At 66.9% G+C, this 210,598-nt stretch carries 179 protein-coding genes, 1 tRNA gene, 2 pseudogenes and 3 riboswitches (1 of these 185 running past the window's edge); of the genes and pseudogenes, 106 read left to right on the forward strand and 76 right to left on the reverse strand.

Going from position 1 to position 210,598, the window contains the following annotated elements; genetic code table 11:
* The 3 genes in view from pyrG to xerD are tightly spaced (at most 23 nt apart) and all read left to right on the forward strand, a layout consistent with a single transcriptional unit that may run on beyond the window.
* On the forward strand, positions 1-1,101 hold the 3' portion of the coding sequence (gene pyrG, locus AC5Y3Z_RS06715) for a CTP synthase (RefSeq protein ID WP_463825294.1). It extends 663 nt beyond the left edge of the window; 1,101 of the gene's 1,764 nt are visible here — the last part of the coding sequence; its start codon lies off the left edge, out of view; the stop codon is at positions 1,099-1,101.
* Complete coding sequence (locus tag AC5Y3Z_RS06720; RefSeq protein ID WP_463825295.1) at positions 1,094-1,717, forward strand: NUDIX domain-containing protein; 624 nt, start codon at positions 1,094-1,096, stop codon at positions 1,715-1,717. Before pyrG ends, AC5Y3Z_RS06720 begins: the two co-directional genes overlap by 8 nt.
* A gap of 23 nt (positions 1,718-1,740) precedes the next feature.
* Positions 1,741-2,655, forward strand: a complete 915-nt coding sequence (gene xerD / locus AC5Y3Z_RS06725; RefSeq protein WP_463825463.1) for a site-specific tyrosine recombinase XerD — start codon at positions 1,741-1,743, stop codon at positions 2,653-2,655.
* A gap of 81 nt (positions 2,656-2,736) precedes the next feature.
* Here xerD and AC5Y3Z_RS06730 read toward each other — a convergent pair whose 3' ends face one another.
* Complete coding sequence (locus AC5Y3Z_RS06730) at positions 2,737-3,489, reverse strand: O-methyltransferase (protein ID WP_463825296.1); 753 nt, start codon at positions 3,487-3,489, stop codon at positions 2,737-2,739.
* Positions 3,490-3,699: 210 nt separating this feature from the next.
* Between AC5Y3Z_RS06730 and AC5Y3Z_RS06735 the strand changes: the two genes are divergently transcribed.
* The 8 genes from AC5Y3Z_RS06735 to AC5Y3Z_RS06770 all read left to right on the forward strand — a co-directional run bounded on the left by AC5Y3Z_RS06735 (position 3,700) and on the right by AC5Y3Z_RS06770 (position 9,684).
* On the forward strand, positions 3,700-4,563 hold the full coding sequence (locus AC5Y3Z_RS06735) for a ParA family protein (protein WP_463825297.1): 864 nt from the start codon (positions 3,700-3,702) through the stop codon (positions 4,561-4,563).
* A complete protein-coding gene (locus tag AC5Y3Z_RS06740) occupies positions 4,560-5,372 on the forward strand; it encodes a segregation/condensation protein A (RefSeq protein WP_463825298.1) in 813 nt (270 codons plus the stop codon). Before AC5Y3Z_RS06735 ends, AC5Y3Z_RS06740 begins: the two co-directional genes overlap by 4 nt.
* On the forward strand, positions 5,365-6,054 hold the full coding sequence (gene scpB, locus AC5Y3Z_RS06745) for an SMC-Scp complex subunit ScpB (RefSeq protein WP_463825299.1): 690 nt from the start codon (positions 5,365-5,367) through the stop codon (positions 6,052-6,054). Before AC5Y3Z_RS06740 ends, scpB begins: the two co-directional genes overlap by 8 nt.
* A complete protein-coding gene (locus AC5Y3Z_RS06750; RefSeq protein ID WP_463825300.1) occupies positions 6,054-6,806 on the forward strand; it encodes a pseudouridine synthase in 753 nt (250 codons plus the stop codon). The genes scpB and AC5Y3Z_RS06750 overlap by 1 nt, the downstream gene beginning before the upstream one ends.
* Positions 6,803-7,480: a (d)CMP kinase gene (cmk, locus tag AC5Y3Z_RS06755; protein ID WP_463825301.1), complete on the forward strand. Its 678-nt coding sequence runs from the start codon at positions 6,803-6,805 to the stop codon at positions 7,478-7,480. Before AC5Y3Z_RS06750 ends, cmk begins: the two co-directional genes overlap by 4 nt.
* Entirely contained in the window at positions 7,477-8,877 is a 1,401-nt protein-coding gene (gene der / locus AC5Y3Z_RS06760) for a ribosome biogenesis GTPase Der (protein WP_463825302.1), read from the forward strand. Before cmk ends, der begins: the two co-directional genes overlap by 4 nt.
* Positions 8,878-8,961: 84 nt before the next feature.
* A complete protein-coding gene (locus AC5Y3Z_RS06765) occupies positions 8,962-9,534 on the forward strand; it encodes a hypothetical protein (RefSeq protein WP_463825303.1) in 573 nt (190 codons plus the stop codon).
* Positions 9,535-9,610: 76 nt separating this feature from the next.
* Positions 9,611-9,684, forward strand: a tRNA-Pro gene (locus AC5Y3Z_RS06770).
* A gap of 366 nt (positions 9,685-10,050) precedes the next feature.
* On the opposite strand, the gene AC5Y3Z_RS06775 is transcribed toward AC5Y3Z_RS06770, so the two are convergent.
* Positions 10,051-11,385, reverse strand: a complete 1,335-nt coding sequence (locus AC5Y3Z_RS06775; protein ID WP_463825304.1) for a plasmid pRiA4b ORF-3 family protein — start codon at positions 11,383-11,385, stop codon at positions 10,051-10,053.
* Positions 11,386-11,681: 296 nt separating this feature from the next.
* Positions 11,682-13,028 (reverse strand): annotated as a pseudogene (locus tag AC5Y3Z_RS06780) (cation:proton antiporter).
* Positions 13,029-13,284: 256 nt separating this feature from the next.
* Between AC5Y3Z_RS06780 and AC5Y3Z_RS06785 the strand changes: the two are divergent.
* The 13 genes from AC5Y3Z_RS06785 (at position 13,285) to AC5Y3Z_RS06845 (ending at position 33,157) form a co-directional block, all read left to right on the forward strand.
* On the forward strand, positions 13,285-15,054 hold the full coding sequence (locus AC5Y3Z_RS06785) for an NAD(P)/FAD-dependent oxidoreductase (RefSeq protein ID WP_463825305.1): 1,770 nt from the start codon (positions 13,285-13,287) through the stop codon (positions 15,052-15,054).
* A gap of 74 nt (positions 15,055-15,128) precedes the next feature.
* On the forward strand, positions 15,129-20,660 hold the full coding sequence (locus tag AC5Y3Z_RS06790; protein ID WP_463825306.1) for a type I polyketide synthase: 5,532 nt from the start codon (positions 15,129-15,131) through the stop codon (positions 20,658-20,660).
* A 14-nt stretch (positions 20,661-20,674) separates the two neighbouring features.
* Positions 20,675-21,529 (forward strand): ABC transporter ATP-binding protein, encoded by an 855-nt coding sequence (locus AC5Y3Z_RS06795; protein WP_463825307.1) that lies wholly within the window; start codon positions 20,675-20,677, stop codon positions 21,527-21,529.
* Entirely contained in the window at positions 21,526-22,383 is an 858-nt protein-coding gene (locus tag AC5Y3Z_RS06800) for an ABC transporter permease (protein WP_463825308.1), read from the forward strand. The genes AC5Y3Z_RS06795 and AC5Y3Z_RS06800 overlap by 4 nt, the downstream gene beginning before the upstream one ends.
* Positions 22,384-22,465: 82 nt before the next feature.
* Positions 22,466-22,741 (forward strand): hypothetical protein, encoded by a 276-nt coding sequence (locus tag AC5Y3Z_RS06805; protein ID WP_463825309.1) that lies wholly within the window; start codon positions 22,466-22,468, stop codon positions 22,739-22,741.
* A gap of 78 nt (positions 22,742-22,819) precedes the next feature.
* A complete protein-coding gene (locus AC5Y3Z_RS06810) occupies positions 22,820-23,119 on the forward strand; it encodes a hypothetical protein (protein WP_463825310.1) in 300 nt (99 codons plus the stop codon).
* Positions 23,120-23,361: 242 nt separating this feature from the next.
* The gene (locus AC5Y3Z_RS06815) at positions 23,362-23,859 is read left to right on the forward strand and encodes a nitroreductase/quinone reductase family protein (RefSeq protein ID WP_463825311.1); all 498 of its coding nucleotides are present in this window, start codon (positions 23,362-23,364) and stop codon (positions 23,857-23,859) included.
* Positions 23,860-23,916: 57 nt separating this feature from the next.
* Positions 23,917-24,606: a type 1 glutamine amidotransferase domain-containing protein gene (locus AC5Y3Z_RS06820; protein WP_463825312.1), complete on the forward strand. Its 690-nt coding sequence runs from the start codon at positions 23,917-23,919 to the stop codon at positions 24,604-24,606.
* A gap of 95 nt (positions 24,607-24,701) precedes the next feature.
* Positions 24,702-26,039: a cytochrome P450 gene (locus tag AC5Y3Z_RS06825; RefSeq protein ID WP_463825313.1), complete on the forward strand. Its 1,338-nt coding sequence runs from the start codon at positions 24,702-24,704 to the stop codon at positions 26,037-26,039.
* A 91-nt stretch (positions 26,040-26,130) separates the two neighbouring features.
* Positions 26,131-27,708 (forward strand): sulfotransferase, encoded by a 1,578-nt coding sequence (locus AC5Y3Z_RS06830; RefSeq protein WP_463825314.1) that lies wholly within the window; start codon positions 26,131-26,133, stop codon positions 27,706-27,708.
* On the forward strand, positions 27,705-30,650 hold the full coding sequence (locus AC5Y3Z_RS06835; protein WP_463825316.1) for an aminotransferase class III-fold pyridoxal phosphate-dependent enzyme: 2,946 nt from the start codon (positions 27,705-27,707) through the stop codon (positions 30,648-30,650). The genes AC5Y3Z_RS06830 and AC5Y3Z_RS06835 overlap by 4 nt, the downstream gene beginning before the upstream one ends.
* A 133-nt stretch (positions 30,651-30,783) precedes the next feature.
* The gene (locus AC5Y3Z_RS06840) at positions 30,784-31,935 is read left to right on the forward strand and encodes an LLM class flavin-dependent oxidoreductase (RefSeq protein ID WP_463825317.1); all 1,152 of its coding nucleotides are present in this window, start codon (positions 30,784-30,786) and stop codon (positions 31,933-31,935) included.
* 70 nt (positions 31,936-32,005) lie between these two features.
* Positions 32,006-33,157, forward strand: coding sequence for an iron-containing alcohol dehydrogenase (locus tag AC5Y3Z_RS06845; RefSeq protein WP_463825318.1), 1,152 nt, complete (start codon positions 32,006-32,008; stop codon positions 33,155-33,157).
* Positions 33,158-33,218: 61 nt separating this feature from the next.
* On the opposite strand, the gene AC5Y3Z_RS06850 is transcribed toward AC5Y3Z_RS06845, so the two are convergent.
* Positions 33,219-33,362: a hypothetical protein gene (locus AC5Y3Z_RS06850; RefSeq protein ID WP_463825319.1), complete on the reverse strand. Its 144-nt coding sequence runs from the start codon at positions 33,360-33,362 to the stop codon at positions 33,219-33,221.
* A 75-nt stretch (positions 33,363-33,437) separates the two neighbouring features.
* On the opposite strand from AC5Y3Z_RS06850, the gene AC5Y3Z_RS06855 reads away from it, so the two are divergent.
* Positions 33,438-33,986 (forward strand): dihydrofolate reductase family protein, encoded by a 549-nt coding sequence (locus tag AC5Y3Z_RS06855; RefSeq protein WP_463825320.1) that lies wholly within the window; start codon positions 33,438-33,440, stop codon positions 33,984-33,986.
* Between the two features lie 3 nt (positions 33,987-33,989).
* Here the strand turns inward: AC5Y3Z_RS06855 and AC5Y3Z_RS06860 are convergent, their stop codons facing one another.
* The 7 genes from AC5Y3Z_RS06860 to AC5Y3Z_RS06890 form a co-directional block, all read right to left on the reverse strand.
* Positions 33,990-34,538, reverse strand: coding sequence for a thioredoxin family protein (locus AC5Y3Z_RS06860; RefSeq protein ID WP_463825321.1), 549 nt, complete (start codon positions 34,536-34,538; stop codon positions 33,990-33,992).
* A gap of 95 nt (positions 34,539-34,633) precedes the next feature.
* Positions 34,634-34,891: a DUF3253 domain-containing protein gene (locus AC5Y3Z_RS06865; RefSeq protein WP_463825322.1), complete on the reverse strand. Its 258-nt coding sequence runs from the start codon at positions 34,889-34,891 to the stop codon at positions 34,634-34,636.
* A complete protein-coding gene (locus AC5Y3Z_RS06870) occupies positions 34,888-35,778 on the reverse strand; it encodes an SGNH/GDSL hydrolase family protein (protein WP_463825323.1) in 891 nt (296 codons plus the stop codon). Before AC5Y3Z_RS06870 ends, AC5Y3Z_RS06865 begins: the two co-directional genes overlap by 4 nt.
* 40 nt (positions 35,779-35,818) lie before the next feature.
* Positions 35,819-36,418 (reverse strand): cyclic nucleotide-binding domain-containing protein, encoded by a 600-nt coding sequence (locus AC5Y3Z_RS06875; protein ID WP_463825324.1) that lies wholly within the window; start codon positions 36,416-36,418, stop codon positions 35,819-35,821.
* Positions 36,419-36,501: 83 nt separating this feature from the next.
* Positions 36,502-37,197, reverse strand: coding sequence for a VldE C-terminal domain-containing protein (locus tag AC5Y3Z_RS06880; protein WP_463825325.1), 696 nt, complete (start codon positions 37,195-37,197; stop codon positions 36,502-36,504).
* Positions 37,198-37,241: 44 nt separating this feature from the next.
* Entirely contained in the window at positions 37,242-38,798 is a 1,557-nt protein-coding gene (locus AC5Y3Z_RS06885) for a succinic semialdehyde dehydrogenase (RefSeq protein WP_463825326.1), read from the reverse strand.
* Between the two features lie 105 nt (positions 38,799-38,903).
* Complete coding sequence (locus tag AC5Y3Z_RS06890) at positions 38,904-39,920, reverse strand: TIGR03617 family F420-dependent LLM class oxidoreductase (RefSeq protein ID WP_463825327.1); 1,017 nt, start codon at positions 39,918-39,920, stop codon at positions 38,904-38,906.
* 82 nt (positions 39,921-40,002) lie between these two features.
* Here AC5Y3Z_RS06890 and AC5Y3Z_RS06895 point away from each other — a divergent pair, with 82 nt between their 5' ends.
* Both AC5Y3Z_RS06895 and ngg read left to right on the forward strand, forming a co-directional pair.
* The gene (locus AC5Y3Z_RS06895; RefSeq protein ID WP_463825328.1) at positions 40,003-41,808 is read left to right on the forward strand and encodes an N-acetylglutaminylglutamine amidotransferase; all 1,806 of its coding nucleotides are present in this window, start codon (positions 40,003-40,005) and stop codon (positions 41,806-41,808) included.
* A complete protein-coding gene (gene ngg, locus AC5Y3Z_RS06900; RefSeq protein WP_463825329.1) occupies positions 41,805-43,604 on the forward strand; it encodes an N-acetylglutaminylglutamine synthetase in 1,800 nt (599 codons plus the stop codon). Before AC5Y3Z_RS06895 ends, ngg begins: the two co-directional genes overlap by 4 nt.
* A gap of 57 nt (positions 43,605-43,661) precedes the next feature.
* Here ngg and AC5Y3Z_RS06905 read toward each other — a convergent pair whose 3' ends face one another.
* From AC5Y3Z_RS06905 to AC5Y3Z_RS06915, 3 genes are all read right to left on the reverse strand, one after another.
* Positions 43,662-44,084, reverse strand: a complete 423-nt coding sequence (locus AC5Y3Z_RS06905; protein ID WP_463825330.1) for a pyridoxamine 5'-phosphate oxidase family protein — start codon at positions 44,082-44,084, stop codon at positions 43,662-43,664.
* Between the two features lie 78 nt (positions 44,085-44,162).
* Entirely contained in the window at positions 44,163-45,431 is a 1,269-nt protein-coding gene (locus AC5Y3Z_RS06910) for an APC family permease (protein WP_463825464.1), read from the reverse strand.
* Between the two features lie 7 nt (positions 45,432-45,438).
* On the reverse strand, positions 45,439-46,866 hold the full coding sequence (locus tag AC5Y3Z_RS06915; protein ID WP_463825331.1) for a WS/DGAT/MGAT family O-acyltransferase: 1,428 nt from the start codon (positions 46,864-46,866) through the stop codon (positions 45,439-45,441).
* A 191-nt stretch (positions 46,867-47,057) separates the two neighbouring features.
* On the opposite strand from AC5Y3Z_RS06915, the gene AC5Y3Z_RS06920 reads away from it, so the two are divergent.
* The gene (locus tag AC5Y3Z_RS06920) at positions 47,058-49,235 is read left to right on the forward strand and encodes a glutamine synthetase III family protein (protein WP_463825332.1); all 2,178 of its coding nucleotides are present in this window, start codon (positions 47,058-47,060) and stop codon (positions 49,233-49,235) included.
* Between the two features lie 81 nt (positions 49,236-49,316).
* On the opposite strand, the gene AC5Y3Z_RS06925 is transcribed toward AC5Y3Z_RS06920, so the two are convergent.
* A complete protein-coding gene (locus tag AC5Y3Z_RS06925; protein ID WP_463825465.1) occupies positions 49,317-50,771 on the reverse strand; it encodes a PPE family protein in 1,455 nt (484 codons plus the stop codon).
* A gap of 369 nt (positions 50,772-51,140) precedes the next feature.
* Here AC5Y3Z_RS06925 and AC5Y3Z_RS06930 point away from each other — a divergent pair, with 369 nt between their 5' ends.
* Positions 51,141-52,958 carry a serine/threonine protein kinase PknE gene (locus AC5Y3Z_RS06930; protein WP_463825333.1) on the forward strand — a complete coding sequence of 606 codons (1,818 nt, stop codon included), beginning with the start codon at positions 51,141-51,143 and terminating at the stop codon, positions 52,956-52,958.
* A gap of 65 nt (positions 52,959-53,023) precedes the next feature.
* Entirely contained in the window at positions 53,024-53,509 is a 486-nt protein-coding gene (locus AC5Y3Z_RS06935) for an SRPBCC family protein (protein WP_463825334.1), read from the forward strand.
* Here the strand turns inward: AC5Y3Z_RS06935 and AC5Y3Z_RS06940 are convergent.
* The 6 genes from AC5Y3Z_RS06940 to glgX all read right to left on the reverse strand — a co-directional run bounded on the left by AC5Y3Z_RS06940 (position 53,491) and on the right by glgX (position 59,850).
* Entirely contained in the window at positions 53,491-53,961 is a 471-nt protein-coding gene (locus AC5Y3Z_RS06940) for a nuclear transport factor 2 family protein (RefSeq protein WP_463825335.1), read from the reverse strand. The genes AC5Y3Z_RS06935 and AC5Y3Z_RS06940 overlap by 19 nt on opposite strands.
* Positions 53,962-53,973: 12 nt before the next feature.
* Positions 53,974-55,098: an FAD-dependent oxidoreductase gene (locus AC5Y3Z_RS06945; RefSeq protein WP_463825336.1), complete on the reverse strand. Its 1,125-nt coding sequence runs from the start codon at positions 55,096-55,098 to the stop codon at positions 53,974-53,976.
* Positions 55,095-56,003 (reverse strand): DUF1295 domain-containing protein, encoded by a 909-nt coding sequence (locus tag AC5Y3Z_RS06950; RefSeq protein ID WP_463825466.1) that lies wholly within the window; start codon positions 56,001-56,003, stop codon positions 55,095-55,097. The genes AC5Y3Z_RS06945 and AC5Y3Z_RS06950 overlap by 4 nt, the downstream gene beginning before the upstream one ends.
* A gap of 104 nt (positions 56,004-56,107) precedes the next feature.
* Positions 56,108-56,383, reverse strand: a complete 276-nt coding sequence (locus AC5Y3Z_RS06955) for a DUF4235 domain-containing protein (RefSeq protein WP_463825337.1) — start codon at positions 56,381-56,383, stop codon at positions 56,108-56,110.
* A gap of 73 nt (positions 56,384-56,456) precedes the next feature.
* Positions 56,457-57,611, reverse strand: coding sequence for an NAD(P)/FAD-dependent oxidoreductase (locus AC5Y3Z_RS06960; RefSeq protein ID WP_463825338.1), 1,155 nt, complete (start codon positions 57,609-57,611; stop codon positions 56,457-56,459).
* A gap of 73 nt (positions 57,612-57,684) precedes the next feature.
* A complete protein-coding gene (gene glgX, locus AC5Y3Z_RS06965) occupies positions 57,685-59,850 on the reverse strand; it encodes a glycogen debranching protein GlgX (protein ID WP_463825339.1) in 2,166 nt (721 codons plus the stop codon).
* A 320-nt stretch (positions 59,851-60,170) separates the two neighbouring features.
* On the opposite strand from glgX, the gene AC5Y3Z_RS06970 reads away from it, so the two are divergent.
* Complete coding sequence (locus tag AC5Y3Z_RS06970) at positions 60,171-61,676, forward strand: glycoside hydrolase family 183 protein (RefSeq protein ID WP_463825340.1); 1,506 nt, start codon at positions 60,171-60,173, stop codon at positions 61,674-61,676.
* Positions 61,677-61,681: 5 nt separating this feature from the next.
* Here AC5Y3Z_RS06970 and AC5Y3Z_RS06975 read toward each other — a convergent pair whose 3' ends face one another.
* From AC5Y3Z_RS06975 to AC5Y3Z_RS06985, 3 genes are read right to left on the reverse strand one after another with little or no spacing between them, the layout of a single operon-like run.
* Positions 61,682-62,512, reverse strand: a complete 831-nt coding sequence (locus tag AC5Y3Z_RS06975; protein WP_463825341.1) for an SDR family NAD(P)-dependent oxidoreductase — start codon at positions 62,510-62,512, stop codon at positions 61,682-61,684.
* Positions 62,513-62,557: 45 nt separating this feature from the next.
* The gene (locus AC5Y3Z_RS06980; protein WP_463825467.1) at positions 62,558-63,949 is read right to left on the reverse strand and encodes a fatty acid desaturase family protein; all 1,392 of its coding nucleotides are present in this window, start codon (positions 63,947-63,949) and stop codon (positions 62,558-62,560) included.
* A gap of 28 nt (positions 63,950-63,977) precedes the next feature.
* Positions 63,978-65,075: a ferredoxin reductase gene (locus AC5Y3Z_RS06985; RefSeq protein WP_463825342.1), complete on the reverse strand. Its 1,098-nt coding sequence runs from the start codon at positions 65,073-65,075 to the stop codon at positions 63,978-63,980.
* Between the two features lie 365 nt (positions 65,076-65,440).
* Here AC5Y3Z_RS06985 and AC5Y3Z_RS06990 point away from each other — a divergent pair, with 365 nt between their 5' ends.
* Positions 65,441-66,823 carry a serine/threonine-protein kinase gene (locus AC5Y3Z_RS06990; protein WP_463825343.1) on the forward strand — a complete coding sequence of 461 codons (1,383 nt, stop codon included), beginning with the start codon at positions 65,441-65,443 and terminating at the stop codon, positions 66,821-66,823.
* A 164-nt stretch (positions 66,824-66,987) separates the two neighbouring features.
* Positions 66,988-69,558: an FHA domain-containing protein gene (locus AC5Y3Z_RS06995; protein ID WP_463825344.1), complete on the forward strand. Its 2,571-nt coding sequence runs from the start codon at positions 66,988-66,990 to the stop codon at positions 69,556-69,558.
* On the opposite strand, the gene AC5Y3Z_RS07000 is transcribed toward AC5Y3Z_RS06995, so the two are convergent.
* Complete coding sequence (locus tag AC5Y3Z_RS07000) at positions 69,559-70,251, reverse strand: GAF and ANTAR domain-containing protein (protein WP_463825345.1); 693 nt, start codon at positions 70,249-70,251, stop codon at positions 69,559-69,561.
* A gap of 119 nt (positions 70,252-70,370) precedes the next feature.
* On the reverse strand, positions 70,371-71,297 hold the full coding sequence (locus tag AC5Y3Z_RS07005) for a M48 family metallopeptidase (RefSeq protein ID WP_463825346.1): 927 nt from the start codon (positions 71,295-71,297) through the stop codon (positions 70,371-70,373).
* Positions 71,298-71,470: 173 nt separating this feature from the next.
* Between AC5Y3Z_RS07005 and AC5Y3Z_RS07010 the strand changes: the two genes are divergently transcribed.
* The 3 genes from AC5Y3Z_RS07010 to AC5Y3Z_RS07020 are packed head-to-tail and all read left to right on the forward strand — an operon-like array spanning position 71,471 to position 75,167.
* Positions 71,471-73,099, forward strand: a complete 1,629-nt coding sequence (locus tag AC5Y3Z_RS07010) for a class I adenylate-forming enzyme family protein (protein ID WP_463825347.1) — start codon at positions 71,471-71,473, stop codon at positions 73,097-73,099.
* A complete protein-coding gene (locus AC5Y3Z_RS07015) occupies positions 73,092-73,865 on the forward strand; it encodes a class II aldolase/adducin family protein (RefSeq protein WP_463825348.1) in 774 nt (257 codons plus the stop codon). Before AC5Y3Z_RS07010 ends, AC5Y3Z_RS07015 begins: the two co-directional genes overlap by 8 nt.
* A 33-nt stretch (positions 73,866-73,898) precedes the next feature.
* Entirely contained in the window at positions 73,899-75,167 is a 1,269-nt protein-coding gene (locus tag AC5Y3Z_RS07020; RefSeq protein ID WP_463825349.1) for an amidohydrolase family protein, read from the forward strand.
* 64 nt (positions 75,168-75,231) lie between these two features.
* Here the strand turns inward: AC5Y3Z_RS07020 and AC5Y3Z_RS07025 are convergent, their stop codons facing one another.
* Positions 75,232-76,809, reverse strand: coding sequence for a PE family protein (locus AC5Y3Z_RS07025; RefSeq protein ID WP_463825350.1), 1,578 nt, complete (start codon positions 76,807-76,809; stop codon positions 75,232-75,234).
* Between the two features lie 88 nt (positions 76,810-76,897).
* On the reverse strand, positions 76,898-77,680 hold the full coding sequence (locus AC5Y3Z_RS07030) for an SDR family oxidoreductase (protein WP_463825351.1): 783 nt from the start codon (positions 77,678-77,680) through the stop codon (positions 76,898-76,900).
* Positions 77,681-77,835: 155 nt separating this feature from the next.
* Between AC5Y3Z_RS07030 and AC5Y3Z_RS07035 the strand changes: the two genes are divergently transcribed.
* Both AC5Y3Z_RS07035 and AC5Y3Z_RS07040 read left to right on the forward strand, forming a co-directional pair.
* Positions 77,836-78,633, forward strand: a complete 798-nt coding sequence (locus AC5Y3Z_RS07035) for an SDR family NAD(P)-dependent oxidoreductase (RefSeq protein ID WP_463825352.1) — start codon at positions 77,836-77,838, stop codon at positions 78,631-78,633.
* 20 nt (positions 78,634-78,653) lie between these two features.
* Positions 78,654-79,319: a hypothetical protein gene (locus AC5Y3Z_RS07040; protein WP_463825354.1), complete on the forward strand. Its 666-nt coding sequence runs from the start codon at positions 78,654-78,656 to the stop codon at positions 79,317-79,319.
* Here AC5Y3Z_RS07040 and AC5Y3Z_RS07045 read toward each other — a convergent pair.
* From AC5Y3Z_RS07045 to AC5Y3Z_RS07055, 3 genes are read right to left on the reverse strand one after another with little or no spacing between them, the layout of a single operon-like run.
* Positions 79,316-80,185: an NYN domain-containing protein gene (locus tag AC5Y3Z_RS07045; RefSeq protein ID WP_463825355.1), complete on the reverse strand. Its 870-nt coding sequence runs from the start codon at positions 80,183-80,185 to the stop codon at positions 79,316-79,318. The genes AC5Y3Z_RS07040 and AC5Y3Z_RS07045 overlap by 4 nt on opposite strands.
* Before the next feature lie 17 nt (positions 80,186-80,202).
* Positions 80,203-81,786 carry a fatty-acid--CoA ligase FadD1 gene (gene fadD1, locus AC5Y3Z_RS07050; RefSeq protein ID WP_463825356.1) on the reverse strand — a complete coding sequence of 528 codons (1,584 nt, stop codon included), beginning with the start codon at positions 81,784-81,786 and terminating at the stop codon, positions 80,203-80,205.
* A gap of 17 nt (positions 81,787-81,803) precedes the next feature.
* Positions 81,804-82,430 (reverse strand): TetR/AcrR family transcriptional regulator, encoded by a 627-nt coding sequence (locus tag AC5Y3Z_RS07055; protein WP_463825357.1) that lies wholly within the window; start codon positions 82,428-82,430, stop codon positions 81,804-81,806.
* 102 nt (positions 82,431-82,532) lie between these two features.
* On the opposite strand from AC5Y3Z_RS07055, the gene AC5Y3Z_RS07060 reads away from it, so the two are divergent.
* The 8 genes from AC5Y3Z_RS07060 to AC5Y3Z_RS07095 all read left to right on the forward strand — a co-directional run bounded on the left by AC5Y3Z_RS07060 (position 82,533) and on the right by AC5Y3Z_RS07095 (position 91,374).
* Positions 82,533-83,750 carry an FAD-dependent oxidoreductase gene (locus tag AC5Y3Z_RS07060; RefSeq protein ID WP_463825358.1) on the forward strand — a complete coding sequence of 406 codons (1,218 nt, stop codon included), beginning with the start codon at positions 82,533-82,535 and terminating at the stop codon, positions 83,748-83,750.
* Positions 83,751-83,849: 99 nt separating this feature from the next.
* A complete protein-coding gene (locus AC5Y3Z_RS07065) occupies positions 83,850-84,095 on the forward strand; it encodes a hypothetical protein (protein ID WP_463825359.1) in 246 nt (81 codons plus the stop codon).
* Between the two features lie 83 nt (positions 84,096-84,178).
* Positions 84,179-84,865 (forward strand): TetR/AcrR family transcriptional regulator, encoded by a 687-nt coding sequence (locus AC5Y3Z_RS07070; RefSeq protein WP_463825360.1) that lies wholly within the window; start codon positions 84,179-84,181, stop codon positions 84,863-84,865.
* Positions 84,866-85,144: 279 nt separating this feature from the next.
* Complete coding sequence (locus AC5Y3Z_RS07075; RefSeq protein WP_463825361.1) at positions 85,145-85,981, forward strand: mycofactocin-coupled SDR family oxidoreductase; 837 nt, start codon at positions 85,145-85,147, stop codon at positions 85,979-85,981.
* A 36-nt stretch (positions 85,982-86,017) separates the two neighbouring features.
* A complete protein-coding gene (locus tag AC5Y3Z_RS07080; protein WP_463825362.1) occupies positions 86,018-86,986 on the forward strand; it encodes an enoyl-CoA hydratase/isomerase family protein in 969 nt (322 codons plus the stop codon).
* Positions 86,987-87,005: 19 nt separating this feature from the next.
* Positions 87,006-89,306 (forward strand): CaiB/BaiF CoA-transferase family protein, encoded by a 2,301-nt coding sequence (locus AC5Y3Z_RS07085; protein WP_463825363.1) that lies wholly within the window; start codon positions 87,006-87,008, stop codon positions 89,304-89,306.
* Complete coding sequence (locus AC5Y3Z_RS07090) at positions 89,303-90,067, forward strand: SDR family NAD(P)-dependent oxidoreductase (protein WP_463825364.1); 765 nt, start codon at positions 89,303-89,305, stop codon at positions 90,065-90,067. Before AC5Y3Z_RS07085 ends, AC5Y3Z_RS07090 begins: the two co-directional genes overlap by 4 nt.
* Positions 90,068-90,093: 26 nt before the next feature.
* The gene (locus AC5Y3Z_RS07095; RefSeq protein ID WP_463825468.1) at positions 90,094-91,374 is read left to right on the forward strand and encodes a hypothetical protein; all 1,281 of its coding nucleotides are present in this window, start codon (positions 90,094-90,096) and stop codon (positions 91,372-91,374) included.
* Between the two features lie 175 nt (positions 91,375-91,549).
* Here the strand turns inward: AC5Y3Z_RS07095 and AC5Y3Z_RS07100 are convergent, their stop codons facing one another.
* From AC5Y3Z_RS07100 to AC5Y3Z_RS07115, 4 genes are all read right to left on the reverse strand, one after another.
* The gene (locus tag AC5Y3Z_RS07100; RefSeq protein ID WP_463825365.1) at positions 91,550-92,671 is read right to left on the reverse strand and encodes a M24 family metallopeptidase; all 1,122 of its coding nucleotides are present in this window, start codon (positions 92,669-92,671) and stop codon (positions 91,550-91,552) included.
* Positions 92,661-93,830: a M24 family metallopeptidase gene (locus tag AC5Y3Z_RS07105; RefSeq protein ID WP_463825469.1), complete on the reverse strand. Its 1,170-nt coding sequence runs from the start codon at positions 93,828-93,830 to the stop codon at positions 92,661-92,663. Before AC5Y3Z_RS07105 ends, AC5Y3Z_RS07100 begins: the two co-directional genes overlap by 11 nt.
* A 471-nt stretch (positions 93,831-94,301) precedes the next feature.
* On the reverse strand, positions 94,302-95,417 hold the full coding sequence (locus AC5Y3Z_RS07110) for a glycosyltransferase (RefSeq protein ID WP_463825366.1): 1,116 nt from the start codon (positions 95,415-95,417) through the stop codon (positions 94,302-94,304).
* A gap of 95 nt (positions 95,418-95,512) precedes the next feature.
* Positions 95,513-96,382 carry a DUF4344 domain-containing metallopeptidase gene (locus AC5Y3Z_RS07115; protein WP_463825367.1) on the reverse strand — a complete coding sequence of 290 codons (870 nt, stop codon included), beginning with the start codon at positions 96,380-96,382 and terminating at the stop codon, positions 95,513-95,515.
* A 290-nt stretch (positions 96,383-96,672) separates the two neighbouring features.
* Between AC5Y3Z_RS07115 and AC5Y3Z_RS07120 the strand changes: the two genes are divergently transcribed.
* Both AC5Y3Z_RS07120 and AC5Y3Z_RS07125 read left to right on the forward strand, forming a co-directional pair.
* A complete protein-coding gene (locus tag AC5Y3Z_RS07120; RefSeq protein ID WP_463825368.1) occupies positions 96,673-99,501 on the forward strand; it encodes an MMPL/RND family transporter in 2,829 nt (942 codons plus the stop codon).
* 1 nt (position 99,502) lies between these two features.
* A pseudogene (locus AC5Y3Z_RS07125) lies at positions 99,503-100,378 on the forward strand (SDR family NAD(P)-dependent oxidoreductase); the annotation flags it as partial.
* Positions 100,379-100,384: 6 nt separating this feature from the next.
* Here AC5Y3Z_RS07125 and AC5Y3Z_RS07130 read toward each other — a convergent pair.
* From AC5Y3Z_RS07130 to AC5Y3Z_RS07155, 6 genes are all read right to left on the reverse strand, one after another.
* Positions 100,385-101,311, reverse strand: coding sequence for a putative antibiotic biosynthesis monooxygenase (locus AC5Y3Z_RS07130; protein ID WP_463825369.1), 927 nt, complete (start codon positions 101,309-101,311; stop codon positions 100,385-100,387).
* A 190-nt stretch (positions 101,312-101,501) separates the two neighbouring features.
* On the reverse strand, positions 101,502-101,879 hold the full coding sequence (locus AC5Y3Z_RS07135) for a DUF5073 family protein (RefSeq protein ID WP_463825370.1): 378 nt from the start codon (positions 101,877-101,879) through the stop codon (positions 101,502-101,504).
* The gene (locus tag AC5Y3Z_RS07140) at positions 101,879-102,667 is read right to left on the reverse strand and encodes a heavy metal-binding domain-containing protein (RefSeq protein ID WP_463825371.1); all 789 of its coding nucleotides are present in this window, start codon (positions 102,665-102,667) and stop codon (positions 101,879-101,881) included. Before AC5Y3Z_RS07140 ends, AC5Y3Z_RS07135 begins: the two co-directional genes overlap by 1 nt.
* A 39-nt stretch (positions 102,668-102,706) precedes the next feature.
* Positions 102,707-102,901, reverse strand: coding sequence for a ferredoxin (locus AC5Y3Z_RS07145; RefSeq protein ID WP_463825372.1), 195 nt, complete (start codon positions 102,899-102,901; stop codon positions 102,707-102,709).
* Positions 102,898-104,082: a cytochrome P450 gene (locus AC5Y3Z_RS07150; RefSeq protein WP_463825373.1), complete on the reverse strand. Its 1,185-nt coding sequence runs from the start codon at positions 104,080-104,082 to the stop codon at positions 102,898-102,900. The genes AC5Y3Z_RS07145 and AC5Y3Z_RS07150 overlap by 4 nt, the downstream gene beginning before the upstream one ends.
* 52 nt (positions 104,083-104,134) lie before the next feature.
* Positions 104,135-104,584, reverse strand: coding sequence for a hypothetical protein (locus tag AC5Y3Z_RS07155; protein ID WP_463825374.1), 450 nt, complete (start codon positions 104,582-104,584; stop codon positions 104,135-104,137).
* 558 nt (positions 104,585-105,142) lie between these two features.
* On the opposite strand from AC5Y3Z_RS07155, the gene AC5Y3Z_RS07160 reads away from it, so the two are divergent.
* The gene (locus AC5Y3Z_RS07160; protein WP_463825375.1) at positions 105,143-106,369 is read left to right on the forward strand and encodes a hypothetical protein; all 1,227 of its coding nucleotides are present in this window, start codon (positions 105,143-105,145) and stop codon (positions 106,367-106,369) included.
* Here AC5Y3Z_RS07160 and AC5Y3Z_RS07165 read toward each other — a convergent pair.
* The gene (locus tag AC5Y3Z_RS07165; protein WP_463825471.1) at positions 106,356-106,874 is read right to left on the reverse strand and encodes a TetR/AcrR family transcriptional regulator; all 519 of its coding nucleotides are present in this window, start codon (positions 106,872-106,874) and stop codon (positions 106,356-106,358) included. The two genes, AC5Y3Z_RS07160 and AC5Y3Z_RS07165, sit on opposite strands and share 14 nt — an antisense overlap.
* Positions 106,875-107,032: 158 nt before the next feature.
* Here AC5Y3Z_RS07165 and AC5Y3Z_RS07170 point away from each other — a divergent pair, with 158 nt between their 5' ends.
* Positions 107,033-107,572 (forward strand): class I SAM-dependent methyltransferase, encoded by a 540-nt coding sequence (locus tag AC5Y3Z_RS07170; RefSeq protein ID WP_463825376.1) that lies wholly within the window; start codon positions 107,033-107,035, stop codon positions 107,570-107,572.
* 117 nt (positions 107,573-107,689) lie between these two features.
* Positions 107,690-108,520: an enoyl-CoA hydratase-related protein gene (locus AC5Y3Z_RS07175; RefSeq protein WP_463825377.1), complete on the forward strand. Its 831-nt coding sequence runs from the start codon at positions 107,690-107,692 to the stop codon at positions 108,518-108,520.
* A 66-nt stretch (positions 108,521-108,586) separates the two neighbouring features.
* On the opposite strand, the gene AC5Y3Z_RS07180 is transcribed toward AC5Y3Z_RS07175, so the two are convergent.
* From AC5Y3Z_RS07180 to AC5Y3Z_RS07215, 8 genes are all read right to left on the reverse strand, one after another.
* Positions 108,587-110,284, reverse strand: coding sequence for an FAD-binding protein (locus AC5Y3Z_RS07180; RefSeq protein WP_463825378.1), 1,698 nt, complete (start codon positions 110,282-110,284; stop codon positions 108,587-108,589).
* The gene (locus tag AC5Y3Z_RS07185) at positions 110,281-111,633 is read right to left on the reverse strand and encodes an aromatic ring-hydroxylating oxygenase subunit alpha (protein ID WP_463825379.1); all 1,353 of its coding nucleotides are present in this window, start codon (positions 111,631-111,633) and stop codon (positions 110,281-110,283) included. Before AC5Y3Z_RS07185 ends, AC5Y3Z_RS07180 begins: the two co-directional genes overlap by 4 nt.
* A gap of 13 nt (positions 111,634-111,646) precedes the next feature.
* Positions 111,647-113,179, reverse strand: a complete 1,533-nt coding sequence (locus tag AC5Y3Z_RS07190) for an acyl-CoA synthetase (RefSeq protein WP_463825380.1) — start codon at positions 113,177-113,179, stop codon at positions 111,647-111,649.
* An 8-nt stretch (positions 113,180-113,187) separates the two neighbouring features.
* Entirely contained in the window at positions 113,188-114,060 is an 873-nt protein-coding gene (locus tag AC5Y3Z_RS07195) for an enoyl-CoA hydratase-related protein (protein WP_463825381.1), read from the reverse strand.
* 29 nt (positions 114,061-114,089) lie between these two features.
* A complete protein-coding gene (locus AC5Y3Z_RS07200) occupies positions 114,090-114,326 on the reverse strand; it encodes a biotin/lipoyl-containing protein (protein ID WP_463825382.1) in 237 nt (78 codons plus the stop codon).
* Positions 114,319-115,317, reverse strand: a complete 999-nt coding sequence (locus AC5Y3Z_RS07205; protein WP_463825383.1) for an alpha-ketoacid dehydrogenase subunit beta — start codon at positions 115,315-115,317, stop codon at positions 114,319-114,321. Before AC5Y3Z_RS07205 ends, AC5Y3Z_RS07200 begins: the two co-directional genes overlap by 8 nt.
* A 13-nt stretch (positions 115,318-115,330) precedes the next feature.
* Positions 115,331-116,269, reverse strand: a complete 939-nt coding sequence (locus AC5Y3Z_RS07210; RefSeq protein ID WP_463825472.1) for a thiamine pyrophosphate-dependent dehydrogenase E1 component subunit alpha — start codon at positions 116,267-116,269, stop codon at positions 115,331-115,333.
* 97 nt (positions 116,270-116,366) lie between these two features.
* Complete coding sequence (locus tag AC5Y3Z_RS07215) at positions 116,367-117,230, reverse strand: mycofactocin-coupled SDR family oxidoreductase (protein WP_463825384.1); 864 nt, start codon at positions 117,228-117,230, stop codon at positions 116,367-116,369.
* 231 nt (positions 117,231-117,461) lie between these two features.
* On the opposite strand from AC5Y3Z_RS07215, the gene AC5Y3Z_RS07220 reads away from it, so the two are divergent.
* The 4 genes from AC5Y3Z_RS07220 to AC5Y3Z_RS07235 all read left to right on the forward strand — a co-directional run bounded on the left by AC5Y3Z_RS07220 (position 117,462) and on the right by AC5Y3Z_RS07235 (position 121,818).
* Positions 117,462-118,682 (forward strand): CaiB/BaiF CoA transferase family protein, encoded by a 1,221-nt coding sequence (locus tag AC5Y3Z_RS07220; RefSeq protein WP_463825385.1) that lies wholly within the window; start codon positions 117,462-117,464, stop codon positions 118,680-118,682.
* Positions 118,683-118,814: 132 nt separating this feature from the next.
* Positions 118,815-120,026, forward strand: a complete 1,212-nt coding sequence (locus AC5Y3Z_RS07225) for an amino acid deaminase/aldolase (RefSeq protein ID WP_463825386.1) — start codon at positions 118,815-118,817, stop codon at positions 120,024-120,026.
* Positions 120,027-120,087: 61 nt separating this feature from the next.
* Positions 120,088-121,374 carry a D-arabinono-1,4-lactone oxidase gene (locus AC5Y3Z_RS07230; protein ID WP_463825387.1) on the forward strand — a complete coding sequence of 429 codons (1,287 nt, stop codon included), beginning with the start codon at positions 120,088-120,090 and terminating at the stop codon, positions 121,372-121,374.
* 132 nt (positions 121,375-121,506) lie between these two features.
* Positions 121,507-121,818, forward strand: coding sequence for an ANTAR domain-containing protein (locus AC5Y3Z_RS07235; protein WP_463825388.1), 312 nt, complete (start codon positions 121,507-121,509; stop codon positions 121,816-121,818).
* Between the two features lie 134 nt (positions 121,819-121,952).
* Here AC5Y3Z_RS07235 and AC5Y3Z_RS07240 read toward each other — a convergent pair whose 3' ends face one another.
* On the reverse strand, positions 121,953-122,396 hold the full coding sequence (locus tag AC5Y3Z_RS07240) for a DUF6941 family protein (RefSeq protein WP_463825389.1): 444 nt from the start codon (positions 122,394-122,396) through the stop codon (positions 121,953-121,955).
* 185 nt (positions 122,397-122,581) lie between these two features.
* Positions 122,582-124,468 (reverse strand): DUF4407 domain-containing protein, encoded by a 1,887-nt coding sequence (locus tag AC5Y3Z_RS07245; RefSeq protein ID WP_463825390.1) that lies wholly within the window; start codon positions 124,466-124,468, stop codon positions 122,582-122,584.
* Positions 124,469-124,645: 177 nt separating this feature from the next.
* Between AC5Y3Z_RS07245 and AC5Y3Z_RS07250 the strand changes: the two genes are divergently transcribed.
* A complete protein-coding gene (locus AC5Y3Z_RS07250; RefSeq protein ID WP_463825391.1) occupies positions 124,646-125,209 on the forward strand; it encodes a hypothetical protein in 564 nt (187 codons plus the stop codon).
* Positions 125,210-125,323: 114 nt separating this feature from the next.
* Positions 125,324-125,752: a type II toxin-antitoxin system Rv0910 family toxin gene (locus tag AC5Y3Z_RS07255; protein ID WP_463825392.1), complete on the forward strand. Its 429-nt coding sequence runs from the start codon at positions 125,324-125,326 to the stop codon at positions 125,750-125,752.
* Here the strand turns inward: AC5Y3Z_RS07255 and AC5Y3Z_RS07260 are convergent.
* The 3 genes from AC5Y3Z_RS07260 to malQ form a co-directional block, all read right to left on the reverse strand.
* On the reverse strand, positions 125,749-126,051 hold the full coding sequence (locus AC5Y3Z_RS07260; RefSeq protein ID WP_463825393.1) for a hypothetical protein: 303 nt from the start codon (positions 126,049-126,051) through the stop codon (positions 125,749-125,751). The two genes, AC5Y3Z_RS07255 and AC5Y3Z_RS07260, sit on opposite strands and share 4 nt — an antisense overlap.
* 100 nt (positions 126,052-126,151) lie before the next feature.
* The gene (locus AC5Y3Z_RS07265; RefSeq protein WP_463825394.1) at positions 126,152-126,616 is read right to left on the reverse strand and encodes a nuclear transport factor 2 family protein; all 465 of its coding nucleotides are present in this window, start codon (positions 126,614-126,616) and stop codon (positions 126,152-126,154) included.
* Complete coding sequence (gene malQ / locus AC5Y3Z_RS07270) at positions 126,613-128,778, reverse strand: 4-alpha-glucanotransferase (protein WP_463825395.1); 2,166 nt, start codon at positions 128,776-128,778, stop codon at positions 126,613-126,615. Before malQ ends, AC5Y3Z_RS07265 begins: the two co-directional genes overlap by 4 nt.
* Positions 128,779-129,021: 243 nt before the next feature.
* On the opposite strand from malQ, the gene eccB reads away from it, so the two are divergent.
* Positions 129,022-130,545, forward strand: coding sequence for a type VII secretion protein EccB (gene eccB / locus AC5Y3Z_RS07275; protein ID WP_463825396.1), 1,524 nt, complete (start codon positions 129,022-129,024; stop codon positions 130,543-130,545).
* Entirely contained in the window at positions 130,542-134,690 is a 4,149-nt protein-coding gene (gene eccCa / locus AC5Y3Z_RS07280) for a type VII secretion protein EccCa (protein ID WP_463825397.1), read from the forward strand. Before eccB ends, eccCa begins: the two co-directional genes overlap by 4 nt.
* Positions 134,691-134,935: 245 nt before the next feature.
* On the opposite strand, the gene AC5Y3Z_RS07285 is transcribed toward eccCa, so the two are convergent.
* From AC5Y3Z_RS07285 to AC5Y3Z_RS07300, 4 genes are all read right to left on the reverse strand, one after another.
* Positions 134,936-136,120 carry a PPE family protein gene (locus AC5Y3Z_RS07285; protein ID WP_463825398.1) on the reverse strand — a complete coding sequence of 395 codons (1,185 nt, stop codon included), beginning with the start codon at positions 136,118-136,120 and terminating at the stop codon, positions 134,936-134,938.
* Positions 136,121-136,152: 32 nt separating this feature from the next.
* Positions 136,153-137,358, reverse strand: a complete 1,206-nt coding sequence (locus AC5Y3Z_RS07290; protein ID WP_463825399.1) for a PPE family protein — start codon at positions 137,356-137,358, stop codon at positions 136,153-136,155.
* 34 nt (positions 137,359-137,392) lie between these two features.
* The gene (locus AC5Y3Z_RS07295; RefSeq protein WP_463825400.1) at positions 137,393-137,692 is read right to left on the reverse strand and encodes a PE family protein; all 300 of its coding nucleotides are present in this window, start codon (positions 137,690-137,692) and stop codon (positions 137,393-137,395) included.
* A 428-nt stretch (positions 137,693-138,120) separates the two neighbouring features.
* A complete protein-coding gene (locus AC5Y3Z_RS07300; protein WP_463825401.1) occupies positions 138,121-139,296 on the reverse strand; it encodes a cytochrome P450 in 1,176 nt (391 codons plus the stop codon).
* Between the two features lie 68 nt (positions 139,297-139,364).
* Here AC5Y3Z_RS07300 and AC5Y3Z_RS07305 point away from each other — a divergent pair, with 68 nt between their 5' ends.
* The 22 genes from AC5Y3Z_RS07305 (at position 139,365) to AC5Y3Z_RS07410 (ending at position 164,314) form a co-directional block, all read left to right on the forward strand.
* Positions 139,365-139,559 (forward strand): ferredoxin, encoded by a 195-nt coding sequence (locus AC5Y3Z_RS07305; RefSeq protein ID WP_463825402.1) that lies wholly within the window; start codon positions 139,365-139,367, stop codon positions 139,557-139,559.
* Positions 139,560-139,740: 181 nt separating this feature from the next.
* The gene (locus tag AC5Y3Z_RS07310) at positions 139,741-140,934 is read left to right on the forward strand and encodes a PPE family protein (RefSeq protein WP_463825403.1); all 1,194 of its coding nucleotides are present in this window, start codon (positions 139,741-139,743) and stop codon (positions 140,932-140,934) included.
* A gap of 39 nt (positions 140,935-140,973) precedes the next feature.
* A complete protein-coding gene (locus AC5Y3Z_RS07315) occupies positions 140,974-142,200 on the forward strand; it encodes a PPE family protein, SVP subgroup (RefSeq protein ID WP_463825404.1) in 1,227 nt (408 codons plus the stop codon).
* A 100-nt stretch (positions 142,201-142,300) separates the two neighbouring features.
* Positions 142,301-142,615: a DUF732 domain-containing protein gene (locus AC5Y3Z_RS07320; protein ID WP_463825406.1), complete on the forward strand. Its 315-nt coding sequence runs from the start codon at positions 142,301-142,303 to the stop codon at positions 142,613-142,615.
* Between the two features lie 240 nt (positions 142,616-142,855).
* The gene (locus AC5Y3Z_RS07325) at positions 142,856-143,155 is read left to right on the forward strand and encodes a PE family protein (RefSeq protein ID WP_463825407.1); all 300 of its coding nucleotides are present in this window, start codon (positions 142,856-142,858) and stop codon (positions 143,153-143,155) included.
* Between the two features lie 257 nt (positions 143,156-143,412).
* Positions 143,413-143,709 carry a WXG100 family type VII secretion target gene (locus tag AC5Y3Z_RS07330; RefSeq protein ID WP_463824769.1) on the forward strand — a complete coding sequence of 99 codons (297 nt, stop codon included), beginning with the start codon at positions 143,413-143,415 and terminating at the stop codon, positions 143,707-143,709.
* 32 nt (positions 143,710-143,741) lie between these two features.
* A complete protein-coding gene (locus tag AC5Y3Z_RS07335) occupies positions 143,742-144,026 on the forward strand; it encodes a WXG100 family type VII secretion target (protein ID WP_463824768.1) in 285 nt (94 codons plus the stop codon).
* Between the two features lie 89 nt (positions 144,027-144,115).
* Complete coding sequence (locus AC5Y3Z_RS07340; protein ID WP_463825408.1) at positions 144,116-145,018, forward strand: ESX secretion-associated protein EspG; 903 nt, start codon at positions 144,116-144,118, stop codon at positions 145,016-145,018.
* A gap of 278 nt (positions 145,019-145,296) precedes the next feature.
* The gene (eccD, locus tag AC5Y3Z_RS07345) at positions 145,297-146,808 is read left to right on the forward strand and encodes a type VII secretion integral membrane protein EccD (RefSeq protein WP_463825409.1); all 1,512 of its coding nucleotides are present in this window, start codon (positions 145,297-145,299) and stop codon (positions 146,806-146,808) included.
* Positions 146,786-148,657, forward strand: a complete 1,872-nt coding sequence (gene mycP, locus AC5Y3Z_RS07350; protein ID WP_463825410.1) for a type VII secretion-associated serine protease mycosin — start codon at positions 146,786-146,788, stop codon at positions 148,655-148,657. The genes eccD and mycP overlap by 23 nt, the downstream gene beginning before the upstream one ends.
* Positions 148,654-149,874, forward strand: a complete 1,221-nt coding sequence (gene eccE / locus AC5Y3Z_RS07355; RefSeq protein ID WP_463825411.1) for a type VII secretion protein EccE — start codon at positions 148,654-148,656, stop codon at positions 149,872-149,874. Before mycP ends, eccE begins: the two co-directional genes overlap by 4 nt.
* Positions 149,871-151,706, forward strand: coding sequence for a type VII secretion AAA-ATPase EccA (gene eccA, locus AC5Y3Z_RS07360; protein ID WP_463825412.1), 1,836 nt, complete (start codon positions 149,871-149,873; stop codon positions 151,704-151,706). Before eccE ends, eccA begins: the two co-directional genes overlap by 4 nt.
* 615 nt (positions 151,707-152,321) lie before the next feature.
* Positions 152,322-153,590 carry a PPE family protein gene (locus AC5Y3Z_RS07365; protein ID WP_463825413.1) on the forward strand — a complete coding sequence of 423 codons (1,269 nt, stop codon included), beginning with the start codon at positions 152,322-152,324 and terminating at the stop codon, positions 153,588-153,590.
* Between the two features lie 87 nt (positions 153,591-153,677).
* A complete protein-coding gene (locus tag AC5Y3Z_RS07370) occupies positions 153,678-154,835 on the forward strand; it encodes a PPE family protein (protein WP_499927560.1) in 1,158 nt (385 codons plus the stop codon).
* Positions 154,836-154,944: 109 nt separating this feature from the next.
* Positions 154,945-155,118: riboswitch (M-box (ykoK) riboswitch) on the forward strand.
* 316 nt (positions 155,119-155,434) lie between these two features.
* Positions 155,435-156,622 (forward strand): PPE family protein, encoded by a 1,188-nt coding sequence (locus tag AC5Y3Z_RS07375; protein WP_463825414.1) that lies wholly within the window; start codon positions 155,435-155,437, stop codon positions 156,620-156,622.
* 616 nt (positions 156,623-157,238) lie between these two features.
* A complete protein-coding gene (locus tag AC5Y3Z_RS07380) occupies positions 157,239-158,477 on the forward strand; it encodes a PPE family protein (protein WP_463825415.1) in 1,239 nt (412 codons plus the stop codon).
* A gap of 20 nt (positions 158,478-158,497) precedes the next feature.
* Complete coding sequence (locus AC5Y3Z_RS07385) at positions 158,498-159,838, forward strand: PPE family protein (RefSeq protein WP_463825416.1); 1,341 nt, start codon at positions 158,498-158,500, stop codon at positions 159,836-159,838.
* 17 nt (positions 159,839-159,855) lie between these two features.
* Positions 159,856-160,182: a DUF732 domain-containing protein gene (locus tag AC5Y3Z_RS07390; protein ID WP_463825417.1), complete on the forward strand. Its 327-nt coding sequence runs from the start codon at positions 159,856-159,858 to the stop codon at positions 160,180-160,182.
* Positions 160,183-160,456: 274 nt separating this feature from the next.
* On the forward strand, positions 160,457-161,713 hold the full coding sequence (locus tag AC5Y3Z_RS07395) for a PPE family protein (protein WP_463825418.1): 1,257 nt from the start codon (positions 160,457-160,459) through the stop codon (positions 161,711-161,713).
* Positions 161,714-161,727: 14 nt separating this feature from the next.
* Positions 161,728-163,125 (forward strand): PPE family protein, encoded by a 1,398-nt coding sequence (locus AC5Y3Z_RS07400; protein WP_463825419.1) that lies wholly within the window; start codon positions 161,728-161,730, stop codon positions 163,123-163,125.
* A 9-nt stretch (positions 163,126-163,134) separates the two neighbouring features.
* A complete protein-coding gene (locus tag AC5Y3Z_RS07405; RefSeq protein WP_463825420.1) occupies positions 163,135-163,470 on the forward strand; it encodes a DUF732 domain-containing protein in 336 nt (111 codons plus the stop codon).
* Between the two features lie 103 nt (positions 163,471-163,573).
* Positions 163,574-164,314: an MgtC/SapB family protein gene (locus tag AC5Y3Z_RS07410; RefSeq protein WP_463825421.1), complete on the forward strand. Its 741-nt coding sequence runs from the start codon at positions 163,574-163,576 to the stop codon at positions 164,312-164,314.
* Here AC5Y3Z_RS07410 and AC5Y3Z_RS07415 read toward each other — a convergent pair whose 3' ends face one another.
* A complete protein-coding gene (locus AC5Y3Z_RS07415; RefSeq protein ID WP_463825422.1) occupies positions 164,315-165,499 on the reverse strand; it encodes an NAD(P)/FAD-dependent oxidoreductase in 1,185 nt (394 codons plus the stop codon).
* Positions 165,496-166,407 (reverse strand): alpha/beta hydrolase fold domain-containing protein, encoded by a 912-nt coding sequence (locus AC5Y3Z_RS07420; RefSeq protein ID WP_463825423.1) that lies wholly within the window; start codon positions 166,405-166,407, stop codon positions 165,496-165,498. The genes AC5Y3Z_RS07415 and AC5Y3Z_RS07420 overlap by 4 nt, the downstream gene beginning before the upstream one ends.
* 47 nt (positions 166,408-166,454) lie before the next feature.
* On the opposite strand from AC5Y3Z_RS07420, the gene AC5Y3Z_RS07425 reads away from it, so the two are divergent.
* The 5 genes from AC5Y3Z_RS07425 to AC5Y3Z_RS07445 all read left to right on the forward strand — a co-directional run bounded on the left by AC5Y3Z_RS07425 (position 166,455) and on the right by AC5Y3Z_RS07445 (position 170,910).
* Positions 166,455-167,411, forward strand: coding sequence for a sterol desaturase family protein (locus AC5Y3Z_RS07425; RefSeq protein WP_463825424.1), 957 nt, complete (start codon positions 166,455-166,457; stop codon positions 167,409-167,411).
* A 94-nt stretch (positions 167,412-167,505) separates the two neighbouring features.
* Positions 167,506-168,168: an Rv1815 family serine proteinase gene (locus AC5Y3Z_RS07430; protein ID WP_463825425.1), complete on the forward strand. Its 663-nt coding sequence runs from the start codon at positions 167,506-167,508 to the stop codon at positions 168,166-168,168.
* Positions 168,114-168,767: a TetR-like C-terminal domain-containing protein gene (locus AC5Y3Z_RS07435; protein WP_463825474.1), complete on the forward strand. Its 654-nt coding sequence runs from the start codon at positions 168,114-168,116 to the stop codon at positions 168,765-168,767. Before AC5Y3Z_RS07430 ends, AC5Y3Z_RS07435 begins: the two co-directional genes overlap by 55 nt.
* 111 nt (positions 168,768-168,878) lie before the next feature.
* Entirely contained in the window at positions 168,879-169,376 is a 498-nt protein-coding gene (locus AC5Y3Z_RS07440; protein WP_463825426.1) for a VOC family protein, read from the forward strand.
* A gap of 43 nt (positions 169,377-169,419) precedes the next feature.
* Positions 169,420-170,910 (forward strand): FAD-binding protein, encoded by a 1,491-nt coding sequence (locus AC5Y3Z_RS07445; protein WP_463825427.1) that lies wholly within the window; start codon positions 169,420-169,422, stop codon positions 170,908-170,910.
* Here the strand turns inward: AC5Y3Z_RS07445 and bacA are convergent.
* Positions 170,907-172,826, reverse strand: coding sequence for a vitamin B12 ABC transporter pemease/ATP-binding protein BacA (gene bacA / locus AC5Y3Z_RS07450; protein WP_463825428.1), 1,920 nt, complete (start codon positions 172,824-172,826; stop codon positions 170,907-170,909). The genes AC5Y3Z_RS07445 and bacA overlap by 4 nt on opposite strands.
* A gap of 80 nt (positions 172,827-172,906) precedes the next feature.
* Between bacA and AC5Y3Z_RS07455 the strand changes: the two genes are divergently transcribed.
* From AC5Y3Z_RS07455 to gcvP, 12 genes are all read left to right on the forward strand, one after another.
* Positions 172,907-174,544, forward strand: coding sequence for an acetolactate synthase (locus tag AC5Y3Z_RS07455; RefSeq protein WP_463825429.1), 1,638 nt, complete (start codon positions 172,907-172,909; stop codon positions 174,542-174,544).
* Positions 174,545-174,567: 23 nt separating this feature from the next.
* Positions 174,568-176,892: an accessory Sec system translocase SecA2 gene (gene secA2 / locus AC5Y3Z_RS07460; protein WP_463825430.1), complete on the forward strand. Its 2,325-nt coding sequence runs from the start codon at positions 174,568-174,570 to the stop codon at positions 176,890-176,892.
* Positions 176,893-177,296: 404 nt separating this feature from the next.
* Positions 177,297-177,911 (forward strand): CDP-alcohol phosphatidyltransferase family protein, encoded by a 615-nt coding sequence (locus AC5Y3Z_RS07465; protein WP_463829002.1) that lies wholly within the window; start codon positions 177,297-177,299, stop codon positions 177,909-177,911.
* Positions 177,908-178,828 carry a DUF881 domain-containing protein gene (locus tag AC5Y3Z_RS07470; protein WP_463829000.1) on the forward strand — a complete coding sequence of 307 codons (921 nt, stop codon included), beginning with the start codon at positions 177,908-177,910 and terminating at the stop codon, positions 178,826-178,828. Before AC5Y3Z_RS07465 ends, AC5Y3Z_RS07470 begins: the two co-directional genes overlap by 4 nt.
* 30 nt (positions 178,829-178,858) lie before the next feature.
* On the forward strand, positions 178,859-179,191 hold the full coding sequence (locus tag AC5Y3Z_RS07475; RefSeq protein WP_083111365.1) for a small basic family protein: 333 nt from the start codon (positions 178,859-178,861) through the stop codon (positions 179,189-179,191).
* 18 nt (positions 179,192-179,209) lie between these two features.
* Entirely contained in the window at positions 179,210-179,995 is a 786-nt protein-coding gene (locus AC5Y3Z_RS07480) for a DUF881 domain-containing protein (RefSeq protein WP_499918932.1), read from the forward strand.
* 34 nt (positions 179,996-180,029) lie between these two features.
* Positions 180,030-180,434 (forward strand): glycine cleavage system protein GcvH, encoded by a 405-nt coding sequence (gene gcvH, locus AC5Y3Z_RS07485; protein WP_463828998.1) that lies wholly within the window; start codon positions 180,030-180,032, stop codon positions 180,432-180,434.
* A gap of 250 nt (positions 180,435-180,684) precedes the next feature.
* Positions 180,685-181,146 (forward strand): glycogen accumulation regulator GarA, encoded by a 462-nt coding sequence (gene garA, locus AC5Y3Z_RS07490; protein WP_463828997.1) that lies wholly within the window; start codon positions 180,685-180,687, stop codon positions 181,144-181,146.
* Positions 181,146-181,886 carry a transcriptional regulator FtsR gene (gene ftsR / locus AC5Y3Z_RS07495; RefSeq protein ID WP_463828996.1) on the forward strand — a complete coding sequence of 247 codons (741 nt, stop codon included), beginning with the start codon at positions 181,146-181,148 and terminating at the stop codon, positions 181,884-181,886. The genes garA and ftsR overlap by 1 nt, the downstream gene beginning before the upstream one ends.
* Positions 181,887-181,935: 49 nt before the next feature.
* Positions 181,936-182,430 carry a bifunctional nuclease family protein gene (locus tag AC5Y3Z_RS07500; RefSeq protein WP_463828995.1) on the forward strand — a complete coding sequence of 165 codons (495 nt, stop codon included), beginning with the start codon at positions 181,936-181,938 and terminating at the stop codon, positions 182,428-182,430.
* 247 nt (positions 182,431-182,677) lie between these two features.
* On the forward strand, positions 182,678-183,298 hold the full coding sequence (locus AC5Y3Z_RS07505; protein ID WP_463828994.1) for a MerR family transcriptional regulator: 621 nt from the start codon (positions 182,678-182,680) through the stop codon (positions 183,296-183,298).
* A gap of 37 nt (positions 183,299-183,335) precedes the next feature.
* Positions 183,336-183,433, forward strand: a riboswitch (glycine riboswitch).
* A riboswitch (glycine riboswitch) is annotated at positions 183,434-183,545 on the forward strand.
* Positions 183,546-183,581: 36 nt separating this feature from the next.
* A complete protein-coding gene (gcvP, locus tag AC5Y3Z_RS07510; protein WP_463828993.1) occupies positions 183,582-186,404 on the forward strand; it encodes an aminomethyl-transferring glycine dehydrogenase in 2,823 nt (940 codons plus the stop codon).
* Here gcvP and AC5Y3Z_RS07515 read toward each other — a convergent pair.
* The gene (locus AC5Y3Z_RS07515; protein ID WP_463828992.1) at positions 186,401-187,261 is read right to left on the reverse strand and encodes a haloalkane dehalogenase; all 861 of its coding nucleotides are present in this window, start codon (positions 187,259-187,261) and stop codon (positions 186,401-186,403) included. The two genes, gcvP and AC5Y3Z_RS07515, sit on opposite strands and share 4 nt — an antisense overlap.
* A gap of 49 nt (positions 187,262-187,310) precedes the next feature.
* Between AC5Y3Z_RS07515 and AC5Y3Z_RS07520 the strand changes: the two genes are divergently transcribed.
* Positions 187,311-188,159, forward strand: a complete 849-nt coding sequence (locus tag AC5Y3Z_RS07520; protein WP_463828991.1) for a DMT family transporter — start codon at positions 187,311-187,313, stop codon at positions 188,157-188,159.
* Positions 188,160-188,166: 7 nt separating this feature from the next.
* Here AC5Y3Z_RS07520 and AC5Y3Z_RS07525 read toward each other — a convergent pair whose 3' ends face one another.
* The 8 genes from AC5Y3Z_RS07525 to AC5Y3Z_RS07560 all read right to left on the reverse strand — a co-directional run bounded on the left by AC5Y3Z_RS07525 (position 188,167) and on the right by AC5Y3Z_RS07560 (position 199,434).
* Positions 188,167-190,266 carry a substrate-binding domain-containing protein gene (locus AC5Y3Z_RS07525; RefSeq protein WP_463828990.1) on the reverse strand — a complete coding sequence of 700 codons (2,100 nt, stop codon included), beginning with the start codon at positions 190,264-190,266 and terminating at the stop codon, positions 188,167-188,169.
* Positions 190,259-192,448, reverse strand: coding sequence for a malate synthase G (locus AC5Y3Z_RS07530; RefSeq protein ID WP_463828989.1), 2,190 nt, complete (start codon positions 192,446-192,448; stop codon positions 190,259-190,261). Before AC5Y3Z_RS07530 ends, AC5Y3Z_RS07525 begins: the two co-directional genes overlap by 8 nt.
* Before the next feature lie 165 nt (positions 192,449-192,613).
* Positions 192,614-193,669 (reverse strand): hemolysin family protein, encoded by a 1,056-nt coding sequence (locus AC5Y3Z_RS07535; protein WP_463828988.1) that lies wholly within the window; start codon positions 193,667-193,669, stop codon positions 192,614-192,616.
* On the reverse strand, positions 193,666-195,048 hold the full coding sequence (locus tag AC5Y3Z_RS07540; RefSeq protein ID WP_463828987.1) for a hemolysin family protein: 1,383 nt from the start codon (positions 195,046-195,048) through the stop codon (positions 193,666-193,668). The genes AC5Y3Z_RS07535 and AC5Y3Z_RS07540 overlap by 4 nt, the downstream gene beginning before the upstream one ends.
* Positions 195,049-195,055: 7 nt before the next feature.
* Positions 195,056-196,492 carry a GuaB1 family IMP dehydrogenase-related protein gene (locus AC5Y3Z_RS07545; protein WP_463828986.1) on the reverse strand — a complete coding sequence of 479 codons (1,437 nt, stop codon included), beginning with the start codon at positions 196,490-196,492 and terminating at the stop codon, positions 195,056-195,058.
* Positions 196,493-196,506: 14 nt separating this feature from the next.
* On the reverse strand, positions 196,507-197,964 hold the full coding sequence (gene gnd / locus AC5Y3Z_RS07550) for an NADP-dependent phosphogluconate dehydrogenase (RefSeq protein WP_463828985.1): 1,458 nt from the start codon (positions 197,962-197,964) through the stop codon (positions 196,507-196,509).
* A gap of 97 nt (positions 197,965-198,061) precedes the next feature.
* On the reverse strand, positions 198,062-199,003 hold the full coding sequence (locus AC5Y3Z_RS07555) for a M56 family metallopeptidase (protein ID WP_463828984.1): 942 nt from the start codon (positions 199,001-199,003) through the stop codon (positions 198,062-198,064).
* Between the two features lie 14 nt (positions 199,004-199,017).
* Positions 199,018-199,434 (reverse strand): BlaI/MecI/CopY family transcriptional regulator, encoded by a 417-nt coding sequence (locus AC5Y3Z_RS07560; RefSeq protein WP_463828983.1) that lies wholly within the window; start codon positions 199,432-199,434, stop codon positions 199,018-199,020.
* A 315-nt stretch (positions 199,435-199,749) separates the two neighbouring features.
* Between AC5Y3Z_RS07560 and AC5Y3Z_RS07565 the strand changes: the two genes are divergently transcribed.
* On the forward strand, positions 199,750-200,154 hold the full coding sequence (locus AC5Y3Z_RS07565; RefSeq protein WP_463828982.1) for a PaaI family thioesterase: 405 nt from the start codon (positions 199,750-199,752) through the stop codon (positions 200,152-200,154).
* On the opposite strand, the gene AC5Y3Z_RS07570 is transcribed toward AC5Y3Z_RS07565, so the two are convergent.
* The 3 genes from AC5Y3Z_RS07570 to AC5Y3Z_RS07580 all read right to left on the reverse strand — a co-directional run bounded on the left by AC5Y3Z_RS07570 (position 200,151) and on the right by AC5Y3Z_RS07580 (position 203,298).
* Positions 200,151-201,542 (reverse strand): NAD(P)/FAD-dependent oxidoreductase, encoded by a 1,392-nt coding sequence (locus AC5Y3Z_RS07570; protein ID WP_463828981.1) that lies wholly within the window; start codon positions 201,540-201,542, stop codon positions 200,151-200,153. The genes AC5Y3Z_RS07565 and AC5Y3Z_RS07570 overlap by 4 nt on opposite strands.
* A gap of 142 nt (positions 201,543-201,684) precedes the next feature.
* A complete protein-coding gene (locus AC5Y3Z_RS07575; RefSeq protein WP_463828980.1) occupies positions 201,685-202,593 on the reverse strand; it encodes an LLM class F420-dependent oxidoreductase in 909 nt (302 codons plus the stop codon).
* A gap of 27 nt (positions 202,594-202,620) precedes the next feature.
* A complete protein-coding gene (locus tag AC5Y3Z_RS07580; protein ID WP_463829001.1) occupies positions 202,621-203,298 on the reverse strand; it encodes an SDR family oxidoreductase in 678 nt (225 codons plus the stop codon).
* 121 nt (positions 203,299-203,419) lie between these two features.
* Between AC5Y3Z_RS07580 and modA the strand changes: the two genes are divergently transcribed.
* The 6 genes from modA (at position 203,420) to AC5Y3Z_RS07610 (ending at position 208,796) form a co-directional block, all read left to right on the forward strand.
* Positions 203,420-204,178, forward strand: coding sequence for a molybdate ABC transporter substrate-binding protein (gene modA, locus AC5Y3Z_RS07585; protein ID WP_463828979.1), 759 nt, complete (start codon positions 203,420-203,422; stop codon positions 204,176-204,178).
* On the forward strand, positions 204,178-204,972 hold the full coding sequence (locus tag AC5Y3Z_RS07590; RefSeq protein ID WP_463828978.1) for an ABC transporter permease: 795 nt from the start codon (positions 204,178-204,180) through the stop codon (positions 204,970-204,972). The genes modA and AC5Y3Z_RS07590 overlap by 1 nt, the downstream gene beginning before the upstream one ends.
* Positions 204,969-206,078, forward strand: a complete 1,110-nt coding sequence (locus AC5Y3Z_RS07595) for a sulfate/molybdate ABC transporter ATP-binding protein (protein WP_463828977.1) — start codon at positions 204,969-204,971, stop codon at positions 206,076-206,078. The genes AC5Y3Z_RS07590 and AC5Y3Z_RS07595 overlap by 4 nt, the downstream gene beginning before the upstream one ends.
* A gap of 62 nt (positions 206,079-206,140) precedes the next feature.
* Positions 206,141-207,352: an alanine and proline-rich secreted protein Apa gene (locus AC5Y3Z_RS07600; RefSeq protein ID WP_463828976.1), complete on the forward strand. Its 1,212-nt coding sequence runs from the start codon at positions 206,141-206,143 to the stop codon at positions 207,350-207,352.
* A gap of 87 nt (positions 207,353-207,439) precedes the next feature.
* Positions 207,440-207,739, forward strand: coding sequence for a GlsB/YeaQ/YmgE family stress response membrane protein (locus AC5Y3Z_RS07605; RefSeq protein ID WP_463828975.1), 300 nt, complete (start codon positions 207,440-207,442; stop codon positions 207,737-207,739).
* Between the two features lie 34 nt (positions 207,740-207,773).
* A complete protein-coding gene (locus AC5Y3Z_RS07610) occupies positions 207,774-208,796 on the forward strand; it encodes a zinc-binding alcohol dehydrogenase family protein (RefSeq protein ID WP_463828974.1) in 1,023 nt (340 codons plus the stop codon).
* Position 208,797: 1 nt separating this feature from the next.
* On the opposite strand, the gene AC5Y3Z_RS07615 is transcribed toward AC5Y3Z_RS07610, so the two are convergent.
* Together AC5Y3Z_RS07615 and AC5Y3Z_RS07620 are read right to left on the reverse strand one after the other, a co-directional pair.
* Positions 208,798-209,550: a CPBP family intramembrane glutamic endopeptidase gene (locus AC5Y3Z_RS07615; RefSeq protein ID WP_463828973.1), complete on the reverse strand. Its 753-nt coding sequence runs from the start codon at positions 209,548-209,550 to the stop codon at positions 208,798-208,800.
* Positions 209,551-209,589: 39 nt separating this feature from the next.
* A complete protein-coding gene (locus AC5Y3Z_RS07620; protein ID WP_473140330.1) occupies positions 209,590-210,252 on the reverse strand; it encodes an MOSC domain-containing protein in 663 nt (220 codons plus the stop codon).
* Between the last annotated feature and the right edge of the window lie 346 nt (positions 210,253-210,598).

The following is a 210,598-nucleotide window of genomic DNA, read 5'->3' on the forward strand; positions in this document are numbered from 1 at the left end:
CTGCGCTGCGATCGGGTCGTTCCCGAGGCGCTGAAGAACAAGATCGCGTTGATGTGTGACGTCGACATCGACGGCGTCATCTCCACCCCGGACGCGCCCTCTATCTACGACATCCCCAAGGTGTTGCACCGCGAGGAACTCGATGCCTTCGTGGTCCGCCGGCTCAACCTGCCCTTCCGCGACGTCGACTGGACCGAATGGGACGACCTGCTGCGCAGGGTGCACGAACCCCACGACACCGTGCGAATTGCTCTGGTGGGCAAATACGTCGAACTCTCCGATGCCTACCTCTCGGTCAGCGAGGCGCTGCGCGCCGGTGGCTTCAAGCATCGCGCGAAGGTCGAAATCCATTGGGTGGCTTCCGATGACTGCGAGACTCCCAGCGGCGCCGCGCACGCGCTGGCCGACGTGCACGGGGTGCTGATCCCCGGCGGGTTCGGCATCCGCGGTATCGAAGGCAAGATCGGCGCCATCCGGCATGCGCGGGCCCGCGGGTTGCCGGTGTTCGGGTTGTGCCTCGGTCTGCAGTGCATCGTGATCGAAGCCGCCCGCTCGGTGGGGCTCACCGAGGCGAACTCGGCCGAGTTCGAGCCGGACACACCGGATCCGGTGATCTCCACGATGGCCGACCAGGAACACATCGTGGCCGGCGAGGCAGATCTGGGCGGCACCATGCGGCTAGGTGCCTATCCCGCTGTGCTGCAGGAAGATTCGATTGTCGCCGAAGCGTATGGTGCTACCTCGGTGTCCGAGCGGCACCGGCATCGCTACGAGGTGAACAACGCCTACCGGGAGAAGATCGCGGAGAGCGGCCTACGATTCTGCGGGACCTCACCGGACGGGCACCTGGTGGAATTCGTCGAGTACCCCCCCGATCAGCATCCGTTCGTCGTCGGCACTCAGGCACATCCGGAGCTGAAGAGCCGGCCCACCCGTCCGCACCCGTTGTTCGTCGCATTCGTCAAAGCGGCCATCGACTACAAGGCCGGCGAACTGCTGCCTGTCGAAATCCCGGAATATCCCGATCAGCATGCGCCCAACGGCAACGAGCATCGTGGCAGTGTCGGCCAACCGTTACCCGAACCCGTCACCCGTGGCTGAGCACGATTTCGAGACCGTAGCGTCCGAAACCCTTTATCAGGGTGCAATTTTCGCGTTGCGGCGCGACGAAGTCCGGATGCCCGGCGGCAACACCGCAAAACGGGAAGTGCTGGAGCACTACGGCGCCGTCGCGATCGTCGCGATGAACGACGACAACGAAATCGCGATGGTCTATCAGTACCGCCACACCTATGGTCGCCGGATATGGGAGTTGCCGGCCGGGCTGCTCGACGCGCCCGGCGAGGCACCGCACCGGACGGCGGAGCGCGAACTCGAAGAGGAGGTCGGCCTGCACGCCGACACCTGGCAGGTGCTGCTCGACGTCAACACCGCTCCGGGTTACAGCGACGAATCGGTGCGTGTCTATCTGGCCACCGGGTTGCGCGACATCGGGCGGCCCGAGGCGCAGGACGAGGAAGCCGACATGACCATGCGCTGGTATGCCGTCGACGACGCGGTGCAGCGGGTGCTGAGCGGGGAGATCGTCAATTCGATTGCCATCGCGGGGATTTTGGCGGCCCACGCCGTGCATGAGGGGTTGGCCCAGCCGCGCCCGCTGGACAGCCTGTGGCTGGACAAGCCCGGCGCTTTCGCCAAGCGCAAGGCAGGGCAGTGACGACGCTGACCCTCGATGATCAGATGCAGGGTTATCTCGACCATCTGACGATCGAGCGTGGCGTTGCGGCGAACACCTTGAGCTCGTACCGACGCGACCTGCGTCGTTACTCAAAGCATCTGGAAGAGCGTGGAATTCACGATCTGGCCAAGGTCGGTGAAAGCGACGTCAGCGAATTCCTGGTGGCGCTGCGACGCGGCGACCCGGAGTCCGGATCGGTAGCGCTGTCCGCGGTGTCGGCAGCGCGGGCGTTGATCGCGGTGCGCGGGCTGCACCGCTTCGCCGCCGCGGAGGGTTTGGCGGAACTGGATGTGGCGCGGGCGGTGCGACCGCCGACGCCGGGCCGCCGGTTGCCCAAGAGCCTGACCATCGACCAGGTGCTGGCGCTGCTGGAAGCCGCCGGCGGCGAGGACGCCGCGGACGGGCCGTTGACGTTGCGTAACCGCGCGCTGCTGGAATTGTTGTACTCCACCGGATCACGGATCTCCGAGGCAGTCGGCCTGGACGTCGACGACGTCGACACGCACGCCCGGTCGGTGTTGCTGCGGGGCAAGGGCGGTAAGCAGCGGCTGGTGCCGATCGGACGTCCGGCCGTGCAGGCGTTGGACGCCTACCTGGTGCGGGGACGTCCCGACCTGGCCCGACGCGGCCGCGGCACCCCGGCGATCTTTCTCAACGCCCGGGGCGGGCGGTTGTCCCGGCAGAGCGCGTGGCAGGTCCTGCAGGATTCCGCCGAGCGTGCCGGCATCACCTCAGGGGTGTCGCCGCACATGCTGCGGCACTCGTTCGCCACCCACCTGCTCGAGGGCGGTGCGGATGTCCGCGTGGTGCAGGAGTTGCTGGGCCACGCGTCGGTGACCACGACGCAGATCTACACGCTGGTCACGGTGCATGCGCTGCGCGAGGTATGGGCCGGCGCGCACCCCCGCGCCCAGTAGCTCCCTTACTCTCGCGAGCAGACGCAAAAGCCCCCTCTGACAGCGCAAATAAGGGGCTTTTGCGTCTGCTCGCGAGGGAACCTACCCCAGGAACTCGGACTCGAGCACCAGGTCGGACACCATGGACTGGTATTCCAGATGGGTCTTGTGCTCGACCGTTCGCCACGACTTGCCCTCTTGTTCGTGCATGTAGGCGCGATACTGCGGCGCACCCGGTACCCGGACATTGTCGGCGACGGCGATCGAGCCGGGATGCAGCCAGCCGCGGTCCACAATGCTCTGCAGGTCATCGAGGTACGCATCTTTGTCGTGATCGAGAAAGAGGAAATCGATTGCCCCAGAGGCGAATTGATGCTCACTGGCCAACACGTCCAAGGTGCGTCCGCCATCGCCGATGGTCCCGACCACACACGTCACCCGATCGGCCACGCCGGCATGACTCCAGATCCGGCGGGCGTTGGCGGCGTTGGCTTCGGCGAGCTCGACGGAGTACACCGCGGCGTTGGGGGCGGCCCGCGCAATTCGCAGCGCGCCGTAACCCAGGTAGGTGCCCAGTTCCAGGGCCAGCGCCGGATTGGTGCGCTTGACCGCCGCGTCGAGCAGCTGGCCCTTCTCGTCGCCGACGTTGATCAAGATGGACTTCTCGTAGGCGAACTTATCGATAGCGGCCAGCACACCGTCAAGATCCCCGGCGCGGGCGTTGTTCAGCACATAGTCCACGGCCGCAGCCTCGCGCCCGTCGCCGATCTGGCCGGTTTTGGTGATGTTGCGCGCACCGGTGGCCATCCGCCAGACCGACCACCGGAGCAGAGGTATACGTCGCTTCAGGTCCATAGTGACCCACCATAGGCCCACACCGTGCAGCACGATCGGCGTCGCTGCCGCGGTACAAATGTGACGGATGTGACTGTCGTGACTCCATCACCAATACGACGATAATTGCTGGTCGCGTCACCTGCGGGTCGGCCGGTACCGGCGGGGGCAGCCGTTAGACTTTCCAGCGATGTCCAACCAGGCGCCCGTCACCACCAGTCACGACCGGGTATGACCGACCGACCCGACAGCGGCCCGGAGATCGGCCTTACTGGCCGGCCGCCGCGGGCGATCCCGGACCCCCAACCGCTCACCGCCCACGGCCCGGCCAAAGTCGTCGCGATGTGCAACCAAAAGGGCGGCGTCGGCAAGACCACCTCGACCATCAATCTGGGTGCCGCCCTGGCCGAATACGGCCGACGGGTGTTGCTGGTGGATATGGACCCGCAGGGCGCACTGTCGGCGGGTCTCGGTGTGCCGCACTGGGAGTTGGACAAGACGGTCTACAACCTGCTGGTCGAGCCGCGGACGTCGATCGACAACGTGCTGATCAACACCCGGGTCAAGAACCTGGACCTGGTGCCCAGCAACATCGATCTGTCCGCCGCCGAAATCCAGCTGGTCAACGAAGTGGGCCGGGAGCAAACGCTGAACCGGGCACTGTACCCGGTGCTGGACCGCTACGACTACGTCCTCATCGACTGCCAGCCCTCGCTGGGGCTGCTCACTGTCAACGGATTGGCCTGCTCGGAAGGCGTGGTGATCCCGACCGAGTGTGAGTTCTTCTCGCTGCGCGGGCTGGCGTTGCTCACCGACACCGTGGACAAGGTGCGTGACCGGCTGAACCCCAAATTGGACATCAGCGGCATCCTGATCACCCGCTATGACCCGCGGACCGTCAACTCCCGCGAAGTGATGGCCCGTGTCGTCGAGCGGTTCGGTGATTTAGTGTTCGACACCGTGATCACCCGCACCGTGCGCTTCCCGGAGACCAGTGTCGCCGGCGAACCCATCACGACCTGGGCCCCCCGGTCCGGCGGCGCCGTCGCATATCGGGCCTTGGCGCGCGAGTTCATCGACCGATTCGGCGTGTGAACGCCGCACCCGAGAGCGGCTACTCGGATGGCTTTCGAGTCCGGCTGAACAACTTCGAAGGGCCGTTCGACCTGCTGTTGCAGCTCATCTTCGCGCACCGGCTCGATGTCACCGAGGTGGCGTTGCACCAGGTCACCGACGACTTCATCGGCTACACGAAGGCCATCGGCGCCCAGCTCGACCTCGAGGAGACCACCGCCTTCCTGGTGGTCGCGGCCACACTGCTGGATCTCAAGGCAGCCCGACTGCTGCCCACAGGTCAGGTCGACGACGAAGAAGACCTTGCTCTGCTGGAGGTGCGCGACCTGCTGTTCGCGCGGCTGCTGCAGTACCGCGCGTTCAAGCACGTCGCGGAGATGTTCGCCGAATTGGAGGCGACCGCGCTGCGCAGCTACCCCCGAGCGGTGTCGCTGGAGGATCGCTTCGCGAGCCTGCTACCAGAGGTGATGCTCGGCGTCGACGCCGCGAAGTTCGCCGAGATCGCGGCCATCGCGTTCACGCCGCGCCCGGTTCCGACGGTGGGCGTCGGGCATCTGCACGTGCAAACGGTGTCGGTGCCCGAACAGGCCCGGCACATTCTGGCGATGTTGGAGAGCCGGGGTAATGGGCAGTGGGCGTCGTTCTCCGAGTTGGTCGCCGACTGCACGGTGCCGGTCGAGATCGTCGGGCGCTTCCTGGCGCTGCTCGAACTGTATCGCTCTCGGGCGGTAGCATTCGACCAGTCCGAGCCCCTCGGCGTGCTTCACGTGTCGTGGACCGGGGAGCGGCCCAGCAGCGAAGTTTTATTAGAAACGCGAGACCATGACTGACCAGACGCCCGATCTGGACGCTGGCATCCCGGACATCGCTGAGCCGCTGGAACTTGATCCGGATGAACTCGGCCGAGTGCTGGAGTCGCTGCTGTTGGTGGTAGACACGCCGGTGACCGCGGAGGCCCTGGCGTCGGCGACCGAGCAACCGGTCTACCGGATCACCGCCAGATTGGAACAGCTGGCCGACGAACTCACCACGCGTGACAGCGGCATCGATCTGCGGCACAACAGCGAGGGCTGGCGGCTGTACACCCGCGCCCGGTTCGCGCCCTACGTCGAGAAGCTTTTGCTCGACGGTGCGCGGACCAAGCTGACCCGCGCCGCCCTGGAGACGCTGGCAGTGGTGGCCTACCGCCAGCCGGTGACGCGCGCGCGCGTCAGCGCGGTGCGCGGGGTGAACGTCGATGCGGTGATGCGTACGTTGTTGGCGCGCGGGCTGATCACCGAGGTCGGCAGCGACGAAGACACCGGTGCGATGACCTTCGCCACCACCGAATTGTTCTTGGAGCGTTTGGGATTGACCTCATTGACGGAATTGCCGGATATCGCGCCGCTGCTTCCCGACGTCGACACCATCGACGACATCAGCGACTCGCTGGACAGCGAACCCCGGTTCATCAAACTCGGCGGCGGCCCGTCGGCCGATCAGGCATTGAGCTTCGACGTGGATCACGACTGATGGTCGAATTCGAGGAGCCGCAGGGCACCCGCCTGCAAAAGGTGTTGTCGCAGGCGGGAATTGCGTCGCGGCGCGCAGCCGAGAAGCTGATCATGGAGGGTCGCGTCGAGGTGGATGGTCAGGTGGTGACCGAGCTGGGCACCCGGGTCGATCCGGACGCATCGGTGATCCGCGTCGACGGAGCCAGGGTCGTGCTCGACGACTCACTGGTCTATCTGGCCTTGAACAAGCCCCGCGGCATGCACTCCACCATGTCCGACGACCGCGGCCGGGCCTGCATCGGCGACCTGATCGAGCGAAAGGTCCGCGGCAACAAGAATCTTTTCCATGTGGGTCGGCTGGACGCCGACACCGAAGGCCTGATTCTGTTGACCAATGACGGCGAACTGGCGCACCGGTTGATGCACCCCTCGCACGAGGTCCCGAAGACTTACCTTGCCACCGTGACGGGTTCGGTGCCGCGGGGACTGGGCAAGCAGCTGCGCGCCGGAATCGACTTGGACGATGGTCCGGTCCGGGTCGACGATTTCGCGGTGGTCGACGCGATACCCGGCAAGTCGCTGGTGCGGGTGACGCTGCACGAAGGACGCAACCGCATCGTGCGACGCATGCTGGCCGCAGTGGGTTATCCGGTGGAAGCGTTGGTGCGCACCGACATCGGCGCGGTGACGTTGGGCAAGCAGCGTCCCGGTTCGGTGCGGGCGTTACGGCAGGACGAGATCGGGCAACTGTATAAGGCGGTGGGATTGTGACGGTTGTCGCCATCGACGGTCCTGCCGGTACCGGAAAGTCCTCCGTCGCAAGGGGATTGGCGCGTGGGTTGGATGCCCGCTTCCTCGACACCGGGGCGATGTACCGGATCGTGACGCTGGCCGTGCTGCGCCAGGGCATCGATCCCGCTGATACTCAGGCAGTCGGCGAATGCGCCTCAAAGGTGCAGTTGTCGGTGGGATATGACCCGGGTGCCAGCAGCTTTCGACTCGCCGGAGAGGATGTGTCGTCGCAGATCCGCGGTGACGACGTCACCCGCGCGGTGTCGGCGGTGTCGGCGGTGCCCGCTGTGCGTACCCGACTGGTCGATCTGCAGCGCCAGCTGGCGCAAGCACCGGACACCATCGTGGTCGAGGGGCGCGACATCGGCACCGTGGTGTTCCCCGACGCGTCGGTCAAGATCTTCCTGACCGCCTCGGCGGAAACCCGCGCGGAGCGACGCAATGCGCAGAACGTCAAGGCGGGCCTGCCCGACGACTACGAGGCGGTGCTGGCCGATGTGCGCCGCCGCGACCACCTCGATTCCACCCGAACGGTGTCCCCGCTGCGTGCGGCCTCGGATGCGATCATCGTCGACACCAGCGACATGACCGAGGATCAGGTGATCGCGCACCTGCAGGATCTGGTGACTCAGCGAAGCGAGGCCACGCGATGACCGAGGACGGCATCTGGTCTGACGAAAGCGACTGGGAATTAAGCGATTCCGAGCTGGACGAGTTCGCCGAATCGGGACCTGCACCCGTCGTTGCGATCGTCGGGCGACCTAACGTCGGCAAGTCGACGTTGGTCAACCGCATCATCGGGCGACGTGAGGCGGTGGTGCAGGACGTGCCCGGGGTGACTCGGGACCGGGTGTCCTACGACGCGTTGTGGACCGGTCGCCGGTTCGTCGTCCAGGACACCGGGGGATGGGAGCCCGACGCCAAAGGCCTGCAGCAGTTGGTCGCTGAGCAGGCCTCGGTCGCCATGCGCACTGCCGACGCAGTGATCCTCGTCGTCGACGCCACCGTGGGCGCTACCGCCGCGGACGAGGCCGCCGCGCGCATCCTGCAGCGTGCCGGAAAGCCGATTTTCCTGGCCGCCAACAAGGTTGACAGCGACAGAAGCGAATCCGACGCCGCCGCGCTGTGGTCGTTGGGACTCGGCGAGCCCCACGCGATCAGTGCCATGCACGGTCGCGGGGTCGCCGACCTGCTGGACGCGGTGCTGGCGGCGCTGCCCGAGGTGGCCGAGGCGGGGTCGCAGAGCGGCGGACCGCGACGGGTCGCCCTGGTCGGCAAGCCCAACGTCGGCAAGAGCTCGCTGTTGAACAAGCTGGCCGGCGATCAGCGTTCGGTGGTGCACGACGCCGCCGGCACCACCGTCGACCCGGTGGACTCGCTGATCGAGCTGGACGGCAAGGTGTTTCGCTTCGTGGACACGGCCGGGCTGCGGCGCAAGGTCGGGCAGGCCAGCGGCCACGAGTTCTATGCCTCGGTGCGCACCCACGGGGCCATCGATGCCGCCGAGGTGGTGATCGTGCTGATCGACGCCTCCCAGCCGCTGACCGAGCAAGACCTGCGGGTGCTGTCGATGGTGATCGAGGCCGGGCGGGCGCTGGTGCTGGCCTACAACAAATGGGACCTGGTCGACGAGGACCGCCGGGATCTGCTGGACCGGGAGATCGACCGCGAGCTGGTGCAAGTGCGTTGGGCGCAGCGGGTCAACATCTCCGCCAAAACGGGCCGGGCGGTGCAGAAACTGGTGCCGGCGATGGAGAACGCTTTGGCGTCCTGGGACACCAGGATTGCCACCGGTCCGCTGAACAGTTGGATCAAGGAGATCGTCGCGGCCACCCCGCCGCCGGTGCGCGGCGGCAAGCAGCCGCGCATCCTGTTCGCCACTCAGGCCGCCGCTCGACCACCGACGTTCGTGCTGTTCACCTCGGGCTTCCTGGAGGCGGGCTACCGGCGATTCCTGGAGCGGCGGCTGCGTGAGACGTTCGGGTTCGAGGGGAGTCCGATCCGGATCAATGTGCGGGTGCGGGAGAAGCGGGGTGCGCGGCGCCGCTGAAAGCTGGGAAACCGCCGACGTTGGCTCCGCCGCCACCGGATCTGGTTGGGTTCGTTTCGGCGCTCAGCGAGGCCGGTTCGGCCATTGGCGAGCTTGATCGAGCCGGACGTGCGGGTGTTGGTCAACCTGGGCTACGGCAGCCCGCACCAGGGGTGGTCGACCGGACCGCCCAATGTGCCTCCGTTCGGGCGGCTCCCGCCGCTCGCCCCGGGGGAGGTCACCGGCGCGCTGGTGGGCGGTGCGCAGCAGGGCGTTGGCGATTTCGCCCGGGAAGTCCAGGCGGTGGTGTCCAACGCGTCACTGTCGAGCCTGCTGGATTCGCTTCCGCAGCCGTCACTCGGGGTGATCGAGCGCATCCTCGCCTCACCGACCGGCGCCGTCAACACCGTCGCCAGCGCGGTCGCCGGCGGCTATTCGGTCGTGCTGCCCACTGCCGACTTCGCGACGACGGCGCTGCTCTCCCTGCCCGCCTACGATGTCTCGCTGTTCGCCGACGGGTTGGGACAAGCCCTCGCCGGCGACCCGGTTGGGCTGATCAACGCAATCGGCAATCCGATTGCCGCTGATGTCGGCTTGTTCTCGATCGCCGCGGGTTTTGAAACGCTGGTGCTGGTCTCGGCGGCGCAGTCGATCCTCTCAGACCTCAGCAGTTTGTGACCGTCGCAGGGCCTGGCGGTCTCGCGTTGATGCTGCGGTAGGATTTCGACCTGCTGCCGGTTGACGCCGGCAGTGGCGGGCTGTGGCGCAGTTTGGTAGCGCACTTGACTGGGGGTCAAGTGGTCGCAGGTTCAAATCCTGTCAGCCCGACGCAGATCAGAGCATTTTGATCAGCCGGTTCAGTGGCATGCCTCGGTCATGCCCCGACTTTGAGCGTCGGTACGGGCCGTCGCTGGTCCTGACCCGTGTGTTTTTGCGTGGCGGTGGCAACAATCCTGCCGGGGAGCCCCATCTATGCGCAGATCAACGACACCTTTTGAGGCATCGGCGGGGTGACCCGTAGATCCGTGCACTGTTGCCAGCGCACGTCAGGACGGTTTCGGCACCCGTTCCCCAGTTACTCTTGGCGTCTAATACCCCGCAGAACCTCACTCCAACCCTGACACCGGGCAGGGTCAACACGATGACGCCGAAGTGGTGCGCATCAGGCTCGCAGACGTGCTTCGGTGGATACGGTCAACTCCCGCCGAGCGCCCGACGCGCCAGCGCCGCTGCCGCGGGACTCACGATGTCCCCACGCATCCAGGTGACGGGCTGATCGGTCACGTTGATCAGGACATCAAAGACGGGGAGTTGGCGCAGGGCGGCTGCAGAAACAGGCCGACCGTCGGCGTGGCGCCAATCGAGTTCGGTCAGCAACGCCGCCACCTTCTCGAACGGCAATGCGGAGTCGGTCGAAGCCGCCGCAAAGGCCAGCATGAGCAGGGTGGCTTGCGTTTCAAACGTCATGTCGGACTTGGGGATCAGCCGACCGGCCAAATGGTCCCACAGTCTGTCGGGGTCACGCTGGGCCGCTGTCCCAGCCTTGGTCAATAGCAACGTTCCCTTGTGCTTGCGCAACAACCCCAAAGACTGCACGCCCTGGCGGAATCGCAGCAGCGGGTCGCAGTCGATCTCGCGATAGCGTTTGCCGATCCAATCATGCATTGCGGGAACGACTTTGGAGGATTCCCCGACATCAACCGGCTTGAGATACCCAGCGCTCGTCAGCGCAATGCCGCCGTCCTTCGCGCGGTCCAGGAACCAGTTGTACGGCCGCAAATTATCGGGCAAATCAACCGCATCCAGCGACTGCGGGCCGATCAGCGTGAGCGCCGCCACCGTCAGGTCGTCACCGTAAGGGGTGTAGGTGAGCCGGTGAACCAGCTCGACCAGACGCTCATCGATGCCGGCTTCACGCAGCACAAAGTACGCGCTGTCGAAGCCCCCGTTGACCCTTCCCAGATCAAAGAACGCAGGGTCGGCCAGCACCTGGGAAAGGCTGTCGGAGTCGACCAGATGCCCGCAGTCCTCTGGCGGTGCCGCGCGCTCACCGTCTACGACAACCGCTGCGGGACAGCCGGTTTCGGCAGCGCAGACCTCTTCCAGGCGCAGCGTCAGCTCCCAGTTGTCGCCGTAATCGTAGAGGTAGTGCAGGACATCACCGGGCTCGCTGAGGGTTTCGTCGAGCCGAGTGTCGGCGGCGGGCAGACCGTCATCGTCTTCGTCGGGCCACTCCTTGTTGTCCACGTCGTACGGGCACAGGAACAGCTGGCTGTGATGGTCGAAGGCGCCACCGCCGAGTGAGAAGCGGTGCAGGTGCGAGTCGGTCCAGTCGAACGCCACCTGAAGGACTTGGTGCACCAGGTCCAGCGTCAGATTCGAGCGCAGATCTAGGCGCCGCCAGATCGTTGGATCGCTGTCGTCGAGGTGCACCCGGATCCGGTAGACCACGTCATCTCGTCGCCGAGCGCGACGCAGATCAGGGCGTGACGACTGCTGCGGAACCAGGCGAAGGTACGGACGCCCCATGCGACCCACCTTAGTGCCGGTGCCGCGCCGATCAGGACACCCGTTGGGTATGCCGTGATCGGTTGGCCGCGTAGCAGTTTTCCCACATCACGTAGCCGATTACGCAGGCGCCTTTCTTCGGGACACGGGTCAGCACATCGGCCGTCGGGCAAAATTGCTTGGCAAGGTGATCTTCTGGTGCTGCCGCAGGAAAGAAATGATTTCTCTGCTCATGTTTACCGGTGCCAGTTCGGCGCGGATGCTGAACGCGGCAGCGGCGGAACCCGGTTGATGCGAGGTTTGACTGTACGGCCCGGTCAGTGATGCGGCGGCCGCTCGTCCCACAGCCTGCCTTCGTCGGATGCCTCCCGCATCTGCTCCTCATCACTGAACCGCTCGAAGTCCTCCGGCGTGACCCGCGGCCGTGGCCGATTTGGCGCAGAAGGTGGTGGGGTGGAGGATTCGGCAGGCATGAGTTCGATTGTCTCTCGGCGGGTAAGCTCGCTCACCCGGTATCGCCCATAGACCAACTCGAATATCGGCGTGGCCATCAGCGTGGTGATGATCGCCACCAGCACCAACATGGTGAACAGCGTGGGCGTGATAATGCCTGCTTCCAGCCCGATATTGAGCAGGATGAGCTCGATCAGCCCGCGGGCATTCATCAATGAACCCAGCGCGACGGACTCGCGCAACGGCACCTTGTTCAGGCGCGCAGCCAGTGTGCAGGCAATCCCTTTCCCCGCAATGGAGATCACCAGGATTCCCAGGGTCACCGCCCACAGCGTTGGACTGTTGACCAGTCCGATCTGGGTGTTCAGCCCCGAATACACGAAGAACAGAGGCAGCAGGAAGGTGGTTACAAGCGGTTCGAGGCTGGCCGTGAGATGTCGCGCGAAAAATCCGGAGGGCATGGCGACACCAAGAATGAAGGCGCCGAAAATGGCGTAGATCCCAATGGTGTCGGTGAACCACGCACATGCCATCAGAAGAATCAATACCGCGCTGAGCGTGGGCGCGCTGACGGTGTTCTGGCGTTCAGAGATGGTTCCCAGCCTGGACAGCATGCGCCGTCCGACCGTCAGCACCAGCGACGTGTACACAATGCCACCGACTATCGCCACCACAGCCAGCGTGGGATTGCCCCGGTGAATGGCCAGCACCGTCGCCAAGATGCACCAGGACAGCGCATCGTCGGCGGCGCCGCACGCCAGTGCGAGGGTGCCCAACGGGGTGCCGGAAAGTCGTTGTTCGAAGATGATCCGGGCGAGCATGGGAAACGCGGTGGTCGCGATCGACGCGCCGAGAAACATCATCGCCATCACCGGGGTGACGCCTTTTTCGAAGAATGTTCCGCTCGCCAGCAGCGGCCCAGCGACCAGCGCCCCCAGCGCGAGCGGGGTGAGGATGCCGGCCGCGGAGACGGCCGCGGCGGTGCCGGCGCGATGTTTGATCAGGTTGACGTCGAAGTTCAGCCCGATCAGGAACATCTAGAGCACCAGCCCGATCTGCGCCGCCGTGTAGAGCACGACGTTGGCCTGACCCGGAGGAAACAGGTCGTGTTGCACCCCGGGGGCAATGCGTCCCAGCAGTGAGGGGCCGAGCAGCACGCCGGCAAGCATCTCGCCCACGACTTGTGGTTGACCGAGTCGCTGCGCCAGCATTCCGACAATTCGACAGGTCCCCAGAATCACCGCCAGTTCCAGAAAGAAATGTATGGCAGTTGCTGCAGGCACAGGTCACGTCTCCTGGTTCGAAATGCGGGTAGCAACAGTTCGGGACCATGTCCAGCGATCTGTCGGATGCGGCAGCAGAACCCCTGTCGACGACGGCTTGCCTTCACCGGGTGAATGAATGCGGCTTGGTGTAACTTCTTAAATATTAAGTAATTGACTGAACCCGCGTGTGTGAGGGGGCCGTATGGATGTACGAACAGAGCTTTCGCAACTCAGCCCCGAAGCACGAGAAGCTCTGGCCCACCGGATCAGAGCGCGCCTTTCCCATACGGACGCCGCTGCCCCTGACTACGAGGTCGCCGTCATCGGCGGCGGGGTCGCAGCCCTCACTCTGGCACTGGAAATGAAGATCGTCCGCCCACAAACGCGGATCCTCATCATCGAACCGAACCCGCATCCGGTACCGGAGATCACCCACACGGTCGGCGAGTCCACAGTCGAGATCGCCGCCCACTACCTCAGGGACCGGCTGGGCCTGGCCGACCATCTGCGGGATTCCCAGCTCCGCAAGATGGGCTTGCGAATGTTCTTCTCGAACGCGGGGAACACCGACATCGCCCAACGGGTCGAGCTCGGCAGCTCCACCTTCACACCCCAGGTGACCTATCAAATCGACCGCGGCAGGTTGGAGAACGAGCTGAACCGTCGGTGCCTGACCCAAGGCGTCGAAATCGTCTGTGGCCGAGTGCGATCCGTGAATTTCGGCCACGGCACCGGTTCCCACACCGTGACATTTCAGCACGGCGACGCGACCACTGAGACGACGGCTCGCTGGGTGGTCGATGCGTCGGGCCGGAATCGGGCGTTGCCGCGACAACTGGATCTGCGCCGGGCCAACGAACACAACTGCAACGCGGTATGGCTACGCATCGGCATGGAGATCGACATCGGCCAGTGGAGCGACGACCAGAACTGGCACGCCCGCTTGGTCGAGGGCGACCGGGCCTTGTCGACCAATCACTTGATGGGTGAGGGGTATTGGGTCTGGCTCATCCGACTCGCTTCCGGAGCGACCAGCGTGGGCATCGTCGCCGACCCGGTGGCGCACCCGTTCCACACTTTCAACACGCTCGCGAAAGCTCGGGCGTGGCTGAGCGAGCACGAACCGCAATGCGCCGCGGTGCTGGCCGAGCACGAGCACCTGATCAAGGACTTCAGGGTGATGAAGCACTACAGCCACGGCGCGAACAAGATCTTCGACGGACGTGACCGTTGGTGTCTCACCGGCGATTCAGGAGTGTTCCTGGACCCGCTGTATTCGTCGGGACTGGACCTGGTCGCCATCGGCAATGGCCTGATCACCGACATGATCACCCGGGACCTCGACGGCGAAGACGTGGTCGCACGTTCCGGAATCAGCGACTCGCTGTTCCGTTCGCTGACCGACATGTGGCTTGCCGTGTACTGCAACCAGTACCCGCTGATGGGTTCACCCGCTGTGATGTCGGCCAAGGTGATCTGGGACATCGCGTTCTACTGGGGCTTCCTGGGGTTGCTGTACAGCAATGGCCGTTTCGTCAGTGTCGCCGATGATCCCGAAGTCGTACCGCATTTGCAGGGGCTGATCGACCTCAGCAATCGCGTGCAACGGTTCTTCCGGGAGTGGGCAGCAGTGGAACAGTCTTCTCCCGCATCAGGTTTCGTTGACTTATTCGCACCGCTGCAATTCATGGTCACGCTGCACACCGCCATGATGGGCGTTGCCTCTGACTTCCGCGCGCAATTCGACGCCAATGCCCAATTATTGCGCCAGCTGGCGGGCCAGTTGGCCGAGACCGTGATCGCACAACATCGCGACAGGTTTGCCGACGACGATGTCATGCGACAGGTGCAGGCGTGGCAACGGGATTCCTTTCTGCAGGAGCTGCGCGCCATCTACCGCCGTGAGCAACCGGGCAACCCGGTCAGTCAGGACTGGATTCTCGGCACCACACCCGCACTCGAATTCAGTTGACCCAGAACAAACACGAGATCCGGTTGCGCGGTGCCGGTCGGGTATCGCGGCGGCCCGACAGGGGAGAGGTGAACATGTCTGCCGAACACGTCACTCGAAAGCCCTTGGCGATTGTGGGGATCGGGTGTCGTTTCCCGGGCGACGCGCACACACCGGACACTTTCTGGCGGCTGCTGTGCAACGAGACCGACGCCACCCGCACGGTCCCGCAGACCCGGTGGAACGCAGCCAAATACTACGATCCAAACCCGGCGAAAGTCGGCAAGATGGTCACCCGCCGAGGCGGGTTTCTCGATGAGATAGACCAATTCGATCCCCAGTTCTTCGGCATCTCGCCCCGCGAGGCGAACTTGCTCGATCCGCAGCAGCGTCTGCTGCTGCAGACCACCTGGGAAGCGTTGGAGGACGGGGGGATACCCGCGGAGGCGTTGGCCGGCAGCAAGGTCGGTGTCTTCATGGGTGGTTTCACTCTCGACTACCAACTCCTGCAAAACCAGGGTCGTACCAGTCGCTTCCGATTCAAGACCCATTCCGCCACCGGCATGATGATGACGATGCTCGCCAACCGCATCTCCTACGCATTCGACTTCCGTGGCCCGAGCATGACGATCGACACGGCCTGCTCGAGTTCGCTGGTCGCCGTACACCTTGCGGCACAAAGCATCTGGAACGGTGAGTGCGATCTCGCCCTGGCCGGCGGCGTCAACATCATGATCGGGCCCAACACGGCGATCGCGGAATCGAAGAGTGGGTTCCTCAGCCCGGACGGGCGCTGCAAAGCATTCGACCAATCCGCTGACGGCTACGCGCGCGGCGAAGGCGGCGCGGTGGTGGTGCTCAAACTCCTCGAGCACGCTCTGCGCGACAGCGATGACATCTATGCGCAAGTCCTCGGCACCGCCGTGTCGCAGGACGGCCACACCGACGGCATCACCGTACCCAGCGCTGACGCGCAGCAGGCGGCGATCACGACAGCGCTGCAACGAGCCGGCGTCGAGCCCAACGACGTCGGGTACGTGGAGGCGCACGGCACCGGTACTCCGGTCGGCGATCCTGTCGAGGTCCGTGCCCTGGCCAACGCGCTCGCGTCCGACCGGCCCCCCGCAGATCCGCTGCTGATCGGATCGGTGAAGACCAACATCGGACACCTGGAGGCCGGCGCCGGGGCGGCCGGCCTCATCAAGGCCGCGCTGGTGCTCAGACACAGTTACATCCCCGCCAACCTGCATCTGGAAAACCCCAGCAGTCACATACCTTTGGCGGAATTCGGCGTCGAGATACCGCGCACCGGGCGCGCGTTTCCCGTCGGCAAACGGCGGGTGGCCGGCGTCAACTCCTTCGGCTTCGGGGGCAGCAACGCCCACATCGTGCTCGCCGAGCCGCCCGCCCCGGCCGGTATCCAAGGCCCACCTCGGCGGAACCGGCCGGCCATACTGCCGATCTCGGCACGCGCCGAGGAGGCCCTGGCGGCGCAGGCCCACCAGTTGGCGGCGCACCTGAACGCCCACCCGGATACCACCCTGCACGATCTCGGCTACACGTTGAGCCGGCGGCGCTCTCACCTCAACTATCGCCGCACCCTGGTCGCGGGCAGCATCGCCGAAGCGCGGGAACAACTCCAGGCCCTCTCCGACGCTGTCCCCGTCGGCCGCACCCCGATCGCGCCGAAGCTGGCCTACGTCTGCACCGGGATGGGCCCTCAGTGGTGGCGGATGTGCCGCGACCTGCTGGACTCCTATCCGGCCTTCACCGAGAGTTTGTTGCGCACCGATCGCGAACTCGCCCAGCACACCAACTGGTCTCTGCTGGACGAGCTTCGATCCGATGAAGGTCATTCGCGGATGAGCGAAACCGAGGTCGCGCAACCTGCCAACTTCGCCATCCAGGTCGCACTGGCCGAACAACTTCGCGAGTTCGGCGTCACCCCCGACGCGGTGATCGGACACAGCGCCGGGGAAGTCGCCGCCCACTACCTTGCCGGTGTCCTCACCTTCGAGCAGGCGGTCCAGGTGATCTTCCACCGCAGCAGGCTTCAGCAACGCACCAGCGGGCTGGGCCGGATGCTCGCCGTCGGACTCAGTGCCGAGTCGCTCACCCAGACCATCGATATCGCAACATTTGACGAGCGGGTATCCATCGCCGCGATCAACAGCCCGTCCGCGGTCACCGTCGCCGGCGATCGCGACGTGCTGGACGACATCGCCCGCCACTTGGACGAACTCGGGATCTTCAACCGATTGCTCACCGGCAAGGTGCCCTATCACACGCACTACATGGACAGGGTCAAAGACGACCTGTGCACCGCGCTGGACACGTTGTCGCCACAGGCCGCGGCCATCCCGCTGTACTCCACCGTCACCGGGGAACGACTGGACCACTACCCTTCCGGCGCCGGTTACTGGTGGCAGAACACCCGCGCCACCGTCCTTTTCGAACCCGCGCTGCGTCGCATGCTCGAGGACGGCTACACCCACTTCGTCGAACTTGGCCCACATCCCGTCCTCGCGGCATCGATCGCCGAGATCGGCCGAAGCCGGCAGCTCGACGTGAAGGTCCTGGCCAGCCAACGACGCAACGAGGACGACAGCCGTACCCTGTTGAACTGCGTTGGCGCTCTGCATTGTCACGGTCACTCGGTCGCCTGGGACGTGCTCTATCCCCAGACGGGTGCGCGGCTGCTGAAGCTGCCGTCCTACCCGTGGCAGAACAAGCGGTACTGGAACGAAACTCAGGAAGCGGCCGAGGACCTGCACTACCACCCGGTGCACCCGCTGCTGGGGCAACCGGTCAGCGCCGTGCACCCGACCTGGGAGGCCGAGCTGAACACCACCATCGCGCCCTTCCTCGCCGATCATCAGGTGCAGGGAAGTGTCGTGGTGCCCGCGGCGGTATATATCGAGATCGCCCTGGCGGCAGGAAAAGAAGCGTATGGATCGAGCGACTACAGCGTTGTCGACCTCTCGCTGCACCGTGCCCTGATCCTGGACGCAACCTGCGATCCAATCCTGCGGACCACCCTCAACCGGGACACCGGCGCTATCGAGTTCGCCGCGTTCACAGCCACCGCCGGCGGAGAAATGAGCTGGACGATCACCGCGACAGCAGCGCTGAATACGTTGTCGCGCGCCCCTGGCCGCGACGACAACGCCAGCAGCACCGAGCAGGCGACAACGATCGACGGCGACGAGTTCTACACCCGAGCCCGCGCCGCGGGGTTCGACTACGGCGAGGCGTTTCAGACCGTTACCGGCATCACCTCCGGAGACGGGTGGGCCATCGCCCAGATCAGCTTGCCCGCCACGATCATTCAGGACGTGGATGCCTACCGCTTCCACCCGGCACTCATCGACGGCGCCTTCCAGACATTGCTCGGCACACCGCTGTACAGCCAGAACAACGATGGCAGTCCCTACCTGCCGACCCGAATCCGGCGCAGCGCCATCTACGGTCCCCCCGAGAAAGTCATGGCCGTACACGCACGTGTCACCTCGGCAACCACCGACGAGATCGAATGCGACCTCACGATCACCGGCGACGACGGCGAACCCCTGGCCGCGATCCACGGCTTCACCGTGCAATCGCTGAGCGCGTCATCGCGGATGTCGCCCGAACGGGTGGACAAGGGACTCTACGAGATTCAATGGGTCGCGCAGACCGAAACGAGGCCCGCCGCCAACGCGTCGGTGCCCGACAGCTCGTCCTGGCTCGTCTTGCTCGACCTCGACGGCATAGGAACCGCCCTGGTCGAACAACTGCACCGCAGTGGTCAACGGGTCCAGACGGTCATCTACCAGCCCGTCAGCGGACTGACCGAGATCGACGGCGGCTATGCGCTGGACCCGCGGCATCCGGAACAATTTCAGCAACTGCTCGATAGACATCTGGAGAAAGAAGGCAGCCTCGCCGGCGTCATCAACCTGTGGCCGCTGGACATCTGCGCGGACACCGGATCCACCGAAACACATTACCGGATCGGTGTTTTCACGATTCTGCACCTCATCCAGTCCTTCGCCGCACACGACGCCATCCAGCCCCGCCTCTACGTGATCACCGGCAAAGCGCAACCGGCGCCGGACACCGATGCGATCGCCGTCGACCAGGCCGCCATCTGGGGACTCGGACGGGTCGTCGGTCACCAAGAATTGGCCGGCCAGTGGGGAGGACTCATCGACATCGACGATGCCGGTGATCGCGAGCAGACGGCGTTGCGTGTCTGCCAACACATTCTGGCCGACAACCTTGATGACCAGGCCGAGGATCAGATCGTCATCCGCGGAGACGTGACGTATGTGCCGCGGCTGCGCCCGAGCCAGAGCCTGACCGAGCCATTCCCCACCAAACTCACGCCCGACGCGACCTATGTGGTCACCGGTGGGCTCGGAGCTCTCGGGCGCACGGTCGCGAGGTATCTCGCCGAACGCGGAGCCCGTCACATCGTGCTGCTCAGCCGCAGTGAGATCCCGCCGAGAAACCAATGGTCGTCGATACTTCCTGGGCACCGGCATCACGACACCGTCAGCAACCTGGCACAAATCGAGCGCCTCGGTGCCCAGGTGAGCACTGCCCGGGTCGACATCACCGACGCCGATCAGGTGCAATCGTGGCTCAGTGACCACGTCCGGCAAGGCGGCCGGCCGGTGCGTGGAATCGTGCACGCCGCGGGATGTGTCAACGATCAGCTCCTGGTGAACATGACCGAACCGGACTTCACGCGGGTCATGGCTCCGAAGGTCACCGGTACCCGGGTGCTGCACAACGCTTTTCGCGGTCACGACCTGGAGTTCTTCGTCCTGTTCGGGTCCGCCGGCTCGGTTATCGCCGCACCCGGTCAAGGAAACTATGCTGCCGCCAATGCTTTCCTCGACGCATTCGCGCACCTGCGGCAGGCCGAGGGACTGCCCGCTCTCACCATCGGGTGGGGTCCGTGGTCAGTGGGAATGGTCGAAGAGCTGAAGCTGGAAAAGGTCTACGCCCAGCGCGGCATCGAGCTCATCACGCCCGCCGCCGGCGCCCGGATCCTCGATCGGCTCATCACGCAGAGGACCCCCAACGTGGTCGCGATCAGCGCCGACTGGATGCGAGCCCGTCGCGCCGGCTTCGGCGGCCGGCTTCCCGCAATGTTCGCCGATCTGGGAACGACCGAAGCGACGGTCGATCAGGACCCCGACACCACGATGATCGACTCGCTGACCGGCCGCCCCGAAGCCGAGAGACTCGAGGCGGTGGCAGACCACGTTCGGCAGGTGGTGGCCGCCGTCTTCGAAGTCGCGGCTGGCGATATCGGCCCCGACGACATCCTCAACGACATCGGCCTGGACTCGATGATGGCCATGGATTTCCGGGCCCGGATCAGTGCGATGTTCGGTATCGAACTTCCGGTGCTGGAACTGCTCAGAGGTGTCAGCGTCAACTCGCTGGCCGCGCGGATACTGGCCGACCTGCATCTGGACGGCGCCAGCTCGTTGCCGGACACCGAACCGCAACCGGAGCCGCGCGCTGCGGACGACGTGGAGCATCTCCTGGAAAGCCTGTCCGACGCCGACCTGCGGGCATTGCTGGCTGAACTTGAGCAATCACCTGACGGTCCCGAGCCGGGACGTTCGTAGTGGTGAATTCCACTGTGCGTCAATCAGATAAGTCGTCCGCAGTGCAGGTGCGGGGTCTGTCGAAGGCCTATGGAACGTTGCAGGCCGTGCAGGATCTGGACCTCGACGTCGGGTACGGGGAGATCTTTGCGATCCTCGGCCCCAACGGCGCCGGCAAGTCGACGACCATCGAAATACTGGAGGGCCATCGGCGCCGGGACCGCGGATCGGTGCGGGTCCTGGGCGAAGATCCCGACGCCTCAGGCCGGAGCTGGCGCGCCAAGATCGGCATAGTGCTGCAGGAAGCCAGCGACTTCGGGATGCTCAAAGTGTCTGAAACGGTGGACATGTTCGCCAAATGCTATGCGCGGAGCCGGGTTCCCGGCGAGGTCCTCGAGCTCGTCGGACTCGCGTCGGCGTCCCAATCGAAGGTGCGAAATCTGTCCGGGGGACAGCGCCGCCGGCTCGATGTGGCACTCGGGATCGTCGGGATGCCCGAACTCCTTTTCCTGGATGAGCCGACGACCGGGTTCGATCCAGAAGCCAGGAGGCGCTTCTGGGAACTGATCCGGCTGCTGGCGCGCGACGGCACCACCATCCTGCTCACCACCCATTACCTCGACGAAGCCGCCACCCTGGCAGACCGCGTCGCCGTCATCGCCGGCGGCCGGGTGGTCGCAGTCGATTCACCGGCCAAGCTGACCGAACACGTCGATACGGCTGCGACTGTCCAGTGGGTGGAGGGCGGTCAAGTGCATGTGGAGAAGACGGATCACCCCACTGAGTTGATCAGACAGCGGTCGACGGACGGCGCCGAGCTGGCCCAGCTGACCGTCTCCCGGCCCACCCTGGAGGACGCCTACCTGCAATTGATCGGTTCGGGTCGATGAGTGTCGACGACGTCCGGAAAACCTCACCGGTGCCATACCGCGCGACCGGGCACGCCTCGACGCTGCCGTCGCCGCTTCGGATCGGGTTGTCGCGGGCCGTCCCCGAGTTGAAGATGTTTTACCGCCGGCCCGAGCAAGTGGTGTTGACCTTTTCGATGCCGGCAGTGATCTGCATCCTGTTGGGTTCGATCTTCTCGGCGAAACTGCCCAACAGCGATACCAGCACCGGCGCAGTGATCGCGGCGAGCATGCTCGCCTACGGAATCCTGTCGACTTCGTTCATCAATCTCGGCATCAGCATTGCTGCCGACCGCGACACCGGTGCCCTGCGGCGACTTCGCGGCACACCGACGACGGCGGCTTCATACTTCGTCGGCAAGATTCTGCTGGTGACGGTCGCCAGTCTGGCGGAGGCGGTCGTCCTGCTGGCGGTGGGGGTGCTCGGCTTCGGACTTCGGCTCCCGGCAGATGTGTTCGGCTGGTTCACCCTGTCCTGGGTGTTCGTCCTGGGGATCGTAAGTTGTTCCCTGCTCGGCATATTCGTCAGCAACTTCGCCAGCAACGCGGTCTCGGCGGCGGTATTGACCAACGGTCCGGCGGTCGGCCTGCAATTCGTGTCCGGCACCTACGTGCCGCTCATGGCACTGCCGACGTGGATGCTGGCGGTGGGCTCCATCTTCCCGGTCAAGTGGATGGCGCAAGGCTTCCGGTCGGTGTTGCTGCCTGCGGACATGGTGATCTTCGAACCGGCCGGCAACTGGGAGTACTGGCGCATATTTCTGGTGCTTGCGGCGTGGAGCGTCGGAGGGCTGATCGCCTGCCTCGCCGTCTTCCGCTGGTCGGACAAGCACTGACGTTCCCGCGGCAAGGGTGTTGGATCGTGGTGTGGACGCGGAACCTGGCAGGGCACAGACACTTTCAGATCGATTGGCCTCGATGCCGCACTACCATGTCGTCACCTTGTGTGACGAGAGTTGCCTGGATTACAGCGACGGGCTGACCGAGCCCGGTGCACTTGCCTATGCGGCCGACGTGATTTCACCGACCGCTGGTGAGCGTGAGCAGGGGTTGGAAGGCGTGTGGATCGTGGCCGTCGACCCGCAATCATGTCGGCTGGCGCACGGCAACAACGCCGACAAAGAGACCGAGCAAGCGCTGGAATTTCTGATGCGGGTCATCCAAGGTGAGCCCTACTGGTCGGTGTTCGGTTGACGTGAACGCGCAATGGCACGGGCGTGACGGTTCGGTGTTCGTCACCAAGGGCATGTCCGGTGCGGGTATGAATCAACGGTGAGCACCCATCATGTGAATCTGACCCCGCAGGAAAATTCGTTGATCGGCCAGAGTCATCCCGATGCGCTGGCGCGCATGGACGAGAAGTCGCTCAAGGAACTGCAGAGCCGGCTCCGGCAGGCCCGCGAGAAGAATTTCAGTCTGCTACGGCGCCAAGGTGCGGCGCGGGTAGAGGCCGAAGGTGCCCGGGGCGCCGCTCAACCGGCCAACGAGAAACGCGGCGAGAAAGTCGAGATCTTCGACGAGGCACTGGCCCGGGTGACCCGGCGCCTGGAAATGTTCAGCGAGACGGATTAGTTACGGCGAGTTCACTCTTGGGCGATGCCTAGCGCAGATAGATCAAAGCGTTGTTACCGCCCTGCACACTGATCCGGCTTGCGTGCACGTCATCGGGTAAGTCACCCCGGCGACCGGGCTGTACACGTCGAACGGATTCGAGCCGTGCCCGTGGGCGTGGTGCGTCTCGGCGCTGTAATAGCCTGGCTGGAACCGAGTCCGATCCGCGAGGTCGTCTCGACCGCCGACGAAAGGAAGAATTCATGGGCGACGTCGACGCGGCCGCGATTGGCTCCGAACGCCGTGACTGGATCCAAGAACACCTTGCGATGTACCTCGACTCGGGCGGAGCCCGAGGCCACATTTTCGACGTCAGCGCCGTCGGTGGCCGCGAAATCACGACCCACTGCCTGATCAGGTACACCGGCCGCAAGTCCGGCAAGACGTACGTCAAGCCGCTCATCTACGGCAACGTCGCAGGGGAGATCGTGATCGTGGCCTCTAAGGGCGGGGCCGATTCGCACCCCGAGTGGTATCTCAACATCATTGCCAGCGAAACCATCGGGGTGCAGATTGCGACGCAGGCCTTCGAGGCCACGTGGCGCGAACCGGAGGGTGGCGAACGTCACGACGTGTGGGAGTACATGTGCCACCTGTACCCGCCGTACGTCTCCTATCAGCGCTCCACGAGCCGCCACATCCCGCTGCTCATGCTGAAGCTGGGACAGCCGATCGACGTCTTCACGTCGAAAGTCGGTTAACCCTGCGAACCGCCAACAGTTGGTATTAACGCGTGCGGTAACGGGAATGCCGACGACATGACCAAGCGCATCCTGAATGTCGTCAGCAATGTTTCGCACTACGCGGACCCGTCGGAGCCGACCGGCCTTTGGCTCTCGGAGCTCACCCATGCCTATGACATCTTCGACGAAGCCGGGTACGAGCAGACGATCGTCAGTCCCAGCGGCGGTCCGTCGCCGCTGGAGCCGCGCGCGCTCAAATTTCCGTTCTACGACAAGAGCGCCAAGGCGTGGCGGGCCGACGAGTCGAAGATGGCGCTGCTGGAAAGCACTGCCGCACCCAACGAAATCGACTCGGCCGACTATGACGCGATCTACTTCACCGGCGGTCACGCGGTGATGTTCGACTTCCCCGATAGCGAAGGGCTGCAACGCATTACCCGAGAAATCTATGAGCGCGGCGGCATCGTGTCCTCGGTGTGTCACGGCTACTGCGGCCTGCTCAACACCAAGCTGTCCGACGGATCATTGTTGGTTGCCGGCCGCAAACTCACCGGGTTCGCCTGGTTGGAGGAGGTGGTGGCCCGGGTGAACAAGCTGGTGCCCTATAACGCCGAACAGGAGATGAAGCAACGCGGCGCCCGCTACGAGAAGGGTTTGATCCCGTTCACCTCCTACGCCGTAGTGGACGGGCGGCTGGTGACAGGCCAGAACCCGGGATCAGCCAAGGAGACAGCGAAGAAGGTCGTGGCAGCGCTGCAGGGGTGAGCAAGGCCGCTGAGGGCATTCGTTTACGCAAGACCGCTCACGTGTAGCCGAGCCGGAGTTATGTTTGCCTCACGAGCCGTTCCGAGGCAGGCACCATGGCGACAGCAACAGACGAGGCGGTGCGTCTACCGCCGGCTCTGCGCGCGCCGAAACCGGTCCAGGGGCTGGCGTTCCTGTTCGCCCGGCGCAGAATGGTCGCCGCGCTCGGCCGGCGCTACGGAAACGTGTTCACCCTCGACCTGCCCGGCTTTGGTCGCACGGTGGTGGTCGGCGACCCGGATCAGATCAAGGACCTGTTCGGCACCAGCCGGGAGCTGCTGGGCCGCTCCCGGCTGAATCTCGGCAAGGTCTTCGGCCCCGGTTCGATGTTCAACCTGTCGGGCGACGAACACCTGCTGCGGCGCCGGCTGCTCTCCCCGCCCTTTCATTCCGTGCACGTCGCGAAGTACCGGCAGATCGTCACCGAAGAATTGCTGCACGAAGCCGCGACCTGGCCAGACGGGCAAGAATTCGCGGCCTGGCCGGCGATGACGCGCATCGTGCTGCGCGGGTTGCTGCGCGTCGTAGTCGGTGCCGAAGGGGCCGACCTCGACGACCTGGCAGCGTTGATGCCGCCCGCGGTCGCGCTCGGGGCCCGCATCGGGTTGTTGCCGCCGATCCTGCGCAAGGACTTCGGGAGCTGGAGCCCGGGTGCGCGCCTGCTGCGCAGTCGCGGCAAGTTCAACACCGCCATCGACGCGTTGATGGGCCAGGCGCGCACCGATCCACGTCTTGCCGAACGACATGACGTACTGGCGATCCTGCTGCGGGCCCGCTACGACACCGGGGAGCCGATGTCGGATGACCATATCGCCGACGAAGTGCTCAGCGTGCTCACAGCCGGGTATGAGACGACGGCGGCGACGCTGGCCTGGGCGGTGGAACGGTTGCGTCGGCATCCGCAACTCCTCGACCGGCTGACCGCCGAAGTCGATGCCGGCGGATCGGAACTCCTGCAGGCCACGATCTGGGAGGTGCAGCGCGCACGTCCGGTGTCCGACGTAGCCCAGCGACGGACCACAGCACGAATCCGCCTGGGGGAGTGGGTGATTCCGGAGGACACCACGTTGATGATCAATGTCCCGCTGGCCCACGGGTCCCCGGACAGCTTCCCGGACGCGGACTCGTTCAGCCCGGAGCGCTTCCTCTGTGGGCAGCCCAAGCCGGTGGGCTGGATTCCCTATGGTGGCGGATTCCAGCGCTGCATCGGCGCGGCCTACGCGAACATGACGATGGACACCACGCTGCGCACCTTGCTGCGGGAATTCCGGCTGGTTCCCACCGATGCGGACGGGGAGCGGCCGCGCGACCACGGCGTGATCTTCGCGCCGGAACACGGTGCCCGCGCCGTCGTCTACCGGCGAAGGCGGGCAGGTTTCGGCTCGACTCCGTGAGCGGCTCAACGGCAGGGGGAGACGGTGCATTCGCGCCTGCGGGCCGCCTGATCAGCGATACAGTGGCCTACGCAAGCGTAGAGGGGGGCTTTTGCAGGTACTGACCAGCAGAGAGGGTGCGGTTGTCGACGCGATCGCCGAGGCCTTCTTCCCGGCACGCGGACCGATCGGGGTGGGCGGTAGCGCCGCGGGCGTGGTGCCCTATGTCGACACGATGCTGGCCCGGCTCCCGTTCGCCAAGCGCGTCCAACTGCGGGGTCTGCTGGTGGCGTTCGAGGTGGGCACCGCCATCACCAGTCGCGGCGGCCTGTTCTCCGCCGCGCCGCTTGACGAACGCATCGCCCGACTGCAGGCATGGGAGGACGCCGACCGATACGTCCAACGCGCGTTGTTCTCCGCCCTGCGTTGGCTTTTCACGCTCGCTTATCTGGCCGAACCCACAGTGCAGCAACGAATCGGGCTGCCGCACAACGAAATCCAACCGGCCGTCCCGCTGCGACGGCCCGGCAGGGCACCGCGGCTAGCTCGCGGTGCGCGGGTCGTCCGCCTCGAGCGCCGCTTCAACACCGATCAGCTCATCACCGGCATCGAGATCCCGAAGTGGTTCGGCGTACTGGCCGGCGCCCGATTCCGGGTGAGCCTCCGTTATCTGCATCGGATCGCCTGGATCACCGGCTGGAGCGGTGTGGCCACCGCAGTAGGCACGGTGGAACGCCGCCGCTACGACCGGCGGATCGCCTCGACGCCCCTCGACCCGCCACCGATCTTCATCCTCGGGCACTGGCGCAGTGGCACCACCCACCTGCACAACCTGCTGGGCCGCGACCCGGACCACACCTATCCCACCGTCTACCAGGTGGTGTTCCCCACCGCGTTCATCACCACCGGCAGCGTCATCCCGCCGCTGACCGCGCGCCTGCTGCCCGACACCCGCGGCTATGACAACGTCGCCCAGGGCTGGGGTGAGGCGGCCGAGGACGAGATCGCGCTGGCCAAGCTGACCGGCTTGTCGCCGTACCTGGCGTTCATGCTGCCCGACCTGCTGCCCCGCTACGAACGCTACTTCGATTTCCTGCAGGCCCGCGAAGACGAGCGCGACGAGTGGAAGGCGGCGCTACGCTGGTTCGTCAACAAGATCCGGCTGCACTCCGGTGGGCGGCGCCCCGTGATCAAGAGCTGCGCCCACATGGCCCGGGTCCGGATGCTGCTCGATGTGTTCCCGGACGCGAAATTCGTTCATATACACCGCAACCCGTTCACTGTCGCCGCCTCCACGATCCACATGCGCAACCAGACCGACTGGGAGAACTTCCTGCAGGTGCCCGAAGTGGCTTTCGTCAAGAACCTGCCGACGCAGGTGGCGGTCGTCGGGCAGAAGCTCTTCGAGCGCTTCTTCGAGGACCGGGCCCTCATTCCGCCGCAGAACTACATCGAGGTGGCCTATCCAGATTTGTGCGCGCGCCCGCGCGAGGTGCTCGACGGCATCTACCGCCACCTCGAGATCCCGCAGGGTGACCGCTACGACGCCACCATCGGCGGCTACCTGGACGGTCTGCGCGGATACCGGACCAACACGCTGAACATCGACGACGAACTCGCCAACCTGGTGCGCGAGCACTGGAAGTTCGTGTTCGACGAATACGGCTACTCGCTGGACCATCGATCATGACGTTCCACGACTTCGTCGAGGAGCATCTGCACTCCAGCACGCACCTGGCCAAGCGCCACGTGCATCCCAAGCTGCTGTACATGTTCGAACTCGCCGGCATGGACGCGGTGTTCACCCGGGCGCAGGGTGCCTACCTGTGGACCGAGAACGGCACCCGCTACCTGGACCTGCTCAGCGGCGGGGGAGTGCACTTCATCGGACGCAACCATCCCCAGGTCCGTGCGGCACTGCGTGACGTCCTCGACATGGACCTGCCCAACCTGTCGGTCGCCAACGCGTCGGTGCTGGGCGGCCTGCTGGCCGAGCGGCTCATCTCGTTGGCCGGCCCGCAGTTCGCCAAGGTGGTGTTCGCCAACTCCGGGACCGAGGCCACCGAGATCTGCGTGCGCTTCACCCGTCAGGCCACCGGTCGTCGTCGTTATCTGTATCTGGAGGGGGCATTTCACGGCCGCACCTACGCCGCGATCTCGATGTGTGGTTTCGACGAGATGAAGATCACCGCCGATCCGTTGATGCCGACCTGTACTCCGTTGCCGCGCAACGATATTGAGACGCTCCGGCGCGAACTTTCCTACGGCGACGTCGCCGCCTTCGTGGTCGAAGCCGTGCAGGGCATGACCTGCGAAGTCGTCTCGGCCGAGTATCTGCGTGCGGCCCAGCAACTCTGCGCGCAACACGGGACCGCGCTGGTGATGGACGAGGTGCAGACCGGCCTCGGACGATTGGGCAACTGGTTCGGTTGCCACGGTGCCGGCGTCAAACCTGACATGCTCACTGTCAGCAAGGCGCTCTCCGGTGGCCAGGCGCCGGTGAGTGCGGTGCTGCTGACCCAGGACATCTACGACCGCGTCTACGCCGCCTTCAAGTCCGGGCCCATCTATCTGTCGACCTTCGCCGAGAACAACCTCGCCATGGCCGCCGGGCTGGCCACTCTCGATGTGCTCGAAGACCTGGACGCGCCCCGGCGGGCGCGTGCCCTCTCGGAGAAGTTCCGCAGCGGGCTGCAGGAACTGGCCGACCGCTACGACGTGATCGACCGGATCACGGGGCAGGGCCTGATCATCGGCGTGGTGTTCAAGAATTCGGCCCAGCTCGGGCTGCGGGTGCAGCAGACTCTGATGGGAATCGGCGATCCGGGTGCGTTCGCGGCCGCGGTTCACATCGACCTGCACAAGCGCGGAATCCTGGTGCAGATACCGGGATTCAACCTCAACATGATCAAGCTGCTGCCGCCGGTGACTCTGGACGACGCCGACGTGGCCTGGTTCCTGACCGCGTTCGAAGAAGTGCTCGCCGGTTACCGCCGACCCGCATCCGGCCCGGTCGTCGGCATGGTCGGCGGTGTCACCCGCCATGTGCTCAACGAAACCCGGGCCCGCCTCGACGCGCGCCGGACGGCGCTGGATGTGCCAAAACACAACGCGGCCAACCGCATACAGGAACATTCCGACTACCACCGTGCACTGGCCCTGGACTGTGACGTGTGTGTGGTCGGCTCCGGCCCCGCGGGCACCGTGCTCGCGCACCGACTGGCCGGCGAAGGCCTCGATGTCGTCGTCCTGGAGGCCGGCGCGGCCATGCGCCAGCGCGATCGGGGAGCGGAGGCCGGCGAGACGTTCGCCCGCTGGTTCTGGGAAGGTGGCATGCGCACCACGCGGGGCAATGTGGTGATACCCACGTTGCAAGCGCGATGTCTGGGCGGCGGATCGGTGATCAACTCCGGCATCTGTATGCGGGCCCCGGACTTCGTGTTCGAGAAGTGGGCGAGCGAGCACGGCGTCGAAGGGGCTGCACCGGAGCAGATGGCCCGTCATTACGAGGCGGTCGAACGGTTCCTGGGGGTGCGACCGGTCCAGTCGCACGTGCAGGGCCGGCGCAACGACCTGTTCCGCAGCGGGGCAGAAGCGCTGGGCTACCAAGTGGAATCGCTACGGCGAAACGAGCACGACTGCCGTGGCTCCGGTCAGTGCATCACCGGATGCCCTTCGGGGGCAAAGCAATCGATGGATCGTCGCGGGGTGCCGGAGCTGTTGGCCGCCGGCGGCCGCGTCTACACCTCCGTGCACGTCGATTCGCTGTTGCGGCAAGGCAATCGGGTGTACGGATTGACGGGCACGGTGGTCGATCCCAGCTCCGGACGGCGGACCCATCGGGTACGGGTCAAGGCCAAATGCACGGTGCTGGCCGCGGGTGCGTTCGCTTCGCCGCAGATCCTGCAGCGCAGCGGCCACCACGAGGAGGCCGTCGGGCGAAACGTTCGCATGCACCCCGGCATGATTGTGCTGGGCGAGTTCGACGACGAGATCGCGCCGTGGACCGGTGCGACCCAGGGCTACCACGTAACCGGCTTTCTTGAGGAAGGCATCAAACTGGAGTCGATCTGGGCCACCCCGTCAGTACTCGGCATGCTGCACCCGGGAACCGGTGACGAGTACGTACGCTCGCTGGCCGGCTACCGGAACGTGGCGACCTGGACGGTGTGGGTGAGTGGGCAGGACTCGGTCGGACGGGTGCGGGCCCGGCCTGGTGGCATGACCAGCCTGCGCTACGACGTCGGGGCCGCCGACGTGCGTCGCATCCAGGAGGGCGCGGCCCGGCTGGCCGAGATGTTCGCCGCCGCGGGCGCCCGCAGCGTGGTACCGGGAATCCGTGGCTTGGCGCCCCGTTACGATGCGCCCCAGGCGGCACCCGCGATCCGGGCTGCGGCATTGTCTCCCAACGACTTTCGCGTGGTGGCCAACCACGTCTTCGGCACGACGGCGATGGGGGCAGATCCGAGTCGGCACGTGACGGACTCGTGGGGAGCCGTGCACGGCCTCGACGACGTGTACGTGTGCGACACCGGGCTGTTCCCGTCGAGCCCGATGGCCAATCCCATGCTCACCGCGATGGCACTGGCACACCGTCAGGCCGAGACGCTGGCCCATCGGTATCGGCGCTGACTGACGAGCATCCCGATCAGAACTCGGCGCGAGTTGGGCTCGACCACTGTAGGTAGTCCGCTACGCTACCCGGCGCATTGCTGGCGGCTTTAGATCGAAAAGCCAATGGTTACCTTCGCACCCGAGGAATGACATGTCAGGATTCCGGGTCGGCCTCGTCGACGTGCTCGCCTACTCGAGCATCGGCCCGCTGGCCATCACTCGCGCGAACTACCTCACCGCCGTCGCAGCAGGTGTCGATTCGTTCTGGGTGGCTGATCACCTGAACGCTCTGACACCCCGGTCGATCATGACGGCAAAATATCTCGGCTCGACGACCGCGAAGTTGATGCCCCGACCCGACGCCGTCAGCGAGCCCTGGACGGCACTGGGATACCTGGCCGCCAAGAATCGACTCGCACGGCTGCGACTCGGAACCAGCGTCACCGACGCCGGCCGGCGCAACCCTGCGGTGACTGCACAAGCCGCCGCCACGCTGCATCTGCTGACCAAGGGCAGGGCGATCCTGGGCATCGGCACCGGCGAACGCGTAACCAACGAACCCTATGGCGTGGAATGGTCCAAGCCGGTCGGGCGGTTGATCGAGGCCCTTGCCACGATCCGGGCGTTGTGGAACTCCAACGGTGAACTCGTCAGCCGCGATTCGGAATTCTTTCCCCTGCACAACGCGATCTTCGACCTACCGCCCTATCGCGGTAAATGGCCTGAGATCTGGGTGGCGTCCCACGGCCCGCGCATGCTCAAAGCCACCGGTCGCTACGCCGACGCCTGGTTTCCTGCTGCGCTCGTCCATCCCGACGACTATGCCGCTGCCCTCGATGTCGTCCGGGCGGCGGCCTGCGACGCAGGTCGTGACCCGATGTCAATCGTGCCGGCCAGCCTCGTCATGGTGGTGACGGGCCGCAGCCGCGATGAGGTCGACGAAGCGCTCGGCTCCCAGGTCCTCCGCGCCTTTGCCCTCAACATCCCGGCCTCCGAATGGTCCCGGCACGGGTCGCGGCATCCATTCGGAGACGACTTCACCGGCATGCAGGATCTCATTCCGCAGACTCTCGACGAGCAGGCCGTACTGGCAGCGACCAAGAATGTCCCACAGGCACTGCTGACCGGCAGCATTCTCAACGGCACCCCCGATGAGGTGCTCGAACAGGCCGCTGAGCTACGCGACGCTGGACTGCGCTATGCCGTGGTGGTCAACATGAGCGCTGCGCAACCGAGTTTGAAGCGCGGCATGGCCGCCAGCGTCCCCTTCGTGCGGATCCTGCGACAGCTGCGAAAGCTCTAGCGACCGCCCGAACTGCCGTTGCCGGTTCCGCCGGAACGATCGACCTGAGCCGCGAGTAATTTGAGTCGATGTGATCTCCTTTCCCCGTCAGCTACACGTCGGGGCCGGCGCTATCGACGATGTTGCCGACGTGTTGGGCGCTCTCGACCTGCATCGCCCGCTGTTGGTGACCGACTCCTTCCTGACGGGCACCGGGGCCGCGCAACGAGTGCTCGACTCGCTGCGGCGGGCCGGAATGTCGGCCGCGCTCTTCGATCGCACCGTCCCGGATCCCACGACCGCCTCGCTGCAGGATGGTCTTGCCGCGTTGCGTGAACACCATGCCGATTGCGTCATAGGTTTCGGTGGCGGCAGTCCGATGGATTCCGCGAAGGCGCTCGCGGTGCTGGCGTACCAGGACGGTCCGATGCGCAGATTCAAGGCACCGAACAACTACGCGGGACCGGCCCTGCCCGTCATAGCTATTCCGACCACAGCCGGAAGTGGTTCGGAAGCAACGCAATTCACGGTGATCAGTGACAGCGACACGCACGAGAAGATGCTGTGTCCGGGTGTGTCGTTTCTCCCGGTGGCCGCGATCGTCGACTTCGAACTGACGCTGTCGATGCCCCCGCGGCTGACCGCTGACACCGGCATCGATGCGCTCACTCACGCGGTGGAGGCGTACGTCAGCCGCAAGGCCAATCCGATCAGCGATGGCCTGGCCCTGTCCGCGATCCGGCTCATCGCCGGCAACCTCGAGCGGGTCTACCGCGACGGTGCCGATACCCGGGCCCGCGAAGCCATGATGCTTGCGTCCACCCAGGCCGGAATGGCCTTCTCCAACTCCAGCGTCGCGCTGGTGCACGGGATGAGCCGTCCGATCGGCGCGCACTTCCAGGTGGCCCACGGGTTGTCGAATGCGATGCTGTTCCCGGCTGTCACCGAGTTCTCGGTCGGCGGCGCCGAGGCGCGGTACGCCGAGTGCGCGCGGGTCTACGGTGCGGCAGCTGCCGACGCCGGCGACGGGGAAGCGGCCCGGGCCCTGGTCACGGCGCTGGCCGAGTTGTGCGCCGAGCTGGAAGTCCCGACACCACGGTCCTACGGCATCGACCGCGAGGCCTGGATGTCGTTGACGCCATTGATGGTTGACGAAGCCCTGGCCTCGGGTTCACCGGCCAACAACCCGATTGTCCCGACCGCCGAGCAGATCGAGGAAATCTACGCGCGCGTGTACGGCTGATGCGTCAACCGGACGCTGTCGGTCCAGGGGCCGAAGCGGGTGGAAAAGCGGTTTGTTTGCATCACTCACCCTCGTCGTCGGAAGGTTCGGTCAGCTCGGGAGCATTTTCCCGCGTCGCCATCCCGCCCTCACGACCATGATCGGCCGGGCCGGGCGGCTCGTCCCTGGGCGGGTCGTGCCCGCTGTCGTCCGAGTCCCTGCCCATGCCCACTCCTACCTCCGAGCCACCTGTGCCAGCGCTGCCCGATGAGTTTCGCTGTGTTCCCGAGTCCATCTTCGTATGCGCTCATTGATCATCACGCAGAACGTGACCATAGACGGCTCGGTGGAGATGCTGGGGGATTGGTTCGATCCGCAGCTGCTGGACGACGAACTGACCGCCGAGATGCGCCGTCAGGACGAGACCGCCGATGCCCTGTTGCTGGGTCGGCAGACCTTCGAGGACTTCCGCAGCTATTGGCCACACCAGGCCGACGACGCCACCGGCGTGGCCGAGTACATCAACAGCGTCACCAAGTACGTGGTGTCCTCGACGATCACCGAACCGGGCTGGGACAACTCGGTGATTGTGGCTGGCGATCCGGTGCAGGAAGTGCAGACCCTCAAAGCGGCACCCGGCGGCGATATCGTCGCCACCGGCAGCATAACCCTGTGCCACGCGTTGATCGCCGCGGATCTCGTCGACGAGTACCGCATGTTCGTCTACCCGTTCGTGCAGGGCTCCGGACGTCGATTGTTTCCCGACGGCACAACGCTTTCCGGCCTTCGCCCGGCCGCGGCGCCGATGACGTTTCCCAAGGGCGTCACGCTGGTCAGCTGGAAGGCGTGACGCTCAGCGCCACTTGATGCCGCAGCCGATCGAGGGACGCTGGTGGGCCTCGACGGCCCGCCCGGCCAGCACCGCGTCGACCGCAGCGCGCACATCGGCCGCCGTCACCGGCAGCCCGTTCTTCGGCCGGGAGTCGTCGAGCTGACCCCGATAGACCAGGCGGCGCTCACCGTCGAAGACGAAGGTGTCCGGCGTGCACGCGGCCGAGAAGGCGCGGGCAACGTCCTGGGTCTCGTCATAGAGGTACCGAAACGTCCAACCGTGACGGCGGGCCTCCTCGACCATCTGCTCGGGACCATCCTGGGGATAGCTGACGACGTCGTTGCTGGAGATCGCGGCCATCGCGACACCTTGCTCAGCCAGGTCGCGACCCAACTCCGCCAGCCCCGCCGCGACATGCTGCACGTACGGGCAGTGATTGCAGATGAACGTGACGACCAACGCCGGGCCGGTCAAATCGTCCAGACTGACCGTCGCGCCCGTCGCCGGCTCGGGCAGCGAGAAACCAGGGGCGGGAGTGCCGAGGGCAAGCATTGCCGATTCGATGGCCATGACGGCCAGGCTATAGCGAAGACGGTGTTGACTCTGCGCGCAGGGCGTTGTCCACGAGCACTTCTGCGCCCCACGCACAGAGTGAACGGCTCGGGCTATTGGCGCACGATCCGGATGCGGATCGGACCGCGCCACGTTCCGCCGGGATCGAGCACCGCACCGCGCTGGGTGATCTGCACGACGCCCGATTTCGCCAACTCCCGAGCCAGTTCGCGGGCATCGTCCATCAAGTCGCGCCAGTTCTCGCCGCCGACGGCCCGGGCGGCATCGGACGGGCAGATGCTGCTGTCCGGACCGCGCGCCGCCGCCAAGTCGAGGATCGCCGATCTCAGTCGTGGCCCGTCGCTCGTCATCGGCCGATCCGGTCGGCAAGGGCGTCGCCGACCGCCACGGCGCCCATCGCGTTGGGGTGCAGGGGAGCCGCCAGGTGCGTGAGCACGAACCCTTCGAAATACCGATCGTCGGGCGCGGCGCACATGTCGTGGCCGACCGACACCGGCCGCGTGTCGAAGAACTCGATCCCCTTCCTGGTGGCCAACGACTGCTGCTGGTCGTCGATTTCGTCGACTTTGGCCTGAAAATAGTTGGCGTCCGTCGGATTGATCGGCTGCTGGGCAAAGCAACCGCCCGGCCGGATGTAGGTTCCATACCCGACGAGAACGATCCGCGCCCGCGGGGCTCGGGCCCGCACCGCGTCGATCATGGCTTCCCACAACGGAACCTGGCGCCGGATCGCCGCACTGAATCGATCCGACCCGCCGCCGGCCAGGGCGTCGAAACAGGGCGGCTCGGTCAGCGAACTCCGGCGGCACTGCGCTGCGCTGCTCGCCAGGCCGACGTCGTTGCCGCCGATGGTGATGGTAATCAGCTCGGTGTCGCCGGCCACGGCGTCGATCTGCGCCGGTACGGCGCCCCCGCTGGTGTGCTGCGCCCGGACGGTGATGTCGGCGGTGGTGGCCCCGCTGCAGGTGACGTCGGTGAAATGGGTCGCGCCCAGGTGCCGGGCCAACACCGCCGGATAGTTGTTGGTCGATTTGAAGCAGCCGGGCGGACCGGCGGGATCGGGGACCAGCGGCGCCGCGGCCGCCGAGTCGCCGAGCGCGAGGTATTTGACGTTGTTGACCTGCAAGCTCGCGCTGGCCGGCTCAGAGCCGCGGTGCGGCGCCGTCGCACACACCGCCGCCACCGTCAAGGCCAGCACGGCCGCACCGCCACCCGTCCAGCGCTTGTTACCCCTCATCTCCCCAATCAGGGTAGCGAGGCCGGAAAATCGCTGCTGATTACGACTTGCTGTTGCGTTCCACCCACTGGCTGAGCGCATCCTCGAGCGCTGAGGAGGCACTGACGCCGGCGGCCTTCGCGGCCTGTTCGAAGCGCTCGACCAGATCGGTCGGGACCGTGGCGCTCACCTTGGAGCGTTCCGACTTCGGCTTCGCCGGCTGGTCGACCTGTACGTGTTTGGCGGCTGTCGCGTCCATCGTTTCGCGGAGCGCCGGGATTTCGCGCAGCAGGCGGTCGAGGTCATCCCGCTCGATGCGCAGCACTTCGGCGGGGCCGATCGTCGTCACCGTCGCAGAACGCAGCTTTCCCCGGCGCAGCGCAGATTCGCCGATGACCTCGCCCGGACCCACCACGGCGACCCGGTCCTGGCCGACATACACGCCCACCTCGCCGCTGAGCAGGATGAAGCACGCGTCCGACGGGGTCTGCTCCCGGATCAGGGGCCACGGCACGGACTGCGACGTGTGGTGGGCGGTCCCCACCAGGCGCTCCAACTCGTCGTCCGAGAATTTCTCGAACGCGGGGAACTCGCGCAGCCGACGGGCGTCCTGCTTGATCCGACGGGCTTCTTCCTCGTGCTCTTTCGCATCCACCTTCATGGGGGACTCCTGATCCGCGATATGAACCCTGACATCGAGGAGCCTACGTCGAAGATGCCGTGGTTCGGCAGGGGTCAGTGGGCTCAGTCCGGCGGGGTCGGGGTCATCGACCCGATGAAGTAGGTCTCGTGCCCGGTCGGGTACCCGCCGCCGTTGGTGGCGATGTGCACGTGGTCGTAGTGGTTGGCGGTTTCGTTGCCGAGGTCGGCTGTCCAGCTGCCGGTGCGGATGCCCATGTAGATCTTCTGCCGCCAGATCACGTGGTCGATGCCCCACCGCTTGGCGTTGGCCAGCGCCAAGCCGGCGATCTGGTTGCCCAGCGCGATGCCATCGGGACTGCCGTGGTCGGGGATCATCACGTCGATCGCCAGCCCACTGGGATGCCACCGCAGCGCGTCCTGTCGGTACCCGCCGATGGTGGTGATCTCGGGGAACAGCACGCCGATGGCGCGCGCTGCCCAGATGGTCTTGATCTGCAGGCCGCCCTCGGGGGCGACACTGGGCGGCAGTGCGACCTGGAAGTCCTGGGCGACGGCGGGCGCGTTGCCGGCCAGCAGGGCCGCTTCTTCGGCACTGGCGGTCTGTGGCGCACCCTGGGCGGGCGCGGTGGGTTTGCTGGTCGGGGCGGCGGCCGAGGTCTGCTGCGCGTCGGCGCAACACGGCGACTTCGGTGTGGTCTGCTGGGCGTAGATCATGCCGGCGGCGACGATGAGCGAGGCCACAATGGCCAGCCCTCGACCCCAGCCGTTGCCTGACCTGCGCGTCCCCACCCAGTGCACTTTAGTGTCGGATGGGACGCATGGGACAGATCTTGGTGATCTTGTTATGTCCGGCCGGGCAATTTCATCACCAGGCGCACCACCGGCAACAGCGCTTTCTGCCACAGCGGCGACGGCAGCCCGAACGGCGGATCGAGGTTGAACACCCGCGCGGTCGCAACGGTCTGCGATTCGGTGTACTTCAGCAGGCCTTCGGCGGCGTGCCGGCGGCCGACGCCGGATATACCCATCCCGCCCATCGGCGCGCTCAGACTGCCCCACGCGAACGCGTAACCCTCATTGACGTTCACCGTCCCCGAGCGCAACCGGGTGGCGATCTGTTCGCCTTCGGCCGACGACGCGGCCCACACGCTGGCGTTCAGCCCGTACTCGGTGTCGTTGGCTTTCTCCACGGCTTCGTCCACGTCGGCAACCGGATAGATGGAGACCAATGGCCCGAACGTCTCGTTGGCCGCGCACTCCATCTCAGGTGTCACGTCTGTCAGCACGGTGGGCTCGTAGAACAGCGGCCCGATGTCGGGGCGGGCCTTACCGCCCGCAATCACGGTGGCGCCCTTACTCGTCGCGTCCTCGACGTGGTCGGAGACGGTCTTGAGTTGACCCTCGGAGATCAGGCTGCCCATTTCGACGGAGAAGTCGTAGTCGGTGCCCAGCTTCATCTTGCGCACGGCGTCACCGAACTTGCGGGTGAACTCGTCGGCGATGTCCTTCTCGACGTAGATCCGCTCGATGGAGATGCACAGCTGGCCAGCATTGGAGAAACACGCCCGGATAGCGGCCTTGGCGGCCTTGTCCAGGTTGGCGCCGCGGGTCACGATCATCGCGTTCTTGCCACCCAGTTCGGCCGAGAACCCGATCAGGCGACGGCCGGCCTGCTCGGCGAGATGACTGCCCGTCTGCGAGGAGCCGGTGAACATCAGGTAGTCGCAGTTCTCGGTGATCGCGGTGCCCACCACCGAACCCGGGCCGGGCACGATCGCGTACAACGCCCGGGGCAGCCCCGCCTTGTACAGCAACTCGGCGCACGCCAGGGCGCAGTACGGGGTTTGGCTGTCCGGCTTGAGGACCACCGCGTTACCCGCCAGCAACGCCGGCACCGAGTCCGACGCGGTCAGCGTCATCGGGTAGTTCCACGGCGAGATCACCCCGACCACGCCCTTGGGCTGATAGCTGACCGTCGTCTTGCCGATCGCCGGCAGCAGCGGTTGCACCTTCCGCGGCTTGAGCAGGTCCGCGGCGACCCGCACGTAGTAGTTGGCGTTGGCCATCAGGTCGACGATCTCCTCCTGCGCCGCCCACCGCGCCTTGCCCGCCTCAGCCTGCAGCAGGTCCATCAGGAACTCGCGGTTCTCGATCACCAGGTCGCGGTAGCGGCGGATGATCTCGATGCGCTCGTCGACCGGACGTTTCGCCCACTGCGACTGAGCCGCGCGGGCTTGCTCGAACGCCGACTCGACGTCGTCAGCCGTGCCGATCGGGATGGTGGTCAGCGCCTTGCCGGTGAAGACCTCGTCGATCGTCTTGGTCGGACGGTCGTCGACGTCTTTGATTGCGGCGAGCTGACGCAGCCGGTCGAAGACCTCAGCTGATGGTGCAGGCATGGCGTGACCTCTCAGGAACACAGGCAGTTGTCTGTAAACCCTATAGCCGCTTTGCCGACCGTTATGCGTCGCAATCCGCGCATTTGCGGACGTCACAACACAGGCTCAGCGAGCGGACAGCTGCCGCGCGATCTCGCCGTAGCGTTCGAACCGTTCGGTGTCGCTGAGGGCGTTGTACAGCACGATCCGCGTGGCGATGCCGTCGTACTTCGCAACCAGGGCCTCGGCCAACCCGTCCCAGGTCGACTCGGTGGCGAAGACCGCGATGTGTTCGTCGGTGATCTCCGACGCCATCCCCTGGAAGTCACCGGCCTTCTGCCTGGCCCGCAACCGCGCGGTGGTGCCTTCGAATCCGGCCTCGTCCAGGATGAACGCGTAGTTCGGTGTGCTGGCGTAGAAGCTGATGCTGGTGCGGACGAGTTCGCGCTCCCGGCGACGCTCCTCCTCAGTGTCGCCGACGATCGTCATCACCGGGACGATCACCGCCACGTCCGACGAGGAGCGGCCCGCCCGCGCGGCCCCTGCGGCGACGTTCGGCACCAGATGGCGCGCGAGATACCCGGGTTCGCCGAGCGGGTGCACATGAACGCCGTCGGCCACCTCGCCGGCCATCCGCAGCATCCAGGGGTTCACCGCGGCCACATCGACCTTGGGGTCGGGGGCGTCGATAGGACCCGCACTCCACTGCGGGGTGATGAAGTCGAGGTCGTAGAACTCGCCGTGGTAGTCCAGCGTGCCGGTCCGGAACGCGGCGAAACACGCCTGCACCGCTCGCACGTAGTCCCGCAACCGGGGGCCGGGCCGTTCGAACTCGGCGCCGTAGCGGCGGACCACGTGCGTGCGCACCTGGGTGCCCAAACCGAGCCGGAACCTCCCGCCGGTCGCCTCTTGCAGTTCCCACGCCGTCGCCGCAGTGACGAACGGGCTGCGTGGGAAGGCGACTGCGACACCCGTCGACAAGTCCAGGCCGGGGGCGGCCTGGGCCGCGACCGCGGCGTTGAGATAGGCGGTGCGTCCGGTTTCGGTGAACAGCAGCCCGCTGAATCCCGCCGCCGCGGTGCGCCGGGCCACCTCACCGATGTCATTCAGCGGCCGCGGAATCGTCATCGCATCCACCTGCACGGTCGAACCGTACATCGGTCGCCGGACACGCAGGATCGTGCCCGCTCTGCGCGCGTTGAATTGGCCCGTTAAGGTCGAAAAGGTGTGTGGAGCCACCGGAGAGGTGCGACTCGACGGCCGGGTGCCCGATGTAGCCGCGGTTGCGCGAATGGCCGACGTGATGGCACCGCGCGGGCCGGACGGGGCGGGCGTCTGGTCCCAGGGCCGAGTCGCGCTGGGCCATCGTCGCCTCAAGATCATCGACCTGACCGAAGCCGGCGCCCAGCCGATGGTGGACGCCGAGCTGGGCCTGACCATCGCCTGGAACGGCTGCATCTACAACTACAAAGAACTGCGCCACGAGCTCGAGGGCCACGGTTACCGGTTCTTCTCGCACAGCGACACCGAGGTTCTGATCAAGGCCTACCACCGCTGGGGCGACGACTTCGTCACGCACCTGCACGGGATGTTCGCCTTCGCGATCGTCGAACGTGACAGCGGCCGAGTGCTGCTGGGCCGCGACCGGCTCGGCATCAAACCGCTGTACCTGACCGAGGACAGTCACCGCATCCGGTTTGCTTCGGCGCTGCCCGCGCTGCTGGCCGGGGGCGGTGTGGACACCCGCATCGACCAGGTCGCACTGCATCACTACATGACGTTTCACTCGGTGGTGCCCGCGCCGCTCACGATCCTGCGGGGGGTGCGCAAGATCCCGCCGGGTTCGCTGCTGGCGATCGAACCGGACGGCAGGCGCACGGCTACCACCTACTGGACCCCTGACTTCACCCGGCAGGACGAGCACTCTGACTGGTCGGAGACCGACTGGGAGGACGCCGTGCTGTCGGCGCTGCGCACCGCGGTCAAACGACGACTCGTCGCCGACGTCGCGGTCGGCTGCCTGCTCTCCGGCGGGGTCGACTCCAGCCTGATCGTGGGGCTGCTCGCCGAGGCGGGCCAGCATGGGCTCGCGACGTTCTCCATCGGGTTCGAGTCGGTGGGCGGTGTCGAGGGCGACGAGTTCCGGTACTCCGACATCATCGCCGAGCGTTTCGGCACCGATCATCACCAGATCCGCATCGGAACCGACCGGATGCTGCCCGCACTCGACGACGCGATCGGTGCGATGAGCGAACCGATGGTCAGCCACGACTGTGTCGCGTTCTACCTGCTCAGTCAGGAAGTGTCGCGACACGTCAAAGTCGTCCAGTCCGGGCAGGGCGCCGACGAGGTGTTCGCCGGCTATCACTGGTATCCGCCGATGGGTACGCAGTCCGCCGCCAGCCTGGCCGGGTCGGTCGCGGCCTACCGGACCGCCTTCTTCGACCGCGACGTGGCCGGTCTCCAGGCTCTGGTGGCCCCGGATAATGTCGCGGCCGACGATCCCAGCGAACGGTTCGTCACCGAGCATTTCGCGCGCGCCAACGCCGAAACCGGAATCGACCGTGCGCTACGGCTCGACACGACCGTCATGCTGGTCGACGACCCGGTCAAGCGGGTGGACAACATGACGATGGCCTGGGGGTTGGAAGGGCGGGTGCCCTTCCTGGACCACGAACTGGTCGAGCTCGCCGCGACCTGCCCCCCGGAACTCAAGATTGCCCACGAAGGCAAAGGCGTGCTCAAACAAGCCGCCCGCCGGGTGATCCCCGCCGAGGTCATCGACCGACCCAAGGGATATTTCCCGGTGCCCGCCCTGACCCATCTGGAGGGCCCGTACCTGGACATGGTCCGCGACGCGCTTTACGCGCCGGTCGCCAAGGAGCGCGGGTTGTTCCGTTCCGAAGCGGTCGAGGCGCTGCTGGCCGACCCCAACCGCAGGCTCACCCCGCTGCGCGGCAACGAGCTCTGGCAGATCGCCCTGCTGGAGATGTGGCTACAGAAGCACGGTGTGACGGGGACCGCGGCATGACGGTCATCGACCCGTCGGAAAACCACCCCGAGGCGATCACGCTCGCGCTGCACAATGCGTCACCACCCGAGTTCGCCGAAGTGATGGCTCATAATGTGGAGCTCGAATTAGGTTGGGGCCGACTGATTTTCGGTCAGACCTTCAGCGACGCCGACACCCTGGCCGAAACTCTGCGACGGGAAGCGCCCGGCCGGCGCGACATCTGCATCTATGCGCGCGAGTCCCACGTGGTGGTCGCCAAAGCACCGGCCGAACTGTTCATCGACCCCAGCCACACCTACCGCCTGCGTTTTGCGGGACGGGCAGCACCCGAAGAACCACCGACGCCGCCCACCTACGTCACGGTGCGCACCCTGCAGGACGTGGGGGACGCCGACGCGATGAATCGCGTCTACGTGCGGTGCGGAATGGTCTCGGCGCCGGTCGAAACGATCTGGCAGAACCACCTGGAAGTGGAAGCGGTGACCTATCTGCTCGCCGTGCGCAACGAGGACGGTGCCGTGGTAGGCACCGTCACCGGCGTCGACCACGAAGTGCTGTTCGCTGACCCCGAACGCGGATCGAGCCTGTGGTGCCTGGCGGTGGATCCCGCCGCCGGGCTGCCGGGGCTGGGCGGGGCACTCACCCGGGCGCTGGCCGAGCACTTCCGCACCAAGGGTCGCGCCTACATGGATCTGTCTGTCGCACACGACAATTCCGCCGCCACCGCGCTGTACGAGAAACTGGGTTTCCGCCGGGTCCCGGTGCTGGCGATCAAGCGCAAGAACGCGATCAACGAACCGCTGTTCACGCCGCCCCCGGAAACGATCGACGATCTCAATCCGTATGCCCGGATCATCGCCGACGAGGCCATGCGCCGCGGTATCTGGGTCGAGGTGCTCGACGCCGAGACCGGCGAGATCCGGCTCACCCACGGCGGCCGCAGCATCGTCACCAGGGAATCACTGTCCGAATTCACCTCGGCGGTCGCGATGTGCCGGTGCGACGACAAGCGGCTGACCCGCCGCCTGGTGGCCGATGTCGGCATCACGGTGCCACGCGCACGCCTGGCGACCTTCGACGACGCCGACTACGCGTTCCTGACCGAGGTGGGCGAAGTCGTCGTCAAACCCACCCGCGGCGAGCAGGGCAAAGGCATCACCGTCGGCATCACCGCCGAACACGGACCGGGCGAGCTCGCCGCCGCGCTGGCGCGCGCCCGCGAGCAGTGCCCAGAGGTGTTGATCGAGCGGCGGGTGGAGGGCAATGACCTTCGGCTGGTCGTGATCGACGGCCGGGTCGTGGCGGCGGCGCTGCGTATGCCGCCCGAAGTGATCGGCACCGGCGATCACACCATCCGGGACCTGATCGGGGCCGAGAGTCGGCGTCGCTCGGCGTCCACCGGCGGGGAGTCGCGCATCCCGCTCGACGACGTGACCGAGGCCACCGTCGCCGAATACGGCTGGTCGCTCGACGATGTGCTGCCTGAAGGCACCCGACTGCGGGTCCGGCACACGGCGAACCTGCACCAGGGCGGGACGATCCACGATGTGACGGCACAGGTGAACCCGGAATTGTGCCGCGTCGCGATAGCCGCGGCCGAGGCGATCGGCATCCCGGTGACCGGCATCGACCTGCTGGTGCCGGACGTCGCCGGCGAGGACTATTACTTCATCGAGGCCAACGAGCGTCCGGGGCTGGCCAACCACGAACCGCAGCCAACGGCCGCGGCATTCGTCGATTTCCTGTTCCCGGGTCGACCGGGCCAGCCGCCGGCCTGGACTCCGGAGGAATCACCGGCGGTCTCCAACGAGTGAGCCCGGGCGGGTGGCCCCGGCGGTGTTGTCGAGCGGACGTTCGTCGACAGCGGGGGATCAGCCGGCGGCAGGACCGAACTGGAAGCGGCGGCCGGTGACGACCTCCGGGATCACCCGGACATAGTGCGACTTGTCCGATCCCGTCCACGGTAGTACCTGCGCCCGGTCCGCTTCCTCGATCTGTTCGTCGCCGCGCACCGAGCGGGCGACGCCCCGGACGATCACGCTCCAACCCTGTGCGACGTCATGGTCGTCGACCTCGAACACCACCTGATTGTTCATTGCGGTACTGACCAGCTTGGTACCGCCTGCGGTCCGGAACAGAATCGTCTTGCGTTGCACCGCATAGTTCACCGGGAAGATCTCGGCCCGGCCGTCCACGACCGTGACCAGCCGGCCTAATGTCAAGCCCGCCAACAGATCCCAGCATTCTCCTGCCGACAGGATGGTGGCACCGGTGTGTTCGTCCAGACGTGTCATACCGACGAGGTTACTCAGCGTGACCGCATCGGCGCGGGTGCCGAAAGTCCTTTTCTGCCGGGACCTAAGCCGTGTCGGCTAACTGACCGCTGCATCCCTGCCCCGGTGACGTCCGCGCCGTGACCAGAACAGCAGTGTGCCCCCCACGAGAATGGCCACACCCGCGGCCACCGAGGTGACGGGCAGCGCGAAGGCGACGAGCACACAGCCGATCAATCCCGCCACCGGAATGATCCTCGGCGGCCGTCCTTGGTCAGGCCGCAAGGTCATCGCCGACGCGTTGGCTATCGCGTAGTAGACCAGGACGGCGAACGAGGAGAACCCGATAGCACCGCGCAGGTCAGTCGTTGCCGCCAGTGTTGCCGCCACTATTCCCACCGCGACCGCCGCCCGATTGGGGACCCCGAAGCGCGGATGCACCGCCGCCAGTTGTCGTGGCACGTGACTGTCCCGCGCCATCGCCAGCATCGTGCGGGAGACCCCCATCAGCAGCGTCAGCAGGGCACCGAATGCACCTACTACCGCGCCGGTTTCCACGATCGGCGCCAACCCCGGATGACCCGCCGTCTGCACTGCCGCGGTCAACGGTCTCGACGTGGCGGCAAGCCTGTTGGGCCCCAACACCTTCAGTACAGCGACGGCGACCCCGGCATAGACTGCCAGCGCCAGCGCGAGTGCGATCCGGATCGCACGTGGGATGGTGCGCGCCGGGTCGCGCACCTCCTCACCCAGCGTCGCGATGCGTGCGTAGCCGGCGAACGCGAAGAACAGCAGTCCGGCGGACTGCAGGATACTAGTCGGTGAAATGTCTTCTGTTACACGGAAATTGGTGACATCACCGGCCTCGGTGACGGTCGCCGAAACGACTACCACGGTGAGCACCAGCAAGATCGCCACCACGATGCCGCGGGTCAGCCACATGGACTTCTGCACGCCGAGATAGTTGGCCACGGTCGCACCCGTCACCGCCAGAACTGCGACCGCGTGCGCGTGCTCCGGCCACCCATACCAGCCGACGGTGAGAGCCATGGCCGCGCAGGACGCGGTCTTGCCGACCACGAAACCCCATCCCGCCAGGAAGCCCCAGAACTCGCCCAACTGTTCGCGGCCGTAGACATAGGTGCCACCCGAAGCGGGGTGTACCGCTGCCAGCCGCGCCGACGAGGTCGCGTTGCAGTAGGCCACCACCCCGGCAACCGCCAAACCGATCAACAACCCCTTTCCGGCAGCCCGCGCTGCCGGCGCCAGTGCGGCGAAGATCCCGGCCCCGATCATCGAACCGAGACCGATCATCGCTGCGTCGCCGACACCCAGACTCCGGCGTAAAGCGCCGTCGTTGGCCTTCACCGTCGGGTCAGTCCACCGCGGCAAGCAGGTCCTGGAAAGCCTGTTCCATGCATTCGGCGTACCGGGCCGGGTCGGGCAGCGCGTCACGATCGGCGGTGGCGCTGATGGACAGCGTGCCGTCATAGCTAGCCACCACGTGACACAGGTTCAAACCCCCGATCAGTGGGCCCAGGCCTGCGGCGCGCAGCAGCCGGGCACCGTGGAAGAAGATCGGCACGGTGGGTCCCGGCACGTTGGTGACGGTCGTGTTGGCGACGGTCGGACCGGAGAAGGGCAGCACGCTGGCGGCTTTCGCGGTCACTCCGAGCAGTGCTGTCGGCAGGGTCGCCACCAGCTCGAGCACCTGTGTCCGGGTCGACTGCTCGGACTCCGTACGACTCTGCGCGGTAGCCTCGGCGATGCTCGCGAGTCGTTCCAGCGGATCGGCGATGTCGGTCCCGAGTGTCTGCAGCCGGCCGAACAACATGTTTCCGTTGCTGCCGCTGTCAGCCGCGTCGCGCAGCGAGATCGGGCACGCCGCGACCAGCGATGCCTCGGGAAGCTCGCCGTGCCCGTCCAGATACTCCCGCAGCGCACCACCGACGTACGCCAGCGCCACGTCGTTGACCGTGGCACCGGGCACGCGCGCTTTGATCCGCTTGAAATCAGCCAGCTCATGGAACCGCGCCTCGAACACCCGATGCGGCGAAACCGCTTGATTGAAGCGGGTTTTGGGGGGAAACGTCGGCCTGCTGCCATCAGAAACCAGTCCGCCGAACACCTTGCCGGGCAAGCCGATCAGACCCCGCACCAACTTCGGCGCATTCGACACCAACACTCTGCCGGCCCGCGCCGGGTACAACGCCCCGTTGAGCGCGGTGCGCGAGACGAGGTCGGCGGTCGACGGCAGCGACGCCGGCCGCCAGGGGCGTTCCGGGGCCGGGGGACGGGCGGCGTCGGCGGCCAGGTCGTGCAACGCCGCGATCATCTGCACACTGGCCATGCCGTCGACCGCGCAGTGGTGCAATTTCAGCGCCATGGCGAAGGAGCCCTTCGGCACCCCCGGCACGGCGTTGAGTCCTTCGATGACGGTGATCTCCCACGGCGGGCGGCGTAGATCGATCTGCCGGGCGTGCAGTCTGGCCACCTGGATGCAGAGCTGTCGCCAGTCGCCGGGCTGCGGCAGACCGATGTGGCGGACGTGGTATTCCAGGTCGAAGTTCGGGTCGTCGACCCAGTACGGCATGTGCAGGCCGCCCGGGAGTTCGGTCAGCCGACGTCGGAAGACATCGGCCAGATGCAGGCGGGCGTCGAGTTCCTCCAGAATCCCTTTGAAGGTGACTTTGCCGCCGGGGGCCGTAGACGGGTCGTAGATCAGCAGCATCTGAATCTGCAGCGGTGTCGCCGGCCCCTCGGCCCGCAACATCATGTCGTCGCTCCAACTCAACTGCTGCATAGAGATCCCCCTTCAGGGCACAGCGTAGGCCCTGACCCTCGCGACCGCCGCGGTGTGACGTCTCACGTTCGCAATCAACGCTGCCTCAGCGTTGACTCGGGCGTAACAGGATTGCCATCGAAGGTTCCTACGGTGGGTCGGTCTAGCGTCCGTCGAATCCTCGCGGACCCCTTCGTGACAAAGGAACTCCATTGAGCGGAAACGCGGTCCGCCTGCAGGCGATCAACAACGTCGAGGCCTATATCCCTCCGGCGATCAGCTTCGTAGCAGGTGAGGCCCCGGGTGAGATATTCGGCGCCAATGTCTTCACCAAGGCGGAGATGCAGGCGCGACTGCCCAAATCGGTGTACAAGTCCATCGTCGCAACCATCGAGAAGGGTGCCAAGCTCGACCCGGCCGTGGCCGATGCGGTCGCGGTGGCCATGAAGGACTGGGCACTGGAGAAGGGCGCCACCCACTACGCGCACGTGTTCTACCCGATGACCGGGCTGACGGCCGAAAAACACGACAGTTTTCTCGAGCCGATCTCCGATGGGCAGACCCTTGCCGAGTTCGCCGGGAAGACCCTCATCCAGGGCGAACCGGATGCTTCGAGCTTCCCGTCCGGCGGGCTGCGCAGCACCTTCGAGGCCCGCGGCTACACCGGCTGGGACGTCACCAGCCCGGCGTACATCCTGGAGAACCCGAACGGCAATACGCTGTGTATCCCAACGGTTTTCGTATCGATGACGGGGGAGGCGCTGGACTATAAGACGCCACTGCTGCGCAGCCAGCAGGCGATGGGGGTGCACGCCGAGCGCATCCTGGCGTTGTTCGGCCACCAGGGCCACAACAAGGTCGTCTCGTTCTGCGGGCCCGAACAGGAGTATTTCCTGATCGATCGGCACTTCTTCCTGGCCAGGCCGGACCTGATCAACGCCGGCCGTACGGTGTTCGGCGCCAAGCCGCCCAAGGGTCAGGAGTTCGACGACCACTACTTCGGTGCGGTGCCCGAGCGGGTGCTGGGCTTCATGATGGACACCGAGCGGGAGCTGTTCAAACTCGGCATCCCGGCCAAGACCCGGCACAACGAAGTCGCTCCCGGTCAGTTCGAGGTGGCGCCGATGTTCGAGCGGGCCAACATCGCTTCCGACCACCAGCAGCTGCTGATGACGATCTTCAAGACCATCGCCAAGAAGCACGGCATGGAATGTCTGTTCCACGAGAAGCCGTTCGCCGGTGTCAACGGCTCCGGCAAGCACGTCAATTTCTCGGTGGGCAACTCCGAGTTGGGCTCGCTGCTGGTTCCCGGTGACACTCCGCACGAGAACGCGCAGTTCCTGGTGTTCTGTGCCGCGGTGATCCGCGCCGTCCACAAATTCGCCGGACTGCTTCGGGTGTCGGTGGCCTCGGCCACCAACGACCACCGGTTGGGTGCCAACGAGGCGCCGCCGGCGATCATTTCGATCTTCCTCGGTGAGCAGCTCGCCGACGTCTTCGAGCAGATCGCCAAGGGCGCGGCCACCTCGTCGAAAGGCAAGGGCACCATGATCATCGGTGTCGACACGCTGCCCCCGTTGCCGACGGATGCCGGTGACCGCAACCGCACCAGCCCGTTCGCGTTCACCGGCAACCGGTTCGAATTCCGGGCGCCCGGTTCCGGGCAGACCGTCGCGGTGCCCATGATCATCCTCAACACGATTATGGCCGACTCGTTCGACTACCTGGCCACCATCCTGGAAGAGGCTGTCGCCGCCGGGGAGGACTTCGATACGGCAGTGCAGAAGCTGCTCACCGACGTCATCACCGAACACGGTGCGGTGGTGTTCAACGGCGACGGCTACTCGGAGAACTGGCAGATCGAGGCGGCCGAGCGCGGTCTACCCAACCTCAAGACCACGCTGGACGCCATCCCGGAGCTGATCAAGCCGGAAGCGGTGGCGGTCTTCGAGAAGTACGGCGTGTTCACCGAGCGCGAACTGCACAGCCGGTACGAGGTGCGGTTGGAGCAGTACGCGCTGACCATCGGCGTCGAGGCGAAGCTGGCGCTGGAGATGGGCACCACGGTCATCCTGCCGGCCGCGGTGCGCTACCAGACCGAACTCGCGCAGAACGTCGCGACCTTGAAGGCGGCCGGTATGGAGCCCAGTATGGCTGCACTGCAGGATGTTTCGGCTCCAATTGTGGATCTCACCGCGGCGCTGGCGACGCTGAAGTCGGCGCTGTCCGACCACTCGGCCACGTCAGCACTCGACGAGGCCGCGCACGCCCAGAAAGAACTGCTGCCGGCCATGGAGGCGGTGCGGACCGCTGCCGACACCCTGGAAAGCGTTGTGGCCGACGACTTGTGGCCCCTGCCCACCTACCAGGAGATGCTCTACATCCTGTGATGAACGTCGTCGGGTGTGGGGGCCGCCCGCAACCGCGGACCTGGTGATTCGCGTCCCCCACGCCCGGCGACCCGGGCGGGCTCAGTCCGCGCGCGGTTCCCCGTCGCCGAGTTCGGTGGTCCACGTACTCGGCATCATCGGCACGGTCGGGGCATCGCTGAACGGGTCGCCTGCGATGGTGGTCAGCCCGGCAGCGTCGCGAATTCTGGATTTCGTTGCGGTACCGGTGAATCCGAGCGGGCCGGCGCCGCTGGTGGATGCCGGGAACTCGTCGAGCGGGGGTTGGTCCGGTGACCAGTCCGGGGTGTCGTCCAGCGTCAGGTACTCGTCGCGATAACCGCGGTTCTTGACGTCGGCGCGGCGCCGGCGGCGAGCTTTGGCTTGCGCCGCCGCGGCCGCCGATGCGGCACTGGCCGCCGAGATGCCTGACGCCGGTGCCCCGGCGGTGGCCTTGTTGTGCAGGGCGGGGCCCAGCGTGGGGCCAGGCCCGGGGCCACCGACCAGGTAAGCGAAGCTCTGCAAGCCCGCCGCCGGGGGAGCGGGAGCGGTGCTGGCCGCCGGGGTCTGTGCCGGCAGGCTGCTCGGTGCCGGAACCGCACCAGCGGTGGTGACGGTCGGTGCGATGCTGGCGACGGGCAACACGCGTTCTTCGACAGGCACCGCGGGCGCCTCGGCGATCAGGGCGGCGGGGGCCTCGGCGACCACCGCGATCGTGGACAGCGCCAGCGCCAGCGGGATCACCCCGAACGGCGCCGCTGCGGCGGCATACATGGGTGTCCCCAGCACCCCGAAAGTTGCCGCGTAGGCGAAGACGTAGAAGAGCGGTAGCCAGGTGACGGCCGCTTCGGCCGGGTTGGCGGCGAAATCGGTGATCAGCTGTACTACGGTGCCGAACGGGTCGGAGACCAGCCCTTTCAGTGCCCGGTACATGCTGGTGAAGTGCTCTGACCCGGCCAGCAACTCTTCGATGGGGTCGGTGGGGGGCGTGGTCGCCGGTTCGGCGGGTGCCGCTTCGGCGGCGAGGATCTGCGGGGCCTGCTCCGTCGGAGCCACCGCTGTGAGCGCGGATGACGACACCGCCTCGTACACACTCATCGTGGTGGCGGCCTGAATCCACATCCGCACGTAGTCCGCTTCGTTCACCGCGATCGGGATCGTGTTGATGCCGAAGAAGTTCGTCGCGACCAGGACCCCGTGCAGCACATGGTTAGCTGCCAGTTCGGTAAGCGTCGGCATCGCCGCCAGCGCTCCGGAGTAGGCCGCCGCAACCACCTCGTGCTGCGCGGCGGCACCGGCGCTGTTGGCGCTCATCTGGGTCAGCCAGGCCAGATAGGGCACGTGGGCGGCGGCGTACTGCGCGGCGGTCGGACCTGCCCAGGCGCCGCCCTGCACCGCACTCAGCACTGCGGACAATTCTGCGGCCACCCCGGCGTACTCGGCGCTGAGGGAATTCAATGCCGCGGCCGCCGCCAGCAGCGTTGCGGGACCCGGGCCGCTACTCAACAGGGTCGAGTGAACTTCGGGGGGCGCACCCATCCAGGCGATCACCGCGCCCCGCCTCGGAGCGGTTCTGCTACGGAAGTGGCGAAATGGTGCGTCATCGGTACGTATCCAGGAAGCAGCGTCCTGAGCTCCTCAACTTAAGTTTGGCTACCCTTAGCTTATTGCACGTGAGTATTGCATACCCTGCGCACACCGAGGTCAGTTCTGGGCGCGTTCTTATGTTGTCTTCGCCACGTCGGCAACTCGTAAGGCCGCAGCGACGGTCAACTGCGCCCACCGCACGCCGCAACCATTAGCCTTAGCCCTGGCAGACCGCCGTGTAGCCGTATCCGCCAGCGGTAATCGCCGCAGGTGCAAGCGCGCTTCCGGATCGTTGCGCGGGAGTCGGGTGAGGAGTCGGCAATGGACGACGCGACCGAGGGTTCGCGGGAGGGCACCCGGTTCGGGCCGTATCTGTTGCGGCGGTTGGTGGGTCGCGGCGGCATGGGCGATGTCTATGAGGCCGAGGACACCGTCAAGGAACGGATCGTGGCGCTCAAGCTAATGTCCCAGACGCTGTCGAAGGACCCCGTCTTCCGGCAGCGCATGCAGCGCGAGGCGCGCACCGCGGGACGTTTACAGGAACCCCACGTGGTGCCGATTCACGACTACGGCGAGATCGACGGTCAGCTTTACGTCGACATGCGCCTCATCGACGGCGCTGACCTGGCCGCCATCCTCAAGCGGTACGGCCCACTGACGCCGCCGCGCGCGGTCGCCGTGGTGCGCCAGATCGGTTCGGCGCTCGACGCCGCGCACGCGGCAGGGATCACCCACCGCGACGTGAAGCCGGAGAACATTCTCATCAGCGGCGACGATTTCGCGTACCTCGTCGATTTCGGTATCGCCAGTGCGACCACGGACGAGAGGCTGACTCAGCTGGGTAGCACCGTGGGAACCCTCTACTACATGGCCCCGGAGCGGTTCGGCGAGACCGAAGTGACGTACCGCGCCGACATCTACGCGCTGGCCTGTGTACTGCACGAGTGCCTGGTCGGGTCCCCGCCCTACCGGGGTGACCAGCTCAGTGTGATGGGCGCCCACCTCAACCAGCCTGTCCCGCGACCCAGCGTCGCCCGGCCCGGCGTGCCGGCCGGCTTCGACCCGGTGATCGCCCGAGGCATGGCCAAGGACCCGGCAGATCGTTACCCCACCTGCGGCGACTTGTCGGCTGCCGCGTACGCCGCGCTCGCCACCACCGACCAGGACCGGGCGGCCACCATTTTGCAACGCAGTCAGGTGGCCCAGGTGCCGCCCGCGTTCACCGGGCCACCGCACAGCGGCTTCCCGCCCCCGGCGATACCGGCCGGGCATCCGCCGCAAACGATGTGGCCACCACCGCAGGGTTTCGGTTCGCCCCCGGCGCCGAGCGGACGGGTGCCGGGACAGTGGGGCACCCACAGCTGGGGAGGTGCTCCCGCGGGAACCGGCGGCGGACCACCGTGGGGTCCACCACCGGCGCGACCGAAGGGGTTGCTGCGCAAACCCTGGTTGTGGGCGGGGCTTGCCATCGCTGTGATCGTGGCGATCGTGGGTGGCGTGACGATCGGGTTCAGCGGGTCGAAGCGGTCCTTGGCACCGAGCGCCGAACCGCCCACTCCGGCGGTGGATCCGAGCAGTGTTCAGCTCAACGTGCTCAACGACGGCGTGTTCATCGGCAGCTCAACCGCAACCACGACGATCGACATTTTCAATGAACCGATCTGCCCGCCGTGCGGCGCGTTCATCCGGTCCTATGCCGCGGACATCGACAGCGCGGTCGCCGATAAGAAGCTCGCGGTGCGGTACCACCTGCTCAACTTCCTCGACCAGCAGTCGCATACCAAGAACTATTCGACCCGTGCGATCGCAGCCTCGTATTGTGTTGCGGCGCAGAATGATCCGAAGGTTTACACCAACTTCTACACCGCCATCTTCGGCAGTGACTTCCAGCCGCAGGAAGGCGCGTTGTCCGACCGCACCGACATCGAGTTGGCGAATCTGGCGCAAACCGGAGGTGCCAACACGACCACCACCGGTTGCATCCGGTCCCGCTCGAACTTGACGACCGGCCAGACCAAGGCCGACAACGCCGCCACCAGCCTGGCGGGCTTCCATGCCACCGGCACCCCATTCGTGTGGGACGGCAACGGCGGTGTGGACCTGCAGAACCCGAATTGGCTGACGAAGCTGATCGGTTGACCGCCCCGCCGCGGTCGTAGAGTGAAGTCTTGCGCTCGATGCGTCGCCCACCACTGCGAGGACCGATGACTGACCGGATTGAAACCAATCGCACCATCGCGGCTCCGGCGGCGGACATCTTCGCGGTGCTCTGCGACCCGCAGGGACACGTCGCGATCGACTCGTCAGGAATGCTGCAGGACGCCGACGGCGCCCCGGTGCAGGCTGTCGGCGACAGCTTCGTGATCCACATGGACCGCGAGTCGCTGAACGATTTCCCCCAGCTCGGTAAATACGACGTCACAGTCGAGATCACCGAATTCGAACCGGACCGGCTGATCGCCTGGACGGTGCTCGGCCAGATCAAACCGCAGATCGGCCACGTCTACGGTTACCGGCTGGCGCCGGCCGACTCCGGGGGCACCGTGGTCACGTCGTTCTACGACTGGTCCAACATCGGGCAGCAGTGGCGCGAGGCGGGCATCTTCCCGGTCATCTCCGAGGGTGCGCTGCGAGCCACGCTGGGCATTCTGGACCGAACCGTGCGCCGCGGTTACCCGGGCCGTAACTGATCTGCCGCAGTCGATGGCCGGGCCATCACCGAATCGGAGGCTGCCCAATCGGTCGACACCTTCCGGTGTTTGATCAGCCACGTGCCGTCCCGGGGGATCAGGATGTCGCGATAGCGGCCGAAATGGTCGAGACCGATGTGGGTCACCACGGTGAAGTACGACGCGACCTCGGCTCGCTGGGCCGCCAAGTCGATGAACAACACGTTGGTCAGGATGTGCCGGACGACGGGTTTGACGTCGGCGCCGGAGCTGCCGACGCCGCCGGCGACACCGCCGAGAAACGCGCTGATTTCCGCGCGCCCGCACAGCGGTTCCATGCCACGAATCTCGAGCACTCCGTCGGTGCAGAACGTTTGGGCCAGCGCCTCGACCCGTCCGGCGTCACCTGACCAGTTGTAGTTGGCCAGCGTGTCGCGAATCTGTTCGCGCGCAACGAGTTCCCACACTTCCACGGCGCACTCCTCTCAGTCGGCGGGGCTGTTCTCGCGCACGCCGCGGTAGATGCCCCACCGGACGATCCAGGGCATCACGACGTGCTCGACCGCCCAGGCCGGGAAGCGAAAGGCACGGCCGGTGGGGAAGAACACCTCCAGCCCGTCGGGTTGCGGCCCCACCAACGAACCCCACCGCCGGGTGGGCGCCCGGAAGTCACGTAACGGGCGTCCGGCCAACCAGGCGCGAATATTGCGGCTCAGCAATGCATCCCCGCGATTGCGGGCTGAACTGCGCAGCGGATCGGTGGCCGCCACGTCCCCGATCGCGAATACGTCGGCATGCCCGGGGACCTGCAGCTGGGGGGTCACCCGGACGAAGCCGTGCTCGTCGAGCAGTTCGGGCGGCAGCCAGCCGGTATTGGGTCGTGCCCGCCCGATCGCCCAGAGCACGGCCGTGGCGACGGAGGGGGCCTGCCCGGTGCTCCACCGGACCGGCTCATCGGTGATCACCTCCCCGGCGAAGCCGTCGGGAACCACGGCGCGGTGGCCGGGATGCAACCCCACCCCGAGTTCGAACAACCGGGCATGGACGCGTTTCCAGATCCGCGGGTGATACTCGCCCAGCGGGCGGTCGCCGGGAAAGTACAGGTCGACTTTCTTGTCCGGCCAGGTGGTGGCCAGGTTGACGGCACTGCTGACCGCGGCGGCACCGCCGCCGACGACGATCACCGACTCGGCGTCCGCCAGCTGCCGGTGCGCCGCGTCGAGGTGTGCGGCGACCTCGGCAGGTGACTGCAATGTGGGTTGCCGCCAGAATCCGTTGCTGACCCCGGTCGAGATCACCAGTGCGTCGTACTTCTCGGTGACGGTGCTGCCATCCGCGCGCCGGGCGAAAACCGCCCGGGCGTCCAGGTCCACTCCGGTCAGTTCCGCCTGCACCGTCCGCACTCCGTCGAGTCGGCGGAACCGGTCGAACGGAATCCAGTAGTCCCGCGCCCAGTCCCCGGGGCGGGCCAGTCGAACCCCGAGTTCCTGACCGCTGACCAACCCGGGCTTGACCGAGATGCCGACCACATCAGCGTGCGGGGCCAGCCGGATCGCGGTCAACACGCCGACATCGCCCAGCCCCGCGACAACGACACGGTTGCGGCTCACGCCCGGGCTTTCGGAACCGGTCGGGGCACGAACCGCGGCACCCGGTCGATGACGTCCTGATAGTCCGGGCGGCGTTGCAGGCTGCGCTGCTCCATCATCGGGATGCTAGCGCCCAGGAACATGGCCAGGATCGCCATCGCGCCGAGGAACAACCACCACGCGTCCGACGGCGACGCGGCAACCCCGAACAGCGCAAGGGAGAACCAGAAACTGAACTCCCCGAAGTAGTTTGGATGCCTCGACCAGCTCCACAACCCGCGGGTCATCGCCTCGCCGGGACGCCGGTCGCGCACGAAACGATGCAACTGCACGTCGGCGACGAGTTCGAGGGTTACCGCCGACATTCCGACGACGAACGCAAGGACCGTCAGCCACCGGATGCCGGTGCCGGGATGGGTCACGCAGACAAAGACCGGCACGGTGGCCGCGAACACCTGCACGGTCGGGATGAGGTGGATCGCGACCAGGTCCACGACGAACTCCCAACGTCCGGCGCGCTCGCGGAACATCGGGTAGCGCCAGTCCTCGTGGTGCAGCCCGGGGAATCCGTAGACCCAGTTCGCCGTCAACCGCACGCCCCACCAGGTCATGACCACGGCGACCAACCAGCAGCGCAACTGGTCGACGCCGGGACCGGCCTGACTCCACCAGTAGAACGTCAGCAGCGGCGGGATGACGCTCCAGTACGCGTCGTAGAAGCTGGAATTGCCGAAGGCGCGACTGAAGGCGAACACCACCAGGGTGGCCAGCACGTCGGCGACGAAGGTGTCCAGCCAGAGTCGGCCGGTCGTCGGACCCCACGTCAGCCAGGCGGCGGCCGCGGCGATGGCGATCAGGTACGCGACGGCGATCAGCGCCAGTGAGCGCGTCTTGCTCACCGCCGAATCACCGCTGCGGCTGCGCATCTCGGTGGTGCTGATCCGAAGCCATCCGGTCTCCTCGCACACGGGGCCCGGGTGGTCCCGATCGGCAGAACTGTAACACGTTCTAGTGTTGCTGCCGGGGTTCGCTAGGGGACGGGGGACTCGTTCGTCACGGCCTGGTAGCCGCGGGCGCCGGCCCGGTCGACGGCGGCTTTCACCACGCCGAAGATCAGCCCCTGCAGTCCGGCGCCGAGCAGGGCGGCGCGCGTGGAGTTGCTGAGGTCCTTGGGATCCGGCGGTGCCTGGTCGTCGTTGCTGAAGCGCTTCCACACCTGGCTGAAAACAGCGCCGGCGAGAAGCCCTCCCGTCACGCTGGTGACGATCGACAACGGCATGTACAGCGTCTTGGACTTTGCGCTCATGACGATCCTTCGTTCTGGACTGGTAGGGGTCACATACCCCGCGACGACGCCGGTAAATCGGCGGCGCGGGTCGTCACTGCATCGGCACCGGTGCCGGACGGGACTCGGCGATGAACCGCTCGCCGAGGTCGTAGTCGTCGTCGGCGTTGTAGGTCAACACGCCGACCGTGGCACCGCCGGCTTCGTACCAGACGGTGAAACCGTCGGAATGCTCGACGAGGCGGCAGCGTTCGAAGCCGTCACCCCACGCGTGATACTTGACCGTCGCATCGCCGATCGACGTCCAAAAACCGGGCACCGCATCCCATTTCGCATCGCTGCCGGCCGCGGCGGCACCGGCTGCGGCGCCCTGGTCATCCGCGTCCTGCCAGTGTTCGACGGCCAGGTGGCGTTCGGCCAGGGCGTGGCGTGCCAGAGCGACATCGCCGGCGGCGAACACGCCGCGGACCGAGGTGGCCAGGTCGGTGCCGACGACGATGCGGTCGTCGCGCACGTCCAGGCCGGCTACGGCGGCGATACCGCTCTGCGGAGCCACGCCGGTGGCCGCCAAGACCAGATCGCAGTCGATGGTGACGCCGTTGTCCAACCGCACCCCGGTGCGAGTGACTTCTTCGACGCTGACCCCGCCGACGTGCCGGGCACCGGTCTCGGCGACCAGCCCGGCCAGGCGTTCGGCGGCCTCCTTGCCGAGTCGGCGTTCCTGCGGAAGCGGTTCCGGCGCAACAAGAGTGACCGCCACGTTGCGCAGCGCCAGGGAAGCGGCGGCCTCACAGCCGATGAACCCCGACCCGATCACGACGGCGGAGTCGGCGCCTTCCGCGGCGGTGCGCAGCGCAGTTGCGTCGGCCAGTGACCGCAGCGGCAGCGCATACTCGGCGCCGGGAAAGGGCGGGGTCACCGGGGCGGCTCCGCACGCCAGCACCAGCGACTCGAACGGATAGCGCTGCTGACCGACGTGGACGGCCCGCTCGGCGAGGTCGAGGCGGTCGACTCGCGCATCGAGGGTGAGGTCGATCGCCCGGTCACGGAACCACTGCACGGGGTGCAGCACGACGTCATCGGTCTCCCCGCGCAGGTATTCCTTGCTCAACGGCGGACGGAGGTAGGGCACATCGACGTCAGCGCTGAGAATTCGCACGGGTGTGTCGGGACGGTGTTCGCGAAACGACGCTGCCGCCGCGACTCCCGCCGGTCCGCTGCCTACGACGATCAATCCGAGGTCGGTCACCTCGCAGAGATACCCGCACCCGGTGAGCTCAACCGGGGGTGGCGGCAACCGAGAGCCTGGGCGCAGGTCGCGCCTATTCGGGCTGCTGCAACTGCAGCAACACCACCGCTCGGCCTTCGACGGTGATCTTGCCCTTGGGCGGGAGCGCGTCCGGCGACTCCACCCGGCCGGTGTTGACCGCCGTATCGAGCACCGGCAGCCAACTCGGCCCGAAATCGTCCGGGGGAAGGACGAATTCGATCGGCTCGTGGTGTGCGTTGAAGCACAGCACGAAAGAGTCGTCGGTGATTCGCTGGCCGCGCGAGTCGGTGCCCGGAATGCCGAGGCCGTTCAGGTACACCGCCACCGACTTGCCGAATCCGGAGTCCCAGTCCTCGTCGCTCATCTCCGAACCGTCGGGACGGAACCACGAAATGTCAGGTATGCCGGCGGAACCGCGGTGGCGCACCGGGGCGCCGGTGAAGAAACGCCGCCTGCGGAACACCGGGTGCTCGGCCCGCAGGGCGGTCACCATCCCGGTGAACTCGATCAGATCCTGGTCGGCATTGTCCCAGTTGATCCAGGTCAATTCGGAATCCTGGCAGAAGCCGTTGTTGTTCCCATGCTGCGTACGGCCGAGTTCATCACCGTGGCAGATCATCGGCACACCTTGCGACAGAATGGTTGTCGCCAGGAAGTTGCGTTGTTGCCGGGCGCGCAGCGCGTTGATTTCCGGATCCTCGGTGGGTCCCTCGGCGCCGCAGTTCCACGACCGATTGTGCGATTCGCCGTCGTTGTTGTCCTCGCCGTTGGCCTCGTTGTGTTTTTCGTTGTAGGACACCAGGTCTCGCAGGGTGAACCCGTCATGAGCGGTGACGAAGTTGATCGATGCGACCGGGCGGCGCGCGGTGTGCTCATAGAGGTCGGCCGAACCGGTGATCCGGGATGCGAACTCGCTGAGGATGGCGTCCTCGCCGCGCCAGAAGTCGCGAATGGTGTCGCGGTACTTGCCGTTCCATTCGGTCCACTGCGGCGGGAAGTTGCCCACTTGGTAACCCCCCGGACCGACATCCCACGGTTCGGCGATCAGCTTGACCTGGCTGACGATCGGGTCCTGCTGCACCAGTTCGAAGAACGCCGACAGGCGGTCGACGTCGTAGAACTCACGAGCCAGTGTGGACGCCAGATCGAAGCGGAATCCGTCGACATGCATCTCGGTGACCCAGTACCGCAACGAATCCATGATCAGTTGCAGGGTGTGCGGGTGGCCGACGTTCAGGCTGTTGCCGGTGCCGGTGTAGTCCATGTAGTACTGCTTGTCGTCGTCGACCAGACGGTAGTAGGCGGCGTTGTCGATGCCCCGCATGGACAGCGTGGGACCGAGGTGGTTGCCCTCAGCGGTGTGGTTGTAGACGACATCGAGGATCACCTCGATGTTGGCCTCGTGCAACGCGCGGACCATCGCCTTGAACTCCTGAACCTGACCGCCGGGTGTGTTGCTCGCGGTGTATTTGAAGTCGGGGGCGAAGAATCCAATTGTGTTGTAGCCCCAGTAATTCGACAGGCCCTTGTCGATCAGTGTCGAGTCGTTGGCGAAATGGTGCACCGGCATCAGTTCGATGGCGTTGACGCCGAGATTGGTCAGGTGCTCGATGATCGCGGGATGCGCGATCGCCGAATAGGTGCCGCGAATGCGCTCCGGAATGGCGGGGTGCGTCTGCGTCAGGCCTTTGACATGCGCCTCGTAGATGACGGAGTCGGCGTACTCATGGCCGGGCGGACGGTCCACCCCCCAGTCGAAGTACGGGTTGATCACCACCGATTTGGGCATGTTGGCCGCGGAGTCGTCGTCGTTGCGGCTGTCCGGATCACCGAAGTTGTAGCTGAACAGCGACTGGTCCCACTGGAATGAGCCGTCGATGGCCTTCGAATACGGGTCGACCAGCAGCTTGTTCGGGTTGCAGCGCTGGCCGTTGCCCGGATCGTAGGGACCGTGGACCCGGTAGCCGTACCGCTGACCGGGCTGCACGCTGGGTAGAAAGCCGTGCCAGATGAATCCGTCGACTTCGGGGAGCGCGATCCTGGTTTCGGCGCCGTCGTCGTCGAACAGGCAGAGTTCGACCCGCTCGGCTACCTCGCTGAAGACGGCGAAGTTGGTGCCGGACCCGTCGTAGGTGGCACCCAGTGGGTAGGCCTTGCCCGGCCAGACTTCGGGCCGGTCACCGTCGGTTGCCGATCCCTGCGGACTGCCATTACTCACTATCGTGCCTCCTGGGATTGTCGGGGGCCCGATCCGAACCGCGACCTGCGCCTGTTTTCCCCCTGTCGGGGCGGCTTAAGCATGAGATGTCTCTCAGTTCCGCCGGCGGGGCAGCGACGTCGGGGACAGCCGGGTCCTGCGGTCGAACTTGCCTGGGCACAACCGGGTTTCGCGGACCGAACGGTCAACGGCGGGGTTGCGACACGATCACGGACGTATACCTATTGCCTGCTCATTGGTCACAAGGGTCACATCGCTCACTATCGTCACATCATCCCGTGCGGACGTCAATTCAGCGTCCGACCCCTGAAAGGTGTGACATGTCGGCGATTCCTCGCTTTGTCTCGGTATCGCTGGCGGCCACGGCCGCTGTCGGGCTGATCCTGCCGATCAGCCTCGCGCCCGGCCTGGCTCCCACGGCGCACGCGTTGCCGTGCAGCGCACCGGAGGCAAACGTCCCGCCGCCGGCCAACGCGGTGGTGACCAACCCCGGTGGCAAGGTGCTCGGCCCGCTCAACAAGCGACCCCGGGGCGCGAACGACCGTGCGCCGCTGCCCAGGGTGGGACCGCTGCAGCGGACCCAGCAACCGGGGCAGCGATACTCCGCGCCACTCCAGCAGCAGGCGCGGGTGCCGAACGCCGCTCCGGCGCCGCCCGCCCCGGCCCCGCCGGCCGCTGCCCAGCAGCCCCCGGCCGGGGAGATCGCCCCCGAAGCCGCACCGCCGCCGAATCCGGCACCGGCCCCGGAAGCCGCTCCAGCGCCGGGAGCGCCGGATGCGATGGGCGCGCTCGGCGGGTCCAACACCTCGCTCGTCGAGTGGGTGACCGGTCCGGAAGGCCCCAACAAGACTCTCGAGCGCTTCGGCATTTCCGGGACCGACCTCGGAATCCTCTGGGACAACGGCGATCCCGCCAACCATCAGGTGCTGATGGCCTTCGGCGACACCTTCGGCTACTGCGCGGTCAAGGGCGACCAGTGGCGCTACAACGTGCTGTTCCGCAGTAACGACCAGGACCTGTCCCACGGGCTGCATGTGAGCACCGGCGACCCGTCCAATCGGTACGCCGGTTCACCGACCCAGCAGCCCGGCTTCTCCCGACAGGTCATCAACAGCATCAAGTACGCCAAGGAAGAGACCGGCATCATCCCGACCGCCGCCATCTCGGTCGGCAAAACCCAGTACATCAACTTCATGTCCATCAGGGACTGGGGCCGCGACGGGGAGTGGTGGACGAACTATTCCGGCATCGCCATGTCCACCGACAACGGCCAGACCTGGTCGGTGTACCCCGGCACCATCCGGGCCAACGGGCCCGACGCCGCGCGGGTGCCCTACGTGGAGGGCAACGAGAACTTCCAGATGGGGGCGTACGTCAAGGGCGGGGACGGCTATCTGTATTCGTTCGGCACGCCCAACGGGCGCGGCGGCGCGGCGCACCTGTCGCGGGTGCAGCCACGTTTCATCCCCGATCTCACCAAATATGAGTACTGGAACGGTGATTCGAACTCCTGGGTGCCGAACAAGCCGTCGGCGGCCACACCGGTGATCCCAGGGCCGGTGGCCGAAATGTCGGCGCAGTACAACACCTATCTCAAGCAGTACCTGGTGATGTACACCAATGGCGCCAACGACGTGGTGGCGCGGACCGCGCCGACACCGCAGGGCCCCTACAGTCCCGAGCATCTGCTGGTGTCTAGCTTTCAGATGCCCGGTGGGGTCTACGCACCGATGATGCATCCGTGGTCGACCGGCAAGGATGTCTACTTCAACCTCTCGCTGTGGTCGGCATACGACGTGATGCTGATGCACACCACGCTGGGCTGAGCGAGTCAGGGCGCGAGCGGTCGATTCGTCCATTCCCGGCCCGCCCGCCGCGAGGACCGGAACCAGCCGCCGGCCGCGCCGGTGCCGCCGTCGGTGGGGATGGTGTGGCCGGTGACGAACGCCGAGAGGTCTGAGGCCAGGAACAGGATCACCCGCGCCTGATCGTCGGGCACACCCATCCGCCCGACCGGAACCCACTGCGGCCACTGGGTCTGCTCGGCGGGGGACAGCCACTGCGAGTAGGGCACCTGCAGTGACTCGGTGACGTCAGGGCCGATGGCGTTGACCCGGATGCCGTCGCGGCCTACCTGTACCGCCAGACTGCGGGTGAATTGGACGACTGCGGCTTTGAAGGCGGCGTACACCGGATCCTCGGGGTAACCGCGCAGACCCTCGACCGACGATACGTTGACGATCGCGCCGGCCTGCTGGTCGATCATCGCCGGCAGGAACGCGCGGGTGACCAGGAAGACGTGGTGCAGGTTCACCCGGTAGAGCTCGTCCCACAGCTGCGGGTCGGTGCCGGCGAAGCTGCCCGGGTGCCGTACCCAGTGCCCGACATTGTTGACCAGCACATCCAACCGGCCGTAGTGCTCGAGCACGGCTGCCGCCAGCGCGCTGACCTGATCGGCTTCTCGCACGTCGGCCGTCACCGCGTGGGCGCCGATGTCGGCGGCGACCTGCTCACTGCGATCGGGGTCGATGTCAGCGATCACCACCTGCGCGCCGTGGGCGGCGAACAGCCGCGAGGTGGCCGCGCCGATGCCACCGCCGCCGCCGGTGATCAGGGCTACCCGGCCGGCGAGCAACCGGCCGCTCTGCGCTGCCTGATCCATGGGTACATCCTGGGTCACGGCGACTGGGGTGATGCGCGGTGTTGGTCAGTCCTTGCCGCGGGGCGGTGGCTGTACCTCGACGCCGCTCTTCTTGTCTTCGGGTCCGGCGTCGGGGTGCTCGGCGGGTACCCGGTCCCGGAACCGGCCGGCCTCGCTGGCTTGCTGATCCGGGGTGGATCGGTTCTCGCTGCGGTACGGGCCGGGCTTCGGCCGCGGCTTACCGCCGGGCAGAGCCAGCCGAAAGATAGTGCGGTGCACCGTAAACCACTGCTTGGAGAACCGCCCGGTGTTGTAGGGCAGTTCGTAGCGTTCGCAGATGTCCTTGATCTTCGGTGCGATCTCGGAGTACCGGCTGGCCGGCATGTCCGGGTAGAGATGGTGCTCCACCTGGTAGCCGAGGTTGCCGCTGATCACGTGGAACAGCGGGCTGCCGTCAATGTTGGCGGCGCCGACGAGTTGGCGTAGGTACCACTCGCCACGGGTTTCGTCCTCGACTTCTTCTTCGCTGAATGTATAAGTCTGGTCGGGGAAATGCCCGCAGAAGATGATGGCGTGCGCCCAGACATTGCGGATGATATTGGCCAGCGCGTCGGCGGCCAGGGTACGCAGATAGGTGCTCTCTGCACCGGGCAGTACTTTGTCCAGGAATGTCGCCGTGCCGCCCAGGCGGCTGGTGCCGGGGAGCTTGCGCAGGCGGCGGCCGAGGCGGGACTGCGCGGGCTGATCCAGGCGCCCACCGGAGGCGAGTTGCACCAGCGCAAAGGCGCCGGCGCTGATCAAGGGCCAGCCGATGTAGTCCTTGATGACCTGCGAACGCACTTTGACCCCAATGCCTTTGAGGTCTTTACGTACCTCTGACCATGGCTTCTCCCGGGCCCGGATCGCTTCGATGTCCATGTCGTGCACCGCCACGCCCCACTCGAACAACAGCGTGAGCAACAAGTTGTAGAGCGGTTGTCCCAGGAAATAGGGCCGCCATTCCTGGTGGGGATCGATCCGCATGATCTCGTAGCCGAGATCCTTGTCCTTGCCGCGGATGTTGGTGAAGGTGTGGTGAATGTAGTTGTGCGAGTGCTTCCACGATTCCGCGGTGGAGGCGGTGTCCCAGTCCCATTTGGAAGAGTGGATATCGGGGTCGTTCATCCAGTCCCACTGCCCGTGCATGACATTGTGACCGATTTCCATGTTCTCCAGGATCTTGGCCATACCGAGGCAGGCGGTGCCCAGCACCCACGCGGTCCGTGACCGCGAAGCCAACAGCAGCACCCGGCCGACGACGACGATCTGGCGTTGCGCGGTGATGACGGACTTGATGTAGCGGCGATCGCGCTCGCCGAGGTCGGCGAACACCTCGTCGTGAATGGCATCGAGTTCTTTGCCGAGCTTTTCCCGTTCTTGTTCGCTCAGATGGGCGAACGGGCTTTGCGAGCGTTCCATAGTTGAGGTCACTTCGAGTTCCTTTCGATCACAGTTCGAGTTCGACGTCGCCCTCGGCGCTGTTGATGCAGATCCTGACGTCCTGTCCGGTGGGTTCGCTGACCTCGCCGGAGCGCAGATCGCGTAGCTTGCCCGATTTCAGCGTCCCGACGCAGGTGTGGCAGATGCCGATTCGGCACCCGTGGTCGAGTTCCAGTCCGGCGTTCTCCCCGGCTTCCAAAATCGATGTGCCGCCGTCACATTCGACCTTCTTGTCGCTCTTGAGGAAGCAGACCTCGCCGCCCTCGCCGTCACCGGCGTCGCCCCCGATCTTCGGCTGGAACCGTTCGTAGTGGAGGCGATCAGGATCGCCGTTCTCCTCCCAGTGTTCGATGAGCGCGTCGAGCATCTCCTCCGGTCCGGAGCAGAAAGCCTCACGCTCACGCCAGTCGGGAACCTCCTCGTCCAGGTCGCCGGGTTCGAGTCGGCCACGGTCCCCGGTCAGGCGGATGTCCAGGCGCATCTGCTCATGTCGGTCGTCGAGCTCCTCCAGGACCGACAGGAACATCACCTGCTCGCGGGTACGTGCGGAGTGGATGTGCACCACGTCGCCCAGTTGGTCGCGCCGGTCGAGGCTGCGCAGCATGCTCATGATCGGGGTGATGCCGCTGCCGGCGCTGATGAACAGCATCTTCTCGGGCAACGGGTCGGGCAGCGTAAACACACCCTCGATCTCGCTGAGCCGTACCAGTTCGCCGGGTTGAATTTTTTCCACCAGGTAGGGCGACACGACGCCGCTGTCCACTTTCTTCGGGGTGACACTGATCAACCCGTCGGCAGGCTCGGGATCCGAGGTCAGCGAATATGCGCGCCAGTGGTAGACGCCGTCGATCACCAGGCCGAGTCGTACGTACTGCCCGGGCTTGTGACCCGGCCATTCGTAGCCCGGCCGGATCAGGATGCTCGCCGCTTCCGAACCCTGTTTCTCGACCCGCTCGACCTTTCCGCGCAGCTCCTTCGTCGTCCAAAGCGGGTTGATCATCTCGATGTAATCGTCGGGCTGTAGCGGCTTGAACAGATTCCGCACAGCTTTGAGGAACAGACGACGGCCGCGGGGTACTTGAGGCTGAGCTCCACGTTCTGCCATTGGTCCAATAGTACACAGTTGTTCACTGAAAACCAGTAGGCCCTCAAAACTGTTGGGGCACAACATGAATGCATACAAGAACTGGACGCGAAAAATTGCAGGCGTTCACCGACTACCTGCTGGGGCTGAGCAGGATGCGCCTGGCGTCTGCGGCTGCATGACCGCAACCGCCATGCCCCGTCCGCGCGCGGCTCAAACCTCCGGAGTCAAACTTTCTGCACCGATACGCGCCTGATGCGACGACGGGCCGTCGGCCCTGCGCCCCGGTTGGGCGGTCGAATGAACCTCGCCGGCAGCCGCGCCCCACGTCCGTGACGGTCACAATGCCGGGTTTGCCGAGCCCTGGGGCAGGCTACTATGCCGCCATGCCGCTCGACGAAGGCTCGACCTTTGCTGGATACACCATTGTCCGGCAACTCGGGTCCGGCGGTATGGGCGAGGTTTACCTGGCGAAACACCCCCGACTGCCACGCCAGGACGCCCTGAAGGTGGTCAAGGCCGATGTTTCGGCCGACCGGGAATACCGGGAGCGGTTTCACCGGGAGGCTGAAACAGCCGCCGCCCTGTGGCATCCCCACATCGTCGCCGTGCACGACCGCGGCGAAACCGACGGTCAGCTGTGGATCGACATGGACTACGTCGACGGGACCGATGCCGGTGCGCTGCTCGACGAGCGGTATCCGAACGGTATGCCAGGTCCCGAGGTGGTCGAGATCATCACCGCGGTGGCTGAGGCGCTCGATTACGCCCACGAGCACAGGATGATCCACCGCGACGTCAAGCCGGCCAACATGCTCATCGCGCAGCCCGACTCACCGGACCGACGGATATTGCTGGCCGATTTCGGGATCGCCGGACTGGTGGGCGAGTCGACCGGTCTGACTGCGACCAACATGACGGTGGGCACCGTCGCCTACGCGGCGCCGGAACAACTCATGGGCAACGACCTCGACGGCCGGGCCGATCAGTATGCCCTGGCGGCGTCGGCCTATCAGCTGCTCACCGGGACACCGCCGTTTCAGCATTCGAACCCCGCCGTGGTGATCAGCCAGCATCTCACCGCGGCACCTCCGCCGATAGGGGAGCGCCGTCCCTCCCTGGCCGATCTGGATCCGGTCTTCAGCAAGGCGCTGTCCAAGGATCCCAAGGACCGCTACCTACGTTGCATCGATTTCGCACGGGCGCTCGGCCACCATCTCGGTGACACCGGCGACGCCGACGAAACCAACGTGTCGCTGCCCGCAGTGACGGCGCCACCGCGCCGGTCGCTGTTGCGGCCCGCCGTTGTCATCCCGGGGGTGTTGGCGATTCTGTTGGTCATCGCCGTCGTCTTCGCGTTGCAGGAGTTTCTGCGTGCCGACGAAGAAGAGCGGGCGGCGACGGCCGCGCAAACCACGACCACCACCAGTGCCAACGCCGCGCCGGCGCCGTCGGCAGCTGCCCCGCCCGAGTTGCCCTTCGTCGCCATCGGTGCCGAATGCGCCCTGCTCGGCGGCGAGGGTCAGACCACCGCCCGGGTCAAGGCGTATTGCTCCCCGTTGCAGGGCAGCAACAAAGAAACCGGCATCTGGTCGCTGACCGAAGGCCCGGTGGCCAGTCCCACCGCCACCTCTGCGCCGGGACCGGGCGAAACAGCGCTACCCAGTGAGCAGGAGACACCGGTCCAGGTGTGCGTACAGCAGACCGGGCAGACCCGATTGCAATGCCTGGAGGACATTCGCCGCGGCAGCGTCCCACCGCGCCGCTAACCGAATGCGCCTACCGCGGCGGACCACCTGCGCCCCGGATATTCAGCAGGGATAACGGTCGCGGAACGCCCGCGGCGGCGCCCAACTCACGCCGAGTCGGTCGGTAACACATATTTGACGCCTTCCTTCTTTAAATGACCACCGTGCCGATACAGTTGGGTGCGATGACCCAGACAGCTGCCCCACCTGTGCTGACCGTGCGTTATGACGGAGCCGAACGCACCTTCGCCGCAGGCCACGATGTAGTCATTGGGCGTGATCTACGCGCGGACGTCCGCGTGGCGCACCCCCTCATTTCCCGCGTGCACCTGTTGTTGCGCTTTGACCAGGGTCGATGGGTCGCCATCGACAATGGCAGCCTCAACGGGCTGTACGTCAACAACCGCCGCGTGCCGGTGGTCGACGTCCAGGACGGACAGCGCATCAACATCGGCAACCCCGATGGCCCGGCGCTGGAGTTCGAAGTCGGCCGCCGTAGCCAGGGTTCGGTGGGTCGCCCACCCCCGACGACGGCGATGGCGATACCGTCCCGGCCCAGCGGGCCCATCCCCGCGCAGGGCCCGCCACCGTCCGGAGCCAACTGGGGGCAACAACAGGCCCCGTCGACCCAGCGGATTCCGTCTGCGCCGCCGTCGGGACAGCCCCGTTACCCGTCGGGGCCGCAACCGATGCCGCCGCAACAGAGCGGGCCGCAGATCTATCGTCCCGCGGCGGCGCAGCAGCCGCCGCCGGTGATCGGCCGCACGGCCGACGTGGGCGGCCGGACGTCGATGATGAAGATCCTGCGGCCGGGCAAGGCCGGGGGCGACCTGCCGCCGAACGCGATCAAGATCGGTCGCGCCGACGACAACGACATCGTCATTCCCGAGGTGCTGGCATCGCGCCACCACGCGACGCTGATCCCGTCCGCCAATGGCGTTGAGATCCGTGACAACCGCAGTATCAACGGGACATTCGTCAACGGCACCCGGGTCGAATCCGCGATCTTGCGCGACGGCGACGTCGTCACCATCGGAAACATCGACCTCGTCTTCGCCAACGGCGCTCTCTCACGTCGCGAAGAGAGCCTGCTGGAGACCCGTACCGGCGGCCTCGATGTGCGCGGGGTGACGTGGACCATCGAGGGCAACAAGACGCTGCTGGACAATATCTCGCTCACCGCACGGCCGGGAATGCTCACCGCCGTCATCGGACCCTCGGGTGCCGGCAAGTCGACCTTCGCCAAGCTGGTGGCCGGGTATACCCACCCGACCAGCGGCACGGTCGCCTTCGAGGGCCACAACGTGCACTCCGAATACGCCTCGCTGCGCAGCAGGATCGGCATGGTGCCGCAGGACGACGTGGTGCACGGTCAGCTGACCGTACGGCAGGCGCTGATGTATGCCGCCGAGCTGCGGCTGCCGCCGGACACCACCAAAGAGGACCGCGAACAGGTGGTCGCCCGGGTCCTCGAGGAACTCGAGATGACCAAGCACCTCGAGACGCGGGTAGACAAGCTGTCCGGCGGTCAGCGCAAACGCGCCTCGGTGGCGCTGGAACTGCTCACCGGCCCGTCGCTGCTGATCCTCGACGAACCGACCTCGGGCCTGGACCCGGCGCTGGACCGCCAGGTCATGACCATGCTGCGGCAGTTGGCCGACGCCGGGCGTGTGGTGCTGGTCGTCACTCACTCGCTGACCTATCTGGACGTGTGTGACCAGGTGTTGCTGCTGGCGCCGGGCGGCAAGACCGCATTCTGCGGGCCGCCCAGCCAGATCGGTCCGGCCATGGGCACGACGAACTGGGCCGACATCTTCAGCACCGTCGCCGAGGACCCGGACGGCGCCAAGGCCCGGTACCTGGAACGGAACGGCCCGCCGCCCCCGGCGCCACCGGTGGAAAAACCCGCGGAGTTGGGCGAGGCGGCGCATACCAGCCTGCTTCGACAGTTCTCCACGATTGCCCGACGGCAACTGCGGTTGATCATCTCCGACCGCGGCTACTTCATCTTCCTGGCGATACTGCCGTTCATCATGGGTTCGCTGTCCATGTCGGTGCCCGGTGATGTCGGTTTCGGTACACCGAACCCGACCGGCGATGCACCGACCGAGCCGGCCCAGATCCTGGTGCTGCTGAACGTCGGCGCGGTCTTCATGGGCACGGCACTGACCATTCGCGACCTGATCGGTGAGCGGGCGATCTTCCTGCGTGAACAGGCAGTAGGTCTGTCCACCACCGCATATCTGCTGGCCAAGGTGTGCGTCTACACGATATTCGCGCTGGTCCAGTCGGCGATCGTCACGGTGATCGCGCTCATCGGCAAGGGCGGCCCGACCAAGGGCGCTGTCCTGCTGAGTCCGCCGGCTTTCGAACTCTACGTCGACATCGCGGCGACCACCGTCGCGTCGGCGATGCTGGGGTTGGTGTTGTCCTCGCTGGCCAAGACCAGCGAGCAGATCATGCCGCTGCTCGTCGTCGCGGTGATGTCGCAGCTGGTGTTCTCCGGCGGCATGATCCCGGTCACCGGCCGAATCGGGCTCGATCAGATGTCCTGGGTCACCCCGGCCCGGTGGGGTTTCGCGGCTTCGGCGTCAACGGTCAATTTGACAGAACTGTCGCACCTTCCGCAGATCCCCAGGGATTCACACTGGAAGCACACGGTGGGTGCCTGGTCGTTGGATATGGGCATGTTGGTGCTGCTCAGCGTCTTCTACCTCGGCTTCGTGCGCTGGAAGATCCGCCTGAAGAGCGGCTGATCACCCCGCCGTCTGCGCGCGGGTGTCGATGACGCGCTGCGCGATGTCGATGAGCTTGGAATTGCTCTCCTGCGACAACGCGCGCAGCATCTCGAAGGCACGCACGTCGTCGACGTTGTAGCGCTCCATGATGATGCCTTTGGCCTGCCCGATGCGGTCGCGGCTGGATAACGCGGTCTGCATGTTCTCGTCGTGGCGGCCGGCCAGGATCGCCGCGGCAGCGTGCGCCGCCAGCACGGTGCCGACGGTCTCCGCTTCGGCATCCCATACCCCGGGCGCAAACCCGAACAGGTTCAGCGCGCCCGCCGTGCGCTCCGCGGTGTAGAGCTTGAACGAGAGTCCGCTGCGCACGCCGAGTTCCAGCGCGGCCGGCGAGTATTTCGGCCAGCGCTGTTCGGTCTGGAAATCATCGGTCCGCACGATGGTGTCCTGCAGCGCGGCCTGATAGCAGGGGCCTTCTTGGAATCGGTGTTGGAGATCGTCGAGCTTCCCGGGCAGATCGCTGAAATCGCCGAGCGACTCGAACTTGCCGCTGCCATGGACCAGCAGAATTCCGGCGGTATCTGCCCCGGGTATCAACTCGACCGCGGTGGCGGTGACGTTCGCCAGGATCTGCTCGACGGAGCTCGGGGTGGCCAGGGTCCGGGCCAACTCGGCCATCCGCACGGCCAGTTCGTGTTTGTCCAGGATCATGCGGTCATGTCTACCCGGCGGGTGATCGCGCGCTGTCGGCGAGTACCCGACGACTGTCGGAGCGGCGCCTGGTACGGCGCCGCTCCACAGCCCGGACCCGACCCGGTCTTGGAGAGCAGCTACTGCCCCCAGCCGCCGGCGTGGGGTGGTGCCCAGTGGGTCGGCAGGGGCGCCACCGCGTGCGGTTGTTTCGGACGGAAGAACAGGGCGCCCGCGACGGCGCGGTTGCGCAGCGCCGACGCCCGCCAGGTGTTGACCGGATGCGACGCCACCATGTTGGACAGCCAGACGAAGAATCCGGTCTCCGACTCGGCCCGGTCCGCCATCCCGTCGAAGTCAACCCAGCGCAGCAGGTACTTGCCGGCGCTCAACACCCCGATGGCCCGCCGGGCGCCTTCCGGATGGAACGCGTACCCGTAGTTGTCCGCGGTGTACTCCATCGACCGGGACAGCGCCTGGCCCAGGAACGGGATCTTCATGGCCAGCTGGCTCAGCTGCCGCCAGTAGGAGGCGTGTCCGGCCGCGATGTGTCCCACTTCGTGACCGATGACGAAGGCGAGTGCCTCCGGGTCGCGCGCCTGGCCACCGACCTCGAACAGATCGCTGTAGACCACCACGTAACGGCGGAAGCCGTGACCGCTGGCGAAGGCGTTGATCTGGCCGTTGCCCAACACCACGTACGCGTCGGGGATTTCGGTGAGCCCGAACCGCTGCGCGGCCTGCGCCACCAACCAGTAGCCATCCGGAAACTGGGTGGGCGACATCTTGACGCCGTTCGTGCGTTGCCGGCCGTAGTTCAAGCCCCTGGCCAGGAACAGCACCAGTGGTGTGGCCAGCACCGAGAGCCACAGCAGGCTGCCGTGACCGGTCAGTACCACGACGGTGGCGATCAGGTAGAGCACGACGCTGGACAGGATGACCAGGACCAGCAGGCCGATCTCCCACGGGTGGCGGCTGGGCAGTTCCCGATAACCCACTGCACCGGGCGGTGCCCCGTGATGCGATCCGGGCGGATGATGATGTATCGGCGAATCGACGATGGCCATGACGGTCCCTTGGCTCCTGTGTGAAGTCGTTGCTCCGGTTGTGCACGGGCGACCATCAGCCTCCGGGCCCGCCCTTACAGGATTCTCTATAAATCCTTGGAGCGCGCTAAATCCTTGCCATGCGGGCCCCGGACCGTCTGCTCTGCGGCGCCCGTCGTTTCCTATCATTGGCTATGCACGCCGGCGCGCTGACGATCGCGCGATCGCCCGCGTTCACCGCCGAGGAAGTAGCCCGCTACCGCGCCGCGGGCTGGTGGTCGGAATCCACCTTGTCCGACGCGGTGCGGCGCAACGCCGAACGCCGGCCCGGTCGCACGGCCTACTGCGACCAGCGGGACGACCTGGCCACGACCACGCTGACCTGGCCCGAATTTGATGCTGCGGCGACCGCGCTGGCCCGGCAGCTCGCCGAGCACGGTGTGCGGCGCGGTGACCGGATCGGAGTCTGGCACGGCGATTCGGCGGCCCTGCACGTGCTGTTCGTCGGCGTCGAACGATGCGGCGCCGTCGTGGTCGGCATCGGCGCGCGCGCCGGCGCACGAGAAGTCGCCCAGTTGTTGGTGGCCACCGAGCCGAAGTTGGTGATCTGCGATCACCAGCGCGGCGTCGCCGCGGCGGGGGTGGTGGGCGGTAGGACAGTGCTGGTGTTGCGGGACGACCTGCGGTTGGATGATCGCGGCGGCCGGCCCGGCGCGGTGGGCGTCAGATCGCAGCTGGGACCCGACGACGTGTTCCTGATCAACTCCACCTCAGGGACCACCGGTCTGCCGAAGTGCGTGGTTCACACGCAGAACCGTTGGCACTACTTTCACCAGAAGGCCGTCGGCAATGGGCAGCTGACGCCCGAGGACGTGTTCCTTCCGGTGATACCGATGCCTTTCGGGTTCGGCATCTGGACCAGTCACACCACCCCGATCTATCTGGGTGCCATGGCGGTGATTCTGCGGCGGTTCACCACCGCGGCGGTGTGCGAAGCCGTCGCGCGGCACCGGGTCACTGTATTGTGCTGTGTCAGTACGCAATTGACGATGTTGATGGCTGACCCCGACACCCGCGGGTACGACTTGAGTTCGCTGCGGGTGGTGTTCACCGGTGGGGAAGCGCTGCCGTACCGCCCGGCGGCGGAATTCGAAGAACTGACTGGCGCGACAATTCTGCAGTTCTATGGCTCCAACGAAACCGGCGTGCTCAGTGGGACCACGCTGGACGACCCGCCGCGTCAACGGCTCCGCACCGGCGGTCGGATCATCCCGGAGATGTCGGTCCGGCTTTTCGACGGCGACCGCGATGTCACCGAGACCGGGCGCGGTCAGCCGGCCTGCCGCGGTCCGGCGACCAGCCTGGGGTATCTGAGCGGTTTGGCCGGCGGCGCCGACCATGACGCACTGTTCACCCGCGACGGGTGGATGCGGATGGGCGACATCTGCCAGATCGACTCTGACGGATACCTGACCGTCACCGGCCGAACCTCGGACTTCATCCTGCGGGGCGGCAAGAACATCAGCGCCGCCCAAGTCGAGGATGCGGCGATGACGCATCCCGCACTCGCGGTGACCGCTGCCGTCGCGATGCCCGACCCGGTGTTCGGCGAGAAGGTGTGCCTCTACGCCGAACTCGTCGATGAGCGGCGTATCGAGTTGCCCGCACTCGTCGAACATCTGCTGGCACTTGGCGTTTCGAAAGAGCTGCTGCCTGAACGGCTCATCGTGCTCGACGAGCTGCCCCGTTCGTCCGGGGGAAAAGTGGCCAAAGGTCAACTCCGTGAGGATATTCGGCGCAGAATGGAGACAGGCGATGAGTGAACCGCAGGCGCGACAAGGCGGGTTGCAGGTATGGGCGCCGGCGGTGCTGCCCCCGATCGGAGTCGACCTGTCCGATGAACAGGCGCTCGCGGTGGCGTTCCGTCATCTGGCGTCCATCGGGTTCGCCGAGAACATGGCCGGGCACATCACCTGGCAACTCGACGGTCGGACCGACATGTTGGTCAACCCGTGGGGGTTGTGGTGGCAGGAACTCACCGCCTCCGATATCTGTGCGGTGGACTCGGACGCGCGGGTGATCCGGGGCCGGTGGGACGTCACCCCGGCGATCCACATCCACACCGAGCTGCACCGGGTCCGCGACGACGCGCGGGTGGTCATCCACAATCACCCGTACTACGTGTGCGTGCTGGCCGCACTGGGCAGGTTGCCCGAACTCCTGCACCAGACCGGGGCCCTGTTCACCGACGACCTGTGCCTGGTCGAGTCCTACGGCGGGGAAGTGGACAGCCCCACTCGCGCAGCAGATCTCGCGGCACACATCGGTGGCGCCAACCTGACGATTCTGGCGAATCACGGTGTCATCGCCACCGGGCGCACCCTGCCGGAAGCCGTCTATCGGGCGGCATCCATTGAACGGGTGTGCCGACTGGCCTACGACGTGCTGCTGACCGGCCGCGAACCGGCACAGATGCGGTGGTCGGACATGGCCGGCATGCAGGCCTCGCTGATCGAACGTGCCGCCGATGTCTACTGGGCGGGTGCGGCCCGCATGACGATCAAAGCCGACCCCGATGTGCTCAGCTGATTCCGGCTCGCCCCAACCGAGGAGGCCCGCGACGTGAAATCGATTGACGACCTGGCCGGCGACCTGAACTTCACCACCGCCAAGACGGGGGAGGACCGCTCGGTCACATTTCTGCCGGATCCGCCCCGAGCGCGACGGCACTACACCCTGATCTCGGTGGACGATCACATCGTGGAACCGCCGGACACCTTCACCGGTCGGTTGCCGCGCAAGTTCGCCGACCGCGCCCCGAAAGTCGTCGACACCCCGCAGGGCGGACAGACCTGGGTGTATGACGACCAGATACTGCCCAACGTCGGCTTCAACGCGGTGGTGGGGCGGCCGGTATCCGAGTACGGGTTCGAACCGGTCCGGTTCGACGAAATGCGCAGGGGCGCTTGGGATATTCATGCGAGGGTCGCGGACATGGACCTCAACGGCATCTACGCGTCGCTGAACTTTCCGTCGTTCCTGCCGGGGTTCGCCGGGCAGCGGCTGCAACAGGTGACCAAGGATCGCGACCTGGCGTTGGCCGCGGTGCGGGCCTGGAACGACTGGCATCTGGAAGCCTGGGCCGGGCCCTACCCCGACCGGATCATTCCCTGCCAACTGCCCTGGCTGCTGGATCCCGAACTCGGCGCGGCCATGATCCGCGCGAACGCCGAACGGGGTTTCCACGCGGTGACGTTCAGCGAGAACCCTGCGCTGCTCGGGTTGCCGAGCATCCACTCGGGACACTGGGATCCGGTGATGGCGGCCTGCGCCGAGACCGGCACCGTGGTCAACCTGCACATCGGCTCGTCCGGTTCGTCCCCGTCGACCACCGAGGACGCCCCGCCCGATGTGCAGGGTGTGCTGTTCTTCGCCTACGCGATATCCGCTGCGGTGGACTGGCTGTACTCCGGGCTGCCCAGCAGGTTCCCGGAACTCAGGATATGCCTGTCCGAAGGCGGAATCGGCTGGGTGGCCGGGTTATTGGACCGGCTGGACCATATGCTGAGCTACCACGAGATGTACGGCACCTGGCAGGCGTTGAAGGAAAAACTCACTCCCGCAGAGGTTTTCACCCGCAACTTCTGGTTCTGCGCGGTGGAGGACAAGTCCTCGTTCGTCCAGTACAACCGGATCGGCATGGACAACATCATGCTGGAGGCCGACTATCCACACTGCGACTCGACGTGGCCGCACACCCAGCGGACCGTTCACGAAGAGATCGGCGGGCTGCCGCCCGAAGTGATCCGGAAGATCACCTGGCAGAACGCATCCCGGCTCTACCAGCACCCGGTGCCGGCCGAGATACAGCGCAACCCCGACGTATTCTGAGCGGGATCGCCGGGCCCGGGTGGGCGCCGAAGCGTACCGCTGCACGACGACCGGTCCGTGGTGGCTATATCAGTCCGTTCACACCGTCGGCGCCGAACAGGAGTCCGCCGGTGCCCCCGGTCCCGGCCGTGGCGCCCGGGTTGACGCCGAATCCGGCGTTGCCACCGTTTCCGCCGTTGCCGAACAGCTCGGCGTCGCCGCCGTTGCCGCCGTCGCCGGCCACGAAGCCGGTGCCGTCTCCGCCGGCCCCACCGGCTCCGCCCCCGCCGATGAGTGCGGCGTCGCCGCCGGCGCCGCCCTTCCCGCCAGCTGCCGAGCCCGACGACCCGCCTGCGCCGCCGTCGCCACCATCGCCGATCAGTGCTGCGGCGGTACCGCCTGCGCCACCCGCTCCACCGCCGGCGTTGCCGGTCCCGCCGCGTCCGCCCCCGCCACCGCTGCCGACCAGTCCCGCGGCGTTTCCACCGGCACCACCGGCACCCCCGGCAAGTTGCCCGTCGCCGCCGGTCCCACCGCTGCCGCCATCGCCGTAGAGCATGCCGGATCTGCCGCCGTCCGCTCCCGCTCCGCCGTTGCCGGTGGCCGACAGCCCAGCCCCACCGTTTCCGCCGGCGCCGCCACCGCCGATCAGCAGCCCGCCGGCCCCGCCGGTGCCGCCGCTGCCGCCGGTGTTGAGGCTGGCACCGCCGGCTCCGCCGTCCCCTCCGGTGCCGAAGAAGCCGGCCCCACCGACGCCGCCGGTGCCGCCGGTGCCTCCCCGCACGTCACCTTGGCCGCCGTCGCCGCCGTGCCCGCCGGCGCCGAACAGCAGTCCGCCGGCTCCGCCGACGCCACCGGTGCCGCCGGTGCCACCGGTGCCGCCCTGGCCGCCGGAGCCACCGGCCCCGCCGCTGCCGAACAGCGACCCTCCTGCTCCGCCGGCCCCGCCGTTGCCTCCGAGACCGCCGAAGCCGAGACCACCGCTGCCCCCGGCACCGCCATGTCCGAACAGCAGTCCGGCGGCCCCGCCGTTGCCGCCCGCCAGGAGGAACCCGCCGGCGCCGCCCGCCCCGCCGTTGCCGACCAGCAGCCCGCCCCGCCCGCCGTTGCCGCCGATACCGCTGTCGCCGAGACCACCCAGCGTGCCTGCCCCGCCCGCCCCACCGTTGCCGATCAGGCCGGCTGCTCCGCCGTTGCCACCCCGTTGTCCCAGGGCCGACCCCGACCCGCCGGCCCCGCCGTTGCCGTACAACAATCCACCGGCGCCGCCGTCGGCACCCGATCCGGGGGCGGCATTCGCTCCGTTGCCGATCAGCGGGCGTCCCAGCAGGGCCTGGCTCGGCGCGTTGATCAGGTCGAACACACTCTGCAGGGGTGCTGCCGCGGCTGCCTCGGCGCTGGCGTAGGCGGTGCTCGAAGTGGCCAGGGCCCGCACGAACTGGTCGTGATAGCGCCCCAATTGGGTGCTCACCGTCTGATACGTCTGGCCATAGCTGTTGAACAGTGCTGCCACGGCGCCCGAGATCTCGTCGGCGCCGGCCGCGAGCAGCGTCGTCGTAGGTCCCGTCACCGCGTTCCCGGCGGCGCTCAGGTTGGCGCCGACGCCGGCAAGATCTGTTGCGGCATAACCGATTTGCTCGGGTACGGTGGTTAGGAACGACATGGTCTCCTCCTGGCTCGATGCCCAGTTCCGCGTTGGCTAACTGTAGGTGAACTCGACTCGGTCCAGGCGTTTTTCGACCATTCGGGGATCAGGTGACCCACTCGGGCTGCGCGTCGGTCTCGACGGCGGAGAAATCCTTATGTCCCAGGCCGGCGACACAGCCGCCGTCGACCACGAACTCCGAACCCGTGGAGTAGCTGGATTCGTCGCTGGCCAGGTAAACCACCAGGCTGGAGACCTCCTCGGGTTCGGCGGCCCGGCCCAGGGCGGTCTGGAAGATGTCTTCGGGCACCCATTCGGTCATTGGCGTCTTGATCAGGCCGGGGTGGATGGAGTTCACCCGGATTCCACTGGGCCCCAACTCGAGTGCGGCGGATTTGGTCAGGCCCCGAACCGCGAATTTGGTGGCCGTGTAGCCGTGGCAGGCGATGGTGCCGGCCAGGCCCTCGATGGAGGAGATGTTGATGATGGACCCGCGGCCCGCCGCCTTCATCGGTTTGACCACCGCCCGGATGCCCAGGAAGACGCCGGTCAGGTTGATGTCGAGGATGCGCTGCCATTCGGACAGCGCGTAGTCCTCGAAGGTTCCGATGTTGATGATGCCGGCGTTGTTGACCAGGATGTCGAGGCGGCCGAACTCGCCGAGCGCGGTTTCGACGGCAGCGTCCCATTGTTCGGGCTGGGTGACGTCGAGGTGCAGGTAACGGGCGGCGTCGCCGACTTCTGCTGCGACGGCGGCGCCCTCGTCGTCGAGGATGTCGCCGAACACCACTTTGGCTCCTTCGGCGACCAGCGTCCGGACGTGGGCAGCGCCCATGCCGCGGGCGCCACCGCTGATGAGGGCAACCTTGTCGGCCAATCGATTCGGCATGGACTCTCCTCGGAATCGAGACGTTGGGTGTGCCGGTAATCGTGGCACACGGTGAAATCAGCGGTGTCCGCCTACCGGGGAGCCAGTGCGGAGTGCCCGGGTGCCCAACACCCAGACGTACCGGGTGTTCGACGAAGTCGACTAGCGTCTTTGCTATGGAACTCACCGGCAAGACTGTCCTGCTCACCGGCGCGACCGGCGGCCTCGGCCGCGCGATCGCCAAGGCACTCGCCGACAGCGGCGCCCGGCTGATCCTGAGTTCACGCAAGCAGGACGAACTCGACGAACTCTCGGCTTCGCTTGCCGGCCAAGGGCACCGGACGATCGTCAGTGACCTCGCGGAGCCCGGCGCCGCACCGGCACTGCTGGCCGATGCGGGCGAGATCGACGTATTGGTCGCCAACGCCGCGCTGCCGGCGTCGGGCAGGTTGGACACTTACAGCGCCGAGCAGGTCGGCCGGGCGTTGCGAGTCAATCTGGAAGTGCCGGTGCAGCTCACCCGCGAACTGATCCCGACGTTCACCGGGCGCGGATCGGGGCACTTCGTCTACATCTCGTCGATTTCGGGCAAGGCAGCCACCGCCCGCGCATCGTTGTACGCGGCAACCAAGTTCGGGCTGCGCGGTTTCGCGCTGTGCCTGCGCGACGACCTGCGCTCGGCCGGCATCGGTGTGTCGGTCGTCAGCCCCGGTGCGATCGGCGGCGCCGGGATGTTCGCCGATTCCGGTGCCGCCGCGCCGCCGCTGATCGGCACCGGAAAGCCCGAGCAGGTGGGCGACGCGGTGGTCAAGGCGATCCGGCAGAATCGCGGCGAGATCACCGTCGCCCCACTGCGCCAGCAGGTACTGGCGCGGTTCGCGGCCAACGCCCCCGAGCTGGCGTCCCGTCTGGGTGGCGATATCGCGGCCAAGGCGGCTGACCAGATCGCCGCCGGGCAAACCGACAAACGGTGAGGTAGTGGCATCCTGGCTTGGTGGGAGTGCTGTTTCGGCTTATCGAGTTGCTGCTGCTGGTGTTACCGCTGGTGGGGTTGATTGCAGCCGGTATCAAAGCGCTGTCGTCCTTCCAGCGGCCCGGCCGCCCGCAGGGCCCCGCCGCGTCCGAAACCCCTGCCGTGCGCAGCCAACCGACCGCAACGCCGGCGGCGCACTGGCGGGCCGTCAGACGCGCACTGGACGCACACGAGCAGACCGATGCCCGTTGGCTGGAGTACGAATTGGACCTATCGCGGCTGCTGGACTTCCCGGTGATGACCGATATGCGCAATCCGCTCACCATGAAGTTCCACAAGGCGAAACTGCGGGCAGACCTGCACAAGCCGGTGCGTGCGGAAGATCTCTTCGACGACCGGGAGGCCGCGGGGCGCTACCTCGATGCTGTCGAGGACTACGTCACCGCGTTCGACGCCGCGGAAGCCGAAGCGATGCGCCGGCGCACCAACGACTTCTCCACCGAGGAACAGCAGCGTCTGGTGCGGGCGCGGAGCCTGTTCCGGGTCGCCGCGGACGACGGCGCCACCGCCCAGGAACGCCAGCGCGCCTACGCGTTGGCGCGTACCGAACTCGACGGTCTGATCGTGTTGCCGGCAACCACCCGGGCGGGCATCGAGCGTGGTATCGCCGGCGAGATCGATCGTTAGGAGCTGTCGTTCTTCAGGCGCACCATCCGGGTGGTGGTGCTCTCGTCGAGGTCGACCAGATCGCTGCGGGACCGCAGGAAGTCGCTGAAAGACTTGAATCCCAGGGACTTTTCGCTGAATGACGGGTTCATCCGTTTCATTTGTGCTTTGACGATGGAATTGTGCAGCCAGTCGGCATCGTCTTTTTCCTGGCTGATGCGAAGGGCGCGCTCGAGCAGCCCGGTCGCGGCGGCCTGCGGGTCGGGCGCCGGCGCCTCGTCTTCGGGTTCGGCGGCGCTGGCGTGGCGGCCGCGCTTGCGCGGCGCAGGCGCGGCGGCGGTGGTGGAGATCCCGGGCAGTGCGTCATAGGTGACGAACTCGTCGCAGGCGGCCGCCAGCGATCCGCTGCTGGCACCGGCCACGCCGATCCCGACCACGTAGCGGCCCAGTCGTTTGCAGCGTTGCGCCAGCGCGATGTAGTCCGAGTCGCCACCGACGATCACCACGTGCGTCAGGTCCGGCAGCCGGAACATGTCCTCGACGGCGTCGACCGCCAACCGGATGTCGGCGCCGTTCTTGCCGTAGGAGGCCGCCGGAAACAGCTGAACGAGGTCGACGGCGCGCCCGACCAATTGGCCGTGGTAGTTGGCGTTGACCTCCGCGGACCAGTCAGCGTATGCGCGGGTGAGCACCAGCGTGCCGAACGAGGACGCGAAATCCATGATCGCGCCCAGGTCGACGGTGGCCACCCGCAGTTTGTCTTTGTCCAGGCCCTTGGCCTTGTCCCGCTGGAAGGTGTTGCGGCCGTGCACCTGGTCATAACGCGAGATGACGATGTTGTCGAAGTCGAAGTAGACGGCGACGCGGGTTGCGCTGGAGTCGGTCATCCGGCCATCGTCCGTCATCAGCGGCCCACACACGAATACGCGGTGCCCCGTTCCTCGCGCACCCACAACGACTCGGCCGCACCGATGGCGGTCCCTTCGGCGATCAACTGGCGTTTGAGCACCTTGTGGGTGGCGGTGCTGGGCAGCTCGGCGGCGATCCGGAGGTACCGTGGCCACGCCTTGCGCGACAGGTCCGGCTGCGCGTCGAGGAACGCTTCGAAAGAGTCGGGGTCGAAGGCGCGAGCTTCGTGCAGCACGATCGCGGCCATTACCTGGTCGCCCACCCGTCCGTCCGGAACCGCGTACACCGCCACCCGGTTTATTGCGTTGTGCCGCAACAGAACTCGCTCGATAGGTGCGGCCGCCAGATTTTCCCCGTCCACCCGCATCCAGTCGGCGGTGCGCCCGGCCAGATAAATCCAGCCCTCGGCGTCGCGGTAGGCGAGGTCACCGGACCAGTACATGCCGTGCCGCATCCGTTCGGCGTTGGCTTCGGGGTCGTTGTAGTAGCCGGCGAACAGTCCCGAACCCGTCGTGTTGACCAATTCACCCACGGCTTCGTCGGCGTTGAGCAGGGCGCCGTGTTCGTCGAAGCGGGCCGCCGGGCACTCGGTGACGGTGTCGCTGTCGTAGACCGCGACGCCGGTCATCCCCTTTCCGATCGAACCGGGCGGAGTGCCGGGTTCGCGTACCACGATGACCGCGTTCTCGGTGGAACCGAAACCGTCCTCGACCCTGGTGTCGAAGCGCCGTGCGAACTCCTTGATGTCCTTCTCGTTGGCCTCGTTGCCGAAGGCCACCCGCAGCGGGTTGTCGGCGTCGTCGTCCCGTTCGGGAGTGGCCAGGATGTAGGCGAGCGGTTTGCCGACGTAGTTCATGTAGGTGACGTTGTGGCGGCGGATGTCGCTGAGGAACCGGGTTGCTGAAAATTTCGCCGGCACCATGGCGGCACCGGAGACCACAGCCGGCGCCCAGCCGGCGACCACGGCGTTGGAATGGAACAGCGGCATGGACACATAGCAGGTGTCCGCCGCGGTCAAGGCGAAGCGGTCGGCGAGATTGCGCCCGGCGAACACCGGCATCAGGTGCGGGAATTGCACAGCTTTCGGATTGCCGCTGGTACCCGAGGTGAAGATCATCATGAATGCGTCCATCATCTCGACCTGGCGGTGGGGGACCAGTGCGCCCGCACCGGCGATCATCTCCGTCCACTCCGGGGTCGAGGTGTCGAGGACCAAGGTGTCGCCCAGATCCAGGCCATCCAGCAGCGACCGCTGCTCGGCATCGGTGACGACGATCTGACAGTCCGAGCGCCGGATGTCGGCGGCCAGCGCCGCGCCCCGGCGGGTGGTGTTCAGTCCGCACAGCACATAGCCGCCGAGTCCGGCCGCCGCCATCTGCGTCAGCATGTCCGGCGTGTTGCCGAGCAACGAGCCGATGTGCAGCGGCCGGTCCGGGTCGGCAACAGCCAGCAGGGCGGCGGCCTGGGCTGCGGACTTGGCCAGGTATTCACGCCAAGTCCATTGCAGGTCACCGTATTTCACCGCGATTGCCGGATCGTCGAGCCGCTGCCGCAGCAGCGATTGGATTGTCTCGGTCATGGGTTCGGTTCCATCCGTCATCGGTGGTGCGCATCGAGGTAGTTGCTCAGGATCTCCACGAGGGCCCGGCGCTCCTTGCTGGTGTCCACCGGTCCGGGCATGACCAGTTGGCCGGCGACCATGCCGCGCAATGTGGTCAGCAGATGTCCGCCGATGGCGGCGCTCTGGGTGGGGTCCAGGTCACGGTCGAGGGCGGCGCCCAAGGCGTCGAATGTCTTCCCCAGTCGTTTCAGATGGCCGGTGGCGGTGGTGCCGCGGCTGGCGCGGGTGCCGATCAGGATCTCGGTGGCCGCGCGCGCGGCGGGGCTCGACATCGCCTGCCACGCCGCGCTCACCACCGAACTCACCCGTTCGCGGGTCGGGGTGTCCGGCGTGGCGGGCGGCAACGACTGCAGGGCGTCGAGCAACTCGCTGAACCCGCGGTCGACCACCGCCATCAGCAGTCCGTCGCGGTCACCGAAGTGATACTGGATCACTCCCCAGGTGACGCCCGCGGTGTCGGCGATGTGTCTGCCGCTGGCGGCGGCGATTCCCTCGTCGAGCACGATCTGGACCGTGGTGTCGATCACCGTGGCGCGAGTGCGGTGCGCCCGGATCTGGTTGCCGTGCGCGGGCCGAGTCGGGGCGATTCGTCGCGACGTCACTGTGCGAAGACCTGGATGCAGAACATTGCACCCGTCAGGTTATTCCAGTCGTGCGCCTCGCTGCACGGCGGATCCGGTCCGGCGAGTCCTATGCTTGCCCCAATGGCCGAGCAGACGACGTGCGCAATCATCGGGGGCGGCCCGGCGGGCATGGTGCTGGGTCTCCTACTGGCCCGTGCGGGCGTGGACGTCACGCTGCTGGAGAAGCACGGCGACTTTCTGCGCGACTTCCGCGGTGACACGGTGCACTGCTCGACGATGCGGCTGCTCGACGAGCTCGGGTTGTGGGAGTCGTTCTCGGCCTTGCCATTTACCGAAGTCCGTAAAGCGGCGTTCAATTCGAATGGCCGATCGGTGACCTACATCGACTTCGAGCGACTGCGCCAGCCGCACCCTTTCATCGCGATGGTGCCGCAGTGGGATCTGTTGAACCTCCTTGCCCGTGCCGCCCGTGCCGAACCGGCGTTTTCACTGCGGATGAACACCGAAGTCACCGGGCTGATGCGCGAGGGCGACCGGGTCGTCGGCGTGCAGTACCGGGGTCCGGACGGGCCCGGTGAACTGCGGGCTCACCTGACCGTCGCCTGCGACGGCCGCTGGTCGATCGCGCGTCACGAAGCAGGACTGCGTGCGCGCGATTATCCGGTGAAATTCGATGTGTGGTGGTTCAAGTTGCCGCGCGACGACGACACCGAATTCTCTTTCCTGCCGCGTACCGCGCCGGGCAAGGCGCTGGGAGTCATCCCACGCGAGGGGTACTTCCAGATCGCCTACATCGGCATCAAAGGCACGGACGCACAGTTGCGCGCCCGGGGCGTGGCGGCATTCCGCCGCGACGTGGCCGCGTTGGTGCCCGAGGCGGCGGAGTCGGTGGACGCGCTGGCCTCGATGGACGACGTCAAGCACCTCGACGTCCGGGTGAACCGACTGCGCCGCTGGCACTGCGACGGGTTGCTGTGCATCGGGGACGCCGCACACGCGATGTCACCGTTGGGGGGCGTCGGGATCAACCTGGCGGTGCAGGACGCGGTGGCGACCGCGACGATCCTGGCCGAACCGTTACTGGCGCGGCGGGTCACCGGCCGTGAGCTGGCAGCGGTGCGCCGACGCCGCATTCTTCCCACCGCGGTCACCCAGTTCGTGCAGCGGATTCTGCACCGCGGGCTGCTGGGCCCGCTGCTGCGTGGGGCTGACCCGGCTCCGCCGGCGGCTTTGCTCACCGTCGTGCGGCGGTTGCCCTGGTTGACGGTGATTCCGGCGTACTTCATCGGGGTCGGAGTGCTGCCCGAGCATGCGCCGGCATATGCCCGTCGCCCGTGACGCTGTGCTCCGGCCCACTATCGGGTCGCGATTCGATTCCCGCCGGTATGGGTAGCCATCATCAGTGACATGGCTCCACGAGCCGAGAGGGGACGCAACGTGAATATCAAAAAGACGGCAGGAACAGCATTGATCGCGGCCGCCCTGGGCGCCGGATCGCTCGGCCTGGGCATCGGTACCGCGCAGGCAAAACCAGGCCCGCACATCCCGGGCCCGCCGCCGATTCCGCCCGGACAGGTGGACGGGTGGCAGCAACTGCCGCCTGGGCAAGTCAAGCAGTTCTGCCCGTGGCAATCGCCTCCTGGCCACTGGATCGGTGGCCCGCACGGCATCCCCTGCACCTGATCAGCCGAACACCGCTAGGGGCATTTCCGCGGTATAGCGCGGGTCGACCCGGGGTGGGTTCTCTATCAATGTAGAGTTCGTTCGTGCCCCCAGTCAGGGATAAGCGCCGTAAGCCGAACTCCGGCGAGCGCCGCCGCGACCTGTGCGACGCGGCGATTCAGCTGTTGGCCGACGACGGTGCCAAAGGTTTGAGCCACCTGAAGGTGGACCGCAAGGCCAATGTCCCCGCGGGTACCACGTCGTTCTACTTCCGCACCCGATCAGCCCTGTTGCTTGCGGTGGCCGAGCGGCTGACCGAGTTGGACCTCGCCAACCTGCAGGCGGTGGCGGACGAGTCCGACACCGGCCGGGCGCAGCGCTCGCCGTCGCTGCTGGCGCAGGTGGTGATCCGGTCCGGCCACGAACCGGAGTTGTCCCGGACCCGGGCCAGGTACGAGCTGACGATGCAGGCGGCCCGCGATCCGGAATTGGCAGCCACCCTGGCGCAGGGAACGAACGCCTTCACCAAACTGCATCGCGAGATTCTGGTGCAACTGATGCCGCGCGGCGCCGAAATGGAATCCGCCGTCATCGAAGACCTGAGCAACATAACCTTGACCTTCATCAACGGTCTGTTGGTGCGTTTTGCCCACGGCGACCGGATCGTCGACAGCGCCGAACAACTCGACACGATCCTGGCGGCCCTAGCCACCGGCATTCTCAAGAGCCCGGCGAAGGGACGACTGACGGGCACCGGCAACCCGGCCCCGGCTGGCCGGCGCGAGACCTAGGCGCCCCGGCTTCGGCGCGGCACGCCGTGTCGGGTCTTGCCTCGGAACCCGCCGTGTGGTTCTCTACGAGTATAGAGAATATTCCTATGGCGGCCTCGGTGAGAGCCCGGACCGATTGCCTGTCAAAGCAGTGCGCCACGCAACCTTCCGGGCGTCTCCGGCAGGTGAAAGGGTCGGCGGCAGGAGGGTTTTCGTGACGGCAAGCACCGACACTCAGGTCCACTTCGATCCCCACCAGGTCGGTCTGATCGCCGACCCGTACCCGATGTTCGCGCGGCGATGACCGGCCGGGTCGCGGGTAAGGTCGCGCTGATCAGCGGGGCCGCGCGGGGCCAGGGCCGCTCCCACGCGGTGCGACTGGCCCAGGAAGGCGCCGACATCATCGCGGTCGACATCTGCGGACCGGTCGAAAACATGGCCTACCCGCATTCCACGCCGGCAGATCTGGACGAAACCGTCGACCTGGTCACGGCTCTGGGTCGGCGCATCGTGGCCGTACAGGTCGACGTGCGTGACTACGACGCGTTGAAGTCCGCGGTGGACGGCGGGGTCGCGCAACTCGGCCGACTCGACATCGTCGTCGCCAATGCCGGCATCGGCACTTTCGGCAACAAACTGCACAAGATCCCGGAGCAGATCTGGCAGGACATGATCGACGTCAACCTCTCCGGCGTCTGGAAGACTGTGAAAGCCGGTGTGCCACATGTGATTGCCGGAAAACGGGGCGGTTCAATCGTGCTGACCGGCTCAGTCGGATCACACAAGGCGCTTGCCTACACCGGCCACTACATCGCGGCCAAGCACGGCGTCATGGGATTGATGCGCAGCTTCGCCGTCGAACTGGGGCAGCACATGATTCGCGTCAATTCGGTGCACCCCAGCCAGGTCAACACACCGATGACGATGAACGAGGTGACGTTTCGGCTGTTCCGGCCGGATCTGGAGAATCCCGGCCCCGAAGACTTTGCCCCATTTTCGCAGATGACGCACACGTTGCCGGTCCCGTGGGTGGAGGCCGTCGACATCAGCAACGCGGTGCTGTTTCTCGCTTCGGACGAATCTCGTTATATCACCGGCGTTTCGCTGCCCGTCGATGCCGGCGCGCTCCTCAAGTGATCCCCGACTCAACCAAGTAACAGAACTGGAGAACTGATGCCCGAGTACGACTACGAAGAGCTGAAAAAAGAAGCCGAGCAGTACATCAGGTTCGAAAAGGACGTCAAGAACCGGATCGCGTACATCACATTCGACCGGCCCGAGGCACAGAACTCCACCACACTGGGGATGCGGCAGAACTACGCCGACATCATCCACAAATGCAACGTGGACGACGAAGTCAAGGTGGTGGTGATCCGCGGTGAGGGCGAGGATTTCGGCAGCGGCGGGGACCTGCCCGAACAGCGCGGCATGCTGGAGAACCCGGGCATGCCGCTGCTGCACGAACTCGCGATCAACGACGACGACGTGAAGTACCCACCGGGCGGGTCGTACCGCTACCTGTCCACCGTCACCGACTTCTACGCCAAGGCGAAGGCCGGCAACCGTCCGCTGCAGGAACTTCGCAAGATCAGCATCATCGAGGCCAAGGGTTACTGCTACGGCTGGCACTTCTATCAGGCCGGCGATGCCGACCTGGTGATCTCCTCCGACGATGCACTGTTCGGTCACCCCGCGTTCCGCTACGTCGGCTGGGGCCCGCGGTTGTGGTGGTGGGCCGAGACGATGGGCCTGCGTAAGTTCTCCGAAATGCTTTTCACCGGAAGGCCGTTCAGCGCCAAGGAAATGTACGAGTGCGGGTTCGTCAACAGCGTCGTGCCCCGCGACAAGCTGGAAGCCGAGACCGAGAAGTACGCGCTGGCGTGTTCGCGTTCCCGCCCGACCGACACCGTCGCGGTGCAGAAGACGTTCCTGGAGCTCTACAAACAGCACAAAGGTGAGTACTTCGGCAGCCTGCTCACCGGCATGGTGGAGGGCATGCTGCCGATGATCGCCAACGACGCGCAGGAGGTCGACCTGACCGCGGGCACTTTCGAGAAGGGCCTCAACAACGTAGTCAAGGACAACGACCTGAACTTCCCGCCGGAGTGGCGGCTCAGTCGATCGGGACGCAAGAAGCCCTGATCGTGTCGGTGGCGAGGGCATGTCGGCACTGAGCGGCTTCCGGGTCGTCGAGCTCGACGACTCGGTGGCTGCCGAGTACTGCGGCAAGTTGCTGTCCGACTTCGGCGCAGAAGTCATCAAGGTCGAGGCGCCGGGCAGTGGCAGCCGCACCCGCGCGATGGGACCGATACTTGCCGAGGGGTGCGACGGCAGCGCCTTATTCGGCTATCTGAACACCAACAAATACTCGGTCGCGCTCGATGTCGACGACGCGCAGCTGCACCAGCTGCTCCGCGGAGCCGATGTCGTCCTCGGGGCCGCGCACCTGGCGGAACGCCACCCTGAGGCCGTGTTCTGCACGATCAGCCCGTTCGGCCCCGGTGACTTCGACAATGCCAAGAGCATCAACGTATTTCAGGCCAGCGGCTGGGGTTACCACACACCCAGCCACGCCGGCCCCGCCGAGCCGCCACTGCAGGGTCCCGGACGCTTTCTCCCCGACTACGAAGCCGCACTCGATGCAGCGTTGTGCATCGGCTCCGCACTGTTCCGGCGGCTGCACGGCGGCCAGGGCGAATCGATCGACATCTCCACACAGGCAGTGCTGGTCTCCCGCGCCGACTGCATCGTCGGGCGGTTCGTCGCGGGCGAGGACGCGGCCGGCGCTGACCGCAGTGCCTACGACCAGCGCGGTCCGGCATCGTTCTTCCGGTGCGCGGACGGTTACGTCTACCTGTACGTGACCAGCCGAGCCCATTGGCTGGGTATCAAGGCGCTGCTGGATCATCCGAGCTGGCTGGACGCGTTCGACGACGACTGGCTGGAATTCTCGGTGACCGCGCAGAAGGTCGCCGCCTTTCAGCGCGGCTTCGCCGAGTGGGTCCGTGTCCTGGACAAAGACGTCGCCACCGACCGCGCTCAGCGCCTGGGCGTGCCGCTGGTCCCGGTCAACGAGGCCGGCGATCTGCACCGATCCGCTCAGTACCGGCACCGCCGCTATTTCACGAAGCTGCGCCATCCGGTATTGGGCACCGGCTCCTATCCCACCGTCCCGTACACGCTGAGCGCTTCTCCGGCCGAGATCGCCGCTGCTGCACCAACTCTCGGACAACACACACAGCAGATCACCGGTCGTGACCCGCAGCCCGCAGTTCGGCCGGCGCTCGCCCCACTCAGGTCACCGAGGCACCCGCGCGGTGGCCCCCTGGAAGGGGTGCGCGTCGTCGAGCTCACCAAAGTGTGGGCCGGGCCCTACGCGGGCAAATTGCTGGCACTGCTGGGCGCCGAGGTGATCAAGGTCGAGACCGCAACCAACCCGGAGGAGATGCGCGCCTACGGCGGCACCGACATCGACCACGCGCCGTATTTCCTCAGCATCAACCCGGAGATCCGCAGCGTCGACCTCGATATCAAGTCTCCCGGCGGCATGAGGCGACTGCGCGAGCTGATCGCGCACAGCGACATCGTGCTCAACAACCTGCGTCCCGGCGCAATGGAGCGCCATGGTCTCGGCTATCAGCAACTCGTGGCGATCAAACCGGACATCATCTCGGTGTCGATCAAGATGTGGGGCAATGACGGCCCACTGGGCCACCAGACCGGCTACGCGCCGTGTTTCGCAGCACTGGCTGGCCTGGCCGCGCTGGTCGGGTATCCCGGCGGGCCACCACGCGGCGCCAGCATGCGCTACGGGGATTCCACGGTCGGTGCGGCAGCGGCCTTTGCAGCCGTGGTGGCGTTGGTGCATCGCACGATTACCGGCGTCGGGCAGTTCGTCGACGTATCCGCCGTGGAAACCTTGTCGTCGATGATCGGGGACAGTCTGCTCGAACAGAGCCTGACCGGAAGACGGCTCGGCCCCGTCGGCAACAACCATCCCGACCTGTGCCCGCACGGCTGCTATCCGTGCGCAGACGGTGCCTGGATCAGCATCGCCGTCGCCAACGAGGCGGAGTGGCAACGACTTTGCCGGGTACTCGAGGTGCCCCTGCTGGCCACCGACGTGCGATACGCGACATTGCCTGATCGGCTCGCGAACGCCGGGGCCCTCGACGACGAACTCGCCTGCCGCACCCGCGATCACGACGCCGCTGTCCTGGGCGAGCGATTGCGGGAAGCCGGCATCGCAGCGTGCAAGTGCGCCACGTCCTCGGACGTGATCGGCGACCAACGACTCTGGGATCGCGGGCTGTACCGGTTCGTCAGCGATCACCGCGAAGGTCAACGGCCGATCGTCGGTCCGTCGTGGCGATTGGCCCGATGCCCGGCGGACATCACCCGCGGGGCGCCGTGTCTGGGTCAGGACACCGATGACGTGCTGACCGAGCTGATCGGATCATGACGGCGACACTGGCCGGCACCGCGGCGCTGGTGACCGGCGCCAGCAGCGGTATCGGCGCCGCGACAGCCAAACTCCTTGCCTCGCAAGGGGTCGCAGTCGCATTGCTGGCCCGGCGAGCCGATCGCCTGCGCGCCCTGCAGACCGAGATCGAATCCGCCGGGGGCACGGCGTTGGCGGTACCCGCCGATGTCACCGACTCGGCGCAGGTGGCGGCAGCCGTCGAGCGGGCCGTCGTTGAACTGGGGCGGCTGGACATCGTGGTGAACAATGCCGGTCTGATGCAGTCCGGACCCGCGACCGAGGCGGCGCTGCAGGACTGGGACGACATGGTGGCCGTCAATATTCAGGGCGTGCTCTACGTCGCCCGCACGGTCCTGCCGTATCTTGTTGCCGCCGCTGCGGATTCACCGCGCGGAGTCGCCGATCTGGTTACCATCAGCTCCACCGCGGGCTGGGTGGCCCGGCCCGGGACGGCGGTCTACTCACTGACCAAGTTCGGAATCAACGCGTTCAGCGAAGGCATCCGCCAGGAGATGATCGCCAAACGGGTCCGCGTCGGAGTGGTGGGCCCCGGCACCGTCGACACCGAGATCTTCACCCACCTCACTGAGCCCTCGCGTGCCGCATTCGAACGCCAGACCGCCGATATGGTCAAACTGGTGCCGGAGGACATCGCTGACGCGGTGCTGTACATGGTCAGTCGCGACCGGCGGGTGGCCGTCAACCACATGCTGGTGCGGGCCGCCGAGCAGACGTGGTGACCCCCCGCCTGCCAGCCGACCGGTGGGTGCTTGGCGATGGCTCGGCGTTGCCGATCCCCGTGCACCCGGATGCGTTGCGTGCCGGCGGGCAGCGCTTTCTGACCGACGCCTTCCGGGCCTCGGGCGCGTTGTCGCCGGACAACTGCGTGACCCGCATCGTCGCCTGCAACGAGATCGGCGGCGGCAGCACCGGGCGTAAGGCGGTGCTCTCAGTCGAATACCGCCGGCCCGAACCGGGCGCGCACACCGAGTTGTTCGTGAAGTTCTCCCGCGACCTCGACAATCCCGTTCGCGACCGCGGCAGAACCCAGATGGAGCCTGAAGTTCGGTTCGCCGCACTATCGCGAACACCCGGTTTCCCCATCGCCGTGCCGGACGTGCTGTTTGCCGACTACCAGCAGGCCACCGGCACGGGAATACTGATCACCGAACGAATCCCGTTCGGCGCCAATGGAATCGAACGCCATTACCACAAATGCCTGGACTACGACATGGTGGCACCTGTCGAGCACTACCGGGCGCTGGTCACCGCGCTGGCCCGACTGGCCGGCACGCACCGCTCCGGGCGGTTACCGGACCGACTGACCGCACGCTTCCCGCTGGACGTGCAGTCGGCCACCGTGGGGGAGCGTGCGGACCAGCGCGCCGGACAGCTGGAGCGACGGTTGGTCCAACTGCGTGAATTCGTCGGGACCCATCCCGGGTTGCTTCCCGCGAACGTCCGCGATCGGCAATTCCTGGCTCGCCTGGACCACGACGTACCGCGGGTCGCCGCACATGAGGCGGTCGTGCTGCGTGCACTGGCCGGCGACGCCGACTACATCGCACTGTGTCACTGGAATGCCAATGTGGACAACGCCTGGTTCTGGACGGGTGCGGACGGTGTCCTCAACTGTGGTCTGCTGGATTGGGGTTGCGTCGGTCAGATGAATCTGGGCATGGCCCTGTGGGGAGCCATGTCGGGTGCCGAAATCGGTGTGTGGAACTGTCATCTCGGCGAACTGCTGGACATCTTCGTTGCGGAGTTCGTCGGCAGCGGAGGCCCACGGCTGGACCCGGACCGGCTGCGCCGGCACCTGCTGCTGTACGCGGCGGTGATGGGTGTTGCCTGGTTGTTGGACGTGCCTGCGTTGATCCTCCGCCGCTTCGGTGCTGATGTGCCGGAGAACCGCAAGGATCCGCGCATCCGGGACGACGAAAGCGTGCGCGCACCGCTGCAGATGTTGTCGAACCTGCTGAACCTGTGGGAGCAGCACCGCGTCGGCGGGTTGCTGGACGAACTTCTCGCCGAAGACGCTCAGCGCTGACTCGATTTAAGCCCTCGACGAGTCGACGATCGCGCCGACGTCGCGGTGAGCAGGTGCGGTGCCGAAGGTCCGGCAACGACGATCCGAAGCTGCCGCTGGTGACGTGCTCGGCCGACCCCAAGCCGGCATACCTGCTGATTTATCGCTATCGGCGCAGGACGCCAAGCTGGAGGGCCTACGTCGCAGCCCAGGACGGGCTGTCGGACAGTACCGCTGCGGCACCGTCAGTGATCAGCACGGTGTCGCGACGCAATACCCCGCCCAACCCCCGCTGCCACACGTACCCGGTGATCGCCAGCACCATTCCGGTCGCCAGGCACTCGTCGTCCGTTGCGAGACAGAGTTTTTCGGTTACCACGGGCGGATCGAAACCCAGCCCGAGTCCGTGCGCGACGGGCATCGGCGGCAGCGGCTCGCCGACGGCCGGATAAGCCGCGAGCAACCCCTGCACCGGAGCACCGGCACGACAGCCTGCAATGAGCTTGTCGTGCAGGGCATTTGAGCGTCGGTAGAGATCGCGAACGGGCTCACCGGCAGCCTGGCCGGCCGGCCAGGTCCGGGCGATCTCGGCCACGTAACCGTCGGCCAGCGCACCGGCGGAGAACGCGACCAAGTCTCCCGCGCGTATCTCGGTCCCGGCGCGACGCCACGGGTCTTCGTGCGACGTCACCCAGGTGCAGTCCTGGGTGGCCGGCGTGCTGACGCCACCGGCGGCCATCGCCTCGAGCATCGCGCCGGTCAAAGTCTGCTCGGCAACCCCCGGTCGCAGTTCGGCGACCGCGGCAGCGAGGCCGCGGTCGGCCACCCGCAGCGCCGGTCCCATGGCCGTGATCTCCTCGGGGCACTTGCTGCGTCGCGCGGCAGTCAACGCGGGTTCACCGTCGACGATGTTGGCATGCGGAAACGCCAGCGGCAGTAACGCCGCGAAGGTGGGGGTGATCGCGTCGGTGCCGACCCGGCGGGCGGTGGCAGCTCCCTCGATTCCTTTGATCACCTCGATGAGAGTCATGGGGTTCCAAGCCAGCCCGTAGAGCTGGTCGTGGCTGATCTCCTCCGGGACGCCCTCGTCATCGGTGCTGTTCAGATAGATCCGTCCGTCCGCGCGCACCACCACACACATCGGCCCGAACGGACGGGTCCCGGCGATCCACAGTTGCGGCGCCCCGGTGACGTAGCGGATATTGGCCTGCCGCCCGAGGACCAGGACGTCGAGATCGTGTGCTGCCATCTGGGCCAGCGCGCGCTCGCGGCGGGCCATCCGCAGCGCCGGTGAATCGGGCGAGACTTCAGTCGCCATACGGGGAGTAGGGGTAGTCGGTGATCGGGGTGTAACCGTTCTCGGTGACCACCACGATCTCCTCACTGCGATATCCGCCGGTACCGTCTTCCCACACCACCGGCTCCAACACCAGCACCATGCCGGCCGGGAACATGAAATTGTCGTCGAACTCCGCACCGAGATCGGTTCCGATCATGGGGCTTTCGGCGGGGTAGGTACCGATCCCGTGCCCCAGGTAGAAATGCGGTAGCCACGGCTTGCGCCCGCCGTTGGCCGCGATCGCGGCCCGGGCCAGGTCGCCCGACGTGGCGCCGGCTCTGGTGACTGCCAGGACGGCCTCCAGGATGGCCCGCCACTGCGCGAACTGCTGTTGCTGACGCGGCGTGGGTTCTTCGCCCACCAGCCAGGTGCGCCCGAAGTCCGAGCAGTACCCGGCGTAGCTGATGCTGATATCGGTCCACAACACGTCACCAGCTGCCAGTTCGCGGTCGGTGGTCAACAGCGGCAGGGCCAGATCGCCGTGGGTGGTCCAGACCCCCGTAGCGCGCGAAGCCGGCATCACCTGCCAGATTGCTTCCAGCATGTTCGCGGTGGCACCCAGTTCGAATGCGCGCCGGACGAACGCCGCCGACAGATCGATCTGGCGCACCCCCGGGGCCAGGGCCTGCTGCACGTCGCTCACCGCCTGCTCGGTGATCCGACTGGCGCGACGGATGCAGGAAAGTTCGTCACGGGTCTTGACCAGCTGGGCCGCCGCCAGCACCACTGCCGCGTCTGACGGTGGTCCGGCGGGAAACAGCGCAGCACCGGCTCGCCGCATGGCGCCGGTCAGCTCGTCCACGGCGACGGCGGCGCCCGGCGAGATCAATCCGCTCAGAATCTGAGCGAAATGCGCTACCCCACGGTCGAATTCGAGATACACCGGGGCGTGCAGGTGATCGGCGGGGACCTGGCTCTGGATGGCGACGCCGCTGCGGAACGGCATGAACAGGTGCGGATGCTCGTCGTCAGCCAACACCACGGCGACGGGTCGCTCGACGTGCGACAGGCCGGCGTCCAGCAACGGCCAACTGACCCCGGTGGCGTATCCGACATGGCCGTTCAGCAGCAGGATCAGCGCGTCGACTCCGTGCTGAGTCATCGCCGAGCGCAACCGGGCACCCGTCTCGGCGTGCATCCGCACCCGGTCCGGCTCGTCGGGGATATCGATCACCGAACCGCGCGCGGCGAGTCGTGCGGTCACGCCGACCCCGGCACCGCGACACCGCACCCGAACACCCGATCCACTGTAGATGAGGCGTCCACCTCGGCAGCCGGCTCCGCCATTTGTGCAACGACACGGTCAAGGAGCGGCAACGAAGGGTCACAATCGATGTAGCGCACTGGATTTCGCGGCGATTCAGATGCGACCGTGATCCGCGTGAGTCTTGATGTCGGCGAGCGGTCGCACGTTTCGCTTGCAAACTGGGCGGACCGGCCGCCGCGGCGCTGCCCGCGCGGTCACTGGTTGTTGCCGGGACACATGACGGTAGTCACGGTGTCGTGTTCGTGTGGCCCGCATATCCGGTGGGAATGCGAATGCGGCGCCACCACCTACGGGCCGGGGTTGATCGATTCGTGCGACCTCGCCAACTGACCTGCGCGGGGGCTAGGACGCCTGCCTGGTGTCCAGCGATGTCAGCATGCCGGCGGCCGACCGCTGCCAGGTGAACATCTCGGCGCGGTGCCGCGCGCCCATCCGCCGCTGCGACTCGGGCCGGCCGACGATGTCGCGGGCCGCGTGTGCGATGGCCACCGGATCGTTGTCGGCGAGCGCGCCGCTGTCGGCGGTGACAATCTCGGCCAGGGCCGAGGTGCGCGACACCACGGCCGGCGTGCCACATGCCAGCGATTCCAGGGCGGCCAGCCCGAACGTCTCGTGCGGTCCCGGTGCGAGAGCGACGTCGGCGGAGGCCAGCAGGGCGGCGACGGTGTGCCGGTCGGCGACGAACCCGGTGAAGTCGACCGGTAGCCCGGCGGCCTGACGCTGCAGCCGGGCCTGCAGTGGGCCGGTTCCCACGACGACAAGGCGGGCATCGACGCCGGCGTCGCACAGTGAAGCCAGCGCATCGATGCTGCGGTCGGCGCGTTTCTCCACCGACAACCGGCCACAGTGGACCAGCAGCAGCTGTTCGGGCGCCGCGAAGTTGCGTCTCAGCTCGGCGCAACGCTGCCGCGGGTGGAAGGTGTGCAGGTCGACGCCCAGCGGGACGGTGACGGTGTTGGTCGCGCCGATCCGGTCGAATTCGGCGCGGGCGAACGCGGTGGTGCACACCACGGTGTCGTAGTCGGCGGCGGTGCGCCGGTTGGCGAAATCAGCCACCCGCTGCGCGGCGCGACGCGGAAGCACTTGCCCGGCAAGGCGATCCAGGCGTTCGTGGGAGATCATCACGGTGGTGGCACCGTGCTCGCGGCCCCACCGGCCCAGCGAGCGCAGCGTCAGCCGATCGGAAACCTCCAGGGCGTCCGGTCGCAGCGACTCCAGCAGGGCGCACACCGGCCCGGGCATGATCGCCCGGTAGCCGCCGGTGCGCGGAAGCAGTCTGGCGGGCAACGTGATCCGGACGACCCCGCTGTCCAGAGTGCGGCGGTCTGCGCGTTGACCGGGGACGATCAGGAAAACCTCGTGATCCCTGGCGCAGTATTCCGCGCCCAGTCGGTCGACCGCCGTGCGTAGCCCGCCGGATCTGGGTCCGTAGAAGTTGGCGACCTGTACCACCCGCATACGCCTGAGGGAATCCGGTGCTCATGTGCGGTCGACGAGCGCGGACCGACTGCTGCCTGAATACCGCGTGAAATCCCGTCGGGCGCTGCGGCGGCTCAGCTGGGTTTCTTCAGGTGCGGCCCCAACATCTGGCGCCACGCCCTGGACATGTTCTGGAATTCCTCTTCGCAGTTGCCGGCGCGGTCTTCCGGTAAGTCACCCGAGGACACGATGCCGGCGTTGGCCGTCGTGTCCGACCCGTAGATCCAGCATTCCCAGTTGTACATCCGGGTGATGTCCATCGAGTGGCCGTCCCAGAACGGCAGTTCGTTGGCGTCGCCCGCCTCTTTGGCGCTCAGCCGCCAATCCTGCGCAGTGTCGGTCGCGATGCGTACCCCATTGGGATAAGGCTTGCCGTCGGCGCCGGGGTCCAGCAGCTCGAAAGCCGACAGTTGGTCGGCAACATCCTCTTCGCGGCCGGTGAAAGCGAGCTCGTAGATGGACAGCGTGGCGTGGCCGAGTTCGTGGTAGAAGCCGGAGATCGTCGCGTTGACCGCGGCCAGCGCCGGATCCGGGTTCTCAGCGCGGGCGAATCTCTCTTCGCTTTGCTGAATGTCTTCGTAGCACAGTTGAATCTCGTTGAGGTTGGGATCCCAGTAGTCGTTGGCCTCACCGCACTGCTTGGCCACGGCGCCGACGTCATGCGGCAGGTTCAAGGTGTCGTTGACGTGGCCCGCGACGCTCTCCAACACCTTTGCGTCCACCATCAGCTGGCGGCCGCGTTGCGCCTCGGGGGTGGTGGCCTCCTCATAGCGCAACGTCATCTTCGCCACCACCGGCGGCTCGGTCGGGTTACCGGGTTGCGAGGTCGCCGCCGCTTCTGGCGACGGCCGGCTGCTCCCGGACGGGTGATGATTCTTCGCCTCGCTGCATCCGGCCACCAGTAGGGCCGCGCAGGCGGCGACGACGATGACTGGCCTCCGCATGTCGCGTGCCCCCTTCGTGGCGCGGTGCCGGTGTCGTAACGTTCTCGAGGTCTGCCCGGACCTGTGGAAACGTTACGACACCGGCGTGCAAGAAACGGCGAAACACTCGCTTGACGCGCCATCCGTGCGACCGCGGCCGCGGCAAATCGCTGTCGAACTGAGGACAGTGGTGGTTGAATTAGCCGATTCCGTCCGGGCCCGGGTTCGGTATCGAATGAGAAGGTGATGCGCCCGTTGAACTCCTATGAGCCGCCGCGTGACATTCGCGCGGCGCGGCTGAGGTTCACGTGGTGACGGGCCGATACATCTACCGCTTCGCGCTGCTGATCGTCGGGGTGTGGGCCATGTTGACGGTCGCGGGCAACAGCCTCACTCCGCCACTCGAGCAGGTGGTCGCCGATGAAGACCAGCCGTTCCTGCCGCCCGGGACCAGGGCCGCGGTGGCGGTGCAAAGGTCGGCGGCGGCGTTCTCGCAGGCGCCCACCGACAATGTCGGTTACCTGATCCTGGAACGGATCGGGGCCCTCGACGAACACGATCGGGACTACTACAACCAACTGGTCACGGCGCTGCGCGCGGACAGCACGCACGTCCTTCAGGTGACCGATTGGTGGCTGGTGCCGGCGACCGCGCAGGTCGCGATGAGCGCCGATCGCCATGTCATGACCGCCCCGTTGCGACTCGGGGGGGTGGTGGGTTCGACGGAAGCCGTTGATTCGATCAACGCGGCGCGCGGCATCGTCGCCCAACTGCATCCGCCGGACAATCTGCACGTCTACATCACCGGTCCCGGGGCCACCGTGATGGACGAGTTCGATGCGATCGACCGGCAGACCCAGGTCATCACGGCGACGACGTTCGTGGTGTTATTCGTGCTGCTGTTGGTCGTCTACGGATCCCTGATCACCGCGATGGTGCCCCTGGTATCGGTGACCTTGGCGCTGGCGGTAGCCAAGCCGGTGGTGTCGGCGCTGGCCGCGCGCGAAATTATCAGTGTGTCGCTGTTCTCTCTGTCGGTCAGCGTGGCCGTGGCAGTGGGGGCCGGTACCGGCTTCTCGATCTTCGTGATCGGGCGATATCACGAGCTACGACGACAAAACTTCGATCCCCCGACGGCAGTTGCCGGCGCCTATCAGGGTGTGGCGCCGGCGATCTTAGGCTCGATACTCATCGTCGTGGCACCGTTGGGTGCCTTGGCCTGGCTGAGTCTGGCCAAGATCAGTATGTTCGCGACCACCGGAATTCTCTGTGGCATTGGTGTTTTCGCGGCCGGACTGGCCGCGCTGACGTTGACACCCGCCCTCGTCGCGCTGGCCAGCCGGGCGGACCTGGTCAAGCCGCCGAAGCGAAACTATTGGCGGCGCCGGTGGCGGCGCATCGGCACCCAGGTGGCACGCTGGCCGGCGCCGATTCTGGTAGCCAGCGGAATCCTGGTGCTGATCCTGATCATCGGGCTGCCCGGAGTACCGATCGGGTGGGACGAAACGCAGACGACCTCTGCGAACTCGGAGTCCCGCCGCGGTTACCAGATCGTCGATCAGCACTTCCCGCCGAACCAGTTGCTTCCCGACGTGGTCACGATCGAGACCGACCACGATCTGCGCAACCCGGCGGCACTGACCGCGATCGAGCAGGTGACCAGCAACATCATGACGATTTCCGGGGTCCGGATGGTGCAGTCCGCCAGCCACCCGGGCGGGATGGTCTCCAAACAGGCCGCGCTGACCGCGACCGGCGGCAACGTCGGCGACCGGCTGGAGGAATTCGCCGACCAGATCACCGCTCGGGAGGACACGTTCGCCAAACTCGACACCGCCGCGGGTGAGCTGGTCACCGGGCTCGATCTGATTCAGTCGGGCTCGTTTGCGGGCAACTACGCGATCGGTGGCGTGAGTTTGGCCATTCATCTGACCCAGGAAGCCATCGTGAAGGTGCGGGCCCGGTCCGCGGAGGTTTCGGAGATCTTCGAGCCGCTGCGTAAGTTCGTCGGCGCGTTGACGGACTGCCGGGCGACGCCGGTGTGTGCGGCCGCCCAGGAGGCGGTGCAGTGGGCGACCGCTGTCGTCGACAGCTCCAACACGTTGGCCGATGCCGCCGATCAACTCAGTAAGGAGATCGCCGACGCCGCCGCGGCAACCGGGCTGTCGGGTTTGCCGAACATCCTGATCAGCCACAGCGCCCCACTCGAGCAGACGCGGGCGATGACTGCGGGCTTGCGCGAGGTGCTGAAGAACCCCCGTCCGGTGCCCACCCAAGAACTTCCGACCTACCTGCGCAGTCTGGTCTCCATCTCGCAGGGCAGCCCCGGGGTCGATCTCTACGCGTCCCGAAAGATCCTCACCGACCCGAATATGCGTCCCGCACTGAACGAATTCTTCTCCCCGAATGGACACTCGACGCGACTGTACGTCTATGGCAACGGTCACGAGTGGGGTGACGAAGGCGCGGTACGCGCGCGGGCCATCTCGGTCGCCGTGGCGGATGCGACCACGGACGGCGCGCTGAAATCGACCGGCGTGCAACTCACCGGCGTCGGACCGGCCACCCGCGACCTGCAGGACATCATCGGCGGTGACCTGGTGCTGATGGCGGTGCTCACCCTCGGGGTGATCCTGCTCATCTCGGCTGCGCTGTTGCGAAGTCCGGTCGCCGGGTTGGTGGTGCTGGGCACCATCGCGACGTCGTATGTCTGCGCGCTGGGCGCCAGCGTGCTGATCTGGCACCGTCTGCTGCACCACGAGTTGCACTGGTCGGTGCCGCCCATCGCGTTTGTGTCCATGGTCAGCGTGGCCTCGGGCGGAAATCTGCTCTTCGCCCTGCGTATTCGCGACGGCCTGGCCGCCGGGCTGCGCACCAGCATCATCCGGGCGTTCGCGGCGACCGGCGGCACCGTCACCGCCGGTGGCATCGTCGTCGGGATCACCACGATCGCCCTCGCGTTGAGCAGGGTGGTGAGCGTGGCGCAGATCGGTGTCACGGTGGGTCTCGGTCTGTTGTTGAACGCCCTGGTGATGCGTGCCTTCGTCCTGCCGGCCATGATGGTGGTGCTGGACCGCTGGTTGTGGTGGCCACGGCAGCAGGCCAGTGACGAGGAGGAACTCGAACCTGTCCCGGTCTGAATTGCCCGCACTGTCAACGGATCTGCTGGCGGGGGCGGGCGCGGTGGTGGTCGGCGGCAGCCGCGGCATCGGCCGTGCGGTGAGCGAATTCCTCTGCAGCGCAGGAGCTTCCGTCGTAGTCAACGGTCGCGACCCGGTCGCCGTCCAGCAGACTGTCGATGCGCTCACGGCTGCGGGAGGCCGCGCCGTCGCAGTGACCGGGGCCGCGGACGACGAACACGTCGCTGCCGCACTGATCGACGAATGCGCGACGACGTTCGGGCGATTGGACGTCCTGGTCAACTGTGCCGGCATCGCCGAACCGGCGAACTCCTCGATTCTGCGGATCACCCCGGCGGAGTTCGATCAGCTGGTCGGCTCGCATCTGGGCACCGTGTTCCACACCTGCCGGCTCGCGGCGCCGATCATGGCGGCCCAAGGCCACGGCGCCATCGTCAACACCGGCTCGGCCGCGTTTCTCGGCGACTACGGTGGTACCGGCTACCCCGCCGGCAAGGGTGCCGTCAACGCGCTGACGATGGCGATCGCGGCGGAGCTGAAGGCTGACGGGGTGCGCGCCAATGTGGTCTGTCCGGGTGCGAAGACCCGCCTATCGACCGGGCCGGCGTACGAGGCTCATATCAGGGACCTGCACCGGCGCGGGCTGCTCGACGAGATGACGATGCACGCTTCGCTGCACGCTGCCCCCGCGCAGTACGTGGCACCGCTCTACGGCTACCTCGCCAGCGACGTGGCCCACGACGTCACCGGCCAAATTTTTGTTGCCGCAGGGGGTTTCGTCGGACGCTACGGCCGGCCGGCGCCGCAGGTGCTGGGCTATCGCGACCACAGCGGCAACCCGCCGTGGACGGTCGAGGAGTTGCACACGATGATCGGTGGCCGGCTACCCGAGCAAACCGAACAGCAGCACCAGCGCGCCGCAGCCGACGACCACCAGCGCCGACCCCGTCAAACCGGTGCGGACTGACGCGCCATCGATCGGATCGAGCCAGCGCCGGAACGGTCGCGATGCCGCCGGAACCAGAACCCATTGCAGCAGAACAACACTGATGACGTTGCCCACGAAGATGGCCGGAGCTGTCGCGATCCCCAGCCCGGCGAGCGCCGGGGACAACCACTTGGTCAGCAGCATCACGGTCGGGTACAGGCACAGCACCACCAGCATGGCGGTCTTCCAGGCCGGCGTGATCTTCGTCTGACCGTCGGCAATGCGGACGGTGGAACCGAACGGCGCGCTGCTGGGCAGTTCGGCGAAGTCGTCGGTCAATTCGTCGCGTAGGCGCGGCAACGCATGCCGGCGCTCCGCCGAGCGTATCCAGCCGGACAGCTGGCCCGCGGTGCGGAAGCGCAGCAACGACATCCACTGCCCGGATTCGTCAGCGGGGAACAGTGCCGTCCCTTCATAGCCGGGGAACGCGGCGCAAGCCACCGTCAGATCACCCTGGGCGGCAACGAATTCGACGTCGTTGCCGGCAGCTACGCGGTGCAGGAATATGGTGGCGTTGGCCGGTGCCGGCTCCCCGTCCACGAGCATGAGATCGGCGGTGGACCGCTGAAAGCCCTGCGCGTGGCCGTCGGCGAGTACGGCCCGGCGGTCGGCGCCGTCGAGCCAACCGTCCAGCGTTGCGGCGCTGTCGAACGAGGTCGCGACACCGTGATCCAGCTGTTCGCCGCGCTGGACGGATCGGCGCGCGCTGACAAACCCGGCCGCCCTACGCGCCGAATCCAGGTAAGTGTCCAGCCACCGGTCGAACAGTTCGGGGTCGGCGGGGGGATGAAAGATCGTGATCCCGGTGGCGGCGACTGTCATCCCAGTTGTCTACCATCGCCGCCGGCAGTTTGCGCCGCACGGTCGATTTGGCGATGCGCGCACGTGGGTACGCGGTGCAGGCCCCGGGGTGGGGGCTCGATGGTGAGTCGGGTGCGCCGGGTTCGATTGAACATTACCGTGATGTCACGGGAGTGCAGCAGATGAGTCTGGGACACAAGGGTTTTGGAGTTCAAAACCGGTATCCGGCGCCGAGCGCCTCGACGGCCGCGTTGATATTCGGGACGATCGAGGTGCCGTAGCGGGTCACGATCTGACTGAGCGAGCGCGCGAGGTGTGGACCCACGGCGTCGGCCGGCAGGATGTCTTCGGCGATCACGACACCGTTGACGAGGTGTGCGGCCTGCAGTCGGCCGTCCCGCGCGACTTCGTAACGCCAGTCACCGATCTGGACTCGTTCCGGGTTGGACGAGAACAACCCGCGTCGGGCCGGCGTGTGCCGCACGCCCGGCAGTCCGGCGAAGACCTTGACCACCAACGCGATACCGCCCGGTCCGGCGAGCGCGCCTGCGATGGTGCGACTGATCCATTCGGGATCGAAGTCGCTCATCAGTTGTCCATCGCCAGCACGAAGGTGGGCTCGATGGTCTCTGCACTTCCGGTGCGTCGCACCGCGGTCCCCGCGGTGTAGAACTCCACGGTGTGGTGTCCCCAGGCGTAGTTGGACACCGCGAAGTGCACCCCCACCACACCGGTGGCACCGTCGCGCTCGGCTTCGGTCTGCATGCGCGTCATCGCCAGCTCACGCGCCTGATAGTTGCCCTGTGTCCACTGCGGCATCTCCATATTGCGGCCGATCTGGCGCAATGTCTGCATGAACCCTTGCACCGCAATGTGAAACACGCAGTTGCCCATCACGAATGCCACCGGGGCGAACCCGGAACGCAGCAGCGTCACCATGTCCTGACCGGACAGATGACTGGAAAACGCCTGGCCGTTGGGACGCCGGAAGGCGCCGGGCTTCGCGCTGTAACGCACTGCGGTGCCCACAGCCATGAATTCCAGGTGCTCACCACCCTCACCGTGGTGGCGCCAGTTGAGGCGTACCCCGACGATCCCGTCCGCCTGGAGCGCGTCGGCCTCGGCTTGCATGCGGGCCATCGCGTTCCAGCGCGCCCGGTAGGTCGCTTCGGTGAGCACACCTAGCTCCTGCTGTTGCCGCATGCCGGTGAACTGGAACCCGACGTGGTAGACCGACACCCCCATGACGAGTTCGATCGGCTCGAAACCGGCGCCGTGCAGCAGGGCGAATTCGTTGATCGACAGATCGGACGTGAAGGATTTTCCGGCGTGCGACAGTCGCTCGCTGGCGACCGGATCGAGCGACATCGGCTCCATGGTCGGGCGTCCCTTCTCCTGGTGGGCGGCAGCGTCGGCTCACGGTGTGAGGGTGATTGCCTCTTCGGGGCAGTTCTGGGCACCGGTGGCCGCCTGCACCTCCAACGGACCCGAGACATCCGCCAGCAGCAGTATCGAGTGCCCGACGTCATCGGCGTCGTACACGTCGGGCGCCAACGAGTAGCACCGGCCGTGCCCCACGCACCGGTCGGCGTCGAGCTCGATGTGCGTCATCGCACCGGCACCGGGAAGGTCAGCGGTAAGGCTTCGACCGAGCGGAGCGCCGCGGTGTACTTCAACTCGGTGCCCGGCGCGATCTCGTAATCGGGTATGCGACGGTGAAATTCGCGCAACGCGACCCGCAACTCCATGCGGGCCAGATGAGAGCCGAGGCAGCGGTGCGGACCGCCGCCGAACGCGCGGTGCCGGTTCGGGTTGCGGTTGAAGTCCACCAGCTCGGGATCGGCGAACTCGGCCGGGTCGGTGTTGGCGGCGCCCAGCAATGGGCTGACCCGCTCACCCTTGCTGATCGGGCAACCCCCGATCTCCACATCCTGCATGGCGACCCGCACCACGCCGGGAACCGGTGTCTCCCAACGCAACAATTCTTCGACGGCGTGCGGCAGGATGTCCGGCTGCTCGACCAGTTGGTGGCGGTGCTCGGGATTGCGGGCCAGGTACACGAAGAAACAGTCCAGCGAGTCGGTCACGGTGTCCAGCCCGGCGATCAAGAACAGGAAGCAGATGTCGAGCAACTCCTCGCGGGTGAGCGCGCTGCCACCATCCCCCTTGTGGTGCAGCGCGATCATCGCCGTAAGCACGTCGTCGCGGGGGTTTGCGATGTGGTCGTCGATGGCGCGCTCGAAATAGTCGTAGATCTGCTGCGCCACCGGCGCCGAGCTCGCGTGCCGGTCGTCCCAATCGGTGGCACCCGCCGGGCGGATCACGCCGTCCTTCCACTCCAGGAACGTGTCGAGATCGTCCAACGGCAAGCCGAGCAATTGCAGAAACACGGTACAGGGCAACGGCACCGCGAACTCGGCGTGGAAATCACACTCGCCCCGGCCGGCGAAACGGTCGATCATCTCGTTCACCAAAGCGGAGACCTGCGGCTCACGCCGAGCCATTTCGCGGGGCGTGAACAGCGGATCGAGAATGCGACGGTACTTGGCATGATCAGGCGGGTCGATCTGCAGTGGGATCAGTGGCCGCAGATTGCCGAGATCGACCGCGTCCATGTTCGACGAGAACAGATCGGTCCGTTTGAGTGCCATCTCGATATCGGAGAGCCGGCTGAGCACCACCGCTTGCGGGGAGCGGAACACCGGCGCCGATTCGCGCAGTGCCTTATACATCGGCTGGGGCTCAGCGAGACCCGTCACAGCCTGGTCGACGAATCCCTGGGCTTCTGTCATGGTGTCAGCCTGGCACCGCGGCCAGCGGTGGGCAATGCCCTCTTCGGATGGGTTATTTCGGTCTGGCGTGCCGGTGCGTGACGGCCCGCAGCACTCCGCGCAGCGCGTAGGCAGCCGTGACGAGCGACAGCAGGATCAGCAGGATGAACGTCACCATCCAATTGCTGCGGCTGTGGTTGACGTCCCACCAGATGACAGTGAACAGCAAGACGCACAGCAACAGCACGATGTCACGCCAGTTGCCTTGGTAGGACACCGCCGCCTTGCGCACCGCGCGACCCCGATCCGAGGCTTCCACCAGATCGTCGATGCGGGCGTTAATGGTGCGCTGCAACTCGGCGCGGCGTTCGGCGGCTTCCGGCGGCAGCCGGTCGAGCAGGTCCATATCCTGCTTGATCATGCTGCGAAAGTCAGGCCCCCGGAACTGTCCGGCGGCGATCGCCAGCATCACCCCACCCAGGACCGGCGCACTGTTCAGCGCGAGTTGTCCTATCCCGGCCATGCCCGGCCCTCCTTCGGATCGTCGTACTTCGACGAGGATTACCGAAGCAGGGCAGCGGATCAACCGCCGGTTACTTGCCGTGCGGCAACGCTTCCGGACCGGCCGAATCGCGCGGTTGGCTGCCGCGGGTCAGTCACGATATGCGCATTTCGATAGAAAGTGTTGTGGGACCGGATAATTCGGGCGGTAGCGTCACGGCGCAGGCCCGGTTCGTCGCACCTCGGACACGTCCCGCGCCATGACGAGCAGGGCTTGCGGCCAACTCAACCCGCGCCAGATGCGCGCCCCAGGCGAGCGCCCGAGAGGCATCGGTCCACTACATGCTGGACACTTGTCCAGCATGTAGTAAAGGTGCTGGCCTTACGCCCGCCTCAGGAACGGTTGCTGTGACGGATCCTGATACGCTGAAACTCATCTTGCTCGGACTATGGCGTCCTTGCTCCGGTGGGACCGGTCGACTAAAGTTCGAATCGAAACCAGACAAGTGTCCATAAATGCGGCATATGCAGCCCATGTCAGCCGCGTAGTCCGACGTTGTCGCCACTCGAAGGACCGTCCATGACCAGCAGGTACGCCGCCCTCACCCGTGCGCAGCTCGCCACCCTGGTGCCGGAGTTGCTGCTGATCGGTCAGATGATCGACCGGTCTGGAATGGCCTGGTGCATCCAGCAATTCGGTCGTGAGGCAATGCTGCAGATCGCGATCGACGAATGGGCGGGTGCGAGCCCGCTGTACACCAAGCGCATGCAGCGCGCGCTGCGCTTCGAGGGTGACGACGTGATCACCATCTTCAAAGGCCTGCAACTCGACATCGGTGCGCCGCCGCAGTTCATGGACTTCCGGTACACGGTGCACGATCGCTGGCACGGCGAGTTCCACCTCGATCACTGCGGCGCGCTGCTCGATGTCGAACCGATGGGCGAGGAGTACGTGCGCGGCATGTGCCACGACATCGAGGACCCGACGTTCGACGCCACGGCGCTGGCCACCAACCGCAGGGCCCAGGTTCGGCCTATTCACCGGCCGCCCCGGACACCGGCGGACCGCCAGCCGCACTGCGCCTGGACGGTCATCATCGACGAGTCCCACCCCGAGGTCGGATTCATACCGGCACTGGACATCGTCGGCCGTACCCGTGCGGCCACCACCGAACTCGATCCCATCGACGGGACCGAGCCGGGCCAGGCGGATTACTCGGGTCCGCTGGTCTCCGACTTCGACTTCGAGGCGTTCTCCCACTCGGCGCTGGTTCGCCTGGCCGATGAAGTGTGCCTGCAAATGCACCTGCTCTACCTCTCGTTTGCCCTTGCGGTGAGCGAACGCGCCGAGGGCGATGCGGAGAAAGTTCGCTTGATAGCCACCAAGCAGCTGATCGGCCTGGCGGGTCTGGCAGCCGAGCGGATCCACCGGTCACTTGAGCTACCCGGTGGTGTCGAGGGCGCGGTGCGGGTGCTGGAACTGCACCCGCTGTTCAACCCCGCCGCCTACGTGTACGCCGACTTCGAGCACGACCGCGTGCATCTGCATCCGTCGCCGGCCCATGAGGACGCGGCGTGGCCGGCACTCGTGTCGGCGGCATCGGTCGAACCGTTACAGGCGATCGTCGCCGCTGTCGATCCGCACCTGAGTGTCGAGGTGAGCGGAACGCCGACGGACTGGACCGCCATCGTCATCGAAACAGAGACTGCGGCAAAGGAATTCGATGAGGTTGCGGTGACAAAGTTCAGTGGCGGCTCGACATTTGTGTTCCAGCCGCGCAAGTCATTGCCGCTCACCCCGGTGTAGAGCTCTCGACGGATGCCCCGAGGATGAGCTGGACCGCTTCGTCCAGCTGTCCGGCGATCTCCTGGTAGGTGGCGAAGCGCGCGCTCATCAGCGCTCCGATAAAGGTCATCTGCAATGTCGACTTCACCGCGCGCGGCCAGCCCGGGCCGAGTGCGGCACCGATGCGCCGCGCCACCTCCTCGGCGATCTCGTCCCGCAGCGGCGCCACGGCGGCGTCGTCGGCGATCAGTGCCGCGCCGCAGCCCGCGGTCAGCTCAGGTTCTTCGGCAACGACAAGGGCCATGTCTCGCATCGTCGCGCTCACCCTGGTCCTGGTGGTGTCGTTGACGTCGGTGTGTAGCGGTAGTTCGCGCAGGAAACGCAGATAAACCGCGGCAACCAACGCACTCTTGGACGAGAAGTAGGTGTAGGCACTGGCCGGTGACACTCCCGCACGCTGCGCGACCGCACGCATGGTCAGGTTGGCGTAGGAGGATTCACGCAGCTCCTGCAGACCGGCGTCCATCACCTTGCGAATGGTCTGACCCGGACGCCGATCGGACCGGCGCCCGGTGCCGGTGGCGACGTCACCTGCCAGCGGCGCCCTTGCATCTCCTGACACCCGTCCAGTGTAGAAAGCCGGCCTGCCGGCAGGGCTGACGGACCGGCCGTAACGTAGGCGCTGTGAGCCGGGACGATCGACGTCAGTGGGACGCGCGTTATCTGCAGTCGGGAACGGCACCGGCGGTGGTGGCTCCCGAATTCCTTGCGCCGCATGATGATCTGATACCTACCGGGGGACAAGCTCTCGATATTGCCTGCGGCCAAGGCCAACACGCGGTTTGGCTCGCCCGGCGGGGTCTGCAGGTGTGGGGATGGGACGTGTCCGCGGTAGCCATCGCGGATGCACGGAAACTGGCGCGGCAGAACGGAGTCGGTGAGCGGTGCCGGTTTGATGCCGTCGACCTCGACGACGGACTGCCCGACGGCGATCCCGTCGACCTCATCCTCTGCCACAGGTTCCGCGACCGCCGCCTGGACCGGGCGCTGATCGATCGCCTGGCGCCGCGCGGTCTGCTGGCAATCGCCGCGCTGAGCGAGGTGGGCGCCGAGCCTGGGCCGTTTCGCGCAGCACCAGGCGAACTGCCCTCAGCATTCGCTGAACTGACGGTGCTGGCGGCCGGTGAGGGCGAGGGCCGGGCATGGCTGGTGGCGCAGGCGTGACGGGCAATCGCCGCGAAACCCCCCGCCAGGATGGGTTTCGCAGCGGCACAAGCGAAATCATTGAGTAACACCGCTGGTGAGCGGTGCGGGGCAACCGCGTCGGGTAGGGTCACAACCATGGAGCGGCGCGTCCTTGAAGCGGTCATCTATGAACGTGAGCCACCGATCGCGCGGATCATCCTCAACCGGGTCGACAAAGCCAACACCAAGGACGCGGTGCTGGTCACCGAGGTCGACACCTGCCTACACGAGGCAGACCGCGACGGTGAGATCAAGGTCGTCATCATCAAGGCGAACGGCAAGGGCTTCTGCGGCGGCCATGTGGCCCGCTGGGGTCCGGATGAAAACCCGTATCCCGATTTCGGAAACACCTTCGAGGACCTCTACAAAGGCACCGCCGACCTGTTCTTATGGCCGACGCTGTACCTGTGGGAGTTCCCGAAACCGACGATCTCGCAGATCCACGGCTACTGCATGGGGGGTGGGATCTATCTCGGGTTGCTGACGGATTTCTGTGTCGCCTCCGACGACGCCTATTTCCAGATGCCCCTTGCCCAAAGCCTCGGTGAGCCGGGCGGGCACACCATGATCGAACCGTGGCTGCTGATGAACTGGCACCGCACCATGGACTGGCTGCTGCTGGCCCCGACGCTGTCCGCTGAGCAGGCCCTGGAGTGGGGTCTGCTCAACAGGGTGGTGCCTCGGGATGACCTGGAGGACACCGTCGAAGAAATGGCGGCCAGGATCGCCCAGATCCCGCTGACCACGCTGATGGCGGTGAAGAACAACGTGAAGCGGGCCTGGGAGTTGATGGGCATGCGGGTGCACCTGCAGGTCAGTCACATTCTGACCAACATGGTGGGTGCCGCCACCGACGTGCAGGCCCGGCGGGCCGAGCTGATGCAGTCGGGCATGAAGCCGCGCGACTTCATCGGCCGCGACGAGTAGCGCGAGCAGACGCAAAAGCCCCTAATTTCAACGGGAAAAAGGGGCTTTTGCGTCTGCTCGCGCGGGTCAGCGGGTCATCTCGCCGGCCACCCGGCGGCCCGCCGCGTGTCGGGCGGCCACGTAGCCGAACACCATCGAGCTGGCGATGCTGGCCCCGGCACCCGGGTACGTCCGGCCCATCACCGTTGCAGTGGTGTTCCCGGTGGCGTAGAGCCCTTCGATCACCCGGTCCTGCTCGTCGAGTACCTGGGCGTGCTCATTGGTGATCACCCCGCCGCAGGTGCCGACGTCGGCCGGCAACACCCGGGTGGCGTAATAGGGCGCCCGGTCCAGCGGGCCGAGGGCGGCGTTGGGTCGGTAGCCGGGATCGCCCAGACAGTCGTTGTAGGCCGATTGCCCCCTGCCGAAGTCGGGGTCTAACCCCTTGCGGGCGAACTTGTTGAACCGCTGCACAGTTCGGACGAGTTCGTCAGCGGGCAGGTCGATGTGGCGAGCGAGGTCACCGAGGGCATCGGCCCGTTTGACCGCACCGTTGGCGATAAGTTCGGGCGGCAGGTGCTGACGCTTGACCGGGTTGGTACCCGCGACGTAGCGGCGCACGTAGCCGTCGTCGAAGATCATCCAACAGGGCACCGCTTTGTTGGCGTACATTGCTTTGCCCACTTCGACATACGAATTCGACTCGTTGCAGAACCGGCGGCCGGAGGAGTCGACGTAGATGGCGCCGGGGCGCTGACGGCCGGAGCCCAGCGACGCCGCGGCCGCGCCGCCGTTGGCGATGAAAACCGAAGGCAGCCACCATGCTTCGTCGAGCAGATCGGTCTTGGCGCCCAGTCGCATCGCGGTTTGCAGCACTTCGCCGGTGTCCCCGGCGTTGGCGATCGACCACTTGCCGTCGTTGGGCTGATCGCCGCTGTACCGCCGGCGCATGTCGGCGTTGTGGCCGAAGCCTCCGGCGGCCAGCAGAACGCCTTTGCGCGCTTCGACATTGACCGGGGTGCCGTCGTGGATGATACGTGCGCCGACGACGCGGCCGTCCTCGACGATCAGATCGTCCATTGCGGCGTTGATCCACAGCGGGGGTTCGCCATCGCTCAGGTCGATCAGCACCTTGAGCATCTGGCCGATCAATGACGCTCCGTTGGTGAGGAGTTGGCGGCGGGCGATCTTCGCGGCCCGAGTGCGGGCGAAAACCTTAGTGGCCACGGCGAATGCGCGAGGCGACCGGTTGAAGTACTGCACTGAGCGCAGTTCGTTGGTGAGTACGGTGTAGCCGTAGTTCTTGGCCAGCGACGGCTGCACTTTGTCGTGCCAGCGACCCAATTCGGCGGCGTCGAAAGGTATTCCCTCCACCGCCCGGCCGGACTCGTTGCCGCCCTTGTGGTTCGGGTAGTAGTCGCTCCAGCCGGCGCAGCGGATCAGCCGAACACCTTTGCGCACCAGGAAATTGATCATCTCGTAGCCGGCGGTGAGAAACATCTCCCGACGCGCGGGGGAGGAGGCCGGCCCGATGTCACCGACCACGTCGGCCAGGTAGGCCAGCCCGTCCTGGTGCGAATCGGGGATGCCGTCGGCGCGCATCAGCGGATTGTTGGGCAGCCAGACGATGCCGCCGGACAGGCCGGTCGAACCGCCCACCAGGGCCTGTTTTTCGACGATCAGGGGTTGCAGCCCGGCATCGAGGGCGGCGAGTCCGGCGACCATCCCGCCACCGCCGCTGCCCGCGATCACCAGGTCGACCGAGCGGTCCCACTGGGTGCTCATCGGCCGACACCGGCCGTGAAACCCAAATCTGCGATCGGCACGTCGATGGTGGTGTTGGTCTTCTGAATCGCCGGCACCAACGCCTGATACGGCAGACCAGCGAGGAATCCGTCGACCACGCGTTCGAAGTTGGAGATCAGCCCTTCGATCTGACTGGACAGCCGCATGAACTCAAACCCCTTGGAGTGCAGACCTTTTTGTTGTCTGGGCAGGTTGGCGAAATCCTGGGCCGGGATCGGCGGCCACCGCCGATCATCGGGTGCCATGGGCTCCGGTGGGGTCGGTCTGCCGGTGAGCTGGTCCGGCGGAATCCGGGTGAGCGACCAGATTTCGAACAGCGTGTCCTCTGGACCGAGCGGGCGGATGCGGTACGACGACGCGCTGCTGTACTGGGGCAGCAGAAAATAATGCGGGAAGCAGAACCCGATGGCATCCACGATGCCGCGGCGCTGCAGGTCGTTGAGGTCTGGAATATCGCAGCCGCGGGCCCGATGCCAATGCACCACAGCGTCATTGAGGGTGCGCTTCCACACCGCCATCGCCTCGGCGGGGTCGGCGGGCAACTCGATATCCTGCAAGCCCTCGGCGATTCGGACGTCGTTCTCGTGCGTCATCCCGGCCATACCTTCGCCCAGCGTGCGCATGAAATACAGGCTGGTCTGTACGGGTCCGGGTGGTTTGCCGGTCGCCGGCTGCGACGACGGCAGCAACTGCGGATGGGTCTGCGGGACGTGATAGCCCTCCATGAACGCGGCCGTCGCGAGCTTCCAGTTCACCGGAAGCCGGCACGACTGCCACCACTCGGTGCGCAGCGATTCGACCTTCCAGGCGTCGTAAATGGTGGCGAACGGTTCGAAGCAGTCCCGCAATCCAGGTGCGTCATCGTCGAGGTTGATCCACGCGCAGCCACCCCAGAGCTCACATCGCACCGGTACCAGAGCCAGATCCTGCGGGTCCAGATTTTCTTCGTCGAACGTCTCGGACCGCAGCACGAAGGTGTTGCGCCCGTCGATACCCCAACACCAGCCGTGGAACGGGCACACGAAAGTGCGCCGGGATCCGTTCCCCTCCACCAGTTTCACTCCGCGGTGACGGCACGCATTGTGGTAGGCCCGCACGTTCTCGGTGTCCACCCGCACGACGATGATCGACTGATCCAGGATTTCGTACTCTACGAAATCGCCCGTCTTGGGGATCTCCTCGAGCCGGCAGGCCATCTGCCATACCCGCGGCCAGAACATCTCGTTCTCCAGCGCATAGAAGTCCGGGTCGTAGTACCGCTGTTTGGGAATCCGGTCGGCGGACTGCACCGCCCACGGCACCGGAAGCGGCGTCCAGTTCACGTTCATAACGTTCCTTCAGTCATAGGATCCGGGACCTTCGTCCGTGCCAGTAGCGTTCCCGGATACGTCGCTTGTAGAGCTTGCCGTTCGGGTCGCGGGGTAGCTGCGGGTCGAATTCGATGGTGCGGGGGCACTTGTAGGCAGCCAGGTGCGCCCGGCAGTAGTCGATCAGCTCGGCCGCCAAGTCGGGGCCGGGTCGGATGCCGTCAGCTGGTTGCACGACGGCTTTGACTTCCTCGCCGTACTCGTCGTTCGGCACGCCGAACACCGCCGCGTCGACGAGCTTGGGGTGCATCACCAACACGTTCTCCACCTCCTGCGGATAAATGTTGACCCCGCCGGAGACGATCGTGAACGTGGCACGGTCGGTGAGGTAGAGATACCCGTCTTCGTCGACCCGGCCCACGTCTCCCAGGGTGCGCCAGCCGCGATCGTTGGAGACCGAGGCGGTCTTGGCAGGATCCTTGAAGTACTCGAAGTCGGGGCCGCCTTCGAAGTACAGCTCACCGGATTCACCGACGGGCAGTTCCCGGCCGTCCTCGCCCACCACGTGGACCGTGGTCATCGGGATGCCCACCGACCCCGGGTGGGCCAGCCACTCCTCGGGCCCGATCGTGGTGCCCGCGAATCCTTCAGTGCCACCGTAATATTCGTGGATGATCGGGCCGAACCAGTCCATCATCCGATGCTTGACGTCGACCGGGCAGGGTGCGGCTGCATGGATCACGCACCGCAGGCTGGACACGTCGTACTCGTTGCGCACGGACTCGGGCAGCTTGAGCATCCGCACGAACATGGTCGGCACGAACTGAGCGTGGGTGACCCGATGCGTCTGAATCAGCCGCAGCACCGTCTCGGCATCGAACTTGGGCACGATGACCGACGCGGCGCCCACCCGGTTGACGGCCATGGTGTAGTTCACCCCGGCGGCGTGATACGCCGGAGCGGGGGACAGGTACACGCACGACGGATCCATCCCGTACTTGTGGGTCAGCGCGAGCTGCAGGACGGCTTGCGCCCACGACCCGTTGCCGTCGACAGGCAGTGGGCGGCGCACCGCTTTGGGACGGCCCGTGGTGCCCGATGAATACAGCATTTCCGAACCGTCCGACAACGCAGGCGCCGGGCCGGCGCCCGCGAGCACGTCCTCGTACGACTGCCAGCCGGTGAGTTCACCCCCCACGGCCACGTGCATGCGCACGGCGGAATTGACCGCACCGAGTCCGGCGGTGAGACCGGCGTACGACGCATCCACGAACACCGCCCGGGCGTCGGAATCGTCGACGACGTAGGCCACCTCATCCGGCGTGAAGTGGGTGTTGACGGTCGTGTAATACAGCCCGGAAAGCTGGCAGCCCCAAGTGATTTCGAAGAACTCCGGCCGGTTCGGCAGGATCAGCGCCACCCCGTCGCCGCGACGCAGGCCCGCGTCGTGCAGCGCCGCGGCGACCCGTTGGCTACGGGCATACAGCTCGCCGAACGAGATCGCGCAACCGTCGACGATCAGCGCCGGCGAGTTCGGCGCTGTGATCGCGTGGTCTGCGATGTTCACCGGCGCACTCAGCTGGTGGGCGCACCGTCGGTAGACGCGGCGGCGGCAGCCTGACGGCGGGCCTGCTCGGAGGGCAGCACCTTGTCCTTGAACACGGTCTGGATCAGCTGCTGCACGTCCTTACTGATGGAAGCGAGAGCGACCAGGTCGTTGGAACTCTGCCAGTGCACCCGCATGCCCATCAGCTCCCAGGCGCGCTTGAGATTGGCCTTGGTCGCCAGCAGCGTCGTCATCGGTGCCTGCGCGATATGGCGCGCGATCGCCTCCACACGCGCATCCAACTCCTCGCGCGGCACGACCTCATTGACCAGACCGACCTCGAGTGCCTTTTTGGCATCGATGACCTCGGCCAGATACAGGTAGTACGCGGCCCGCCGCCAGTTCATGAAAACCCAAGGCTCGATTGAGCATTCACCGGAGGGCATGCCGAAGCCCTGCAGCGGCGGGTAGGAGAAGTAGGCGTCTTCGGCGGCGATCACGATGTCGGTGGTCAGCCCGTAATGGGTGCCGCCGCCCACGCAGTAGCCATGCACCTGCGCGATGGTCGGCTTGGAGAACTCCCACAGGTTCAGGATCGGCTTGACGAACAGGTCGGTCTGCGGCTTCCACGGCGTGCCCATCACCCCGGCGGCCTCGACGAAAGACGGGTAGTCGACGGCGTTGTTGCCGATCGCGTGGCCCGAGCAGAAGCCTTTGCCGTTGGCTTTGAGAATCAGCACTTTGATGTCGTAGTCGCGGTCGGCGTCCAGCAGGGCGGCGTCCACCTCTTCGGCGAGCTTCTGGTCCTGCGCATTGGCTTTCTCGGGCCAGTTCAGCGTCACCCGTGCGATCGGGCCTTCCTTTTCGTAGATGATGCGTTCGCGAGTCTCGTTGAGGTCCATACGGCTGCCATACCTTTCGTTGGATCGGATTATGAAGTGATGACGCCGATTTGGGCGCCGATGTCGTAGGTGGTGCCGACTTCGCCGGTCCACTGCACGGTGCCCGATGCCCCGGCTTCGATTTCCTGCTCCACCTTCTCGGTGGCGATCACGTAGATCGGGGTGCCCTCCTCGACGTGTTCGCCGGCGCCGACGAGCAGGTCGGTGAGTTCGGCTTCGGACACGGCCACCGAGACGCGGGGGATCCGAATGATGAAGTCAGCCACGGGCGGCGACCTTGTCCAGGGTGCGCTGCGCCGCGGCCACGATTCGCGCCGGCGACGGATACATCTGCGCCTCCAGCGCGGGGGCGGCCGGGTTGGGCACGAAACGCGCGGCCACGCGCTCGATGGGCGCGGCCAGTTCGCCGAACAACTCGGCCTGCAGGATCGCCACCACTTCGGCACCCGGGCCGGCGAATTGGACGGCATCGTGCACGACCACGACCCGCTTGGTGCGACGCCCGGATTCGACGATCGTCTCGACATCAAGTGGGACCAGGGTGCGCAGGTCGACGACTTCGGCGCTGACCCCCTGTTCGGCCAGGGTGGCCGCGGCCGCGAGAGCGTCGTGCACGGCGCGGCCGTAGGCGATTAGACTCACGTCGGCTCCGGAGCGCTTGATGTCGGCCTGCCCCAACGGAATTGCGAAGCCGGCGTCCAGCGGAACGGGACCCTTGCGGCTCTGCAGCCGGATGGTCTCCACGAACAGACACGGGTCGTCGTCGAAGATGGCTGAGGTCAGCAGGCCCTTGCCGTCACGGGGGGTGGAGGGGACGATGACCTTCATTCCCGGGATGTGCATGAACCAGGCTTCCAGGGATTGTGAGTGCGTCGCGCCGGTGGCCAGGCCCGCGTAGACCTGGGTGCGGATGGTGATCGGTGCGGTGGTGCGCCCCGCCGTCATGAACCGCAGTTTGGCGGCGCTGTTGATCAGCTGGTCGGCGGCAATGCCGATGAAGTCCATGATCATGATCTCGGCGACCGGGCGCAGGCCGTCGATCGCCGCGCCGATCGCGGCCCCGACGATCGCAGCCTCGGAGATTGGGGTGTCCAACACCCGGTCGTGGCCGTACTTCGTCGACAATCCGGCAGTGGGTCCGGACGCCCCCGGGTCGGCGATGTCCTCGCCGAGCAGGAACACCCGGTCATCGGCTTCCAGCGCCTGGTCCAGCGCGAGGTTGAGCGCCTCGCGCATCGTCATCTCTTTCTCTTGCATGCTGTCTGGAACCTCACACCGGAAACTTGATCGGAGTCGCGTACACGTCACGGTCGAGTTCGTCGATGGCCGGTGGATCGGCGCCCAGCACAGTGCGTAGCGCGTCCTCCACGCGTGCCGCGGCGTCGGCATCGATGCGGTCGAGGGCGTCGGCACTACAGATCCGGGTGTGGGCCAGGTGTTCGCGAAACCGCGGCACCGGGTCGGCGGCCATTGCCGCGGCGAGCTGGTCCTTGGGGATGTAGGGCATTCGATCGCCGAAATAGTGGCCGCGGAAGCGAAAGGTCACGCATTCGATGAACGTGGGCCCGCCGCCGCCGCGCGCCCGGTCCAGCGCTTGGTCCAGCGCCGCTTTAACCGCCAGCGGGTCGTTGCCGTCGACCCGGACTCCCGGCATGCCGTAACCGGCCGCGCGGTCGGCGACCTGTTCGAGTTTCATCGTGTCCGACGTCGGAGTCATCTCGGCGTACAGGTTGTTCTGGCAGACCAGCACCAGCGGCAGGTCCCACAGTGCGGCCATGTTGGCCGCCTCGTGGAACGAGCCGGTGTTGGTGGCCCCGTCGCCGAAGCTGACCACCGTGACGCGGTCCAGCCCCTTGCGTTTGCCGGCTATCGCCAGCCCGACCGCCACCGGGAGACCGGCACCGACGATACCGGTCGAAAACATCACTCCCGCAGCAGGATTGGCGATGTGCATGGTCCCGCCCTTACCGCGGCCGGCGCCGACGACCCGCCCCATCATCTCGCCGTAGATCTCCTCGAGAGGCACACCTTTGCCGATGAGGTCGTGCAGTCCCCGGTAGGTGGTCACCAACTGATCGTCGGACCGCAGGGCGACCGCCATGGCGGCGGCGATGGCCTCCTGACCGCGCGACGGCCAGTACACGCACATGAACTCGCCGGTGGCGATGCCCTTCGATAGACGGTCGTCGGCCGCCTTCATCAACGCCATCAGCTCATAGAGGCGACGTGCCACGGGCGCCGGCCCCGGGTCGCGGTCATTCACCGGGCTTCTCCATCTTCATTGCAGGACAATTGCATCCGCGGAGTCAGGATCCCGACCAGGGCTTGACTTTGAGGAAGCCGCCACCGTCTACCCGCAGTTGCTGACCGGTGATGTAGCGGGCAGCGTCGGAGGCCAGGAACAGCACAGCGGCGCTGATGTCCTCGGGTTCCACGTAGGGGATCGGCATCGCCTGAACCAGCGGGAAGATCGGTTCGGCGTCGGCTCGGGTGGGGTTGGGCAGGTCGGGGCGAAACGCGCGGTACATCGGCGCGCTGTGCAGCATCTCGGTGTTGACGTTGGTCGGGTGGACCGCGTTCATCCGGATGGAGAACGGCGCCAACGCCCGTGCGAAATCGTTGACGTAATGCGCCGCAGCGATTTTCGCGAATGCGTAGCCGGCCCCGCCAGGTCCACCGTCGATGCCGGTGGTGTTCATCGACGACATGAAGGCGGCGTTGGATCCGATCACAATGACCGACGCCCCGGCTTGCAGATACTTCAGGCTGCCGTGCACCAGGTTGAGCACTCCACCCAGATCGACGTCCACCGCATCGGCGAAGGCCTGCGGCGGCAGACCCGCGGTCAGCGGGCAGATCCCGGCGTTGGCGACGACGATGTCCAGCCGTCCCAGTTCGGTGACGCCGTCGTCGATCGTGGCGAACAGGGCCGCGCGGTCGCGGACATCGGCGATGGCCGAGAACACGCGCTGACCTTCCTTTTCCACCAGTCGCACGGTTTCTTCGAGATCCTCGGGGCGGGCCAGCGGGTACTCGTTGGTCTCGATGTCTTCACACAGGTCCACGGCGATGATGTCGGCACCCTCAGCCGCCAGCGCCCGCGCGTGGGATCGGCCCTGGCCCCGCGCCGCGCCACTGATCAGCGCCACCCTGCCGGTCAATTGGCCCATGATCCGCCCCTCACCCCGGTGTGTCCGAGCCAGCTAGATAGCCTGCGGCACAACGCCATTCGACCCCCGCCAGTCGATCTCGGCGCAGTGCATGTCCAGCTCCGTCGCATCTGGTCCGCCGACGGCCACGCACCGATGCGCTCGGTCGCCGGTTGGGCTATCAATATGCCTTACAGTAGCTAGAATATCTAAAATAGCAAGAAATGACGTGCGTCACTCAGGGGGTGGACAATGGCGGCTGTGCTCAGCGGCGTTCGAGTCGTGGAGTTGGCATCGTGGACGTACGTGCCGTCGGCCGGCGTCGCATTGGCGGACTGGGGCGCGGACGTGATCAAAGTGGAGGGCGTCGCGTCCGGCGACCCCGGCCGCGCGCTGGTCGTCGGCGGCTTCACCCGCGAGGCAGCCCGCGCCGACGCCGACTTCATCCTGGAGTTGAGCAATCGCGGCAAGCGCAGCATCGCAATCGACCTTAAGTCCGACATGGGCAGAGATCTGTTCGGTCGCCTGCTGGCGACCGCCGATGTGTTCCTCACCAACTGGTTGCCCGGCGCCCTGGAGCGGGCCCGACTCACGGTCGCAGACATCCGCTCGTTCAATCCGAACATCATCATCGCCCGGGGCACCGGGCTGGGGGTGCGCGGTCCCGATCGGGACCGGGGCGGGTTCGACGCCGCCACCTATCTGGCGCGCGGCGGAGTGGCCTATACGCTCACTCCGTTCGGCACCGAGAATCCGGCAGTGCAGGGTCCGGCGTTCGGCGACCTGCAGGGCGGCGCGACGTTGGCCGGCGGGGTGTGTGCCGCGCTGTTCCACCGCGAACGCACAGGCGAGCCCAGCATCGTGGACTCCTCGCTGCTCGCGCAGGCGATGTGGGCCATCGCGCCGTCGATTTCGGTGGCCGACCTGTTCGACATCGACGGGATCCCCGGCGCACCACCGGGATTGGCGATCAATCCGCTGGTGGCGCGGTACAGGACCAAGGACGACAGGTGGATTCAGCTGGTCTTTCTGCAACCGGACAAGTTCTGGGCCGGCTTCTGCCGGCGGATGGGCCTGGGCGAGTTGGCCGACGATCCGCGGTTCGTGCCGTCGAGCAACCTGATCGCCAACGCAGCCGAAGCCACCGAGATCTTCGCGAATGCGTTTGCCCACCAGGATCTTGCGCACTGGCGGCGGGTGCTCGAAGACGAACCGGGAGTGTGGGGAGCGCTGGCCACCCCGCGTGAAACGCTCAACGATCCGCAGGTCGAACCCAATGGATATGTCATCACCAATGTCGACGACCGGGGCGAGCCTTACCGAACCGTCGCCGCACCAGTGCAATTCAACGAGACCCCGCCGAATCCCTCGCGGGCGCCCGAACACGGCCAGCACACCGAAGAGATCCTGCTGGAGCTGGAGCTGGACTGGGACGACATCGCCCGCGCGAAGGACGTCAAAGCAATTCTGTAAGCGTTGTCACATGCGGCCACCGAGTGGGTGTCGGACCGCAACGACCCGGATGATCGCAACAGACTCAGGATGACGATGTTCGTGTCAAGCATTTGGACCAATGCTCGCTTCAGCTTCATCTAGTGTGTCGGCGTGGGTCAGACGAGACTGGACGCGCCCGGCCGCCTGCAGCGCTACGAGCAGGCGTTCGCCGGTCTGGACGCACCCTTCGCCTTCGTGGACCTCGACGCGATGTGGGACAACGCCGGACAGCTGCTGCGGCGGGCAGGCGACAAGCCGATCCGGGTCGCCTCGAAGTCATTGCGGTGCAGGCAGTTACAACGCGAGATCCTCGATTCACATGCCCGGTTCGACGGCCTGATGACGTTCACGCTGCGCGAAACGCTGTGGCTGGCCGGACACGGTTTCGAGAATCTGTTGCTGGCCTACCCGACCACCGACCGGGCAGCCTTGCGTGAGTACGGCGAACTCTCCGCCGAGAATCCGGCGGGCGCGCCGATCCTGATGGTCGATTGCGTCGAACATCTGGACCTGATCGAGAGCGTGACCGATCGTCCCGTGCGGTTGTGCCTGGACCTGGACGCCGGCTTCTGGCGCGCGGGCGGGCGGGTCAAGATCGGCCCCAAACGCTCACCGCTGCACACTCCCGAGCAAGCCCGCGCGCTGGCCGAGGAGATCGCCCGGCGTCCGAAGCTGCGGCTCGTCGCGCTGATGTCGTACGAAGGGCACATCGCCGGCCTCGGCGACCGCGCACCGGGCAAGCCGGTGCAGAACGCGATTGTCGGTTGGATACAGCGTCATTCCATCGCGGAGTTGCGGGATCGCCGCGCCCGCGCAGTTGATTTGGTGCGTGCGGTCGCCGACCTCGAGATCGTCAATGCCGGTGGTACCGGAGACCTGCAACTGGTCGCCCGGGAGCCGGCGATGACCGAAGCGACCGCCGGCTCGGGCTTTTACGCACCGGCACTGTTCGACTCCTATTCGGCGTTTACGTTGCAACCCGCGGCCATGTTCGCACTGCCGGTGTCGCGCCGGCCCGACGACACCACCGCGACCGCACTGGGTGGCGGTTACCTGGCCAGCGGGGTGGGCGCCAAGGACCGCATGCCCACTCCCTATCTGCCGACTGGCCTGAAGTTGAGTTCGACCGAAGGTACCGGCGAAGTGCAGACGCCACTGACCGGCGCCGCGGCGCGCCGGCTGAAGATCGGCGACCGAGTGTATTTCCGGCATGCCAAGGCCGGCGAACTGTGTGAGCGGTTCGATCATCTGCATCTGGTCCGCGGTGCGGCGATCGTCGACACCGTCCCGACCTATCGGGGTGAGGGATGCACATTTCTCTGAGCTCGGGGACGAGCGGGTCTCTGAGCTCGACCACGACAACACAACGTGCGCAGGAGCTTTGATGACGACGACGTGGACCAACTGGGCCGGCGACCAGGTGTGCGCGCCGGTGGCGATCAGGCGACCCACCTCCGAAGGTGAACTGGTCGACATCGTCACCCGCGCAGCGCGACAAAGTCAGCGGGTACGGGCCGTCGGCACCGGGCATTCGTTCACCGACTGCGCGTGCACCGACGGCGTGATGATCGACATGACGGGCCTGCAACGCGTTCTCGACGTCGACGCGGCCCGCGGGCTGGCCACCGTCGAGGGTGGCGCCCAACTGCATTCGCTGTTCGCGCAGTTGGCCGCGCGCGGATTCGGCATCGAAAACCAGGGCGACATCGACAAGCAGTCGATCACCGGCGCTACGGCTACCGCAACGCACGGCACCGGAGCCCGGTTCCAGAACGTATCGGCCCAGATCGTCTCGGCGCGACTGGTCACTGCCGGCGGGGAAGTGTTGCAGGTGTCCGAAGGAGACGACTATCTGGCCGCCCGCGTGTCGCTCGGAGCCCTGGGCGTCATCTCGCAGGTCACCTTCAAGGTGGTGCCGTTGTTTACCGTGCATCGCGAGGACGAGTTGCGGCCCCTGGCCACGACACTCGAGCACCTCGACGAGTACGTGGACGACAACGACCATTTCGAATTCTTCGTCTTTCCGCACGCCGACACAGCTCTGACACGCACCTCACGGCGCAGCTACCAACAGCCGAGACCAGAACCGTTGTGGAAGAAGAGGTTCGGGGAGGAGTTCGAGAACGTCGGATTGAATCTGGTCTGCCGCGCCGGACGTCGGTTTCCAGGCGCGGCGCCGCAACTGAACCGGCTGCTGACCGGCCTGATGTCGCCGGCAACAGTCCAGGATCACGGTTGGAAGGTCTACGCCAGCGCACGCAACGTCAAGTTCACCGAAATGGAGTACGCCATACCGCGCATGCATGCACAGGAGGCGGTGGAGCGGGTGATCGACGTCGTGCGCCGGCGCCGGCTGCCGATCATGTTCCCGCTCGAGGTGCGTTTCAGCGCGCCCGACGATGCGTTCCTGTCGACTGCGCACGGCCGCGACACCTGTTACATAGCGGTGCACCAGTTCACCGGCATGGAGTTCGAAAGCTATTTCCGCGCAGTCGAAGAGATCATGGACGAGTACGCGGGGCGACCGCACTGGGGCAAGCGGCACTATCAAACCGCTGCAGCGCTGCGCGGGCGTTATCCCGAATGGGATCGGTTCATCGCGGTTCGCGACCGCCTCGACCCCGACCGCGTATTCCTCAACGACTACACCCGCCGCGTGCTCGGCCCCTGAGTCCGGCGGCTTCGAGCGGATATCAACGCGCTCACGGGAGGGTCTCGATGTCGACGTGCGTCTGGCGCAATGAGCGACGGCCCGCAAATCATTGCACGGTATGCCAGTTGTGAATCGTGAAGGAACCAAGCTATGACGGCCAGCTGTGCCCCCACCCAGAGCTCGCACAGCCCGAGTTCGGGACGCATTCTCGACACCGCGCAAGGCATCCTGATCGGTTTGCGCCGGTGCCGTTCGGACAGCGCATTCGACGAATTGCACAGCGCCGCACAGCGTCACCGGGTTCCGGTGTTCGCGATGGCGTGGGCACTGGTGCATCTGGCCGGCGATGGCGAACGGACGCCCAGCTTCGTCGAAGCGCAGTCGGCCGCGCGGGACGAGTGGGGAGAGTTGTTCGCCGCCGACCATCTTCGGTCGCTGGCGGACGTTGCCGGGACGGGTTGAGCGCTCCGCGGCAACGGGGAAGTGCCGCGGCCCTCAACTGCTGTCGTCGTGGGCGAACCAGCACGTCCTTCTCGGGGCGTGGAACTGGCCGTGAATGAAGCGGTGCGACAATGCCGTTCGTGACCCGGGCGACACTAACCCTGCGGGGGCAGTGCCCCTGCAGACACGATCAGCGCTTCGATCGCCGTAGCGCGTTCGAAGCCTTCCACCTCTACCCGCCACTCGTAGATACCCGGATCCAACGGGATTCCGCCCGGGATGTTCAGGGTGAGCGGCATGCGGACCGCGGTGCCGTGAATGGCCCCGGGCAACCGACCCGCTTCTGCGGCGGCCTCGAACAGGATCCGTTGCGGGCCTTGCGGACCCGGCACCACCACCGGTTGGCCGTCGGTATTCAGCAGCTGACAGGTCAGCCTGTGCTGTTTGTTGGTCTCGTCCCAGTCGATGTCCAGGAAGATGACTAAAGCGAAAGGCGGCGTGGGTGTTTGACACTGTCGCCAGCCCAGCCCGAGGGTGTGCACCTTCCCGGACTGGATGTCGGCCTGGGCCGCATCGGCGAGGAAAAGACTGACCTTCATGCGGTGGCCGACATTCCGTACGACCCTGCGGTTGCCACCGCGATCACTGCCTGATCCACGTCATGTTCCCAATCCGTCTCGCGACTGCCCTGCCATGGCGTCCGGGCGCGCCCCCTCGACCAGAGTCCGGGCCGATGATACGCCGCCGCTGCGGCATCCATCCGACCCGAAGGCACTACGGCCCGCTATTTGCCCGGCGGCAGCTGACGTGGACCCTCGGGCGCGCGCAGCTCGCGTGGCCCTTGCCGTTGGGCCAGTTCGTACTGGCTGTCCTCGCCGGCCCGGGCGCCGACCGACAGGCCCGCCAGGTCGGGCCGGGGTGGGTGCGTCAGGGACGCGTACTGCGGGTCCGCGCCGACCTGGCGGTAGTCCGCGGCCCGATGCTGCCCGGCCGCGCTGCCCCGCGAGGATTCGATCCGGTGGGACCCGGCCGGGTCCTCGTGAGAACCTCCGGGGCCAGGATCCTGGTGCGCCGGACGGTGGCTGCCGCCGTCGGAACTCTGCGAATCGACCGTGACCTTACGGGTGCGCTTCAGCGAGAACGCGATCTCCTCGACTTCTTCGAACACCTGACGCGCGCTGCGTAACGGCTGGGTGGTGTTGTCGATGACCCGGGCGACGAACGGTGGCACCAGCGGGCGGATCCAACGGGCAGCAGCTCGGGTGGCGTCCGGAAGGGACGGAATCATCGGGGCTCCCCGTTCCTGTTCGGTCGGTTGCGGCTCTTCGTAGTGCTCGACGACGTGCTGGACGGGTTCGGGCACGGCCGGCAGCTGCTGCGGCGCGTCGACGTGGGCATCTGTTGGCGCAGCATCGCCGGCGGGCAGCTGCGCCACCGCCCGACTGGCCGCCTCCGCTTCGGCGGCGATCGGCAAGTACATGTCATCCTCCACTGGCTCGAAGGTACGTTCCGACGACGCGTGCACCGGGGCCTCGATCGCTTCGATGACTCGACGGCGTTGGTGCTCCCGGTCGATCTCGGCCTGGGCTTCGATGGCCAGCCGCGTCTGGGTGAGTTGGTGCTCGGCCCACATGATTTCGGCGGCACGGCGCACCTCGGCACGCTTGATCGCGATTGCGGTGTCCGCGTCCAGCTCGGCGCGTTCACGCTCCGCGCGCGCCGTCGTGTGGCGGTCGTGGGTTGTCTCGCCGCGCCACAGCCGCAGAATCAGCGGCAGCAGATACAGCAGGACGAAGAACGCGACCGCCAGTAACCGCAGCACCGGCGCACCGACGCCGGCCTCCGGTCCGAATGTCACCTCGTTCATGGCCACCCATCGCGCACTCAGCCCGCGGCCCGCGTCGGCCACCACACCGTGCCGCGCGGCCAAGACCGCCTGCTCATCGCGTGCCAGCCGAGCGTCCAGGTCGGGTGCTCGTCGGTCCCGAGTTGCCGTCGCGGTGTCCAGCGCACGTTGTGCATCCGCGAGCAGTTCGTTGGCGGTCCGCGTCTCCGGTCCCTGGCCGGGGTCGCCGGTGATGCGGGTCTGCGGGCAACCCGGGCTGGGATGGTATTCGCAACGAGCCACCACCAGAGCCCGGTCCAGATCGCCGCGCGCCTGTTCCACCGGCGCGTCCAGCGCCGACCGTGCCGCCCGGCTCTGCTGCCAGGCCGCGGTCGCTTGCGCGACGGCCGGCGTCGAGTCCGCGGTGCGCAGGGCACGTTCGTCCAGCCGGCGGTCGATCGCTGCCGAGAAAATCACCAGCGCGGCCAATTCGCCGACCAGCACGCCGAGGGCCACGGCGACCGCCGCGCGACCGGCAACACCGCTACGGCCGCGGGACGGGCCGCCGGCCACACCGCGGCTCACGGCGCCCACCAGCAGGCCGAAAGCGAGTGTGCCGGCGGCGATCGCCCACCAAGGGGCGGCCTGGATCGACGACCGCATGGCCAGGGCCGCAACCAGCCAGGCCAGGATCGCCCCCAGTGCCACCACCGCGCCCGCTACGGCGTGGGTTGATCGTTCGTGGCGTTCGGCGAGTTCTCGCCAGTGGCCGCCGCCGAGCCAGGTCAGCAGTCCTTCGATCCGGGTGACGGCGGGGCGCTGCTCAGATGATTCGTGCGCGCGCATGGGACTCAACACCTCCAATCACTCCAGGGTGGCAGGCCCGCAGTCGACACACCGAATCGAACAGCCCGCTTGTGGCGTTGTTCACAAATTCGATAGAAGTGGCCCAGATCACACAAATTGGGCGACGCGACCGGATCAACGTCTGTCCGGGCAGCTGACATGAGACGGTAGGAATCTATGCAAAACCACGACTTCCTCAGTTACGAAGAGTTCGGCCGCAGATTCTTCGAGGTCGCGGTCACGCCCGACCGGGTGGCCGCCGCCTTCGCCGAAATTGCAGGCAGTGAGTTCGCCATGGACCCGATCGCCCAGGGCCCCGGCGGTATTGCCAAGGTCAGTGCGAACGTCAAGATCCAGGAGCCACGGGTCACCCGCAAGCTCGGCGACCTGATCACGTTCGTCATCCACATCCCGCTGACCATCGACCTGCTGCTGGACTTGCGCCTGGACAAGCAGCGTTTCGTGGTCACCGGCGATATCGCGCTGCGGGCCACGGCGCGCGCGGCCGAACCGCTGCTGCTCATCGTCGACGTGTCCAAACCGCGGCCCTCCGACATCACCGTCAACGTGTCATCGAATTCATTCCGCGGCGAAGTGCTGCGCATTCTGGCCGGTGTGGACGGCGAGATCCGGCGCTTCATCGCCCAGTACGTCAAAGAAGAGATCGACAAGCCGGAGTCCCAGGCCGCCCAGATCATCGATGTCGCCACCCAGGTGGCCACCGCCTGGACCGGTATCTGACCAATCCCGTTGTCCGGCAAGCCCGTTCATGCCGACGAAGATGCCGGTGTTTTCTCCCTGCCGCGCTCGGGTATGTAACCGCGGGACTGTTCACAGCGGGAGGAGCACAACCAGGTGGCCAAGGTAGATGTCTCGACGACTTCGGACGTGGACCCCGAGGCAGCCTGGAAGCTCGCTTCCGATCTGCAGCGCTTCGACGAGTGGATGACGATTTTCGCCGGCTGGCGCGGCAAGGTGCCCGACAACATCGAGAAGGGCACCTGTGTCTCGTCGTGTGTCAAGGTCAAGGGCTTCCGCAATGTCATCCACTGGGAAGTCACCGAGTATGACGAGCCGAAATCCATTGAACTGCAAGGCCGCGGCCGCGGCGGGATCCGCATCACCGTCGCGATGAAGGTGACCCCGCAGGATCCGGGTTCGACCTTCGACCTCACCGCCGACCTCAGCGGCGGCGTACTCAGCGGGCCGGTCGGCAAAGTCGTGGCGCGAGTGCTGCGCTCCGATGTGCGCAAGTCGGTGCAGAACCTCGCCGACCTGCGTTAGCCCGCCCGCCGCGGCGCTTCGTCGAATCGCATCTCGCGTTCCGCGGCGCGTACCCGCCGCCGTTCCATACTGAGCCAGGACAACCCAGCGCTCAGGATCAGCATTCCGCTGCTGGCGGCGCCGATTCCGATACCGATCTTGCCCAGCGCGAACGCCGCCACCGACCCCACGAACGCCAGAACCGCGCCGGTCATCACCACCAGTCCGGGTGCGCGTTCCACGTTGTCTTCGAAGTCATCCAGCGCCCGCATCGAGTCGTGCGGTTGCCCGCCCACGGCGTAGCGTGCGGCGTCGTCCATGAGCATCTCCTCTGCAGCAACTTGCAGCGGTCGTCCCGATCGACCGAGTTGGAGCCCGTCGGGAATTTACCCGGAATGCCGCTGGCACAAACGGTTCGGCCTACCGTCGGGGCAGTAACCGGCGTACCGGGCGGGTCTCGATGGCGTTGATCGTCAGAGCTCGACTACTGATCCGCCAACCGGTGTCAGTGAGTTCGTATTCGTCGTCGTAGCGCAGATGCCATACGGCGTCGATCACCTCCTCAGCCCGCCGGCTCCAGTGGTGCGCCACGCACGCGATCCGGCCACGCGCGGCTCCGCTGCGTGGGCCCGGGTCGTAGACCTCACCGACGATGGCGTGCTCGGTGCGGGCCACGTGCGCAACGGCAGCCACCGCGTCCGCGATCGCGCTGTGGCCCCGATGCGAGCGGACCGGCCGCAGATTGCCCGGCGGGTCCGGCACCGTCAGTTCGGCATTCTCGGTGAAAAGCATTGTCACAGAATCGAATTCACGATCGTCGACATAGGCTGCATAGCGGTGCACCAGGTCGCTGAGGGCCGCGCGGTCGGTGGACACAGCACTCACGGCCCGATCTCGGCGCGCACCGCATCGAGCAGTGCCGCGGCGCGTTCGTCGGTGAAGACGTCCTCCAACAGCATCGGCCGGCCGTCCGGGCCGGTCAACGGAATCCGCCAGTTCGGGTACTCGTCGGTGGTGCCCGGCTGGTTCTGCGTACGCCGGTCACCGACCGCGTCGGTCAGGGCCACCCCGAGCAGCCGTGACGGAGTGCGGCACAGGTAGCGGTACAAGGCCAGGATCAACTGCTCGGGCCGATCCTCAGCGTCGGCGAGGACACCGACGCGGCGCAGTTCGGCCAGCCAGGCCGCCCGCTCCGTCGCCGCGTGCTCCAACTCGGCCGCCACCGGCCGGGTCAGCAATCCCAGGTCCTCCCGCAGCCGCACGTGGTCGCCGGCCAGGTAACCGGCGGTCGGCGGCAGGTCATGGGTGGTGACCGCGGACAGGCAGTATTCCCGCCAGCGTTCGGCGGGCAGCGGGCCGCCGGAAGCATTTCCCTGCTCGAAGTCCTGCTCGAACCACAGGATCGAGGTGCCCAGCAGGCCGCGCAGTAATAAGTAGTCGCGCACCCAGGGCTCGACGGTGCCCAGATCCTCGCCGACCACGACCGCGCCGGCCCGGACAGCTTCCAGCGCGACGATGCCGATCATCGCCTCGTGGTCGTATCGCACGTAGGTCCCGCCGGTGGGCAGCGCACCGTCGGGGATCCACCACAACCGGAACAGCCCGATGATGTGGTCGATCCGGACGCCACCGGCGTGCCGCAACACCGCTCGGATCAGCGCACGGAACGGCCGGTACTCAGCCTGCTCGAGCCGGTCGGGGCGCCACGGCGGCTGCGACCAGTCCTGGCCGAGTTGATTGAACTCATCCGGCGGCGCGCCCGCGGTGACGCCCAGCGCCAGCACATCCTGCAGAGCCCAGGCGTCGGCACCGGTGGGGTGCACGCCGACCGCCAGGTCATGCATGACGCCCAGCGCCATCCCCGCACGCACGGCCTGCGACTGGGCGGCCGCGAGTTGCTCGTCCAATTGCCACTGCAGCCACCGGTGGAAGTCGACCGCTCGCTGGTTCTTCCTGACGAACTTGGCAACACCGCCGGCGTCGGGATGCTGCAGCGACTTCGGCCACCGACGCCAGTCCCCGCCGTGCACCTCCGCCAGCGCACACCAGGTCGCGAAGTCGTCCAGGGCCTGGCCTTCCCGGGCGCGAAACGCCGCGTAGGACAACTCGCGGCCCGCCGACCTCGGCACCGCATGCAGCAGTCGCAGCACCTCACACTTGGCGGCCCACGCTGTGTCGCGGTCGATGCGGTCGAGCTGATCGGCGCGCTGCTGCACGCGGTCGCGCAATTGGCGCACCCGGCGGCGCTTGGGCAGGTCGACGAACTCCGGGACGGCTTCGAGGCGCAGATAGAGCGGGTTGACGAAGCGCCGCGACGTGGGCAGGTAGGGGGAGGGCTCCATGGGTTCGGCGGTGGATCGTGGCGGCGCCGCCGCGTGCATGGGGTTGACCAGCACGTAGTCGGCGCCGTGCACGGTAGCCGACCAGAGCGCCAGGTCGGCCAGGTCGGTGAGGTCGCCCACACCCCACGACCGTCCGGACCGCACGCTGTACAGCTGAACGGCCAGCCCCCAGGCCCGCCGGCCGCCGAGGGCGTCGGGCAGCCCCACCCAGTCCGGTGTCACGATCAGGGCGGTGTCGGCCGATTCGTCGCCGGAACGCAGCTGCAACCGGTGGTAGCCCAGCGGAATGTCGCCCGGCAGCAGGAAACTGGCCTCACCGACCCAGCGGCCGTCCAGCTCGAACGGCGGCGTGAAGTTGTCGATCTGCACGATGCCGCTGTCCGCACCGGTGCGTCGGGTGCCGTCCTCGAGCTCCAACCACACGTCGGCGGGCGCGCCATGGGTCACATGCGCCCAGAATCGCGTCTGCGCCCCGGCGCGGGACACCACCGTCGGCGGCAGCGGCCGTTGCCAGTACGCCCGACGTTCGGAGATGAGGGACTGGTTGCGCTGCTGCTCGGTCCCGGCCGCGACGCCGAGCGCGGCAAGAACGGACACCACTGTGGTCTCGGAGACCAGCACCTGCCGGCCGGTCCAATCCTGATAACTCGTGGCGATGCCGTACCGCCGGGCGAGTTCGACGAGAGACGGCGCAAGCTCGGTCATGCCGGCAATCTTGCTACCCGCAGCTCGGACCGGGGAATCCGGCGGTGTGTGACTTAGCGCGCCGACTGGGCCATTCGCGGCTACCATGCCCAGAGAAGACACGATGAAACCGTGGGGGATCCAGCGCGGCCGCCGACGGCTCCCGCCGCCTGGCGAGGTCTCTACGGGTGCCCTACGGTTATCGATGTACTTGACCGCAAGGGCTCATATCCAGGGATTTTGACAACCGGAAGGTGATCGAACGTGGCTGAACATAGCCGCGGACAGCGGGGATCGGGATACGGTCTCGGATTGTCGACGCGGACCCAGGTAACGGGCTACCAATTCCTGGCGCGCCGCACCGCCATGGCGTTGACCCGGTGGCGGGTGCGCATGGAGATCGAGCCCGGTCGGCGTCAGACCCTGGCCGTCGTCGCGTCGGTCTCCGCGGCACTGGTCATCTGCCTGGGCGCCCTGCTGTACTCCTTCATCAGCCCGGCGGGCCAGATCAACGATGCCCCGATCATCGCCGACCGGGACTCCGGGGCGCTGTACGTCAAAGTGGGGGACCGGCTCTACCCGGCGCTGAACCTGGCGTCGGCACGACTGATCACCGGGCGCCCGGACAACCCGCACCTGGTCCGCAGCAGCCAGATCGCCAGCATGCCGCACGGACCGCTGGTCGGTATTCCCGGCGCTCCCACCGAGTTCGCGCCGAAGAACCCTCCCGCGTCGTCGTGGTTGGTGTGCGACACCGTGGGCGGCACGTCGGGTGGGATGGCTTCGCCGGGCGGGGTGACCGTGACGGTGATCGACGGAACGCCGGACATGAGCGGCCACCGTCGCATCCTCAGCGGATCGGACGCGGTGGTGCTCAGTTATGGCGGCAGCACCTGGGTGATCCGGGAAGGCCGCCGGTCCAAGATCGACGCCACCGACCGGTCGGTGCTGCTGCCACTCGGACTGACCCCGGAACAGGTGACGCAGGCGCGGCCGATGAGCCACGCGCTCTACGACGCGCTGCCGGTCGGACCGGAACTGCTGGTCCCCGAGGTGCCCAACGCGGGCGCCCAGCCGACCTTCCCCGGAGCGCCCGGTCCGGTCGGAACGATCCTCGTCACCCCGCAAATCAGTGGGCCACAACAGTATTCGCTGGTGCTGACCGACGGGGTGCAAACCCTGCCGCCGCTGGTGGCCCAGATCCTGCAGAACGCCGAGCGGCCGGGCAACACCAAGCCGGTGACGGTCGAACCGTCCGCGCTGGCCAAGATGCCGGTGGTGAACCGGTTGGACCTGTCCTCCTACCCGAACGATCCGCTGAACGTGCAGGACATCCGGGAGAACCCGTCCACCTGCTGGTGGTGGGAACGAACCACCGGTGAGAACCGCGCGCGGGTCCAGGTGGTCTCGGGGCCGACGCTGCCGATCAAGCCCAGCGAGATGAACCGGGTGGTCAACCTGGTGAAGGCGGACATGACCGGACGCGTGGCCGACCAGGTCTATTTCGGACCCAACTACGCGAACTTCGTGGCGGTCACCGGCAACAATCCCGGCGCCCAGACCACCGAGTCGTTGTGGTGGCTGACCAACGCGGGTGCGCGCTTCGGGGTGGACGACACCAAGGAAGCGCGCGAAGCGCTGGGTCTGACCCTGCAGCCGAGCCTGGCGCCGTGGGTGGCGCTGCGGCTGATGCCGCAAGGCCCGACATTGTCGCGCGCGGATGCTCTGGTGGAGCACGACACGCTACCGATGGATATGACCCCTGCAGAGTTGGTGGTACCGAAGTGAAACGTGGTTTTGCCCGACCGACACCGGAGAGACCGCCGGTCATCAAGCCGGAGAACATTGTTCTACCGACCCCGCTGAGCATTCCGCCGCCCGAGGGCAAGCCCTGGTGGCTGATCGTGGTCGGCGTGGTGGTGATCGGTCTGCTCGGCGGCATGGTCGCCATGACTTTCGCCAGCGGCTCACACGTGTTCGGCGGTGTCGGCTCGATCTTCCCGATCTTCATGGTCGGTGGAATGATGATGATGATGTTCGGCGGCCGGTTCGGCGGCCAGCAGCAGATGAGCCGGCCGAAACTGGACGCGATGCGCGCCCAGTTCATGCTGATGCTGGACATGCTGCGGGAGACCGCGCAGGAGTCGGCGGACAGCATGGACGCCAACTACCGCTGGTTCCACCCGGCACCCAACACGTTGTCCGCCGCGGTGGGGACGTCGCGCATGTGGGAGCGCAAGCCGGACGGTAAAGACCTCAACTTCGGGGTGGTCCGCGTCGGCGTCGGTATGACGCGACCCGAGGTCACCTGGGGTGAGCCGCAGAACATGCCCACCGACATCGAGCTGGAGCCGGTGACCGGTAAGGCGCTGCAGGAGTTCGGGCGCTACCAGAGCGTGGTCTACAACCTGCCGAAGATGATCTCGGTGCTGGTGGAACCCTGGTATGCGTTGGTCGGGGACCGCGAGCAGGTGCTCGGGCTGATGCGCTCGATCATCTGTCAACTGACCTTCTCGCACGGCCCCGACCACATGCAGTTCATCGTGGTCAGCTCGGACCTCGAGGAGTGGGACTGGGTCAAGTGGCTGCCGCACTTCGGCGACTCCCGGCGCCACGACGCCGCCGGCAACGCCCGGATGGTGTACAGCTCGGTGCGCGAGTTCGCCGCCGAGCAGGCCGAATTGTTCGCCGGGCGTGGGTCTTTCACACCTCGGCACGCCAGTTCCTCGGCGCAGACGCCGACCCCGCACCACGTGATCATCGCCGACGTCGACGACCCGCAGTGGGAGTACGTGATCAGCGCCGAGGGTGTCGACGGCGTGACGTTCTTCGACCTGACCGGCTCGTCGATGTGGACCGGGGTTCCTGAGCGCAAGCTGCAGTTCGACGAAATCGGCGTGATCGAGGCGCTGCCCCGCGACCGTGACACCTGGATGGTGATCGACGACAAGCCGTGGTTCTTCGCGCTGACCGACCAGATCAGCACCGCCGAAGCCGAAGAGTTCAGTCAGAAGCTGGCCCAGTGGCGACTCGCCGAGGCCTACGAGGAGATCGGCCAGCGGGTCGCCCACATCGGCGCCCGGGACATCTTGTCCTACTACGGGATCAACGATCCTTCCGCGATCGACTTCGAGGATCTGTGGGGCAGCCGCACGGACACGATGGGCCGCTCCAGGTTGCGGGCGCCGTTCGGCAACCGCTCCGACAACGGCGAGCTGCTGTTCCTGGACATGAAGTCGCTGGACGAAGGCGGCGACGGCCCGCACGGCGTCATGTCGGGTACGACGGGTTCGGGTAAGTCGACGCTGGTGCGCACGGTGATCGAGTCGCTGATGCTCGGTCACCCGCCGGAGGAACTGCAGTTCGTGCTGGCCGACCTCAAGGGTGGATCGGCCGTGAAGCCGTTCGCCGGGGTGCCGCACGTGTCGCGCATCATCACCGACCTGGAAGAAGACCAGGCGCTGATGGAGCGCTTCCTGGACGCGCTGTGGGGCGAGATCGCGCGTCGCAAGGCGATCTGTGACAGCGCCGGAGTGGACGACGCCAAGGAATACAACTCCGTGCGGACCAGGATGCGGGCACGCGGCCAGGACATGGCGCCGCTGCCGATGCTGGTGGTCGTCATCGACGAGTTCTACGAGTGGTTCCGGATCATGCCGACCGCCGTCGACGTGCTCGACTCGATCGGCCGACAGGGCCGCGCCTACTGGATCCACCTGATGATGGCGTCCCAGACGATCGAGAGCCGCGCCGAGAAGCTGATGGAGAACATGGGCTACCGGCTGGTGCTGAAAGCCCGTACCGCCGGCGCCGCGCAGGCGGCAGGTGTGCCCAACGCGGTGAACCTGCCGGCGCAGGCCGGGCTGGGCTACTTCCGTAAGAGCCTGGAAGACATCATCCGGTTCCAGGCCGAGTTCCTGTGGCGCGACTACTTCCGCATCTCCAGCGTCGACGGCGAGGAAGCTCCGGTGCTGGTGCACAGCATCGACTACGTGCGCCCGCAACTGTTCACCAACTCGTTCACGCCGATGGAAGTCAGCGTCGGCGGTCCGACCGTCGAGCCTGACCTGCCCGCCCTGACCAACGGTGAGGTCGTCGAGGAGGAGGAAGAGGCGATCCGTACGCCGAAGGTCGGCACGGTGATCATCGATCAGCTGCGCAAGATCAAGTTCGAGCCGTACCGGTTGTGGCAGCCGCCGCTGACCCAGCCGATCGCCATCGACGAACTGGTCAACCGCTTCCTCGGGCACCCGTGGAACAAGGACTACGGCTCGGCCAGGAATTTGGTGTTCCCGATCGGGATCATCGACCGGCCGTTCAAGCACGACCAGCCGCCGTGGACGGTCGACACCTCCGGGCCGGGCTCCAACGTCCTGATCCTGGGCGCCGGCGGTTCCGGCAAGACCACCGCGTTGCAGACGTTGATCTGCTCGGCGGCGCTGACCCACACACCCGAGCAGGTGCAGTTCTACTGCCTGGCCTACAGCAGCACCGCGTTGACCACGGTGGCCCAGCTGCCGCACGTGGGCGAGGTCGCCGGTCCCACCGATCCCTACGGTGTCCGCCGTACGGTCGCTGAGCTGTTGGCGTTGGTGCGCGAACGCAAGCGCAGCTTCCTGGAGTACGGCATCGCGTCGATGGAGATGTTCCGGCGCCGCAAGTTCGGCGGGGAAGCCGGTCCGGTGCCCAACGACGGGTTCGGTGACGTCTACCTGGTCATCGACAACTACCGTGCCCTGGCCGAGGAAAACGAGGTGTTGATCGACCAGGTCAACGTGATCATCAACCAGGGTCCCTCGTTCGGTGTGCACGTGATCGTCACCGCCGACCGCGAATCGGAGCTGCGGCCCCCGGTGCGCAGTGGTTTCGGCTCGCGTGTCGAACTGCGGTTGGCCGCCGTCGAGGACGCCAAGCTGGTGCGTTCCCGGTTCGCCAAGGACGTCCCGGTCAAGCCGGGGCGCGGCATGGTTGCGGTCAACTACGTGCGACTCGACAGCGACCCGCAGGCCGGCCTGCACACCCTGGTGGCCCGCCCGTCGTTGTCCAGCACCGCCGACAATGTGTTCGAGAGCGACAGTGTGGTCGCCGCGGTCAGCCGGCTCACCACGGCGGTGGCACCCCCGGTACGGCGACTGCCGGCGCGGTTCGGTGTGGAACAGGTCCGCGAGCTTGCGGCGCGGGACACCCGTCAGGGCGTCGGTGCCGGCGGAATCGCCTGGGCCATTTCCGAATTGGACCTGCAGCCGGTCTACCTCAACTTCGCCGAGAACTCGCACCTCATGGTGACCGGTCGACGCGAATGTGGGCGGACCACGACGCTGGCCACCATCATGTCCGAAATCGGCCGGTTGTACGCGCCCGGTGCCACCAGCGCACCGCCCCCGCCGCCCGGACGCAAATCCGCGCAGGTGTGGTTGATCGACCCGCGCCGGCAACTGCTGACCACGCTGGGATCGGACTACGTGGAGAAATTCGCCTACAACCTCGACGGCGTGGTCGCGATGATGGGTGAGCTGTCGGCGGCATTGGCGGGGCGGGAACCACCGCCGGGTCTGTCCGCCGAGGAGCTGCTGTCGCGGTCATGGTGGAGCGGTCCGGAGATTTTCCTGATCGTCGACGACATCCAGCAGCTGCCCCCCGGCTTCGACTCGCCGCTGCACAAGGTGGTGCCGTTCGTGAACCGGGCCGCCGACGTCGGTCTGCACGTGATCGTCACCCGCACCTTCGGCGGTTGGTCGTCGGCAGGCAGCGACCCGATGCTCCGAGGTCTGCATCAGGCCAATGCGCCGCTGCTGGTGATGGACGCCGACCCGGACGAAGGCTTCATCCGGGGCAAGATGAAGGGTGGTCCGTTGCCCCGCGGTCGAGGCCTGCTGATGGCCGAGGACACCGGCACCTTCGTGCAGGTCGCAGCCACCGAGGTGCGCAAGTAACACGGGCCCTGCCGCTGCGGTGGCGCCGGTTGACGGCCGGCGCCACGCAGCGGCATTGTCCTTTCTGGCCCTGTCATCTGTTGAATGCGAAGAGCGACGAGCGCGCTGCACACAGCTCGTCGAGCACCGGGACGGTCACGGCTACTGCGAAACTGTGCAGCGAACGGCGAAGTGCCGCAGAGGTCTTCGCGAAAAGGTCACGCCACGTTGGGGACAACGTGGCGTGACGTCGACAACCAGGTTAACTAGCCGGCTGCCGGTGGTCTGGTCATGAATTTGAGTCGGTGTCCGTAGGCGGGGGTCTTACGGCCGTTGCCGGCGTTGACGAACTGGCCGACGGGGCCGGTCCCGGGCACGTTGCCGGCACTGCCTTCGGCCGCAGCGGGAATCGCGGTGGCCTTGCTGATCGCTGTCGCGCCGGCGGTGCTCGGTGCGGTTGCCGTGGTCCAGCCGGCCGGGGCCGATAACTTGCCGATCGGGACCGCTTTACCCAGACTCGCGGCCACGCCGCCGACGCCGCTGCGCGCGGCCGCTCCGGCGGCCTGGGTAGCTTTTGCGGCTTCCTTGGCGGCGTCGGCAGACAGCGTATTCGCAACAGTGGCGACCTTCGCGAAGCCCGCTGCGTCGTCTCCGAACCACAGCGTGCTCTGGTTCAACAATGCCCACGAATTGATGTAGGGCGACAGGTATTTCGTGTAGAGCGGGACGATGTCGTCGAGGGGAGTGTTGGCGGCGATCCAGCTGTCGATCGCGGCGCCCTGGCCGTTGAGTGGGGACGACAGTGTCTGCAGCACATCGCCGAGACGCGGCGCTATGTGCGATCCCAGGTTGTTGAGTTGGCTTTCCACCGCCTGGCCCGCGCTCTTGAGGGCCGCAACGGCCTGGTCGGCCAGTCCGGTGGGATCGGTGACCTCGGCGGGCTGGGGCAACTCGGTCAACTCGGTGGCGGCCGCGGAACTCCCCGCATAGCTGTACATCGCCCCGGCGTCCTGGGCCCAGAACTCCGCGTACGCCGCCTCGGTGGCCATGATGGCCGGAGTATTGATCCCCAGGAAGTTGGTGGCCACCAACGCCCCCAGCAACGCCCGGTTGGCCGCTATGACCGGCGGCGGGATCGTGGCGGTGAACGCCGCTTCGTAGGCCGCCGCAGCGGTGAATGCCTGACCGGCGGCCTGCTCGGCTTCCGCCGCGCCGCTGTCCAGCCAGGCGATGAACGGTGTCACCGCCGCGACCAGCGATTCCGCGGCCGGCCCGACCCACGGCCCACCGGTCAGTTCCACGATCACCGACCGGTGGCCGTGCGCGACGGAGGCCATCTCAGCTGCCAGGACGCTCCACGCTGCCGCGGCGGCCAGCATGGGCCCCGAACCGGCCCCGGTATACATCCGCCCGGAATTGATCTCGGGCGGCAACAAGCCGAAGTCGAACATCGGTGTCTGTTCCCCCTGATGCCCGATGACCGCTAGCCGGCGGCCGGGGGCTTGGCCATCACCGAGGGCTTGAACCCATATGTCGGCTGATTGCGCCCGTAGCCACCGTTGACGAACTGCCCGAACGGCGGAGCCATCGGGAAGCTGTTGGCGCCCTGAGCACCCGCCGGAACTGCCGAGGCCACCCCCGGATTCAGCGTGGCATGCCACGGCGTCCAACTCGCCGGCGCCGACAACCCGCCCAGCGGCACCGCCTTGCCCAGGCCCGCAGCCACCCCGCCCAGCTTGCCCGCAGCACCGGCCGCAGCCTGTCCAGCACCTGCCGCAGCCTGCCCCGCGCCGGTCGCAGCCTCGGCAGCCTTGCTAGCCGCGGAGGCGGCGTCCTTGCTGAGGGTGTTGCCGAAACTGAGGAGGCCCGAAAGACCACTGCTGTTCTGGCCGACGGATTGGACCACCTGAATCGAAGCCGCTACCGAGTTGATGTACGGCGACAGGTACTTCTGGTACAGCGGCACAATGTCATCCAGCGGCGTGTTGGCCATCAGCCAGGCATCGATGGCCGGGCCGTTACCGTTGAGCGGCGACGACAACGTCTTGAGCACATCGCCGACCCGGGGATTCACGTAAGCACCCACATTGTTGAGCTGGGTCTGGATGGCCGAACCCTGGGCCTTGACCGCGGCGATCGCCTGATCGACGGGCCCGGTCAGCGGATCAGTCACCTCTGCCGGCGCCACCGGTTCGGCGAGCTGGGTAGCCGCCGCGGTGCTGCCGGCATAGGTGTACATCGCCCCGGCGTCCTGGGCCCAGAACTCGCCGTACTGGGCCTCCAACTGCGCAATAGCGGCGCTGTTCTGCCCGAAAATGTTCGTCGCGGTCAACGCCTGCACCAACGCCCGGTTCGCCGCGATCATGGGTGGCGGCACCGACGCCGTCAATGCCGTCTCGTAGGCGTTAGCCGCCGCACCGGCCTGACCTGCCGTCTGTCCCGCCTGCTCGGCACTGTTGGTCAACCACATGATGAACGGCGAAACCGCCGCCGCCACCTGTGCTGAGGCTGGACCGGTCCACGGACCACTGGTCAACGTCTCGATCACCGATCGATGACCCGTCGCCGCCGCTGCCAAGTCCGCCGCCAAACCCTGCCACGCCGTCGCCGCGGCAATCAGCGAAGCCGGACCCGGACCTGCAAAAATTCGCGCCGAATTGATCTCCGGCGGCAACAATCCATAATCCACCACGATGCCCCTGCCCCTGGTCTCTGATACCCGTCTACAGCCCCGCTGCGACGTTGGCCGCCTCGGTGTCCGCGTACGACACCCCATTGGTGGCCAGCGTCGCCGCCAACTGCGCCTGAATCCGCGATGCCTGTGCACTCAACTCCGCAAACCGCTGACCGTGCGTGGCGAACTGCGCTGCCGTCAGCACCGACACCTCGTCGATTGCAGCGGGCAACACCGTCGTGATGGGCCCGGCAGCCGCCGCAGTCCCGGCGTTGAACGCCGCACCCAGCGACTGCAAATTGCTGGCTGCAGCGACCAGGTGCTCGGGATAGGTACGAACAAAAGACATCAGATTCCTCCGGCGTGGCTTGATTTTCGGATTGAGCGCAACACCCCGATGTGCTGCGACTGCCTCGGTCGGCGTCCCACCGCTTTAACAAAAGTCGCGAATTTTATCAGGTCATCTGAAGATCTGGTAGCTATCTCAGTTGACTCACATGAACCACATTAGATTGGCAGCTGCTCTGCAGGAACCGAAGACGCCGACTGTTCACTAGGTGCCGAGTTATGTTCAGCGTGCGTTCAACCCGTGGTTGCCCGTGCCGGTCTGTGAACTGGGCAAATACCATGCAGGGGCAGGCGCTGCCCGATGACCCGAGGATCGGTCCGCAATCTATGTATTCGCTATGTTTCAGGCTGCTCTCCAGTATTTCTATGAACGCTCATAGAAAGGAGCGTCGCTGGGGGAGACGCCGGATACCGGGATAACCACCCCGCTCAGTCCCACTGCAACGGCAGCGACATGAGCGCGAACGTCTTCGATGGAAATGCGATCTGCGGCGAATAATCAGCCGGTAGGCCGAAGTCCGGGATCCTCCTGAGCCACTCTGCGACGACGACCGTCAGTTCCATCCGCGCGAGGTGGGAGCCCAGACAGCGATGTGGTCCGCCGCCGAAACCCCAGTGCCGGTGCAGCTTGCCGTCCATGACCAGCTCGTCGGTGGACGTCACATCGCTGCCGTCGCGGTTGACCGCGGCCATACACAGCCGGACCTGCGCACCTGGTGGCAGGGTCATGCCACCGACGTGGACGAATGTGGTGGTGATCCGGGGCGCCACCGGTGCCGCAGGCTCGAGCCGGACGATCTCCTCGACGAAATGTCGGGTCTGCCGCGGATCGTCACGGATCTGGGCACGCAACAGCGGCCTGCGGGCGAGTTCGAGCAGAGCGAAACCAATGGCCGCCGTCACTGTGTCCAGACCGGCGAGGATCAGCAGGTGACTCATGCCCAGCAGTTCGAGGTCGGTGAGGCCGGCCGGGTCGGTCATGATGTGGGACAACATGTCGGAGCCAGGATGTTGCCGGCGCTGTTGAATCGCGTCGCTGAGATAGCCGAACAGGTTGATCTGCCCCTTTTCCATCTCGGCCAGGGACAGGTAGGCCTGGTCGCCGGTGATGGCGTCTTTCCAGTTGATCAGCCGGTCCCGGTCCTCGAGGGGCAGCCCATAGAGGTCGAGAAACACCTGGAATGGGTAGAGACGTGCCAGCTCGGCCATCGCGTCGCAGCCACCGCGGTCGGCGAGCGCGCCGATCATGTCGGCTGCATGGCGGGCCAGCACGGGTAAGGATTTGCCCAGCGCGTGCGGGCTGAAATAGGGCTGCAGGATCTTGCGGTAGTGGGTGTGTTGCGGCGGGTCGAACGCGAGCGGGAGTACCGGGAGGGGATTGGTCGGCGGCTGCAGCACCCGCGACGAAAAGACCTCGGGATTGCGTAGCGCGGCCAGCACATCCTCGCGTCGAGTCAGGTAATAGTGGCCGTTCATGAAGACCACCGGGCCCGCCCCCCGCAGGACCCGCCAGCCCACCCCGCGATCCGCGGCCAGTGGCAGTGACGAGTATTCGAGCCTGGGCAGGTGGAAATCACCGGCGTGGTAGGCGTCCGGGGGGCTCACGCCGGGAAACCTACCAACGTGGTCGCGTGCGGGGGCGTCCGGCGAGCCGATGGCTAGGCTGACTTCCGATGAGGATTCGTCTCGAACAGTCGAAATGTGCCGGGCACGCACAGTGCTACGCGGTGGACCCCGGGCTGTTCCCGATCGACGGGGCCGGCTACTCGATCCTGCAGGAGCACCAGGTCGCCGCACGAGACGAGCAAGTCGCCAGGGAAGGTGTCGACTCCTGCCCGGAAATGGCACTTGTGCTCGAGTCGGACTGAAACGCTCGCTACCCCTTTCGCCATTTTCCTGAACTGCGGTTTAACAACTAATTCGCGAAAATGAATATCTGGTGGACTGAACCGGGTGCCGCGGCGGTTGCCTCTATGTTTTCAGAGGGTTGCCGCAGCGTGGCCGCGACTGTGCAGAAACGACCCCCATTGTGTGCTGGCTAGGAGGGTGGTGTTCGACTTCGCGGCGTTGCCGCCTGAGATCAACTCGGGCCGGATCTACACCGGTCCAGGGTCAGGACCCCTGCTCGCCGCGGCCTCCGCGTGGGACAGTCTGGCCGTCGAATTGAGTTTGACTGCAACGGGTTACACATCTGTGGTGGCCGAACTGACCACCTCGCTGTGGATCGGACCGGCCGCGGAGTCGATGGTTGCGGCAGTGGGACCGTACGTGAGTTGGCTGAGTGCGTCAGCCGTCCGCGCCGAGGAAGCCGCCAACCATGCCCGCGCCGCCGCGGCCGCCTACGAAACCGCATTCTCGATGACGGTGCCGCCGCCGGTAATCGCGGCTAACCGGGTCCTATTGATGACGCTGGTCGCCACCAATGTATTCGGACAGAATTTCCCCGCCATCGCGGCCGCCGAAGCCGATTATCTGGAAATGTGGGCTCAGGACGCCACGGCAATGTACGGATATGCGGCCTCCGCAGCGCTTGCCACCGAATTGAGCCGGTTCGCCGCGCCTCCCCACACCACCGACGCGCACGACGGCGACACCGCCCCCGAGGCGGCGCACACGATTCCGCAGTTGCTGTCCCGCGCCGCAGTCCGGGATCTCGCGGTGGCACCGGCGGGCGCCTCTCCCTCGGACATCGTGCACATCGTCGACACACCGATCGGGTGGGCACCGATGCTGGGGTGGCTGCCCACGCCCGACAACAACTGGGCGGGGCTCTATCCCGGCATGTACAACGTGCTGCGGCAAACACTGCAGGCGTACTTCGGGGTGGGGTTGGGGAACTTCGGTTGGTCTATCGGGCAACAACTGTTCCCGGGCCTGGGCACCACCGCCGGAGCCGGGGGCGCCTGGTATCCGACACCGCAATTCGCCGCCCTGGGCGCCGGCGGGTGGCATTTTCACAGCGGCATAGGCGTCACGGCGGGCACCGCGTCCGCCGCGCACGTGGGCGGACTGTCGGTGCCGGCGAGCTGGGGCGCCGCGACCGGGAGTGCGCAGCAGACCGTGCCGAAGCTGACGAGCGCACACTTTGCCACCCCGGCGGCCCAGGTAAGCCCCGACAACGTGATGAACGCCGCGCTGCGCGGTGTTCCGCCGGGTGCGCGCAACGGCGAACGCGCAGGCCACCTCGGTGTCCGGTACGGGTTGCGGCACACCGTGTTGACCCGCCCACCCTCGGCCGGGTGACACCGGTCAACGCCACACGGACAAGTGAGGAGTCAGTACATGACAACGGATTTGGCTGCCCTGCCGCCCGAGATCACCTCGGCGATGATGTACTCCGGGCCGGGCGCGGCCTCCTGGTTGGCCGCCGCCTCGGCCTGGAACGCCCTGGCCGCCGAGTTGGCGTCGACGGCCCAGGGCTATGAGGCCGTGCTGGCCCTGCTTGCCGGCGAAGAGTGGCTGGGACCGGCCTCGGCGACCATGGTGCAAGCCGTACAACCCTTTGTGGATTGGACGACGGCTACCGCCGCCCGAGCCGAGCATGCCGCCGTCCAATCGCAGGCGGTGGCGGCAGCCTTCGAAGCCGCGTTCGCCGCGATCGTGCCACCGCCGCTGGTTGCGGCCAACCGCGCCGAGATTGCGCAGGCACTGCAGACCAACATCTTCGGCATCAACAGCGGCGTCATCGCACAGTTGGAGGCCGGCTACGCACAGATGTGGGCCCAGAACGCTTCGACCATGTACACCTACGCCGGATCCGCGGCGGCGGCCAGCGACCTGTCGCCGTTCGACACGGCTCCCGCCATCGCCGACCCGATCGGAACCAACTCTCAGGTGGCCGCGGTCGCCGCCGCACAGGCAACACCGGTGGCCTCGATCCAGGAGTCGCTGCAGAGCTTCTTCCATCAGATCACCAGCCGGTTGGGGTTGCTGTCCACGCCCAGTGGAGCGTCACAACTGGCCCAGGCGGCCGCGACCGACTATCCGATCCTCACCGAAATCTGGTTCCTGCTGACCGGGCAGACCACGCTGCCCAACAACCTGGGCACCTTCATGCAGGGTTATTCCAATTACGCGAGCTTCTTCTACAACACCGAGGGTCTGCCGTACTTCAGCGTGGGTATGGGCAACTTCGGCGTCCAGATCGCCAAATCAGCGGGTTGGCTGAACCCTCCCGCCGCGGCCGCGGCCGCACCAGCTGTCGCGGCGCCGCCGATCAGCGGGGCGTTGGGAACGGCCGGCGGCCAGGTGGCCGCCGGGTTGGGACAGGGCGCCCACATCGGGCACCTGGCGGTTCCGTCCTCGTGGCCCGGCGCATCGGCCGCCCCCACCGTGCGTCCGGCCGTACAGATGATCAGCGAGCCGATCATCGCGGGCGAAAGCGCGCAGAGCGGCAACGTGCTCAGCGGCATGCCCGTCGGCGGGGGCGGCAGCACGCGCGGGGCGGGCGCGGGGCCCCGTTACGGGTTCAAACCCACCGTGATGGCGCGCCCGATGCCCGCCGGATAGCCGCAGCCTTCGCGACGAGCTCGCGAGAATCGACCCCAGGATGCCGGAGCCGGCATGGTTCGCGGTCCGGCTCAACCACTTGATCTGCAGGAGCATCAGAATGTATCGGCGGCTTATCGCGGTGGCGCTGCTGGCGTTGCTCGGCGCGGGCGCGCCCGCACACGCTGACACCGTCGACGACAAATTCCTCGCCGAGTTGCGGTCCGAAGGCATCACCGACCACATTTCCAACTCACATGCGATCGAGGCCGCACACTTCGTCTGCGACAGGCTCGACAGCGGCATGTCGCCCAATGAGGTGGCCAGCGACGTGCTGAACAGCAGCAGCATGCCGGCTTTTCATGCCGGCTTCTTCGTCGGGGCGAGCATCGACGCATACTGCCCTCGGCACAAGGCCGAGTTGCCGGTGTCGTAGCCGTCGCGGCGGAGCAGCCCGGCACAACCCGGCGGTCCGAAGCTGGGAGGTTGCCATGGACTGGTGCGAGGTCAAGCCAAATCGGGTTAACCGCTGTTACTGTGTCGTTACACCAGGTGAATAAGGTTTACCGTCCAGTGAACAACTGCCAACGGGTAGCTTTTGAGGCGACCGGTGGCCGACGCAGTCATCTACTCTCTTGCAGAGAGCGGTTACTGAGAAGATTTGAGAGGAAAAAGCATGTCTTTCGTGACCACACAGCCGGAGGCGCTGACCTCCGCGGCCGGAAACCTGCAGGGTATCGGTACCGCGATGAGCGCGCAGAACGCGGCAGCGGCCGCCCCGACCACCGGGGTGGTTCCGGCGGCCGCCGACGAGGTATCGGCGTTGACCGCCGCCCAGTTCGCCGCGCACGCGCAGATGTACCAAGCCGTGAGCGCCCAGGCCGCAGCGATTCACGAGATGTTCGTGAACACTCTGGCCACCAGTTCGGGTTCGTATGCGGCCACCGAGGCCGCCAACGCAGCCGCCGCAGGCTGATCGAACTGGCAGACAGGCGGTGATTTCGGGGTTGAGCGGCTTGGTCGGAGGCCGTCACTTCGGATCACCTGCATTCGCCGTCGACTCGAACAGCGTGGTTCGGGTTCGACACCTTTCCGGCCGTGACGCAGCCCGGTGGCCGCCGGCTGACGGAAGAGGGGGTTCTCCGTAGTTTTTCCCGGTCGGCGGTTACGCCTGTAGCGCTGATCGGCCATCGCGTTGTAAATCCAGATCATTCACTAACAAGGAGACATCAAGTGGCAACTCGCTTCATGACCGACCCGCACGCAATGCGGGCCATGGCTGGCCGTTTCGAGACCCACGCCCAGACCGTCGAGGACGAGGCCCGTCGCATGTACGCGTCCTCGCAGAACATCGCGGGTGCGGGCTGGAGCGGTCTGGCCTCGGCCACCTCGCTGGACACCATGGGTCAGATGAACACCGCTTTCCGCAACATCGTGAACATGCTGCACGGGGTGCGCGACGGGTTGGTTCGCGACGCGAACAACTACGAGCAGCAAGAGCAGGCCTCCCAGCAGATCCTCAGCAGCTAGCCCGACCGACCCGACACAGAAGGAACACAGATATGACCATCAATTACCAGTTCGGCGACGTCGACGCCCACGGCGCGCTCATTCGCGCCCAGGCCGCCAACCTGGAGGCCGAGCACCAGGCCATCGTTCGCGATGTGTTGGCTGCCGGTGACTTCTGGGGCGGCGCCGGTTCGGTGGCTTGCCAGGAGTTCATCGCCCAGTTGGGCCGCAACTTCCAGGTGATCTACGAGCAGGCCAACACCCACGGCCAGAAGGTTCAGTCCGCCGGCAACAACATGGCGCAGACTGACAGCGCCGTCGGCTCCAGCTGGGCCTGATAACCAAAACTGCGGACGCGGCAGCACACCAGGTAAGTCGGTGTGCTGCCGTGTCCTGTAGTCATCACACAGAGTCAACGAGGTAGGGGATGGATCAACAGAGCACCCGCACGGACATCACTGTCAATGTCGACGGTTTCTGGATGCTGCAGGCACTGCTGGACATCCGGCACGTAGCACCGGAGTTGCGGTGCCGGCCGTATGTCTCCACCGACAACAACGATTGGCTCAACGAACATCCGGGCATGGCGGTCATGCGCGAGCAGGGCATCGTGGTGGGCGACACCGTCAACGAACAGGTGGCCGCGCGCATGAAGGTGCTTGCCGCGCCCGACCTCGAGGTCGTTGCGCTGCTGTCGCGGGGCAAGTTGCTCTACGGCGTCGTCGACGACGAGAATCAGCCCCCGGGCTCGCGTGAGATCCCCGACAACGAATTCCGGGTGGTACTGGCCCGCCGCGCCCAACACTGGGTGTCCGCGGTGCGGGTGGGCAACGACATCACCGTCGATGACGTCGTCGTCTCTGACAGCGCCTCGATTGCCGCGCTGGTGCTGGACGGGCTCGAATCCATCCACCACGCCGACCCGGCGGCGATCAATGCCGTCAACGTGCCCCTCGAGGAGATGCTCGAAGCCACCAAGTCGTGGCAGGAGTCGGGCTTCAACGTGTTCTCCGGCGGTGATTTGCGGCGCATGGGTATCAGCGCCTCCACCGTCGCCGCGCTAGGTCAGGCGCTGTCCGATCCCGCTGCTGAGGTCGCTGTGTATGCGCGCCAGTACCGGGACGACGCAAAAGGACCGAGCTCGTCGGTGCTGTCTTTGAAGGACGGTTCGGGCGGCCGCATCGCCCTCTACCAACAGGCCAGGACGGCCGGCTCCGGCGAGGCATGGCTGGCTATCTGCCCGGCCACCCCCCAGTTGGTGCAGGTGGGAGTCAAGACCGTGCTGGACACGCTGCCGTACGGCGAATGGAAATCGCACAGCAGGGTTTAACAACGCCGTTACGAAACACGCAGTCAGACAACATTTTTCAACATAAAATGCGAGCGGGATGTCAACACGGCATACTGCTCTGGACGGGTTGCACCAGGAAAAGCAGCACGTCACCACAACTATCAGCGCGAGGCGAGGCACATGAACTTGGAGTCAGTCCAGCCGCAGCTCCATGGGAGCAGCGGAGCCACCGGCGCCTCGGTGACCACACCGAGCAAGCCCACCACGCAGCAACAACCAGAAGCTAACTCATTCGCCACGGCGGGAGGTGCAGGACGATGACCGCAGTAGCTGACGCGCCACAGACTGACATCGAGGGTATTTCGTCGCCCAGGGCCGTCGTCGTCGGCATCATGGCCGGCGAGGGGGTGCAGATCGGGGTGTTGCTGGACGCCAACGCGCCGGTCTCGGTGATGACCGACCCGCTGCTCAAGGTGGTCAACAGCCGTCTGCGTGAACTCGGGGAGACCCCGCTGGAGGCGACCGGACGCGGCCGCTGGGCGCTGTGCCTGGTGGACGGCACGCCACTGCGCGCCACCCAGTCGCTGACCGAGCAGGACGTCTTCGACGGCGACCGGTTGTGGATCCGGTTCGTCGCGGACACCGAACACCGCTCGCAGGTCATCGAGCACATCTCCACCGCGGTCTCGTCCAACCTCAGCAAGCGCTTCGCCGCGATCGACCCGGTGATGGCCCTTCAGGTCGGCGCGTCCATGGTGGCCACCGGCGTGGTGCTGGCCTCCGGCGTGCTGGGCTGGTGGCGGTGGCACCACAACAGCTGGCTGACCACGATCTTCGCCGCAATCGTCGGCGTCCTGGTGCTGGTAGTGGCCGGCATGCTGCTGATGCGCGCCAAGACCGACGCCGACCGCCGCGTCGCGGACATCCTGCTGATGAGCGGACTTGTCCCGGTCACGGTGGCGGCTGCCGCGGCACCACCCGGACCGGTCGGTTCGCCGCACGCCGTGCTGGGCTTCGGCGTCCTCGCCGTCGGTGCGGCGCTGGCATTGCGGTTCACCGGTCGCCGGCTGGCGATCTACACCGCGATCGTGACCATCAGCGCGCTCGCCACCCTGGCCAGCCTGTCCCGGATGGTCGCCAACACCAGCGCGGTCACCCTGCTGGCCTGCCTGCTGCTGGCCAGCGTCCTGCTGTACCACGCCGCCCCGGCACTGTCCCGGCGACTGGCCGGCATCCGGCTGCCGGTGTTCCCGTCGGCGACCAGCCGGTGGGTGTTCGAGGCCCGGCCCGACCTGCCCACGACCGTGGTGCGCTCGGAGGGCGGCCCGCCCACCCTGGAAGGACCGGCCTCGGTACGCGATGTGTTGCTGCAGGCCGAGCGGGCTCGGTCGTTCCTGAGCGGTCTGCTGATCGGGCTGGGCGTCCTGGTAGTCGTCACTCTCTCCGCGCTGTGCAACCCGCACACCCACGAGCGGTGGCTGCCGCTGATCCTCGCGGGATTCACCGCCGGGTTCCTGGTGCTGCGTGGCCGCTCGTACGTCGACCGCTGGCAGGCCATTACGCTGGCCGCCACCGGTGTGCTGATCATCGCCGTGGTGGCGGTGCGCTACGCCCTGGTGCTCTCGTCGCCGCTGTCGGTGTCGATCGCGGCCGCGGTGCTGGTGGCCCTGCCGACCGCGGGCCTCACCGCTGCCGCGGTGGTGCCCAACACCGTCTACAGTCCGCTGTTCCGCAAGTTCGTGGAATGGATCGAATACCTCTGCCTGATGCCGATCTTCCCGCTGGCATTGTGGTTGATGAACGTCTATGCAGCGATCCGCTACCGGTAGCACGTGGTCGTGGCGGGGTCGTGCGAGCAGCGCGACCCTGGCCGCGATGCTGCTCACCGGTGGTGCGCTGGCCGGCATGCCGCCCGCGTACGCAATCACTCCGCCGCAGATCGACCCGGGTGCGCTGCCACCGGACAGCCCGCCCGGGCCGATCGCCGCGACGAAGCAGAATTCCTACTGCACCGAGGTAGGGGTGCTGCCCGGCACCGACTTCAAGGTGCAGCCGAAGTACATGGACATGCTGAATCTCACCGAGGCGTGGCGTTTCGGGCGTGGTGAAGGCATCAAGGTCGCCGTCATCGACACCGGCGTGACCCCGCATCCCCGGTTGCCGCGGCTGATTCCGGGTGGCGACTACGTGATGGCCGGCGGTGACGGCTTATCGGACTGTGACGCCCACGGCACCCTGGTGGCCTCGATGATCGGCGGCGCCCCCGCCAACGGCGCCTCGCCACCACCGGCCTCGCCACGGCGGCCCATCACCATTCCCACCCAGGAAAAACCGCCGCCACCGCAGACCGTGACCTTGTCGCCGCTGCCGGCGCCGACCATCACCATGATCCCCGCTCCAGCGCCCCCGCCGTCCGAAGGGGCGCCACCGGGGGCACCGCCGGGACCGGGCCAGGCGCCGTCAGCCAACCGGGGCGGCGGCACGGTGACCATCCCGGGGTACGGCGGCGGTGCAAAGATCCGTCCCGTCGATCACCCGCGGCCGCTGGCACCGACGACGACCTCGCCGTCGCCGTCGACGTCGACGTCGCCCACTACTACCTCGTCTACCTCGTCGTCGTCGTCCGCTTCCACCTCGACGGCACCGCCGACCTCCGCGCCGGGGTCACCCACGCCGACGGCCGCTCCACCGCCCCCGTCGCCGACCGGACCTCCGCCGGACGCGTTCAGTGGAATCGCGCCGGAGGTCGAGATCATCTCGATCCGCCAGTCCAGCCAGGCGTTCGGTCTCAAGGACGCCTATACCGGCGACGAGGACCCGCAGACCGCGGCGAAGATCGACAACGTTCAGACGATGGCCCGCGCGATCGTCCATGCTGCGAACATGGGTGCTCAGATCATCAACATCTCTGATGTGACCTGCATGAGCGCCCGCAACGTCATCGACCAGCGGGCGCTGGGGGCCGCGGTGCATTACGCCGCGGTCGACAAGAACGCGCTGATCATCGCCGCGGCCGGAGACAGCAGCAAGAAGGACTGTAAGCAGAACACCATCTTCGACCCGTTGTCGCCCAACGACCCGCGTGCCTGGAACTCCGTCACCACGGTCGTGACGCCGTCCTGGTTCAGCGACTTCGTCCTCACCGTCGGCGCGGTCGACACGAGTGGTCAGCCGTTGTCGCAGATGAGCATCGCCGGACCGTGGGTGTCGATCTCCGCGCCGGGTACCGACGTGATGGGGCTTTCGCCCCGCGACGACGGTCTGATCAACGCGATCGACGGTCCGGACAACACTTTGCTGACGCCGGCGGGCACCAGCTTCGCGACCGCGATCGTGTCGGGGGTGGCCGCCCTGGTGCGCGCCAAATACCCGGAGTTGTCGGCTTACCAGGTGATGCAACGCCTGATCCACACGGCCCGTCCGCCCGCCCGGGGGGTGGACAACCAGGTCGGCTACGGTGTCGTCGACCCGGTCGCGGCATTGACATGGGATGTTCCTCAAGGACCGCCGCAGGCACCCAAACAACTTTCGGCGCCGCTATCGCTGCCGAAAGCCCCCCCGCCGCGCAACATGGCGCCGGTATGGGTGGCCAGCGGAGGCTTGGCTGCGGCACTACTGATAGGCGGAGCAGTGTTCGGTACAGCGACATTGATGCGACGATCGCGGAAACAACGATGAAGGCGCAGCGCAAATTCGGGCTGTCGTTGACCTGGCCGCGGTTGACGGCGGTGTTCCTGGCCGTCGTGCTCATCCTGGTGCTCGCCAGTCACGCGCCGCAGTCGTGGCAGGGCGACAACCGGGTGGCGTGGTGGGTGGGCGTCGGCCTCGCGGTGATCGTGACGCTGCTGTCGATCGTCACCTACCACGGCATCACCGTGACCTCGGGTGTGGCGAACTGGCTGTGGGACTGGTCCGCCGACCCCGGCGCCGCCCTGGGGGCGGGCTGCACCCCGGCGACCGATTTCAAGCGCCGCTTCGGCCGTGACACGGTGGGCGTGCGCGAGTACCGGGGCCAGTTGGTCAGTGTGCTCGAGATCGATGCCGACGGCGGCAATCACCCGGGCCTTCATCATCACCGCGCGACGGCGGGCTCGCCCGTCCTGCCGGTGGCAGCGGTCGCAAATGGCTTGCGCCAGTTCGATATTCATCTGGACGGCATCGACATCGTCTCGGTGGAGGTGCGGGGCGGCGCCGAAGCTGCCCGCGCGTCGGCCTCCCTGGAGGAGTGGGGCCCGGACGGGTGGGGCTCGAACGAGGCGGGGACCGAGCGGCGCGGCGCCGACCGACGGCGCACCTGGCTGGTGTTGCGGATGAACCCGCAGCGCAACGTGGCTGCCGTGGTATGCCGCGATTCCCTGGCGGCAACCCTGGTCGCGGCCACCGAGCGACTGGTGCAGGACCTGGACGGACAGAGTTGCGCAGCGCGCCCGCTGACCGCCGATGAACTGGCCGAAGTGGACAGCGCGGTCTTGGCCGACCTGGAACCCACCTGGAGCCGGCCGGGATGGCGGCACCTCAAACACTTCAACGGCTTTGTGACCAGTTTCTGGGTGACGCCGTCCGACATCGACACTGAGACGCTGGACGCACTCTGGCTGTCGGCGGCGCCGGAAGTAGGCGCTACGGTGGTTACTGTGCGACTGACTACCCGGGGCGGCCGGCCCCATCTCGCGGCATGGGTGCGCTATCACAGTGAAGCCCGGTTGCCGAGGGATCTGACCACAGGACTCAACCGGCTCACCGGTCGGCAGTTGGCGGCGGTGCGGGCCAGCCTGCCGGCGCCGTCGACGCGGGCACAGCTGGTGGTCCCGAGCCGCGAACTCAGAGACCACGACGAACTGGAATTGCCAATGGGTCACGACGCGGAGCACGTGACCAGCTCAGCAGCACAATGACGCGAGCGCAGTCTGCCGCTGAAGATGCCCGCAATGCCATGGTCGCGGGGTTGCTGGCGTCGGGCATCTCGGTCAACGGACTGCAGCCCAGCCACAACCCGACGGTGGCAGCGCAGATGTTCACCACCGCCACCCAACTCGACGCCGGCATGTGTGATGCCTGGTTGGCGCGCATCCTGGCCGGTGACCAGAGCATCGAGGTGCTGGCCGGCGCCTGGGCGGCGGTAAGGACATTCGGCTGGGAGACCCGTCGCCTCGGTGTCACCGACCTGCAGTTCCGGCCCGAGGTTTCCGACGGGCTGTTCCTGCGGCTTGCCGTCACCAGCGTCGATTCCCTGGCCTGCGCCTACGCCGCCGTACTGGCCGAGAACAAGCGGTACAAGGAAGCGGCTGCCCTGCTCGACGCCACCGAACCCCGCCATCCCTTCGATAGCGAACTGGTCAGCTATGTGCGGGGGGTGCTCTATTTCCGCACCAAACGGTGGCCTGAGGTGCTGGTGCAGTTCCCCGAGGCCACCCAGTGGCGGCACCCGGAGCTGAAGGCGGCCGGCGCTGCGATGGCGACCACGGCGCTGGCGTCGCTCGGCGTCTTCGAGGAGGCCTTCCGACGCGGGCAGGAAGCCATCGAGGGGGACCGGGTACCGGGGGCCGCGAACATCGCCCTCTACACCCAGGGCATGTGTCTGCGGCACGTCGGTCGCGAAGATGAGGCCGTCGAACTGCTGCGCCGCGTGTATTCCCGCGACGCGAAATTCACCCCGGCCCGAGAGGCTCTGGACAACCCCAACTTCCGGCTGGTGCTGACCGATCCGGAGACCATCGAGGCCCGCACCGACCCGTGGGATCCGGACAGCGCGCCGTCGCGTGCGCAGGCCGAAGCCGCCCGGCACGCCGAGGAGGCCGCCCGGTACCTGGCCGAAGGCGACGCCGAGCTGAACGCGATGCTCGGCATGGAGCAGGCCAAGAAGGAAATCAAGCTCATCAAGTCGACCACCAAGGTGAATCTGGCGCGCGCCAAGATGGGGCTGCCGGTTCCGGTGACCTCGCGTCACACCCTGCTGCTCGGGCCGCCCGGCACCGGCAAGACATCGGTGGCGCGGGCCTTCAGCAAGCAGCTGTGCGGGTTGACGGTGTTGCGCAAGCCGGTGGTGGTGGAGACCAGCCGGACCAAACTGCTGGGTCGTTACATGGCCGACGCGGAGAAGAACTGCGAGGAGATGCTCGAAGGGGCACTCGGCGGCGCCGTGTTCTTCGACGAGATGCACACCCTGCATGAAAAGGGTTACTCGCAGGGCGACCCTTACGGCAACGCCATCATCAACACCCTGCTGCTCTACATGGAGAATCACCGCGACGAGCTGGTGGTGTTCGGGGCCGGCTACGCCAAGGCGATGGAGAAGATGCTCGAGGTGAACCAGGGCCTCCGGCGGCGCTTTTCGACGGTGATCGAGTTCTTCAGCTACACCCCGGACGAGCTGGTGGCGTTGACCGTCCTGATGGGCCGGGAGAACGAGGACGTCATCACCGAGGAGGAGGCTTCGATTCTGTTGCCCTCCTACACCAAGTTCTACCTCGACGAGACCTACTCCGAGGACGGCGACCTGATCCGGGGCATCGACATGCTCGGCAACGCCGGATTTGTGCGCAACGTGGTCGAGAAGGCCCGTGACCACCGCAGTTTCCGGCTCGACGACGAGGATCTGGACGCGGTGCTCAACAGTGACCTGACCGATTTCAGCGAAGCGCAGCTGCGACGGTTCCGCGAATTGACGCGCGACGACCTCGCCGAAGGTCTCAGCGCGGCCGTCGCGGAAGAGAAGCGCAACAAGTGACCGGCGACATCTGCAGCTAACCTCTGGGCGCAGACGCCAGGGACAGCTACCGCGCTGACTCGGCGCCGGCCCGGATCGGACCCGGTGCCCGCCGCAGCGCGGCCCGGACCCGCTCGATTCGCCGAAACCGCCCGCTATCGGTGGGGCACGGCGCGCCGGAATATGGATTGTGCGCAACTGCCCGCCGCGGCCGCCACAGCCCGCTACGCTGTGTGAAATTTCGCGCTGGGACGGAAGGATTCGGCACGCCCGGCAAACTCGGACGGCGGCGTCATCCCGGCCTGGGCCACCACAGCGGTGCTTTGCTGCCGCGACAGTGACGGGAGGTGGGGCCGCACTGATCTGTCGAATGCTGATTCCCCGTCGATGACCATTCCCCGATCCGGTCGCGGCGTCCGCAGTCTCCCGTTGGCGCGAGTACCCGACACACGGTGCGCAGCGAGTCGCACGCGCTATCGATCATCACCCGAAGCGGCCGGCGTCCGTAGCTGGGTCGGACCATTCTCACCAAGGAGAAAGTCCGATGCCCCATCCTGTGCCGCGAATGATGCCGAAAGTTGGTTGTGCAGCAACGCCTTTCGCTAATGTTCAGCAAGTCCGAGGGTGGTGACGGCAATGGATTACGGAGCGTTGCCACCCGAGATCAATTCCCTGCGCATGTACACCGGACCGGGTTCGGCACCGATGCTGGCCGCCGCCGCGGCCTGGGATCGGCTGGCAGCTGAACTTCGTGCCACCGCGGCCGGCTGCGAGACGGCGATCTCGGTGCTGACCGGCGACGGCTGGCGGGGTCCGGCGGCGGCAGCCATGCAGGACGCGGTCATCCCGTACCTGACCTGGATGAGCCTCACCGGGCTGCAGGCCGAGCAGGCCGGTGCTCAGGCGGCGGCGGCCGCGGGCGCGTTCGAATCGGCATTTGCCGCAACCGTGCCGCCCGCGGTCGTCACGGCCAATCGCCAGCAGTTGGCGGTGCTGGTCGCGACCAATCTGCTCGGTCAGAACACGCCCGCGATCGCCGCTGTCGAGGCCGCGTACGGCGAGATGTGGGCCCAGGACGCGGCGGCCATGTACGGCTACGCCGTCGGGTCCGCGCTGGCGGCCACGCTGAGCTCGTTCACCCACCCGGCGCCCACCACCAACCCGGCCGGGCAGGCCCGGCAGGGCGAGGCCGTCACCCAGGCCGCCGCCAGTGCCGGAGCCAACCTCACGCAGACCGAGCTGCCGCAACTGATGTCGTCGGTGCCGTCGACGCTGCAAGGCCTCGCTGCACCGACGGCAGCGGCAACGGCCGAAGCCTTCCCCGGTGAGGATCTGCTGGTCAACCTGTTGAACTTCCTGGACGGAGCCGATGGGAACCCGTACGGCACCTTCCTGAACTCCAGCCTGGCGAACGGATTCATCTCAGCCGGGTATGTCAGCCCCGCGATCGTGGCCCCCGCGGCGTTTGCCGGCCTGGCCGACATCAACGCGGTGGTGCTGGGTGCAACGGAGTCCGACGTGCCAGGCATGGGCTCCGGTGAGGGCAACGCGTCCCCGATTCCGTCGCGGTCGCCGGCCAACCCCGCCAACCTGCCCCCGCTGCAGGACGCCGCCGACGTCTCGTTTGCCCGGGGCGGCGTGACGGCTGGCACGAACCAGTCGGCGTTGGTCGGACGTTTGTCGGTGCCCCAGACCTGGACAGCGGCGAGCGCGGTGGCCAATTACGCCGGTACCGCGGCGCCGGGCGGGGGTTGGACCAGCAACGCAGTGGTCCCAGCGGCGGCGGCCGGTCTGCCCGGCGCACCGGGGATGCCGCTACTCGGCATGTCCGGCAACAACTTCGGCAGTCCGCCGCGCTACGGATTCCGGCCGACGATCATGGGACGCCCACCGGCCGCTGGATGACAGGGGGGAGACAACCGCGATATCGCTGATCGGTTCCGCAACACCGGCGGTTACCGACGGACGGTCGGTTTGAAGGAGGTGCTGGCATTGGATTTTGGAGCCCTCCCCCCTGAAGTCAATTCGCTGCGCATGCACACCGGGCCGGGCTCGGCGCCCATGCTGGCCGCCATGACGGCCTGGGATGCGGTGGCCGACGAGCTGCGGTTGACCGCGACGGCGTACGAATCGGTGTTGTCCACATTGGTCGACGACGGCTGGCTGGGTCCGGCATCGACCGCCATGATGACCGCGGTCGCTCCGTTCCTGGACTGGCTGCGCGGCACCGGCGCGCAGGCCGAAGAGACGGCCAGTCACGCCGCAGCAGCTGCGGCGGCCTTCGAGGCCGCGTACTCGATGACGGTTCCCCCCGCCGTGGTCGCCGCGAACCGGGCACGACTGCTCGCGCTGGTGGCCACCAACTTTCTGGGTATCAACACCGCCGCGATTGCGGCCACCGAAGCCGAGTACGCCGAGATGTGGGTTCAGGACGCGACGGCGATGTACACCTACGCCGCCAGCGCGGCTGAGGCTGCCGCGCTGACACAGTTCGGCGAGCCGGCGCAGACCGCCGACCCGTCCGGTCCGGCCCACCAAGCCGCCGCGGTCGCGCGGGCGATGGCATCGGTACCGGCCACCCTGCAGGATCTCGCCGCGCCGGCGGCGGCCTCTCCGTTTGACGCACTTCCGCAGACAGGTCTGCTCGTCGATGTCCTGAACTTCCTGGATGGCAACGACGGCAACGCCGTCGGGGTCTTCTTGAACTCTTCCCTGTTCAACGGCGTCGTCTCCGCCGGATATACGGCGCCGGCACTGATCGTGCCCACGGTGACCGATGCCGTCGCCGACGTCAACGGGGTGGTCGAAGGGGCGGAGCCAGAGATCGCCGGCGCCGGTTCGGCCGAGGCCGCCGCGATGACGGCAACGACCGCGCCGTCCGGCGTGGGGGGAGTCGCCGCCGGCAGCACTCAGGCGTCCCTGGTGGGCCGCCTGTCTGTTCCGCCGAGCTGGGCGGCCGCCGTCGATGTAGCGAAGCCGTTCGGCGCAGTACCCGGCGCGGGCAGCACGGCGGCCGTTCCGGCATCCGCCGCGGGCGCACCCGGGATGCCCGCACTGCCTGCCGCCAACGCGTGCGCACGGAGTTGGGGCAACGGCCCCCGCTACGGTTCCCGATTGACAATCATGCCGCGACCGGTGGCTGCGGGATAACGCCGCCCAAAGAAAGTCCCGGCAATTCCCGCCTTTCGAATATCGGAATTCGAATTCGACGGGACGTCTGAGTTGACTCTGGTCGTCGCGAGTGCCATTATTGCCACTGCATGCACCTCGCTAGGTGAGGCGTCTGCACGGACACAGGCCACTGACCTCGAACGTCGAAAGACGCCCAGGGTCAGGACAGCTCTTCCCGGCTTAAGGGTTGAGCCCAAGTGGCTTCCAGCATTACTGCTGGATACGCCGTGTGGTGCCGAAGCTCTGTCGAGAGGGGTGCTGTGATCTGGTGGGCCGTCGTGCCCGCTGGACTCTCATCCCATGCGTCGTGCACCCGGCATCCCCGCATGCCACGGCCCTGAGGAGGTGAGAGCGGAATGAGTCCCGACGATAGTCCGTATTCGAAATCGACGACCATTTCGTTTCGATCCGACCCGGGCACCGGCATCGCCGCCTGAATCGCATTTCTGATAGCCGCAAACGGCGCTCGCTGATATCGCGAAGCGCGTATTAATTGCGCGCGGAAAAAGGCGTGGAATTGCGTTCTTGGCGACCCGGGTTTCGTGCCCCAGCAGGGGTGAACTCAAGGGGGACCACCGATGACCGCCGCACTGGACTTTGCCGCTCTGCCACCCGAAGTCAACTCCGCGCGCATGTACGCCGGCGCCGGTGCCGCGCCGATGCTGGCTGCAGCTTCGGCATGGAACGGGTTGGCCGCCGAGCTGCGCGCCACCGCGCTGACCTACGAAGCTGTGCTGTCCGCGCTGGCCGGTGACGAATGGTTCGGGCCCGCGGCGGCCTCGATGGCTGCCGCCGCCACGCCGTACGTGGTGTGGCTCAACGCCACCGCCGTGCAGGCCGAGCAGACCGGGGCGCAGGCCGAGGCCGCGGTGACCGCCTACGCGACGGCATTCGCCGCGACAGTGCCACCGCCACTCGTCGCGGCCAACCGCACCCAGTTGGCCGCACTGGTTGCGACGAACATCCTGGGCCAGAACACCCCGGCGATCGCGGCGACCGAAGCCGCGTACCTGGAGATGTGGGCCCAGGATGCCGCCGCGATGTACGGCTACGCCGGCGCCTCGGCGGCAGCCACCGACCTGGACCAGTTCGTCGCGCCGCAGCAGATCACCAGCCCCAGCGGTCTCACGGCCCAGGCGGCCGCGGTCAGTCAGGCGGCCGACACGTCCGCTCTCGGCCAGCACAGCGCTCTGTCGCAGCTGATGTCCGCCGTGCCGAGCGCACTGCAGGGGCTTTCCGGTGCCGACGGCGGCAGCGGCCTGGCCGACCTCGCGACCACCGCGCTCACCGGTTCCGGGACGTCGAGCTGGTCGGAGTTCATGGCCGCATGGGGCCCCAACGCGAACGTGTGGAACACGATCACCTCCACCGGTTTGTTCACCCCGGGCGCCACGATAGGAACCCTCTCCAGCTTGTTCGGCAGCGCAGCGATGACCGACGTGGCCGACGCCGCGCAGGTGCTGGTACCGAGCGCGGGCGGGGGCGCCGTGCCGCTGGAAACGCGCGGTCTCACCGCCCTCGGGTCGGGCAGTTCCGGCGTGGTCGGCAAACTGTCCGTGCCCCCGGCCTGGGCTGCGGCCACCCCACCGCCCGGCGCCCTGCACTCCGCGCTCGGTGGCACCCCGATGGTCGCGCCGCCGCCGTCCGGCACGCCCGGTATGCCGGGGGTGCCGCTGGGCAACCTCGCGGGTCAACCCTTCGGCCGGGCTGTCCCGCAATACGGGTTCCGCCCCACGGTCGTGGCCCGCTCGCCCGCGGCCGGATAGCACGCACAGCCACCTAACCAGGCAAAACAGCGCTCTCAGCGAACCGTCAGGTACGAGACAGCCGGGTAGCAGGCATCAGGACGTACCGTGTGCCCTCGTGATGCGTACGTTTTTCCTCGAGTCAGAGAGAGCCTGCCGGGCGGTGTCCCCGGGTCGGACCGGCGGTGCCGCCGGGCCCCACCGCCGAAGACGGTCGAGCTTCGTCGACTCGACCTGACCCACTGCTTTCGCGGGCGGCGCACATGCTGCTGCTTCGCGCATTCATTTCATTGAATTGCAAAGTTCGCCGACGGTATTCACAATGCCAGGCGCCATTGTTTTGAAATATTCAGATGATAACTTGTCAACCTATTGTGCATGGCTACGCCGTTGACCTTGGAGTTTGCTGTTAGTATTTCGGCAATTCGCTGTATCACAGCAGTCACGACGGTAGTGCGATAAGTTATTTACATTGCGCTTACCTACCGGGAACGTTGCGAAAATATGCCGCAACGAACATTCATCATATCGAGCGGGGGCTGGAGAAATGCGATTCGATTCTGGTAGAGCACATGGTCGGCAACTCAACAAAACCACGCGAAGGATCACTACTGGCGGATAAGGGGCGTATACGCGCATGGATTATGGGGCACTTCCGCCAGAGGTCAACTCTGGGCGCATGTATACCGGTCCCGGCGCGGGGCCGATGTTGGCAGCGGCGGCGGCATGGGACGCCTTGGGGGCCGAATTGTATTCGGCCGCAGTCGCTTACGCGTCCGCGATCGAGGGACTGGTAGCGGGCTCGTGGCAGGGACCGACCGCAATGACGATGGCCACCGCGGCCGGTCCGTACGTGTCCTGGATCTCAGCCACCGCAGCTCGCGCCGATGAGGCGGCCGCACTGGCCAAGGCGGCGGCGATCGCTTACGAAACCGCTTTTGTGGCAACGGTTCCGCCGCCGGTGATCGCTGCGAATCGGGCGCAGCTGCTGGCGCTGATCGCCACCAACATCCTGGGCCAGAACACACCGGCTATCGCCGCCACGGAAGCCCAGTACCTGGAGATGTGGGCTCAGGATGCCGTGGCGATGTATGCCTACGCCGGCTCCTCGGCGGCCGCGACACAGCTCACCCCGTTCACCGAACCACCGCCGACCACGACCGCCTCGGGCGCAGCCGCGCCGGCGGCCGCCCAGCTGCTCGCATCTGTCCCGAATGCGTTGCAGGGCATGACATCAACTCTTGCGGCTGCACCGACGACAGGCTCGACCTCGTTGTTGCCCGGACTCGCCTTACCGCAACTGGCATCCGTGTCGTTGCCGTCGGGCCTGGCGACCGAGGTGGCGAACTGGAACACCACCCTGGCAGCCCTGACCGGACCGTTCTCGTTGCAGGGCTGGTCGTCGATCCCGGGCGGCCCGTTCCTGTCGTTCGGGCAGGTTTATGCCTACGCCCAGAACGGGCAGGGGCTGCAGGCATTCGCCACCCCCGCACCACCGGTGACCGGCGCACTGGCCCCGATCGCCGAGTCGCTCACCCCTCATCTGACTTCATCCGGGGGAGCGGCGACGGCGACTATGGGCCGCGCTGCACTGGTGGGCACCCTATCGGTGCCCCAGGGCTGGACGGTGGCGGCTCCGGCCGTCCGGACAGTTGCCGCGACACTGTCCACCAATGTGGCCGCCGTACCGGCTGCCACGTCCGCCGGGGAGGCCGGTGTTTTCGGCCAGATGGCGCTGTCCAGCCTGGCCGGGCGGGCCCTCGGTGCCACCGCCACGGGTGCCGGTGGCGGCAGCAGTTCGCTGGGCGGTGTCGTCACCGCGGCCGACCCGGCCGCAGCGATGATCTTCGTGCTTCCACCGCTCGAGGGTGCCTAGTCCAGGTAGGGGGAGAAAGAGTGTTCTACGCAGCGTTTCCGCCGGAGGTCAACTCGGGCCGGATGTACAGCGGGGCGGGATCGGGGCCGCTGCTGGCCGCCGCCGCGGCCTGGAACGGGCTGGCCAGCGAGCTACAAGCCACCGCCGCGTCCTATGCCGCACTGATCGCCGGCCTGACCAGCGCACCCTGGGTAGGACCCTCGGCCCAGGCGATGACCGCGGCAGCGACACCGTACGTGGCCTGGATGAGCGAGACCGCTGCCCAGGCCGCCCAGGCCGCCAGCCAGGCCAACGCCGCGGTCGCCGCCTACGAGACGGCGTTCGCCGGGCACGTACCACCGGCGCAGATCGCGGCCAACCGCAGCCAGTTGGCGTCGCTGGTGGCCACGAACATCGTTGGGCAGAACTCCGCCGCAATCGCGGCTCTGGAAGCCCAGTACGGCGAAATGTGGACACAAGACGCCGTCGCGATGGACAGTTACGCCGCCTCATCGGCAGCCGCAAGCGAGGTGACGCCGTTCACCGAACCTCCCCAGGTGGTCAACGCGCTCACCCAGACGATTCTGTCGGCGGCGCAACCGCTCTCGCAGCCGCTGCAGACCCTGGTGAACTTGAGCACCGACTACACCGCCACCGTGACCGGACTGCTCAACGGACTGTTCGGGTCCAGCGGCGCATCGACATTCACCGCCCTGTATTCCGCAATCAAGGTCCCCCTCGGTTTCACCACCCAGTTCAACGACATCGGCCTGTTGATCAACCTCCCCGCATCGCAGTTCCTCAAGTTCGCCGCGAAGCCGACGTCCGCGCTTGGCGGGCTGCCCAAGGACGCATTGGGCGGGGGACTCACCCCGCACTGGGGTCACGGCTGGCTGACCAGCGCGGTGTCGCCAACTCCCACAGCGCATTTGGGTCGAGGCACGCTGGTCGGTGCGCTCACCGTGCCACCGAGTTGGACCGCCAACACCCCGGCCATCCGGACTGTCGCCGCAGCGTTGTCGGCAGCCGGCAACGAAGCGGTGCCCGCGGCCGAACTCGGGCAGGGCGGCCTGTTGAGTTCGATGTCATCAGCGGGCATGGCCGGCAGCGCACTCGGTGCCGGTGCCCCCGGCTCGGTGACCGGTGCGCGAAGCCGCCTCACCCCGGTCAAAGACCTGAAGGATCTCAGGTCACCGGAGCTGCTCAAGCGGATGGTTGCGCAGATATCGGACCGGCCCGACAGCGTGCAGCACCACACCGTCGACCAGCAGGGCCTGGACAGCCTGCTCGAACAGTTGGCGAAGAAACCCGGCATCCATGCCGTGCACCTCACCAATGGCGACAAACCCCAGGTTGTTCCGGCGGATGCCCATTTGGGCTGAGGGAGAGGAAATTCTGCATGTTCAGATGGCTGCTGACGCTGACCTGCGCGGGTGTCATGATCGGTTGCGCCGCACCGGCGAACGGCGATCCGGGCAATGGGCCGGATGCCGCCGACGCAGGTTTTCTGGCCGCGTTGCGCACCGCTGACATCGGTTACAGCAACTCCGATCAGGCCATCGGGTCAGCCCGGGCCGTGTGTACCTGTCTGGACAACGGCGAATCTGGTTTCGAGTTGGTGAACGACATCAAAAAGCGCAATGCGGGATTTACGTTGGACGCCGCCGCCGAATTCGCGGTCATTTCAGCGAAATTCTATTGTCCGCAGCAATTGGACAAGAGCTGACAGCTACCGACGCTGCAAATGTATTAGCTGCCGATTGTATCCGGTCGCTCTTTCATTCACGCCGTACGACATCGATCGTCGTACGATTTCCTGATCTGTGTGAACTTTCCCGAATATATTCGGCACCCGGTTGCTCGGGTAAAACCCGAGGTCACCCGAGGAGCCACGCACATCGGGATTTCTAGTGAGTTCTGTATGAGTCCGGCAGGACTCGCCGACGGGACCCTGGTGGCGTGACTACCATGGCGGCGACAGAGGGACCGGAGGGGAAGAGATGGACTTCGGGGCGCTGCCACCAGAATTCAACTCTGGACGAATGTACACGGGGGCGGGATCCGGGCCGATGCTGGCCGCTGCGGCGGCCTGGGACGCATTGGCCGCAGAGTTGCATTACACCGCGGCGTCGTACCGATCGACGATCGACGGTTTGGCCGTCGGCTCCTGGCACGGTCCGGCGGCGATGTCGATGTCGGCAGCGGCGACACCGTATATGGCCTGGATGGCCGCCACCGCGACACAGGCGGAACAGGCGGGCACCCAGGCGAAGCTTGCCGCCGCGGCCTACGAGACAGCGTTCGCGGCGACGGTGCCGCCACCGGTGATCGAGGCCAACCGCGCATTGCTGATGACCCTGGTGGCTACCAACATTCTCGGACAGAACACAGCCGCCATCGCAGCCACCGAAGCGCAGTATATGGAGATGTGGGCGCAGGACGCCGCCGCCATGTACGCCTATGCGGCGTCCTCAGCGGCCGCGACCGTGCTGACTCCGTTCGAGCCGCCGCCCGAGACCACCAACGTGGCGGGGACGGCCGATCAAGCGGCGGCAGTCACGCAAGCCGCGGGCACCGCAGCCGCCACGGACATTCAGTCGCAGCTGTCGCAGCTGTTGAATCTCTTCCCGAACATGCTGCAGGGTTTGGCCACCACCACGGCCGCCGCCCCGGCGGCGACGACACCGGTCGGCAACGTCATCGAAGCCCTCTACCCGTACGCCGCAGCTATCCGCCCCTTCTTTGCTGCCGTCACCGGCGCATACAGCCCGATCATTCCTTTCGTCCTCGGTGGCGGCTGGTGGTTGTTCGGCCTGCAGATCCTCGGTCTGTCGCAGAACGCACCCGGGGTGGCGTCCCTGTTGAACAGCGGCGGCAAGCCGCTGGCCGGTCTGTCGCCGCTACGAGCCGGGTACGTGGCGTCCGCTGCGCCGGCGGGCGGGGTGGCCGGCGCGATGGGGAACTCCACGCTGGTCGGGTCGTTGTCGGTGCCGCAAGGCTGGGTGACCGAGGCGCCGGTGCTCCGGGCTATGACGTCCGTGCTGCCGGGGGCGACTCCGGAAGCACTCGCCGCGGTCCCGGCGGCGGCCGAAGGCGGCCTGTTCGGCGAGATGGCGATGGCCAGCCTGGCCGGACGCGCCCTGGCCGGGGCCACCGTGCGCACCGTCGGCAGCGGCACCGCGGGCGCCACCGGCGGCGTGGCCGCGGCCGAAGACGTCGCGACCACGGCGACCATCATCGTGATACCGGCGGACTGAGAGAGGCGGGACTGATGAGTTTCGCGGTACGACCACCGGAGATCATCTCCGCGATGATGTATGCCGGACCGGGCGCGGGTCCGATGATCGCCGCAGCCACGGCCTGGGACACCTTGGCCACCGAACTGCAGGCCACGGCATCCTCCTACGGTCTGGTCGTCGACGGCCTGGCCAACGAAACCTGGACCGGGCCCTCGGCGGCCGCGATGGCCGCAGCGGCCGCACCCTACGTGAGCTGGATGTCGGCCACCGCCGCGCAGGCCAAGGAGGCGGGCGACCAGGCCAAGGCGGCAGTGAGCGCGTATGAGACGGCCTTCGCTGCGGTGGTACCGCCGGCGGAGATCGCGCTCAACCGCAGCCAGCTGGCGCTGCTGCTGGCCACCAACATATTCGGGCAGAACACCGCGGCGATCGCTGCCCTCGAAGCCCAGTATGCGGAAATGTGGGCGCAGGACATCGCGGCGATGTTCGGCTACGCCACGGCGTCCGCGGCCGCCGCCAGGCTGACGCCCTACACCGAACCACCGCAGGTCACCAACGTGGCCGGGCTGGGCACTCAACAGAGCGCCGTCGGGCAGGCCGGCGCTTTGGCCGCGGGCACCAGGGCAGCCACCGCGGCAGCGACTGCCGCACCGACGGCGGCACCGGTCTTCCCGTTCGACGTCGTGCTACAGGCGTTGCAGGCCCTCGGCGGGGCCAGCACCTCCTACATGCAGGCCATGGGTGAGGTGCTCAACGCGCTGGGCGGTACCCCGCTGGCCGGCCCGACCTGGGAGCTGACTTTCGGGATCTTCGCCGACATCGGCCGGTTCAGCACCGTGGCCAACGACATCATGAGCGTGCCCAACCTGGGCATGACGGAGTTCAAACTGTTCTGGAAGCCGCCGCTCGAGGAGATCCCGAAGTCCGCGCTGGGAGCCGGGTTGGGGATGTCGCCGACGGCAGGTCTGACCAACGCGGTGTCGGCGGGTACCGGTGAAGCCAACGTGGTGGGCAAATTGTCGGTGCCACCGAGTTGGGCGTCGGCTACCCCTGCGATCCGGATGGTCTCCAATGCATTGCCGGCCACCAGCATGGCCGCGGCTCCGGCGGCAGCGATCCCCGCCGACCTGATCAACCAAATGGCCTTGGGAAGTCTCACCGGCGGGGCAGCCGGCACCGTCGGCGCCCAAGTGTTGAGCGGCAGCGGTGCCCGCGCCCGCGCCAACGGCGGGAAAGGCCCGGTCGAGCCGGTGAAGCTGGACAGTGTGATCGCGAAACTGCAGCAGGAACCGGAAGCGGTCCAACACTGGAACGTCGACAAGGCCGGGCTGGACGGCCTGCTCGAGAAACTGTCGAAGAAACCCGGCATCCACGCGGTGCACGTGTCCAGCGGCGACAAGCCGAAAATCATGCTGCCCGATGCGCAGTAGGGTTCGGCGATGATCCGCCTGCGAGTACTGGCAGCCGCGGTGGGTGCGGTCGCGATGCTCGGTCTCGCGGTCCCCGCGCACGGCGACCCCGGCGGTGATGACGCCGCGTTTCTGTCCGCGCTGGCCAACGCCGGCATCACGGTCCCCAACCCAGGTCAGGCGATTGCCTCCGCGCAGGCCGTATGCGGGTTGATGCGCAACGGCGAAACAGGTCTGCAGGTGCTGACCGACGTGAAGAACCAAAATCCCGCATTGACCCTGGACGGGGCGGCATTGTTCACCGCGATCGCGTCGAACACGTACTGCCCCGAGCACCTGGGGCAACCCGAGGGTGGTTATTTCTGATCTGACCGCCCGGCGAGGGCCCGTTAGCCTGTCCTCCACCTGGTGTTAACCCGAATCTGATTGGCTGCCGTAGCCCGTTGGTCCAGGGAGAGGGGGTGGCGCGGTGCAGACGCTGAGCACTGCCGAGTTCGCACTGCGCCTCTGCGTCGGAGTCGGATGCGGCGCGCTCATCGGCCTGGAACGCCAGTGGCGGGCCCGGATGGCGGGCCTGCGCACCAACGCGCTGGTCGCGACCGGTGCCACCTTGTTCGTGCTGTACGCCGCCGCCACCGAGGACAGCAGCCCCACCCGGGTGGCGTCCTATGTGGTGTCCGGTATCGGCTTCCTCGGCGGCGGAGTCATCCTGCGCGAGGGCTTCAACGTCCGCGGGCTCAACACCGCAGCCACCCTGTGGTGTTCTGCGGCGGTCGGGGTCCTGGCGGCGTCCGGACACCTGGCGTTCGCGCTGATCGCCACCGGCACCGTCGTTGGCATCCACCTGCTGGGGCGGCCGCTGGGCCGGATCATCGATCACGACAATTCCGGTGAAGAGGACGAGAGCCTGGAGCCCTACCAGGTTCAGGTGATCTGCCGGCCCAAGTCCGCGAAGTACGCCCGCGCCCAGATCGTGCAGCACACCAGCGGCAACGACATCATCCTGCGCGGCATCCACACCGGACAAGCCGGCTTCGACCACGGCAACGACAACATCGCGCTCACCGCGCATGTACTGGTCGACGGTCACTCGCCGGCCAAGCTGGAGCGACTGGTCGGCGAGTTGTCCCTGCAACCTGGCGTCTACGCCGTGCACTGGTACGCCGGCGAGCCGAGCAGTCCGATCCTGCCCGACCCGCAGTCCGACTGATCAGGGCCGGGCCTGCAGTTCAGGTGCGGCGGCGGCCAGCAGATCGGCGCGGTCGGCGGACAGCGGCGGATAGATGCGTCGGCCGTTGATCGTTTGCTTGGTCGCTTTGGCCGCCGCGCCTTGAGCCACCACCATGCGGTCCCAGCCTTCGGTGTACACCGCGCCGGCAGGTCCCAGGTCGAGCACAGTGACATACCACGGGATCCGCAGCGTCAGCAGCGGCGCACCGAACAAGTCGCTGATCACGTTGTAGCCGGCATAACGGCCCATCGGGCGGCCGTGCTGACACGACATGACCGACAGATGCTCGTCGTCCAGCCGCGCGGCCGCCACGTCGCCGGCGGCGAATATCGACGGCACGCCGATCACCCGCAGGTGGTCATCCACCGGCACCCGGCCCAGCCGGTAGCGGGCCACCGGTAGCTGTTCGGTCAGCGGGCTGGCGCGCATGCCCGCACACCACACCAGGGCGACGGCGTCGATCCGCTCGCCCGACGACAACGTCACCCCGTCCGGATCGACCCCGGCGACGCTGACCGCGGTCCTCACCTCAACCCCGTTGTCCGACAGCGCTGCCAGGATCACCGGTCGCGCTGACGCACCCATGTCCGAGCCGACCTCCGTGTGGTCGATCAGCACCACCCGCGGTGTCAACCCCAGCGCACGCAACCGTTCGGGTAACTCACAGGCGGTCTCGATACCGGTCAGTCCCGCCCCGACCACGACCACCGTCGCCGACCCAGCGGCCGGCAGCCGATCGGCGACCTCGCGCAACCGCCGTTCCAATCGCAACGCGGCGTCGTAGGTGTCGATGTCGAAGCCGAATCGGCGCAGCCCGGGCAGGTCGGGTCTACTGAGCCGACTACCCGCGGCCAGCACCAGACGGTCGTAGGGATAGGTCGTGCCGGCCGCGGTGGTCACGGTGCGGGCGTCGGCGTCGATCCCGCTCACCTCGGCGGTGACGTGTCCGACACCGACCGGATCGAGCAAGTCGGCAAGCGGCAGCCGACAGGCGCTCAGGTCCGCCTCGTAGTTACGCACCCTGATGTCGTGAAACGGCTTGGCGCTCAACACCGTGACGTCCACGGTTCCCGGCGCGACGCCGAGTTCGTCGAGCCGACGCGCGGCGCCCAGTGCGGCCCACAGCCCCGCGAACCCGGAGCCGATCACCACGACGCGGCTCAACCGGACAACACCGTACGAATCTGGCCGAGCGTCGCTTTCGCCTTGGGTCCCGGCAGCAACATCCAGGTATGCATGCCTCCCTCGAGCTCGTACCAGCCGATGTCGAGGCCTTCGCTGCTCGCCCGCCGGCGAAACGCACGCGCGTCCGGGTTGAGCACGTCATGAGTGCCGGTGAACACCGTCAGGCGCGGCAGCCCGTCCAGGGGTCCGATGCTCGGGCTGAGCAAGGGGTGGTCCAGCGGGTCCCCGCCCGCATAGCGGATACCGGCGGCCCGCAGGTCGTCGAGGTTGAGAAACGGATCGATCTTGGCGACCTTGAGCACCTCGGGGTCCGGTAGTCCGAGGTGCATCCAGGGGGAGAGCAGCAGCGCGTCGGTGGGCTGGGGGAGTCCGGCGTCGCGCACCGCGTGACACAACGCGAAGGCCATCCCACCGCCGGCTGAATCGCCCATGAAAGCAATCGATTTCGGATCGTGCGTGTCCAGTACCTGCCGGTAGACCTGCAGCAGGAACGGAAAGACCTGGCGGTAACTGTGTTCGGGGGCGATCGGGTAGATCGGCACCACCAGGGTGCGGCGCAGCACGTGCGCCAGCCGGGCGATGGCGGGCCAGTGGAAGTGTGGCAGCAGATCCAGCACGTAGGCGCCACCGTGCAGGTAGAGCACGTGGCCGGTCAGTTCGCCGGCGTCGACGTGGCGCGGGGTGACTTGATACACCGGGCGGCCGTTGAGGTCGGTACGGACCACGTCGATCTTCTTCAGTACCAGCGACGAGGGCCGGCCGCAGTAGGGCGGGCGCGGATGCGCGGCCCAGTGTTCGAGTTTGGCCGGCGGAAACATCCGGTTGCGCACGCCGGACGCGCGCAGCAGCCGCTGGGTGACGTGCGGTTTACGGATCGGGCGGATCATCTCGTCTTCGGTTCGTCAATCGGCACGGGTTCAGTAATCTGTCCAGTGTGAATGGTGTCACGGACTTTTTCGCCGGCCTTCCCGCCGAGCTACGGGATCCGGTGCTGTTCGCCATTCCGTTTTTCCTGCTGCTGCTGACGCTGGAGTGGACGGCGGCGCGCAAACTCGAGAAATTTGACGCGGCGGCCGGCACCGGGGACCCGGGGCATGCCAGGCCGGCGTCAGGTGCCTACCTCGCTCGCGATTCGATGGCCAGCATCTCGATGGGCCTGGTGTCGATCGCGACCACGGCGGCCTGGAAAGCGTTGGCGCTGTTCGGATACGCCGCGTTGTATGCCTATGTCGCACCATGGCACCTCCCTGCGACCAAGTGGTACACGTGGGTCGTCGCGTTCCTGGGTGTCGACCTGCTCTACTACGCCTATCACCGCGCCGCCCACCGTATTCGGCTGATCTGGGCTACCCACCAGGCTCATCACTCAAGCGAATTCTTCAACTTCGCCACCGCGCTGCGCCAGAAGTGGAACAACAGCGGCGAGATTCTGATGTGGGTGCCGCTGCCGCTGCTGGGCGTGCCGCCGTGGCTGATCTTCTTCAGCTGGTCGCTGAACCTGATCTACCAATTCTGGGTGCACACCGAGCGCATCGACAAACTGCCCCGGTGGTTCGAGTTCATCTTCAACACGCCGTCGCACCACCGGGTGCATCACGGCATGGACCAGCCGTACCTGGACAAGAATTACGGCGGCATCTTCATCGTCTGGGACCGGCTATTCGGCAGCTTCCAGCAGGAACTGTTCCGGCCCCACTACGGGCTGACCAAGCCGGTCGGCACCTTCAACATCTGGAAACTGCAGACCCGCGAATACGTGGCGATCGCTCGGGACCTGCGCTCGGCGCGGGGGCTGCGCGCCCGCCTGGGATATGTTTTCGGCCCGCCCGGTTGGACGCCGCGCGAGAGGCGGCAGACCGCGGACGCCACCCCGCTGGCCAGCGCTCGGTAACGCTGCAGCCCGTCCGCGCGAAAGCCTTAATGTTGACGTTATAGCGCCGTGACCTGATGGACGGCGTGTCGATCACGACGGATGGGAGGCCTTCGTGGGCCGCACACTAACGCGGGCAGTCCTCGCGTCGATGATGTCCGCGGCAGCGGCCTTCGGGCTGTCGCCGGCCACCGCCAGCGCCGACCCGCCGCTGGTGTTCCCGGGAATGGAAATCCATCAGGACAATCGCGTCTGCACGCTGGGGTTCGTCGACATCGCCCGGCGCATGGCGTTCAGCGCCGGGCACTGCCGCGGCGGCGGGTCGGTTTACGACGGCAACAACAACCTGATCGGTCACGTGGTGGCGTCGCGGGACAACACCCCGACCGGGTCGACGGTGGCCACCGATCAGCCCATCGACGACTACGAGGCGATCGCGCTGGCCAACGGCGTCACCATGAGCAACATTCTGCCCGGCGGCCGCGGCCTGGTGTCCACCGGCGCGGCACCGGCCCCGGGACAGGCCGTCTGCCACTTCGGAGTGACCACCGGCGAAACCTGCGGCACCGTGGAAAGCGTCAACAACGGCTGGTTCACCATGTCGCACGGTGTGCAGACCCAACAGGGCGATTCCGGCGGGCCGGTGTACCTGACCAACGGCTCCGCCGGTCAGATCATCGGGATCTTCAACAGCATCTGGGGCGATCTGCCGGCCGCGGTGTCCTGGCAGAGCGCCTCCGAGCAGGCCCGCCACGACCTGGGGGCCGGCGCGAGCTAGCGGCACGAGCTCGGCCCGAACGCGGGCGCAGGGCGATCGTGTCAGACTTGACCGTGGGCACACGCCAGGACTCGCCGGAGGACATCGAGGCCGCGGTCATCGATGCCTATGCCGACCTCGCCGACCAGGTGGACCGGGCACGAGACGGGGCCGGCGGCGAATCGTGGAGCCACGAGGTGATCGCGATGGCTCACGCCATGCGCGAGTGGGCGGTGGCGCACCCCGCCCGGTGGGGACTGCTCTACGGCAGTCCAGAGCCCGGCTTTCCCGCGCCCGAAGATCGTGCCCGACCGATCGGCACCCGCATCGTGGCGTCGTTCCTCGATGCCGTCGCCGCCGGGATCACGACCGGTGACATCGTGCTGGTCGACAGCCACGCGCCGCAACCGACATCCTCCGACTTCCGGCGGCTGCGCGACGTGTACGCCTTCCCCGGTGACGACCACGTCGTCGGCAAGTGCTTCCTGCTGTTCGCCGGCGTGGTGGGAGCGATCAGCCTCGAGGTGTTCGGAAAGTACGGCACCGACACCCTCGGCGATGCTGCGACGGTTTTCGACACCCAGGTGCGCCTGCTGGTCGAGGTTCTGGCCCGACACTGAGCATCAACTAGAACACGTTCACCGCCGTGTCCGCGCCCGCGGCGCGGCGGACACGGCAAAGTGCTCACCAGCAGCCCTGGCCGGCGCGCGACTGGGATATTCTGCGAGACGATGAACCTCCTCGTTCAGTCGCCCATTCAAATCGCCTGGGTGGCGGCGGATCTCGGCACCACCGAAACCGCTCTCACCGGCCTGTTAGGCGTTCGCAAGTGGGTGCGGATCCCAGAGGTGCACTTCGGTCCCGAGACGTGCACGTACCGCGGCGAGCCGGCGGATTTCGTCGCGAATATCGCCCTGAGCTACCTCGGAGACATGCAGCTGGAGCTGATCGAGCCGGTCCGCGGGGAGAATATCTATAGTGACTTTCTGCGGGACCACGGCCCCGGTCTGCACCACATCTGCGTGGCGGCCGAAACTCTCGCGAAGTTCGACGCTGCCCTCGCCGATGCCGCGACCCGGGGTGCGACGGTCGTGCAACAGGGCGTGATGCCCGGCGGAATGCATTTCGCCTATGTGTCGGCGCCGCAGGCGGGCGTGCCGTTCGTGGAGATCGCCTACCTGTCCGACGAGATCAAAGCGTTCTACGACTACCTGAAACGGGAGCAGTGATGAGCCGCTCCGACGACGTGCGCAACAACCAGGAGGGGCCCCGATGAGTACCGACATCCCAGCAACGGTCCGGGTGGACACGGTCGGGTCCTGGTCGGACGAGGTCGACGTGCTGGTGCTCGGTTTCGGTATCGCCGGCGGGTGTGCTGCGGTCAGCGCAGCCGCCGAAGGCGCCCGGGTGCTGGTGCTGGAACGCGCGGCCGCGGCCGGTGGCACCACCTCGATGGCCGGCGGGCACTTCTATCTGGGTGGGGGCACCGCGGTCCAGGAGGCCACCGGGCACTCCGACTCTGCGGAGGAGATGTACAAGTACCTGGTCGCGGTGTCGCGCGAGCCCGAACTGGACAAGATTCGCGCCTACTGCGACGGCAGCGTGGAGCACTTCGACTGGTTGGAGGGGCTGGGGTTCCAGTTCGAGCGCAGCTATTACCCGGGCAAGGTGGTCGTACCCCCGGGCACCGAAGGTCTCAGCTACACCGGCAACGAGAAGGTATGGCCGTTCTGCGAGCAGGCCGTCCCGGCGCCGCGCGGGCACTCCGTGCCGGTGCCCGGCGAGTTGGGTGGTGCGGCGATGGTGATCGACCTGCTGCTCAAGCGCGCCGACGAGCTCGGCGTAGCCATCCGCTACGAGACCGGGGCCACCAATCTGATCGTGGACGACGGCGGTGCTGTCGTCGGGGTGAGCTGGAAGCATTTCGCCGACACCGGGGCCGTCCGGGCCAAGGCGGTGGTGATCGCCGCCGGCGGTTTCGCGATGAACCCGGACATGGTCGCCACTCACACGCCCGCCCTGGGCCAGCAACGGCGCACCAAACACCACGGGATGGTCGCGCCCTACATCCTGGGCAACCCCAACGACGACGGCCTGGGTATCCGATTGGGTGTCTCGGCAGGCGGCGCGACCAAGTACATGGACGAGTTGTTCATCACCGCGGCGGCCTATCCGCCGGAGATCCTGCTGACCGGGGTGATCGTCAACAAGGAGGGCAAGCGGTTCGTCGCCGAGGACTCCTATCACTCGCGTACCTCGGCGTTCGTCCTCGAACAGCCCGAGCAGACCGCGTACCTGGTGGTCGACGAAGCACACATGCAGATGCCCGAGATGCCGCTGATCAAGTTCCTGGACGGCTACGAGACGATCGCCGAAATGGAGGAAGCGCTGGGCATCCCCGCCGGCAACCTCGCCGCGACGCTGCAGCGCTACAACGAATTCGCCGCCAAGGGCGACGACCCGGATTTCCACAAGCAGCCGGAATACCTTGCGGCACAAGATAAGAGTCCGTGGGCGGTGTTCGACCTGTCGCTCGGGCGGGCGATGTACTCCGGCTTCACCATCGGTGGCCTGGCGGTGACCCTGGACGGGCAGGTGCAGCGCGCCGACGGCAGCGTCATCCCGGGTCTGTATGCCGCCGGCGCCGGCGCCTCCAACATCGCCCAGGACGGCAAGGGATACGCCAGCGGGACGCAGTTGGGTGAGGGATCCTTCTTCGGGCGCCGCGCCGGAGCGCACGCGGCCGCGGCGGCGACGACCTAGACCTGCGCGGGCTCCTGATCCACCGGGCCCAGCCGCCACCGGCCGCCGCCCAGCAACTCCAGCCGGCGTTCGTGCAGCAACTCGACGGCCCGGTGGTGGCTCACACTGACCACCACACAATCCGGCAGTTCGCTACGCAGCAGCTGGTAGAGCGCGAATTCCAGCCCTTCGTCGAGAGCCGACGTGCTCTCGTCGAGGAATACCGCCTTCGGCTTCGTGAGCAGGATGCGGGCGAACGCGACGCGCTGCTGCTCACCGGGGGAGAGCACCTTGGCCCAGTCGCGCTCTTCGTCCAGCCGATCGCACAGGGGCGCCAACGCGACCTTGATCAGCGTCTCGCGCAGCGTGTCGTCGGCGACATCGTCGGGTGCATTCGGGTAGCTCACCACGGTGCGTAGGGTGCCCAGCGGCACGTAGGGCAACTGGGACAGGAACATCGTCTCGTTCTCACCGGCCGGGCAGCGCAACGTGCCCGAAGCGTAGGGCCACAGTTCGGCGAGGCTACGCAGCAGCGTCGTCTTCCCCGACCCGGATTGGCCCACGATCACCAGCGACGAACCCCGATCGAGCTGCACGTCGACCGGGTCGATCAGGCGGTCCCCGGCGGGACTGCGCACCTCGATGTCGGCGAGTTCGACGACTGCGTCCCGGCTCGGCTGCACCAGCACCGACGGCAGCGCGCGACCCTTCTGGTTCGCGTCCACCAGTCCGTGCAGCCGGATGATCGCGGCGCGGTAGGGCGCGAACCTGTCGTAGCTGTAGCGGAAGAACGATAGGCCGCCCTCGATGTGGGTGAACGCGCTCGCCGTCTGCCCGACGTCGCCCAAGGTGATCTGCCGGGAGAACAACCGCGGTGCCTGCACCACCCAGGGCAGCGGGACGATCGACTGACCCATCGTCCAGTTCCAGCCGTCGAAGATGATGGTCCGCCGGACGTACCGACGGTAGTTGTCGATGATCGGCGTGAAGCGCCGCCACAGCTGCGCACGTTCGACCCGCTCGCCGCGGTAGAAGCCCACCGCCTCGGCCGCGTCGCGCAATCGCACCAGGGCATAACGGAATGCGGCGTTGAGCTTCTCGTTGGAGAAGCTCAGCCAGATCATCGGCCGGCCGAGCCGGAAGGCCACCACGGTCGCCACCACCACATAGACCAGCACGATCCAGAACATCGCGCGGGGCAGCCCGACACCGAAAATTTCCAGCCGTCCGGACAGGTTCCACAGAATCGAGGCGAACGAGATCACCGCGGCGATCGCATGCACCGCACCGAACAGCAACATCCCCTGCGCCTGGTTGCCGGGTGCGTTCGCGGTGCCGCCGACGCCGGCGGTGAAGACGTCGACGTCCTGCTGGATGCGCTGGTCGGGGTTGTCGATGGGCTCCTCGATGAACAGGTCCCGGTAGTAGGCCCGGCCGTCCAGCCAGTCGTCGGTGAGCCGGGCGGTCAGCCAGATGCGCCATCTGATGACGAACCGCTGGGTCAGATAGATGTCGAGGAGGATCCGCCCGATGAAGATGGCGGCCAACACGCTGAAGTGCAGCAATGACATATAGAAGCCGTGCCTGCCGGAACGGGTGACTGCGGCATTTCCCGCGCCCATGCCTTCGAACGCGGCTTGCAGCGAGTCGTACAGATCCTTGCCCTGGTAACTGAACAACACGTCCAGCCGCACCGAGAACAGCACCATCATCAGCAGCACGCCCAGCATCAGCCACACGCGGACGGCGTGCGGGCCCGTGAAGTAGTCGCCGGTGATCCGCCAGAACTGCCGGCCCCACACGGTCGCATATCGCAGCACGACCACCACGGTCACGATGCAGGCCGCACTGATCAGCCACGCAAGTGCGAGCCATTCAATGGAGTCCAGGGGTGCCGCAGACCAGTCGATGGACGGCTGGAACGGCTTCTTGTCCAACTTCGACGCCTCCTAGCAGGCTGGCACGCGACGCGTACTTCCCCGCGAAGGTACCCGAGCGCGGCGGTTAGGCTGCCGGGATGAGCACCGCAGCTCCACCCACCGTCCACGCCGGCCGGCTCATCGCCCGCCGGCTCAAGGCCAGCGGCATCGACACGATGTTCACTCTGTCCGGCGGGCATCTGTTCTCGATCTACGACGGCTGCCGCGACGAAGGGGTGCGGCTGATCGACACCCGCCACGAGCAGACCGCGACGTTCGCCGCGGAGGGCTGGTCGAAGGTGACCCGGGTGCCGGGTGTGGCCGCGTTGACGGCGGGGCCGGGTATCACCAACGGCATGAGCGCCATGGCGGCCGCGCAGCAGAATCAGTCCCCGCTGGTGGTGCTGGGCGGCCGGGCACCGGCGTTGCGCTGGGGAATGGGTTCGCTGCAGGAGATCGACCATGTGCCGTTCGTGGCGCCGCTGACCCGTTTCGCTGCCACCGCCCAGTCAGCCGAGGACGCGGGCCGGCTCGTCGACCAGGCACTGCGGGCCGCGGTGGGCGCACCGTCGGGGGTGGGATTCGTCGACTTCCCGATGGATCACGTGTTCTCCATGGCCGACGACGACGGGCGCGTCGGTGCCCTGTTCGACCTGCCGGAACCGTCGAGCGCCGACACCGACGCGCTGGACCGGGCAGCCGACCTGCTGTCCAAGGCCCAGCGGCCGGTCATCATGGCCGGCACGAATGTCTGGTGGGGACGCGGGGAGATCGCACTGCTGCGCCTCGCCGAGCAGCTGGGCATTCCGGTGCTGATGAACGGGATGGCCCGCGGCGCGGTGGCCGCCGACCATCCGCTGGCGTTCTCCCGGGCTCGTTCGAAAGCGTTGGGCGGCGCCGACGTGGCGCTGATCGTCGGCGTCCCGATGGACTTCCGGCTGGGCTTCGGCAAGGTGTTCGGCGAGCAGACCCAGCTGGTGGTGGCCGACCGGGCCCGCCCGGAGCGTGGCCATCCGCGCCCGGTGGCCGCCGAGCTGTACGGCGACCTCGACGCGATCCTGTCGACGCTGGCCGGATGCGGCGCGACCGGGCACCAGAGTTGGATCGACGAGCTGCGGCTGGCCGAATCCGCCGCGCGCGACCTGGAACAGGCCGAACTCGCCGAAGACCGCATCCCGCTGCACCCGATGCGCGTCTACGCCGAGCTGGCCCCGCTGCTGGATCGCGACGCGATCGTGGTCATCGACGCCGGAGATTTCGGCTCCTACGCCGGCCGGGTGATCGACAGCTACCAGCCGGGCTGCTGGTTGGACAGCGGCCCGTTCGGCTGCCTGGGCTCGGGTCCCGGATACGCGTTGGCGGCCAAGCTCGCTCACCCGGACCGGCAGGTGGTGCTGCTGCAGGGCGACGGCGCGTTCGGGTTCAGCGGGATGGAATGGGACACCCTGGTCCGGCACAACGTGCCGGTGGTGTCGGTGGTGGGCAACAACGGCATCTGGGGTTTGGAGAAACACCCGATGGAGGCGCTGTACGGCTACTCGGTAGTGGCTGAACTGCGTCCGGGCACCCGGTACGACGAGGTGACCCGTGCCCTGGGCGCGCACGGCGAACTGGTCTCGGCACCGGCCGAGCTTCGCCCTGCGCTGGACCGCGCCTTCGCCAGCGGGCTGCCTTCGGTCGTCAACGTCCTGACCGATCCCAGCGTCGCCTACCCGCGCCGCTCCAACCTGGCGTAAATGCCGCCGCGTACCGTTGGGCTGTGCCTAAGACCACCCGTTCCCAACCCGGCCGTCTGAGCGGCCGCTTCTGGCGTCTGCTGGGCGCCAGCACCGAAAAGGACCGCAGCCGCTCGATGGAGGTCGTGACGGCTTCCGAGGACTACGACAAGGAAGCCGCCGACCTCAGCGACGAAAAGTTGCGCAAGGCCTCCAAACTGCTCAACCTCGACGATCTCGCCGATTCCGACGACATCCCCCAGTTCCTGGCGATCGCCCGGGAGGCCGGTGAGCGGACAACCGGGTTGCGCCCGTTCGACGTCCAGCTGCTGGGTGCGCTGCGCATGCTCGCCGGGGACGTCATCGAGATGGCCACCGGTGAGGGCAAGACGCTGGCCGGTGCGATCGCGGCGGCCGGGTACGCGCTGGCCGGCCGACACGTGCACGTGGTGACCATCAATGACTATCTGGCCCGCCGGGACGCCGAATGGATGGGTCCGCTGATCGAGGCGATGGGCCTGACGGTCGGCTGGATCACCGCGGAGTCCAGTAGTGCGGACCGCCGCGCGGCCTACGACTGCGACGTCACCTACGCCTCGGTCAACGAGATCGGGTTCGACGTGCTGCGCGACCAGTTGGTGACCGACGTCGAGGACCTGGTCTCCCCGAATCCGGACGTCGCCCTGATCGACGAGGCCGACTCGGTACTGGTCGACGAGGCGCTGGTACCGCTAGTCCTGGCCGGCACAAGCCACCGCGAGACCCCGCGGGTGGAAATCATCAACCTGGTCGGCCGGTTGAACCCGGAGACCGATTACGACACCGATTCCGACAGCCGCAACGTCCATCTCACCGAATCGGGTGCCCGCAAGGTCGAGAAGGCGCTCGGCGGAATCGACCTGTACTCCGAGGAACACGTCGGCACCACGCTGACCGAAATCAACGTCGCCCTGCATGCGCACGTCTTGTTGCAGCGCGACGTGCACTACATCGTGCGCGACGACGCGGTGCACCTGATCAACTCCTCGCGCGGGCGCATCGCGCAGCTGCAGCGCTGGCCCGACGGTCTGCAGGCCGCCGTCGAGGCCAAAGAAGGCATCGAGACCACCGAGACCGGTGAGGTGCTCGACACCATCACCGTGCAGGCGCTGATCAACCGGTACACCACAGTGTGTGGCATGACCGGCACCGCGCTGGCCGCCGGTGAGCAGTTGCGTCAGTTCTACAAGCTGGGTGTGTCGCCGATTCCGCCGAACACACCCAATATCCGCGAGGACGAATCCGATCGGGTCTACATCACCGCGGCCGCCAAGAACGACGCGATCGTCGAGCACATCGCCGAGGTGCACAAGACCGGGCAGCCGGTGTTGGTAGGCACCCGCGACGTCGCCGAATCCGAGGACCTGCACGAGCGGCTGTTGCGTCGCGACGTTCCCGCGGTGCTGCTGAATGCGAAGAACGACGCGGAAGAGGCGCAGGTGATCGCCGAGGCCGGCAAGCACGGCGTGGTCACCGTGTCGACGCAGATGGCCGGCCGGGGCACCGACATCCGGCTGGGCGGATCCGACGAATCCGACCACGACCGCGTCGCGGAACTGGGCGGCCTGCACGTGGTGGGCACCGGCCGGCACCACACCCAGCGGCTGGACAACCAACTCCGGGGCCGCGCGGGACGCCAGGGTGACCCGGGCTCGTCGGTATTCTTCTCCAGCTGGGAGGACGACGTGGTGTCGGCCAACCTCGACCACAACAAGCTGCCGATGCAGACCGACGAAGACGGCCGCATCGTCAGTCCGAAGGCGGCCGGACTGCTCGATCACGCGCAGCGGGTCGCCGAGGGCCGGATGCTCGACGTGCACGCCAACACCTGGCGCTACAACCAGCTGATCGCCCAGCAGCGGGCGATCATCGTCGATCGCCGGAACACGCTGCTGCGCGACGCGACCGCGCGCGAGGAACTCGAGGAGCTGGCCCCCAAGCGATACAAGGAGCTGGCCGAGGATCTCTCCGAGGAGCGACTGGAGAAGATCTGCCGGTTGATCATGCTCTATCACCTCGACCGCGGCTGGGCTGATCACCTCGCGTATCTGGCCGATATCCGGGAGAGCATCCACCTGCGGGCACTGGGTCGGCAGAATCCGCTCGACGAGTTCCACCGGATGGCAGTGGATGCGTTCGCCTCGCTGGCCGCCGATGCGATCGAGGCGGCGCAGCAGACGTTCGAGACAGCGAACATCCTCGAAGACGAGCAGGGGCTGGACCTGTCCAAGCTCGCCCGGCCGACGTCGACGTGGACCTACATGGTCAACGACAACCCGCTGTCCGACGACACCCTGTCCACGCTGAGCCTGCCCGGCGTCTTCCGCTGAGCTCCGGCTAGACACGCCCTCCGCGTGCGGACGGCATCGTCGGCGGCCCCGGCTGCATCGCCCACCTCCTCAACCCTCCGCGTGCGGACGGCATCGTCGGCGGACCCGGCTGCATCGCCCACCTCCTCAACCCTCCGCGTGCGGACGGCATCGTCGGCGGGCCCGGCTGCATCGCCCACCTCCTCAGCCCTCCGCGTGCGGACGGCATCGTCGGCGGACCCAGCTGCATCGCCCACCTCCTCAACCCTCCGCGTGCGGACGGCATCGTCGGCGGACCCAGCTGCATCGCCCACCTCCTCAACCCTCCGCGTGCGGACGGCATCGTCGGCGGGCCCGGCTGCATCGCCCACCTCCTCAACCCTCCGCGTGCGGACGGCATCGTCGGCGGGCTAAGGTCACGGCTCATGGAGCCTGGGTTGGCACAGGATCGGGTGCTGACGGTGCCCAATGTGCTGAGCATCGTGCGGCTGGCCCTCATTCCGGTCTTCATCTACCTGATGCTGGTCGCCCATATCCACAGCTGGGCGGTGGCGATCCTGATGTTCAGCGGGTTCTCCGACTGGGCGGACGGCAAGATCGCCCGGCTGCTGGACCAGTCGTCGCGGCTGGGGGCGCTGCTGGACCCGGCCGTCGATCGGCTCTACATGGTCACCGTCCCGATCGTGTTCGCCCTGAGCGGGATAGCGCCCTGGTGGTTCGTGCTGACGCTGGTGGGCCGCGACGCGCTGCTGGCCGCCACCCTGCCACTGCTGCGCAGCCGCGGCCTGTCGGCGCTGCCGGTCTCCTATGTGGGTAAGGCCGCGACCTTTGCCCTGATGTGCGGTTTCCCGCTGGTCCTGCTGGGTCAGTGGGACGCGCTGTGGAGCCGGGTCGTGGGGTACTGCGGGTGGGCGTTTCTGATCTGGGGCATGTACATGTACCTGTGGGCGTTCGTGCTGTACCTGGTGCAGGTGGTGCTGGTCCTGCGCACCATGCCGAAGGTCAGCCGCGCTGCAGCCGACCCGAAGGCAGGAGCATGACTGAGCCTGATCGGCTGCTCGGGGGCTACGACCCCAACGCCGGCCTGAGCGCGCACACATCCCGCCCGAAACGTATCCCGGTGCCCTCGCTGCTCCGCGCCCTGTTGTCGGAGCATCTGGACCCCGGCTACGCGGCTGCGGCCGCCGCACGCGAGCGCAGCGGCGCGCCGGAAACCCACCGCGCCCGAGCTTTCGGCTGGATGTGGCAGGCGTTGGCAGCGACCCTGGTCGCCGCGGTGTTCGCCGCCGCCGTGGCCCAGGCCCGTTCGGTTGCGCCCGGGGTGCGGACGGCTCAGCAGTTGCTGACCGCGAATGTCCGGTCCACGCAGTCCGCCGCGACCCGGCTGTTCCGGCAGCGCAGCGCGCTGGCCGCGAAGGTCGACGAGGTGCAGCGGCTCGCATTGACCGACGACGCCGAGGGGCAACGTCTGCTGACCCGCCTCGACGCGCTGAGCCTGGCCGCCGCCAGCACCGCGGTGATCGGCCCGGGTGTGACCGTCACCGTCACCGACCCCGGCGCCGGACCGAACCTGTCCGACGCCTCCAAGCAGCGGGTGAGCGGCAGGCAACAGATCATCCTGGACCGCGACCTGCAACTCGTCGTCAACTCGTTGTGGGCCAGTGGCGCCGAAGCGATTTCGATCGACGGCGCCCGGATCGGCCCCAATGTGACCATCCGGCAAGCCGGCGGCGCGATCCTGGTCGACAACAACCCGACCACCAGCCCGTACACCATCGTGGCGATCGGGCCCCCGAAGGCGATGCGGGACGCCTTCGATCGCAGTCCCGGACTGCGTCGGCTTAGGCTGCTGGAGGTCTCCTATGGTGTGGGCGTCAACGTCAACGTGGGGGACGGTCTAGCGCTGCCGGCCGGAGCTGTCCGGGAGGTCACATTCGCCAACCAGATTGGGCCGTAAGGAAAGTCAAGTGAGAAGTCATCTGCCGGCATGATCGGAATCGCCGCCCTCGCCATCGGCATCGTGCTGGGCCTGGTGTTTCACCCCAGTGTTCCCGAGGTGATCCAGCCGTACCTGCCGATCGCCGTCGTCGCCGCGCTGGACGCGGTCTTCGGCGGGTTGCGTGCCTACCTGGAACGCATCTTCGACCCCAAGGTCTTTGTCGTCTCGTTCGTATTCAACGTGCTGGTGGCGGCGCTGATCGTCTACGTCGGCGACCAACTGGGCGTCGGCACTCAGCTGTCCACCGCCATCATCGTCGTACTGGGCATCCGGATCTTCGGCAACGCAGCCGCGCTGCGCCGCCGACTGTTCGGGGCGTGACTTGAGCTCTGAGATGAGGTGTGGGTGAGCCAGGACGAGGCGAAGTCGCCCGAGGCTGCGCACCGCGGGCGGCACGAGCTGCCCCCGGACGGCCGGCGGCGCCCGAAGGCCGGCCGGTCCCGCCTGGCGTTCGGCACGCTGGCCGTGCTGCTGTGCCTGGTGCTGGGTGTCGCGATCGTCACCCAGGTCCGGCAGAACGAGTCCGGCGACTCCCTGGAAACCGCCCGACCCGCCGACCTGCTGGTGCTGCTGGATTCGCTGCGGCAGCGGGAGGCGACGCTGAGCACCGAAGTCGCCGACCTGCAGAACACGCTGAACAGGTTGCAGGCGTCGGGCAACACCGATCAGGCCGCCATCGAGAACGCCCAGGCACGCCTGGCCGCGCTGTCCATCCTGGTCGGCGCGGTGGGTGCGACCGGACCGGGCGTCACCATCAGGATCGACGACCCCGGCCCCGGGGTGGCGCCGGAGGTGATGCTGGACGTGATCAACGAGTTGCGCGCCGCGGGCGCCGAGGCCATCCAGATCAACGACGCGCAGCAGTCGGTGCGAGTCGGCGTCGACACCTGGGTGGTCGGCTCGGCGGGCTCGTTGACCATCGACAACAAAGCTTTCGCCCCGCCGTATTCGCTTCTGGCCATTGGTGATCCGCCGACACTGGCGGCGGCGATGAACATTCCTGGCGGTGCGGAGGACAGCGTCAAACGCGTCGGCGGACGGATGTCGGTGCAGCAGTCCGACCACGTCGAGGTGACCACCTTGCGGCCACCGAAAACGCGCCAATACGCTCAGCCCGTCAAGTGAAGCAGCCCCGGCCATCGACCAGAACAGGATCACCGTGACCGATATCCCCTCCGATCTGCACTACACCGCCGAACACGAATGGGTGCGCCGCAGCGGGGAAGACACCGTGCGGGTCGGGATCACCGATTTCGCGCAGTCGGCACTGGGTGACGTGGTTTTCGTCCAGCTGCCGGACGTGGGCACCGAACTGCGCGCCGGAGATTCGTTCGGTGAGGTGGAATCCACCAAATCCGTGTCCGATCTGTATGCGCCGGTGTCGGGCACCGTGTCTGCGGTCAACGGCGATGTGGACGGCACGCCGCAGCTGCTGAATTCCGACCCGTACGGCGCCGGCTGGCTGCTGGAACTCCAGGTGGGCAGCGCCGACGTCGCCGCCCTGGACTCGGCTATCGCCGGTCTGCTCGACGCTGAGGCCTACCGCGGCACGCTGGCCGAATGACGGTTGCTAACCTCCCAGTTTCGGGGCGGATCGCGGGTCGCGCGCCGGATGTAGAACAAGCCGGGGTGCGGGGCTTACGATCCTGCAGGTGGTTGCCACATCGACAACCTGTGCGCGGTACGGTCAAGGCAGCACGGACGTGAAGCGGTAGACAGCAGTACAAGCGGTAAATGCGAGTGGGAAGCGGGCCGAGCTACGGCCCGTACTACGCCGGCATATGGACGCCACAGCGGCCAGTGAGGAGCAGCGGGTGACGGATAACGAGCAGAGTGACGAAGTCACGGTGGAGACCACCTCGGTCTTCCGCGCCGACTTCCTCAACGAACTGGACGCACCCGCGCAGGCGGGTACCGAGAGTTCGGTGTCGGGCGTGGAGGGGCTCCCGGCCGGGTCGGCGTTGCTGGTCGTCAAACGCGGGCCCAACGCCGGGTCCCGGTTCCTGCTGGACCAGGCCATCACGTCCGCCGGCCGGCATCCCGACAGCGACATCTTTCTCGATGACGTCACGGTGAGCCGTCGCCATGCCGAATTCCGCTTGGAAAGCTCGGAATTCAACGTCGTCGACGTCGGCAGCCTCAACGGCACCTACGTGAATCGTGAACCGGTGGATTCCGCGGTGCTGGCCAACGGTGACGAAGTTCAGATCGGCAAGTTCCGGCTGGTCTTCTTGACCGGACCCAAGGGTGACGACGACGGGGGATCCGGCGGCTAGTGAGCGCACCCGATAGCCCGGCACTTTCCGGGATGTCGATCGGGGCGGTCCTGGACCTGCTGCGACCGGACTTCCCCGATGTCACCATCTCCAAGATTCGTTTCCTGGAGGCCGAGGGGCTGGTGACGCCGCAACGCGCGGCGTCGGGTTATCGGAGATTCACCGCCTACGACTGCGCGCGGCTGCGCTTCATCCTGACCGCCCAGCGCGACCATTACCTGCCGCTGAAGGTGATCCGGGCACAGCTCGACGCCCAGCCCGACGGGGAGCTGCCGGCGGTCGGATCTCCTTACGCGGTACCGCGATTGGTGTCGGTGGCGGGCGATGGCACCGACTCGGGCCCGGAGCCGGCCGCGGTCTCACCCACCGCCGTCCGGCTCAGTCGCGACGATCTGCTGGACCGTTCGGGCGTCGACGAGGGCACCCTGACCGCCCTGCTGAAGGCGGGGGTCATCACCACCGGCCCAGGCGGATTCTTCGACGAGCACGCGGTGGTGATTCTGCAGTGTGCGCGTGCGCTCGCCGATTACGGCGTGGAGCCAAGGCATCTGCGTGCGTTCCGCTCCGCGGCGGACCGGCAGTCGGACCTGATCGCCCAGATCGCCGGGCCGCTGGTCAAGGCGGGCAAAGCCGGCGCGCGGGACCGGGCCGACGAGCTGGCGCGCGAAGTCGCCGCACTGGCGATCACGCTGCACACCTCGCTGATCAAGTCGGCCGTTCGCGACGTACTGCATCGCTGAGGACTAGACTTCACCTTCGACGGCAGCGGCGTGCGGAGGGCAGACACAGATGGGTGAAGTTCGTGTTGTCGGCATTCGTGTCGAGCAGCCGCAGAATCAGCCGGTGCTGCTGCTGCGCGAGACGAACGGTGACCGGTACCTGCCGATCTGGATCGGTCAGTCGGAGGCCGCCGCGATCGCCCTGGAGCAACAGGGTGTCGAACCCCCGCGCCCGCTCACCCATGACCTGATCAGGGATTTGATTGCCGCGCTTGGGCATTCGCTCAAAGAGGTACGCATCGTCGATCTGCAGGAAGGCACCTTCTACGCGGACTTGATCTTCGACGGGGACATCAAGGTGTCGGCCCGGCCGTCGGACTCGGTGGCGATCGCCCTGCGCGTCAACGTGCCGATCTATGTCGAGGAGTCGGTGCTCGCCCAAGCCGGTCTGCTGATTCCGGATGAAAGCGACGAAGAGGGCGGCAGCCCCGTCCGCGAGGACGAGGTGGAGAAATTCAAAGAGTTTCTCGACAGCGTGTCGCCCGACGATTTCAAGGCGACGTGATCGGGTACCCGCCCGAGATCACGGATGCGTCTCATATCACACAACGGATTGTCGACACGCCTGCCGGATATCACTCAGTCCTTCGGGCGGCCGCCATACTTTGATGACGAGTTGATGATGGACCCACAGCACGGCAGCCACCGAACGGCGTATGCTCTAGCACACTCGGGCCTGAGAATAACGTGGCTGTTGGGGCAGTCAGTGACGCAGCTTTGAACCACCAGCGCGATCGGCGAGAGGATGCACCGTGAGCGAGCAGCCACGTCAAGGACAGCTTGACCTTGCCGATCACCCGGCTACCGGATCCAAGCCGGTGGTGGCCGGCGAACCGGTGCAGCCCGGACTGTTCCCCGACGACTCCGTGCCGGACGAGTTGGTGGGCTACCGTGGGCCGAGTGCCTGCCAGATCGCCGGCATCACCTACCGCCAGCTGGACTACTGGGCACGTACCTCGCTGGTGGTGCCCTCGATCCGCAGCGCGGCCGGATCCGGCAGCCAGCGGCTCTATTCGTTCAAGGACATCCTGGTCCTCAAGATCGTCAAGCGTCTGCTGGACACCGGGATCTCGCTGCACAACATCCGCGTCGCGGTCGACCATCTGCGGCAGCGCGGCGTGCAGGATCTGGCCAACATCACCTTGTTCTCCGACGGCACCAGCGTCTACGAATGCACCTCGGCCGAAGAGGTCGTCGACCTGCTGCAGGGCGGCCAGGGCGTGTTCGGGATCGCCGTCTCGGGTGCGATGCGCGAGTTGACCGGCGTGATCGCCGACTTCCCCGGCGAGCGCGCCGACGGCGGCGAGTCGATCGCCGCCCCCGAGGACGAGCTGGCTTCGCGGCGCAAACACCGCGACCGCAAGATCGGCTGACGCGCTCAAACCGCGCGCAGTAAACTGGTACCCGCATCGCTCTCGCGCGGGAGAGCTCTGTGGCCGCCAGCTACAGACGCCGAAGGAGCAACACCTCTCCGTCAACCTCTCAGGCACCCGGACCGCGCCAGACAACGATGCCTCTGGAAAGCGGTGCGGGATCCACCCCCACACCCGCCGATGGGGAAAGGCGTAGCCGCCGAATCTCTCAGGCGCCCGGCACTCGGGTGAGGACAGAGGGGGAGGACCTTGGTCGCGTCCCCCATGTCAGGAGATTCCCGCTGTGCTCCACCAAACCTTCGCAGACCGGCACATCGGCCCGGACGGCGACGCCGTCGCCACCATGCTCGCCGTCATCGGTGTCGACTCGCTCGACGAGCTGGCCGCCAAGGCGGTCCCGTCCGGCATCCTGGACAAGCTGAGCGAATCGGGCGCTGCCCCGGGACTGGATCGGCTGCCGGCCGCGGCCACCGAGTCGGAGGCGCTCGCTGAGTTGCGAGCGCTGGCAGACAGCAACACCGTCGCGGTGTCGATGATCGGGCAGGGCTATTACGACACGTTCACCCCGCCGGTGCTGCTGCGCAACATCTTGGAGAATCCGGCCTGGTACACGGCCTATACGCCGTACCAGCCGGAGATCAGCCAGGGCCGGCTGGAAGCGCTGCTGAACTTTCAGACCATGGTCACCGACCTCACCGGGCTCGAGATCGCCAACGCGTCGATGCTCGACGAGGGCACCGCGGCGGCCGAGGCGATGACGTTGATGCACCGGGCCTTCCGGGGTCAGTCCAACCGCCTGGCCGTGGACACCGACGTGTTCGACCAGACCGCGGCGATACTGGCCACCCGGGCCAAGCCGTTGGGCATCGAGATCGTGACGGCGGACCTGCGCGACGGCCTGCCCGACGGGGAGTTCTTCGGCGTCATCGCGCAACTGCCGGGAGCCAGCGGCCGGGTCACCGATTGGAGCGCCCTGGTCACGCAGGCCCATGACCGCGGAGCGCTGGTGGCCGTCGGCGCTGACCTGCTGGCGCTGACTTTATTGACGCCGCCCGGCGAGATCGGCGCCGACGTCGCGTTCGGCACCACCCAACGGTTCGGCGTGCCAATGGGATTCGGCGGCCCACACGCCGGATACCTGACGGTGCACACCAAGCACGCCCGGCAGCTGCCCGGACGGCTGGTCGGGGTGTCGGTGGACGCCGACGGCGACGTCGCGTACCGCCTGGCGCTGCAGACCCGCGAACAGCACATCCGCCGCGATAAGGCGACCAGCAACATCTGTACCGCACAGGTGCTGCTGGCGGTGATGGCCGCCATGTACGCCAGCTACCACGGCGCCGAGGGCCTGACCGCAATCGCGCGGCGGGTGCACGCCCACGCCGACACCATCGCCGCGGCCCTGGGTGCCGCGCTGGTGCACGACACCTACTTCGACACGGTGCTGGCCCGGGTACCCGGCCGTGCCGAGCAGGTGGTGGCCGCGGCTAAAGCCGACGGCATCAACCTGTGGCGGGTGGACGCCGACCACGTGTCGATAGCGTGCGACGAAGCCACCACCGACACGCAGGTGGCCGTGGTGCTGGCGGCGCTCGGCGTGTCGGCCCGGCCATCAGCCGGGACCGACATCGGCACGCGCACCTCGGATTTCCTGACCCACCCCGCATTCAGCGAATACCGCACCGAGACGTCGATGATGCGCTACCTGCGCACCCTGGCGGACAAGGACATCGCCCTGGACCGCAGCATGATCCCGCTCGGCTCATGCACCATGAAACTGAACGCCGCCGCCGAGATGGAGCCGATCACCTGGCCGGAATTCGGGCGTCAGCATCCCTTCGCCCCGGCCTCCGACACCCCAGGGTTGCGCCGGCTGATCGCCGACCTGGAGAGCTGGCTGGTGGACATCACCGGCTACGACGCCGTGTCGCTGCAGCCCAACGCGGGTTCGCAGGGCGAGTACGCCGGCCTGCTGGCCATTCACGACTACCACGCCAGCCGCGGCGAGCCGCACCGCGACATCTGTCTGATTCCGTCCAGCGCGCACGGCACCAACGCCGCCTCGGCCGCGCTGGCCGGGATGCGGGTGGTCGTGGTGGGCTGCCACGAGAACGGCGACGTCGACCTCGACGATCTGCGCGCCAAGGTGAGCGAACACGCCGAGCGGTTGTCGGCGTTGATGATCACCTACCCGTCCACGCACGGCGTCTACGAGCACGACATCGCCGAGATCTGCGCGGCCGTGCACGACGCCGGCGGCCAGGTCTACGTCGACGGCGCCAACCTCAACGCGCTGGTCGGCCTGGCCCGGCCGGGCAGGTTCGGCGGTGATGTCAGCCATCTGAACCTGCACAAGACGTTCTGCATTCCGCACGGCGGGGGCGGTCCCGGCGTGGGTCCGGTCGCGGTCCGCGCACACCTGGCGGACTTCCTGCCGGGTCACCCGTACGCTCCGGAACTTCCCCAGGGGCATCCGGTGTCGTCGGCGCCGTACGGGTCGGCCTCGATTCTGCCGATCAGCTGGGCCTACATCCGGATGATGGGCGGCGACGGGCTGCGGGCAGCGTCATTGACCGCGATCGCGTCGGCGAACTACATCGCCCGCCGGCTCGACGAGTACTTCCCGGTGCTCTACACCGGGGAGAACGGCATGGTCGCCCACGAATGCATCCTGGACCTGCGCGGCATCACCAAGGCCACCGGCGTGACCGTCGACGACGTCGCCAAACGGTTGGCGGACTACGGTTTTCACGCACCGACCATGAGTTTCCCGGTGGCCGGCACCCTGATGGTGGAGCCGACCGAAAGCGAGAACCTGGCCGAGGTCGACGCGTTCTGTGAGGCGATGATCGGTATCCGCGGGGAGATCGACCGGGTCGGCAGAGGGGAGTGGCCGGTGGACGACAATCCGCTGCGCGGCGCCCCGCACACCGCCGAATGCCTGGTGGCCTCCGACTGGGACCACCCCTACACCCGCGAAGAGGCGGCGTACCCGCTGGGCAAGGCGTTCCGGCCCAAGGTGTGGCCGCCGGTGCGGCGCATCGACGGCGCCTACGGCGACCGCAACCTGGTCTGCTCCTGCCCGCCGATCGAGGCGTTCGCCTAACCGAAGCGTTCCACGATGGCCGCCGCGATCCGCTGCGGCGCATCTTCCTGGATGTAGTGCTTGGCCGCCGGCAGCTCGACCAGCACGTGATCGGGGAACGCCGCCGTCATCCGGGGCAGCGACGGCCCCGGCCGGAAGGCGAAGTCCTTCATGCCCCAGATCAGCAGTGCGGGTTTGCCGCCCAGCCGGGCCGGCACCTCGCGCGCCAGCCGCTGCAGCAGCGGTTCGGCGGCCAGGATCTCCTTGGGCATGCGGGCGACGCCCACCCGCGCGGCGGCGTCGGGCTGCACGGCGCGATAGTGCTGCATCACCGCGGCGTCGGGCCGGCGCTGGGTGCCCGCCGGGATGAGCCGCTCGACGAAGAAGTTGCGCTGCAGGATCGCATACTGCAGCGGCGGACTCGACATCACCCGGGAGAAGATCTTGGTGCTGAGCACGTCGGTGGGCCAGAACCAGGTGTTGCCCAGCACCACGCCGCGCACCCGGTCGGCCCGGTCGACCGCGGCCGCCATGCCGATCGGGCCGCCCCAGTCCTGACCCATGGTCACAAAGCCGTCCAGGCCGAGATGGTCGACGAGTTCGCCGACCACCCCGGCATGCTCCTCGATCCGGTAGCCGAATCCGGGCGGGCGCTCGGACAGCCCGAAACCGAGGTAGTCCGGTGCGATGCAGCGGAACCGGTCCCGCAGCGCCACCACGATGTCCCGGTAGAGAAAGCTCCAGGTCGGGTTGCCGTGGCAGAACAGGATCGGTGGGCCGTCCCCTTCGTCGAGGTAGTGGATCCGACCCCGGGAGCTGTCGAACCAGCGCGACTCGAACGGGTACAGCGCTGGATCCGGCGTGAAGTTGATCGTCATCACCCTCCTTGCGTCAGCAACCGATGGTATGTCCTCGTAGTGTCGAGGGGTGCTGATCGGTTTCCTGCTCGCGCTCGGTTGTTCGGTGTGTTACGGCTCGGCGACGGTGCTGCAGGCCGCAGCGACCCGGGCCGTCGAACCCGGCGGCAACTCCGGGGTGGACGCGATGCTGGTGCTTCGCGCCCTGCGGCAGTGGCGCTATCTCGCCGGTATCGGGTTGGACGGTCTGGGCTTTCTGCTGCAGGTGGCGGCACTGCGGCTGGTGCCGATCTATGTGGTGGCCGCGGCACTGGCCGCCTCGATCGCAGTGACCGGCATCGTCGCGGCGTGGATGCTGTCCGCGCGGCTGTCGCCGGTCGAGTGGACAGCCGTCGGCGTGGTCTGCGTCAGCCTCGCGATGCTGGCGCTCGCGGCCGGGCCGGGGCACTATCGGCGCGCCCCCGCCGGGCTCGGCTGGGCGCTGCTGGTGGTGGTCGCGGTGGTGCTGCTCGGGGGCGCGCTGACCAGCCGGTTGGGCGACCGGGCACGGTCGCTGGTGCTCGGCTTCGGCGCCGGCACCGGGTTCGGCGTCGTCGAGGTCGGGGTGCGGCTGATCGAGGTGACCAACCCGACCAAGCTCGCGTTCTACGCGAACCCGGCGCTGTACGCGGCGGGTGCCGGTGGCCTGGTCGCGTTCCTGTTGCTCACCTCCGCGCTGCAACGCGGGTCCGTGACCACGACGGTGGCGGCGATGGTCGTCGGCGAGACGATCGCGCCCGCGCTCGTCGGGGTGGTATGGCTGGGCGACAGCGCCCGCCCCGGCCTGGGCTGGGTGGTCATCCTGGGCTTCGCCGTCGCGGTCTCCGCGACGATGGTGTTGGCCCGGTTCGGCGAGGCACCGGAGCCGGTCACCCGGTGAGAAGCGTTCAGCTCAGGAAGTCGTTGACCGCGGTGGCCAGTTCCGGGCCGGCCGAGGTGGCCAAATTCTGGTAATTGCCGCCGCTGAGTTTGGCGACGGCTTCCCAGGTGGCGCGATCCGGGTCGCCACCGAAGTCGATGACGTTGACTGCGATAGGCCGGGCCGGGTCCGCGCTGGACCGGATGAACTCCTGCAAGCCAGGTCCATCCAGGGACTGGTCGGTGTGCGGTCCCGCGGTGATTACCAGGATCGAATTCTGTTGCCCGGCGCGGTAATTGGCTTGCATTTCCTGATAGATCATGCGCAGCGTGGTGAACGACACCGCGCCACCGCCGGAGGAGAATTGCTTGTCCAGCGCCGCCTGCAGCGCCGCCGACCGGGGCTGGCCGTTCACCGGGTCGGTCAGCGGTCCCGCCGCCACCTCCGAGCGCCCCTCGTGACCGTCGAACGTCCACAGTCCCACCACCGCGGTGGGCGGCAGCGCCTTGATCCTGGTGTTCAGGGCCGCCACGACATTGGCCAGCCGCGTCTTGCCGCCGCCGTCGTCGACCGGCAGTGACTGGTCGAGCATGATCGTCGCGGCCAGTCCGGCCGACGGTGTGGCCATGGTGTCGGCCAGCGTGGCGCGTGTCGCCTCGTCGCCGACCGACAGGGTGCCGGGCAGTGCCGCGAAGCTGGTGACGGGGCTGCTGGGCGGTTTGACGTCGTTCGCGCGGAAACCGGCCTTACCCAGCTTGGCCAGCTGCTCGGGCTTGTGCAGGAATCGGGCGAAGGCGCTGGCCGCTGTCGTCTGGACCTGCGACAACCACGTGCCGTTGAGCAGCACCGTCGGGTAATCGGCCACCGGGACCGGTCCGGGCGGGGTCCAGGAGGCCAGCTTGCTCTTGGCATCCTGGGTCGACTGACCGCGCTGGAACAACTGCTGCTCGGTGGTGACCACTGCGTGCACCGGCGCGGACGCCGGATCCCCGGACTTGAGCAGCGCAGTGAACGCCTCGTTCAGCGAGTCGTCGGCCAGTTTGGGTTGACCGGCCATCAGAGTGCGCACCGCGGCGGTCCCGGCGGTCGGGGGCGCACCCGCGGGGGCCGACGCAGCGGCTATCGCCTCACCGGCCAGGAACGACGCGTCGCCGTTGCCGCCGATCGGCATCGCCAGCCGCAGGGAGCCCCACGGCGCCTGGTTGAGGGCGGCCATCGAGTTGGGGTTGGACTGCAGGCCGGGCAGGGCCGCCCAGTCCTGTTTAGCCAGCACCGGCTGAAATTCGGGACGGACGGCCAGCACGACCGGAGAGGTCACCAGCGACCGGCTGTCGCTGATCGTCTTCTGGCCCGCGGCCCCGGCCAGTCGCGCTGCCGAGACCGAGCTGCCCGGGATCCACAGGCCCGGCTGGTTGCCGAGCTCGCTCGGCCATTTGCCGATGAACCCGCTGATGACGGCGTCGGAACCGGCCGGTTTCACCGTCACCGTGACGCAGCGGTCCCCGATCGGGCCCGCCTGCGCGTTGAACCTGTCGGCCAACTCCTTCACCGGGTCGGCGATCGTCGGGTCGGCGAGCACGGCGACCGAGTCCTTACCGCCTACACACCCGGCGGCGGCCGTGTGGGACCGGTGTGACAGCGCGTCGCCGAAAAAGCGCCACAAGATCACGCCGGCGACCAGTACGACGACGCTGACCAGCGCCACGATCACGCCGACGCTCACCCCGCGCCGCCCGCCGCTGCTGCGGTGTCCGCCCTGCCAGTCGTTGACGCCCCGCTGGCCGGCGCTGAACAGCGGCGGCGGGGGCGTCGCCGGCAGTTCCGACGGCGGCTCCGAGCCCGACGACTGCGCATCGGTCGGGCGGGTGCCGAAGTCGGGGTAGTCGTCCGCGGGGGTCTCCGGCGGAAACGGCGGATCTGGACGATCTTCGGGACGCAACTCCGGCTGGGATTGCACCGAGAACGGCGCGTAGTAGTCGTCCTCCGGGTAGCCGCGGTCGTCCGGGTCGTCGACGAATCCCGGGGGCTGTGGCGTCTCCTCAGCCACCTCCGCGGTGGCCTCGTCGAAGGGCGCCAGATCCTCGTCGAGCGGCGAATCCTCGGGGTCGGGTCTGCTGTGCCTACCCACCCGCGCGGGCCTTAAATTCCCGCCGGCGGCGGTGCAGGATCGGCTCGGTGTAACCGCTGGGCTGCTGACCGCCGGACAAGATCAGCTCCTGGGCGGCCAGGAAGGCGATGCTGTCGTCGAAGTCGGGTGCCATCGGCCGGTAGGACCGGTCGCCCTCGTTCTGCTTGTCCACCAGCGGCGCCATCCGCTCCAGGCTGGCGCGGACGTCCTCGCGGGTGATCACGCCGTGGCGCAGCCAATTGGCCAGTAACTGGCTCGAGATGCGCAGGGTGGCGCGGTCCTCCATCAGGGCCACGTTGTGGATGTCGGGAACTTTGGAGCATCCCACGCCCTGTTCGACCCAGCGCACCACGTACCCGAGGATCGACTGGCAGTTGTTGTCGACCTCCTCGCGGATCTCCTCGGATGCCCAGGCCAGCTCTTTGGCCAGCGGGATGGTCAGCAGCTCGTCGATGGTGGTGCGCTTCTTGCCTTCGAGCTCGTTCTGCACTTCGAACACATCCACCGCGTGGTAGTGCATGGCGTGCAGGGTGGCGGCCGTGGGGGAGGGCACCCACGCGGTGGTGGCGCCGGCCTTGGGCTGGCCGATCTTCTGCTCGACCATGTCGGCCATCAGTTCGGTCATCGCCCACATGCCCTTGCCGATCTGGGCCTTGCCCTTGAAGCCCGCGGCCAGGCCGGTGTCGACATTGGCGTCCTCGTAGGCCTTGATCCACACGCTGTTCTTCATGGCGCCCTTACGGATCATCGGACCCGCCTCCATGGACGTGTGGATCTCATCGCCGGTGCGGTCCAGGAAGCCGGTGTTGATGAACACCACCCGATCGGCGGCCGCTTTGATGCACGCCTTGAGGTTGACCGTGGTGCGGCGCTCCTCGTCCATGATGCCGACCTTGAGCGTGCCCTGCGGCAGTCCGAGGACGTCCTCGACGCGACTGAACAGTTCACAGGTGAACGCGACCTCGTCGGGCCCGTGCATCTTGGGCTTGACGATGTACACCGAGCCGGTCCGGCTGTTCTGCAGCGGCCCGTTGTCGTCCCCGGTGCGCAGCCCGTGGATCGCGGCCAGACCGGTGAACAACGCGTCCTGGATACCCTCGGGGATCTCGTTGCCGTCGGCGTCGACGATAGCGTCGTTGGTCATCAGGTGCCCGACATTGCGGACGAACAGCAGGCTGCGGCCGGGCAGGGTGAGCTCACCGGAGCCGTCCGGGGTGCTGTAGGTGCGGTCGGCGTTCAGGGTCCGGGTGAACGTCTCGCCGCCCTTGCTGACCTTCTCCGACAGGTCACCCTTGTTCAGGCCGAGCCAGTTGCGGTAGCCGAGCACCTTGTCGTCGGCGTCGACTGCGGTCACCGAGTCCTCGAAGTCCATGATGGTGGTGATCGCCGACTCCAGCACCACGTCCTTGATGCCGGCGGCATCGGTCTGGCCGACCGGCGACTCGGGGTCGATCAGGATCTCGACGTGCAGGCCGTTGTTCACCAGCAGCACCGACCAGCTGGGGGAGCCGAGTTCGCCGGAATATCCGACGAACTTCTCCGGACTGACCAGTGCGGTGGATTCCGAACCGGTGGCGAGCTGCAACCGGCCGTCCTCGATGCTCAGGCCCGTCACCTCCGACCAGGAGCCCGACGCCAGCGGCGCGGCGACGTCGAGGAACTGGCGGGCGTAGGCGATGACCTTGTCGCCGCGCACCTTGTTGTAGCTCGTCCCCTTCTCGGCGCCGTCCGCTTCGGAGATGACGTCGGTGCCGTACAGCGCGTCGTACAGCGAGCCCCAGCGCGCGTTGGAGGCGTTCAGTGCGAAGCGCGCGTTGAGCACCGGGACCACCAGCTGCGGGCCCGCGGTACTGGTGATCTCGTCGTCGACACCGGAGGTGGTGATGGTGAAGTCGTCCGGTTCGGGCTGCAGGTAGCCGATCTCGGTGAGGAACTGGCGGTAGGCCTCGCCGTCGAGCGGCGCGATCACCCGCTGCTTGTGCCACCGGTCGATCTGGGCCTGCAACTCGTCGCGAATGGCCAGCAGTTCCTGGTTGCGCGGGGTGAGGTCGGTGACCACCTTGTCGACGCCGGCCCAAAAGCTGTCCGGGTCGATGCCGGTGCCGGGCAGCGCCTCGTTATTGACGAAGTCGTAGAGCACCCGGGCGACACGCAGGTTGCCTTCGGTAACCCGATCAGTCATCGTTCTCCTCCGTACTGGCCACTGCCGGCCCCTCGACACCCTCGCGCAGCCTTGTTCTGGACCCAATTCACTGGTGTCAGACTACCGAGCGGTAACTCGACGAGCGTAGCCTGGGCGACCTGCGCGACCAGGTGATGGCGCGCTGAGCGAGCGATCCGCGGCCGCTCAGTCGCGGGGCGCGTCGTCGCGCATGTTGCCGACCAGGTCCTCCACCAGATCCTCCAGCGCGACCATGGCCACCACCGCTCCGTCGCCGGCGGTCACCAGCGCCAGGTGGCTGTTGCTGCGCCGCATCCGGGACAGCGCATCGGGCACGTTCAACGATCCGGGTAGCCGCGGCAGGGCGCGGACCAGCGCCAGATCGATCACGGTGTCCGGATGATCGCTGCCGAGTGCCAACACGTCCTTGATGTGCAGGTAACCGAGGTAGTTGCCGTCGCCGTCCACCACCGGGAACCGGGAGTAACCGGTCTGGCCCAACGCCCGTTCGATCGCGCCGATGGTGGGTCCGGATCCGGGCGCGCTGACCGGCACCGCGTGCACCCTGGCCAGCGGCACCGCCACGTCCCCGACCACCCGGGTGCGGACCCGCAGTGCCCGGGTCAGCCGGACGTGTTCCTCCTGGTCGAGCAGACCCTCGGACAGCGACTCGGCGATCATCTCTGAAAGCTCCACGGTGGACACCGTGCTGTCGAGCTCATCCCTGGGCTCCACGCCGAACAACCGCAGGATCGCGTTGGCGCACTTGTTGTAGAGCACGATGACGGGCCGTGCCAGCCGCACGTAAGGCAGATACGCCGGCACCAGCAACATTGCGGTGCGTTCCGGGCCGGCCAGTGCGATGTTCTTGGGCACCATCTCACCCAGCAACACGTGCAGGGTCACCACCAGGGCGAGCGCGATGACGAAGGCCAGGGTGTGCAGCAGCGCCGGGGGGATGCCGGTCAGCCCCAGCCAGCTGCGCAGCAGCGAAGCGACCGCCGGTTCGGCGATCCGGCCGAGCAGCAGTGAGGACACTGTGACGCCCAGCTGGGCTCCGGCCAGCATGGCCGGCAACTGTTCACCGGCCCGGATCACGGTCACCGCGCTGGCCCGGCCCTGCTCGGCCAGCGCCTCGAGGCGGTCGCGGCGGGCCGAGATCAACGCGAATTCGGCGCCCACGAAGAACCCGTTGAGGGCGATCAGCAGGATCGCCAGCAGCACCGCCAGCAGGGAGCTCATAGGGTGCCCCGCTGCGAGCCGGCTTCCTGCCGGTCATCCGGCACCTGGCCCACCTCCCACAGTTTGACCTGGTCGATGCGGCGGCCGTCCAGTTGGACCACCTTGGCCTGCCAGCGCACCGAGGCATCGGGCAGGCCGTCGCGGTCCAACGCGGGCAGTTCGACCGACTCGCCGGCCTCCGGGATGTGTCCGAGCTCGCGCAGCACCAGCCCACCGATCGTCTCGTACGGCCCCTCCGGGGCCCGGTACCCGGTGGCCGTCTCCACTTCATCAATGCGCAGCAGGCCGGAGACCTGCCAGCCGTCGCCGGAGGCGACCACGTCCGGGGTGGCGTCGTCGTGTTCGTCGCGGACGTCGCCGACGATCTCTTCGATCAGGTCCTCCACGGTCACCATCCCCGCGGTGCCGCCGTACTCGTCGACGACCATCGCAGTCTGCAACGAGTTCGCGCGTATCTCGGCCATCACCGCGTCGCCGTCCAGCGTCGACGGCACCACCGGGACCGGCTTGGCGACCGTGGTCAGCAGAGTTTGGGCGCGCTTGCCGGCCGGCACCGCGAACGCCTGTTTGACGTGCACGATGCCGACCGTCTCGTCGAGGTCGCCGCGCACCACCGGAAATCGGGAGAAGCCGGTGTCCGCGACGGCGGCAACCAGGTCGGCAACGGTGTCGTCGGTCTGCAGGGCCACGATCTTGGACCGGGGTGTCATCAGCTCCTCCGCGGTCAGGGCACCGAACTGCAGCGAGCGGTGCATCAACGCCGCGGTGACGTCGTCCAGGGAGCCGCTGCGCGCCGAGGTGCGCACCAGCGAGACCAGTTCCTGCGGAGTGCGGGCCGAGCGTAGTTCCTCGGCGGGCTCGATGCCGAGTCGACGCACGATCCAGTTCGCCGCACCGTTGGTCAGCCGGATCGCCGGGGTGAACAGGAATGAGAACAACCACTGCGGCAGCACCACCGCCCGCGCGGTGGGCAGCGGCCGGGCCACCCCCAGGTATTTGGGCACCAGCTCGCCGAAGACCATCGACACCGAGGTGACCACCAGCAGCGCCAGGATCACCGTGACCGTGTTGGCCACCTCGTCCGGCATTCCCACCGCGTCGAACCACGGGTGCGGCAGGTCGGCCACCAACGGCTCGATCAGGTAACCGGTGGCCAGCGTGGTGACCGAGATGCCCAGTTGCGCGCCCGACAGCTGGAACGACAGCCGGCGGTGCGCCCGCCGGATGAAGCGGTCCCGGGTGGCGCCGCTGCGGGCGTTGGCCTCGACGACGCTGCGGTCCAGGGCGGTCAACGAGAATTCCGCCGCGACGAATATCGCCGTCCCCAGGGTCAGCCCCAGGATGGCCAGCACGCTGATCAGAGTGCCGGGATTTGTCACAGGCCGATCACCAGCCGGTGGGCAAGGGATGCCCCTCGGCGAACCCGGCGGCCGATTGCACGCCGACCACGGCTCGCTCGTGCAACTCCTCCAAGTTCGCCGCGCCCACATAGGTGCAGGTGCTGCGTACGCCGGAGGTGATGTGGTCGATCAGATCCTCGACCCCGCCGCGCTGCGGGTCCAGCCCCATCCGCGACGTCGAGATCCCTTCCTCGAACAGTGCCTTGCGGGCCCGGTCGAACGGGCTGTCCGCGCCGGTCCGGGCCACCACCGCCCGCTTGGAGGCCATGCCGTAACTCTCTTTGTACGGCTGGTTGTCGCGGTCGCGCATCAGGTCGCCGGGGGATTCGTACGTGCCGGCGAACCACGACCCGATCATCACGTTGGCCGCACCGGCGGCCAACGCCAGCGCCACGTCACGCGGATGCCGGATGCCGCCGTCCGCCCACACATGTCCGCCCAATTGTCTTGCCGCAGCGGCACATTCGACCACCGCGGAGAACTGCGGGCGGCCCACGCCGGTCATCATCCGGGTGGTGCACATCGCTCCGGGCCCCACCCCGACCTTGACGATGCCGGCACCGGCCTCGATCAGGTCGCGGGTGCCCTGTGCGGACACCACATTGCCCGCCGCCAACGGGACCCCCAGGTCCAGCGCGGCGATCGCCTTGATCGCTTCGATGGTCTTGGCCTGATGTCCATGCGCGGTGTCGATGACCAGCACGTCCACTCCGGCCTCGGCCAGGGCCCGGGCTTTGGTGGCCGCGTCGCCGTTGATGCCCACCGCCGCGCCGATCCGCAGCCGGCCCGCACTGTCCAGGGCCGGGCTGTAGATGCCGGTGCGGATCGCCCCGGTGCGGGTCAGCACGCCGGCCAGCGCGCCGTCGGCGGCGGTCACCACCGCGACGTCGAGGGGGGCGTGTTCGAGCAGGTCGAAGATCTTGCGCGGTTCGGTGCCCTCCGGTGCGGTGACGAAGTCGGTGACGGCGACGTCGCGCACCCGGGTGAACCGGTCCACACCTGCGCACGACGCTTCGCGCACCACGCCGATCGGGCGACCCTCGAAGACCACCACCGCGACACCGTGGGCACGTTTGTGGATCAACGCCAGCGCGTCGGACACCGAGTCGTCGGGCGCCAGTGTCACCGGGGTGTCGAGCACCAGGTCACGGCCCTTGACGAACTGCACCATCTGCTGAACGGCGGGGATGGGCAGGTCCTGCGGCAGAATCACGATGCCGCCGCGGCGCGCGACCGTCTCGGCCATCCGCCGACCGGCGACCGCGGTCATGTTGGCGACCACCACCGGGATGGTGGTTCCGGAGCCGTCCACCGTGGACAGGTCGACGTCGAACCGCGAGGCGACGTCGGACCGATTGGGCACGATGAACACGTCGTTGTAGGTCAGGTCGAACGCCGGACGGTGCCCGTCGAGAAATCTCATCGTTTAGTTACTCGCTAAGCAGGTACTTCGCTTCGGTCTCCACTCCAGAGGGTGTGGAACTTCTTGCCGGGCTCCTCGTCGGTCCGTCCGTAGGTGTGCGCCCCGAAGAAGTCGCGCAGACCCTGGGTGAGCGCGGCCGGCAGCCGTTCGGTGCGCAGACCGTCGTAATAGGACAGTGCCGAAGAGAACCCCGGAATCGGGATACCCAGTTGCGTGGCAGCCACCACCACGCGCCGCCAACTGTCGATGGCGGCCTCGATCGCGTCCCGGAAATACGGCGCCACGATCAACGTGGGCAGGTCGGGGTCGTCGTCGAAGGCGTCTTTGATCCGGTTGAGAAACTTGGCCCGGATGATGCAGCCGCCGCGCCAGATGGTGGCCAGGTCACCGGGGGTGAGGTCCCAGTCGTATTCGGCGCTGCCGGCCTGGATCTGATTGAAGCCCTGCGCGTAGGCGATGATCTTCGACGCGTACAGGGCCCGCTTGACGTCCTCGATGAATTGCGCTGCGTCGCCGGGCTTGTCGCCCAGGTCCCCCGAAGCCAGTCCGGTGGTCGCCTTGCGCTGGGCCACCGACCCGGACAGCGCCCGGGCGAACACCGCCTCAGCGATGCCGGTGACCGGTACCCCGAGGTCCAAAGCTGACTTGACGGTCCAGCGACCGGTACCTTTCTGCTCGGCCTCGTCGACGATCACGTCGACCAGCGGCTTGCCGGTCTTCGCGTCGGTCTGGCGCAACACCTTGGCGGTGATCTCCACCAGGAAGCTGTCCAGATCGCCCTTGTTCCACTCGTCGAAGACGTCGGCGATCTCCGCGGCGGACTTGCCCAGCGCGTCGCGCAGCAGTTGGTAGGCCTCGCCGATCAGCTGCATGTCGGAGTATTCGATGCCGTTGTGCACCATCTTGACGAAATGACCGGCGCCGTCGGGGCCGATGTGCGTGCAGCACGGCACGCCGTCGACGTGGGCGGAAATCTCCTCGAGCAGCGGGCCCAGCGACTCATACGACTCGGCGGGCCCGCCCGGCATGATCGACGGGCCGTTGAGGGCGCCCTCTTCGCCGCCGGAGATGCCGGCGCCGACGAAGTGCAGTCCGCGTTCGCGAATCGCCTTCTCCCGACGGATGGTGTCGGTGTAGAGGGCGTTGCCGCCATCGATGATGATGTCGCCTTCTTCCATGGCGTCGGCGAGTTCGTTGATGACGGCGTCGGTCGGCTCTCCGGCTTTGACCATGATGATGACCCGGCGCGGCTTCTCCAGTGCGTCAAGGAATTCCGCGATGGTCTCGGTGCGCACGAACTCGCCGTCGGAGCCGTGTTCGTTGAGCAGCGCATCGGTTTTCGCGACCGACCGGTTGTGCAGCGCCACGGTGTAACCGTGCCGGGCGAAGTTGCGGGCCAGGTTCGAACCCATCACCGCCAGGCCGGTCACTCCGATCTGGGCGGTCGCGGTCGGCGAATCCGATGAACTCATGTCCTGCCTCTCCAGGTTGGCGAACTAGGGCGCCCGCAAGCCATTCGGATCACACTGTGACACAGCGGACCTGCGGCACTCCCGGGGTGGGTTCGGCTCAGAAGCTGACCAGCCGGTGTAGCTCTGTCAGCCACGGTACGGCCAGCGCGATGGTCGGTACCACCAGCACCGCCGCGGCGGCCAGGTAGGCCGTCACCGACAACAGCAGGCTGTTCGGCCGGCCGGAGAGCCGCCGCACACGGACCACGGTGCTCGGGCCGCCGGCAGCCAGCGCACCCGACGGTGCGCGCCCCGATGCGCAGGCGACCAGCGCCCGCGCCAGGGGAGTGCGTCCGGTGGCGCGTACCGCGCTGTCATCGGCCAGCAGTTCGACGAGCAGCTGCACTGCGCCCAGAGCGTTGGCGCTGCGCACCAGCCGCGGAAATGCGGCGTGTACAGCCGTGAATGCCTCCAGGACCAGGTCGTGACGGGCACGCAGATGGGCCCGCTCGTGGGTGAGGATGGCGGTGACTTCGCTGTCGGTGAGGGTGTTCAACGCCCCTTCGCTGACCACCACGCGGCTGCGCACGCCGGGCAGACAGTAGGCCAGTGGCTGCTTGACGTCCAGCACCCGCAGGTCGCGGGTCTGAGTGCACCGGGCCGAGTCGCGTCCGACCCCGACCAGGTCAACGACCATCCGGTGATGGGCGCGCCGGCGGCGCGTTGCAATGGCCACCCGCACCACAGCCACCATCAAGCGCGCGCCGACCAGCACGGTCAGCGTGAGAACGGCGACGTAGGCCGCCCAGAGCGGCCAGCCGAGCCGCCCCTCGGCGTCCAGGATGCCGGCGGTGGGACGGCCGTCCGGGCCGGGCATCAGCAATCGGCTGGCGATCGCGATACCGGCACTGAAGGTGGACAGGACCGCGGCCAGCGCCACGGCCTGCCAGAGCACCATGGCGGCCCGGGGAGCGCGCAGCGGCCAGGCCGCACGCGCCAGCACAGCCGGTGTCGGGCCAGCCAGCAGCACCGCAAGGATGGTGAAGGCCAGCGCAGACACGCTGTAATTCTCCCTTAGTCGTCGGCCGGAGGTCCAGCAGATGGCGAATTGCGGTGATTTGCTTCCAGTTCGGCCAGGGCGCGCCGCAGCGCATCGGCCTCGTCGGCCCCGACCCGCTCGACGAAATGCACCAGGGCGGCCTGGCGGCCGCCGGAGTCCTCGGCCTGGGCCAGGGCGTCGACCATCAGCCCGGCGACCAGTTCGTCGCGGCCGTGCACAGGTGCGTAGCGGTGTGCCCGGTCGTCGCGAATCTGGGAGACGAGATTTTTCTTCGCCAACCGCTGCAACACGGTCATCACGGTGGTGTACGCGAGGTCGCGGCGCGCAGACAATGCCTCGTGCACCTGGCGTACGGTCTGGGGTTCGGCCATAGACCACAAGTGATCCATGACTGCGCGTTCCAGATCCCCCAGCCGCGTCAGCTTGGCCATAGTTCATCTCCTGAGCGTTGGTACCAGCGTACTCCGGCTTACTACCGAGTGTCGTACCTAACCGTCACGATCTTTCCGGCTCGGTACGTCGACAACACTACGCAATCGGTGCTTGCGAAATTAGGGCAGCCTTGCCTATGCTAATTCTGGTCGAGCGAATAACGGCCGCGGAAGTGTCCTGAGGGCTGCAGTGACCCCCGGCCTACTCGATCGGCGAGCCCCGTGCCTGGTGCACGGGGCTCGCCTGTATTTCCGGGAAGCCTCACGCAGTCGCATCCACCCGGTCACAGCTACCCATGGTGTAGACACAAGGGCGTGTCATCCGCGTCCGGTACCGCCGATTTCCAAGCCCCGTTCGACAACCAGCTCGGTTTGCAGTTCACCGAACTCAGTCCCGAGGGCGCCCGCGCGCAGCTCGAGGTGAAACCGCACCTGCTGCAGCCGATGGGCCTGGTGCACGGCGGGGTTTACTGCTCGATGATCGAAAGCATGGCGAGTGTGGCCGCCTACACCTGGCTGGCCGAGCACGGCGGCGGCAACGTGGTCGGCGTCAACAACAACACCGACTTCCTGCGGGCGATCAAGTCCGGAACGGTGTACGGCAGAGCCGAGCCCGTGCACCGCGGCCGTCGCCAGCAGCTATGGCAGGTGACGATCACCGACGACGACGACCGGGTCGTGGCCCGCGGCCAGGTACGGCTGCAGAACCTCGAGGTCTAGCTGGCTTTCCGCGCGACCGCGCCGGAGTTCTGCGCTTCGGCGGCCAGTTCCGCCAGCTGTTCGAGGCGCGTTCGGGCGAATGCCTGCTGGTCGGTGATGGTGAGTTGGCCACGTCGGGTGCTCAGGAACGTCACCGTCCAGGACAGCAGCGTGGTGATCTTGGTCTTGAACCCGATCAGGTACACCAGGTGCAGCACCAGCCAGATCAGCCAGGCGATGAAGCCGCTGAACTCGAGCGGACCGATCTTGGCCACCGCGGAGAACCGCGACACCGTCGCCATGGAGCCCTTGTCGAAGTACTGGAACGGTTCCCGCTCGGCGGGGTCGGCGCCGGCGAGTTCGGCCTTGATGTTGTTCGCGACGTACTTGGCGCCCTGGATGGCCCCCTGCGCCACCCCCGGGACACCCTCCACGGCGGCCATGTCGCCGACGACGAAGACGTTGGGGTGCCCGGGAATGGACAGGTCGGGCAACACCAGGACCCGGCCGGCCCGGTCCAGTTCGACGTCTGACTGTTCGGCCAGGTCGCGACCCAAACGGCTGGCCTGCACACCGGCGGACCACACCTTGCACGCCGATTCGATCCGCCGTTCGATGCCGTCTGCGTCGCGGACCGTGATGCCGTTACGGTCCACGTCGGTGACCATGGCGCCGAGTTGGATTTCCACACCCAGCTTCTGCAACCGGGCGGCTGCCCGATCGCCGAGTTTCTCACCCATCGGGGGCAACACCGCGGGCGCCGCGTCGAGCAGGATGACCCGCGCCTTGGTCGAGTCGATGTGCCGGAATGCGCCCTTGAGGGTGTATTCGGCCAGTTCGGCGATCTGTCCGGCCATTTCAACACCGGTCGGCCCGGCGCCGACGACGGTGAAGGTCAGCAGTTTGGCCCGTCGCTCCGGGTCGCTGGACCGCTCGGCCTGCTCGAAGGCACTCAAGATCCGGCCGCGCAATTCCAGCGCATCGTCGATGGATTTCATGCCTGGCGCGAACTCGGCGAAGTGGTCGTTGCCGAAGTAGGACTGACCGGCACCGGCCGCGATGATGAGGCTGTCGTACGGAGTTTCGTAGGTGTGACCCAGCAGTTCGGAGACGACCAGCTTGTTGGCCAGGTCGATGTGGGTGACGTTGCCCAGCAACACCTGCACGTTGCGCTGCTTGCGCAGCACCACGCGGGTGGGCGGTGCGATCTCGCCCTCCGAGATGATGCCGGTGGCAACTTGGTACAGCAAAGGCTGGAACAGGTGGTGGGTGGTGCGGGCGATCAACTTGATGTCGACATCGGCGCGCTTGAGCTTCTTTGCCGCATTGAGCCCGCCGAACCCCGAACCGATGATCACGACCCGGTGCCGGCGACGCGGTTCAACTGTGAGTTCTTGCTGGGGGCTCATTTTTCGCTGCTCCTGACGGGGCTCCTCGGCGGGCGATTGCGGTTAGCTAATACCCGTCCTGAGCCTAGTCAACGCACGTCGACAAACCCAGTCGCCAGCTTGTGCGATAAACCACATCCAGCGAATTCGCGGGTGATCCGCGTTACAGGCCGAACAGCGGACGCAGCGCCTCGGCCGCGGTGGTGATCATCCCGGGCACATGCCCGTTGGGCAGGTTGATGATGACGCCGCCGACGCCGACGTCGAGAATCCTGTCCTGCACCTGATCGGCGATCTGCGCCGGACTGCCGGCGACCATGCGCGGATTGGCACGCGACTGGTCGAAGTTCTCGTCGATGATCACGGTCAACATGAGGCTGGTCTCCAGTGTCGCCGGGTCCCGCCCGGCTTCGTCGCAGCGGGCCTTGAGCGCTTCCATCTTGCGCGGCAGCTCGTCGAGGCTGGCGATGATGTTGAGGTGATCGAAATGGCGGGCGGCCAGGGCAAATGTCTTCTTCTCGCCGCTGCCGCCGATCAGCAGCGGGATGTGATCGCGAAAACGCGGATTGGCCATGGCCTCGTTGGCCTGGTACCAGGTTCCGGCGAAGGTGGGGCGCTCGCCTTTGATCATCGGCAGGATGATCTGCAGCGCCTCGTCGAGGCGGTTGAACCTGTCGGTGAAGGTGCCGAATTCGAAGCCGAGCTGCTCGTGTTCGAGCTGGAACCAGCCGGTGCCGATGCCCAGCACCGCCCGTCCACCACTCACCACGTCCAGCGTGGTGATGACCTTCGCCAGCAGCGCCGGATTGCGGTAGGTGTTGCCCGTGACCAAGGTGCCCAGCTGCAGCCGCTCGGTGGCGGTGGCCAGCGCGCCCAAGGCCGTGTAGGCCTCCAGCATGGGCTGGTCGGGAGTCCCGAGCATGGGCAGTTGATAGAAGTGATCCATCACGAAAAGCGAGTCGTAGCCGGCTGTTTCGGCTTCCTGCGCTTGCGCGATGACCGTCGGGAACAGGTTTTCTACGCCCGTGCCGTAGGAGAAGTTGGGAATCTGGAAACCCAGCCGAATTGCCACGGTGTCCACCGTAGCCGTCGGCGGGTGTCAGGCGAACTGCGCCAGCGCCCCGTGGCTCACGTGCAACGTCTGACCGGTGATGTGCCGGGCTGCCGGGGTGGTGAGGAACAGCGACAGCCGGGCGATCTCGGCCGCCACGGGCGCCGGTGAGCGCGAAAGACCCTCGTAACCGGCCTGCACACTGCGACCGCAGGCCACGGCGTTCACGGTGATGCCCCGGGTTCCGTACACCTCGGCCTGGCCGCTGACCCAGCTGGAGAGCGCTGCTTTGATCGCAGCGTCCACGCTGCCGGTGGCCGGGTTTTCCGGCAGCACGCTGATGATGTGCCCGCCCGAGCGCAGATGGTCACCGACACATTGCACCGTCAGCACCGCGGAGAGCACTGTCGCGTCCAATGCCTTGCGCCATGCCGTTGCCGTGTCGGACAGCGTGTAGGCCCGGGGGTCGCCGGCGTCCCAGGTCGGGGCCGGAATGTTGACGATGGTGTCCAGGTGGTGGGGGAACAGGCTGCGCGCCTCGGTGAGGCTGGCCGGATCGGTGGTATCGCACACGATCGCGTCGACGTCGAGTTCCTTGGCAATGACCTCGAGGTCGCTACCGCGCGCGCCCACCAGGGTCACTTTATGGCCGTCGTCGCGGAACCCCTCGGCTACCGCGCGCCCCAAATCGGTGTCGCCGCCAGTGACAACAACTTCCACTGCCAGACCTCCTTGTGCGGCATCAATTCCGATTCATGTTACTGGACAGTAGCTATTCGGCGAAACCGAACACCGCCACGACGCGCTGACGATTCGGGTAACTATTCAGCTGCGCTACGTTCTAGCGATGCGCCGTGTCGGGTTGCCCGCCGTCTTCCTGGCGACGGCGCTGGTGGTGGGCTTGACCGGGTGCCACTCGTCGCCGTCGCGGGACCGGGCGCTGGTGGTGTTCGCGGCCGCATCGCTGAACCCGGCCTTCACTCAGATCGCCGAACGGTTCAGAGCGGACAACCCCGGGGTCGACGTCAAGTTCAACTTCGGGGGTTCTTCCGACCTGGCCGCTCAGCTGACCCAGGGTGCCACCGCCGACGTCTTCGCCTCCGCGGATGCCGCACAGATGGACAAGGTCGCGAAGGCCGGGCTGCCGGCCGCCGATCCGGCCACCTTCGCCGCCAACACGCTGGTCATCGTGACCGCACCGGGCAATCCGAAGCACGTGCAGTCTTTTGCCGATCTGGCCGCACCGGGTCTTCACGTGGTGGTCTGTCAGCGTCCGGTGCCGTGCGGCGCCGCCACCGCCCGGGTAGCAGAAATCAGCGGGGTCAGACTGCACCCGGTCAGCGAAGAACCGAGCGTCACCGACGCGCTGAACAAAGTCACCTCCGGACAGGCCGACGCCGCGTTGGTGTATGTGACCGACGCGCTCGACGCCGGCAGCAAGGTGGCGACGGTGCGGTTCCCCGAGGCCGCCCGCGCGGTGAACACCTATTCGGTCGCGGTGCTGAAGAACGCATCGCAGCCTGCGCTGGCTCGGAAATTTGCAGCGACGGTGACCGGCCAGGCAGGGCAGCAGATCCTGGACCGGGCGGGCTTCGTCAAACCCTGATGCGCGCCGGGACGGATTTGCCTCGCTGGGTCTACCTGCCCGCCGCGATCGGGACGGTCTTTGTCGGCCTGCCGCTGGTCGGGATCGCGCTCAAGGTGGACTGGCTGCACTTCTGGTCGCTGATCAGCAGCGAATCGTCGGCAACCGCGCTGCTGCTCAGTATGAAGACCGCGGCGGCGAGCACCGCGTTGTGTGTGCTGCTGGGGGTGCCGATGGCGCTGGTGCTCGCGCGCAGCCGGCTACGCCTGGTCCGCGTGCTGCGACCGCTGATTCTGCTTCCGCTGGTGCTGCCGCCGGTCGTCGGGGGCATCGCGCTGCTCTACGTCTTCGGACGGCTCGGCCTGCTGGGACGGTATCTGGAGGCCGCGGGCGTCAGCATCGCGTTCAGCACCTCCGCTGTGGTGCTGGCGCAGGCCTTCGTGTCATTGCCGTTCCTGGTGATCTCCCTGGAGGGTGCCGCGCGTAGCGCCGGAGCCGACTACGAGGTGGTGGCGGCGACGCTGGGTGCGCGACCCACCACGATCTGGTGGCGGGTCACCATGCCGTTGCTGCTGCCGGGCCTGGTGTCCGGGGCCGTGCTGGCATTCGCCCGGGCGCTGGGCGAGTTCGGCGCCACGCTGACCTTCGCCGGGTCGCTGCAGGGCGTCACCCGAACGTTGCCGCTCGAGATCTATTTGCGCCGGGTCGACGACCCCGACGCCGCGGTCGCGCTGTCACTGCTGTTGGTGGCGGTCGCCGCCCTGGTGGTGCTCGGCCTGGGTGCCCGCCGGGTTACCGCGGCCGAAGCGCGATGAGCGATCTCGCGTTGCGCGCGATGGTCAAGGAGCGCTGTCTGGACGTGGAATTCGGCGTGGCCGCGGGGGAGGTGCTGGCGGTGTTGGGTCCCAACGGCGCCGGGAAGTCGACCGCGCTGCAGGTGATCGCGGGTTTGCTGCGGCCCGATACGGGGCTGGTGCGACTTGGCGACCGGGTGCTGACCGACACCGCTGCCGGGATACAAGTGGCCACACACGACCGCCGAGTCGGGCTGCTGTTGCCGAATCCGCTGCTGTTTCCGCATTTGACGGTCGCCGCGAACGTGGCGTTCGGACCGCGCAGTCGGAGCCCGCTGTTCCGGTTCGGGCGCTCCCGCGACCACCGTGCGGCACTGCACTGGCTGGGCCAGGTGCACGCCGAGGAGCTTGCCGAGCGCACGCCGCAGCAGTTGTCTGGCGGGCAGGCGCAGCGCGTGGCGATTGCCCGTGCCTTGGCCGTCGAACCGGAGATACTGCTGCTCGACGAGCCCCTGACCGGTCTTGACGTCGCTGCGGCCGCCTCGGTTCGCGCGGTGTTGCGCGATGTGGTCGTGCGCGGCGGCTGTGCGGCCATTGTGGTCACTCATGACCTGTTGGATGTGCTGGCCCTTGCTGATCGGGTGCTGGTGCTCGAGTCGGGCCGGATCGTCGAGGCCGGCACGGTGGCCGAGGTCCTGGCCGCCCCGCGCAGTCATTTCGGCGCCCGGTTCGCCGGTGTCAACTTGGTCAACGGAACGATCCGATCCGACGGTGCGCTACACACCCCGTCCGGCCAGATCTGGCACGGCGCCGCGGGTGCGGCGGCCGGGATCTCTGGTGGTCAGCCTGCGGTGGCGGTATTCGCGCCCGCGAGTGTGGCCGTGTACGCGGAAAGACCGCACGGCAGCCCGCGCAACATCGTCGAAGTCGTCGTCGCCGCAATGGACAGTCGCGGGGCGGCGGTGACGGTCCGCGGTGCCGACCAAGCCGATGGTGCGCCGGGCCTGGCCGCCGACATCACCGTCGAGGCGGCTGCAGAATTGCAGCTCACGACGGGCGACCGGGTCTGGTTCACCGTCAAGGCCGCCGAAGTGGCCCTGCATCCGGTGTGGCGGCGACGGGAATGAACTGCGGTGACACCGGCCGGGCCATCCTTGCTTCGCAGCGTTGACACGGTAGGTTCGTCGCCATGCAGCAGGTGCACTCGAACCCGACCCGTCGTAAGGGGCTGTGGGCGTCGTTGGCGATCGCCGCGGCCACCAGCGCCAGCGTCGTGACCATTGCTTTGCCGGCAACCGCGGGCGCCGACCCGGAGCCGGCGCCGCCGAGCCCGTCGGCCCAGGCGTCTCCGGCTCCGCCGCCCGGTGCCGGTGCGTCGCCCGCTCCCGGCGCACCCGCGCCGATCGCGCAGCCCGGTGACCCCAACGCGGTCCCGCCGACCGACCCTATGGCGCCGCCGCCTGACCCCGCTGCGCCTGAGCCTGGGCGGGTGACCAACGCCGTCGGCGGGTTCAGCTTCGTGGTGCCGGCAGGCTGGGTGGAGTCGGACGCGTCCCACCTCGACTACGGGTCCGCGCTGCTGAGCAAGGCGGCCGGGGAGGCGCCGATGCCCGGTCAGGCTCCGGCGGTGGCCAACGACACCCGGATCGTGCTGGGGCGGCTGGACCAGAAGCTCTACGCGAGCGCCGAGGCCACCAACCCGAAGGCCGCGGTTCGACTCGGCTCGGACATGGGCGAGTTCTTCATGCCGTACCCGGGGACCCGGCTCAACCAGGAGACGATTCCGCTCAACGCCAACGGGATCTCGGGCAGCGCGTCGTACTACGAGGTGAAGTTCAGCGACGCCGCCAAGCCGGTGGGCCAGATCTGGACCGGTGTGGTCGGCACCCCCGCGGGCGCCACCCCCGCGGCCGGCCCGCCGCAGCGCTGGTTCGTGGTGTGGCTGGGCACGTCCAATAACCCGATCGACAAGAACGCCGCCAAGGTGCTCGCCGAGTCGATCCGGCCTTGGAATGCGCCGGCGGCTCCCGCTCCGGAGGGTGTCGCGGGTGCCCCCGCCCCGGGCGCTCCCGCACCCGCGGCTCCCGTCCCCGGTGCGCCGGCACCAGCTGCGCCGGCTCCAGCGGCAGGTGCTCCGGCAGCGCCCGCTCCAGCTGCGCCGGCTCCAGCGGCAGGTGCTCCGGCAGCGCCGGCTCCAGTGGCAGGTGCTCCGGCAGCGCCGGCACCGGCTGCGGGTGCGCCGGCGGCGCCGGCACCGGCTGCGGGTGCGCCGGCACCGGCAGCGCCCGTCCCAGGGGCGCCCGCACCGGACGCCGGCGCTCCTGCACCCGCGCAGGTTCCCGGCCAGGCTCCGGCCTCGGGGAATCCCGCGCCGGCCGAACCACGCAGCCAACCCGCTTAGTGTCGAATTCGTGATCTAGACGGGGTATACCCGACATCACGGTCCGGCATTGGGGCTGGACTGTCAGTGACTGCAAGGAGACCCCTCATGGACGTTGTGGCAACAACCGAGTTTCTCGCTCGCTCAACAACTCTGACCAGCGTGGGTGTTGTCGGTTACATCATCATCGGGGCGCTGGCGGGCTGGATCGCCGGCAAGATCGTCCGCGGCGGTGGCGCCGGGATCCTGATGAACATCGTGATCGGCGTCGTCGGAGCGTTGCTCGGCGGTTTTCTGCTCAGCTTCGCTTTCGACACCGCTTCGGGCGGTTGGTGGTTCACCTTCTTCACTGCGATCCTCGGCTCGGTGATCCTGCTGTGGCTCGTCGGAATGGTGCGCAAGACGTAACCGGCGTACTGCGTGGCCGCGGCGCGGTGCACTGATGGCGTCACATTCGCCCACGATGGCCGCCTGGCAGGTGTGCCGACCCGGGCCGATACCCAGCAGGCCACTCGAGCGCGTCACCGTCGACGTCCCGCGGCCCGACCCGGCTGAGCTGCTGGTGGCAGTCCTGGCGTGCGGGGTGTGCCGCACCGACCTACACGTCACTGAGGGTGATCTGCCCATCCACCGGGAGCGCGTCACTCCCGGCCACGAAGTGGTCGGCGAGGTGGTCGAGGTCGGCTCCGACGTGGCTGGTGACTTCGCAGTGGGGGACCGGGTGGGTATCGCCTGGCTGCGCCACACCTGCGGGGAGTGCAAATATTGCCGCCGGGGGGACGAGAATCTGTGCCCCGCATCGCGCTACACCGGGTGGGATGCCGACGGCGGTTACGCCGAATACGCCACGGTGCCGGCAGCTTTTGCCCATCACCTGCCCGACGGCTACCGCGACACCGAGCTGGCGCCGTTATTGTGTGCCGGCATCATCGGATACCGGTCTTTGGTGCGCGCCGAGTTGCCGCCCGGCGGACGGCTGGGCCTCTACGGTTTCGGCGGCAGCGCCCACATCACCGCGCAGGTGGCGTTGGCGCAGGGCGCCGAAGTCCACGTGATGACCCGCGGCGCACAAGCGCGCGAGCTGGCCTTGGCGCTGGGTGCCGCCTCCGCACAGGGTGCCGACGAATCCCCGCCCGTCCCGCTGGACGCGGCGATACTTTTCGCTCCGGTCGGAGATCTGGTGCTGCCCGCCCTGGCGGCACTCGACCGGGGCGGCACCTTGTCGGTGGCCGGGATCCATCTCACTGACATCCCGGCCCTGAACTATCAGCGCCACCTCTTTCAGGAGCGCCAGCTACGGTCGGTGACCTCGAACACCCGAGCCGATGCGCGGGCCTTCCTCGCCTTCGCCGCGCAGCATCGGCTTCACCTCACCACGCCGGAATATCCACTCGGGCAGGCTGACCTAGCCTTGGCCGACCTCAGCTCCGGTCGCATCGCCGGCGCGGCCGTGTTGCTGGTGTGAGTCAGGTCGACAGGTGCCAGACCAGGGCCGCGGCCAGCGCGCCCATCCCGTTCAGCGACCAGTGCAGCGCGATGGGCGCGATCAGGCTGCCACTGCGCCGGCGCAGCCAGCTGAAGACGAATCCGGCGGCGCCGGTCGCCAGCACCGCCATCGTCACACCTGCCAGCATTCCGAAGAACCCGCCGCCGAACAGCCGGGTGAACCCGACATTGTTGCTGGTCAGGCCCAGCGACGTCGCCACGTGCCACAGCCCGAACAACAGCGAACCGGCCATCGCGACCCCGCGGAATCCCCAGGCCCGGTCCAGCGCGCCGTGCAGCACGCCGCGGAAAGCCAGTTCCTCGGGAATGACGGTCTGCAAAGGGATGATGACCATCGAAGCGATCAGCGCGCCGGAGACGGTCGCGTAATGGTTGTTCAGGAACATCGGCCGAGTCGCCGGCAACAGCACTCCGACCGCGATCACCGAGACGACCAGCCCGACGGCGGCCAGCGCGTAGGTCATACCGGATTTCCAGTGTTCGCGACCCAGACCGAGCTCGGCCCAGTCCAGACCCCGCCAACGAATCAGCAGAACTAGCCCCACCGCCGCGGCGGGAACCGTCGCGATACTGGCCCAGGGCGTGGTGAAGTGCGCAACCAGGTTCGCGGTCACCAGCACCGCGACGACGACGACCACGTCGGCATAAAGGCGGGAGCGGCCCGACTGCACGTCGAGCACAACGTCAGCCCGGTCCGCAGTACCGCCATGCATTCAACCGATTCTACCGGCGAACGACGCCGGCGCGGCGGCTTAGTTCTGCTGCGCTGCCAGACGCCGGCGCGCATAGGTCTTGAGTTCGGCCGAGAGCGCCTCCACGTCGAGGAGCTGCGGAAGTAGTTCTGGTTCGGTCATCTTCGCGCGGAAGACCAGTCCGACTGTCACGTCGTGGTCGGGTCGGTAGTCGATGGTGATGTCGTCGTCGGCACGTACCGTCCCAGGCTCGATGACCCGCAGATAAGCACCGGGTTTGCCCGCCTGGGTGAAAGTCTTGATCCAGTGCTTGAGGTCGAGGAAGGCCGCGAACGTACGACATGGCGTTCTGGGGGCGGAGACCTCCAGCAGCAGCCCGTCCGAACCGACCCGCCAGCGTTCACCGATCAGCGCATTGGTGAGGTCGACGCCCTGGGTGGTCAGGTTTTCGCCGAACATGCCGTCGGTGAGGGGGCGGGCGAGTTTCGCTTCCCAGTCGTCCAGGTCTTCTCGCGCATAGGTGTAGACGGCCTGGTCGTCGCCGCCGTGCAGCTTCTGGTTGCCGATGGCGTCGCCGACCAGGCCGCGGCGCAGCGGGCCCGGCGCGCGTACCGCGACGGCATCGGCGACGGGCAGCTTGTCGATGCCGGTGATCTTGGCCGCCGCGCGGGGGTCCGGATTGCTTCGGACGCGAGCTACGTTGACGGACAACACCTTCGGCATCCGCACAGGGTAACGCGGTGCGGTCGATTAGCCACGAGCGAGCCATCCTGACTCACCCCGTAGCACGCCGCTGTGCGAGGAAGTCTAAGTCAGATGTTATCTACCAGGACATCGGTGACAGTTCGAGTGGTCCTGGTGGTGACACGACCCCGCGGCCCACGCCCAAAACCAGCAAACCGTCACCGAAGTCCCGAGCCATCACAGAAGTCTAAGTCAGCATAATTTGGTATAATCGAACGTATGTTCGAGCAGTTGTGTGATGAGGCGCCGCCGCCTCGGGAGGACCCGTCGCTGTATTGGGCCTGGATCGATGACATGACCAAGGTGTGGCACCACGTCCTGAAAA

This window comes from Mycobacterium sp. NGS61, assembly GCF_059812325.1.

Excerpts from the sequence above, each read along its gene's own strand:
- xerD (WP_463825463.1), top strand. The coding sequence starts at position 1,741 with ATGCAGGGTTATCTCGACCATCTGACGATCGAGCGTGGCGTTGCGGCG.
- AC5Y3Z_RS06730 (WP_463825296.1), bottom strand. The coding sequence starts at position 3,489 with ATGGACCTGAAGCGACGTATACCTCTGCTCCGGTGGTCGGTCTGGCGG.
- AC5Y3Z_RS06735 (WP_463825297.1), top strand. The coding sequence starts at position 3,700 with ATGACCGACCGACCCGACAGCGGCCCGGAGATCGGCCTTACTGGCCGG.
- scpB (WP_463825299.1), top strand. The coding sequence starts at position 5,365 with ATGACTGACCAGACGCCCGATCTGGACGCTGGCATCCCGGACATCGCT.
- AC5Y3Z_RS06750 (WP_463825300.1), top strand. The coding sequence starts at position 6,054 with ATGGTCGAATTCGAGGAGCCGCAGGGCACCCGCCTGCAAAAGGTGTTG.
- der (WP_463825302.1), top strand. The coding sequence starts at position 7,477 with ATGACCGAGGACGGCATCTGGTCTGACGAAAGCGACTGGGAATTAAGC.
- AC5Y3Z_RS06775 (WP_463825304.1), bottom strand. The coding sequence starts at position 11,385 with ATGGGGCGTCCGTACCTTCGCCTGGTTCCGCAGCAGTCGTCACGCCCT.
- AC5Y3Z_RS06785 (WP_463825305.1), top strand. The coding sequence starts at position 13,285 with ATGGATGTACGAACAGAGCTTTCGCAACTCAGCCCCGAAGCACGAGAA.
- AC5Y3Z_RS06790 (WP_463825306.1), top strand. The coding sequence starts at position 15,129 with ATGTCTGCCGAACACGTCACTCGAAAGCCCTTGGCGATTGTGGGGATC.
- AC5Y3Z_RS06800 (WP_463825308.1), top strand. The coding sequence starts at position 21,526 with ATGAGTGTCGACGACGTCCGGAAAACCTCACCGGTGCCATACCGCGCG.
- AC5Y3Z_RS06805 (WP_463825309.1), top strand. The coding sequence starts at position 22,466 with ATGCCGCACTACCATGTCGTCACCTTGTGTGACGAGAGTTGCCTGGAT.
- AC5Y3Z_RS06815 (WP_463825311.1), top strand. The coding sequence starts at position 23,362 with ATGGGCGACGTCGACGCGGCCGCGATTGGCTCCGAACGCCGTGACTGG.
- AC5Y3Z_RS06820 (WP_463825312.1), top strand. The coding sequence starts at position 23,917 with ATGACCAAGCGCATCCTGAATGTCGTCAGCAATGTTTCGCACTACGCG.
- AC5Y3Z_RS06825 (WP_463825313.1), top strand. The coding sequence starts at position 24,702 with ATGGCGACAGCAACAGACGAGGCGGTGCGTCTACCGCCGGCTCTGCGC.
- AC5Y3Z_RS06835 (WP_463825316.1), top strand. The coding sequence starts at position 27,705 with ATGACGTTCCACGACTTCGTCGAGGAGCATCTGCACTCCAGCACGCAC.
- AC5Y3Z_RS06840 (WP_463825317.1), top strand. The coding sequence starts at position 30,784 with ATGTCAGGATTCCGGGTCGGCCTCGTCGACGTGCTCGCCTACTCGAGC.
- AC5Y3Z_RS06850 (WP_463825319.1), bottom strand. The coding sequence starts at position 33,362 with ATGGGCAGGGACTCGGACGACAGCGGGCACGACCCGCCCAGGGACGAG.
- AC5Y3Z_RS06855 (WP_463825320.1), top strand. The coding sequence starts at position 33,438 with ATGCGCTCATTGATCATCACGCAGAACGTGACCATAGACGGCTCGGTG.
- AC5Y3Z_RS06860 (WP_463825321.1), bottom strand. The coding sequence starts at position 34,538 with ATGGCCATCGAATCGGCAATGCTTGCCCTCGGCACTCCCGCCCCTGGT.
- AC5Y3Z_RS06865 (WP_463825322.1), bottom strand. The coding sequence starts at position 34,891 with ATGACGAGCGACGGGCCACGACTGAGATCGGCGATCCTCGACTTGGCG.
- AC5Y3Z_RS06870 (WP_463825323.1), bottom strand. The coding sequence starts at position 35,778 with ATGAGGGGTAACAAGCGCTGGACGGGTGGCGGTGCGGCCGTGCTGGCC.
- AC5Y3Z_RS06875 (WP_463825324.1), bottom strand. The coding sequence starts at position 36,418 with ATGAAGGTGGATGCGAAAGAGCACGAGGAAGAAGCCCGTCGGATCAAG.
- AC5Y3Z_RS06885 (WP_463825326.1), bottom strand. The coding sequence starts at position 38,798 with ATGCCTGCACCATCAGCTGAGGTCTTCGACCGGCTGCGTCAGCTCGCC.
- ngg (WP_463825329.1), top strand. The coding sequence starts at position 41,805 with ATGACGGTCATCGACCCGTCGGAAAACCACCCCGAGGCGATCACGCTC.
- AC5Y3Z_RS06905 (WP_463825330.1), bottom strand. The coding sequence starts at position 44,084 with ATGACACGTCTGGACGAACACACCGGTGCCACCATCCTGTCGGCAGGA.
- AC5Y3Z_RS06915 (WP_463825331.1), bottom strand. The coding sequence starts at position 46,866 with ATGCAGCAGTTGAGTTGGAGCGACGACATGATGTTGCGGGCCGAGGGG.
- AC5Y3Z_RS06925 (WP_463825465.1), bottom strand. The coding sequence starts at position 50,771 with ATGGGTGCGCCCCCCGAAGTTCACTCGACCCTGTTGAGTAGCGGCCCG.
- AC5Y3Z_RS06930 (WP_463825333.1), top strand. The coding sequence starts at position 51,141 with ATGGACGACGCGACCGAGGGTTCGCGGGAGGGCACCCGGTTCGGGCCG.
- AC5Y3Z_RS06935 (WP_463825334.1), top strand. The coding sequence starts at position 53,024 with ATGACTGACCGGATTGAAACCAATCGCACCATCGCGGCTCCGGCGGCG.
- AC5Y3Z_RS06950 (WP_463825466.1), bottom strand. The coding sequence starts at position 56,003 with ATGCGCAGCCGCAGCGGTGATTCGGCGGTGAGCAAGACGCGCTCACTG.
- AC5Y3Z_RS06955 (WP_463825337.1), bottom strand. The coding sequence starts at position 56,383 with ATGAGCGCAAAGTCCAAGACGCTGTACATGCCGTTGTCGATCGTCACC.
- AC5Y3Z_RS06970 (WP_463825340.1), top strand. The coding sequence starts at position 60,171 with ATGTCGGCGATTCCTCGCTTTGTCTCGGTATCGCTGGCGGCCACGGCC.
- AC5Y3Z_RS06975 (WP_463825341.1), bottom strand. The coding sequence starts at position 62,512 with ATGGATCAGGCAGCGCAGAGCGGCCGGTTGCTCGCCGGCCGGGTAGCC.
- AC5Y3Z_RS06980 (WP_463825467.1), bottom strand. The coding sequence starts at position 63,949 with ATGGAACGCTCGCAAAGCCCGTTCGCCCATCTGAGCGAACAAGAACGG.
- AC5Y3Z_RS06985 (WP_463825342.1), bottom strand. The coding sequence starts at position 65,075 with ATGGCAGAACGTGGAGCTCAGCCTCAAGTACCCCGCGGCCGTCGTCTG.
- AC5Y3Z_RS06990 (WP_463825343.1), top strand. The coding sequence starts at position 65,441 with ATGCCGCTCGACGAAGGCTCGACCTTTGCTGGATACACCATTGTCCGG.
- AC5Y3Z_RS06995 (WP_463825344.1), top strand. The coding sequence starts at position 66,988 with ATGACCCAGACAGCTGCCCCACCTGTGCTGACCGTGCGTTATGACGGA.
- AC5Y3Z_RS07000 (WP_463825345.1), bottom strand. The coding sequence starts at position 70,251 with ATGATCCTGGACAAACACGAACTGGCCGTGCGGATGGCCGAGTTGGCC.
- AC5Y3Z_RS07005 (WP_463825346.1), bottom strand. The coding sequence starts at position 71,297 with ATGGCCATCGTCGATTCGCCGATACATCATCATCCGCCCGGATCGCAT.
- AC5Y3Z_RS07010 (WP_463825347.1), top strand. The coding sequence starts at position 71,471 with ATGCACGCCGGCGCGCTGACGATCGCGCGATCGCCCGCGTTCACCGCC.
- AC5Y3Z_RS07015 (WP_463825348.1), top strand. The coding sequence starts at position 73,092 with ATGAGTGAACCGCAGGCGCGACAAGGCGGGTTGCAGGTATGGGCGCCG.
- AC5Y3Z_RS07025 (WP_463825350.1), bottom strand. The coding sequence starts at position 76,809 with ATGTCGTTCCTAACCACCGTACCCGAGCAAATCGGTTATGCCGCAACA.
- AC5Y3Z_RS07030 (WP_463825351.1), bottom strand. The coding sequence starts at position 77,680 with ATGCCGAATCGATTGGCCGACAAGGTTGCCCTCATCAGCGGTGGCGCC.
- AC5Y3Z_RS07035 (WP_463825352.1), top strand. The coding sequence starts at position 77,836 with ATGGAACTCACCGGCAAGACTGTCCTGCTCACCGGCGCGACCGGCGGC.
- AC5Y3Z_RS07045 (WP_463825355.1), bottom strand. The coding sequence starts at position 80,185 with ATGACCGACTCCAGCGCAACCCGCGTCGCCGTCTACTTCGACTTCGAC.
- fadD1 (WP_463825356.1), bottom strand. The coding sequence starts at position 81,786 with ATGACCGAGACAATCCAATCGCTGCTGCGGCAGCGGCTCGACGATCCG.
- AC5Y3Z_RS07060 (WP_463825358.1), top strand. The coding sequence starts at position 82,533 with ATGGCCGAGCAGACGACGTGCGCAATCATCGGGGGCGGCCCGGCGGGC.
- AC5Y3Z_RS07075 (WP_463825361.1), top strand. The coding sequence starts at position 85,145 with ATGACCGGCCGGGTCGCGGGTAAGGTCGCGCTGATCAGCGGGGCCGCG.
- AC5Y3Z_RS07080 (WP_463825362.1), top strand. The coding sequence starts at position 86,018 with ATGCCCGAGTACGACTACGAAGAGCTGAAAAAAGAAGCCGAGCAGTAC.
- AC5Y3Z_RS07085 (WP_463825363.1), top strand. The coding sequence starts at position 87,006 with ATGTCGGCACTGAGCGGCTTCCGGGTCGTCGAGCTCGACGACTCGGTG.
- AC5Y3Z_RS07090 (WP_463825364.1), top strand. The coding sequence starts at position 89,303 with ATGACGGCGACACTGGCCGGCACCGCGGCGCTGGTGACCGGCGCCAGC.
- AC5Y3Z_RS07100 (WP_463825365.1), bottom strand. The coding sequence starts at position 92,671 with ATGGCGACTGAAGTCTCGCCCGATTCACCGGCGCTGCGGATGGCCCGC.
- AC5Y3Z_RS07105 (WP_463825469.1), bottom strand. The coding sequence starts at position 93,830 with ATGCACGCCGAGACGGGTGCCCGGTTGCGCTCGGCGATGACTCAGCAC.
- AC5Y3Z_RS07110 (WP_463825366.1), bottom strand. The coding sequence starts at position 95,417 with ATGCGGGTGGTACAGGTCGCCAACTTCTACGGACCCAGATCCGGCGGG.
- AC5Y3Z_RS07115 (WP_463825367.1), bottom strand. The coding sequence starts at position 96,382 with ATGCGGAGGCCAGTCATCGTCGTCGCCGCCTGCGCGGCCCTACTGGTG.
- AC5Y3Z_RS07130 (WP_463825369.1), bottom strand. The coding sequence starts at position 101,311 with ATGACAGTCGCCGCCACCGGGATCACGATCTTTCATCCCCCCGCCGAC.
- AC5Y3Z_RS07135 (WP_463825370.1), bottom strand. The coding sequence starts at position 101,879 with ATGAGCGACTTCGATCCCGAATGGATCAGTCGCACCATCGCAGGCGCG.
- AC5Y3Z_RS07140 (WP_463825371.1), bottom strand. The coding sequence starts at position 102,667 with ATGGAGCCGATGTCGCTCGATCCGGTCGCCAGCGAGCGACTGTCGCAC.
- AC5Y3Z_RS07145 (WP_463825372.1), bottom strand. The coding sequence starts at position 102,901 with ATGACGCACATCGAGCTCGACGCCGACCGGTGCGTGGGGCACGGCCGG.
- AC5Y3Z_RS07150 (WP_463825373.1), bottom strand. The coding sequence starts at position 104,082 with ATGACAGAAGCCCAGGGATTCGTCGACCAGGCTGTGACGGGTCTCGCT.
- AC5Y3Z_RS07155 (WP_463825374.1), bottom strand. The coding sequence starts at position 104,584 with ATGGCCGGGATAGGACAACTCGCGCTGAACAGTGCGCCGGTCCTGGGT.
- AC5Y3Z_RS07160 (WP_463825375.1), top strand. The coding sequence starts at position 105,143 with ATGACCAGCAGGTACGCCGCCCTCACCCGTGCGCAGCTCGCCACCCTG.
- AC5Y3Z_RS07165 (WP_463825471.1), bottom strand. The coding sequence starts at position 106,874 with ATGGACGCCGGTCTGCAGGAGCTGCGTGAATCCTCCTACGCCAACCTG.
- AC5Y3Z_RS07175 (WP_463825377.1), top strand. The coding sequence starts at position 107,690 with ATGGAGCGGCGCGTCCTTGAAGCGGTCATCTATGAACGTGAGCCACCG.
- AC5Y3Z_RS07180 (WP_463825378.1), bottom strand. The coding sequence starts at position 110,284 with ATGAGCACCCAGTGGGACCGCTCGGTCGACCTGGTGATCGCGGGCAGC.
- AC5Y3Z_RS07185 (WP_463825379.1), bottom strand. The coding sequence starts at position 111,633 with ATGAACGTGAACTGGACGCCGCTTCCGGTGCCGTGGGCGGTGCAGTCC.
- AC5Y3Z_RS07195 (WP_463825381.1), bottom strand. The coding sequence starts at position 114,060 with ATGGACCTCAACGAGACTCGCGAACGCATCATCTACGAAAAGGAAGGC.
- AC5Y3Z_RS07205 (WP_463825383.1), bottom strand. The coding sequence starts at position 115,317 with ATGCAAGAGAAAGAGATGACGATGCGCGAGGCGCTCAACCTCGCGCTG.
- AC5Y3Z_RS07210 (WP_463825472.1), bottom strand. The coding sequence starts at position 116,269 with ATGGCGTTGATGAAGGCGGCCGACGACCGTCTATCGAAGGGCATCGCC.
- AC5Y3Z_RS07215 (WP_463825384.1), bottom strand. The coding sequence starts at position 117,230 with ATGGGCCAATTGACCGGCAGGGTGGCGCTGATCAGTGGCGCGGCGCGG.
- AC5Y3Z_RS07220 (WP_463825385.1), top strand. The coding sequence starts at position 117,462 with ATGGCGGCTGTGCTCAGCGGCGTTCGAGTCGTGGAGTTGGCATCGTGG.
- AC5Y3Z_RS07230 (WP_463825387.1), top strand. The coding sequence starts at position 120,088 with ATGACGACGACGTGGACCAACTGGGCCGGCGACCAGGTGTGCGCGCCG.
- AC5Y3Z_RS07235 (WP_463825388.1), top strand. The coding sequence starts at position 121,507 with ATGACGGCCAGCTGTGCCCCCACCCAGAGCTCGCACAGCCCGAGTTCG.
- AC5Y3Z_RS07240 (WP_463825389.1), bottom strand. The coding sequence starts at position 122,396 with ATGAAGGTCAGTCTTTTCCTCGCCGATGCGGCCCAGGCCGACATCCAG.
- AC5Y3Z_RS07245 (WP_463825390.1), bottom strand. The coding sequence starts at position 124,468 with ATGCGCGCGCACGAATCATCTGAGCAGCGCCCCGCCGTCACCCGGATC.
- AC5Y3Z_RS07250 (WP_463825391.1), top strand. The coding sequence starts at position 124,646 with ATGCAAAACCACGACTTCCTCAGTTACGAAGAGTTCGGCCGCAGATTC.
- AC5Y3Z_RS07260 (WP_463825393.1), bottom strand. The coding sequence starts at position 126,051 with ATGGACGACGCCGCACGCTACGCCGTGGGCGGGCAACCGCACGACTCG.
- malQ (WP_463825395.1), bottom strand. The coding sequence starts at position 128,778 with ATGACCGAGCTTGCGCCGTCTCTCGTCGAACTCGCCCGGCGGTACGGC.
- AC5Y3Z_RS07285 (WP_463825398.1), bottom strand. The coding sequence starts at position 136,120 with ATGTTCGACTTCGGCTTGTTGCCGCCCGAGATCAATTCCGGGCGGATG.
- AC5Y3Z_RS07295 (WP_463825400.1), bottom strand. The coding sequence starts at position 137,692 with ATGTCTTTTGTTCGTACCTATCCCGAGCACCTGGTCGCTGCAGCCAGC.
- AC5Y3Z_RS07305 (WP_463825402.1), top strand. The coding sequence starts at position 139,365 with ATGAGGATTCGTCTCGAACAGTCGAAATGTGCCGGGCACGCACAGTGC.
- AC5Y3Z_RS07315 (WP_463825404.1), top strand. The coding sequence starts at position 140,974 with ATGACAACGGATTTGGCTGCCCTGCCGCCCGAGATCACCTCGGCGATG.
- AC5Y3Z_RS07320 (WP_463825406.1), top strand. The coding sequence starts at position 142,301 with ATGTATCGGCGGCTTATCGCGGTGGCGCTGCTGGCGTTGCTCGGCGCG.
- AC5Y3Z_RS07325 (WP_463825407.1), top strand. The coding sequence starts at position 142,856 with ATGTCTTTCGTGACCACACAGCCGGAGGCGCTGACCTCCGCGGCCGGA.
- AC5Y3Z_RS07335 (WP_463824768.1), top strand. The coding sequence starts at position 143,742 with ATGACCATCAATTACCAGTTCGGCGACGTCGACGCCCACGGCGCGCTC.
- AC5Y3Z_RS07340 (WP_463825408.1), top strand. The coding sequence starts at position 144,116 with ATGGATCAACAGAGCACCCGCACGGACATCACTGTCAATGTCGACGGT.
- eccD (WP_463825409.1), top strand. The coding sequence starts at position 145,297 with ATGACCGCAGTAGCTGACGCGCCACAGACTGACATCGAGGGTATTTCG.
- mycP (WP_463825410.1), top strand. The coding sequence starts at position 146,786 with ATGCAGCGATCCGCTACCGGTAGCACGTGGTCGTGGCGGGGTCGTGCG.
- eccE (WP_463825411.1), top strand. The coding sequence starts at position 148,654 with ATGAAGGCGCAGCGCAAATTCGGGCTGTCGTTGACCTGGCCGCGGTTG.
- eccA (WP_463825412.1), top strand. The coding sequence starts at position 149,871 with ATGACGCGAGCGCAGTCTGCCGCTGAAGATGCCCGCAATGCCATGGTC.
- AC5Y3Z_RS07365 (WP_463825413.1), top strand. The coding sequence starts at position 152,322 with ATGGATTACGGAGCGTTGCCACCCGAGATCAATTCCCTGCGCATGTAC.
- AC5Y3Z_RS07375 (WP_463825414.1), top strand. The coding sequence starts at position 155,435 with ATGACCGCCGCACTGGACTTTGCCGCTCTGCCACCCGAAGTCAACTCC.
- AC5Y3Z_RS07380 (WP_463825415.1), top strand. The coding sequence starts at position 157,239 with ATGGATTATGGGGCACTTCCGCCAGAGGTCAACTCTGGGCGCATGTAT.
- AC5Y3Z_RS07390 (WP_463825417.1), top strand. The coding sequence starts at position 159,856 with ATGTTCAGATGGCTGCTGACGCTGACCTGCGCGGGTGTCATGATCGGT.
- AC5Y3Z_RS07395 (WP_463825418.1), top strand. The coding sequence starts at position 160,457 with ATGGACTTCGGGGCGCTGCCACCAGAATTCAACTCTGGACGAATGTAC.
- AC5Y3Z_RS07400 (WP_463825419.1), top strand. The coding sequence starts at position 161,728 with ATGAGTTTCGCGGTACGACCACCGGAGATCATCTCCGCGATGATGTAT.
- AC5Y3Z_RS07405 (WP_463825420.1), top strand. The coding sequence starts at position 163,135 with ATGATCCGCCTGCGAGTACTGGCAGCCGCGGTGGGTGCGGTCGCGATG.
- AC5Y3Z_RS07420 (WP_463825423.1), bottom strand. The coding sequence starts at position 166,407 with ATGATCCGCCCGATCCGTAAACCGCACGTCACCCAGCGGCTGCTGCGC.
- AC5Y3Z_RS07440 (WP_463825426.1), top strand. The coding sequence starts at position 168,879 with ATGAACCTCCTCGTTCAGTCGCCCATTCAAATCGCCTGGGTGGCGGCG.
- AC5Y3Z_RS07445 (WP_463825427.1), top strand. The coding sequence starts at position 169,420 with ATGAGTACCGACATCCCAGCAACGGTCCGGGTGGACACGGTCGGGTCC.
- AC5Y3Z_RS07455 (WP_463825429.1), top strand. The coding sequence starts at position 172,907 with ATGAGCACCGCAGCTCCACCCACCGTCCACGCCGGCCGGCTCATCGCC.
- AC5Y3Z_RS07465 (WP_463829002.1), top strand. The coding sequence starts at position 177,297 with ATGGAGCCTGGGTTGGCACAGGATCGGGTGCTGACGGTGCCCAATGTG.
- AC5Y3Z_RS07470 (WP_463829000.1), top strand. The coding sequence starts at position 177,908 with ATGACTGAGCCTGATCGGCTGCTCGGGGGCTACGACCCCAACGCCGGC.
- AC5Y3Z_RS07475 (WP_083111365.1), top strand. The coding sequence starts at position 178,859 with ATGATCGGAATCGCCGCCCTCGCCATCGGCATCGTGCTGGGCCTGGTG.
- AC5Y3Z_RS07500 (WP_463828995.1), top strand. The coding sequence starts at position 181,936 with ATGGGTGAAGTTCGTGTTGTCGGCATTCGTGTCGAGCAGCCGCAGAAT.
- AC5Y3Z_RS07515 (WP_463828992.1), bottom strand. The coding sequence starts at position 187,261 with ATGACGATCAACTTCACGCCGGATCCAGCGCTGTACCCGTTCGAGTCG.
- AC5Y3Z_RS07530 (WP_463828989.1), bottom strand. The coding sequence starts at position 192,448 with ATGACTGATCGGGTTACCGAAGGCAACCTGCGTGTCGCCCGGGTGCTC.
- AC5Y3Z_RS07535 (WP_463828988.1), bottom strand. The coding sequence starts at position 193,669 with ATGAGCTCCCTGCTGGCGGTGCTGCTGGCGATCCTGCTGATCGCCCTC.
- AC5Y3Z_RS07545 (WP_463828986.1), bottom strand. The coding sequence starts at position 196,492 with ATGAGATTTCTCGACGGGCACCGTCCGGCGTTCGACCTGACCTACAAC.
- gnd (WP_463828985.1), bottom strand. The coding sequence starts at position 197,964 with ATGAGTTCATCGGATTCGCCGACCGCGACCGCCCAGATCGGAGTGACC.
- AC5Y3Z_RS07560 (WP_463828983.1), bottom strand. The coding sequence starts at position 199,434 with ATGGCCAAGCTGACGCGGCTGGGGGATCTGGAACGCGCAGTCATGGAT.
- AC5Y3Z_RS07570 (WP_463828981.1), bottom strand. The coding sequence starts at position 201,542 with ATGAGCCCCCAGCAAGAACTCACAGTTGAACCGCGTCGCCGGCACCGG.
- modA (WP_463828979.1), top strand. The coding sequence starts at position 203,420 with ATGCGCCGTGTCGGGTTGCCCGCCGTCTTCCTGGCGACGGCGCTGGTG.
- AC5Y3Z_RS07590 (WP_463828978.1), top strand. The coding sequence starts at position 204,178 with ATGCGCGCCGGGACGGATTTGCCTCGCTGGGTCTACCTGCCCGCCGCG.
- AC5Y3Z_RS07595 (WP_463828977.1), top strand. The coding sequence starts at position 204,969 with ATGAGCGATCTCGCGTTGCGCGCGATGGTCAAGGAGCGCTGTCTGGAC.
- AC5Y3Z_RS07600 (WP_463828976.1), top strand. The coding sequence starts at position 206,141 with ATGCAGCAGGTGCACTCGAACCCGACCCGTCGTAAGGGGCTGTGGGCG.
- AC5Y3Z_RS07605 (WP_463828975.1), top strand. The coding sequence starts at position 207,440 with ATGGACGTTGTGGCAACAACCGAGTTTCTCGCTCGCTCAACAACTCTG.
- AC5Y3Z_RS07610 (WP_463828974.1), top strand. The coding sequence starts at position 207,774 with ATGGCGTCACATTCGCCCACGATGGCCGCCTGGCAGGTGTGCCGACCC.
- AC5Y3Z_RS07615 (WP_463828973.1), bottom strand. The coding sequence starts at position 209,550 with ATGCATGGCGGTACTGCGGACCGGGCTGACGTTGTGCTCGACGTGCAG.
- AC5Y3Z_RS07620 (WP_473140330.1), bottom strand. The coding sequence starts at position 210,252 with ATGCCGAAGGTGTTGTCCGTCAACGTAGCTCGCGTCCGAAGCAATCCG.